Genomic DNA, 227981 nt, shown 5'->3' on the forward strand with positions numbered 1-227981 from the left:
GATGATCGACAGTGCTGCCAGGAAGATTGCGGTGATCCGCGCCCAGGTCGCGCCGGTGAGCAGGAAGAACCCTGTCAGCGCAACGAGAATGCCGATGACGAGGTGGATCCAGCCCCAGGCGGTGACGCTGAACTCGTAGGTGTAGTTCGGGCCGAACACCAGCACATCGTCCTTCGCGAGCGCCGAGATCCCCTGGAAGATCTCCAGGATGCCGACGGTGAGCAGAAGGATCGCGGCTGCGATGGAGGTGCCTGCAGCGAAACCCTGCTTGACGCTTCCGTCGCTCCGATTCGCCGCCGATTGGTCGGTCATGGCACTTCCTCTCGAGATGGGCATTCGTGGATGTGGGCTTGCGTGGACACGAGGTCGCAAATGTCCACTTGCAGTGTGTGACGTCGCGGCGAACGAAACCTCATCCGTCGCGGGTGAGGTTCGATCGTGACGGGCACGCGACTCTCGGGATGTGATGCGTCAGCGTGGAAAGTCCGGTGAGCGGGCGGTCGAAGCGCGGGAGAAGGCTGTCGCGCCGACGCCCGATACCGGACAACAGACGTGGCCCCGAGGCCTGATCGTGCTGCTCGGCATGGCCGGTGCGGTCGTCGCGATCGCGGGCGTCCAGGCGTTCTCCGGGATCCTCGGGCCTGTCTTCCTCGCGTTGATGCTGGTCGTCGCGGTGCAGCCGCTCGGAGACTGGCTGCAGCGCAAGGGTTCGTCGCGATGGGTTGCGGTCATCGCGACACTGGCTACCGTCTACGCCATCCTGATCGGGCTGATCGCCGCGCTCGCCGTCTCCGTCGCGCAGCTGGCGACCCTGCTTCCCCAGTACGCGGACAAGGCGGACGCGCTGGTCAACGATGTGCAGGGGTGGCTCGCCGGCCTCGACATCGGATCAGACCAGGTGGACAAGGCGCTGTCGAACATCGACTTCGGCAAGCTCGTCGGACTGCTCGACGACATCCTGATGGGGTTGGTCGGAGTGTTCTCCAACCTCTTCTTCCTGCTCGCGTTGGTTCTCTTCATGGCGATGGACGCGAGTTCGTTCGGCGACCGGCTCCGGGCGGTCGCGTTCGCGCGTCCCGACATCGCCTACGCGTTCTCCTCGTTCGCCTCGGGCACCCGCAGCTACCTGGTCGTCTCGACGGTGTTCGGTCTGATCGTCGCCGTCATCGACGCGGGGGCACTGTGGGCGCTGGGGATTCCGCTTCCGATCCTGTGGGGTCTGCTGTCGTTCATCACGAACTACATCCCGAACATCGGATTCGTCATCGGAGTCATCCCGCCCGCGCTGATCGGGCTGCTGCAGGGCGGGCCGATGCTGATGCTGTGGGTGATCGTGGTCTACAGCGTGATCAACGTCCTGATCCAGTCGGTGATCCAGCCGAAGTTCGTCGGTGACGCGGTCGGTCTGTCGGTGACGGTGACCTTCCTCGCGCTGGTGTTCTGGGGCTGGGTGCTCGGTCCGTTGGGGGCGCTGCTGGCGATTCCCGCGACGCTGCTCGCCAAAGCCCTTCTGCTCGACATCGATCCGTCGACGAGGTGGGCGAACGCATTGATCTCGGGCGCCCCGCCGTCCGCGGAGGAGATGGTGACCGAGGAGCAGGCTGCCGCGGCCCGCGCGGCCGAGCTGCATGCCGAAGCGGAAGAGGGCATCGCCGCGGATGCCGCGGTCGGCGACGCAGGCGATGCGGTCACGGATGCCGGTGGCGACGACGCCGAGGTGGGCGACTCCGACGAGACGCCGTAGGTGGCACACTCCTCGCATGGGCTACCCGGACGACGCGCTCGCCGCTGACGAGGAACTGCTGCTGCACCGGCATCCGCACTGGAAGATGCTGGTGCTGCCCGCCGTCACCTTCGTCGTTGCCACCGCCGCCGCCGGGTTCCTCGGCGGACTCGCCCAGGACCGGCTCGACGGCACCGCCGGAGTGGTCGCTCTCGTCGTGGTTCTCGTCGCGTGGCTCGCGGTCGTCGGATGGCGCTGCGTCGCACCACTCGTCAGTTGGAAGTCGACCCACTTCATCGTCACCGACCGCCGCGTCCTCGTGCGTCAGGGAGTGGTCACCCACAGCGGCATCGACATCCCGCTCGGGCGGATCAGCAACGTGCAGTTCCGGCACGGACTGATCGACCGCATGATGAGGACCGGGACGCTCGTCATCGCGTCCGCCGCCGACGACCCGCTCGAGTTCGACGACATCCCCGACGTGCAACGCGTGCATTCGCTTCTCTACCACCAAGTGTTCGACGCCATGCAGCTCGATCACGACGACCACCGCGATGGCCCCGGGCATACCGACGGCACCGGGTCGCCGCGGCGCGGCTGGCGGGGATGACCGGTCGCGTCCGGACAGCGCATCGCGCGGCCTGCACAGCATCTGTTCAGGTGTCTCCGTAGGGTGTACTGGTGACTGCCGTACTGCTTGCCGAGGACGACGACGCGATTGCTGCGCCGCTGTCGCGCGCGCTGGGACGCGAAGGCTACGACGTGACCGTCGAGGAGGCGGGGCCCGCCACCCTCGAACTCGCGCTCGGTGGCTCGTTCGACCTGCTGATCCTCGACCTCGGGCTCCCCGGAATGGACGGCCTCGAGGTGTGCAGGCAGCTGCGGGCCAACGGGTCCGAACTCGCCGTGCTGATGCTCACCGCACGCACCGACGAGGTCGATTTCGTCGTCGGTCTCGATGCGGGGGCCGACGATTACGTCGGCAAGCCCTTCCGGCTCGCCGAGCTGATGGCGCGCGTGCGGGCGCTGCTGCGTCGTCGCGGTGGCGGCGAGGACTCCACCGTGGAGGCGGGCGACATCCGGCTCGAACCCGCCGCCCGCCGAGTCCTGGTCGGGGGCACCGAGATCTCGCTCGCCAACAAGGAGTACGAACTGCTCAAGGTGCTCATGGACCATGCGGGCGAGGTGGTGTCCCGCGACGTGATCCTCCAGGAAGTGTGGGGCGACGTCGACCTGCGCGGTTCCAAGACTCTCGACATGCACATGTCCTGGTTGCGTCGCAAGATCGGCGACGAGGGCCCCATCGCGGAACGGCGCATCGTGACGGTCCGCGGCGTCGGGTTCCGACTCAACACCTGACCTCCACACAGTCGTGCGCCGCAGAATCCTGCTGTCCATCATCGCAGTCGTCCTGTTGACCGGGCTTCTGCTCGGTGTGCCGCTCACCTACACGGCGTGGCTGTGGGTCGAGGACTTCACCCGGAGTGACCTCCAGGCGCGGCTGGACCGGATGTCGGCCGAGATCATCGCGCAGGAAGGGGAGAGCGGCGTCATCGAGGACGGACTCAATGTCGATGCGCTCCGGGTCGCCATCCCCAAGGGTGGGCGGCTGTCCGTCGTCTACCCGACCCGGGAGAGCCCGACCACCCGCATCGACATCGGTGCCGAGACGGTCGAGCGCCCACTCGTCGAGGCGATCTCGATGGGACGGTCGGGGTCGCTCCGGCTCGAGACCCCGTCGGCGTCGATGCGGACCCTGCAACAGCAGGCGGTCGGGGCGGTCGCGCTGGTCGTGCTCGCCTCGCTGGCGGCGGGCAGCGCGGTCGCGTCGGTGACCGCGCGCCGGCTCGCGGACCCGATGAAGGACGTCGCCGACCGCGCAGCTCGCCTCGCCGAAGGCGACTTCCGAACCGACACCCGCAGGCACGGCATTGCGGAACTGGACCGCGTGTCCGACGTCCTCGACTCGGCGACCGTCGAGATCGCGGGTCGCCTGCAACGCGAGCGGGCCCTCGTCGGGGACGTGTCCCACCAGCTGCGGAGCCGTCTCACCGCGGTTCGGCTGCGACTCGACGAACTGTCCGTGTATCCCGATCCCGCCGTTGTCGACGAGGCCACCGCGGCGATGGCGCAGGTGGACCGCCTCACCGTCGCCATCGACGAACTCGTCCGCTCCTCCCGCAGCGAGGGTCGGGATCGACGGTCGCTGTCGGTGGTGACCGAACTCGGCGCCGTGGTCGCGGACTGGCAGCCCCAGTACGAGCAGGCGGGGCGCCGGTTGGTGCTGCGGGGGGAGGATGCAGTGCGGACGTCGGCGACGCCGTCGAGGCTGCGCGAAGCGGTCGCGGTTCTGATCGACAACGCCCTGATCCACGGCGCGGGGACCTGCTCCGTCGTGGTGCGGCTCGTGCCCGGAGTCGGTCCGCGCCGCGAGGCGACCGTGTGCATCGAAGTCGGCGACGAGGGGGCCGGGGTCAGCGATCAGCTCGCCCCGCACATCTTCGAGCGGGGCTTCTCGGCGGGCGGGTCGACTGGTGTCGGGCTGGCGTTGGCGCGCGCCCTGGTCGAGGCCGACGGTGGCAGGCTCGACCTGCGACGGCGCAGGCCCGCACTGTTCGCGGTCTTCCTGCCGACCGAGTACCGCGCAGATCCGGACGCCGTCACCGAACCGCGCTGAGCGCGGGGTGTCGGCGACTGGGGTCAGCGCCCGGCGAGCTCCTCCGGGGTCGGGTCGAAGCCCGCACCCTGCTCGTGGGTGATCTCGTCCGGGAAGGCGAACCTGCGCAGCGCCCAGAACCGGAACGCCATCTGCAACAGGTTGCCGATGATGTAGTTGAGCACGAAGTCGATGACGACGACAGTGGTGACGCTCGCGCGGTCGGCGCGGATGTCGAAGATGTTGTTCGCGATCCACAGGGGAGCGGCGGCGATGACGACGCCGATGAGGCTGATGACGAAGAACAGGATCGCCTCGTGGTGGCGCTCGCGCCCGCCACGGTTCTTGAACGACCACTCGCGGTTCAGGACGTAGCTGAGGATCGTCGCCATGACGCCGGAGATCACCTTCGCGATGACCGGCTTCTCCTCGAGGATCGTGAGGCTGAGGCTGTAGAAGATGGCCAGGTCGAAGACCATGGTTGTGCCGCCGACGATGGCGAACTTGACGAGTTCGCGGTGACGCAGCACGACGTCCCGTAACGGGGTGGGCACGCGGTTGAGCGCCTGATCGACGAATGACACGGAAGATGATTCTACGAACCCCGCCCCGTGAACCCACTATCGGACACTCCGAACGAAGCCTGCTCTCAGGATTTCGGTGACGGGCATCACCCGTCGGGGTTCCCTCCGGTCACCTGCGCATCGGGTTGGTCGCGGGTCGTGACACCATGGACATCCGTGAGCGTCGATTCCGGTTCCCAGCCCCGCCCCACGAGTCCTCGAGACGCCGGTTCCGCCCTGCCTGTGGTCGCCATGATCGGTGGTGGGCAGCTGGCGCGGATGACGCACCAGGCGGCGATCGAGCTCGGCCAGTGCCTCCGGGTGCTCTCGGGTGGTGCCGACGAGCCGGCCGCGCAGGTCAGCGCCAACATCGTCCTCGGCAGCCACACCGACCTCGACGCCCTGCGCGCGGTCGCGGTCGGCGCTGCTGCCCTGACCTTCGACCACGAGCACGTCCCGACCGAGCACCTCGACGTGCTGGTGTCCGAGGGCGTCAACGTGCAGCCGCCGCCGCAGGCGCTGGTCTACGCGCAGGACAAGCTGGCCATGCGCCGCAAGCTGACCGAACTCGGAGCTCCGGTGCCCGCGTTCGCCGAGGTCACCTGGGTGGGCGACGTCGAGAAGTTCGCGAGCGAGCACGGCTGGAACATCGTGATCAAGGCGATCCGCGGCGGCTACGACGGCCGCGGTGTGTGGATGCCGTCGGATGCCGACGAGGCCGAGGCGATCGTCACCGAACAGCTCGACAAGGGTGTCGCGCTGATGGTCGAGCAGAAGGTCCCGATGCGACGCGAGCTGTCCGCGATGGTCGCGCGGTCGCCGTTCGGGCAGGGAGCGACGTGGCCCGTCGTCGAGACGGTGCAGCGGGACGGTCAGTGCGCGGTGGTGATCGCGCCGGCTCCCGAGCTGCCGGACGCGCTCGCGGAGCAGGCCGAGGAGTTGGCACTGCGGATCTCGTCGGCGCTCGGTGCAACGGGTGCGATGGCCGTCGAGCTGTTCGAGACCGTCGACGGTGACCTGGTCGTCAACGAGTTGGCGATGCGTCCCCACAACTCGGGTCACTGGACGCAGGACGGTGCCCGTACCTCGCAGTTCGAGCAGCACCTGCGGGCGGTGCTCGACTATCCGCTGGGTGATCCCAGCCCGACCGCGCCCGTCACCGTGATGGCGAACGTGCTCGGCGCGCCCGAGGCGCCTGCGATGTCCATGGACGAGCGGCTGCACCACCTCTTCGCCCGGATGCCCGATGCGAAGGTTCACATGTACGGCAAGGGCGAGCGCAAGGACCGGAAGATCGGGCACGTGAACGTGATGGGCGCCGTCGGTGGGTCCATCGGCGACCCGGCGTACGTCGCCGCGGTCCGCGAGCGCGCGGAACGTGCGGCGCACTGGCTCTCGCATGCGGTGTGGACGGACGGCTGGGATCCGCACACCGGTAACTGACGGTCCGGCGTGAATACTTCGAAGGAGATGCGATGACGCAGCAGCAGGGACCCCTCGTCGGCCTCATCATGGGCAGCGACTCGGACTGGCCGACGATGGAGGCCGCCGCCGAGGCGCTCGCCGAGTTCGGTATCCGATTCGAGGTCGGCGTGGTGTCGGCGCATCGGACTCCGCAGCGGATGTTGGACTACGCGAAGGATGCCGCAGGTCGCGGAATCAAGGTGATCATTGCGGGTGCGGGCGGCGCCGCGCATCTTCCCGGCATGGTCGCGTCGGCGACGCCGCTGCCCGTGATCGGTGTTCCGGTCCCGCTCAAGTACCTCGACGGCATGGATTCGCTGTTGTCGATCGTGCAGATGCCCGCGGGGGTGCCGGTCGCGACGGTGTCGATCGGCGGTGCCCGCAACGCCGGTCTTCTCGCTGCGCGCATCATCGGATCGGCCGATCCGGCGGTACGCGAGGCGATGGAGCGTTTCCAGGCCGGGCTCGAGTCGATGGTCCTCGAGAAGGACGCGGCGCTGCGTGCCACGTTGATGGGCTGACATTCACTCGGTGGCGTGACGTTTGCGGTGATTCGGCCGCGACGGCGGCGGGGACGGGGTTAAATTCGCGGGAAGGTTTGCGTATCACCCTGTAACGGAACCAGCCCTGGAGTGTCGCCATGCCCGCACCGCTCGACGAGTACCCGATTCACCAGACCCCCCTCTCGATGTCGCGGGTGGTGACCAGCGACAAGAACTTCTACGACCGGTCCTACTTCAACGCATTGGACCGGGGGTCGCTCGACGCCGACGACAGTGTCTTCCTGGTGAGCGGGTTCGGTGTCTACCCGAACCTCGGTGTCACCGACGCCTTCGCCGTCGCGCGCCGAGGCGACAAGCAGTGGTCCGTGCGTTTCTCGGACGCGCTGGAAGAACGGTCGATGGACCTGAAGGTGGGAGACGGGTACCGGATCGAGGTCATCGAACCGCTGCAGAAGCTGCGGGTGATCTGCGAAGGCGACGACGCGGACGGCCTCGGTTTCGACCTCACCTGGGAAGGCACCTGCCCGGCCGTCCAGGAACAGCCCCACCTGCTCACGAACGGTTTCCGACCGCAGATCGACGCGTCGCGGTTCGCGCAGACCGGATCCTGGTCGGGCGTGCTGTCCCTGGGGGGTGACGATATCGCCGTCACTCCCGACACCTGGATGGGCAGCCGCGACCGATCGTGGGGAATCCGTGGCGTCGGCGACCCGGACCCGGCCGGCCGACTGGTCGATCAGGTGTCGGAGGGCTTCTGGTGGCTGTACGTGCCGCTGCGGTTCGACGGATTCTCGATCATCGTGATCATGCAGGAGACCCCGGACGGTTTCCGCACCCTCAACGACGCCACCCGTGTCTGGGACGACGGCCGGATCGAACAACTCGGTTGGCCGCGAGTCGAATTCAAGTACGAGTCCGGTACCAGGAAGACGCTCTCCGCGACGATCAACATGACGGCGTCGGACGGCAGTCCCGTCGTCGTCGAGGTCACTCCGCGCACCGGCATCGCACTCCACGTCGGCGGCGGGTACGGCGGTGACCCGGAGTGGTCGCACGGGCAGTGGCGCGGTCGCAACTGGTCGGACCGCTCCGTCTACGACCTCACCGATCCCGCGATTGCGGGCCGAATTCCGTTCGGCGTCAGCGATTTCTCGGCTTCCGCCACGTGCAACGGAATCCCCGGCGCGGGCCTGTTCGAGCACGCCAGCATGGGCCGCCACGACCCCACCGGCTTCGCCGACTGGTCGTCCGTGGCGCCGTAGGTGGCGCAGGCGCGAGTTCGGTGGCCCGAGCTACCGAACTCGCGCACGGGCGCGCAGCGCCTACCCTGATCTCCATGCTCGACGATTCCGACCGGTTCCGGCTCCACGTGGTGTCCGAGGCGCTGCGGCTGTTCTCCGCCCAGGGCTACCTGGCGACCAGCGTGGACGAGATCGCCGAGGCCGCGGGTATTTCGCGGCGAACCTTCTTCCGGCAGTTCCGTTCCAAGGAGGACGTGGTTTTCGCCGACCACGAGATCCTCCTCGAGCAGGCGTCGAGCCACCTCGCCGCCGACCACGCCGACCCGTGGAACGCGGTCTGCGAGGCAGCGATGATCGTCTTCGAGCGATTCTCGGAGTGGAACGACGTGGCGTCCCGGCGGTACGAGGTGGTGCACGAAGTCCCTGCGCTGCGGGACCGCGAGATCGTGATGAGCTACCGCTACGAACGACTGTTCGTCGAGTACCTGCGACGCGCCATCCCCGATGCCCCCGATCTGGCCGTGGTGCAGTTCGCCGCGTCGGTCATCGCCACCCACAACTACCTCCTTCGCAGGATGGTGCGCGACGGCGCCGAAACCACGTCGCAGCAGCTGCGCGACGCACTCGCCGAGATTCGACGGGGCGCCGAGTCCGGACCGAGCCGGACCCCGTCAGTGCGCGACGACACGCGCGAAGACGATGTCGTTGTCGCGGTCTTTCCGCGGAGTACCGCCCCGAGCAGGGTGGCGGACCTGGTGCAACGCCGTCTCGAACGGGGACACTGACCCTCCTTCTTGGCACTGGGTGCCGTGTCGTGACACTTCCAGCCCCGGGTTGCACGGTTTGGTGCGCTATGATTGCGGAAGATTGGCACTGAGTGCCGCACAGTGGTGGCGCGGCGCGCCCCTCGACTTCCCATCGCAAGGAGCGACTGATGGCTGGAAACCCGGACTTCGACCTGTTCAAGCTCGCCGAGGAGCACGACGAACTGCGGGCCGCTATCCGCGCGCTGTCCGAGAAGGAGATCGCGCCTTACGCGAAGGACGTCGACGAGAACTCGCGCTTCCCCGAGGAGGCCCTCAACGCTCTCGTCAGCTCCGGCTTCAACGCGATCCACGTCCCGGAGGCCTACGACGGCCAGGGCGCCGACTCCGTCGCCACCTGCATCGTGATCGAGGAAGTGGCGCGCGTGTGCGGCTCGTCCTCGCTGATCCCCGCCGTCAACAAGCTCGGCACGATGGGCCTGATCCTCAACGGCTCCGAGGAGCTCAAGGCCAAGGTCCTGCCGGACCTCGTGAACGGTGAGATGGCGTCCTACGCGCTGTCCGAGCGTGAGGCGGGCTCCGACGCCGCCAGCATGCGCACCCGCGCCAAGGCCGACGGTGACGACTGGATCCTCAACGGCTCCAAGTGCTGGATCACCAACGGCGGCAAGTCCAGCTGGTACACCGTCATGGCCGTCACCGACGCGGACAAGGGCGCCAACGGTATCTCCGCGTTCATGGTCCACAAGGACGACGAGGGCTTCGTCGTCGGCCCCAAGGAGAAGAAGCTCGGCATCAAGGGTTCGCCCACCGCCGAGCTGTACTTCGAGAACTGCCGCATCCCCGGCGACCGCATCATCGGCGAGCCGGGCACCGGTTTCAAGACCGCCCTGCAGACCCTCGACCACACTCGCCCGACCATCGGCGCGCAGGCCGTCGGCCTGGCGCAGGGTGCCCTCGACGCCGCGATCGCGTACACCAAGGACCGCAAGCAGTTCGGCACCTCGATCGCCTCGTTCCAGAACACTCAGTTCATGCTCGCCGACATGGCGATGAAGATCGAGGCCGCGCGCCTCATGGTGTACACCTCGGCGGCGAAGGCCGAGCGCGGCGAGAAGAACCTCGGCTTCATCTCCGCTGCCGCCAAGTGCTTCGCATCCGACGTCGCGATGGAGGTCACCACCAACGCGGTGCAGCTGTTCGGTGGCGCCGGCTACACCACCGACTTCCCGGTCGAGCGGATGATGCGCGACGCCAAGATCACTCAGATCTACGAGGGCACCAACCAGATTCAGCGCGTCGTCATGTCGCGCGCGCTGCTCAAGTGAGCTGACGTGTGAATCGTCCTGTGGCCGGTGAGCGAGCTCACCGGCCACAGGTGTTTACGCTGGGGTCCATGCCCCGATTCCCGCTGAGCGAGCGCTGGTACCGCTGGAGCGCCGGTCACATCGTCGGGATCGACCGGACCGTCGCGGCGTTCCTGGCGCTCCTCGGTGTGGCGGCGTCGGTCGGCGTCGGGTGGGTCGACGTGGTGATCGCGTTGGGACTCACGGTGCCGCTGGCCTGGCGCCGCATCCGCCCCGTCGCTTCCGCAGCGGCGGTGGCGCTGTTCTCGGTGGCGTACCTGGTCGTCACGAGTGACCAGACCAATCTCCTGCTGCCCGGTATCTGCGTGCCGGTCGCGCTGTACGCGCTCGCGGCCTACGGACCGCGGTGGGCCAGCGGATGGGGCCTGGCGGCGGCCATCCTCGGCGTGACCGCGGCGGGCTTCCGGTACTTCGGCGGCGAGGAGTCCACCTGGCAGGCCCACGCGTTCCTGATCGCGTTCCTGATCGTGTACATCACCGCGGTGTGGGCGTTCGGCGACCTGCGCCGGGTGCGCAACCAGGAACTCGAGGGGCTCACCGAGCGGGCCCGGCTGCTCGAACTCGAACGGGCGCAGGAGGCGGAGATCGCCGCCATCAACGAGCGCACCCGGATCGCGCGGGAGATGCACGACATCGTCGCGCACTCGCTGACCGTCGTGATCGCACAGGCCGACGGCGGCCGGTACAGCGCGGCCGCCGACCCCGCGGCGGCGGTCACGGCGCTGGAGACCATCTCGCAGACCGGGCGGCAGGCGTTGGCGGACATGCGTGCGCTGCTGTCCGTGCTGCGGGAGGACACGCCTCGCGAGTACTCCTCGACCCCAGGGGTTTCCGACATCGACACGCTGATCGAGGAGGTTCGCAAGGGGGGCCTCACGGTGCAGCTCACCACCGACGGCGAGCGGCGCGTGCTGTCCACCGGCGCCGAGCTGACGGCGTACCGGATCGTGCAGGAATCGCTGACCAACGTGCTCAAGCACGCTGGGCCCGCGGCCAGCGTCGAGGTCACCGAGCGCTGGACCGACACCGCGCTGGAACTGACGGTCGTCGACGACGGCAGGGGAGCGTCCGGCGCCCTGGTCGCGCCCTCCGCGGGTGGGCAGGGTGTGCTCGGGATGCGTGAACGGGCCGAGCTGTACGGCGGCAGATTCGAGGCCGGACCCGCACCGGGTGGCGGCTACCGGGTGCACACCGCGCTGCCCTATTCGAGAGGTGAATGACATGACCAATGCCGTAGCGGGTCCGATCCGGATCGCGATCGTCGACGATCAACAGCTGGTTCGAGCGGGCTTCAGGATGGTGATCGACTCCCAGCCCGACATGAGCGTCGAGGTCGAGGCCTCGGACGGCGAGCAGGCGCTGCGTGAGCTGGCGAGAGTTCCGGTCGACGTGGTCCTGATGGATGTGCAGATGCCGAACCTGGACGGCATCGAGGCCACCCGTCGCCTGACCGCGCTGGAGCACTCGCCGAAGGTGGTGGTGCTCACGACCTTCGACAACGACGAGTACGTTGTCGCCGCGATCTCCGCTGGTGCCAGTGGCTTCCTTCTCAAGGACGCGCAGCCGGAGGACCTGCTCGCCGCGCTGCGGACCGTGTACCGAGGAGATGCTGTGATCGCCGCGCGGTCGACCCGTCGGCTCCTCCAGCACGTGGGTCCGATGCTGGCAGGCGCGTCTACGGTCGAGCGTCCGCAACTGCCCGATGATCTGACGCCACGTGAGGTGGAGGTGCTCGCGGCGATGGCGCACGGATTGTCGAACACCGAGATCGCGGAGAAGCTCTTCGTCTCCGAGGCGACCGTGAAGACACACGTGGGCCGCGTGCTGGCCAAGACCGGATCGCGGGACCGGGTGCAGGCGGTGGTGTTCGCGTATCAGACCGGGCTGGTGCAGCCGGAGGACCTGCTGGGCGGGTAGACCCGGGGAATGGTGTCCCGTCCTACCCAGGTCTGACACGAGCGCCTCGAGGATCCGTCCGCACGCCGACGCGCCGAGCGGGTAGCCGTTCGTAGCGTCGAGGACATGAATGCACCCACCACCACACGAACCGCCGCGGTCCGCACCGTCGGTCTGAGCAAGAGCTACGGCGAGGGCGAGGCGGCCGTGCGCGCCCTGGACGGTGTGCACGCCGAGTTCATGGGCGCGGCCTTCACCGCGATCATGGGCCCGTCGGGGTCGGGCAAGTCCACCCTGATGCACTGCCTGGCAGGCCTCGACACGGCGACGGCGGGTCTGGTGTACCTCGGGGACACCGAGTTGACCGGGCTGAGTGACCGGGAACTGACCGAATTGCGCCGGCGCCGAATCGGGTTCGTGTTCCAGGCCTTCAATCTCCTGCCGGTGCTCACCGCGGAGGAGAACATGCTGCTGCCGCTGCGCCTGGGCGGAGTGGACCCGGATCCGGAATGGATGGCGGAGATCGTCGGACGACTGGGCCTCACCGAACGCCTCGGTCACCTGCCGCACGAGCTTTCCGGCGGCCAGCAGCAGCGCGTCGCGGTCGCCCGGGCACTGCTGCCCAGGCCCGACGTCATCTTCGCCGACGAGCCGACGGGAAACCTCGATTCACGCTCGGGTACGGAGGTTCTCGAGTTGCTCCGTTCCAGTGTCCGGGAGTACGGACAGACGGTGGTGATGGTCACCCACGACCCGGTGGCGGCCTCGTACTCGGACCGCGTGGTACTGATCGCCGACGGGAAGATCGCCGGTGAGATCGAGGGTCCGACAACGGATTCCGTGATCGAGACGATGCGCGACCTGGGTGCGCGCGCATGCTGAGGTTGACGCTCGCGCAGGCCCGCGCCAACGCAGCGCGCTATGTCGCCTCCGGGTCGGCCATCCTGATCGCGGTGGCATTCGTGGTCGCGACGCTGGTACTGGGTTCGACAACCTCCGCGAGCGTGACGAATTCGCTCGCCGGGCAGTACCGGACGAGCGCCGTCGTGGTCGACGGGCTCGCGGACGCGGGGCAGGCCGCCGAGACGGCGGAGCGCGTCGCCGCGGTCCCCGGCGTACGGGCCGTGACGGTCGACGGGCAGGCTCCGGTGAAGGTCGCCGCGGCGGGTCACGGAAAGCTCTTCGGCACCGTCACCTCGCTCGCGGAGGCGCCCGACCTGCGGTGGCAGCGGCTGGCCGAGGGCCGGTTCCCGGCCGCGTCGGGGGAGATCGCGGTGGGGTCGGATTCGGGACTGTCACTGGGTGACACCGTCGCGGTGACGGTGCGCGGCGCTCGCGCAGACGAGGGCACGGAAGCGGGAACCGGTACGGCGACGGTGGTCGGCGAGATAGACCTGGCCGGGAGCGCGGAGCGGCTCGGTGGGGTGGCGGTGTACACGACCGCCGACCAGCTCCGAGCGTGGTCGGGTGATGTGGCGACACACGAGATCCGAGCGTCCGGCGACGGCGATCCGCGCGAACTTCGGGACAGCGTCGCCGCCGCGCTCGGACCGGATGTCGTGGTGCGCACCGGTGCCGAACAGGCCCAGGCGGCGTCCGCGTCGTACCTCGGCGACACCGACACCATCCGCAACGTGCTTCTGGCCTTCGCCGCCGTCGCGGTCGTGGTGGCGGGTCTGGTCATCGCGAACACCTTCGCGGTTCTGCTCGCGGCGCGCACCCGGGAACTGGCGCTGCTGCGCTGCGTCGGCGCGACGGCCCGCCAGATTCGGCGCAGCACCCGGATCGAGGCAGTCGCCGTCGGGGTCGCGGCATCGGCCGCGGGGGTGCTCGCCGGAATCGGGCTCGCGTGGGCGGTGACCAGGGCGGCGATTGCATTCGACGCTCCGGTGCCGCTGGACACGCTCGCCGTCACTCCGACAGCGGTGCTGGCGGGCCTCGCGGTCGGGATCATCGTCACCTACCTGGCTGCGGTGGCCCCCGCCCGTGCCGCCACCCGCGTGTCACCGCTGGCGGCACTCGCGCCGGTTGAGGCAGCCGCGGAACCGGCAACGACGTCGAGGGCGCGTTTGTTCGCCGGACTCGCCGGACTCGTTGCGGGCGCTGGCGTGTTGGGCTTCGGGGTGTACGCCGAGCAGGTGATGATCGCGTGCGCCGGTGGCATCGTGACGGCGCTGGGTGTCGTCGTCCTCGGCCGGACCATCGTGCCGCCGATGGTGGCAGCGGTCGGGAGGGTGCCTGCGCGTCTGGTCGGGCCGCTGGGGGAGTTGGCGGTCGGCAATGCGTTGCGCAACCCACGCCGAACCACCGCGACCGCGACGGCGTTGCTGGTGGGAGTGACGGTGACCGCGACGATGGTGGTCGGCATCGCCACCGTGGGGGCGGCTGCTCCACGAGCGCTGGACGAGCAGTTCCCCGTCGATGTCTCCGTCGACGCCGATGTCGCCGGCGGACTTCCTGCGAATCTCGAGCCGCGGATTCGGGATATCGACCTCGTAACCGCGGCCGCGCCCCTGCTCGGTGCCGACGTGGTCGCCGGCGACGGCACCCGGTTGGCCGTTCTCGGCGTCGACCGGGTCGACTCCGGCGCGACACTGCGGATCCCGTTGGCACTGCCCGCGGCGGGAGAGATCTCGTTGTCGCCGGAACAGGCGCGCGTGCTGGGCACCGCGGCCGGGGACACGCTGGATGTGGAGAACGCGGGCGTCCGGCGTTCCCTGAGCGTGGTGACGGGTCAGGAGGGACAGCCTGCGCTCGTCGATCGCGTCGACGCCCTCGCCCTCGCGGCAGTTCCGCAGTCGCTGTGGATCCGGCTGGCCGACGGTCTGTCGGATCGCGATCTCGTGGCGGCACAGAATGAGATCACATCGGTGGCAGAGGAATTCGCTCCCACCGCGGAGGTGGGTGGGGCGGTGTCGATGCGTGCAGCGATCGACTCCGTTCTCGACGTCCTGCTCGTGGTGGTGATCGGACTGCTGTCGGTGGCGGTGCTGATCGCGCTGATCGGCGTCGGCAACACGATGGCGCTGTCCGTGATCGAGAGGAGACGCGAATCGGGTCTGCTGCGGTCGCTCGGCGTCACCCGGTCCGGTCTGCGGTCCGTCCTCATCTGTGAGGCAGTGCTGGTCGCAGTCGTCGCGTCCGCACTCGGTGTGGTGCTCGGGTCGGTCCTCGGCGTCGCCGGGACGGCCTCGGTGTTCGGGCTGGACAGTCTCGACCCGGGATCGGTGCCATGGCTGCAGCTGGCGTTGATCGTGCTGGTCGGTGGCGTGGCCGGAGTCATCGCCGCGGCAGCGCCGGCCCGGAGCGCGGCCCGCGCCACCCCGGTGGAGGCGCTTGCCGTCTGAGCCGGTGCATTCGAAGGCTCCCCGTAGCCGGCCCGCACTGCGACCCTCGACGCAGTGCGGGCCGGCTACGGGCGTCAGCGCGGCAACCGCGCCCGACGACCCGTGCGCTGACGGTCTCAGGCGGAGCGGTGTGCGGTGATCTTCTCCGACGCGACCCGGCGCTCGGTGCGCTCGGCGTCCTGGTCCGGGTTGGTCACCTGAACCAGGGACGCACCCGCCACCAGCGCCGCGAGCAGTCCGTCGAGCAGTTCGTCGGTCGTCGCCCAGTCCGTCGTCGACAGCACACGGTCCTCGGCCGTGAAGCCCTGGCGTGCGGCCGAGTCGCTCGCAGCGGCGAGGACGTCTGCGACGGTCCGACCGTCCAGGGCGGGCGAGTCCGCAGGCGCGGCATCGGGAGTGAACTGGTCCCCGTGTACCCGCACCGAGGTTGCGTAGTCGGTGACGCCCAGCGGCAGATTCTCCACCGGACGCCCGAACGCGTCCAGGGACAGGACGGCCACCTCCGGGGCATCGGCGGATTCGTCCAGACGGTCGGCGGTGACGAGTGCGAGATCGGCATCGGGGTCCGGCTCGAGGACCACCTCCGTCCCCGCCCACCAGCAGCCGAGCAGAACCGCCGCCGTCTGCCAGTGCGCGGGCAGCAGCACCGACACCCGCGATCCCGGCAGCAGTCCGAACTCGTCACGGATGAGGTTGGCGGTCTTCGCCGCCCAGTTCGCGAGCGTCAGGGCGGACAGTTCGATCCGGGCGCCGGACGCGTCGTCGTACCACGTCACCCGCGGGCCTGCCGGGTCCCGCTTCATGATCGGATCGAGCAGGGCCACCGTGAGGTTGGGTGCTGCCATGGCGTTGCGGTGCTCCTTCGTGGCGAAAGTCAGTTGACGCACTGTGGTCCGGTGCGGCCCGCGTCGATCGGCGGACCGGGCGGGGCAGGCGTCGGGCTGGTCCCCAGGTCGAGGATGTCGGATTCCGTGTAGCCGGAGGCGGCGTCCGTTCCCGGACCGTCGTACCCGGCCGCCAGCACCACCAGCACGGTGTCGCGGGCCACGGTGGAATCCTGCACCACCGGAAGGTCGCCGAGCGCCGCGGCCACCGACTTCGCGGACTCCGACTTCGGATCGGCCGCGTGGACCTCGCTCACCGAGACCGTGTCGCCGGTGTTGTTGCCGACGGTGCCAGGGGCGTATCCCTTCGTGGCGAGCGCGTCGGACACCCGGCCGGCGAGGCCACCGACCCCGCTGTCGTTCGCGACGTCGACGGTGACTGTCGACGGATCCACCGTCGGCTCGGATTCGGATTCGGATTCGGACTCTTCGGATTCGTTCCCGGCGAGGCCCGACACGAAGGAGCGCACCGCGGTGGGGTCGACCTGGACGATGGACTCGCCGTAGTCGGTCATCGCGTTGATGTCGACGACCGGGATCGTCTGGAACTGGACCTGCCCGCCGGCGAGATTCTGCAGTTCCTTCGCGAAACCGATGACGTCCCAGTCCTCGTCCAGCACCACCGACCGCTGGACCGCGGAACTGAGCTGACCCAGCTTCCCCGGATTGCTGAGGGTCTTGGCGCTGAGCACCTCGTGCACGAGTGAGGCCATGTAGACCTGCTGACGCACGATCCGGTCGAGGTCGCCGCGCGGCAGTCCGTGCCGTTGCCGTACGAACGACAGGGCCTGTGCGCCGCTCAGGGTCTGCTCGCCTGCGGGGAAGTTGGCTCCCGACAGGGGCTCGTCGACGGCATCGTTGAGGCACACGTCGACGCCGCCGACCGCGTCGGTGAGCAGGACGAAGCCGAGCAACCCGATCTCCGCGTAGTGGTCGACGGTGACACCGGTCAGGTTCGCGACCGACGAGATCAGTGCCTCCCGGCCCGCCTGCGTCGCCTCCTCTTCCGCGGTGGCGTCGTCGACGCCCTCGTCGAGCAGCTTCTGCTTCTCGGTGAGCTTCGTCGCCCCGAACGCCGCGTTCACCTTCGACATCCCGATTCCGGGGACCGCTACGTAGGAGTCGCGGGGAATGGAGATGGCGGTGGCGGATTCGCCGTTGCTGGGGATGCGGACCAGCACGATGGTGTCGGTGTTGTCGGCTTCGGCCTCACCGGCCCGCAGCGAATCGAGTTCCTGCTGACTCAGCGGGTTGCCGTGTGCGTCGGTGCGACTGTCGGTGCCGACGAGGAGCAGGTCGAGGGCTCCGTCCTTCATGCCTCCGAGCCCGAGCCGGGCGGTCGCGAGGTTCGACTCGAGCGCGTCGACGCTTCGCCAGGCGATGCCCGTCACGATGAGGACGACCGCCGCGACGGCGGCCACCACGATCTGGACGGGGCGAGTCCGCCACGTCCCGGTGGCGGCGTCAACTTGCGCCGACCCGGCTGCGGCGACCTGCGCCGACCCGGCAGGCGTGGATCCTCTCGATCCGGCGCCTCGCGTCCCGCCCTCCGCACGTCTGCGCGGTGGCATGCTGTCCGGCAAACCTCGCCCCTCACACTTCATCGACTGCTGTGTCCCGACCCCGACGCGCGTGGTCGTCCTGTGTCTCGACCCGTCAAGGCTACTCACGAACACCCGGTGTCCCGGGGACCGCGAACCGGCGTGCCAGACTTTTCGCTGTGATCAACATCCTCGTGACGGGCGCCGGTGGGCAACTCGGCGGCAATCTTCTGCGACGCGACGTCCCGGGCGTGTCGATTCGCGGGCTCACCTCGTCCGACCTCGACATCACCGACGCCGACGCCGTCCGGGACGCGGTCCGGCCGGGCGATGTCGTCCTGAACTGCGCCGCCTACACGGCGGTCGACGCTGCCGAGACGGACGAGGAGGCCGCGGCGGCAGTGAACGCGACCGGACCGAGGATCCTCGCGGAGGCGTCCGCACGGGTCGGCGCGCGACTGGTCCACGTGTCCACCGACTACGTGTTCCCGGGCGACGCGTCGACGCCCTACGAGGTGGACGACGCGACCGGACCCCGCACCGCCTATGGGCGCACCAAACTGGCGGGGGAGCGTGCGGTTCTCGCCGCCGACCCGACGGCCGTCGTGGTGCGCACCGCCTGGGTCTACACCGGAACCGGCTCCGATTTCGTCGCGACCATGCTGCGACTGCAGCGTGAGCGAGACACCGTCTCCGTCGTCGACGACCAGGTCGGGTCGCCGACGTTCGCCGGCGACCTGGCGGTCGGACTACTCGAACTCGCGATGCGGCCGCAGATTCGTGGTGTGCTGCACGCCACGAACGCGGGTCGGGCCACCTGGTTCGAACTCGCACGGGCGGTGTTCGCCGGCGTCGGTGCCGATCCCGAGCGGGTCCGACCGTGCACGACCGCCGACTTTCCGAGGCCGGCGCCGCGACCCGCCTACTCGGTTCTCTCGTCGGCGGCATGGGAGCGGGCCGGGCTGACGCCGCTGCGTCCGTGGCCCGACGCGCTCGCCGATGCCCTGGCGGCGCTGCCACCCGCCGCGACCGACTAGGGTTGGCCGAGTGAGTTCGCAGCTGGCCGTGGTGACGGTGACGTATTCGCCTGGTAAACATCTCCGGGAATTCCTCGAGACCCTCGAGGTCGCCACCGACCTGTCGACGCAGGTCATCCTGGCGGACAACGGTTCCACGGACGGTGAGCCGGAGGCCGCGGCCGCCGCCAACGACAACGTCCGACTGCTCCGCACCGGCGGAAACATCGGTTATGGCGGCGCAATCAACCGCGCGGTCGCGGAGATCGATTCCGACGCCGAGTTCGTCGTCATCGCGAACCCGGACATTCGATGGGAAGCAGGATCGATCGACGAGCTGCTGAAGGCGGCGCAGCGGTGGCCGCGCGCGGGTGCGCTCGGTCCGCTGGTGCGTGAGCCGGACGGCACCGTGTACCCGTCGGCGCGCCACGTGCCGGGACTGGTGTCCGGCGCCGGGCACGCCGTGCTCGGCACGGTGTGGCCGTCGAATCCGTGGAGCACCCGGTACCGGCAGGAGGACGAGCAGATCTCGGAGCGCTCCGTCGGGTGGCTGTCGGGGTCGTGCCTACTGGTGCGTCGCGCCGCGTTCGACTCGATCGACGGATTCGACTCCCGCTACTTCATGTACATGGAGGACGTGGACCTCGGTGACCGGCTGGGGCGAGCTGGTTGGCACAACGTCTACGTTCCGACATCGGAAGTCACCCACGCGAAAGGTCATGCGGCGGGACGGCATCCGGAACTGATGCTCCCCGCGCACCACGCGAGCGCGTACCGGTTCCAGGCGGACCGGCATCCGCACTGGTGGCAGGCACCCCTGCGATGGGCGCTGCGCGGCGGGCTGGCAGTGCGATCGAAACTGGCCGTCGCGGCGGCAACCCGAAGCCGAGCGAACGACGAAGGGAACTGACATGACGGTGACGAACGACGTCCCACAGACGCCGGATGTCCAACCGGTTGATGCGGTGATTCTGGTGGGCGGCAAGGGAACCCGGCTCCGCCCGCTGACCCTCTCGGCGCCCAAGCCGATGCTGCCGACCGCGGGGCTGCCGTTCCTGACGCACCTGCTCGCGCGCATCAAGGCTGCGGGCATCACCCACGTCGTGCTCGGCACCTCCTTCAAGGCCGAGGTCTTCGAGGAGCACTTCGGTGACGGCAGCGAGATGGGTCTCGAGATCGAGTACGTCACCGAGACCGAGCCGCTCGGCACCGGTGGCGGCATCCGCAACGTGCTGCCGAAGTTGCGCGCCGACAACGTGATCGTGTTCAACGGCGACGTCCTCGGCGGCACCGACCTCCGCGACGTCATCGCGTCCCACGACGCCCACGCCGCCGATGTCACCCTGCACCTCGTTCGCGTGAGTGACCCGCGAGCGTTCGGATGCGTCACCACGGACGAAGACGGCCGCGTCCTGGACTTCCTGGAGAAGACGCAGGATCCGCCGACCGACCAGATCAACGCCGGGTGCTACGTGTTCAAGCGGGAGATCATCGAGAAGATCCCGACAGGTCGACCGGTGTCGGTGGAGCGCGAGGTGTTCCCCAGCCTCCTCGCGGACGGTCGGCGGGTGTTCGGCTTCGTCGACAGCTCGTACTGGCGTGACATGGGCACGCCCGAGGATTTCGTGCGCGGCTCCTCCGACCTGGTGCGCGGCGTCGCGCCCTCGCCCGCACTCGAGGGGCAGCGCGGAGAGTCGCTGGTGCACCCCGGTGCCGGTGTCGCGCCCGGCGCCGTGCTCATCGGCGGGACGGTCGTGGGACGCGGCGCGGAGGTCGGTGCCGGTGCGCGGCTCGACGGTGCCGTGGTGTTCGACGGCGCGGTCGTCGAGGCAGGCGCCACCGTCGAACGCTCGATCATCGGTTTCGGCGCCAGGATCGGGCCGCGAGCGCTGGTGCGCGACGCAGTGATCGGTGACGGCGCGGATGTCGGCGCCCGCTGCGAGCTGCTGCGCGGGGCGCGCGTGTGGCCCGGCGTCACGCTGCCCGACGGCGGGGTTCGCTTCTCCACCGACGTCTAGGGGTGTGGCCCGGTCCGCTGTGACCGGGCGCACGCTGGCAGGATCGATCGAGTGAGTGCGATCGCCCCTGTCTTTCACCGCTACGTCGCCCTCGGCGACTCGTTCACCGAAGGGCTGGGCGATCCGGCGCCGTCGCGGCCGAACCAGCTCCGTGGCTGGGCCGACCGCGTCGCCGAGCACCTCGCCACTCGCACCGACGACTTCGCGTACGCGAACCTCGCGGTCCGGGGGAAGCTGCTCGGTCAGGTCCTCGACGACCAATTGGACGCCGCGCTGGCGATGTCGCCCGACCTGGTGACGATCTACGCGGGCGGCAACGACCTGATGCGCCCGTCCGTCGACATCGACGCTCTTGTCACCCGCTACGACGACGCCGTCGGAAAACTCACCGCTGCAGGCGCGACCGTCGCGATCTGGACCGCCTACGACGCGGGCTGGGACGCGGTGTTCCGGGTCCTGCGGGGACGCACCGCCATCTACAACGAACTGGTCCGTGAGGTCGCCGAACGACACGGCGCGACCCTGGTCGACTTCTGGCGGTTCGACGGCTACGACGACGACCGGATGTGGGACTGGGACCGTCTCCACATGTCCACGGCCGGACACCAGCGGATGGCCGTCGAGGTACTCGATGCGCTCGCGGTGCCCCACGACCTCACGGGGCCGGACCTCGGCGCCGCGCCCCTCCGCAGCCGCGCCGAACAGAAGAAGATCAACTCGACGTGGCGCCGCGAGTTCCTGCTGCCCTGGTTCGGTCGACGCCTGACCGGCAGGTCGTCCGGCGACGACGTCACCGCACGCAGGCCCGTCCTCGCGCCGATCTCCGCCACTGACTGACCCACCCTGCCCCGGCCGCCCGCCCTCGATTTCTTCCTGAATGGCCCATTCATTCGGTCCAACTGAATGAATGGGCCATTCAGGAACCGGGGCGGAGCCCTCAGCGCAGGCGGGCGAGGGCGACGAGGTGGTCGATCGTGTCCCGCTCGGCGGTGTCGGGGAGGGCGTCGACGGGCCACCAGCGCAGGTCGTCCGACTCGTCACTGCGGACGGGCTGGGCGCCGACCGGCGCCCACACCAGGAACCGCAGGTCGAGGTGCCGGGTCGGCTTCCCCAGTGAACAGGTGATGGGGTGGGTGTGCGCGGACAGCAATGTCGGGTCGATTCGCAGGCCGGCGATTCCCGACTCCTCGGTGGCTTCGCGCAGTGCGGCGTCGACGACGGTGTCGTCGGACGGTTCGCAGTGCCCCCCGAGCTGAATCCACCTGCCCACCTTGGGATGCAGAGTGAGCAGCACCTGCTCGGCATCCTCGGTGATCACCAGCGACGATGCGGTGATGTGTCCCGGCTCGTGCTCGCGCAGGCACCCGCGCGGGGACGCGTCCAGGAACGCGAGCATCGTGTGCCGCAACGACTCGTCGGCCTCGTTCGGCGTCTGCCACTCCGTCAGCGCCACCCGCGCGGACGCGTGCAGGGACTGTGCGGTCACAGTTCCACCAGCAGTTCACCGGGCGTCACCGGCGGACGCGGCGTCAGCGGCTCGGTCGGATGGCCGATCGCCACCGCTCCGAGCGGCCGCCAGTCGCCGTCCAGGCCGAGTTCGGCGCGCACCACGTCCGGTGCGAAGATCGTCGACCCGATCCAGCAACTGCCGATGCCCCTGGTGGCCAGCGCGACCAGCAGGCCCTGGACCGCGGCGCCCGCGGCAACGGTGAACATGGTCTGCTCGGACGAGGTGCGCGCGGCGTCCGGGTAGGTGTGTGCGCCGTCGGGGACGCAGAACGGGATCACCACCTCCGGTGCGTCGAACAGGATGTTGCCGCGGTCCAGGCGTGCGGTGATCGCGGCGTCGTCCAGTCCGTCGGCGGTGAGGTCGGCGCGCCACTTCTCCCGCATCGCGGTCAGCAGGCGGCTGCGCACCTCGGGAGTGCGCACCCACACGAACCGGACCGGCCGGGTGTGGTGCGGTGCGGGTGCGGTCAATGCCTCCGCGATCGAGTCGCGTATCGACTGCGGCTCGACGGGTTCCGGTGCAAAGGCGCGTATCGACCGACGGAGCAGCAGGGCCTCGCCGCGTCCCCGCTCGATCGCCTCGTTCGCGCCGAGCCAGAACAGGTCCTCCTCGCCTCGCCGGATCAGGTCCGACGCGCTGGAGCCGTCGTCGGTGAGCGCGATACCCCGCGCGACGGCGACCGGCATGCCGCCGGTCTTGCCCTTGACCAGATCGCCCGCGGCGGCGAGTTCGTCGGCGACCGCGACCGACGTCACGAGCAGTTCGTTGCCCTGGGCGTCGACCGATCCGGCGTAGCCGTGCAGGACCGGCAGCCCGGCGGACCCGATCGCGGCGTCCGTCTGTCCGTTTCGCCATGCCCGGCCCATCGTGTCCGTCACCACCACGGCGACGGTCACCCCGAGCAGGTCGTGCAGCCGTGCCCGCAGATCCCGCGCGCTCGCGTCGGGGTCCTCGGGGAGCAGGGCGAGTTCGGCCGGGTGCACGTTGGATCCGTCGATGCCGGAGGCCGCCTGCACGATCCCGAGACGGTTCTCGGTGATGAGGGTGCGGCCCTTGCGGGCGAGCACGCGGACGGACTCCTGGTCGACGAGCACTCGGCGTGCCGCGTCCCTGGCTTCGGGGTCGGTGGGGGAGGGCACGATTCGGCCCTCGACCTTCGAGACGATCTTGCTGGTGACGATCAGCACGTCGCCGTTGCGAAGCCACGGTGCCGCGGAAGCGAGCGCTCCGGCGAGGTCGTCGCCGGGACGGAACTCGGGGAGCCCCGGAACGGGCAGGATCTCGATTCCGCCGCCCGCGCCGTGGTCACCCGCGTGCTCCGGCGCAGCGCCCTCTGTCATAGGGTCACTCCGGCGAGATCCAGTGCTGCACGGGCCATTTCGGCGGTGGTGTCGGGATCGGTCATCAGGAGTGGGACGGCGCGCACCGCCACGCCGGGCACGTCCGCGGTGTCGGTGTCGTGAATGAGCCAGCCGTCGAGGATCCCGGTTGCCGACCGCGCGCCGTAGTGTCGGCCGACGGCCTCGGCCGACGTCTCGACGCCGATCACCTCCAGGCATTCGTCAGCCATGCCGCGCAAGGGCTTTCCGTCGATGACGGGGGAGAGGCCGATCACCTTCGCCCGGCCGGTGCGCAGTGCGCCGCGGACGCCGGGGACGGCGAGGATCGCGCCGATGCTCACCACCGGGTTCGACGGGGCGAGGAGGACCACGTCGGCCTCCTCGAGCGCTTCGACGACCCCGGGCGCCGGCTTCGCCGTGTCCGCTCCGATGTGGGCGAAGCTGTGCGTGGGGATCTGCGCGCGGTGACGTACCCACCACTCCTGGAAGTGGATGGCGCGCTGCTCGCCGTCGTCCGGGTCGGTCACGACGACGTGCGTCTCGCTGCGGTCGTCCGTGACGGGGAGCAGTCGAACACCTGGTTGCCACCGGTTGCACAGTGCTTCCGTGACGGCGGACAGGGGGTATCCGGTGCGCAGCATCTGCGTGCGGATGAGGTGGGTTGCGATGTCCCGGTCGCCGAGGCCGAACCAATCCGGTTTGGCGCCGTAAGCGGCCAGTTCCTCCTTGGCGTTCCAGGTTTCCCCGACGTGGCCCCATCCGCGTTCGGGGTCGATGCCGCCGCCGAGGGTGTACATGCACGTGTCGAGATCGGGGCAGATCCGCAGGCCGTGCATCCACACGTCGTCGCCCACGTTGACCACCGCGGTGATCTCGTGCTCTTCCGCTGCCGAATCGGACTGGGCGAGCAGGCTCCGCACTCCCTGGAGGAAACGCGCGCCACCGACACCACCGACCAAAACTGTGACCTTCACAGGACAAGAGGGTAGGCGGTGCCCGGTTCGACGGGCACACCCTGTCGTGTCGGTCGGGGGGAGTGCGCCGCGCGACACGCAGTTGACGGGCCGGAACATGTGCTAGTGGCGAAATGGGATTCGGGGATGGTAAATATTCGCTCTTCCGGCTTGACCCTGCCCAGTGGTCCGTGTGTAATCACGTGTATGTCATTTCGCGGTCGCCATCCGAGAATGGATGCAGTACCGCCATTTTCGAACACGTGTTCCCTTGTGGAATTATCGGGGTGCCGCTGAATGACATTGTCGGGGAGGCAATTTCAACAAGTCAGGTAGTTCTGCGCTATCAAAGGTGAGGAGGCGGAACGGATGGCCATCCAGCACGAAGAGTCGAGTATTCGATTGAGCGCGCTTGGCAACGAACCGCAGACCGATTCCATGGCAGGAGCAGTTGGGGGCGACTGCGGGCTCGAGGGTGAAAGCGCGAGCGATCGCCCTGTATTGAGCCTGATCACAGGCGGTTTCGACGCAATGTTCGAAGCCGTCGAGGATCAGTGGCAAGACCGTGCGCTGTGTGCGCAAACGGATCCCGAGGCGTTCTTCCCTGAAAAGGGAGGGTCGACTCGAGAGGCGAAAAGGATCTGCCTCGGATGTGAGGTTCGAGACGATTGCCTCGAATATGCGCTCGCCAACGACGAGCGATTCGGGATCTGGGGCGGACTCTCGGAAAGGGAGCGCCGCCGTCTCAAGCGGGGCATCATCTGACGCGCTGAATCTCGAAGAGGTTCGGCGCGTGTGTGTTTCGGGCCGACTGTCATTCGATCGACCGGCACTGTATCAGGCGGTCGATCGAATGACAGTCGAACACTGAAGATTCCGGGCCCGTCACTCGTCCTGTTCGTCTGACAGGTCGGGGTCGATGGTCTCGGGGTCCACGCCCAGGTATGTCGCCACCTGCCGGACCAATACCTCGTGGACGAGATCGACGAGGTCGTCCGGATGCTTGGCGCGCAGTTCGAGCGGCCGGCGGAACAGCACCAGCCGCGCACGGGTGGCGTTGCCGCGCCGGTCCACCCCTGCGGGCACCAGGCGGGACAGGGGCACCGGCCCCTCGGCAACCACTTCCGGCGGCCAGGTCACCGAATCGGGATCGAGTGCCCGGATCTTGGGAACCTCGTCGACCGCGATGTCGAGTTTCGTGATCCGTTCGTGCCAGCGCGTGTCGATGGGCGCGAACGCCTCGAGGACGAGCATGTCGAACTGTTCTGCCCTGCTCCGCCATGCCGGCACCCCGGGTGGGAGGACCGGCCCGCGAATCCCTCGACCGCGACGAGCCGCAGAACGCGAGGTCAGTGGACGTCCGTGTCGGGCTCTGTGCATGGGTATCGATGCTACCGACGCCTGTCGAGGCGCACCCGTTGCGTGCTCGCCGAGCGTCGGGTGTCCGGATCCGGTGTGTCCGAGTAGGCGGGGACCGGTCGGGGCGCTACCCTCTCATTCGTGAGAGGACTGCGTCGATGCTGCCGGCCCGGATGTAAGAACCCGGCCGTTGCGACGCTGACCTACGTTTACTCGGACTCGACGGCTGTCGTCGGTCCGCTCGCCACCGTCGACGAACCGCATTCGTGGGACCTGTGCGAAGTGCACGCCTCCCGGATAACGGCACCGAAGGGCTGGGAGCTCGTCCGCTACGAGGGCGGCTTCTCCAGCTCCACCCCGGACGAGGACGACCTGACGGCGCTCGCCGAAGCAGTCCGTGAGGCGGGTCGCGGCGAGGGGGCCACCGTGGATCGCATCACGCCCCCGATCTCGACCCCGACCCGCACCGGGCGACGTGGTCACCTGCGGGTACTGCCCGATCCCGGCAACTGAGCCGACCGGCGCACCCCGCCGTGTCGGTTACCGCCGCGAACGACGCCCGGGCGGGACTCGGACCGATGGCACTAGGGTGATCCCGGAACGCCCGCAACCGGGTGGCGACCAGCGACGCTCGACTGCACAACCGAACGAGGAGAACCCGTAGTGGCACGAACCGCCGAATCCGTCCATGCCGTCATCAAGGCATACGACGTCCGCGGCGTCGTCGGTGAGCAACTCGACAGCGACTTCGTGCGGGACGTCGCCGGGTCGTTCGCCCGGCTCATGCGCCAGGATGGCACGCAGCAGGCATCGCGGATCGTGATCGGTCACGACATGCGGGCGTCCTCTCCGGAACTCGCGGCCGCCTTCGCCGACGGGGTCACCGCGCAGGGCCTGGACGTGGTTCTGATCGGGCTGGCGTCGACGGACCAGTTGTACTTCGCGTCGGGACTGCTCGACTGCCCCGGCGCCATGTTCACGGCCAGCCACAACCCGGCCCGCTACAACGGCATCAAGCTCTGCCGGGCCGGCGCGAAGCCGGTCGGTCAGGACACCGGGCTCGGCACCATCACGGAGGAAGTGATCTCCGGTGTGCCGAGCCACGACGGGCCGCGTGGAACCGTCAGCGAGCAGGACGTCCTGGGCGACTACGCAGCCTTCCTCGCCGGACTGGTTGATCTCTCCGGCATCCGCAGGCTCACCGTCGCGGTCGACGCGGGTAACGGCATGGGCGGGCACACCGTGCCCGCAGTGTTCGGGCCGCTGCCGCTGAAGGTCGAGCCGCTGTACTTCGAACTCGACGGCACCTTCCCGAATCACGAGGCGAACCCGCTCGATCCGAAGAATCTGGTCGATCTGCAGGACTTCGTTCGGACGACGGGCGCGGACATCGGCTTGGCATTCGACGGGGATGCGGATCGTTGCTTCGTGGTCGACGAGAAGGGCAACCCGGTCTCGCCTTCCGCGGTGACGGCACTCGTCGCGGAGCGTGAGTTGGCGAAGGAGCCGGGCGCCACCGTCATCCACAACCTGATCACCTCGCGCGCCGTGCCCGAACTGGTGACCGAGCTCGGGGGCACCCCCGCCCGCACGCGCGTCGGGCACTCGTTCATCAAGCAGCAGATGGCGGAGACCGGTGCCGTGTTCGGCGGAGAACACTCCGCGCACTACTACTTCCGTGACTTCTGGGGCGCCGACTCCGGGATGCTCGCGGCGATGCACGTGCTGGCCGCACTCGGCGAACAGGACCGGCCGCTGTCGGAGATGATGGCCGGCTACAACCGGTACGCGGCGTCGGGAGAGATCAACTCGACCGTCGCGGATGCCACGGAACGGACCGATGCGGTGCTCACCGCGTTCGCCGACCGCACGGCGTCCGTCGATCGTCTGGACGGCGTCACGGTGGACCTCGGCGACGGTGCCTGGTTCAACCTCCGCGCGTCGAACACCGAACCCCTGCTGCGGCTCAACGTCGAAGCACGGACACCTGAGGAGGTCGACGCGCTCGTCGACGAGATCCTCGCCGTGGTGCGTGCCTGACCGACCCGAGGCCCGTGGCCGGAGTACGGAACACCCCGATCGATACGCACCGCGAACGACGGGCGTGACGAGGCGACCACACGCGCCCTCCCGGCGGTGCGAGAATGGTCGAATCGGGCAGTGTGGGTCCGGACGGTTCGACATCGGTCAGTGCGAGAAAGGCAGGTTGCCATGACGGCTCCATCACCCCTTCTCGATCTCGACGACGCCGTGAGCGTCGCCGCCGCCGATACCGAGGGCGCGATGCGTGCAGCAGCACTCGGCGGCGCACAGGTCAGGTCGGTCGCCGAGGCCGTCGCCGAGGGCCTGATCGACCGCGTCAGGGACATGCGCCCTCGCAGCGTCGTCCTCGTGACCTCGGGTGGCCGTGCCGCCCGTGCCGCCTCCGTTCTCGAGGCATCGGTCGGCCCGCACTTCGGGCTTCCGATCGTGCACGCGCCTGTGGTGCCGCCGTGGGTGGGATCACTCGACGTCGTCGTGGTGGCCGGGGACGATGCGGGCGATCCGCGGCTCGTGTCGGCCGCGGACTCCGCACTTCGCCGTGGCGCCGAACTGGTCGTCGTGGCACCCGACGAGGGCCCGCTGCGCGCGGCCGCAGCCGGACGGGGCGCGCTGCTCGCACCGCGGGTTCGCACGTCCGACCGGAACGGGTTCCTGCGCTACCTCGCGGCGGGACTCGCGGTGCTCGGAACCCTGGACGCAGGCCGGGGCGCGCCGCTGCCCGATCTCGCGGGGCTCGCAGACGTTCTGGACGGGGAGGCGACGCGAAACCACCCGTCCGCGGAGGTGTTCCACAATCCGGCGAAGTCCCTCGCGGTTCGGTTCCAGAACCGGCGTGTGGTGGTCGCCGGGGACAGTGCGGCGACGACAGCGCTGGCCGGGCACGCGACGGACATGCTGTTGTGCGGGGCGGGGACGTCGGCGGCCGCCGCGGGGTTGTCGGACGTGCTGGCGTCGGCGGCGTTGCTCGCGGGGACCGGTGACCTGCCGCCCGGCTACGACCCGATCTTTCACGACGAGGAGTTCGACGGCCCCGTCCCCGTGACGCCTGCGCGGGTGTTCGTCCTCGCGACGGCGCAGTCGCGCACCACGACGTCGCGGCGGCTCGCGGCACTTGCGGACGCAGAGCTGGTCACGGCAGCGGCAGACGAGGAACTCGCACCGGTGGACCGATTCGGAACAGGGGACAGTGAGATGACGGGTCGGGCCGTGAGCGGTCCCGCTCAGGGGGAGCGCACCGAGATGGAGCAGTTGGCGGTACTCGCCGTCCGACTGGAGATGGCCGCCGTGTACCTGCGGTTGATCGGTGGTCGGTAGGTGCATTCACTGCAGGGCGCGCTCCGCACCTATGCCTGGGGTTCGCGCACCGCGATCGCCGAACTGTGCGGTCGACCGGTCCCGTCCGACCATCCCGAGGCCGAGCTGTGGCTCGGTGCCCATCCGGCGAACCCGTCCCGTCTGCGGGTCGGCGACGGGACGGTGTCGCTGCTCGACCGCATCGCGGACGATCCGGCGGGTCAACTCGGACCGCGAGCACGGGCAGGGTTCGGTGACCGACTTCCGTTCCTGCTGAAACTGCTTGCGGCGGACGAAGCGTTGTCCCTGCAGGCGCACCCCAGTGCTGCGCAGGCGAAGGAAGGCTACGTGCGGGAGGAAGCCGCGGGGATACCGCGGGACTCGCCGGTGCGGAACTACCGCGACGACAGCCACAAGCCCGAGCTGGTGGTCGCACTGACACGGTTCGAGGCTCTCGCGGGGTTCCGCGATCCGCATCGCACCGTCTCGCTGCTCCGCGCGCTGGACGTGCCCGAACTCGACCACTTCATCTCGCTGCTCGAAGGCCAACCCGACTCGTCCGGGCTGCGGGCATTGTTCACGACGTGGATCACGCTGCCACAGCCGTCGCTGGCGTCGCTGCTACCGCGAATCCTCGACGGGTGCATCCGGTACCTCGCCGGGCCAGCCGGTCCCCGCGAGTTCGCGCCCGAGGTACGGACCGTGCTCGAGCTGGGCGAGTCGTACCCCGGTGACGCGGGCGTCCTCGCATCGATCCTGCTCAACCGTGTCACGCTCGAACCGGGTCAGGGGCTCTACCTCGCTGCCGGAAACCTGCACGCGTACCTGCACGGTCTCGGCGTCGAGGTGATGGCCAACTCCGACAACGTGCTGCGTGGTGGGCTGACGCCCAAGCACGTGGACGTGCCGGAGCTGCTGCGCGTCCTCGACTTCGAGCCCCTGACCGGACCCGCTCGGGTCGCGACCCCGTCCTCCGACAACCAGGCCGTGTACGTGTACGACACGCCCGCACCCGAATTCGCGCTGTCCCGCATCGACCTGACCGCGGAGTCGTCGACCGCGGTACTCGGCCGGACCGGGCCGCGCATCCTGCTGTGCACCGCCGGGTCGGTCACCCTCCGCTGCGGCGACGAGTACCTCGAATTGGCGCGGGGCGAGTCGGCGTGGATCGCTGCTTCGGATCCCCCGGTGACCGTCACCGCGCGATCCGAGGCGCAAGTGTTCAGTGCGACGGTCGGCTGAGCCGGGCCACTTCCGGTCGGTGCGGCGAGGCGTTGCCGAATCGACGCCTGGCCCGGTTGAGGAAATTCGTGGGTGGAACGCGACCGGGCAATAGGCTCGGACCGGAACCCCAGTCGAGGAGGACTGCGATGGCAGAGCACGAGGGTCCGGGCGGAGCATCCGGGCAGCAGAGCGGACGGTGGAGGGTCAAGTCGGTCGAGCAGTCGATCGCCGACACAGACGAGCCGGACAGCAAACTCCGCAAGGACCTGACCGCGTGGGATCTGACCGTCTTCGGTGTCGCGGTCGTCGTCGGCGCGGGCATCTTCACGCTCACCGCCCGGACCGCGGGCAACGTGGCCGGGCCTTCGGTGTCGCTGGCGTTCGTGCTTGCCGCCATCGCCTGCGGCCTCGCGGCGCTGTGCTACGCCGAGTTCGCGTCGACGGTGCCCGTGGCGGGCAGTGCTTACACCTTCTCGTATGCGACGTTCGGTGAGTTCGTCGCGTGGATCATCGGCTGGGACCTCATCCTCGAGTTCGCGCTCGCGGCATCCGTCGTGGCCAAGGGATGGTCGCTCTACCTCGCGGACGTCCTCGGCGTCGAGTCGACCGTCCTGGAGATCGGCGGACACGACTTCGACTGGGGCTCGGTGCTGCTGATCGCTGCACTGACGGTGGTGCTCGCCACCGGAACGAAATTGTCGTCGCGGGTGTCCGCCGTCATCACGGGCATCAAGGTCGCGGTCGTCCTGTTGGTGATCGTCGTCGGTGCCTTCTACATCACCGGGTCGAACTACTCGCCGTACATTCCGCCGTCCCAGCCCGGTGAAACCGGGGAGGGCATCCACCAGTCGCTGTTCTCGTTCCTGACCGGAGCGGGCGGCAGCACTTTCGGGTGGTACGGACTGCTCGCCGCGGCGTCGCTGGTGTTCTTCGCGTTCATCGGATTCGACGTCGTCGCGACAACCGCGGAGGAGACCAAGAACCCGCAGAAGGCGTTGCCCCGCGGCATCCTCGGATCGCTCGCGATCGTGACCGTGCTGTACGTGGCGGTGACGCTGGTGCTGACGGGAATGGTGAACTACACCGAACTCTCCGGGGAGGGGGCGACGCTGGCGACCGCGTTCGAGTACCACGGCATCACCTGGGCGCAGTGGGTGATCAACTTCGGTGCCCTCGCCGGCCTGACGACGGTCGTGATGGTGATGCTGCTCGGCCAGACCCGTGTCGCGTTCGCGATGTCGCGCGACGGTCTGCTGCCGCGACAGTTGGCGCACACGGGCAAGCGTGGCACCCCGGTGCGGATCACGGTGATCGTCGGTGTCATCTCCGGAACCCTCGCCGCGTTCTTCCCGATGGGCACCCTCGAGGAAATGGTCAACATCGGCACCCTGTTCGCGTTCGTGCTGGTGTGCGTCGGCGTGGTCGTGCTGCGCCGCACCCGTCCCGACCTCGAGCGCGGGTTCCGGGTGCCGTGGGTGCCGCTCATCCCGATCCTCGCCGTCCTCGCGTGCCTGTGGCTGATGCTCAACCTGTCCGTCGAGACGTGGATCCGGTTCGTGGTGTGGATGGTGATCGGCGTCGTCGTGTACTTCGCGTACGGCCGCAGGCACTCGCTGGTCGGGAAGCGTCAGCGCCCGCAGCCGGGCCTCGCGTCGGAAGCACTCGATCACCTCGGCGGCCCCGACGAACCGAGACATCGCGGCAAGTAGCGCACCCGCGGTCCCTGACCCTCGATGTCACCGACGGCCCCCTGGCTCACTGCCAGGGGGCCGTCGGCGTCTGTGCCCACGCCCGCCATCGGGTTTACATATCGCGTCATATGTATAGACACACGACATTGATAGGCGTACTGTCCAATCTCAAGTGGTGTGACTCACATCGACTCTTGGGTAGGGAGGCAGTGGTGAAGACGTACAACGCAGTGGCGGACGGGCAGACCGCCGTGCAGTGGCAGGACAGGAAGAGGCACCTGTGGCTGCTCGGACTGATCCCGCCGACGGCGGTCTTCCTGGCGACGGGCCTGGTCTGGGGACTCAACGAGCTGGGCGCGGGCGCGGTCTCGCCGGTGCTGTGGTGGATCGGCCCGATCCTCGTCTACGTGCTGCTCCCGATCCTGGACGTCTTCTTCGGGCCGGACGGGCAGAACCCGCCGGAGGAGGTGATGGAACAGCTCGAGAACGACCGCTACTACCGGTACTGCACGTACGTCTACATCCCGTTCCAGCTCGCGAGCCTCGTGTTCGCCTGCTACCTCTGGAGCGCCGACAACCTCGCGTGGCTCGGAGTCGACGGTGGCCTGAGCCTGGTCTCGAAGATCGGGCTGGCGCTGAGCATCGGCGTCATGGGCGGCATCGGCATCAACACCGCGCACGAACTGGGGCACAAGAAGGACGACCTGGAGCGGTGGCTGTCGAAGATCACGCTGGCCCAGACCTTCTACGGGCACTTCTACATCGAGCACAACCGCGGTCACCACGTCCGTGTGTCCACCCCGGAGGACCCGGCCAGCGCCCGGTTCGGCGAGAACTTCTGGACCTTCCTGCCGCGCAGCGTCTGGGGCAGCCTGATCTCGTCCTGGGAACTCGAGAAGACCCGCATGGAGCGGCTCGGCAAGCGCACCTGGAGTATCCACAACGACGTGCTCAACGCCTGGCTCATGTCGGTCGTGCTGTACGCGGCGCTCGTCGCGGGCTTCGGCTGGGAGGTGTTGCCGTTCCTGGTGATCCAGGCGGTGTACGGGTTCTCGCTCCTCGAGACCGTCAACTACCTCGAGCACTACGGCCTGCTCCGCCAGAAGACCGCGAGCGGACGCTACGAACGCTGCGCCCCCGTGCACAGCTGGAACTCCGACCACATCTGCACCAACATCTTCCTGTACCACCTGCAGCGGCACAGCGACCACCACGCCAATCCGACGCGGCGCTATCAGACCCTGCGCAGCATGGACGGGGCGCCGAACCTGCCCAGCGGCTACGCCAGCATGATCTCGCTCGCGTACTTCCCGCCGGTCTGGCGCCGCGTCATGGACCACCGCGTCCTCGACCACTACGACGGGGACATCACCCGGGTCAACGTCGCGCCCTCGAAGCGCGAGCGCATCTACGCGAAGTACGGGGTGGCGTGATGTCCGCGTATCGATGCCCGGTGTGCGAGTACGTCTACGACGAGACGAAAGGGGCTCCGCGAGAAGGCTTCCCGGCCGGAACGGCGTGGGGGTCGGTGCCCGACGACTGGTGCTGCCCGGACTGTGGGGTCCGCGAGAAGATCGACTTCGAGGAGATTGCGTCATGAAGCTCTACCGCTGCGCCCAGTGTGGATTCGAGTACGACGAGGAACTCGGCTGGCCAGAGGACGGGATCGCCCCCGGTACCCGCTGGGACGACATCCCCGACGACTGGAGCTGCCCCGACTGCGGCGCGGCCAAGGCGGACTTCGACATGGTCGAGGTCGCGCGACCGTGAGCGCGGTGGTGATCGTCGGAAGCGGTGTCGCGGGCATCACCGCCGCAGAGACCTTGCGGACCGAGGGCTTCACGGGGTCGGTCACGGTGATCGGCGACGACCCGGCGATGCCGTACCGGCGCCCCGCTGTGTCGAAGGAACTGCTCGCCGGGTCCGTTCCGGCGGAGCGGACCTGGCTGCGCCCGGCCGGCTACTGGGCCGATCGTGAGATCGACGTCCGCACCGGGGTTGCCGCGAAGTCGGTCGACCCGGACCGTCGGGAGGTCGAACTCGGCACCGGGGAGACGCTCGGTTACGACGCCCTCCTGCTCGCGACCGGGGGTCGTGCCCGCACGATCGGGCACGACGCGGGGGATGCGGTGTTCACGTTGCGCTCCGCGGGCGACGTGGCGGTACTGCGCGCGGCGATCGAACGCACCAACACGGTTCTGGTGGTCGGGGCAGGGCTGATCGGGTCCGAGGTCGCGGCCACCGCCCGTGGTCTCGGCGCCGAGGTCACGGTGCTCGAGACGGCGGAGCGTCCACTGCACCGGATGCTCCCACCCGTGATCGGCACGCGCTACGAAAAGCTGCACCGCGACAACGGTGTGGCGCTGCACACGTCGGTCCGGCTCGACGAGCTCGCTGCGGACGGCCGAGGCGGTGTTCGCGCTGTCGCGGAGGACGGCAGGCACTGGTCGGCGGGCGCGGCCCTCGTCGCGGTCGGCTCCGCGCCCGACACCGCCCTCGCCGAAAGGATGGGACTGGTGGTCGACAACGGTGTCGTCGTCGACCACCGCTTCGCGACCTCCCAGCCGGGAGTGTTCGCCGCAGGTGACGTCGCGAACACTCCCAATCCCGTTCTCGGTGAACGGTTCCGCGCCGAACACTGGAACACGGCTCAGGCTCAGGGGGCGGCAGCGGCCCGTGCGATGCTCGCCGACCTCACCGGGGGTGTCGCCGAGGTGTGGCGTGAGGTGCCGTGGTGCTGGACATCCCAGTACGGGGTCAATCTGCAGGTGGCGGGGTGGCCGCGGGCGGACGACGAACTGGTCGTGCGCGGCGACGTCGACGGTCTCGACTTCACGGCCTTCACCAGGAGAGCGGGCCGCCTGGTCGGAGCGATCACGATCGGCCGCCCGAAAGACGTTCGGGCGGCGCGGATCCTGATCGCCGACCAGCCGACGATCGACCCGGCGGTGCTCGCCGACCCGGATGTCGACCTCACCGCACTGAGCGTGGTCCCCGTCACGGTGGGGTGAGTCGTCGTTGACGGCCCGGCCGGCAGGTGCGACCCTCGCGGACATGGCGTCCTCGACCCGAATCCCGTATCCGCAGGCCTCACGTGCGCTCCTGCGGGATTCGGTGCTCGACGCGATGCGGGACCTGGTGACCGAGAAGGACTGGTCCGAGGTCACCATGTCGCAGGTCGCCACCGCGGCGGGGGTGAGCAGGCAGACCGTCTACAACGAGTTCAAGTCCCGTCCCGGGCTGGCCCAGGCCTACGCGCTGCGGCTGGTCGACCGGTTCGTCGAGGTCGTGGGCGCCGCGGTGTACCGGCATCCGGGTTCGGTACGGAAGGCCCTCGTCGACGGCTTCACCGACTTCTTCACCCTCAGTGCCGCCGATCCGCTGGTGAAGTCGCTGCTCACCGGCGAGGCCAAGCCGGACCTGCTGCGGCTTATCACCACGGACAGCGCACCGATCCTCGAGCGCGGCGCCGAACAGCTGTCGGAGACGTTTCGGCGCAGTTGGATACAGGCCGGACCTGCCGAGGCCGGGATTCTCGGCCGGGGGATCGTCCGCCTCGCCCTGAGCTACATCTCGATGCCGCCCGCCGCGCACGCCGATGTCGCCGAGGATCTGGCGGCGTTGATCGGCCCGTTCGGCGAGGAGATCACCGGGACCGGCGATTAGCCGGTATTTCGTCGGGTGCGGCTCCCGGTAGCCTCTACTGCAGATATCGGCTACCAGGAGAGGCAGATGACGACCTCAGTGTCTGAGAACAAGTGCGTCGCGGAGACCCGCAACGGGATCGACTTCAAGGTGGCGGACCTTTCGCTCGCCGAGTTCGGCCGCAAGGAGATCCGTCTCGCCGAGCACGAGATGCCCGGACTCATGGCGCTGCGTCGCGAGTACGCCGAGGTGCAGCCCCTCAAGGGTGCGCGCATCTCCGGATCGCTCCACATGACGATCCAGACCGCCGTTCTGATCGAGACCCTCACCTCGCTCGGCGCCGAGGTGCGCTGGGCGTCGTGCAACATCTTCTCCACGCAGGACCATGCGGCCGCGGCAATCGTCGTCGGCCCGCACGGCACTCCCGAGGAGCCCAAGGGCACCCCGGTCTTCGCCTGGAAGGGTGAGACGCTCGAGGAGTACTGGTGGGCTGCCGAGAAGATGCTCACCTGGCCGGGCGAGCCCGCCAACATGATCCTCGACGACGGTGGCGACGCCACCATGCTCGTCCTCAAGGGTGCACAGTTCGAGAAGGCGGGCGTCGTACCGCCGACGGACGACGAGCACGACTCGGACGAGTACAAGGTGTTCCTGGCGCTGCTGCGCCAGTCTCTCGAGGCAGACGCGTCGAAGTGGACCACGGTCGCCGGATCGGTCCAGGGCGTCACCGAGGAGACCACCACCGGCGTCCTGCGCCTGTACCAGGTCGCTGCTGCCGGTGAGCTCGCGTTCCCCGCGATCAACGTCAACGACTCGGTCACCAAGAGCAAGTTCGACAACAAGTACGGCACCCGGCACTCCCTGCTCGACGGCATCAACCGCGGCACCGACGTCCTCATCGGCGGCAAGGCCGCCCTCGTCTGCGGCTACGGCGACGTCGGCAAGGGCTGCGCCGAGGCGCTGCGCGGCCAGGGGGCTCGTGTCACGGTCACCGAGATCGACCCGATCAACGCCCTGCAGGCGATGATGGACGGCTTCGACGTCAAGACCGTCGAGGAGTTCATCGGGCAGGCCGACATCGTCATCACCTCGACCGGCAACAAGGACATCATCTCCTTCGAGCACATGAAGCAGATGAAGCACCAGGCGATCCTCGGCAACATCGGTCACTTCGACAACGAGATCGACATGGCCGGCCTCGAGCGGGCCGCGGACGTCACCCGCGTCAACATCAAGCCGCAGGTCGACGAGTTCACCTTCGCCGACGGTCACTCGATCATCGTGCTGTCCGAGGGCCGCCTGCTGAACCTGGGCAACGCCACCGGGCACCCGTCGTTCGTGATGTCGAACTCCTTCGCGAACCAGGTCATCGCGCAGATCGAGCTGTGGACGAAGCCGGACGAGTACGACAACGAGGTGTACCGGCTGCCCAAGCACCTGGACGAGAAGGTCGCGCGCATTCACGTCGAGGCGCTCGGCGGCTCGATCACGAAGCTGACCAAGGACCAGGCCGAGTACATCGGCGTCGACGTCGAGGGCCCGTACAAGCCCGAGCACTACCGCTACTGATCGAGTGGTTCCCGCGGTCGCTCCGGCCCGCCCGCTAGGCTGGGCGACCGTGGGAACCCTGATCGCTCTGGAAGGACTCGACGGCGCCGGCAAGCGGACGCTGTCGAACGCCCTCGTCGCCGCCTGGCGGGCGGACGGACTGACCGTCGCCACGCTGGCCTTCCCTCGATACGGCGTCTCCGCCTGCGCCGACCTCGGTGCCGAGGCGTTGCACGGCAGACACGGGGACACCGCCGAGAGCGTCAACGCAATGGCGTTGCTGTGGGCCCTGGACCGCCGGGACGCCGCCGATGAACTCCGCGAACTCATCGCCACCCACGACATCGTGCTGCTCGACCGCTACGTCGCCTCGAACGCCGCCTACACCGCCGCCCGAAAGCACCAGAGCGCCCAGGGCCCCGAGGTCGAGTGGATCGAGGACCTCGAGTTCGGTCGCTTCGGGCTGCCGCGGCCGGACCTGCAGATCCTGCTGAAGGTGCCGGTCGCGCTGGCCGCGGACCGGGCCCGCAGGCGTGCGGGTACCGAGGCGGACCGTCAACGCGACGCCTACGAGCGCGACGGCGACCTCCAGACCCGGACCGGGGAGGTCTACGACGGGCTGACGGCACGAGCCTGGATCTCGCCGTGGACAGTGGTCGGCCCCGACGTCGACCCTGCACAACTCGCCGCCGACGTCACCAATCAGCGTCGACGGCCCTCGGAAGTGACACGATAGAGACATGAAGCCACGCATTCTGGTTGTCGACGACGACACGGCACTCGCCGAGATGCTCACCATCGTCCTTCGCGGCGAGGGCTTCGAGCCCTACGTCGTGGGCGATGGAACGCAGGCCCTGTCTGCGGTGCGGGAGATCCGTCCGGATCTGGTCCTGCTCGACCTGATGCTGCCGGGGATGAACGGCATCGACGTCTGCCGCGTACTGCGTGCCGACTCCGGTGTGCCGATCGTGATGCTGACCGCGAAGACGGACACCGTCGACGTGGTGCTCGGTCTGGAATCCGGCGCCGACGACTACGTGATGAAGCCGTTCAAACCCAAGGAATTGGTGGCGCGGGTCCGTGCGCGCCTGCGGCGCACCGAGGAGGAGCCCGCGGAACTGCTGTCCATCGCGGACATCGACATCGACGTCCCCGCTCACAAGGTGACGCGCGACGGACAGCTCATCGCCCTGACCCCGTTGGAGTTCGACCTGCTGGTGGCGCTCGCACGGAAGCCTCGCCAGGTGTTCACCCGCGAAGTCCTGCTCGAACAGGTGTGGGGGTACCGGCACGCCGCCGACACCCGCCTGGTCAACGTGCACGTCCAGCGACTGCGCGCGAAAGTGGAACGTGACCCGGAGAATCCGCAGGTGGTACTCACGGTCAGGGGGGTCGGCTACAAGGCCGGACCGCCGTGACCCGAAATCGCATGAGGCGCCGGATCAACGGCACGTTCACGCCGCTGCTCCGTAGATTCCGGAACACGAGCCGGGCTCTGGCGCACCTCTGGCGACGTTCCCTGCAGCTGCGGGTCGTCGTCTCGACACTCAGCCTGTCGCTGATCGTCATCACCATCCTCGGTGTCGTCCTGACCAGTCAGATCACGGACCGGCTGCTGGAGGCGAAGATCTCCGCGGCAACCGAGGAGATGGATCGTGCCCGCGGCACGGTGCAGAGCGAGCTGGCCGGGACCGACGAGTCCGCCGCGATCAGCACCCGGCTGGAGGGCGCGCGCGCCGCGTTGACGAACCGCAACTCGGACTCCGGCCCGGCGTCGGGCGCGGCGGGCACCTTCGACACGGTGTTGATCGCGGCGACGCCGGATCCGGCCGGTGAGCCGTCCGCCGGCCCGGACGATCAGATCCCGGGCAATCTGCGCGACTTCGTCTACAACGGGCAGATCAGCTACCAGTTCTCCACCGTCAGCGACCCGGACGGGTATTCCGGACCGGCACTGCTCGTGGGCAGCCCCGTGGTGGCGGACATTCCCAACCTCGAGCTGTATCTCGTGTTCCCGCTCGCGGGCGAGGACCGTAGCCTGTCGCTGATGCGCAGCACCCTGCTGATCGGCGGTGCGGTGCTGCTCGTGTTGCTCGCCGCGATCTCGTTGATCGTCGCGCGTCAGGTGGTGCTGCCGATTCGTTCCGCGTCGCGCATCGCCGAACGGTTCGCGGACGGGAAGCTTCGCGAACGCATGCCCGTTCGCGGTGAGGACGACATGGCCCGCCTCGCCATGTCGTTCAACGACATGGCGGAGTCGCTGTCGAAACAGATCGCCCAGCTCGAGGAGTTCGGCAACCTGCAGAAGCGCTTCACCTCCGATGTCAGCCACGAGCTGCGCACACCGCTGACGACGGTGCGGATGGCGGCGGACCTGATCCACGACGGGAGCGCCGAGCTCGATCCGGCGCTGCGGAGATCGTCCGAACTCCTGGTCGCCGAGCTCGACCGCTTCGAGTCACTGCTCAACGACCTCCTCGAGATCAGCAGGCACGACGCCGGCGTCGCAGAACTCGCCGCCGAGAAGCTCGACCTGCGGATGAGTGCGCGTGCCGCGGTGTCCACGATTCGTCATCTCGCGCGTGAGACGAGCACCGAGCTGGTCCTCGACCTGCCGGAGGAGCCGGTGTTCGCGGTCGTCGACCCGCGCCGGGTCGAGCGGATCCTGCGTAACCTGCTGGCCAACGCGATCGACCACGGCGAGGGCAAGCCCGTGTTGTTGCGTCTGCGAGCCGACAGTGACGCTGCCGCTTTCATCGTCCGCGACCAGGGCATCGGCCTGCGTCCCGGGGAGGAGAAGTTGGTGTTCAACCGGTTCTGGCGGTCCGACCCGTCGCGGGTGCGCAGGTCCGGTGGCACCGGTCTCGGGTTGGCGATCAGCGTCGAGGACGCCCGTCTCCACGACGGCAGGCTCGAGGCCTGGGGCGAGCCGGGCGTCGGCGCGTGCTTCCGGTTGACGTTGCCACTGGTCCGCGGCCACAAGGTGACCAGCAGCCCGCTGCCGCTGCGCCCGCCCACGACCAAGCGGGTCCAGGGAAAGGAACCGGACGGCTCGCATCTGCCGGACGGCGACGACGTCGAGGGTGGAGAGATGCTCGATCCCGACGAAACGGCGAGCGTTCCGATGTTGCGGGAGCGGCGGACATGACACGGCGACCCGCGGCACTCGCCGCCGCCCTGCTCGCGGCGGTGGCGGTGCTCGCGGGGTGCGCGAGCCTGCCCGATTCGTCCACTCCACAGGCGATCGGCACCATCGACCGGGCACCGGTCAATCCGACCGTTCCCGCACCGACACCGGGCCGCGAACCCGACCTGCTGCTGCGAGATTTCTTCGGTGCCAGTACCGACCCGGCCAATGGGCACGCTGCCGCGCGTCAGTTCATGACCGAGTCCGCATCCGACGGATGGGACGACACCGAGAGCATCTCGATCGTCGACAAGGTCGACGTACTGCCGGAGTCGCGGTCGGGGGACACCGCCAGCTACACGATCCGTGCGAACAAGGTCGGCCAGCTCGACCCCGAAGGCGTGTACGAAGCCGTCGAGGGCACCTACGAGGCCACCATCCGGCTGACCCGGACGGACGGTGAGTGGCGGATCGACGAACTGCCACCCGGTGTGACCCTGGACCGACCCCAGTTCCTCAAGACGTACCAGCGCAACTCGCTGTACTTCCTCGACCCGACGGGATCGACGACGGTTCCCGACCTACGGTGGATCTCGACCAGCCCGCAGGAGATGGCGGACCGACTGATCGAGATGCTGATCGCGGGACCGCAGCCGTCGCTCGAGGGCGCGGTGACCAATCAGCTCGACGAGGTGACGCTGAGCGAGCCGATCACCAAGACCGACGGTCGCAGCGCAGGCGTCGGCATCGGGTTCGGCGGCCTGCGGATCGAGTTCGACGGCACCTCGACGCTGGATGTCGTCAGCCGGGACCGGCTCGCCGCGCAGGTGGTGTGGACGCTGGCGAACGCGGAGATCCCGGGCCCGTACGTGCTGATGGGCGACGGAAAGCCACTCGACGACCGGATGCCCAACGGGTGGACGACGGCGGACGTGTCGTCGTCGAATCCGGGTGCGAACGACTCCGCGTCCGTGGGCCTGCACGCGTTGCGGGACGGAGCACTCGTCCGCGTCACCGACAGCGGCGTCGACGCGCTGCCGGGGTACTTCGGAACCGGGAACAGCCTGCGTTCGATCGCGCTGTCCCGCGACGGACTGGTCGCGGCCGGGGTCGACGCCGCCACACGGCCGACCTCGGAGCCGCCCGCGGCGCTCATGATCGGTGAGGTGGACGGATTCGCCACGTCGGTGATCGAGGGCGCGACGTTGACGAGGCCGTCGTGGGCGTACGCGGATTCGGCGGTCTGGACGGTCGTCGACGGGTCGAAGGTGGTTCGGGTCTCTCGCGGGGCATCCGGGGAGTCCCTCGCCCAACCGGTCGACACCGCCGAGATCGCCGGGCTCGGCTCGACCATCACCGAGTTCCGCCTGTCCCGTGACGGTGTGCGAGCGGCGATGATCGTCGACGGCAAGGTGTACGTGGTGACTCTCGTCCCGAAACCCGACGGGACCTACAAGCTGACGGGGGCGAGTCCGATCGCGGTCGGCCTCGGCAGTCCCGCGGTCGCGCTCGACTGGTCGACGGGCGACGCCGTGGTGGTGTCGCGGGCCGCGTCGGACATCCCGGTCGTGACGGTCGCCATGGACGGGTCACGCATGGACGCGCTGCCCAGCCGGAACCTGACGCCGCCGGTGACCTCGGTGGACTCGTCCGCGACGATGACGTTCGTCGCGGATGCCAGGGCGGTGTTCCAACTGAACAGCAACGATCCGGCCGGGGACCGGTACTGGCGCGAGGTGCCGGGCCTGACCGGGGTCAAGGCGATTCCGGTGCTGCCCGGCTGATCGCCTGCGGCCGGGGTGTCGGTGTCGGGGTGCACACTGCCCCCATGCGGGCATTGTTGGACCTGGTTCTGCCGCGCGAGTGCGGCGGGTGTGGCGCACAGGGCGCCCTGTGGTGCCGTCGGTGTGCCGGCGTGCTGTCGGGGCGGCCCGCGCCGGTGACACCGCGAGTGGATCCGGGGGTTCCGGTGTGGGCCCTCGGCGCCCACGACGGCCCGCTGCGGTCGGCGGTCGTCGCGGCGAAGGAACGGGGCAGACGCGACCTCGCGGTTCCGTTCGGAGTCGCCGTCGCGGCAGCGGTTCGCGCGTTGCGGGAGGATGGAGAGATCGACCCTCCGGAACTCGCCGGTCTCGTCCTCGTGCCCGCCCCGAGCCGGGCCCGGGCCGCACGGTCGCGCGGCGGCGACCCGGTGCTCGCGGTGGCGGACGCGGCCTCGCATGCGTTGGCTCCGGATCCGGTCCGTGTCGAACCGGTCCTGAAATTTGCTGCGGGGGTGAGAGATTCGGTGGGATTGTCGGCGCGGCGTCGTGTCGAGAACCTGGCGGGGCGCGTGTCGGTGCCGCCGCTGCGGGACACCGGACGGCCCGAATGCGTGCTGTTCGTCGACGACGTCCTCACCACCGGAGCGACCGCCGCGGAGTCGGTTCGGACGCTCTCTCGGGCCGGTGTTCGGGTCGACGGCGTCGTTGTGATCACCGCCGCAGGACTCGTTCCCCGGTAATGCTGGCACTCGGCTCGAACTCGTACTAGCGTCGCCAACACAGCCGACGAAACGGGTGGGAGGTGAAAGTTCCGAACCTGACGCCGGGCGGTCCCCTTCCCGGCGTAGCTCATTCCGCCGCAGGTCAAACATTTGACTCGGCCGTATTCGGGAGGTACGCGTGACGACCCCTTCGACAGCATCTGCTTTCGTTCAGGACGCTGCAGAAAGCACCGGGGAATCCGAAGCCCCACGCTCCGAGATTGTGGTCAAGGGCCGCAGTGTCGAGATTCCGGACCATTTCCGGGTCTACGTATCCGAGAAGCTCGCTCGACTCGAGCGCTTCGACCCGACGATCTACCACTTCGACGTGGAACTCCAACACGAACGCAACCGCAGACAGGCGAAGAACTGTCAGCGCGTCGAGATCACCGCGCGAGGCAAGGGCCCCGTGGTCCGCGCCGAAGCCGCCGCCGACAGCTTCTATGCAGCCTTCGAAAGCGTGACCTCCAAACTGGAGTCGCGGCTGCGTCGGACGAAGGATCGCAGGCGCGTCCACTACGGCGACAAGACGCCGGTGTCCGTGGCTGAGGCAACCGCCGCACTCGCCGAGGACGACTCGCTCGGTATCTCGCCCGAGATCTCCCTCGATTCCGAACAGCCGGAGGGTCCCGGCCGGGTCGTGCGGACGAAGGTGCACTCCGCAGCGCCGATGGCGGTCGACGACGCGCTCTACGAGATGGAACTCGTCGGACACGACTTCTTCCTGTTCCACGACAAGGAGACGGACCGGCCGTCGGTCGTGTACCGCCGCCACGCGTTCGACTACGGGCTCATCCGGCTCGCCTGAGTTCGCCGGACGCGCTCGGTGAACTCCGGGCTACACCGCCCGTACGAGCAGGGGGAGTAGTCCGGCGAACCTGAGCAACAGACAAGAATGATCGGTCGATCGACTCGATCTGCGACCGCAGCGCCTAACATGGGATCCGGTCGAGGGAAAACCCCTCGACCGGATCCCGCTGCGATGGCAGCCAGATCCACCGTGTACCGACCTGCCCGCCGAGACCCAAGGACGTTCAAACCCGTGCCGTCGTTGTCACTGTCCAAGCTGCTCCGTGTTGGTGAAGGTCGCATGGTCAAGCGGCTCAAGCACATCGCCGAACACGTCGATACGTTGTCGCCCACGTACGAGGCACTGTCCGACCAGCAGCTTCGGGCCAAAACGGCGGAGTTCAAGGATCGTCACGCGAAGGGTGAGGCCCTCGACGACATCCTCCCCGAGGCGTTCGCGGTCGCCCGTGAAGCGTCGTCGCGAGTGCTCGGGCAGAAGCACTACATCGTGCAGATCATGGGCGGTGCCGCCCTGCACTTCGGCAACGTCGCCGAGATGAAGACCGGTGAGGGCAAGACCCTGACCTGCGTGTTGCCCGCCTACCTCAACGCCATCGCGGGCGAGGGCGTCCACGTGGTCACCGTCAACGACTACCTCGCCAAGCGCGACTCGGAGTGGATGGGCCGCGTTCACCGGTTCCTCGGACTCGAGACCAGCGTGATCCTGTCGGGGATGACCCCCGCCCAGCGTCGTGACGCGTACGCCGCGGACATCACCTACGGCACCAACAACGAGTTCGGCTTCGACTACCTGCGCGACAACATGACGCACACGCTCGACGATCTCGTGCAGCGCGGACACTCCTTCGCGATCGTCGACGAGGTCGACTCGATCCTCATCGACGAGGCGCGTACCCCGCTCATCATCTCGGGCCCGGCGGATGCGTCCAGCAAGTGGTACGGCGAGTTCGCGCGCATCGCGCCGCTGCTGAAGAAGGACGTCCACTACGAGGTCGACATCAAGAAGCGCACGGTCGGTGTGCACGAGGCGGGTGTCGAGTTCGTCGAGGACCAGCTCGGGATCGAGAACCTGTACGAGGCCGCCAACTCGCCGCTGGTCAGCTACCTCAACAACTCCATCAAGGCGAAGGAGCTGTACCAGCGGGACAAGGACTACATCGTCCGCGACGGCGAGGTCATCATCGTCGACGAGTTCACCGGCCGCATCCTTGTCGGCCGCCGCTACAACGAGGGCATGCACCAGGCGATCGAGGCCAAGGAGAAGGTCGAGATCAAGGCCGAGAACCAGACCCTCGCGACGATCACGCTGCAGAACTACTTCCGGCTCTACGACAAGCTCTCCGGCATGACCGGCACCGCCGAGACCGAGGCCGCCGAGCTGCACCAGACCTACAACCTCGGTGTCATCCCGATTCCGACGAACCGGCCGATGGTCCGAGTCGACCAGGGCGACCTGATCTACAAGACGGAGGCCGCCAAGTTCGACGCCGTCGTGGACGACGTCGCCGAGCGGCACGCCAAGGGCCAGCCGGTTCTGATCGGTACGACCAGCGTCGAACGTTCCGAGTACCTGTCGAAGCAGTTCACCAAGCGCGGGATCGCGCACAACGTGCTCAACGCGAAGTTCCACGAGCAGGAAGCGCAGATCGTCGCGGAAGCCGGTCGGACCGCCGCCGTCACCGTCGCGACGAACATGGCCGGTCGTGGTACCGACGTCGTGCTCGGTGGCAACCCCGACATCATCGCCGACGTGCTGCTGCGCAAGCAGGGTCTCGACCCGGTCGAGACTCCGGAGGAGTACGAGGCGGCGTGGGACGACGCGCTCGCACAAGTGCAGGCCCAGGTCAAGGCGGATGCCGATCAGGTGCGGGAGGCAGGCGGACTGTACGTCCTCGGCACCGAGCGTCACGAGTCGCGCCGTATCGACAACCAGCTGCGCGGCCGCTCGGGTCGCCAGGGCGATCCGGGCGAGTCCCGCTTCTACCTGTCCCTCGGCGACGAGTTGATGCGCCGATTCAACGGCGCGGCGCTCGAGTCGATCATGACCCGGCTCAACCTGCCCGACGACGTTCCGATCGAGGCGAAGATGGTCTCGAAGGCCATCAAGAGCGCGCAGACGCAGGTCGAGCAGCAGAACTACGAGATCCGCAAGAACGTCCTCAAGTACGACGAGGTGATGAACCAGCAGCGCACGGTCATCTACGACGAGCGCCGTCAGATCCTCGCGGGCGAGGACATGGAGGGCCAGGTCGAGACGATGATCACCGACGTCGTCACCGCCTACGTGGACGGGGCGACGGCGGAGGGGTACGTCGAGGACTGGGATCTCGACCAGCTGTGGACGGCACTCAAGACGCTGTACCCGGTCGGGATCGACCACCGGGATCTCACCCACGAGACCGCCGACGGCGACCGCGACGACCTGTCCCGCGACGATCTTCGTGAGGCGCTCCTCGCCGACGTGCGAACCGCCTACGCGAGGCGTGAGGCAGAGATCGACGCGATCGCCGGCGAGAACGGCATGCGCGAACTCGAGCGGCGGGTGCTGCTGTCCGTGCTCGACCGGAAGTGGCGCGAGCACCTCTACGAGATGGACTACCTCAAGGAGGGCATCGGCCTGCGGGCGATGGCGCAGCGCGACCCGCTGGTCGAGTACCAGCGCGAGGGGTACGACATGTTCACCGCGATGCTCGAGGGTCTGAAGGAGGAGTCGGTCGGGTTCCTGTTCAACCTGCAGGTCGAGGCGGCCCCGGCGCAGACCCAGTCGGGCTGGACGAATGCGGCCGCGGCCGCACGCACCCAGGCGACTGCTCCCGCCGCTACCCAGGAGGCCACGGCCGACGCACCGCGCGAGGCCCAGCCGCCCGCGCCCGCTGCTCCCGCGGCGCCGGCAGCTCCTGCCGCCCTGCGCGCGAAGGGATTGGAATCGCGCGACGAGGGTCGGCTCACCTACTCCGGACCCGCGGAGGACGGAACCGTCGCGGCGCGAACCTCGGCGTCCGGAGGCAACGGTGACGGGGCGGGCAGCACCGGTGTCGTCGGCCCGACCCGCCGCGAGCGGCGGCAGGCCGAGCGCGACAACCGAAAGTCGCGGCCGAAGCGCTGACCATCGGCGGGTCGGAACCCGCCGTCGAGAGCGGGCGTGGCTCCGCTCAGCCGACCTGCAGTGACGTGACCACCCATCCGGCGACGGGCGTACCCGTGTTCCGCCGGTGGGTGGTCGTCGTCGTCCTGGTCGTCCCGGCGTTCGAGCGCGGACCCGGCTCGGCCCGCTCGACCCGGCCCGCGATCGCGAACGTCCGGGGACCACGGACGTACGTACCGAAAACTTCGGCACTGTCGGGCGCGGTGTGCCGGATGTGGACCCCGCGCAATCCGGCGGCGCCGAGGCTTCGGCCGGGCATCCCGGCGCGGGTCAGTGCGGAGACGAGGTTGAGTGGAGTCGGGGCGAGCAATCCGGTCAGCCCCGACGGGTGCCTGCGTCGATCGAGGACCTCGAGGATCGAGCGGAGCACGAATTCGGTGAAGCGGCGGCAGTCCGGGTCGACGGTGGCGTGTGTGGGGAGCGCCTCGCGGTCGGGATGTGACGCGGCGGCGTGGTGCCGTGGTGTCGGGGTCCGGTGTGGCAGTCGCCGTCCCGACCGCAGGTCGGGGCGGCCGTTGCACCGGGGCGTCTCGTTGGGCCGCGGTGTGGGGGCTGCAGCCGGAGAAACCGGGGGCTCGCCGTTCGGGGCGGCGGTGACGTAACGCTTCATTCGACTCTCCTCGCGCCAGCGGCGCGCTCGACGGGATGTGTCCGCAGCAACTGCGGTGTGCCGTCGTACCCGAACGTCGGGTACGCGGATTCGGTCGAGCCCGGGGAGAGTCCGGGACCGCAGCGAGGATCGCACGAATTCCGTTCGCTCGCACGTCGTTCGCATGATCGACTGCGCGACCGCGATCGCCGAGCTGCGCGCCGACGACGGCTCGGCGACGCCGTACTGTTGGATCGTGCACGGACTCCTGCTCGACTTCGGTGGCGTACTCGACGGGCCCGACACGGCGCCGCTGACGGATCTCGTCGCCGAACTTCGGGCGCGGGGAGTGCGGACCGCCGTGCTCAGCAACGATCCGGGTGGTCCCGGCGCGGCCTCGCTACGGAACCTCGGTGGTGGGCGCGTGGTGGACGAGGTCGTCCTGTCGGGCGACGTGGGGCTCGCCAAGCCGGACCCCCGCGTCTACCGATACTCCGCGCGCCTGCTCGGATTGGAGCCGGGGGAGTGTGTGTTCGTCGACGACCTTCGGGTGAATGTGCGTGGCGCGGTCGCCGTCGGGATGGTTGGCGTCCATCATGTGGGTGTGACCGCCACCGTCGGCGAACTGCGGATACTGTTCGATGCCGAGGACGTCGGGAGCGCCGGGACCACCCGGAACGCACGACGCGGGCACGGGGAATGACGGGGGCGGGCAGTGGACAGCAGGCTCACGACGCAGGACGCGTCCTTCTACTTCCTGGAGGCGGGAAGCACTCCGATGCACCTCGGGTCGCTCGCGATTCTGCGAGCCCCCGACAGCGGGTTGGACTACGAGGACCTGCTCACACACGTCGAGCGCAGGCTCTCGCTGGTCCCGCGGTATCGGCAGCGGGTGCGCGAGGTGGTGTTGGGATTGGCGAGGCCGGTGTGGGTCGACGACCGCGACTTCGACATCACCTATCACGTGCGGCGGTCGGCCCTGCCGAAGCCGGGTTCGGACGAGCAACTGCACGATCTGGTCGCACGCCTGACGTCACGCCCGCTCGACCGCAGTCGTCCGCTGTGGGAGATGTATCTGGTCGAGGGGTTGGCGGACGATCGCGTCGCGATCTTCACCAAGTCGCATTCGGCTCTGGTGGACGGCCTACGTGCACTGGAGATCGGGCAGGTGCTGTTCGACGAGTGCGACAACCCGCGTCAGGTGCCGGACGAGTTGTGGATGCCGGGCCGGGAGCCGCGGGAGTCCGAGTTGGTGATGGGTGCACTGGCCGAGATGATCGCCAGGCCCGCGGAAGGTGTTGCCACCATCAGGCATCTGGTCGGGGACGTCGTCGGGACGGCGACGAGTGCGGTCGGCAACGCCGCGGCACTGGTCCGGACGGCGGCAACGACGGCCCCCTCGACGCCGCTGAACGCCACCATTTCCCGCAACCGCCGGTTCGCGACCGCGAAGACGTCGCTCGAGGACTATCGGACCGTGCGTTCGAAATTCCACTGCTCCGTGAACGACGTGGTTCTGACGGTGTTGACGGGTGCCCTGCGCAACTGGCTGCTCTCGCGTGGTGAGCCGGTGACCGCGTTCTCGACGGTGCGGGCGATGGTGCCGATCGCGGTACACGTGTCGGACGCGGACGTTGACGCGGCGGAGGATCCCGATGCGGTGCCCCAGAACTTCGACCGGCGGGCGTCGTCGCTGCTGATCGACCTTCCCGTGGGCGAGCCGAATCCGGTGGTCCGGCTGTCCCACATCGCGCACGCGACGGAGGCGCACAGCAGGCAGAACCACACGATGACGGCGCAGACGCTGGTGCAGGTGTCGGGGACGGCTCCGCCGACGCTGCACGCCGTCGGGCTGAGGTTGGCGGCAGGACTTTCGCAGCGGATGTTCAACGTGATGATCACGAACGCTCCGGGGCCGCAGGCGCCGTTGTGCCTGGGCTCGGCGCAGCTGCTCGAGACGTACCCGGTCTCCCCACTGATCCGGAACCAGGCGTTGAGCATCGGCCTGACGTCGTACGACGGTCACGTCTACTACGGTTTGAACGGTGACCGGGATGCGATGTCCGATGTCGACGTCATCACCGGTCTGCTGTACGAAGCGCTCGACGAGTTGTTGGAAGCCTGCCGGTAAGGGGAGTACATGAGGGTCTACGTGCCCGCGACGATCGCGATGCTTCAGCGGCTGGTCGCCGAGGAGGAGTTGGACCCGGTGAGCCGGACCGCGTTCGCGGTGACTCCCGCGTTGCGGGAGGCGTATGCGTCCGGCGACGACGAGGAACTCGCCGAAGTCGCGATGAGCGAGGCGGCGCGCGCCTCGCTGCGTCTGCTCGCGGGCGAGGTTGGCGACGTCGAGCCGGGCGCGACCGCGCAGGTGCGCTTTCGGCGTGCGGTGATCGCCGCCGACGTCGACGAGGTGAAGGTGCGGTCGGATCTGGACGACGCTGTCGTGCGGTTGGGAGCGCCTCTCGCGTTGTCGTCGGTGGCGTCGGTGCACGTCGACCTGTCGGAGGCGGAGTCGGCGATCGAGCGAGCGGTCGGGATCGTGGATGCCGCCGATCTCGGCGACGCCGACGCCGAGTTCGTTCTCGGTGACGCGGAGGATCACGAACTGGCCTGGTACGCGACCCAGGAACTGCCGTTTCTGCTCGACCTGCTCTGACCCTCGCAGGGACTGCGTGACAGTATGCGCGGTCTGCGGGTAACCTACGGGCCCGTAGCTTCAGCGATTGGACGGGATTTCGATGGGTGTGAGGAAGTGGCTCGAGGCGCCGGCAGCGGACGTGTCGGCACCGCGACGGCCGAGTGTCAACATGCTGCGCGGGGCGGTGACCCGGGTGACCACTCCACTGTTGCCGGACGACTTCCTGCACCTGGCGAATCCGCTGTGGTCCGCGCGAGAGCTGCGCGGCAAGGTCGTCGAGGTCCGCACGGAGACCTCGGACTCGGCGACGCTCGTCATCAAGCCCGGATGGGGCTTCAACTTCGACTACCAGCCCGGTCAGTACATCGGCATCGGCATCCTCGTCGACGGGCGGTTCCACTGGCGGTCGTACTCGCTCACGTCGCCACCGAGCCGTGACCGCAAGCTGATCACCATCGCGGTCAAGGCGATGCCGGAAGGCCGGCTGTCGAGCCACCTCATCAACGGTGTTCCCGCCGGAACCGTGGTCCGGCTCGCGGCGCCGCAGGGCAACTTCTCGCTGCCGGAGCCCCCGCCGGCGAAGATCCTGTTCCTCACCGCGGGCAGTGGCATCACTCCCGTGATGGCGATGCTCCGCTCGATGGTGCGACGCGGCACCCTGCCCGACGTCGTGCACGTGCACTCCGCTCCTACCGAGCAGGACGTCATGTTCGGCGACGAGCTGCTCGCGCTGCACGACGCCCACCCGGATTTCGTGTCGCACGTCCAGCACACCCGCAGTGGTGGCCGGTTCAAGCTCGCCGACCTCGACGAACTCTTCCCGGACTGGCGTGAGCGGCAGACCTGGGCCTGCGGCCCGATCGAGATGCTCGACGAGGTCGAGAAGAAGTGGTCCGAAGAGGGCCTCGTCGATCAGCTGCACACCGAGCGATTCACGATCTCCCGTGCCGATATGTCCGGGCAGGGCGGCACCGTCACGTTTGCGAAGTCGGGGCGGTCGGTAGAACTGGACGGCGCGACGACGGTGCTCGAAGCCGGCGAGAACCTCGGGGTGCAGATGCCGTTCGGGTGCCGCATGGGTATCTGCCAGACGTGCGTGGCGCCTCTCGTGTCGGGACACGTGCGGGACCTGCGGTCGGGCCGCGAGCACGGTGAGGGTGAGCGTGTGCAGACGTGCATCTCGGTGGCGGCGGGGGACTGCACGATCGACCTGTAGCTGGGTGCAGGCGTTCGGGGTCCCGCCCCGCCACGCCCGGCCGAAACGTCCTCTACCCTTGATTCACGAGCCGCGGTGCCTCCGACGGTGACTGACGATCACATCTCGACGGAAGGCCCCGATGGCCATCACGGACATCACTGAATTCGCACACCTCACCGACTCCGACATCGACGAACTCGGGCGGGAACTGGACAGGATCCGCCGGGACGTCGAGGAGTCCCGGGGTCAGTCCGACGCCCGGTACATCCACAACGTGATCCGCCTGCAACGCGCACTGGAGATCGGTGGGCGGGCGTTGCTGTTCGGTAGCCGCTACCGTCCCGCGTGGTTGGCGGGAACCGGAATGCTCGCCGTCGCGAAGATCGTCGAGAACATGGAGCTCGGGCACAACATCGTGCACGGGCAGTGGGACTGGATGAACGACCCGGAGATCCACTCGACCACCTGGGAGTGGGATCAGACGGGTCCGTCGTCGCAGTGGAAGCGTGCGCACAACTATTCGCACCACACGTACACGAACGTCGTCGGGATGGACGAGGACGTCCAGTTCGGCATCATCCGGATCACACGGGACATTCCGTGGCGTCCGATCAACCTTGCCCAGCCGTTCGCGAACATCCTGCTCGCCACCACGTTCGAGTGGGGCATCGCGCTGCACGACTGGAAGGTCACCCAGAAGGCCGAACGTGCCCGCGGTGCAACGGATATCGACTACCTCCGTCGTGAGTTCGTGCGCAAGGCGACACGGCAGGTCGTCAAGGACTTCGTGCTCTTCCCCGCACTCACCGGTCCGGCGTGGCGCTCGACGTTGACCGCGAATGTGGCGGCGAACGTGATCCGGAACGTGTGGGCGCACGCGGTGATCTTCTGCGGGCACTTCCCCGACGGCGCGGAGAAGTTCACCGTCGAGGAGCACGAGAGCGAGACGAAGGCGCAGTGGTACCTGCGGCAGATGCTCGGCAGCGCGAACATCTCCGGTGGCCGCGTCATGGACTTCATGAGCGGCAATCTCAGTTACCAGATCGAGCACCACCTGTTCCCGGACCTGCCCAGCAACCGGTTGCGGGAGGTGTCGCTGCGCGTGCGGGCACTGTGCGACAAGTACGACCTGCCGTACACGACGGGCCCGCTCAGCCGGCAGTACCTGCTGTCGATGCGGACGGTGATGAAGCTGTCGCTGCCCGATCGCTTCCTGAAGGCGACGTCGGACGATGCGCCCGAGACGTCCTCGGAGCGCAAGTTCCGGGTGCTCTCGCGGATCGGGCAGGGCGTCGCGGCTGCGGGCACCGCCGATTCGGTGTCGGGCGGTCGGGTCGGGCTCCGGTCGGCTCTGCGGTCCTTGCGGAACCGCTGACGCCGGGGGTGCTGTGATTCGAATCACAGCACAATCTCCGTAACCTACGGGGCCGTAACTTACGGTAGGGTAGCCCGGTCAATGGAAGTTCTGCACCGGGAGAACGATGGCTATTTCGGACGTCAAGGAGTACGCGCACCTCACCGAGGCCGATGTCGAGGCCCTCGGTCGAGAGTTGGATGCGATTCGCCGGGACATCGAAGCGTCTCGGGGCGAACGCGACGCCAAGTACCTACGCAACACGATCCGGCTGCAGCGGTCCCTCGAGGTCGGCGGCCGCGCGGTCCTCTTCGGTAGCCGCAAGCGCCCGCTCTGGCTGCTCGGTGCGGGCATGCTCGGGGTCGCGAAGATCATCGAGAACATGGAGCTCGGGCACAACGTGATGCACGGGCAGTGGGACTGGATGAACGATCCCGAAGTGCACTCCGCGAGCTGGGAGTGGGACGTGGTCGGGCCTTCCGCGCACTGGAAGCAGACCCACAACTATCTGCACCACAAGTACACCAACATCCTCGGCATGGACGACGACGTGGGATACGGCCTGCTGCGCGTCACCCGCGACCAGCGGTGGAAGCCGTTCAACGCGGGCAATCTCGTCTACAACACCCTGCTCGCACTGTTCTTCGAGTTCGGCATCGCCGCGCAGCACGTCGAGCTCGGCAAGGTGGCGAAGGGTCGCGACGACCGTGAGGACACCAAGCGCAAGCTGCGTGAGGTCGGCGACAAGGTGGGCAAGCAGCTCCTCAAGGACTACGTCGTGTTCCCGGCGCTCACCGGTAAGGCGTGGAAGTCCACGATGTCGGCGAACTTCACCGCCAACGTCATCCGGAACGTGTGGACCAATGCGGTCATCTTCTGCGGACACTTCCCGGACGGTGCCGAGAAGTTCACGAAGGCCGACGTCGACACCGAGACGCAAGCCCAGTGGTACCTGCGGCAGATGCTCGGCAGCGCGAACATCTCCGGCGGCAAGGTCATGGACTTCATGACCGGCAACCTCAGCTACCAGATCGAGCACCACATCTTCCCGGACCTGCCGTCGAACCGGTACGCCGAGATCGCGGTGCGGGTGCGGGAGCTGTGCGACAAGTACGACCTGCCGTACACCACCGGTCCGTTCCTCGTGCAGTACGGAAAGTCGTGGCGCACCATCGCCAAGCTGTCGTTGCCGAACAAGTACCTGCGCGACACGGTCGACGATGCACCGGAGACGGCGTCCGAGCACAAGTGGGCCGGCCAGGAGGCAGTCCTCAGCATCGATCCGGCGACCGGTCGGGCTCGCGGCTTACAGACCGCGATCCGGGAGTCGAAGAAGCGCAAGGGTCTGCGCAAGCTGCTCGCCCGCTAGGTACCGGGACGCTGGTAGCAGGCATGTCGGCTTGAACTGAAGACAACCTCGGGTTGGGATGTGATTTGTCGAAGGTTCACATCCCAACCCGAGGTTCTCGTGTCCCATCGAAATGCCCGCACCATTCCCAGGGGAATGCTCGTCGTCGAGCGCTACCGAGTCGGCTGGCCCAAGGCTCATATGGCATCCGACAGAAGCTCATCCGCCCGCACGGCGCGTGGTAGATCGGCAAGCGGCGGCTCCCCGTCCGGTCAGGGTGGGGGCCGCCGCTTGTCGTCGGTCGATCAGCAGCCGTTCGGCCCCGCGGAGCGGGTTCTGGTGCCGGTGCTGCGGACCTATGAGCCGTTCAGGGCTCCGAGCCCCATCCGGGCCGTGTCCAAGCCGAGCTCCACAACCTCGCCGGCCAGGTCGAAGGCGCCGTAGATCACGCCTCCGATCTGGTTCACCAGTCCGAATGCTCCCGATCCCAAACCATGGTTCATCTGTGAATCCCTTCAATTGTGGACGCTGCGGTCTCCCGAGCGCGCTCGATCATATGCACAGATTTCGCGATTCACAGGCGATTCGGTCTCGTTCACGCCGTCGCTGATTCGGGTACCTGCCAATGTGATTGAGTCCGGTTGTTGTCGTCGGCGGCAGCCTCAAGGCCGTCGCAGGAATGTTGACCGGCTCCCCATGCGAGCGGCGGCTCCCCGCCCGGGCAGGGTGGGGAGCCGCCGCACGCATGAGTTGATCAGTAATCGTCCTCGGAGCCGACGGCGTTCGATGCCAGGTCGACGCTCGAGCTGAACCCGTAGACGAAGAGATACAAAAGTGTCGATCTTGTTACTCGCTGCCGGGATCCGCGCGACGAGGACGCGTCGCGGCTGGCGCACACTGTTGTTCCGCACGTCCTGAGTGCCGCAGGGCGTGGACGTTGGGCCCCGCCGACGGCAGGGCCCAACGTCAACCCAGGTCAGGAACCGGCGATGGACGAACCGAGGTCCATCAGGGTTGCCAGGATGGACTTGACATCACCGAAGATGGACGAGCCCGCACCGAGGATCTGCTCCACACTCATCTGAACTCCTTGCGTCGTGACCGGGCGACCGAGGGGCCGCTTTTCTGTCGTGACTTTCGTGAGCTGATTCGAATCAGATTGAGCTCGTACAGCGTAAACGATGCGATCGCGAAAACGTGTCGACGGTCACAGTATCGAGTCTCAACCGTGACGCGGGCGTGTCACCACGCTTCGTTCGACGACAACGCGACCAGGAGTTGTCGAACCGCGCCCGCCCGGCGCGCGGCCTGCCCCTCGAGCTGGTCGAGTGCGCACTCCGGATCGGCCGGGGGACCGAGGTGGGTGCATCCGCGCGGACAGTCCTCGATGGCTGCCGCAAGATCGGTGAAGGCGCCCATCACGTCGTCGGGGGAGATGTGCGCGAGCCCGAACGACCGGATGCCCGGGGTGTCGACGACCCAGCCACGCGGGTCGTCCGGCGATGCGTCGTCGGGTGCGGGCAGCGGAAGCGCCACGGACTGGGTCGAGGTGTGCCTGCCCTTTCCGACTCCGGACACCACGCCGGTTGCTCGATCTGCTTCGGGGACAAGGCGATTGACGAGAGTCGACTTGCCTACGCCGGAGTGGCCGATGAGTGCCGTCACCTTTCCGGCCAGGATGCGGCGCAGAGCGTCGATCGGCTCGGACGTGCCCGCCAGGACGACCGGGACATCGAGGTCGGCGAAGGCGGCGGCGAACTCCTGATGGTCCGCGAGATCGCCCTTCGTCAGGCACAGGATCGGCTCGAGACCGCCGACGTACGCGGCGACCAGCGCCCGCTCGACGAACCCGGTCCGCGGCGGTGGATCTGCGAGCGCGACCACGATCAGCAGCTGTGACGCGTTCGCGACAACGATCCGTTCGAAAGGGTCGGTGTCGTCCGCGGTGCGCCGCAGGACTGTCGTCCGGTCCTCCACGCGCACGATGCGGGCGAGCGTGTCGACCCGTCCCGACACGTCCCCCACGACGCCGACGCGGTCGCCGACCACGATGGGCGTGCGACCGAGCTCGCGGGCCCGCATGGTGACGACCGGCCGGTCGGGGTCGCCGCCGAGTACGCAGCCCCAGCGCCCCCGGTCGACCGACACCACCATCGCCTCCTCGGCGTGGGCGTGGTCCGGCCGGTTCTTCGTCCGCGGGCGCGACCCTTTGCCCGGACGGATCCTTACGTCCGACTCGTCGTACTGCCGCGGGCTCAGGGCCGCGCCCCCGGCTCGGCGGGCTGGGACGTCACCGTCGACGCCAGCATCGTGGTCCACATGTTCTCGAAGCCCGGCAACGTCTTCGCGGTCGTGCCGACGTCGTCCACGTCGACGTCGTCGACGACGAGCCCGACGATCGCGCCCGCTGTTGCCATGCGGTGGTCCGCGTACGAGAGCCATCGGCCACCGTGCAGCGGACGGGGCTCGATCCGCAGCCCGTCCACCGTTTCCGTCACCGATCCGCCGAGGCCGTTGATCTCGGTGGCAAGCGCCGCGAGACGGTCGGTCTCGTGGCCCCGTAGATGGGCGATGCCGCGGAGAACCGACGGCCCGTCCGCGAGCGCCGCCAACGCCGCGACCGTCGGGGTGAGTTCACCGATGTCGTGGAGGTCGACGTCGATTCCGCGCAGGCGGTCGGGGCCGGTCACCGTGAGCAGTGAATCCTCCAGGGAGACAGTTGCTCCCATGTCCGTGAGGATGCCGCGGAATGCGTCGCCCGGCTGCGTCGTCGACGCGGGCCACAGCGGCACGGAAACGGTGCCGCCGGTGACCGCGGCCGCCGCCAGGAACGGCGTCGCGTTCGACAGGTCCGGCTCGATCACCCAGTCGACCGGAGTGACGTTCCCCGGCAACACCTTCCACGTGTCGGCATCGCCGCTGTCGCCGGGCGTCAGGACCGTGACACCCGCGTCGCGCAACATTGCGACCGTCATGTCGATGTGGGGCATGGACGGCAGCGAACCGCCGGCGTGACGGACCGTGACGCCGTCGTCGAAGCGGGCGGCCGAGAGCAGCAGGCCGGAGACGAACTGGGACGACCCGGACGCGTCGATCGTGACGGTCCCGCCGCGCATTCCGCTGCGGCCGGCCACGGTGAACGGAAGCCCCGTGCCGTCGATGTCCGCGCCGAGGCCCCGAAGTGCGTCGAGGATCGTCGCGAGCGGCCTGGTGCGTGCCTGCTCGTCACCGTCGAACGCGACCGGACCGTCCGCCAGGGCCGCGACGGACGGCAGGAACCGCATGACGGTGCCCGCGAGTCCGCAGTCGACGGTCGCCGAGTGCAGCGACCCGGGGGTGACGCGCAGCGTGGTGGGGGACTCGGCCTCACTGATCGTCACACCGAGGGCCCGCAATCCGTCGATCATCAGGTCGGTGTCGCGGCTGCGCAGCGCCCCCGTGATCGTCGAGGGACCCGACGCGAGCGCGGCAAGGATCAGGGCCCGGTTGGTGATCGACTTCGACCCGGGCAGGGTCACCGTCGCATGTACGGGCGATTCGGCCAGAGGCGCTCTCCACAGACTCACGACCACCATCTTCCCGTATCGGGTGGGGTACCCGTGCGGCGGCCGCGACGCATGTCGGACCGGCAGGCCAGAATGGGTGCATGTGCGGGAGATATGCGACCACCGTCGACCCGGCGCTCCTCGCCGTGGACATCGACGCACTCGACGAGACCGGCTCCGCGCCGCCGCAACCGACGGAGCGGTACAACGTCGCGCCGACCGACCCCGTGCTCGCCGTCGTCGCGCGCCACGACCGAGAGCACCCCGACGCCTCACCCACCCGGCGGATCAGGCGGATGCGGTGGGGACTCGTCCCGGCCTGGGCGAAGGCCGGTGACGACGGTGCCCCGGTCCGGTCCGCTCCACTGTTCAACGCGCGTGCCGACACCGCCGCCGACAAGCCCGCCTTCCGGGCTGCCGTCAAGACCAAGCGCGCACTGGTGCCCATGGACGGCTGGTACGAGTGGACCACCGAACCGGCGGCCGCGGGCAAGGCCGTGAAGGTGCCTCACTTCATGACGGCGACGGACGGGTCCACCCTGTTCATGGCGGGACTGTGGTCGGTGTGGCATCCGCCCGGCACCCGGCCCGGCGACGCGCCACCACTGCTCAGCTGCACGATCCTTACCACCGACTCCGTCGGCGACCTCCAGCCGGTGCACGACCGAATGCCGCTGATCCTGACCCCCGACAACTGGGACCGCTGGCTCGACCCGGACGCCGACGTCCCCGCGAGCCTGCTTGCCGCAGGCGTGTCCGAGTCCGTTGCCGCGGGAATCGAGATCCGCACCGTCTCCGACCGTGTGAACAGCGTCCGGAACGACGGCCCCGACCTCGTCGCGCCCGCGGCGCCGCCCGGTTCGGCCGTCGGGGACCAGATCAGCCTGCTCTGACCGGCGACCCGCTCCGACCGACCCGCCGCTGTTCTTCCGCCGCCTTACTTCCTGAATGGCCCATTCATTCGGTCAGCCTGAATGGGTGGGCCATTCAGGAGTAAGTGCGGGCGGGCGGTGTGGGGCGGGGAGGTTGGGTCAGCCGGCGAGGGCGGTCAGGTTGCTGACCTCGGCGACCAGTTCGAGGGAGCGCAGCCACGCGGGCCGCTCGACGGCGGACGACGCGACGATCAGTTCGTCGGCGCCGGTCTGCTCGGTGAACGCGTCGAGGTAGTCGCGGACCTGCCGGGGCGTGCCGACGGCGGTGTACTTGAGCATCTGCAGTACCTGCTGGCCGGCAGGCGATTCGAGGACCATGTCGGTCTCTTCGGGAGTGAAGGTGCGGCCGCGGCCGACGAACAGCGCGACTCGGTGCCGTTTCGTCGCGGTGAAGAGGCGCTGCGCCTCGTCCTCGGTGTCGGCGGCGATGACGTTGACGGCCGCCATCACGTACGGCTCGGCCAGTTGCGCGGACGGCCGGAATTCGCGGCGGTAGATCGCGATGGCGTCGTCGAGGGCGTTGGGCGCGAAATGCGAGGCGAACGCGTAGGGCAGGCCGAGCATCGCCGCGAGCTTCGCACCGAACAGTGACGACCCGAGGATGTACAGCGGCACATCGGTGCCCTTGCCGGGCGTCGCTTCGACGCCGGGGATGCGGGACGGGCCGGTCAGGTAGCCCTGCAGTTCGAGGACGTCCTGCGGGAAGGAATCGGCGGACGACGGGTCGCGACGCAGCGCGCGCATCGTCTGCTGGTCGCTTCCGGGCGCGCGGCCCAGCCCCAGATCGATGCGGCCCGGGTGCAGCTCGGCGAGGGTGCCGAACTGCTCGGCGATGGTCAGCGGGGAGTGGTTGGGCAGCATGACGCCGCCGGAGCCGAGACGGATGGTCTCGGTGTTCGCGGCGATGTGTGCGATGAGGACGCTGGTCGCGGACGACGCGATCGCGGGCATGTTGTGGTGCTCGGCGTACCAGATCCGGCTGTAGCCCTGACGTTCCGCGGCCTGGGCCATCTGCGTGCTGGCGAGGAGGCTGTCCCGGGAGCTTTCGCTCGCGCCGATCTGTGCCAGGTCGAGGATGGACAGTGGAACGGTCACGACAAGCTCGCTTTCGTACGCAGGCAGATTGTTGTCAGTGGCAACGATCTGGGTTCGGTGGGTATTCCGACGAGTCAGCCTGCGGTGATCGGAGCGAGAACGGCGCCGGTCAGTCGGACCAGGTCGTTCGGGTCCAGGTCGATCTCCAGGCCGCGACGCCCCGCGCTGCACAGCACCCGATTCCAGTTGGTCGCCGACGCGTCGATCACCGTCGGCAACTTCTTACGCTGTCCGAGCGGGGAGATGCCTCCGAGCACATAGCCCGTGGACCGCTGCGCCTCGACCTCGTCCGCCATCACCGCTTTGCCGGACCCGAGCGCCGCCGCGGCGGCCTTCAGTGAGAGCTTCTCCGGAACCGGCAGCACCGCGACCGCGAGCTTGCCGTCGGCGGTCTTGATCACCAGCGTCTTGAAGATCTGCGCGGCGTCGAGTCCGAGCGTCGCAGCGAGCGCGTCGACCGCCTCGGTGCCGTACGAGGCGCTGCTCGGATCGTGGTCGTAGCTGTGAACCCGGTGCGGAACCTTCGCCTTGGTCAAAGCCTGGGTTGCGGGTGTCGCGGAGCCTGCCATGACCCAACACACTAGGTCGGGCGGGAACAGGCGTCGCAGGGGGAGCGTTGCACCGTGCATTGGTCCGTGTCGAGAGGAGTCGCCGGTGTCGGTGCAGTGCCTGGAGCGTCCCGCGAGTGGGGGTGCGGGTCGCGGTGTCGGAGGCGGGGTGGCGGTAGCCTGGATTTCCGACCAGAGCGAAGGGATCACCGTGCCCCACGACCCGAGCGAACCCCACGACAGCGGACCGGCTGATGCCGCGCCCGCGGCCGAGGAGTCCGAGGCCCAGCTGACGGAGCGTTTCGAGCGCGACGCGTTGCCGCTGCTCGACCAGCTGTACGGCGCGGCGCTGCGTATGACGCGGAACCCGGCCGACGCCGAGGATCTGGTGCAGGAGACGTACATCAAGGCGTATTCGGCGTTCCGGTCCTTCAAGGCGGGCACCAATCTCAAGGCCTGGCTGTACCGCATCCTGACGAACACCTACATCAACTCGTACCGCAAGAAGCAGCGTCAACCTGCGCAGTACCCGACGGACGAGATCACCGACTGGCAGTTGGCGGCGACCGCCGAGCACACCTCACAGGGTTTGCGGTCCGCCGAGGTGGAGGCGCTGGACGCACTGCCCGACGACGACATCAAGAACGCGCTCCAGCAGTTGCCGGAGGAGTTCCGGATGGCCGTCTACTACGCGGACGTCGAGGGTTTTCCCTACAAGGAGATCGCCGACATCATGGGCACGCCTATCGGCACCGTGATGTCGCGACTGCACCGCGGCCGCAAGCAACTGCGGGGCCTGCTCGCCGATGTGGCGCGTGAACGTGGATTCAACCGTGGTGCCGCGGAGAAGGCCGCTGCCACCGCCGGACCGGACCAGGAGGCGTCCCGGTGAGCGAGCAGAACGAATTCGAGCAGCTCGACTGCTCCGCCGTCATCGCCGATGTGTGGCTGATGCTCGACAACGAGTGTGACGAGCGCACCAGGGCACGTCTGAAGCAGCACATGGAGGACTGCGGCTCCTGCTTCGAGGCGTACGGCATCGAGGCGAAGGTCAAGTCGCTGCTGGCGCGCAAGTGCGGCGGCGAGCACGCGCCCGACAGTCTGCGGCAGCGGCTGCGAATCCAGTTGACGCAGACCACGATCGTCACGCGGGTCGATCCGGGGCAGTAGAGGCGTTCGCGACAGGGCCGGGACACGAACAGTGTCCCGGCCCTGTCACGTTCCCGGCACAGTGGTCGACACGGCGGTGTCGAGAATCGGTCCGCGGCTCCGTCCCCGGTGTGAAGGCGACCAGAATGGGTCGCACCGGCATCGAGGAGAATCGTCATGGCGAAGTACCTGTTGCTCAAGCATTACCGCGGCGCACCTGCAGCGGTCAACGACGTGCCGATGGACCGGTGGACTCCGGAGGAGATTTCGGACCACATGCAGTACATGAACGATTTCGCGGCTCGGCTCGAGGAGTCCGGCGAGTTCGTCGACGGTCAGGCCCTTGCCGCCGAGGGGATGTGGGTCCGGTACGACGGCGAGGGCCGGCCTCCGGTGACCGACGGCCCGTTCGCCGAGACGAAGGACCTGATCGCCGGGTGGATGGTGATCGACGTCGACAGTCGCGAGCGAGCCGTCGAACTCGCCGGGGAACTGTCCGCAGCGCCGGGTGCAGGCGGGAAGCCGATTCACGAGTGGCTGGAAGTGCGGCCCTTCCTGACCGCACCGCCGACCGTCACGGAGTGACGTTTCCGGTGGACGAGGTCCTGCTTCGGAATCTCACGCCACAGGTTCTCGGGATCCTCGTCCGACGTGGAGCAGACTTCGCGGCGGCCGAGGATGCCGTGCAGGATGCGCTGGTCGATGCGATCCGCGTGTGGCCCACGGACCCGCCGCGCGACCCGAAGGGCTGGTTGGTCAGTGTGGCCTGGCGTCGATTTCTGGACGCCACTCGCACGGACACGGCCCGGCGCAGGCGCGAGGACGTCGTAGAGGTTGAGCCTGCGCCCGGCCCGGTGTCGACGGTGGACGACACGCTCGCACTCTACTTCCTGTGCGCGCACCCGTCGCTGACATCGTCGTCCGCTGTCGCGTTGACGCTGCGCGCGGTCGGTGGCCTGACGACCCGCCAGATCGCGCAGGCATATCTGGTTCCTGAGGCGACGATGGCGCAGCGGATCAGTCGCGCCAAGCGGACGGTCTCGGGCGTGCGATTCGACCGGCCCGGCGACGTCGCCACGGTGCTGCGTGTGCTCTACCTGGTCTTCAACGAGGGCTACTCCGGCGAAGTCGATCTCGCGGCCGAGGCGATCCGCTTGACCCGTCAGCTCGCATCCGTGATCGACCATCCGGAGGTGGCGGGGCTGCTTGCACTCATGCTGCTCCACCACGCGAGGCGAAACGCACGAATTACCCTGAACGGCAGCCTGATCCCCCTCGCAGAGCAGGACCGCAGCCGGTGGGACACCGAGGCGATCGTCGAGGGAGTCGCGGTCGTGCAGTCGGCGCTCGTCCGCGATCGGCTCGGTGAGTTCCAGGCGCAGGCCGCCATAGCGGCACTGCACGCCGACGCCCCCAGCGTCGACGAGACCGACTGGGCGCAGATCGTCGAGTGGTACGACGAACTCGTGCGGCTCACCGACAGTCCCGTTGCCCGGCTCAACCGCGCCGTCGCGGTCGGGGAGGCGTACGGGCCGCGGGCGGGACTCGCGGCCCTCGAGGAACTGGACGAGTCGCTGCCCCGTCATGCAGCGGTGGCGGCATACCTGCACGAGCAGGACGGGGATCTCGCAGCTGCAGCGGTGCTCTACTCCGAGGCGGCCGCGAAGGCGACCAGCCTCGCCGAGCGCGAGCACCTGACAAGGCAGTCGGCCCGGCTGCACGCTCGTCTGCGGAAGTAGCCGGCAGTTGGGGGAGTCAGCCGGCCGGCACGCCGGTGGCCTGAAGTGGGTTCGGCTGACTCGTCCCGGCTCGGGCGACGGGGAGACGACGCAGGGCCGGACACCCGAAGGTGTCCGGCCCTGCGTGAGGCTGTTGTCTACAACGCTCAGGCGTTGGGACGCTTGCCGTGGTTTGCGGCGCTGCCCTTGCGGCTACGCTTCTTGCGGCCACGCTTTCCCATGGTTGTCTCCCTTCTTTGCGACTCGCTCGGGCCCATTCTTCCATGTGTGGTTGGCTGTTCTTCCACTGGCAGGTCTAGACAAGTGAGGTACTCGATGGCCGAGGACGTGCGTGCCGAGATGGTTTCCACCGTTTTCCAGGTGGTCGTCACCGCGGGCGACGAGGTCAAGGAGGGCGACACCCTCGTGATCCTGGAGTCGATGAAGATGGAGATTCCGGTGATCGCCGAGGTCGACGGCACCGTCGCCTCGGTCGATGTCGCCGTCGGTGACGTCATCCAGCAGGGTGACCTCATCGCCGTGATCGCCTGACCGCCGGGGCACGCTCCCGATGTCGACGCTGAGCGATCTCCTCGCCGAGTACACCGACCTTCCCGGCGACGCCGTCGACCACTTGCAGCGGGTGGTCGGGGAGTGGCAACTGCTGGCCGACCTGTCGTTCGCGGACGTCCTGCTCTGGGTTCCGACGGACCAGGACGAGGCGGTGGCGTCAGGGCCGGAACTGGTGTGTGTCGCTCAGTGCAGGCCGACGACAGCGCCGACCGCGTTCGCCGAGGACGCCGTCGGCTGGCAGGTGTCCGCGAACCGGCATTCGCACGTACGCCAGGCGCTGACGGAGTGGCGGATCGTCCGACTGCCCGACAACCCGCAGGACACCGAGACTCCGGTGCGGCGGGAGGCGATCCCGGTTCGGTGCAACGGCGACGTCATCGCGGTCCTCAGCCGCGACACGAACCCGGCTCAGCAGCGGCAGTCGAGTCCGCTGGAGGTCGCCTACCTGGACTGTGCCGCCGAGCTGTGCCAGATGATCAGCGAAGGCACGTTCCCGACCCCTGAGGAGCACGGGGAGATCCTCTCGAGCCCTCGGGCGGGCGACGGCTTCATACGGCTCGACCCGGACGGCACCGTGGTCTACGCCAGTCCCAACGCGCTGTCGGCCTACCACCGGATGGGCCTCACGACGACGACGCTCAAGGGTCGGGATCTCGCGTCGGTGACCCGCACCCTCGTCACCGATCCGTTCGACGCGCAGGACGTCGCCACCGATATCCGGGAGGCCCTCGCGGGCAAGGCGGGCAAGCGGATGGAGGTGGAGGCTCGGGGTGCGATCGTGCTGCTGAGGACCCTGGTGCTGCGGCCCGGCGGCCAGCCTGCGGGTGCGGTGGTGCTGATCCGCGATGTCACCGAGGTCAAACGCCGTGACCGGGCGCTGCTCAGCAAGGACGCGACGATCCGCGAGATCCACCACCGGGTGAAGAACAACCTGCAGACGGTCGCCGCGCTGCTGCGCCTGCAGGCACGGCGCACCCAGCACGACGAGGCGAGGCAGGCGCTGAGCGAGTCGGTGCGCCGGGTGACGTCGATCGCGCTGGTGCACGACATCCTGTCGATGTCCGTCGACGAGGAGGTCAATCTCGACGAGGTCGTCGACAGGCTGGTGCCGATCATGGCGGACGTGGCCGTGGTCAACAGCGAGGTGCAGATGCGCCGAATCGGCAGCTTCGGTGTGTTCCCGGCGGAGCGGGCGACACCGCTGGTGATGGTTCTGACCGAACTGGTGCAGAACGCGTTCGAGCACGGCTACGAGCCGGGCCAGGCGGGGACCGTGACGCTGCGGGCGGCCCGATCCGCCCGCTGGCTCGACGTCGTGATCCACGACGACGGCGCGGGTCTGCCCGAGGAGTTCAGCCTCGAGAAGTCGGACAGTCTCGGACTGCAGATCGTCCGCACGCTGGTGTCGGCGGAACTGGCCGGGTCACTCGCGATTCGGCCTGCGGCAGGTGGGGGAACGGACGCCGAGCTCCGGGTTCCGTTGGGCCGCCGCGCTTCCCAGCGAATCTGACGCGCGGGGCGCGCACGCTCGCTGCGGCGTTCGGAGGAGGCCCGCTCGGTGGGTCGTGAATACGAGTGGGGCCCGGCACCTTTCGGTGCCGGGCCCCACTCGTGGATCGGGTGTCAGACTGCGCTGCGTGCCCGGGTGCGTGCGTTGCGACGCTTGAGAGCGCGACGCTCGTCTTCGCTCATGCCGCCCCAGACGCCCGCGTCCTGGCCGGACTCGAGTGCCCACGAGAGGCAGTCGGCGGTCACGGGGCAGCGGTTGCACACCAGCTTGGCGTCCGCGATCTGAGCGATGGCCGGTCCACTGTTGCCCACGGGGAAGAACAACTCCGGGTCTTCGTCCCGACAGATTGCCTTGTGGCGCCAGTCCATCCTTCTACTCCTTTACCGGGTGCGTCTGCACCGTGTCGTTTTGTCCACTTGTGGTGCTTCGAAGCACCTGCGGTCCTGGTGTTCATGACACCGAACCGTCTCGCGTCATTCATGCGCAGAAGGGGAAATGTTTCCGCGCTGTTGCTTGTGAATGCTTTCACGAACGCGCTGGAAGTCAATAGAAAATGGCCCGTCCGTGGGGTAACTCACTCTTGTCGGTTACCCGATGTGGTCTGCATTACTTTGTACCCCGCCGCCGCCCACTTTGCAGTATGGAGTATGCTTTTTTCTGAACTTTCTCTGAGAGTGGGTCCGGCGGCGTCGCCGCGCATGTACCCTCCCGCCCCCACTGCGGATGTTCGCGGAGGGGTAGCTCAACCCCGACTCGGAGCGATCACGGTCAGTGCGTTCCGGACGGCCACGAACTCGACGTCCGTGCGCTTGCCGATGTAGTCACCATCCATCTGCAGTCCGATGGGTGTGGTGGACGTGATCCGCACCCGTGGGGTGTCGTCGATGCGAAACAGCTTGCGAGATTTGGGATTCGACCCCGGAGTCAGGAGTTGACGCACCACCGGCAGGCTCGCCGCCACGCCCATCGACCGCATGGCGAACACGCCGAGACCCGTGTCGAAGCTCGTCTCCGGGTTGACCGACACCGGACGCCTGTTCAGGTACGTCCACGGACTCGAGTTCGAGACGAACGCGTAGTGCACGCCGTCGACGGGATCGTGTCCCGGGACCTCCACCGTCAACGTCGGTGCGAGACCCCTGGTGCGAAAGAAGGTGCGGACCGAGGTACGTACATAGCGAGACGGGGTCGCGGCGTGGCCCTTCGCCCGCGCGACGTCGATCGCCTCGCACACCTGCGCGTCGAGCCCGAGCCCTGCGTTGAACGTGAACCAGCGGCCGTCGCAGTGCGCCAGGCCGATCTGCCGTCGCTCGCGGAGCTCGAGCAGCTCGATCAGCTGGTTCGTCGCGATCACGGGGTCGGGGTCGATGCCGAGGGATCGGGCGAAGACGTTCGCCGACCCGCCCGGAACGACGGCGAGCAGTGGGACGGGTCCGATCGTCATCGCGCTCATCGCCCCGGGTTCGGGGACGCCGAGCAGGCCGTTCACGACCTCGTTGACCGTCCCGTCGCCGCCGTGCACGATGATCAGCCCGGTGCCGTCGAGGTGGGCGCGGCGAGCCAGTTCCGCGGCATGGCCGCGGTGGGTGGTCTGCACCACGCGGACCTGTACCCGGCTGGAGAGTGCGTGAGCGAGCAGGTCACGCGCCGCGGGTGTGGTCGAGGTCGCGTTCGGGTTGACTATCAGCAGCGCACGCACGGGTTCCGAGCCTAGGGCATGCGTGGGCCGCGTCCGGGGCCGCACCGACCCGCAGTGGTCGTTCTATAGGCTGACGCCGTGTCCGAGTCACCCGCGCAGCAGACCAGTCCCGCCACCGTTCGATGGGCCGGAGGGCTGGTGACGTTGGAAGGTGCCGTCGCGGTCGTCATCGCGGTCGTCCTGGTGATCCGGGGGCTCCTCGGCCACGACCAGGACGCGGCGAACCCGTATGGGACGGCGGCCTGGTTCGTCATTCTCGGCGGCGCGGTCCTCGCCGGGGGCGTCGCGCTGCTCCGCGGCCGCCGATGGGGACGCGCCATCGCCGTCGTCGCGCAGCTCCTGCTGCTTCCCGTCGTGTGGTCGCTCCTGACGGACTCCCACCGGCCGGTCCTGGGCGTGCTCCTCGGCATTGTCGTCGTGCCCGCGCTGGTGTGCCTGTTCTCGTCGCCGACGTCCCGATGGATGGCGGAGGAGTACGGCGACTCCGAGCGCTGACTGCTGCCCAGGGGGTCAGTGAGCGCTGACGCCGACCCGTCAGGCCGGCGACGCCAGCGCCGTGAGCGCGTCGCCGGTGAGCCGGTAGCCGAGCCACTCGTCCTGGGCGTTCGCGCCGAGTGACTCGTAGAACTCGATGGACGGCGTGTTCCAGGTCAGCACCGACCACGCCAGGCGGCTGTACCCGCGGTCGACGCATTCGCGAGCCAGCGTCGCCAGCAGTGCGCGGCCGTGGCCGTTGCCGCGATGGTCCGGCTGGACGTAGAGGTCCTCGAGGTAGATGCCGTGGACCCCGTCCCAGGTGGAGAAGTTCAGGAACCACAGCGCCGTCCCGACGACGGCTCCGTCCTGGACTGCGACGTGCCCGAACAGTGCCGGGGAGGCGCCGAACAGCGCCTTCGTGAGTTGGTCCTCGGTGAGTGTGCACTCGTGCCGCGCCTTCTCGTACTCGGCGAGCTCGTACACCAGGCCGGTGACCGCGGGCACGTCCCCGGGCTCGATGCCGCGAATCATGCTGTACCTCTTTCCTTCTCAGGACATGTTGTGGGAGGCGACCTGCCGCACCCCGCGTTCGTACCCCAGCACGGTGATGCCGCACGGCGACATGGCGAATCGGCGACCCTCGACGATCGGCAGCCCCGCCCAACGGGTGATCAGAGCGCGGGAGAAGTGGCCGTGACCGATCAGGATGACGTCACGATCGGGCAGATGTGCTTCGGCGACGTCGAGCACGACGTCCGCGCGCGCCTCCACCGCCTCCGCGTCTTCCCCGCCGGGGCACGGGTGCGTCCAGACCGTCCAGTGCGGCACCCGGGCGCGAATCTCCGAGGTCGTGAGGCCTTCGTACTGCCCGTAATCCCACTCGGCGAGTTCGTCCCACACGCGGGCGTTCAGGCCTGCGAACGCGGCCGTGCGTACGGCACGGTCACGGGGACTGCACAGCGTCGTCGGATCGTGCAGTTCGAGCGCGTCGATTCGGGCCCGCACCGCGCGGGCCTGCCGCTCCCCGTCCGCGGTGAGTGGCACATCCGTGCGTCCCGTGTGTCGGCCGGCCGCCGCCCACTCGGTCAGTCCATGTCGGAGAACGACGATCCGCGCGCTGTGCCGGTCCGGCACGATGACATCCACCCGCGCATCATCTCAGGTCGTGATTGCGGGTGATCTCGGGCGCGCCGGTCGCGGGCGCGTCACGAGTGCGCAAAGATCACTGCCGTGACGACAGTGCTCGCGGTGGCGAATCAAAAGGGTGGGGTCGCGAAGACGACGACGGTGGCGTCGCTCGGTGCCGCGCTGGCAGGCCTGGGCCGGAAGGTCCTGGTCGTGGACCTCGATCCGCAGGGATGCCTGACCTTCTCGCTGGGGCACAATCCGGACCGGCTCGAGACATCGGTCCACGACGTGCTGACGGGGAGTCACGTGCTGCGGGACGTCGTCGTCGACACCGATGAGGGATTCGCGCTCGTGCCCGCCACGATCGACCTCGCCGGAGCCGAAGCCGTCCTGCTCATGCGTCCCGGCCGCGAGTTCACGCTGAAGCGGGCCCTCGCGACGCTCGGCGACGACTACGACGTGGTCCTCGTGGACTGCCCGCCGTCGCTCGGCGTCCTGACGCTCAACGGTCTCACGGCCGCGGATGCGGTGCTGGTGCCCCTGCAGTGCGAGACGCTGGCGCACCGGGGCGTCGGGCAACTGCTGCGGACGGTGACCGAGGTGCAGCAGATCACCAACCCGGACCTGGCGCTCCTCGGTGCACTGCCGACCCTGTACGACGCGCGCACCACGCACAGCCGCGACGTCCTCTCGGACGTCGCCGACCGCTACGACCTGCCGGTACTCGCGCCGCCGATTCCGCGGACCGTCCGGTTCGCCGAGGCGAGTGCGTCGGGCGCGACCGTCCTCGCCGGGCGCGGCAACAAGGGCGCGCAGGCCTACCGTGAGCTGGCGCGGAACCTCGTCGACCACTGGGACGAGGGCGCCGAGTTGCGTACCTTCACGGCCGAGTGACAGCGGACCGCGTGAACTCAGGCGTCGGCGCGTAGGGCGACGAGTTCGTCGCCGCGCTGTTCGAGCAGCGTGTCGCTGAGCGCAGCCGAGGTGATCGGCCGGCCACCCATCCGGATCGGTTCTTCGTTGCGGGACACGGGAATTCGCTCGACCTCGGTGCCTGTCGTCGTGTCGATCACCGCGACGGCCCCGGTCACGGGGATCAGGAACCGCCCCGCCATCTGGGTGCCGGGACCGAGCGCGTCCTGCACCGTCCATCCTGGGGTGAAATCCGTTGTGCGAAGGGTGATCACCTGCGACCCGGTCCACCAACTGAAGAACGATCCGGTGCGTTCGACGGTCGTGGTGGGGGAGACATCGGTGGGCGCGGGGAATCTCGCCGACTCCGCACCGGTGCCGTCGTAGACCACGACAGCGGCTGCGGCGCCCGCGGTCGCGGGAAGGTAGACGGCCGTTCGTTCACCGGAGACCGCGAGGACGCGGGCATCAGCGGTGTCGCCCTCGGTGCCCAGCACGACCGAGCCGTACTCCTGCGGTGCCGTGTTCTCCTTGGGTGCCGGGTTCAGGATGCTGAGCCGGATCGCCGGATCCCCGGGGCACGATTCGAGCACCGACAGTCGGCTGCTGCTCGACGCGGCGGACAGCAGTGTGCAGCCGGAGCGTGGCTGTGCCCCGGGGTTCACCGGTGCGTCCACCCTGCCGTACTCGAGGGTGCGAACGAGGTCGGACCGCCACACCTCCAACCGGGAGTCGCCGAAGGAGGTCAGGTAGGTGCCGTCCTGCGAGAGCGCGACCGGGTCGTCGGCATCGCTCGACCGTTGTGCCTGGCGGACACCCGTCGACCCATCGAGTTGGGTCACCTGTCCGCAGCCGCGCCCGTCGGGATAGACCGCGACCGCGGTGTTCCATGCACCGACGACTCCGCACAGTGCCCGGTCCCGGCGGTAGTGCCAGAGTTCCTGCCCGGTGACGCCGTCTCGTCCGGTGACGGTGTCACCGTTGCCGGTGACGGCGACACCACCCGCGACCACGGGGGTCGGGGTGGTGTCACTGTCGGCGCGCCACGCCTCGACGAGGGTGTCGGGCACCGCTAGCGCGGGCTCCGCGGGCGGTACGGGGGTGTCGGCGACGACCGACTCGGTGCCGTGAGCGTCACCGGTCAGCCAGATCACTGCAGCCGACACCACCACCAGCACCGCGATACCGCATGCGGCCAGGACGTCGGCGCGGGTGCGCCGCTCGGGTGCGAGCACGGTGGTCGGCTACTCCGAAGCCGGCGCAGTGGCCGCGCTGGAGGCCGAATCGGTGCCGGGGCTGCGACGCCGACGACGGCGGCGCCGTGCCGGTGCCGCGTCGCCGCTGGGGGAGGTGGGCTCCGGTGCAACGGTCTCCGACGACGTGTCGGCGGGCGCGGTGCTGGCGGTCTCGGCGGTGCGGCCACCACGAGTGCGCTTGCGGGAGCGGGTGCGCCGCGGCCGCTCGGCGGCGGGTCCGCCCTCGGATACGGCGGCGGTGTCGCCCTCGGATGTGGTGTCGGACTCGGACGAAACGTTCTGTGCGCGTTCCGTTCTCGGCTTCCGGACGGTGCCCTTGGCGTCGGTGGGGATGTTCAGCTCGGCGTAGAGGTGCTCCGAGCTCGAGTAGGTCTCGACCGGGTCCGGGACCCCGAGGTCGAGCGCCTTGTCGATCATCTGCCAACGCGGAACGTCGTCCCAGTCCACCAAGGTCACGGCGGTACCGGTGCGTCCCGCGCGACCCGTGCGGCCGATCCGGTGGACGTACGTCTTCTCGTCCTCGGGGCACTGGTAGTTGATGACGTGGGTGACGTCGTCGATGTCGATGCCACGCGCGGCGACGTCGGTCGCCACGAGCACGTCCACCTTGCCGGTGCGGAATGCCTTGAGTGCCTTCTCGCGGGCGATCTGGCCGAGGTCGCCGTGCACGGCGCCGACCGAGAAACCACGCTCGTTCAGCTCGTCGGCGACCTTCTGCGCCGTCCGCTTGGTGCGGGTGAAGATCATCGTGGCCCCGCGGCCCTCGGCCTGCAGGATCCGTGCGACCATCTCGGCCTTGTCCAGCGCGTGAGCGCGGTAGATGTGCTGGCTGGTGCGATCGTGCACCGCGGACGACTCCGGCTCCTCGGCGCGGATGTGCGTCGGCCGCGTCAGGAACGTGCGGGCCAGGGTGATGATCGGGCCGGGCATCGTGGCGGAGAACAACATCGTCTGGCGCGCGTCGGGCACCATCTGGAGGATGCGTTCGATGTCCGGCAGGAAGCCCAGGTCGAGCATCTCGTCGGCCTCGTCGAGGACCAGGACGCCGATCTTGCCGAGGATCAGGTGACCCTGCTTGGCGAGGTCGAGCAGGCGGCCGGGGGTGCCGACGATGACGTCGACGCCACGCTGAAGGGCCTCGATCTGGGTCTCGTACGGCCTGCCGCCGTAGATGGAGAGCACCTCGAGCTTGCGGCCGTTGCTGCCCGGCAGGTGCTTGCCCGCGTTCACGAGGTCGCCCGTGACCTGGATGCACAGTTCGCGGGTCGGGACGATGACCAACGCACGCGGGGTGCCGTCGAGCGGGGCGGTGCCGGGACGCGCGTCCTCGTCGGCGTCGACGGCGGTCGCGGCCGCGCTCGAGATGCGGTGCAGAAGGGGGACGCCGAATCCGAACGTCTTGCCCATGCCGGTGCGGGCCTGACCGATGAGGTCGTCACCGGCCAGCGCGAGCGGGAGGGTGAGTTCCTGGATCGCGAAGGTGCGTTCGATGCCGATCTCGGCGAGGGCCCGGACGATCTCGTCACGGACACCGAGTTCGGCGAAGGTGGGTGGGGTGTGGGTGTTGTCGAGCTGGGCGGACAGCGTCGTCTCGCTGGCGTCGTCCTCGTGGTCGATCGTGATCTTGCTCAGTGCTCTGGCCTTCCTCGTCGGCACGCGCGCACGAGCTGGGCCAGGCCGGTTGTCGGCCGCTGGGTGATGCCCAGGTCCGACTCTCGCCGTTGACCTCGTCCACTGGTCGCTGGTCCTGCTGCCCTGCGCGGAGAATCGGGTCTCGGCGCGGCGCGGGAGGAAGACCTGTGGATCAGGTGCGCGCACATTGTCAGTGGGTCGCCGCGTCCTCGTGATCCCTCCGATTGGCCGGGTGATCGGGCGGCGCCCCACGACCATGGTAGCTGGCCGCGTCGACTTCGCAGGTGGGCGCGTGCTCACATCCGACTACGCTGTCCGCCATGGGAGCCAATTCCGCCGATCCGTTGTCGCCCGCCGTCGCCGCCGATCATCCCGGTGTGAGTGAACTGTTCGCCGTGCTGGCGTACGGCGAGATCTCCGCCTTCTACCGCCTCGCCGAGGATGCGCGCATGTCTCCGACCCTCGCGGGGCGGGTCGCGCTCGCGCGGATGGCCGGCGCCGAGATGCGGCACTTCGAGACGCTCGAGGCGGCGCTGACGTCACGCGGACTCGACGTCTACGAGGCGATGACGCCGTTCGTGAAGGCACTCGACGACTACCACCGGTCCACGCACCCGTCGACCTGGCTCGAGTCCCTGGTCAAGGCGCACGTCGGTGACGGGATCGCCGCCGACTTCTACCTCGAGATCGCCGACGCGCTCGACCCGTCGGTCGGGGCCGTGGTGCGTGAGGTCCTCGCCGAGACCGGCCATTCGGAGTTCGTGGTCCACGAGGTCAGCGAGGCGGTCCGGTCGAGCACGAAGGAGAAGGATCGCCTGATGCTGTGGGGCAGGCGCCTGCTCGGCGAGGCGATCACCCAGGCGCAGTTCGTGATGGCGCAGCGGGAGGAACTCACGGGCCTCGTGCTCACCGCCAGCGGCGACCTGAACGGCGTCGCCGCGCTCTTCGACCGGATGCAGCAGCGGCACGCCGAGCGCATGGAGGTTCTCGGTCTGGTGTGACGGCCGCTTCTCGCGAGGGTTGGGCGCTGTTCGCTATCAGCACACGCCGCGTGCGGGTGTCGCGCCCGGTGACGCACTAGCCTGGGCACCGGTAGTGATGGCACGAGACTTCGGAGGTTGGCCGTGGAGGTCAAGATCGGCATTTCTGACAGCCCGCGTGAGCTGATCGTCAACAGCGAGCAGACCCCCGACGAGGTGACCGAACTCGTCTCCGCGGCGATCGGCGGCGACGCGTCGGGCGTGCTCGCCCTCGTCGACGACAAGGGACGCAAGTTCCTGATCCAGGCGGCCAAGGTCGCGTATGTGGAGATCGGTCAGGCGGACATCCGCAAGGTCGGCTTCAGCAGCTGACCGACGACCCCACGGTCCGAGAACGACGAACGGGACGCGGAGATTTCTCCGCGTCCCGTTCGAGTGTCCGGATGGGTCAGGGATGCATCGGCACGTGCGAGAGGCCACCCCACGCGAGGGCGACGGTCGTGTCCACCGCCTGCTCCTTCGGGATGGGCCGGTTCGCCTGCAGCCAGTAGCGCGCGGTGAACTGGCTGGTCCCGACCAGGCCGACCGCGAGGATGCGGGCGCGGTAGGGGTCGAGCCCCGAATCGTGGGCGACCAGGTCGAACACGGCGTCGACACACGCCTCGGTGGCGCGGTCCACCTGCGCCTGAACCTGGGCGTCGCCCATGAAGTCCGATTCGAACACCAGGCGGTACCCCTGGCTCTCGTTGTCGACGAAATCGAAGAACGCCTGGACCGCGGCGCGCACGCGCTGACGGTTGTCGGTCGTCGACCGGAGTGCCTGACGGACACCCGAGATGAGGCTGTCCACGTAGCTCTGGAGCACTGCGAGGTAGAGGTCGAGCTTGCCGGGGAAGTGCTGGTACAGCACCGGCTTACTGACGCCCGCGCATTCGGCGATCTCGTCCATGCCTGCCGAGTGGTATCCGCGACTGACGAACACCTCGCTCGCGGCCTGGAGCAGCTGGAGTCGGCGAGCGTCGCGGGGGAGTCGGGTGCTGCGCTTCGGACCCTGTCGCCCGGCGGGCGTTGCGGAACGATCCGCGAGTTCAGTCATCGTGCTCCCAATCTGCGTATTCACGATTCCGTGCCTCGTGCTGCGTGGGTGAGGGTGCTCACGGCGCCGGGTGCACAAAGTCATCGAACAATACCGAACCTGGGTTCGGGCATCCGTGAATTGGCGGATACATCCGCCCCCGAGTATTCCAGGTCACTGTTACGACCCGGTCTCCAGAGCGTCCCGGGACCCCGCGATGCAGGTCGTGGCCTGTTCCGGCGGTCGTCCGGGCGGGGTGTCGACCGGCGCGCCCGAGTGGAGCGGTCCGTCGACTGTGAGACTCTGGTTCCGTGACGGATGGAGGTGGACCGCGGCTGCGCGGTGGTGGACATCCGGGCGGGGACGATCGGATCGACGACCGGCCCGACGACCGGGTCGGATCGCATCAGCCGTTGCGTGCGAAGTGGGATCCCGTCAGTGGTGACAGCGGGCGTGCGCGTAGCCCCCGAGGAGATCGGCAGGTCCGCAAGCAGAGCCGATTGGGCCGATTCGTCTCCACGTACGGTTGGCGCGCCTACGCGATTCCGGTTCTCGCGGTGGTGACGGTGCTCGTCCTCGTCGATGCCCTGAACGGCGGTGGGTCGACCGATTCGGCCGACGACGGCCTCCCCGGTTTCGGTGCGCGAAGCACCAGCGTCGACGGAACGGGTGTCATCGGTGTGCCGCCGCAGGCGGACGGCAACTTCGCCGAGTCGATCCCCTCGGGAGCCCTCCCGGACGGCGGTCCCTTCACCGCCGAGGGAGGCGGCAACTGGCGGGTGATTCCGGGGACGTCCGCCAAGGTGGGGCAGGGGACCGAGCAGGTCTTCACCTACAGCGTCGAGGTCGAGGACGGCATCGACACCGCGGGCTTCGGCGGTGACGACTCCTTCGCCCGGATGGTCGACCAGACCCTCGCGAATCCGAAGAGTTGGACCAACGACCCGCGGTTCGCCTTCCAGCGTGTCGACACCGGAGATCCCACGTTCCGGATCTCGCTGACCTCGCAGATGACGATTCGTGAGGCGTGTGGATACGACATCCAGCTCGAGGTCTCCTGCTACAACCCCGGCATCGATCGGGTGGTGCTCAACGAGCCGCGCTGGGTTCGAGGCGCCGTCGCCTTCCAGGGCGATATCGGGTCCTACCGCCAGTACCTGATCAACCACGAGGTGGGGCACGCGGTCGGCTACCAGGCTCACCAGCCGTGCGAGGCCGACGGCGGTCTCGCGCCCGTGATGATGCAGCAGACGTTCGGCACCTCGAACAACGACATCGCCAAGCTCGACCCGGAGGGTGTCGTTCCGATGGACGGCAAGACCTGCCGGTTCAATCCGTGGCCCTACCCTCGGGGGTGACGCACACCCCGTCCGCGGCCGTCGCTCAGGCCGGCCGCACCCACGGTGCGAGCATCTGCCGCTGGTCCGCGGTGAGTCGCCGCAGTGTTCGCGCGTAGGGATCACCGAGCGCCAACTGCGTCGACGCCTCCACCGCGGGACGCGAGTCGGCTTCCGCACCCGCCGCCCGGACCTCGTAGTGGACGGTCAGGTCGGCGCTGCGGACCCGTGCCAGCCACATCGACACCTGCAGCGGGCTGTCGGCGTGCGCGAGTGGAGTCCGATACCGGATCTCGAGGTGCGCGACGACCGAATTGCGCAGCATCGCCGAGACCTCCGGGTCGACCGATCCGAGCCAGTCGATTCGCGCCTCCTCGAGCAGGGTGACCATCCGCGCGTGGTTCACGTGTTTGAACGCGTCCATGTCGGACCAGCGCACCGTGATCTCCGTCCGGTGGACGGCGGGATCGGTCGCGGACTCGGTCATCGGGCTCCTCGGGTTTCACGTGCTGCCTGCGGTGGTGGTTGTGGACGGTAGCCGATCGGCCCGAGGCCCAGCAGCTGCCTCGTCGTGGGCGGCGAGGACAATGGACGCATGGCGTCTCCCGCATCGACTTCCGTCAGCCGTCCTCTGCCTCCGCTGGTGGAGCCGGCGGCCGACCTCGACCGCGACGAGGTCGCCCGGTACAGCAGGCACCTGATCATCCCGAACGTCGGCGTCACCGGGCAGAAGCGGATCAAGAATGCGAAGGTTCTGGTGATCGGAGCCGGGGGACTCGGGTCACCCACGCTGCTGTACCTCGCGGCCGCCGGGGTCGGGACGATCGGCATCGTCGAGTTCGACGAGGTCGAGGAGTCGAACCTGCAGCGGCAGGTCATCCACGGCCGGTCCGACGTCGGCAGGCCCAAGGCGCACAGTGCGCGCGACTCGATCCTCGAGATCAACGACAGGGTCGACGTGCGACTGCACGAGTTCCGGCTCGACAGCGGCAACGCTGTCGAATTGTTCTCGCAGTACGACCTGATCCTCGACGGCACCGACAACTTCGCCACCCGCTACCTCGTCAACGACGCGGCGGTCCTCGCGGGGAAGCCGTACGTGTGGGGGTCGATCTACCGCTTCGAGGGGCAGGTGTCGGTGTTCTGGGAGGCCGCCCCGGACGACCGCGGCCTCAACTACCGCGACCTGTACCCCGAGGCGCCTGCCCCGGGCACGGTGCCGTCGTGCGCGGAGGGTGGCGTGCTCGGCGTGCTGTGCGCGTCGATCGGCTCGGTGATGGCGACCGAGGCGATCAAGCTGATCACCGGGATCGGCGAACCGCTGTTGGGTCGGCTGATGATCTACGACGCGCTCGCGATGAACTACCGCACGATCCGGCTGCGACGTGACCCGGGCCGGGTGCCGGTGACCGAACTGATCGACTACGACGCCTTCTGCGGCGTGGTCGCCGACGAGGACCGCGACGCCGTCGCAGGCGGGACCGTCACCGCGACCGAGCTGGCGGCGCTTCTCGACGGCGGCTGCAACGTCGCGCTGATCGACGTCCGGGAACCCGTCGAGTGGGACATCGTGCGCATCCCCGGTGCGACCCTCGTTCCCAAGGGCCGCATCCTGTCCGGCGACGCGCTCGCCGACCTGCCGCAGGACCGGCCGATCGTCCTCTACTGCAAGACGGGAATCCGGTCGGCGGAGGTGCTGGCCGCACTCCGGCGCGCGGGATTCGCCGACGCCACCCATCTGCAGGGCGGCGTCGCCGCGTGGGCGGCGCAGATCGATCCGAGCCTGCCCACGTACTGAGCCGTCGGTGCAGCGAAGTTCGTGGCGCGAGCGTCGGTGTTTATGGCGCGTCAGGGCAGGGTGGTGGCTGCCTCGGCGGTAGCGTTGGCTGCGTGAGCTCCGTCGAACCACCCACCCATGTGCGGTCCACCTTTGGGCTGCGGGAGACGACCCCTGTGGCACTCGGCCCCGACTGGGAGGGCGGTTGGCGATGCGACGACGTCGTGCTGTCGCCGGTTGCCGATCACGCCCGCGCGGCCTGGTCGGCGAAGGTGCGTGAGGGATTGAACCCGGACGGGGTGCGCCTGGCCCGTCCGGTGCGGGCGACGGACGGGCGCTACGTCGTATCCGGTTGGCGTGCGGACACGTTCATCGACGGAACGCCGGAGCCGCGGCACGACGAGGTGGTGTCGATGTCGTTGCGGCTCCATGCGGCGACATCGGTATTGGAACGCCCGCGTTTCCTGGTGCAGCCACCGATGCCACCGTGGCAGGACGTGGACGTGTTCGTCGCCGCGGACCGGGCCGCGTGGGAGCAGGTGCCGTTGCGGGGGGTGAAGGGGCAGTTCGAGTCCTCGACCGCGGACGGTCGCACCAGCATCGAACTGATCGGGCAGCTGGCCACACTGCGCAAGCCGGTGCACAGCCCGGACCAGTTGGTGCACGGTGACCTGTTCGGCACGGTGTTGTTCTCGGGTTCGGAAGCGCCGGGACTGACCGACATCACGCCGTACTGGCGTCCGGCGGCGTGGGCGGCAGGTGTTGTCGTCGTCGATGCGATCTCCTGGGGCGGCGCGGACGAGGAACTCGTCGGTCGCTGGGACGACCTTCCGGAGTGGCCGCAGATGTTGTTGCGGGCCTTGATGTTCCGCCTCGCCGTCCATGCGCTGCACCCGCGGTCGACGGATGCAGCGCTGCCCGGACTGGTTCGCACTGCGGACCTGATCCGACTGATGCTCTGACCCGCGCGGCCGAGGTCAGGGCCGGTCGACGGTTCCGTCCGGGCGGCGGGCGAAGCGTCCGGTGTCCGGGGCGTGGACGGGATCGTCCGCGGGCCACGGCCATCCGCCGAACCCGGTGCGGCGGTAGTCGTCGAACGCCTCCTGCAGGCCCGCGGCATCGTTCATCACGAACGGTCCGTGCTGGGCGACTGGCTCGCCGATCGGCCGGCCCTGCATCAGCAGGATCTTGATGCCTCCCGCACCCGCGGTCAGCGTCACCGGCACGGTCGCATCGACGAGGATGCCGTTGCCTGCGTCCGTGTCGGTTTCTCCGATGCGAACGGATGATCCCTCGTAGACGTACAGCACCCGGTGCGTGTCGGGGCCTGCCGCGACCGGCAGCTCGAACTCGGCATTCGCGTCCAGTTCCAGGTGCCAGATGGCGAGATCCGAGTCCGGGCTCGACGCCCACGACTCGGGCGGGGGAGCGAGGGGCTCGGTGTCGCCGAGCGCGCCCGCGATCACCGTGACGTCGGTGGTGCGGCCCTGCGCGTCGGTTCGGACGACGCGGGGCATCTGCTCGTTCCAGAACATCGAGAAGTGTGGGTCTGCGGTCTTGGACGCAGCTGGGAGGTTCACCCAGATCTGGAACAGTTCGAGTGGGTTGGGTCGATCGCGTTCGAGGAGCGGGAACATCTCGGAGTGCGAGACGCCGCGTCCGGTGGTCAGCCACTGGGTGTCGCCGTCGCCGTAGCGGGCGGTCGCACCGAGCGAGTCGGCGTGGTCGACCACACCCTGCCGGACGTAGGTCACGGTCTCGAAGCCGCGGTGCGGGTGCTGGGGAAACCCGGGCACCGTCTGCCCGTGGTACATGTTCCACCCCGCCGGATTGCCGAAGTCCTGGCCGAGGGGACGCCCGGCGAGCGTGGCGTCGGGGCCGAGTTCGGCGGTGCCTTCCGGGTAGGCGTCGAGGTGGTAGGCGACGAAGAGGAACGGGTCGACGGCCTGCCACGGCGAGCCGAGCCGGAACTTCTGGAGGACGGGATCACTCTTGGTCATGAAAGGTTCAACTAACTGTCCGATCGGATGATTCCCCGGGTGATGCTGTACCAACTCGCAGCATCGGCACGTGGTCGATGCCTGCCTCCAGGAAATTCGGCCCGGTGCGGACGAACCCGAACCGGCCGTACCACGATTCGAGATAGGCCTGGGCGGAGATCGCGACGTCGCTCGGGCAGGTCGCCAACGCTGCACCCAGAAGGGCGCCCGCCACTCCATGTCCGCGCGCCCGCGCCGCGGTGGCAACCCGGCCGATGTGGACCATTCCGTCGTCGCCGTCTGCAAGCACTCGCAGCGTCGCCACCACCTCGCCGCCCTGCTCCGCCCAGAAGAGCGTCGTCGTCGGTTCCAGGTCGCGGCCGTCGAGTTCGGGTTCGCTCACGACGCCCTGCTCGTGGACGAACACCGCAGTGCGCAGCATCATGATCCGGTACAGGGTGACGGGATCGGTGCGGTCCAGTGGCGCGTGGTGAATCGTCGGCACGACCCGATCGTAGGGCGAGGGATCCTCGGCTGGTGGATGGCCGGACCGGCAGCCGGTCAGTCCGGACGCCCGCGCAGCTCGATGAGTTCGGTCAGGAAGTGCCGGGCCGCCGTCGCGGCGCGTTCCGGGTCGCCGTCGACGACCGCGCGCACCAGTTCCTCGTGCTGCGGCTCGAACGAGTTGGCGGCGTCGACGGGATGTTGGGCGACGGTCACCTCGATCGCGGGCAGCAGCGAGTCGTAGAACTCCAGGTAGACCTCGTTGTGGCTTGCCGCGACGATCGCGCGGTGCAGCGCCAGATCGGCCGCGACCGCGGCCTGCTTCTCCTGGGGAGTTGCGGATTCGGGGTTGCGCCACAGTTGATTCCGCCGCGCGAGCAGGTCGTGCAGCGTCTCGACGTCGGTGTCGTCTCGCCTCCGGGCGGCCAGGGCGGCCGCGGTGACGTCGAGGGCCTGACGTAGTTCGAGGACGTCCCGCTCGTGCGCGGATGCGAAGTACTTGGACAGCGTGCCGCCGAGGTCGCTGGTGGCGATGACGTAGGTGCCCGAGCCCTGGCGTCGTTCGAGCATGCCTGCGTGCACCAGGGCCTGGACCGCTTCGCGGACGGTGTTGCGGCCGGTGCCGGTGAGTTCCGAGAGCGCGGGTTCGGTGGGGATTCGCCCGCCCACTGGCCAGTGGCCGGCGGTGATCTCGGCGCGCAGTTGCTCGGTGACCTGCGCGATGAGGCTGGTGCGTCGTACGGGTTGCACGGTGGCCTTTCTCGTGGGAGACGACCGAGATCTTAATCAATTGCCTCGATTCATCCATTCATCCTATGATTTTCGAGTTCGAGGTCGCGGACCTCCTTCCACGAGACACGAGGTGAACGGTGACGGTGAGCGAGGCAACCCGGGCAAGTGAACGACCGAGGTCACTGATCGCCGGCCGCCTCGTCGTACTCGTCGCCATCGTCCTCTCGGCCCTCACCCTGCGCACCGCGGTCACCTCACTGACCCCACTGCTCGACGAGATCGGGCGCGACGTCGGCTTCGACTCGGCCGTCGTCGGCCTGTTCGGGATGCTTCCCACCGCGATGTTCGCGGTCGCAGGCATCCTCACGCCGCGGTTCATACGCCGCTTCGGCCTCGAAGTCGTCGTCCTCGTCTCCATGGCGATGACGGCGGCCGGACTTGCGGTGCGTCCACTCATGTCGGGGACGGCGGCACTGCTGGTGTTCTCGGCACTCGCACTCGGTGGGATGGGAATCGGAAATGTCGTCGTCCCGCCGCTGGTCAAACGCTATTTTCCGGATCGAATCGGCGCGGTCAGCACCATCTACATCCTCTGCGTGCAGATCGGCACCATGGTGCCTGCCCTCATCGCGGTGCCGCTGTCGGACTCACACGGATGGCGTGTCTCGCTCGGTGTCTGGGCACTGCTCCCGATTGCCGCGATGCTGCCCTGGCTGACCGTCGTCGCAGGCAGGCGCAGGCGGGGCTCGGACACGTCCCCGGCCGCGTCGGGCGATGCGCCCTCCATCGACCCCGACGAGGCGCCGGTCGGTCAGGTCTGGCGTTCGCCGGTGGCCTGGGGCATGGCCGGAATGTTCGGCATGACCTCTCTGATCACCTACTCGATGTTCACCTGGATTCCGAAGATCCTCACCGAGGCGGGGGCGAGCACCGGGTTCGCCGGGTCGATGGTCGCGCTGTTCAGTGCCGTCGGATTCCTCGCCGCACTCGGCGCGCCGTCACTCTGTATTCGGATCGCCAACCCGTACCCGGTGGTCCTCGCGTGCGGAGTCAGCTACCTCGTCGGATTCGCGGGACTGCTGTGGGCTCCCATGTCGGCTTCGATCGTGTGGATCGTCGTGGTCGGGCTCGGGCCGAGCACGTTCCCGATGGCGTTGACGCTCATCAACCTGCGGACCCGCACCGGTGCCGGATCGGCGGCGCTGTCCGGCTTCACCCAGGGGCTCGGCTACGCGGTCGCCTGCATCGGCCCCCTGATGTTCGGGGTGCTGCACGACGCCACGGGCGGGTGGACGTGGCCGTTCGCACTGCTTCTCGTCGCCGTGTGCGTGATCCTGGTGGCTGGCTGGGTGGCGTGCAAGCCGCGGTTCCTCGAGGACTCGTGGACCGCCGATAGCGTCGACGCCGGTCCGCGTCACACTCCGTAACATGCCGTTCACCTGCGGAAAGGTTCTCACATCCCGCCGGTCCGCAAGGTGAGAGCAAGTTTATTGCGGGGTCATTGACGGCAGCACCGAGGCAACATCCCACTCGTAGTTTTCTGGGCAATCCACTACTACGAGGAGGCCCGGTGACCACACGCTCCGATGACACCACGGCAACAGCCGTGGGTCTCGACGCCCCCGTTTCGACCCGCAAGCGCTACATCGCGAAGTGGGATGCGGAGGATGTCGACGCATGGGAGGCCGGCGGCAAGGACATCGCCAAGCGCAACCTCGTCTGGTCGGTCTTCGCCGAACACGTCGGGTTCTCCGTCTGGTCCATCTGGTCCGTGATGGTCCTGTTCATGCCGACCGACATCTACGGTATCGACGCCGCGGGCAAGTTTTTCCTCGTCGCGGTCCCGACCCTGGTCGGCTCGCTCCTCCGCATTCCCTACACCGTCGCGACAGCGAAGTTCGGTGGTCGTAACTGGACGGTCTTCAGTGCCTTCGTGCTGTGGGTGCCGCTCATCGGAACCCTCTACCTGATGCTCAACCCCGGGCACTCGTACACCACCTTCCTGCTGGTCGCGGCGATCGCCGGCGTCGGCGGCGGCAACTTCGCGTCCTCGATGACGAACATCAACGCCTTCTACCCCCAGCGACTCAAGGGCTGGGCGCTCGGCCTCAATGCCGGCGGCGGCAACATCGGTGTCCCGGTCATCCAGCTCATCGGCCTGCTCGTGATCGCAACCGTCGGTAACACCGAGGCCTGGATCGTCTGCTCCGTCTACCTCGTCCTCTGCGGTGCGGCGGCCGTCGGCGCGGCCCTGTTCATGGACAACCTCGGCAACCAGAAGGCCGACCTCAGGGCCATGGGCAACACCCTCAAGTTCAGCCACTCGTGGGTCATCGCCTTCCTCTACATCGGCACGTTCGGTTCGTTCATCGGCTACAGCTTCGCCTTCGGTCAGGTCATGCAGATCAACTTCCTCGCAGGTGGCGACACCCCGGCGCAGGCGGCACTGCACACCGCGCAGATCGCGTTCATCGGCCCGCTGCTCGGGTCGATCGCCCGCCCGTACGGTGGCAAGCTGGCCGACCGCATCGGTGGCGGCAAGATCACCCTCTACACCTTCGCCGCGATGACCCTCGCCGCCGGACTCCTGGTCACGGCCAGCATGATCGACGACGCCACCGCGGGTGCCGCGAGCACCGGAGTCCTGACCCTGCTGGTTGTCGGCTTCATCGCCCTGTTCCTCCTGTCGGGCCTCGGCAACGGTTCCGTCTACAAGATCATCCCGTCGATCTTCGAGGCGAAGGCGCAGGGCCTCGACCACCTCAACGCCGAGGAGAAGGCCACCTGGTCGCGCAACATGTCCGGTGCGCTCATCGGCTTCGCCGGCGCTATCGGCGGACTCGGCGGTGTCGGCATCAACCTGGTCCTCCGCGCGTCGTACCTCAGCGACGCGAAGTCGGCCACCATGGCGTTCTGGGTGTTCCTCGCCTTCTACGTCGCCTGCGTGTTCGTCACCTGGTTCGTGTTCCTGCGGCGGCCCACCGAGCGCACGGCGTCCGACGACGCCAGGTCTCCGGCGCTCGCCACCGACTGACAACGCGGCTCACACGGTTTCCCGGCCCGGGTACCCAAGCCCCAGAAGACAGTTCGTCCGCAGGACAGCAGTGCAAGATCGATCGAGGAAGAAGGTGCGGCATGAGCCCCCAGTCTGTTGCGAGTGCCAAGTCCGTCGTGGTCATTGGTCACGGAATGGTCGGACACCGCTTCGTCGAAGCGCTCCGTGCGCGGGACGAGGCCGGACAGTGGCGGATCACCGTGCTCTGCGAGGAAGACCTGCCCGCCTACGACCGGGTCGGACTCTCGTCCTACGTCGGCTCATGGGACGCGAAGGAACTCGCGCTCGCCGGGAACGAATACGAGGGTGACGATCTAGTCGACCTGCGGCTCGGGGTCCGGGCCGCCGACATCGACCGCGCGGCGCGCACGGTGACGACGTCGGCGGGCGACGTCGTCTCCTACGACGCGGTCGTGATGGCGACCGGCTCGTACGCGTTCGTGCCGCCGGTCCCCGGCCACGACCGCGACGAGTGCTACGTCTACCGCACCCTCGACGACCTCGACGGCATCCGGGCCCGTGCGGAAGCCGCCGGACCAGGTGCCGTCGGTGTCGTGGTCGGTGGCGGCCTCCTCGGTCTCGAGGCGGCGAACGCGCTGCGCCTGCTGGGTATGACCCCGCACGTCGTCGAGTTCGCGCCGCGACTGATGCCGCTGCAGGTCGACGAGGGCGGCGGTGCGCTCCTGGCCCGCCTCGTCGAGAGTCTGGGCGTCACCGTGCACACCGGCGTCGGAACCGCGGCGATCACCGAGGCCCCGTCCGGGATCGCAGTCGAATTGTCCGACGGATCGGTCATCGACGCGTCGCTGCTCGTGTTCTCCGCGGGTGTCCGGCCGCAGGACCAACTCGCCCGCGACGCAGGCCTCGACGTCGGTCAGCGCGGCGGGATCCTCACCGACATCGGTTGCCGCACCTCGGACGACGCGATCTACGCGGTCGGCGAGTGCGCGGCCGTCGAGGGCACCTGCTACGGACTCGTCGCGCCCGGCTACAGCACCGCGGAGGTCGTCGCGGACCGTCTGCTCGGCGGCGCGGCGGAATTCCCCGGGGCCGACCTGTCGACGAAGCTCAAGCTGATGGGTGTCGACGTCGCCAGCTTCGGTGACGCGCACGCACAGTCCGAGGGTGCCCTCGAGGTGGTGCTCAACGACGCCGCCAAGGGCACCTACGCGAAGCTGGTCGTCTCCGACGACGCGAAGACGCTGCTCGGCGGCATTCTCGTCGGTGACGCGACCGCCTACGCGTCGCTGCGTCCGCTCGTGGGACGCGAACTGCCCGGCGATCCGGCCGCGCTCATCGCGCCCGCCGGTGAGAAGCCCGGTGCCGGGTCGCTGCCGGACGACGCCGAGGTGTGTTCCTGCAACGCCGTCACCAAGGGCGCGATCTGCGGTGCGATCGCCGAGGGTGCATGCGACATCGCCCAGGTCAAGGCGTGCACCAACGCCGGAACCACCTGTGGTGGTTGCCTTCCCACGATCAAGCAGCTGCTCGCGTCGTCGGGTGTGGTGCTGAGCAAGGCGCTGTGCGAGCACTTCGAGCAGTCCCGCGCGGAGCTGTTCCAGATCGTCCAGGCCACCGGAACCCGCACCTTCTCTTCGCTGATCTCCAAGTACGGCAAGGGATCCGGTTGCGACATCTGCAAGCCGGTGGTGGCGTCGATCCTCGCGTCGACCGACTCGGACCACATCCTGCACCGCCAGCAGGCCGGCCTGCAGGACACCAACGACCACTTCCTCGCCAACATCCAGAAGAACGGCACGTACTCGGTGGTTCCGCGGATGCCCGGCGGTGAGTGCACGCCCGAGCAGCTGATCGTGATCGGCGAGGTGGCCCGCGACTTCGGGCTGTACGTGAAGATGACCGGCGGTCAGCGCATCGACATGTTCGGTGCCCGCGTGGAGCAGCTACCGCAGATCTGGAAGCGCCTCGTCGATGCGGGCATGGAATCCGGTCAGGCGTACGGCAAGTCGCTGCGCACGGTGAAGAGCTGCGTCGGATCGACGTGGTGCCGGTACGGAGTCCAGGACTCGGTCGGCATGGCCGTCGACCTCGAGATGCGTTACCGCGGTCTCCGGTCCCCGCACAAGATCAAGTTCGGTGTCTCGGGCTGCGCGCGGGAGTGCGCCGAGGCCAGGGGCAAGGACGTCGGTGTCATCGCCACCGAGAGCGGCTGGAACCTGTACGTCTGCGGCAACGGCGGCCAGTCGCCGAAACACGCGGTCCTACTTGCGGGCGGCCTGGACGATCGGACCCTCGTCAAGTACATCGACCGATTCCTCATGTTCTACATCCGCACCGCCGACCGGCTGCAGCGGACGGCGCCGTGGCTCGAAGCGATGGACGGCGGCCTCGATCACCTCAAGGACGTCGTGTGCAACGACAGCCTCGGCATCGCCGACGAACTGGAAGCGGCCATGGCGAAGCACGTGGACGGCTACCACGACGAGTGGGCCGGTGTGCTGGAAGACCCGGAGAAGCTCGCCCGGTTCGTGTCCTTCGTCAACGCACCCGACGAGGCCGATCCCACAGTCGCGTTCGACGACTCCGGGGTCCGCAAGGTTCCGGTTCTGATGGGTATGCCCCCGATGCCGACGTGAAGTTCGGCTGCTTACCGCGAGGGAATAGCGCCTTAACAGCGGGGTAACACCAGCTCCGTAGAAATAGGGGCAGATTGTTACAGGGAGGACCGGCGATGACCGTGATCGATTCCAAGATGCCATCTGACACCGATTCGGGGCGCACCAGCGCCACCACCATCGGTGCCGGGGGCGTTCCGAACTTCGGACGTGAGAGCGTCAGGGACGGCCGACTCGAGTGGACGTCGGCGTGCCCGCTCAGCCGCCTCATTCCGGGGCGCGGTGTCGCAGTGTTGCTCAGCGGAGGTGAGCAGGTGGCCTTGTTCCTTCTCGACGACGGGACGCTGCGGGCAGTCGGCAACATCGACCCGTTCGGGCGTGCGGCCGTGATGTCGCGTGGTCTGGTCGGTGACCGCGCGGGCGAGCCGATCGTCACCTCGCCGCTGCTCAAGCAGCCGTTCTCGCTCGTGGACGGGCGCTGCCTCGACGACGAGTCGGTGTCGCTGCCCGTGTACGGCGTGCGGGTGTGGGCGGGCGTCGTCCAGGTCCACAGCCCCCTGCGCGGCACCACGGCCGACGTCGCGAACCCTGCCGCAGTACCTGCCGGCGAGTGACCATGACGACGGACGAGACGCGGATCGGTGAGCCCCTCAAGGGGTTCACCGTCGGGGTGACCGCGGCCCGACGTTCGGAAGAGTTCACCACCCTGCTGACGCGGCGGGGCGCGACGGTCGTCAGCGCCCCCGCGATCCGCATCATCCCGCTCGTCGACGACGCCGAGCTGGAGCGCGTGAGCCGGGAACTGATCGAGCAGCCTGCAGAGATCACGGTCGCGACCACGGGGATCGGATTTCGCGGCTGGATGGAGGCCGTCGACGGGTGGGGTCTGGCGGACGAACTGGGAGCGGCGTTGGGCCGGTCCCGGATTCTCGCCCGCGGACCGAAGGCGAAGGGCGCCATCCGAGCCGCCGACCTGAGGGAGGAATGGTCGCCCGCGTCGGAGTCCTCCGCCGAGGTTCTCGACCACCTGCTCGCCGAGGGGGTGGAAGGCAAGCGGATCGCCGTCCAGTTGCACGGCGCCACAACGGAATGGGAGCCGCTGCCCGACTTCTGTGAGGTGCTGCGACTCGCAGGCGCCGAAGTCGTGCCCGTCCCGGTCTACCGCTGGACGCCGCCGCAGGACCAGACCGCGATGGACCGGCTGATCGAACTGACGGTGTCGGGCGGGCTGGACGCCGTCAGCTTCACCAGCGCCCCGGCGGTCGCCTCGATGCTCATGCGTGCCAAGGAGATCGGGCTGGTCGAGCCGCTCCTGGCCGCGTTCGGCGGACGTGTTCTCGCGGTGTGCGTCGGGCCCGTCACGTCGGCGCCGCTCGAAGCGCTCGGCGTCCACGCGACGATGCCGACGCGTGCTCGTCTCGGATCCCTCGCCCGGCACATCGCCGAGGAGCTCCCGCGTCGTGCGATGAAGGTCCGCGCGGCGGGGCACGACCTGAGCGTGCGCGGCGGCTGCGTCGTCGTCGACGGGGAGGTGCGCCAGCTCGCCCCCGCCGCGATGTCACTGATGAGAACCCTGGCCCGGCGGCCCGGTCAGGTCGTCTCGCGTGAGGAACTGCTCTCCGTGCTTCCGGGGGGCGGCGGTGACACGCACGCGGTGGAGACGGCAATCGCGCGACTGCGTTCGTGCCTCGGCGCACCCAAGATCGTGCAGACGGTCGTCAAACGCGGATACCGATTGGCGATCGACCCCGCGGACTGCGACGACGACGGGAAGCGGCCGTGACCCGGCGCGCGGGGTGCGTGCCTCCCGCGCTGGTTCTCGTCGCGCACGGCACCAGGAGCGCGCGTGGGGTCGACCTGGTGGCCGCGCTGGCGGAGGAGGTCGCCGCATCCGTTGGGACCACCCGGGTCGCGTTCGTCGACGTCCTCGGCCCGTCCCCGTCGGAGGTGCTGCGTGAGCTCGCTGCACCGGCCGTCGTGGTTCCGGCGTTCCTGGCGTCGGGCTACCACGTCCACACGGACGTGCCCAGGGAGGTTGCCGACTCGGGAAACCCCGACGTCCACGTGACGCCCGCTCTCGGCCCCGACCCGGTACTGGCCGGTGTTCTGCTGCAACGTCTCCGCGAGGCGGGGTGGACACGCGGCGACGCTGTCGTCCTCGCCGCCGCGGGCTCGTCCGACCCACGGGCGTTGACGGACGTGCGACGCGCCGCGGCGATGCTTGCCGACCTGACGGGTGAGCGCGTCGACATCGGATACGTCGCGACGGGCGAGCCTCGCGTTCCGGAGGTCGTCGCCCGCGTCCGGGACGAGGCAGGTCGGCGCGTGTTCGTCGCGTCGTACCTGTTGGCGCACGGTCTGTTTCACTCGCGACTCGCAGAGGCAGGCGCGGACGGAGTGGCCGAGCCGCTCGGTGTGCATCCGGCGCTCGTGCAGCTCGTGGTCGCCCGCTACCGCGCGGGCGTCGAGGCCGCCCGCGTCACCGGGGCAGCGGAAGCAGTTCGACCACGCCACCATCGGGTGCTGCCGGTCCGATGACCGCGAGGGCCTCGGCCCCGACCAGTGCACCCAAGTGGGCGGTGCGGACCTGATTGACCGCCCGCAGCGTTCCATCGGCCTGACGCCGAACCGGCAGGATGCGCGGTGTCTCCCCACGACTTCCGGCCGGGGACACCTCCGAGCAGTTCGCGACGACACCGGTGACGACCGCCGGGCGTGGCGCTCCGATCAGCGCCGCAGTGACCACCGGTGCCGTCAGCAGGATCGTCGCCACCGCGGCGTACGGGTTGCCGGGCAGGCCGATCACGATGCGGTCGTCGGGAAGCGCGGCAACGACCTGCGATCCACCCGGTCGGCAGCGCACCCGGCCCACCACCATGCGCGCTCCGGCTCGTTCGAGTGCCAGACGCAGGTGATCGGCGGCCCCGCCACCGGTGGCGCCGACGATCACGATGACGTCGGTGTCCGTCGACCCGGGTGCGAGGAGCTCGTCGAAGCCGCCTGCGGTGTCGCGCAGGTGGGTGCTCGTGGCGGACTGCATTCCGCACCAGGAAAGATAATGCGGGAGAACAGGTCCGAGGGAGTCCCGGGTCTGACCGTCGCGCAGCGGACCGTCGCGTCGGATCTCGTCACCGGTCACCACCACGTGCGCGCGGACCGGTCCGCGCACGAGCAGTTCGGTGACCTCGGCGCTGCGGGCGAGGGAGGCGAGGGCAGCCGTCACGCGGGTCCCGGTCACGGCGAGTGACGCGCCAGGATGCCAGTCCTCGCCGCGGCGGCGGCTGTCGTCCCGATCCGGGGTATCCGCCTTGTGGGACAGTACCTTTCCGTCCAGGTCGGTGTGTTCGTCGCGAATCACGCCGGTTGCGCCCGTGGGGAGGTGGGCACCCGTCGCGATCCGCACCGCGTGACCGTCGTCCAACACCACCTCGTCTGTGGACCCGGCGTACCTGACGGTGGTGTCGAGTTGCCACGGGCCGGGACCGGACACGGCGTAGCCGTCCATCGCAGACACGTCGACGCGGGGCAGGGCGTCGGCCGCGATCAGTGGTTGAGCGAGCGCGCCGCCGATTGCCTCCAGCGGCGACAGCTCAAGGGCAGGAAGCGTTTCGATGCCGCGGCGGATGGTGTCGCGGGCGTCGGCGATCGACAGTGACGACTGTGCGGCGCGGGCACGGGCGGCGATCAGATCGGCTGTGGTGTCGCAGTCGGAGATGTCCGACATCGTGACGGTCGTCACGTTGTCGGGGACCAGCGATTTCATCGGCTGGTTGGTGAGGCCGCCCAGTTCGGCGAGGCGGGTGGCAAGGGTTGCGGTCCGCCAGACGCCGAGGAGGAACTGCACGCGCCCGGACTCGTCGACTGCGAACGCCGCGTCGGCGCCGGAGGTGTCGACTGCTTCACGCAACCGGTCGACCGCTTCGGCGGTGAGTGTGGGCAGGTCGGCGGCGAGGACGGCCACGATGGGCGCGTCACCACAGAGTTCGAGTCCCGCCGCGAGGGCGGCAACCGGGCCGGCGCCGCGCGGGGACTCCTGGACCTGGCGCACCGACGGTGCCAGGTCGTCGCGGTGCGGACCGACGACGACCGTCACGGCCGCGTCCTCGACGGCGGCGAGCGCGGTGGCCAGCATGCTGCGCCCGCCGACCTCGATGGCGGGCTTGTCGACGCCGCCCATCCTGCTGCCGGACCCGCCGGCGAGAACGATGGCGTCACAGGGTTCCGCGGTCATGCGCTCATCGTCGCACGGCCGGGTGGAGCGACCCGCTTCGCTTCCCGCGCACCGGTGATCCCACCCGTGACGGCGAACCCGCCGAGCGCGCAGACGCCGATGAGCGCGACGGCGACGCGCGCACCGTCGGGGACGAGCAGCAGGGTGGCGGCGCCGGCCGCGATCCCGCACCAGCCGCCGACGTCGGTCCACCTCGCGCCGGCCCGGTGTGCCGCCGCCCAGGCCTCGTCGCTTGCGAGGCTCGCCTGGGTCCGGATGCCCACCAGTTCGTTTCGCCGCAGCCTGCCGCTCGCCCCGGCGCGGGCCACCCAGACCAGCACGGCCCCTCCGACGGCGAGGTGGACAGGACCAGGGTCATGTGCGCGGCGATCGGCATGAGGCCGACGCTACGACAGGTCGGGCTGCCTTGGGTGGAGTGAGCTGGTCGTTCTCGTTTGGATTCGTGGTTGCGGGACGTGAAGACCGCCAGTTCAAGTAGCTGCAGGTGATGGGATGTGTAACGCAAGTAACGAATGTGACGAAAATGCCTCATGGGTTCGCTCACCTGGGAGCGGCGTCGGGAGGGCAATGTGAGCACGGATGCGGCGCGGCGGTGGGGACGGCCCGATACCCTGGTGGTCGTCTCGATCGTCGCCACGGGAGTGATCGTGGCGGGGTTGCTGCACACCCCGACACCCGACGAGAGCGGCGCGGCGTCGATGTACGTCACGCCGGATGTCGAGTATCCGACGACGATCCCCGGCTGCGACACCGTGGCGCCGCCGGAATCGGAGCAGTACTTCGCGACCGGGTCGTCCGGCACCGAGTCCTACGACAATCCGCGATATCCGTGGTTCTCGGCGCCGAAGGCCACCGCGATGAGCGACGCCCTCGTGGCGGCGCTTCCGCCGGGTGTGGATCTCGAGTTCGCAGGCCCGGACCAGTCGCTGATCTTCCAACCGATCTGGACGATCGACTCCGGGCTGCCCGACGGAGTAGACGAGGACGTCGTCGGCGGTGACACCACCGCGAGCGGGATGCTCGTGCACGACGAGGCGCGCGGACAGTTGAGCGTCACGGTCCGAGAGTGGCGCAGGCCGGTGCCTGAGTGCGTGGCAGGAGCGCTCGACCGCCGCACCACCTTCGAGGGTGGCGCTGTGGTCGACACGCTCGACACCTGGTCCGAGTACGACGGCGTCCGAACGCTTTCCCGGCGCGCGAGCGCCTACCGCCCCGACCGCACGCAGGTGCATGTCTGGGCGACCGACGAGGATCCGGCCGCGCGGGAGAGCCGGAACAGCGGGGCGATTCCTCTCACCGTCGACGAGTTGAGCGATCTCGCCCGCACGCCGGGGCTCGCGGTGACCGCGCCCGTCCCACCGGGCACGCCAGAGCCGCTTCGGTCGTGCGGTTGGGGAACGACCGGCAGCCCGCTGACCCGTGAGGCAGTCGCCGGGCTCGACCGCGTCCTCGACGACGCGTGGGCGGCGCTGGTGGTCGAAGGCGTGACCCTCGATCGGCCGCTAGGGTCGCTGCAACCGGCAGGAACGGATCCGACCAGTCTGTGCACCACGGTCGACGTCCGCGGGCCTGCCAGCACCGGTCGGCTGAGCGTCGCGATAAGTGACGGTCAGGCTCTTCCGGTGCCGCGCGACCCCTACGACCCTGCGAATGCCGACGACCGCACCGAATACGCCACGTTGCCCGACGGGTCGGTGGTCCAGCGAACTGCGCCCGACACCGTCGCCACCATGCGGCTGGACGGGGCGACGGGTTGGCATACCTCCGCGGCCGCCGTCGTGACGCGGCCGGACGGATTCCGCATCCAGGTCCGGTTGTCGAGTGACGGCGACTCGGCATCCGGTCCACCTCGGTCTCTCGCCCTGGTGCTGACGCTCGACCAGTTGCAGTCCCTCGCGTCGACACCGGGGTTGCGGTGGTGACCACGGAACGGCGGCGCCTCCTCGTCGCGGCGCTCGTTGCAGCGGTGACCGTGACCGGAGCAGTCGTCGTCGTGGCCCGCAGCGGCGGCGACTCGGAGCGTGACCCCGTCGACCCCGCCTGGGTCGGTACCGAATTCCCGACGCCCACCGCCGCGCCCGAACCCACGGCGAGCGCCGGTGCGCCGGTGCTCGCCTGGTCCCTCGACGCCGCCGAGGTGTACGGCCGCGCGTTCGCCCAGTTCCGCGACCCCCGGTACGGCACCGAGTTCGACTGGGATTCACCCGGGTTCATCGAGGCAGGGGACACGGTGGTGACCGCGATCGGACTTCCCGACCCGCGGGGATACTCCCTCGACGAGACGATGTTCGTCGGTGTCGACACCGGCGACGGAACCGTGCGCTGGCGCACCCCGGTCGGGACACTGGGTGGCTGTGCGGAAATCCTGATCAAGCGGGAACTGGTGTGCCACCGTGGTATCGGTGAGCATGCGCTGGCCGTCGTGAACGTCGACTCCGGTGCGTTGACCGAGATGCCGGTGCCCGATGAGTGGTCCATCTTCGGGATCGCTGCTGACGGTGACCGAGTGGTGGTCGTCGAGGGAAATCCCGAGGACAACGACGTCGAGGTGCACGCCGGACCGCCTGCCGCACCGGGTTCGGCCTGGACGTCGCGTTTCGACATCGGTGACGTGTGGGAGAGCGTCGCAGAGGACGCGGTGATCCAGGTCGAGCAGGGCGTAGGCGTGATCGCGATGGGAGGCGACGTGGTCGGATTCGACCCCGCAACCGGGCGGCAGACGTGGTCGCGCGGACTGCCTGAATGCGTGGGTGACCCCCGGATCGCGCCGCCGGGACTCGTGGTCGTTACTCGCAGTGGTTGCGACGACGGGGAGTCCCGCGGATTCGATGTGATCGATCGGTTCGGGAGGTCGCTGGTCACGACCGACACGGGTTCTCCGGGGCGGGTCCTGGTCGACGAATCGGCCGATGGGATGCCGCTCGTCGTCGGTGGTGCCGCCCACGACCGGGAGTCGGGCGAGATGCTGTGGCGCAGTGACGAACTGGACGGCTCGTCTGGAGTTGCTGTGACGGACCGAGTCGTCGTCGTGCGCGGTCGTGAAGCGATCGGCGTCGACCCGGACGCGGGACGAATCCTGTGGCGCACCGAACTCGACGAGGATGCGGAGTCCTTGCTCCGGGGCGGCGACGGCCTGGTCGTCGTCGGTTCCCGCGTGCTGACCGGGATCGATCCGGAAACCGGGCGGATACGGTGGACGTTGCCGCCGGACGCCGTCGGCACCGGTGACTCGTTGTCCGGGGCGTCCGTCGGTCTGGCCGGCGGTCGACTGATCCTCACCGGCGGCCGCGCGATGGTCGGGTTGACCTGACCGGCCACTTCTCCGGAGGCGTCCGCAGCGGCGCTTCGATCCTCCTACGAATCTCGGCTGCGTTCGACCGACCATGCCGCGATCTGCGCCCGCGAGGTGAAGCCGAGCTTTGCCAGTACGTGTTCGACATGCCCCTGCGCGGTGCGTGGAGAGATGACCAACTGCTCGGCGATCGCCTTGTTGGTGAGTCCTTGCGCCACCAGTTCGGCGACCTGCCGCTCGCGCCGGGTCAGGCTCGTCGCGGTAACGACCGGTTCCGGTTCCGTCTCGCCGTTCTTCTCGCGCAGCGCGAACGAGACCGCACCCGCGAACGTCAGCGCCCGGCCTCGACGAAGCGCAGCTTCGTACCCCCGCTCGCCGATCGCACCGACGATCTGAAGCCGACACTCGTCGCGGTGCACGAGCAGGCTGGGAAACCGGACCGTGGGGCCGTCCACGATCTGCCACATCGACATGGCCGCCCCCCGCAGCGTCGCGGCCCGGTCGAACTCCTGCGCCGCGGCCCCGACCCACGCGAGCACGTCCAGGAACCACGCGGCGCTCAGCGGATCGTCCACCGATCGAGTCAACCGCAGACCTTCCTCGAACAACGACACCGCGTGCGCAGGGTCGCCCCGCTGCAACTCCGCCATGCCCGTGGCCCACAACGAGTAGGTCCGGAAGACGGCTTCACCACAGGGCTCGGTGATGGCCAGCACCTCGGCGTGCCAGGCGGCCGCGCGGGTCACGTCACCGAGTAACGCCGTCGCCAACCCGAGACCCACCAGATCCTCCACGACCTGCAGGCGCATGCCCTCCGAGCGGAAGACATCGAGGCTCGCCTCCAAGCAGTCGACCGCCCGGCCGAAGTCACCGGCCGCGGTTGCCAGCAGGCCCTCGACGTGGGTGAGGAAGGCATCCGACACGGCATCGCCAGTGTCCAGGTCGAGCCCGCGCCCCTCCTTCACCCGGGCCATCCCGCCCTGGACATCGCCCTGCATCGCGGCCAAGGCGCTGTACGCGTACAGCGCCTTGGTGCGTTCCTCGGCCTCGGCCTCGTACGTGCCCGCCAACGCACGTTCCAGCCAGCGGCGTCCCTCGCTGAGTCGCCCGCGGGAGAGCCAGAAGGGATACAACGCGGTGGCCATCCGCAGTCCGGTGACTCCTGGTGCGTTCCCGGTGATGCTGAACGTCAGCGCATCGCGCAGGTTCGACTGTTCCCGTTCGAGCCTCGCGATCCACGCCACCTGATCTGAGCTGATCCACTCGTCCGCTGCCCGCACGGCCAGCCGCTCGTACCAGTCTCGGTGCCGCTGGAGAAGGGCCGGGTGCTCGCCGGATTCCCGCAGCTTCTCCTGGCCGTACTCGCGGATGGTCTCCAGTAGCCGGTACCTCACGACTGGGCCCGGCTCGTCCCGGATCAGGATCGACTTGTCGACCAGGGAGGTCACGCCGTCCAGCAGTTCGGTCCAGGTGAAGTCATCCGCGCAGATGTCTTCGGCGGCGTCCAACTCGAAGCTGCCCGCGAAGACCGACAGTCGGCGCCACAGCTTCTGTTCCTGTTCCGAGCACAGTTCGTGGCTCCAGTCGATGCAGGCACGCAGCGACTGCTGCCGTGTCGGTGCGGTACGGCTGCCCCTGTTCAACAACCGATAACGGTCGGTCAGCCGGTGCAGGATCTGCGCCGCGGACATCGCCCGCAACCGTGCCGCCGCAAGTTCGATCGGCAGGGGAAGGCCGTCCAGCTGGCGGCAGATCCCGATGACATCGCCCTGGTTCTCCTCGGTGAGTCGGAATTCGGGAACGGCAGACGTGGCCCGTTCGACGAACAGGGTGACCGCCTCGTACTGAGGAAGTCCCTCCAATGACGTCGCCCGCAGCGAATCCGGCACCGTCAACGGCGGAACCAACAGGATCGCCTCCCCGCCGATGCCGAGGGGCTCCCGGCTTGTTGCGAGTATCCGAAGGTCGGGGCACCGGCGCAGCAATGCATCACACAGCACCGCCACGGACTCGACCAGGTGTTCGCAATTGTCCATGACCAGCAGCAGTTGACGGGTGGCGAGATACTCGACCAGCACGTCCAGGGGTGGGCGCGCCGCGCGGACGCGCAACCCGACGGCGATCGCCACTGCGTCCTTGAGGGACTCCGGGTCGTGGACTTCGGCGAGTTCGACCACCCGGACGCCATCAGTGAAGGCCCTGCGTGAATCCTCGGCCACCTTCAGTGCAAGCCGGGTCTTCCCAACCCCGCCGATACCGGTCAAGGACACCAGGCGCGCGGTGGACAGCAGTCGCCGTGCCTCGGTCACCTGATGGCGGCGGCCGACGAAACTGGTCAACGCGATGGGCAGGTTTCCGCCCCTGCCTCCCGCGGCAAGCGTCATCGAACCGTCACTTCCGTCGCTCTGCCCCGACCCCTCCACCGTACGCCCGGAGAGACGGCCGACCGGCTGCGTACGGACGGTCGTGGCGAGCCGCCCCGCGGGAGGATCACCCTTCCGGAGGTGTTCCTCGTACCCTCGTGAGATCGATTCGGCCGTCGTGGATCGGAACACCCTCGGCGGCAAGCCGTTCCAACTGCCGCCGCGCAAGGTGCGGCGCCGGCCTCCCCGACGCCGGGACCACGCGGTGCCAGGGCAGGTCCGAGCTGTCGGTCCGCATGATCCAGCCGATGGTGCGAGGAGAGCTCAGTCCGGCAGCCGCCGCGAGGTCGCCGTACGTGCTGACCCGGCCGGCCGGAATTGCCGCGACCAGTTCCCGGACGCGTTCGACCTGCTCCTCCGTGGTCGCGGCCACTTACAGGAGCTTTTCGATCAGTGCGGCGACCTCGGCGGGCCGCGCGTTCGCGACCATGTGATCGACGTCCATCTCCACGACCGTCAGGTTGTCGCCGAGGTGCGCGGTCAGTGCCGCGCGGAAGGGCGGTGTCACGTACGGCGGCTGTACCCGCATCGCCTGCACGAGAACCGTGGGGAGATCAGCCGGGGGCAGCACGATCGGCCGGGCCAGCTCGCCCCATGACGCGATCACGGCGGGAACGGCGTACCGCCAGCCGACGCGTCCGTTCTCCAGATCGACGAGATGCTCGGTCATCTCCTCGTCCAGCACGTCGTCGGCGACGTCCGCCCACGCACCGTGCACCTTCTCCGAGCGGGCCTCGGCGGCGTCCGTGTAGTCGGGGTAGCGCATCGTCAGGTCCGCGATCTCCAGCATCCGCGCCGGGTTCAGGCCTATGGCCGGGTCGAGGAGGACCAGGGCCCGCACCCTCTCCGGTGCCCGTACCGCCAGGTGCAGCGCGATCGCGCCGCCGTACGAATGCGCGACGACGATCACGCGCTCGTCGACCTCGGCGTCCAGGAGGTCGATCAGCGAGTCGACCTGGTCGGCGATGCCCCATGGCGGGCTCCACGTGGAACGGCCGTGGCCGCGGAGGTCGGGGGCGATCATCCGAACTTGCGGCAGATGCCCGTCGGCGAGATGCCGCCACCGCCTGCCGTGCCCGGTGAGACCGTGCAGGGCCAGCACGGGAGTCCCGTCCTCGGGACCGAAACGATGGATCTTCAGGTCGGACACGCAGTCATTGTGGCCGACAGGACCGTCATCGCGCGCTTTCGCCCCCCTGACGGAGACGGCCGTGCGCCTCCCGGGTGTGCCAGGTCACGCCGCTCGTCCACGGTCTGCCCAGGGGCCGTGGTGGTGTGCCGGACTGTCGGTGGTCCGTGGTGGAATTCCGGGCATGGATCGGGAGCGGACGCGCGAGCGGGCGGAGCGGCCGGCCACCACCCTGGTGCGCCGCGCTCCGCGACTCCCACACACCCGCACCTGGGGTCCCGAGGTGGCGCCCCTGCTGGCCGCGTCAGCCGGTATCGGTGTGGCCACTCGGCGCCCGTGGCAGGTGCTCGGCGGGCCGGGAACGGGCAAGACGGCGCTCATCGTCGATCTGGCCGCGTCGCGCATCGGCGGCCCGGGTGGCGATCCGGAATCCGTTCTGGTGCTGACCCATTCGCGTAAGGCTGCACTGTCGGTGCGGGAGGAGATCACCACGGCGTTGCTCGGCGTCGGGTCGTCCCGTGCCACCCGGGAGCCGCTGGTGCGGACCGTGCATTCCTACGCCTTCGCGGTGCTGCGACTGCAGGCCGCCGCGCACTCCAATCCACCGCCGCGGCTGATCACCGGGGCCGAGCAGGACGCAGTCCTGCGGGAGTTGCTCCGCGGTGACATCGAGGACGGAGCCGGGTACTGGCCGGAGCGGCTGCGTCCGGCTCTCCCGATGGTCGGGTTCGCGGCGCAGTTGCGGGACCTGATGCTGCGTGCGGGCGAGCGGGGACTCGGCCCCGAGGACCTCGAACGACTCGGGCTCGAACACGACCGGCCGGAGTGGGTTGCGGCCGGCCGGTTCGTGACGCGATACGAGCAGGTGATGCTGCTTCGTGGTTCGGTCGGAGTCGAGGCACCGGAGGCGACCGCGCCCGCGCTCGACGCCGCCGAACTAGTCGGTGCCGCGCTGGACGCCTTCGCGACCGACCCCGACCTGCTGGCCCGCGAACGAGCCAGGATCCGGTGTCTCCTGGTCGACGACGCCCAACACCTCGATCCGCAGGCCGCGGAGTTGGTTGGGTTGCTGGGCGGTGGCGCCGACCTGTCGGTGGTCGCGGGAGATCCGGACCAGGCGGTGTTCGGATTCCGCGGGGCGGACGCGCGCTATCTCACCGAGCTCGCCGAGCCCGGCGACGACCACCGCATCGTACTGGCCACGAATCACCGTAACGCTCAACGGATTGCGACGGTCGCGGCGCGGGTGACCGGTCGATTGTCTGGCTCGTCGTCGCATCGTGGCGCGGCCCCCGCCGCCACCGACGACGGCCGCGCGTCGGTCGCGGTGTTGCCCGCGGCAGGACGGGAATCGGCACTCATCGCGGACACGCTGCGCCGGGCGCACCTCCACGACGGAGTGCCGTGGTCGCGGATGGCGGTGATCGTGAGGTCCGTTCCACGGGTGCTGCCGCCACTGCGCCGTGCACTCCTGGCGGCGGGTGTGCCCCTGTCCACCGCGGGATCGGAGCTGCCACTGGCCCGTCAGCACGCGGTCGGTGCGCTGCTGCTCGCGCTTCGCGCAACGGCGGGGGGTTCGTTCACCGGTGAGGACGCCCTGGCCCTGGTGTCGGGCCCGGTCGGCGGCGCCGACCCGGTCACCCTGCGTCGCCTGCGCCGTGGGCTTCGCCGCGTCGAACTCGCCGCAGGTGGCGACCGGGATTCGGCCGAACTCGTCCGGGCGCTTGTCGTCGACGGCGAGCAGGCACACCAGGAGTTGGTGGACGGGCTCACCGAGGGGGAGTTCGGTGCACTGCGACGCCTGCTGACCGTGCTCGCGCGCGCCCGCACCGCACACACCCAGGGGCGAGGCGTCGAAGCCGTGCTGTGGGCGTGCTGGCAGGCGACCGGTCTCGAGAGGAGGTGGGCGGCGGCGTCCCTGCGTGGTGGTCCGATCGGGGCCCAGGCGGATCGGGACCTCGACGCCGTGGTCGCGTTGTTCGATGCCGCCGCGAACCACGTCGACCGGCTTCCCCGGGCGAGCCTGCTCGGATTCGTGGAATACCTTGTCGATCAAGAGATCCCGAGCGATGCCCGATCGGCTGCGGCCGCGCAGGAATCGGTGTCCGTGCTCAGTGCGCACGCCGCGGCGGGACGCGAGTGGGACGTCGTCGTGGTTGCGGGAGTTCAGGAGGGACTGTGGCCCGGACTTCGTCCCCGCGGAACCCTGCTCGGTACCGAGTTGCTCGTCGACCTCACCGCGGGGATCGCCGACCCCGGTGACACCACCCTGTCCCGAACGGCGCCGCTGCTCGCGGAGGAACGGCGCCTGTTCCTGCTCGCATGCAGTCGGGCACGTCGCACGCTGCTGGTGACGGCGGTGCGTTCGGCGGGCGGCGACAGCGATCTCGAACCGTCCCGCTTCGTCGACGAGCTGCTCGGTGCGGACACCGAACTCGACGAACCCGTCGCCGACCTGGCGCCGGAACTGCCGAATCGGGTGCTGGCGCTGCCCGCCCTGATCGCCGAGCTCCGCCGGGTCGTCTGCGATCCCGATCTCGCCGAAACCGATCCGGCCAAGCAGCAGCGTGCCGCCATCCAGTTGGCGCGGCTGGCCGACGCCGGCGTGCGCGGTGCTCACCCCGAGCAGTGGTACGGCGTCGACGACCCCAGCACGGCGGACCCACTGTGGCGCCCCGACGACGGCCCCGTACCCCTGTCTCCCTCCACGATCGAACAACTCGACACCTGCCCGCTTCGGTGGGCACTCGAACGACACGGCGGAAGCGACGGGGAGAACACCCACGCCGTCGCGGGCACCCTCGTGCACACCCTCGTGCAGGCTGTGGCCGGGAAGATGCCACCCGACCAGGTGCGCCGAGCCCTCGCAAGTGCGTGGGACGCCGTCGATCTCGGTTCGCAGTGGTACTCGCGCCGCGAGATGAACCGCACCGCACAGATGATCGACACCTTCTCGGAGTGGTTGCGGCGCAGTCGCGGCGAACTGACCGAGGTCGGAGTCGAGGTCGCCGTCGACGGTGTGCTCGAGGCGCGCACCGAGGGGGAACCGGCGGTACTTCTGCGGGGTCGCATCGACCGCCTCGAGCACGACGCGGACGGTCGGCCCGTCGTCGTGGACGTCAAGACCGGACGCAACCCGGTCAGCAAGGAGGCCGCGCAGTCGCACGCCCAGCTCGCCACCTACCAGCTCGCGGCGACGCGCGGCGCGATCGACGGTGAGCCCGCCGGACCGGCCGGTGGAGCGCGACTCGTGTTCGTCGCCAAGGCCCACCGGACGGACGGTGCCACGCAGCGAGCGCAGGCACCGCTGACGGAGGAGACCGAGGAGCAGTGGCTCGACACGGTGCACGCCGCGGCCGCCGCCACCCAGGGTCCCCGCTACCTCGCGCGTCCGAACGACGGGTGTCGTCACTGCCCGGTCCGGTCGAGTTGCCCGGCGAGGGAAGAGGGACGGCAGGTGACGCAGTCGTGACCGGCACCGCGAGAACCAGAATCACCCCGGCCGAGCTGGCCACGGCGCTCGGCCAGTTCCCGCCGACACCGGAACAGGCCGCGGTCATCGCAGCGCCACCCGGTCCGACCCTCGTCGTCGCGGGTGCCGGGGCCGGGAAGACCGAGACGATGGCAGCCAGGGTCGTGTGGCTGGTGGCGAACGAGCTTGCGCACCCGGACCAGGTACTCGGTCTGACCTTCACGCGAAAAGCAGCGCAGCAGTTGACCTCCCGGATCCGGCAACGGCTCGCTCGGCTCGCCGATCCGCGGGTGACCCGCAGCCTGGGTCTGAGCGAGGACCTCCGGAACCGGATCCTGTCCGGTGAACCGGAGGTCAGCACGTATCACTCGTACGCGGGACGCCTCCTCACCGAACACGGTCTCCTGCTGCCGATCGAACCGTCCTCGGATCTTCTGTCCGAGACGGCGCTGTGGCAGCTCGCCCACCGCGTCGTCAGCTCCTGGGACGGAGATCTCGACACCGACCGCAATCCCACGTCGCTCACCGAAGCGGTGCTCGCACTGTCCGGTCAGCTCGCCGAGCACCTCGTCGAACCCGGCGATCTCCGTGAGGCCCACACCGAGCTCGACAAGCTGATCCACGCACTTCCGGCGGGACCGCGGCAACGCGGCGGACCGAAGAAGGAGCTACTGGACATCCTGTCCGCGCAGCACGAGCGGGTGGAGCTGCTCCCGCTGGTGCAGCGGCTCTCCGACACCCTGCGACGGGAAGGTGCGCTCGACTTCGGCAGTCAGATGTCGCTGGCCGCGCGCGTCGCGGCCGAACACCCCGAGGTCGGCCGCTCGGAACGCGAACGATTCCGGGTGGTGCTGCTCGACGAGTACCAGGACACCGGTCACGCCCAGCGGGTCCTGCTGTCCTCCCTGTTCGGTGGTGGCGAGGACGGACACCTCGCGCTCACCGCGGTCGGTGATCCCATGCAGTCGATCTACGGGTGGCGCGGTGCGTCTGCGGCGAACCTGCCGCGTTTCGCGACCGACTTCCCGCTCCCGGACGGCCGACCGGCGCCGAGGTTGGAGCTGCTCACCAGCTGGCGAAATCCCGCGGAGGCGCTGGAACTCGCCAACGCCGCATCGGCGCCGCTGCGTGAACGAGGCGTGCCCGTTCCCGAGTTGCGGCCGAAGCCCGACGTCGAACCGGGCGACATCCGCATCGCGCTGCACCTCGACGTGGAACGCGAGCGGGAGTGGGTCGCAGACAGGTTCGCAGCGGAATACGCCGCCGCCCGGGAGCGTGATGAAAGTCCGCCGACCGCTGCGGTGCTGATCCGGCGCAACGCCGACGCCGCACCCGTCGCCGCGGCACTTCGTCGCCGCGGCCTCCCCGTCGAGGTGGTCGGGCTCGGTGGGCTCCTCCACGTTCCCGAGGTCGCGGACGTGATCGCGATGCTGCGGCTCGTCGCGGACCCGCTCGCGGGCAGCGCCGCCGTTCGGGTACTCACCGGGGCGCGCTGGCAGGTCGGGGTCGCGGATCTGGCGGCGCTGTGGCGTCGTGCGCGCGCACTCGCGGTCGGTGCGGCCCGCAGTGCGGGGGGTGCGGTCACCGACTCCGACAGTCTCGACCAGGCACTCGATTCCGCGCTGCCCGGCGAACACGCCGAGCAGGCGGGACTCGCCGATGCGATCGCCGATCCCGGTGCGAGGGAACGCTACTCGGCGCTCGGCTACCGTCGGATCACCTCGCTCGCGGCGGAACTGACGTCCCTGCGTGAACGAATCGGTCAGCCCCTCACCGAACTCGTCGCCGAGGTGGAACGGGTCCTCGGCATCGGAATCGAGGCGCAGGCACGGCTGCCGTGGTTGCGTGCCGGGGGAGCGGGCCGTGAGCACCTCGACGCGTTCGCCGACGTCGTAGCGGGCTATGCCCGCAACTCCTCCGCGACGCTGACCGGACTGCTGGCCTTCCTCTCCGCGGCCGAGACCGTCGAGAACGGTTTGGCCCCCGGCGAAGTGGAGGTTGCGCGGGACCGGGTGCAGGTGCTGACCGTGCACTCGGCGAAGGGCCTCGAGTGGCAGGTGGTGGCGGTCCCACACGTCGTCGAGGGCGTGTTCCCGTCGGGCACCGCGACCGGTACGTGGCTGGGTGCGATCGCGGAACTGCCGCCGCACCTGCGCGGCGACCGCGCCGACGCCGCCGACGGATCGGACGGTGTCCCCGTTCCGGACCTCGAGAACGTCTACGACCGTAAGGATCTCGAAGACGCATTGGCCGCGCACAAGGACGCGCTCGCTCGCCGCAAGCTCGACGAGGACCGGCGACTGTTCTATGTCGCACTCACTCGAACCGAGCGCGCGCTGTACGTGTCCGGGCATCACTGGGGTGAGACGGGGTCGACACCGAAGGGGCCGTCCGATTTCCTCGAGGAGATGCGCTCCGTCGTCGAGTCGGCGGCGCGGGAGGGCAGGGTGCTCGGCGTCGTCGAGCAGTGGGAGGCGGAGCCGGAGGCGGATGCGTCCAACCCGCTGACCGCGGAGGTGGTTGCCGCGGAGTGGCCGCGCGATCCCCTGGGCGACCGACGAGCCGGTGTCTCACGTGGCGCGGACCTGGTGCTCGCCGCGCTCGGCCGGGCCCCTTCGGCCGCGGATGCACCGGACCGGTCCGGGGAAGCCCCCGATGACGGCGAACACGACGAGGACTCGCCTTCCGACGACCCGGAGGGCTGGGCCGCCGACGTCGAGGCGCTCCTCGCCGAACGAGCCGCTCGTGCCGCCGCTCGTGCCGAGGTGACGTTGCCCGGCCAGATGTCCGTCAGCCAACTCGTCGATCTGGCTGCTGCGCCCGACGAGCTCGCCGCGCGCCTCCGGCGTCCGCTGCCGTTCCCGCCGAATCCTCTGGCGCGCAGGGGAACGGCCTTCCACGCGTGGATCGAACGCCGGTTCGGGGCAACTCGTCTCCTCGACATGGACGAGCTGCCCGGTGCCGCCGACACCGACGGCGCCGCGGACGAGGATCTCGAATCGCTGCAGGCGGCATTCCTGCGCTCACGATGGGCGCACCGCAATCCTGTCGAGGTGGAAGTGCCGTTCGAGACGTCCATCGCGGGCACCGTCGTACGCGGACGGATCGACGCGGTGTTCGCCGACCCGGACGGCGGCTGGACCGTCATCGACTGGAAGACCGGTGCCGAGCCGAGCGCCGCGAACGAGCACGCCGTCGCGATGCAGTTGGCGGCCTACCGTGTGGCGTGGGCGGAGCTGATGACGGCGCGCGCCGTGGCCCGCGGCGGCGATCCGGTCGACCCGACGTCGGTGCGTGCGGCATTCCACTACGTGCGGACCGGCCGAACAATTGCGCCGGAGGACCTGCCCGACGCCGCCGAGCTCACCCTGCTGATCGAGACGGCGGGGAGGGCGACGGACATCCTGGGGTAGTCACCCGATCACGCCGCGGTGCGACGGACCTTCACGGCGGCGGCGATCATCGGAAGCTGCAGGGGAAGGCGTGCAAGGGCCACCACCTTGAGCGGGGTGCTGATCTTGTCGCTGCGCACCCAGTCGACAGCCATCTGCACGTTGGCCGGGAAGACGGCCACCAGCAGCGCCGCGGCGAGAGTGCCGCCGAGGCCGCGGGTGCGCGGGATCGCGAGTGCCGTGCCGACCGCGATCTCGGCGACACCGGAGGCGTAGGTGTAGGCGCGGGCGCCGCCGGGGAGGCGGCGCGGAACGATGGAGTCGAACGGCTTCGGCGTGACGAAATGGAGTGTGCCCGCACCGAGAAACAGTGCGGCGAGCGCGGGAGCGGGTGAGATCTTCATGCCACCACCCTGCTGGACCGGGCGCGGCAACGCCAGTGAATCGCGTGCGGAGGTCACGTCCGTTACTGTCGGTCCGATCCTGCCCGCGTGGTCCGGCGCGCACCGGGCCCGTCGTTGGCTAGGCTCCGAGCCGATGTCTGCGAACGGGAGTCCCATCCATGGCCGGTAAGTTCCGCCAGCGGTTCCAAGATCAGGAGAACCTGACCGAGCGGCCCGATTTCGCGCTGGTCGGTGTCCTGCGGATCCCCGAGGCGATGCGCAGCCCGTTCAACCTGATCTTCCGTCGCGTCATGATGGCCGTGGGGGTCCTGTTCCTCGCCGTGTTCGTGATCTATCTGGACCGGGACGGCTACCGCGACGCCCAGGAAAACCCGCTGTCGTTCCTGGACTGCCTCTACTACGCCACGGTGTCACTCTCGACCACCGGGTACGGCGACATCACTCCGATCACACCGAGTGCGCGCCTGATCAACGTCCTCGTGATCACGCCGCTTCGGGTCCTGTTCCTCATCATCCTGGTCGGTACCACGCTGTCGGTGCTCACCGAGCGGTCCCGCCAGGCGTTCAAGATTCAGCGTTGGAGGAATGCAGTGCGCAACCACACCGTCGTTGTCGGATACGGCACCAAGGGCCGGACCGCTGTCGATGCGATGCTCGGCGACGGCATCAAGCCGGCCGACATCGTCGTCGTGGACACCGATCAGACCGTCCTGGATTCCGCGGCCTCCCTCGGTCTCGTCACCGTCCTGGGGTCCGCGACCAAGTCGGAGGTGCTTCGCCTTGCCGGCGTCCAGCACGCCGCATCGGTGATCGTCGCGGCGAACCGTGACGACACCGCGGTCCTCGTGACGCTGACGGCGCGCGAGGTCGGCCCGAAGGCGAAGATCGTCGCCGCGATCCGTGAAACCGACAATGCGCATCTGCTCCGGCAGTCCGGTGCCGATTCGGTGGTCGTGTCCTCGGAGACGGCGGGACGCCTGCTCGGCATCGCCCGCACCACCCCGACGGTGGTGGAGATGATCGAGGACCTGCTCACCCCCGAGGCCGGATTCGCCATAGCGGAACGGGAAGTGGAGCACGACGAGATCGGTGGGTCTCCGCGGCACCTGTCCGACATCGTGCTCGCGGTCGTGCGGGACGGACGCCTCGTCCGTGTCGGGTCACCGGAAGTCGACTCGGTCGAGGCGGACGACCGCCTTCTGTACATCCGACGCGTCTGAAACCGACAGTCGTCGGGGCGCGCCGGACGAGTTCTCCGGCGCACGCCCTACTGTGGTGCGCGTGGCTGAATTCGTGATGTCCGAGGTCCCGTTGCTCTCCCGTTCGGCGTTGGACCGTGCGGAGGAATTGCGGTCCGACACCGACGCGTTGCGGGCCGGGTGGGCCGACGCACAGGTGCTGCGGGTCAACCATCGTGGCCAGGTGCGCGTCGACGGCGTCGAGCTGGTGCTCGACCAGGCGTCGTCCCTCGGAACGGAACCGGTGTCCGGTGCGGTGTTCCTCGGTCGCCGCGACGACGGCACCCACCTGTGGGCAGTGCGTGTTCCCGCGATGATCGGTGAACTCGCCGACCTCAGGATGATCGGTCACCAACTCGACGACTCGAGTGCGGGTCTGCTGACCACCGCGGTTGCGGTACTCGGCTGGCACGACGCCGCCGGATTCAGCGCGCTCGACGGATCACCGACGACGCCGACCATGGCGGGATGGTCACGCCACAGCACGAGCACCGGCCACGAAGAGTTCCCCCGCACCGACCCGGCCGTGATCTGCCTCGTCCACGACGGCGCCGACCGGGTGCTGCTGGCGCGCAACGGAACGTGGCCCGAGCGCAGGTTCTCGGTCCTCGCCGGATTCGTCGAAGCGGGCGAGTCGCTGGAGTCCTGCGTCGCGCGGGAGATCGAAGAGGAAGTCGGACTGGTCGTCCGGGACATTCGCTACCTCGGGAGCCAGCCGTGGCCGTTCCCGCGGTCGGTGATGATCGGGTTCTCCGCGATCGCCGATCCGGACGCACCACTGCTGTTCAAGGACGGAGAGATCGCCGAGGCACACTGGTTCGAACGCGAGGAGGTGCGCGCCGCACTGCGTCTGGGGGACTGGACGTCCCCCGCCGACGCACGCCTCCTCGTTCCGGGCTCGGTGTCGATCGCCCGAGGCATGCTCGAAGCGTGGGCGAAATAGCCGGCGTCAGAGGCCGAGGGCCTTCTTGACCTCTACCAGCGACGGGTTTGTGGCTGTGCTGCCGTCGGCGAACTTCACGGTCGGGACGACGTGGTTACCGCCGTTGACGCTGCCGACGAACTCGGCCGACGCGGGATCGTCCTCGATGTCGATCTCGACGTAGCCGATGCCGTTCTCGTCGAGTTGCTTCTTGAGGCGTCGGCAGTACCCGCACCAGGTGGTCGAGTAGATGGTCAGGGCGGTGGCGGTCTCGGTAGCAGTCACGGGGGATACAACACCACGGCCATGCCCGATGTTCCGCAACCGTGAGTGATCTTCACCCCAGCAAGGCCGAAAATCGCGTGCGGGCGCCGCAGGCGCTGCCGACGTGTCGGACGGCCCTGCCATGATGGACGGCATGGCAGCAGACGCAGCGGACTCATCAGGACTCGATCCGCAGCAGTCGGCAGCCGTCCTGGCACCCCGTGGTCCGGTGTGCGTGCTGGCAGGCGCGGGTACAGGCAAGACCCGCACCATCACCCATCGCATCGCGCGTCTCGTCGCGGACGGGCACGTCGCCGCCGGGCAGGTTCTCGCCGTCACGTTCACCGCGCGAGCGGCGGGTGAGATGCGGTCGCGACTACGTGGGCTCGGTATCGGCGAGGGTGCCAACCAGGTGCAGGCCCGCACCTTCCACGCCGCCGCGCTGCGACAGCTGCGATACTTCTGGCCGCAGGTCGTCGGGGACACCTCGTGGGAGCTGATCGACCGCAAGTTCGCGGTCGTCGCGCAGGCAGCGAACCGGGTCGGGCTGTCCACCAGCACCGACAGTGTGCGCGATCTCGCAGGCGAGATCGAGTGGTCGAAGGCGTCGCTGATCGCGCCGGAGGACTACCCGGCGGCGGTGGCCCGAGTTCGGCGTGACGCGCCTGCCGATCCCGCGAAGGTTGGGGAGGCGTACGCCGCCTACGAGTCGCTCAAGATGCGCGGCGAGACGATGATGCTCGACTTCGACGACCTGCTGTTGCACACGGCGATCGCGCTGGAGGACCATCCCGGAGTCGCGCAGGAGTTCCGTGAACGGTACCGCTGCTTCGTCGTCGACGAGTACCAGGACGTCACGCCGCTGCAGCAACGCGTGCTCGACGCCTGGCTCGGCGACCGTGACGACCTCACCGTCGTCGGCGACGCGAACCAGACCATCTACTCCTTCACCGGGGCCACGCCGCGCTATCTGCTGGACTTCTCCCGGCGGTTCCCCGACGCGACGGTGGTCCGGCTCGAACGCGACTACCGCTCGACGCCGGAGGTGGTGTCGTTGGCGAACCGCGTCATCGGGGCGGCCCGCGGCCGGATCGCCGGTACCCGGCTGCAGCTGATCGGTCAGCGTCCGGCAGGCCCCGAGCCGACGTTCGCGGAGTTCGACGACGAACCGGCCGAGGCCGCGGCGATCGCCGCGCGGATCAAGCAGCTCATCGACTCCGGAACGCCCGCCGCGGAGATCGCGGTCCTGTACCGCATCAACGCGCAGTCGGAGGCTCACGAGCAGGCGTTGACGGAGCTCGGGATCCCGTTCCAGGTGCGCGGTGGCGAGGGCTTCTTCACCCGACCGGAGGTGCGGCAGGCGGTGTCCGCCCTGCGTCAGGCTGCTGCCCGTGACGACCTGCCCGACGGCGCCGATCGGGGTGCGGCACTGGTGACGCTGGTGCGGGCCGTGCTCGTGCCGATGGGCCTGACGGACACCGAGCCGTCGGGCGCGCAGGCACGCGAGAAGTGGGCGTCCCTGAGGGCTCTCGTCGAGCTGACGGAGGAACTGCTCACCCACGAACCCGACCTCGACCTCGCCGCTCTGCTGCGCGACCTCGCGGCCCGCGCCGAGGCCAGGCATCCTCCGACGGTGCAGGGCGTGACGCTGGCGTCGCTGCACGCCGCGAAGGGCCTCGAATGGGATGCGGTGTTCCTGGCGGGCCTCGCCGACGGCACCATGCCGATCCAACATGCGTTGGGGGACAAGTCGACTCCGCCGGACGAAGCCGCGGTGGAGGAGGAACGCCGCCTGCTGTATGTCGGGGTGACGCGTGCCCGCGAACATCTGCAGCTGTCGTGGGCGTTGGCTCGCAACGCGGGCGGACGCCGGTCCCGCCGGCGGTCGCGCTTCCTCCTCGACCTCGTCCCCGACGACTCGCCTGCCTCACGGATCGCGGCCCCTGCCGCGCAGCAGAAGAAGCGGCCGCGGTGCCGGGTCTGCGGCAAGCACCTACAGGATGCGGCGACGACGATGCTGGGCCGTTGCCAGAGTTGCCCGTCGAACCTCGACGCCGCGCTTTTCGACGCGCTCAAGGCGTGGCGCAAGGAGAAGTCGCTGGCGATGAAGGTGCCTGCGTTCGTCGTGTTCAGCGACACGACGTTGATCGCGATCGCGGAGCAGCAGCCCGGTGACGACAGTGCACTCGTCGCGATTCCGGGCATCGGCGCGAAGAAGCTCGAACGGTTCGGGTCCGACGTGCTCGCGGTGGTCCGCGGCGAGGACCCCGTCGCCGTCGCCCAGCTCAGTTTCGCCGACGACGTGTGATGAAGAAACAAAACCGCAGGTAGAAAATAGGTTGTGCGCTTCCGGCGGTAGCGCCTACCCTGGTTTCCGACGTTGTGGGCAGTGGCCCGCCGTCATGTCAGGCCGGACGGACGCGCACGCGTCACCGGGAAGTGGGACGACAGGTGTCGCAGGGCGACGCCGTCACGAATGGGACAGGAGGTGATCGGACCGATGATCGATCGGATCAGCAGCGCTCAGGCGCCAGCCGGCATGCAGGGCTATGCACCTGTCGCGATCAATGCCGCCGCTCACCTGCCCGTTGCCCCGTGGTCGGGGGAAGCGCTCACGCGCGTCGTCCGCCGTCGCCCCAAGGCAGCAGCGCTCAAGGCAGCAGCCCCCAAGTCCGTGCCCCGGATCGGAAGCCGAGACCACACTCGGTAGTTCTCTCCACCAGGCCACGGACGCCCCAGCGGACCGTGGCCGTTCTTGTTTCTCGGACAGTTCTCCCAGGCGGAGGACTCGCTCCAGGACGGGTCACCGGTTTGCACCACCCAAACCTCGACAAGTCCGTAAGGAGCACGACGTGTCCACCGCGACAGTCCGCACCATCACCGAACCCACCACCCCCGGGCCGGTGCAGCGCGAATTGCCTTGCCGTGCCGACAATCCCGACCTCTGGTTCGGCGAAACCCCCGCCGAACTGGAACTCGCCAAGTCTCTGTGCGCGGCGTGCCCGGTCCGGTCTCGCTGCCTCAGCGCGGCACTCGACCGAGCCGAGCCGTGGGGCGTGTGGGGCGGGGAGATCCTCGACCACGGCGTCGTCATCGCCCGCAAGCGTCCCCGCGGACGGCCCCGAAAGGTTGCCGTCTGCGCGTGACCCGCAGGGGTGAACGGATCGTTCGGACCCTCCGAGGGACCGAACGATCCGTTCACACCAACCCGGCGGCGCTCAGGTCGTAGTCCACGACCACTGCGGCGTGGTCGCTGATCCGCCGGTCCGCCGACGGTTCGCGGTCGGTGCCCGCCGCGGCGGCCGATCGTGCCAACGCGGGCGTCGCGAGGTGGTAGTCGATGCGCCAGCCGGTGTCGTTGGCGAACGACTGCCCCAGCCAGGACCACCACGAGTACGGTCCGTCGACGTCCGGGTATGTCGTCCGCACGACGTCGACGAGGGTGCGGGGCGACAGCAGTGAGTCGAACCAGGCCCGTTCTTCGGGGAGAAATCCCTCGGCCTGGTTGCTGCGCCTCCAGTTCCGCACGTCGAATCGCGTGTGTGCGATGTTGAGATCGCCCATCAGGAGCAACTCCCGACCCCGGGCGCGGGCGTCGCGGCGGGACCGGGTCAGTTGCCGCGCGAACGCGTCGAGGAAACGCATCTTGCGGTCGTAGCGGGCGCCGCCGTCCGGCGCTTCCCGCATGCGACCCGGTTTCTGCAGGTGCGCGGGTAGTCCGCCCTTCGGGAGGTACAGGGAGGCGACGGTGATCGGTGAGTCGGCTAGGTCCACCTCGATGTAGCGGCCCTCGGTGGCGAACTCACGTAGTCCTCGCGCCAGGGTGACGGGATCGAGTTGGACTGCGTGGGTATGGATTTCGTCGGGCGAGCGCACCAACGCCGATCCCGTCCACGTCCGCACCGCCGCAGGTGCCCGGCGGGTGAGAATGGCGACCCCGTTGCGTCCGGGGATCACCCCCTCGTCGTAGGACAGGTGGTACGGGCCGAACACGTCGGGCGGGATCGCGGCCGCGGGCGCACGCATCTCCTGCAGTGCGACGACGTCCGGTTCCCGCTCGCGTAGCCACTGTTCGAAGCCGCGGCGCTGCGCGGCGCGGATCCCGTTGATGTTGAATGTCGCAATCCGCACGATCGCCCAGTCTATTCAGCCCGCGCGCCGGCGCAGGACGACGACCGGGATCTCCCGCTCGGTCCACGACTGATAGGTGTCGAAGTCGGCGTAGGCGTCGACGAGCAGAGGCCACAATCGGGCGCGCTGTTCGGGACCGGCCGTCTCTGCGGTGACGTCGCTGCATCGCCTGCGGATCTGGACGCGGGCGTCCGGATTCGCACACAGATTGCGGTACCACTGCGGGTGTTTCGGCAGACCGCCCTGCGAGGCCACCACCACGACGTCGGCCCCGTCTTCGATGTAGAGCAGGGGAGTGGTGTAGACGGTGCTGGACCTGCGCCCTCGGTGCTCGAGCAGCAGTGTCGGGACGGGTTTGCGGAATCCGGCGCCGATGCGCCACGTGCCGCCGATCCGTCCCCCGGTGCGGCGGTAGAGCCACACCTGGCATCGGCCGACGTGTTTGAAGATTCTCGGCAGAACGGGGGAGTCGAGTTGGCGGGGCCGTGGTGGTGTTGATCGGTCGTTCATCCGAGTGCCACACCGAGTTCGGACGCGAACGTCTTGATCATGTGCTGCACGCCGATCTCGTTGCGGCCGATGATCATGTGGTCGTGCTGGCCCCGGCGCACGCCCTCGCCGCACTGCGGCAGCATCGCGAAGTCCTCGTCGCGGACGGCGGCGTGGACCTGCCCGAAGACGGTGTCGTAGAGGGCGCGCTGCTCGTCCGTGGTCGCGGGGTACTTGGCCATCCAGCTGTGCCGCAGGGTGCAGCGCGTCGGGGAGCCCGCCGGAAGCATGTCGAGCACCTCGACCCCGACGGGACTGTTCGCGAGGATCAGGTTCGGGTAGATCCAGTAGATCACTCCCATGTTCGCGATCGGATCCCACGTACCGTCCGCGTTGGTGTCCAGGTCGGCGATCCAGTTGAACGGGAAACCCATTCGGTGGTGCCTGCCGAAACTGTCGTGGACGGAGGTGTTCGCGACGGTGTTCTGGCCGATCACGCTCTCCGAGTGGACGAACGGGAAGTGGTAGCTCTCGGCGAACGCCTCGAGCGCGCCCTTCCAGCTGACGTCCGACTCGAACTCCCGCTGGTCGTGGTAGCCGTAGGACGCGTACTCGAACCGGGCGAGTTCGGGACCCATGTCCCCGAGATGTGCGTCGACATCGATGGATTCGCCTGCGGTGAGGACCGCCCAGACGAATCCGTGACGCTCCTGGGTGGGCAGCTCCACCAGCCCGTAGTCGTCGCGGTTCATGCCGGTGAAACCGTCCTTGCCGGGCACGCCGACCAGCTTTCCGGTGTTCTTGTACGTCCACGCGTGGTACGGGCAGGTGAACCGGGTGGCGTTGCCCGATCCGCAGGCAGGCATCGCTCCGCGGTGCCGGCAGTAGTTGAGGAAGACGTGTGCGGTGCCGTCGCCGTCACGCGTGACCAGGAGCGAATCGCCGAGAACGGAACGGACGACGTAGTCGTCGGGCTGCGCGATCTGGGCGCTCGGCACGATCGCGAGTGGGGTGCGGCGCAGGATCTGCGCTTCCTCGACCTCGGTGATCTTCGGGTCGCGGTAGTAGTGCAGCGGCACCTGCAGGGGCGTCGGCGCCATGTCGGTCGTGCGGTCGAGGACGTGCCGCAGTGCACGGCGGGTGAGTTCTTCGGTGAGTCCGGCGGTGGAGGTGTCGTGCGTGGTCGACATCAGCGAGGCCCTTCGTTCTGGAGTCGTCGGAGAATCAGACCATACAATGTGTAGTGAATGTCTAGTCGAGGATCGCGGGAACCCGCCCGAGTAGGGTTCCCGGAACGACGGCGGCGGACGGAGGATCAGCGGGGATGCGCACACACGGGTGGTCCGGAGCCACACCGGCAGACGACGCCGAGGCGATCACGCGCATCCTGGACGAGGCCAGGCGCGTACTGGACCGGACCGGCGGCGACATCAGCATCACCGACGTCGCCCGCGGGCTCGGCGTCACCCGCCAGACTGTTTACCGCTACTTCCCCACCGCTGAGGCGCTGCTCGTCGCCACCGCCGTCGCCCAGGTGGGGCCCTTCCTCGACCTGCTCGCCGCCCACCTCGACGGCATCAGTGACCCAGCGGACGCCGTCGTCGAAGGCATCGCGTACACGCTCGAACAGATCTCCGAGGAGCGGTACCTCGGCATGGTGCTGGCGCAGGGACGTGCCAGCGCGTTCTCCGCGGGGGTCACGTCCGACACCGCGCTCACCTTCGGTCGCGCGATCCTCGAACGGTTCGGCGTGGACTGGGACGAGGCGGGACTCTCCGGCGCGGCCTTCGACGAACTCGTCGAGCACATGCTGCGGATCGTGCAGTCCTTCGTCATCGACCCCGGTCGGCCGCCACGATCCGGCGTCGAACTCCGAAACTACCTCCGCACCTGGGTGGCGCCGGCAGTCGACCGAATGCGGGTGCCGGACAGGGCATCCTGAGGGCGGACGGGTCCGGGGCTACTCGGCCCGGCGCACGTCCTCCGTGAAACCGGGCAGCCACCGCGTGAGGATGCCCATGTACGGAGCCTCCGCGTCGAGCTGCGCGCAGATGCCGACAGATCCGAGCAGCACCCGGAAGATCATCACGTAGTCCGGCGGGAGGTTGAGGGCGCGCGCGGTCCGGAAGTGCTCCGAGGAGAAGTCGGTCGCGGTCCCTGCCGCCCGCTGCAGCCACGACCGTGTGAAGTGGAACGACTCGGTGTGGATCGGATCGGTGAAGGGTCGCAGGTAGTTCGCGATCTCGTCGTCGGTGACGTTCCGCCCGGGAAGCACGAAACCGTTGGCGCGCAACAGTTCCGTGAGCTCGTTGAACCGCTCTTCGAGAGCGAGCCGGACCATCCGGCCGAGCACCGGGGGCAGGCCGCCGGGCATCGGGGCGCAGGCACCGAAGTCGAGGACGCCGAGGCGACCGTCGTCGAGCAGCATGAAGTTGCCGGGATGTGGGTCGCCGTGCAGCAGACCCACCCGAGCGGGCGACGCGAAGTGGAACTCCGCGAGTCGAGCGCCCGCGGTGTTGCGCTGCTCGGCGGTGCCGGTCGCGATGATCGCCGACAGCGGTGTCGCCGACATCCACTCCGTCACGACCACCTTCGGTGCGCTGGCGACCACCTTCGGAACAGCGAACTGCGGGTCGCCGTCGAACTCGGCGGCGAACGCCCGCTGGTTGTTCGCCTCGATCCGGTAGTCGAGTTCGTCCTCCGTCCGGGCGGAGAGTTCGTCCAGCACCGGCTTGACGTCGACACCGGGCATCACCGCAGTGAACATGCCCGCCATCCGGGACAGGGTCTTGAGGTCGGACCGCAGTGCCTCGTCGGCGCCGGGGTACTGGACCTTCACGGCGACGTCCCGCCCGTCCGACCACACCGCACGGTGTACCTGCCCGACACTCGCGGATGCGGTCGGTGCGTCGTCGAAACGGGCGAACCGCTCGCGCCAGCGGGTCCCGAGCTGCTCGTCGAGAACCCGGTGCACCTTCCGGGCGGGCAGCGGGGGAGCCTCGGCCTGCAGCTTCGTCAATGCGTCCCGGTACGGCTCGGCGAACTCCTCGGGGACCGCGGCCTCCATGACGCTCAACGCCTGGCCCAGCTTCATGGCGCCGCCCTTGAGCTCACCGAGAACTGTGAACAGCTGTTCGGCGGCCTGCTGCGTCAGCTTCGCGTCGATCTCGTCCCGGTCGCCGCCGGCCAGCTTGCGTCCGAAGCCCACCGCTGCGCGCCCCGCGATTCCCAGAGGGATGCTCGCGAGTTTGGCGGTGCGGGCTGAGCTGCGGCGGGGGATGTCAGGCACGCCCCCATCATGGCGGACGATCCCAATCTTCGCCTACACCGCTGGTGAGCAGCCACACTCCGAACGGCGCGACCACTTCCTGCGCCGCAGGCGTGCCGACCGCAGGTCGAACTCGAGCGCCGTGTCCAGGGAGGCAGGCGCCCGCGCGGCGTCACCGGCGAGGAGTATGCCGATCTCGCTCACCGCGAGCGCGACCGTCGCCCGAATGGTGCCGGGCTCGGCGTAACCGACCCGCCCGAGAAGCTGGGCGGCGAGATGCGGCCACTCGGGGTCGGCAGCCGTCCGGTGCAGGTCCCCGCACCGCAGGCAACTCGTCCGGCCCGGCAGCACCAGGGGGCCGACCACGCCGCGTCCGTCGCGCAGCCGCACCGGAAGGTGAGGCGTGCCCGACTCCATGAGGACCGCGACGGTACACGGGTCGGGCACCAGGTTGTCGGCCAGGACGACACAGTCAGCACGGTGGAACGCGGGTGTCTGCGCCGCCCGTTCCGGCCCCGAACGGGCGATCGCGACCTGGCCGGCGCCGAGCATCGCAGCGATGCCGTCTGCGAGGGGGCCTCGCCCGTGCACATGGATCTGGCGAACCGGGGTGTCCCGCATCGCCCGATCCGAGAGCGGCGCCAGCAGGGCGCCCGCGGACGAGAGTTCGGCCAGTATCTGCTCGATGTCCGGGGCGTCTATGCCCGCCCGAGCGGCCTCCCACACGATCGCCGCGTGGCTGCGTCGGCCGTCGAGCAACCGAAGGAGATCGGCCAGGGCGGCCGCGTCCACTCCCGGAGGCGGTTGGACCAGCAGCGCGTTCTCCGGATCCCACCCCAGTTGAACGGCGCCACTGGGCCGGATGAGAACGGGGGTGCGTGGATCGAGTCGGGGTGCGCCGAGGAGGGCGTCGTCGGCGAGCAGGCGGGTCATGCCTGCCAGGGTGTCAGTCGACGTCGACGCCGAACGCGGTCACAGCCCAGTTGTCCACAGGGCTGTGACGCGCTGAACTGGACTTTCCTGCTCGGTCGCTACTTGTTCGGATTGTCGGTGCCGCCCTGTTCCTCGCCCGCGTCCCGGCCGGCCTCGCGCTCTTCGCGTTCGCGGGCCTGCAACGCCTCGAGCTGCGCGATCGGATCGTCGAACGAGCTGGTGCCACCGCCGACCACGCGGTCGACGAACCCGGCGGGGCTGTCCAGGTCGCTCGAATCGGGGAGCAGGTCGGGATGTGCCCACACGCCGTCGCGTCCCTCCATCCCCGCCGCATCGGTGACCTGACGCCAGAGCTGGGCCGCCTCACGAACCTTGCGGGGGCGCAGTTCGAGACCGACGAGAGTCGCGAACGTCTGTTCCGCAGGTCCGCCCGTCGCGCGTCGACGGCGCAACGTCTCGCTCAACGCGCCGACACCGGGCAGCCGGTCGCCGAGCGCCTGCGCGACGACCGTCTCCACCCATCCCTCGATCAGTGCGAGCAGGGTCTCGAGGCGCTCGAGTGCCTGCTTCTGCTCGGGGGTCGTCTGCGGTTCGAAGGTGCCCTGCTGCAGCAACTCCTCGATCTTCGACGGATCGGACAGTGAGTTCGGGTCGAGGCTCTGGGCCGCCTCCTCGATCGCCGAGAAGTCCATCTTGATGCCGCGGGCGTACTCCTCGACGGTCGACAACAACTGCTGCCGAAGCCACGGGACGTGGACGTAGAGCCGCTGATGGGCCGCTTCACGGGCCGCGAGGAAGACGAGGATCTCACGATCGGGCTGTTCCAGGCCGTCGCTGAACTTCTCGATCGCACTCGGGAGCAGCGCCGCGACCCCGTTCGGGCCGAGCGGCAGGCCGATGTCCGTCGAGGTCAACACCTCGGACGCCAGCTGGCCGAGGGCCTGCCCGACCTGGGAACCGAAGGCGAGGCCGCCCATCTGGCCGATCATCCCGAGCATCGGCCCGGCCATCTGCTTGGCCTCTTCAGGTAGTCCCGACACCCACATACCCGAGACCTGCTCGGCGACCGGATCGCAGAGCCGCTTCCAGGTGTCGAGGGTGTTCTCCAGCCACTCCACCGGAGTCCAGGCGACGGTGCGCGTGGCACCGGCGGGCAGGGTGGTGGCGCCGTCGAGCCACAATTCGGCGAGGTGCGCGGAGTCCGCGATCGCGGACGCCGTGGTCGACGAGACGGGCGTGACCGAACCGATCTGCTGCAGGGCCAGCTTCTTGGCGACCTCGTAGTTGACGGGCCCGGACTGGCCGCCCGTACCCATCGAACTCCCCATACCGCTGAGCATCTGCCCGAACTGGGTGAGCATCTGCCCGAGCGACGCGGGATCGAAACCCTCCGCGCCGAATCCGAACGGCATCCCACCCGGGCCGCCGCCGGTTCCGCCCCCACCCGTGTTCTTGTCGCGGTCGGGGTCGTCGTCGGAGCTCGAGAAACCAAACGGCAGATTGCTCATACGTCCACGGTACAAGGCCCGTCGCTCGGCAGTGGCAGCAGAAATCACGCCGAGCGCGAACATCGGTGCCGACACTCCGAGGACCGCGCCGGCAGGTGCGACCGGGCACACGTCCGTCCGACCTCTACGCTGGCCGAGTGAATCGACGGTTGGTCACTCTGGTTGCGGCGCTCGTTCCGGTCGTGGCGCTACTCGGACTCGGAACGGTGGTGCAGGTGCCGTTCGTGGCGCTCGGACCCGGCCCGACGTTCAACACGCTCGGCGAGGTCGAGGGCGAACAGGTCGTCGCCATCACCGGCACCGAACTGGACCCCACCACGGGAAACCTCAACATGACGACCGTGTCCGTGCGGGACGGGCTGACGATCTTCGACGCGTTCGGCTTCTGGGTCAGCGGCCGCTACGGCATCGTGCCCCGCGAGGAGGTGTACCCGTCCGACCGCAGTCGAGACGAGGTCCAGGAGGAGAACGCCGCCGACTTCGCCCAGTCCGAGGAGTCTGCCGAACTTGCCGCACTGCACTTCCTCGGCGAGCCCGTCGCGCTGGAGGTGAGCGACGTCGCGGAGGACGGACCGTCGCACGACGCCCTGCAGGTCGGCGACCGACTGATCAGCATCAACGGCACCGAGGTCCGGACCGTCGGCGAAGTGCAGCGGGTCGTCGCGGACCTCGCGCCCGGCGCCGTCGCCACCGTCGTCGTCGAACGTGACGGAGTGCAGCAGACCGTGCCGGTCACCCTCGGCGCCCGACCCGGACACGCCGACGTCGGATACCTCGGCATCACCCCGACCGAACGGCCGGACGTCCCGTTCACCGTCGAGTTCAATCTCGCCGAAGTCGGAGGACCGTCCGCCGGGTTGATGTTCGCCCTCGCGGTGGTCGACAAGCTCTCCCCGGGCGAAGTCAACGGCGGACAGTTCGTCGCGGGCACCGGCACCATCGACTCGGACGGCAACGTCGGACCGATCGGTGGCATCCCGTACAAGCTCGTCGCCGCGCGGGAAGCGGGAGCGACGACATTCCTGGTGCCGTCGAAGAACTGCGACGAGGCGAAGCAGCAGGCGCCGGACGGGTTGCGCCTGGTTCGCGTCGACGACCTCACCGGCGCCGTCGACGCCCTCGACTCGCTGAAGACCGGCGGCGACGCGCCGGCCTGCTGACCGGTAGGGGAGGGCCCTGGTTGCCGAGTGGCGTCACCAGTCTTCGGGGTCGGCCTCGAGAGTCGCCTGCAGTGCGTGGACGAGGCCGGGGGCGAGGTTGTCGCCGGTGCGCAGTTCCGGTTCGGCGAACGGGTCGTCGTCGTCCTCGGGGGCCAGCGCCAGTGCGCTTTCCGACCGGCCGTCGCGGAGGACGGCGACGATCAGGCGGGCGGCTCGACGTTCGGGGTGTGCGCCTGCCGCGGCGCGGATGACGTCGTCGGCGGCGTTGTCGCGCCCGAGTGCGGCGTCGACGGCCGTGTCGAGGTCGGACGCGGCGCTCGGCGGCAGCACCAGGATCTCCTGGACGACCATGCAGCCGGCGACACCCGGTGCCCAACTGGTGGTGCCCAGGTACTCCTCGAGGGCCGCGCTGCCGCCGTGCAGATCATCGGGGAGTGGGTGCTGCTCGATCGGAGTGAGTTCGGAGCCCGACTCGAGTTGATCGAGCAGGTGCGGCTCGGCGACCGCGATCTGGGCGGTCGGGACGAGCGCGAACATCTTCGGCGGTTGACCCCACCCGTCGGCACCCACATGCGCTGCGACCTCCTGGACGCTCCGAATCAGTGCGTCGGTGGAGATCGGGGCCTGGTGGTCGGTGGCGTCGAAGTCGTTCACCCGACCATCCTCGCACTCCGGGCGCGTATCCGGACAACCCGGACGACCGACCGTGCGCACTTCGGCGGCCCACGTAGAGTGGGACAAAACACCCTGCGGCCGCCCGGCGCGCCGCCCAACAACCGGAGTGTGAGACGTGGGCATGCGGCCCCCCACCGGACTACCGTCGTTGTCCAGACGGAGCCGAGTGTTGTTGGTATTGGCGCTCGTCGTGGCGGTTCTACTGTTGATCGGGCCCCGTCTGATCGGTGGCTACACGAACTGGCTGTGGTTCGGTGAGGTCGGATTCCGAGAGGTGTTCTCGACGGTCCTGCTCACCCGGATCGCGCTGTTCGTCGTCGTCGCTCTGATCGTCGGCGGCGCCGTGTTCGGGGGGCTGCTGCTCGCCTACCGGTCGCGCCCGGTGTTCGTACCCAACGTCGGTCCCAACGATCCCATCGCGCGGTACCGGACGGCGGTGATGAGCAGGCTCAAGCTGTTCGGTGTCGTCGTACCGGCCGTGATCGGTGCGCTCGCAGGACTGGTCGCGCAGTCCAATTGGGTTGCGGTGCAGATGTTCCTGCACGGTGGATCGTTCGGCCAGCAGGATCCGCAGTTCCACCTCGACGTCGGTTTCTACGCGTTCGACCTGCCGTTCTATCGGTTCGTCCTGAACTGGTTGTTCGTTGCGGTCATCCTCGCGTTCATCGCGAACCTGGTCACGCACTACGTGTTCGGTGGAATCAGGCTCGCCGGTCGCGAAGGGGCGTTGAGCAACGCGGCGCGGATCCAGCTGGCTGTGCTCGCAGGTACGTTCTTCCTTCTCAAGGCGATTGCCTACTGGCTGGATCGTTACTCGTTGCTCTCGAGCAGTCGCAAGGAGCCGACGTTCACCGGCGCCAGCTACACCGACGTCAATGCGGTGCTGCTCGCGAAGCTGATCCTGATGGCGATCGCGGTGATCTGTGCGATCACGTTCTTCGCGGCGATCGTGTTGCGCGACCTCCGGATTCCCGCGATGGCGACCGGTCTGCTGCTGCTGTCGTCGATTCTCGTCGGCGCGGTCTACCCGCTGGTCGTCGAGCAGTTCTCGGTCCGGCCCAACGCCGCGGACAAGGAGAGCGCGTACATCGAGCGGAACATCGCCGCCACCCGGGAGGCGTACGGCATCACCGACGAACAGGTGACGTATCAGGACTACCCGGGGTACAGCACCAAGTCGCCGCGCGACATTCCCGCGGACCAGACGACGATCGCGAACGCGCGTCTGCTCGATCCCGGTCTGCTCTCGCCGACGTTCACGCAGCAGCAGCAGCTGAAGAACTTCTACGGGTTCCCGCCTGCACTGGACATCGACCGTTACAAGGTCGACGGGGAGAAGCGCGACTACGTCGTCGCGGCGCGTGAGCTGGCACCGCGGAGCCTGACCGGTAACCAGACCGACTGGATCAACCGGCACACCGTGTACACGCACGGGAACGGATTCGTCGCGGCGCCGGCCAACAAGGTCAACGCGGCCGCGTCGAACTCCGCCGAGGAGGCCGCCAACTCCAACAGCGGCTACCCCGTCTACACGGTCAGCGACATCGCCTCGCAGCAGGCGGGCAATCAGGTCATTCCGGTGGACCAGCCGCGCATCTACTACGGCGAGGTCATCGCCGACACCGACGTGGACTACTCGATCGTCGGTGCCGTCGACGGAGAGGGGCCCCGCGAGTACGACACCGACACCTCCCAGTACACCTACACCGGTGAGGGCGGCGTCTCGATCGGAAACTGGTTCAACAGGCTTGCCTTCGCCGCCAAGTACGCGGAACGGAACATCCTGTTCTCCAGCGCGATCGGCTCCGACTCGAAGATCATCTTCAATCGTGACCCGCACGAGCGGGTGACGAAGGTGGCGCCGTGGCTCACCGCGGACGGCAACATGTATCCGGCGGTGGTGGACGGGCGGATCAAGTGGATCGTCGATGCCTACACGACGCTCGACAACTACCCGTACGCACAGCGGACGTCACTCGACGGTCTCGTCGAGGACAGCATCGACCAGACCACGGGTCGACCGCTGCCGCGCAAGGAGGTGTCGTACATCCGGAACTCGGTCAAGGCCACGGTCGACGCGTACGACGGCACGGTGACCCTGTACGAGGTGGACGAGAACGATCCGGTCCTCGACGCATGGATGAAGGTGTTCCCCGGCACGGTGCAGCCGAGCAGCGCGGTCCCCGACGACCTGCGTCAGCACTTCCGCTACCCGGAGGATCTGTTCAAGGTCCAGCGGGAGATGCTCGCGAAGTACCACGTCGACGATCCGCGTGAGTTCTTCACGAACAACGCCTTCTGGTCGGTGCCGAGCGATCCGACGATCGAAACCACGGCCAACCAGCCGCCGTACTACGTGACGGTCGGTGACCCGGAGTCGGCGGACCCGAGGTTCAACCTGACCAGCGCGATGGTGGGTTTCAACCGGCAGTTCCTGTCGGCGTACATCTCGGCACAGTCCGATCCCGAGAAGTACGGCGAGATCACCGTTCTGCAGTTGCCGACCGACACGACGACGCAGGGTCCGCAGCAGACACAGAACTCGATGATCTCGGACCCACGGGTGGCGTCCGAGCGGACACTGCTCGAACGGTCGAACCGCATCCAGTACGGCAACCTGCTGACGTTGCCGATCGCCGAGGGCGGCATCCTCTACATCGAACCGATGTACACGGAGCGGAACTCGACCAGTCAGGACAGTTCGACGTTCCCGCAGCTGTCCCGCGTGCTGGTGAGCTACCGCGAGGCGCCACCGAGCAACAGCGTCCGGGTCGGCTACGCGCCGACGCTGTCCGAGGCGCTGGATCAGGTCTTCGGTCCGGGAACGGGTGCCGCGGCCCCGGCGCCGACGGGCACAACGGAGGGATCGCCGCCGTCGACCCAGCAGGGTCAGGCGCCCGCGACCCCGGCGCCCCCGGTTCCCGCCGGTGACCGTGACGCCGTCGTCGCGGAACTCGATGCCGCGTTGGCCCAGATGAAGCAGAGCCAGCAGAGCGGTGACTTCGCCGCCTACGGCGCCGCGCTCGAACGGCTCGAGAAGGCAGTGACGGCCTACCAGGGCCTGCCCAGGTAGAGGTCACAGGAGAAACAGAGAAGGCGCCCTGCCGATCGAGGTCGATCGGGAGGGCGCCTTCGTGTGTGGTGCTGGTCAGCGGGTGAGGCCGACCAGGTAGATGCTGTTCGCGTCGATGGCCGCACGGACCTGGTCGCCGACACCGTACTGGTCGGCGGTCGCGACGGCGGCGTCGCCTGCCGCGCGGAGTTGCTCGGTGGTCGGCGCGGGGAAGTTCTCGGGAAGTCCGGGAATCGTGGCGACGGTCGGAACGGTCGCGGCCGCCTCCACGACGGGTGCCGGAGCGGTTTCGGGGGCGGGCGCCGGCTCCGGCTCCGCGACGGTCAGGTACTTGCCGCAGTGGGGCCATGCGCCCGCGCCCTGCGTGGCGAGCACGTTCTCCGCGACGCGGACCTGCTCCGCCTTGGATGCGTTGTGCGCCTGGCCGGATCCGCCGTTCGCGGCCCAGGTGCTCTGCGAGAACTGCAGGCCGCCGTAGTAGCCGTTGCCGGTGTTGGTGGACCAGTTGCCGCCGCTCTCGCACTGCGCGACGCCGTCCCAGTTGTGGGTGGCTGCGGAGGCGGTGCCGATGCTCAGGGCCATCGGGACGGTGGCCAGGGTGGCGGTCACGGCGACGGAGGCGAGGGTGCGCGTGCGTGTCTTACGAGTGGTCATGCGGGGTGAATCCTCTCCGCGCTTGCCGACGGGTCGCACTGTGCGATCTGTGCGGATTCGGCCGTGGCGGACAGACTGCTGTTCGTCGCCCGGCGCCGTGTTCTCCGCGTCCGTCCCTGCCCCTCGAAGGTTTCGGGGTTCCGATCCCGCGGGGCAGAGTCGAGCAGCGGCGGGTCGGCTGAGCCCGGTCGTTTCGGGCCGTCGGCGACGCTAGCCAAGAATTCGCTGCGGGTCATCCCGGTCGAACTGTGGCCTGCCGCAACGCACTTCGGTGGATAGCGTGCATTTCGCCAGGTCACCTCGGCGCGTTGCGATGCGCTGTCCGTTTCGTTACCCCGTCGTTATGTGTTGGGGATCACCGGGATTTTGTGAAGTGGGACACAAGAATTCGGGTACTGCGTCCCGGCGGGAAGCGTCTCGGTGTGGTTCCTGCTGTGAAAGTGGTCGTTGTCCTGGTGATTTGTGTTCGGTTCACCCGTTCGTGTAACTTTCTTCATGCAGCGCGGGGTGGAGCAGCTCGGTAGCTCGCTGGGCTCATAACCCAGAGGTCGCAGGTTCAAATCCTGTCCCCGCTACCAAAGAACGAAGGCCCGGTCTCATTGCGAGACCGGGCCTTTGTCGTTCTCGGTCGCAGGTTCGTTCGGTGCCCGAGTGGTGGCTGCCGGCCTCGTGGGGCGTGGTTAGGAGCCCTCCGAAAGTCGTGTACAGTAGTAAATGCAGCGCGGGGTGGAGCAGCTCGGTAGCTCGCTGGGCTCATAACCCAGAGGTCGCAGGTTCAAATCCTGTCCCCGCTACCAAAGAACGAAGGCCCGGTCTCATTGCGAGACCGGGCCTTTGTCGTTCTCTCTGAATCCTTTGCAAGTTCGGTGCTGCGAGGCGCCGCCCGCATCCTTGCTAATACTGCAAACCTCCTTGCGATTCTCGACCGGTATGCGGACAGTGGACCGAGACGGGTCGGATCAACCGGAGGAGACAGGATGAAGGACGGCTACGACGTCGTGATCGTCGGTGGCGGCGCGGCAGGACTCGGTGGGGCACTCACGTTGGCCCGAGCGCGGCGATCGGTGTTGGTGATCGACGGCGGAGCGCCGCGCAACGCGCCTGCCGCGCACATGCACAACTACCTCGGACGCGAGGGGACCCCGCCCCGTGACCTCCTCGCGATCGGACGCGAGGAAGTCGGGGAGTACGGCGGGGAGTTCGTCGACGGGCACGCCGTGGATGCGCAGGCGTCGGACGACGGCTTCGTCGTGCGGCTCGCCGGCGGTGAGGAGATCTCGGCGCGGGCACTTCTCGTCACCACCGGACTGGTCGACGAACTCCCCGACGTCCCCGGAATCGGCGGACGATGGGGACGCGATGTGTTGCACTGCCCGTACTGCCACGGCTGGGAGGTCCGCGACAGAGCGATCGGCGTGCTGGCGACGAGCGCCGTTGCCACGCATCAGGTTCTGATGTGGCGACAGTGGACCGACAATGTGATCCTGTTCACGCACACGGCGCAGGCGTTCGACCCGGTCGACCTGGAGAAGTTCGCCGCGTCCGGGATCGAGGTCGTCGACGGTCGCGTGACGGGTCTCGAGGTGCGCGGCGACAAGCTCACGGGGGTCCAGGTGGAAGGTCGCGGTGTCGTCGCACGCGACGCTCTCGTCGTACCACCACGTTTCGTCGCGCGGTCCGGACTACTGGAATCGCTCGGCGTCGAGACCGCAGTGCAGGAGATGGGCGGCACGGTGCTCGGGACCTACGTGCCCGCCGGACCGACGGGTGAGACGACCGTGCCGGGCGTCTGGGTGGCAGGAAACGTCACCGACCCACGCGCACAGGTCATCTCGGCTGCGGCGGGCGGTGTCGGCGCGGGCGCGATGATCAACGCCGCGCTGATCGAACGGGACGTCACCGCACGGGTCGAGGCGCGACGCGCGTCAGGCGTCCGGTAGATCCATCTCGTGCAGTGCCCGCCGCAGCAGCTTTCCGGTGGCATTGCGGGGCAGATCGTCGAGGAACACGATCTCGCGCGGAACCTTGTACCGCGCGAGGTGTTCCTTGACGAATGTCTTGAGGATCTGGGCATCTCGCGTCGATCCGGGCGCGGACACCACGAACGCGCGGAGTCGGTGCCCGAACTCGACGTCCTCGACGCCGATCACCGCAGCTTCCGCAACGTCGATGTGCTCGGCCAGCAGGTTTTCGACCTCGAGGGGGTAGACGTTCTCGCCGCCGGACACGATCATGTCGTCGTCGCGGCCGTCGACGAAAAGGAGGCCGTCGCGGTCGAAGTGCCCGACGTCGCCGGTGGACAGCAGACCGTCGATCCGTTCCTTGTCGCGGCCGTCGGTGTAGCCGTTGAAGCTCAGCCCACTGGACACGAAAATCCGGCCCACGACACCGGGTTCGGTGATCCGCGTGCCGTTGTCGTCGTACAGGGCGACATGGCAGGTGACGGGGGCGCGACCCGCGGTACCCGGGGCACGGGCCAGGTCTGCCGGTGTCGCGACGGTGGCGACGGCGCACTCGGTCGAGCCGTACAGATTGTGGAGGACATGCCCGAACGCCTCGGTGGTGCGCCTGCACAGGTCGGGGGAGATCGCCGAGCCTGCGGCGAAGATGATCGACAGGTTCGTGGTGTCGTAGCGGGCGAGTGTGTCGGGTCCGAGGTCGATGATGCGCTGCAGCATCGTCGGAACGACGACGAGGGAGTCGGCGCGGTTGGCGGCAAGCAGTTCGACGGTCTGTGCCGGATCGAAACGGCGCTGCAGCACCACCGTCTGGCCGAGTGCCAATGCCAGGCCGAGCTGCGAGATGCCGGTTCCGTGGAAGGCCGGAGCCGCCATCACCATGGTCTGGCCGCGCCGCAGCGGTACCCGGTCGAGGAACTGGGCGGACGCCAGCGGTGACGTCTTCTCGCGGGGCGCGCCCTTGGGGGTACCCGTCGTGCCGCTGGTGAGCAGGACGAAGCTGCCGTGCACCGGGGGATCGTCGACGGCAGCGGTACTGCGGCCCGCGACGAGGTCGTCGAGGTGCTTCGCGGTCGGCGCCGCCTGACCCCACACGACGAATCTGTTGACGTCGCCCGGCAGCGCATCTGCGACAGCAGCGAACTCCTCGTCGTAGACGAACGCTCGAACCTGTTCGCGCGCAGCGACATCGACCAGCTGCGGAGGGCTGAAGCCGGTGTTCATCAGCACCAGTTTGGTGCCGAGCTTCGCGGCCGCGAGCATCGTGAGCACCAGGCCGCGATGGTTCCGGGACATCGCGCCGATGACGGCGCCGGGCGTGATGCCTTCGTCCACCCAAGCGCGGACCAGGGCGTTGGACTGCTCCTCCAGGCCGCGGTAGGTGAGCTGACCCAGTTCGTCGATGATCGCGACGGCGTCGTATCCCGCGGAGGCGTGCGCGTGCACGGGGCCGGCGAAGGGTCCGAACTTCTCGGTGGCGCGGATCGTCGCGATCCCGCGGTCGAGCCGGGGAAACGGGACGAGTCCCGACTGCACCATCACCCGGACTGCACCGAGTGTGTCGGTGACCTTCGTCAAAACGCCTGGCATCGCGTCCCCCTACGGACTGAATCCGGTGTGTGTTGGGTCACAGCCTAGCTGCGACCTGGGCGGGGATGGTGAGTTTGAATCGGACAAAGCGAACGCGTGTCTGTGCATGCCCGAGGTGACGGCACTGTGTTGGTTCAATCGGCGGTATGCAGATTGTCGACACGGGACGGCTCGGGCTCGGAGTGGTTCGACGAGGGGAGGGTCCGCCGGTCGTCCTGATCGGCGGGACGGGGATGCCGCCCGTCGCGTGGGAAGTGGCGGGGTTGACGCAGGCGCTCGTCGACGGTGGATTCGAGGTGATCGCGTACGCCTCGCGCGGCGTTGCCCCGAGCGACGCCCCGTCGTCCCGGTGCACGATCGCGGACCTGGCCGACGACCTCGTGTCGCTGATCGACACCCTCCGCCTCGACGGTCCTCCGGCACTGGTGGGTTACTCGCTTGGGAGCTTCACTGCGGAACATCTGCTGTCTCACTCCCCGGAGAGATGTGGCGCAGGTGTCCTCATCGCGGGGCCCGGCCCGACGACGCCGCTGCTCCATTCCGTCGTGAACAGTGAAAGCGCACTCATCGACCTGATGGGGTCGCTTCCGGCCGAGGTGATGACGATGCAGACACTGCTGACCGCCCTGCCGCCGGCTGCGTTGGCGAAGGCGGACCCGCTGGTCGAGCAATGGGCTGGAATGTGCGCGTTCCAGGCGGACCAGTGGACGTCGAGTGACGGCGAGGTCGCGCAGGCACGCGCGTCCCACGCCTGGCTGCGGGACGACGACCGGATGGAGCGACTGCGCCGAATCGTCGCTCCGGTCCTCGCGGTCGCGTTCGAGTTCGACCCCTTGATCGGCCCGACACAGGCGCACGCGGCGGTCGACCGGATTCCGAACGCCGAGCTCCACGTGGTTCCCGGCGCCGGCCACGGAGGCGTGGTCACGCACGCGGATCACCTCGTTCCCCGCGTCGTCGCGTTCCTTCGTGAGCACCACCGCTGACCCCGCTCGTCTCAGGTCGAAACGAAACCCGTTGCAATGGAGTGAGTTCGGTGGGTCGTCACCGGATGGCGATCGGTTCGCCTTGGCGTAGCTCGCGCAGTCGGCTCATGATCCGCTCGATCTCCACGGGTAGGGCGTCGTCGACGGCGAGGCGGTCCAGGGGCGTCCGGGCGAGGAAGGTCGTCGTCACGTCGCGGTCGTAGAGCACGTCGACGACGTTCGCGAACCGTTGTGCGGGTTCGCGGCCCGCGGATCCCAGATCCGGGACGCCATCCACCACCCATCGGCGATGGCCGCGGGCCAGGGCGAGGTAGTCGGACGGGGCGGTCGGAGTCGAACACAGGTCCGCGAAGTCGATCCACAGCTCGTCGGCCGATGCGCGCCGGGCGGTGACGGTCCGCCCGCCAGCGGGGATGACGACCCGGGCGTTCGGTTCCGGCGGATACAGGCCGGCGCGGCGCGCGCGGTCTGCCGTCCCCGGATGCAGCCACAGGCCTGCGGCAAAGCCCGACCGGTGCTCCGACCTGCTGCGGTAGTCGACCGGGCCGTCGACACCGACGACGGCGAGGCGGCGCTCGATCAGCTCGATCGAGGGCAGGAAGTCGTCGTGGAACAGGGGATTGGGCATCAGGGCGCGCGGGTGGTGGTTCGAGGTCACCACGACGCGGATCTTCCTTTCGAACAAGGCGGGCAGCAGTCTGCTGAGGAAGCGGCCGTCCGCGGGGTCGTGGACGTGGAACTCGTCGAAGCAGACCACGTCCAGGCCGCCCAGGAGTTCATCCAACGCGGCGTCGAGGTTGTTGCCGTGACGTCGGATCGCTGAATGCAGGTCTCGGAAGAACTCGTGGAAGTGCAGTCGCCGCGTGCGGTCGGGGGGCAGTGCGGCGACGTAGGTCGACATCAGCCAGGTCTTGCCACGTCCGGGCGGTCCCCACAGGTACACGTCCTGGTCGGTGGCCGCGAGTACGTGTGCCGCATGTCGTTGCTCCTCGTCCATCTCGAACCCGAGTTCGTGTGCGGCGCTGTCGAACACGTCGATCGGGAGGTGGCGGTCTCGAACTCTGCTGAACCTGCGCATGCCCGGACTCTATCATCGTAGAGGGTCGCTAGGATGGCGGCATGACCGATCGACGTTCGCGCCGCGACCTCATCTGTCGTGCCGCGGTCGAGTTGGCGGCGGAGGGAGGCAATCATGCGGTGACCCATCAGGCGATCGACGCGCGACTCGGTCTGGCCCGGGGTTCGACGTCGTACTACTACCGCACCCGCAAGGCCCTGCTCGACGCGACAATCACCCACCTGACGGACCGCTCGCGTGCGGACTTCACCGGCGTGGTCCCGCCCGAACCGCCCCGCACTCCCGAGGCCGCGGCCGACGCGATCGCCCGATACCTCGACATGCTCGTGACGCGGCGGCGCGTCGACGTGCTCGCCAGATACGCCCTCGTCTCCGATGCTCTGGGGGAGAACGATCTTCGGGTGGGGCTGGCGTCCTGCCTGTTCTCGGTCGACGCCGCGCGTGACCTGATGGACGGTCTCGGCGCCGCGGACCCGGAGGCCGCGGCCCGCGACCTCGTCAGCCTGTGCGAGGGGCTCGCGTTCGACCTGACGTGCGGGCATCGGTCGCTGGGCGACATCGACCCGCGACGCGACCTCGAGGTCGCCGTCCGGAGGTGGATCGTCGCGCTGCTCGAGCCCCGCTGACGAGGGTCACCGACCGGCGCAGCTGCCCCCGGAGGAAACGCCTTGGGCCGCACGCGCGGTCTCCTGTTGCACGCTTCGGTCCTCCGGTGAACAGGATCGGTGGTCAGGTAGGCGACTGACAGGACACGTTGGACGCAACGCGGTTGGCCGACACGCCATGGCACAGCAGCAATACCTGGGTCGCTCACCTGGGCAATCTCGGATGGTTCGTCCTTTGTGTGAATGACACTACGACGCTTCTGGTTAGATCTGACAAGCAACAGACCGAGTGGAATCCTGGGGGAAACAGATCCAATGAACTCGCCGGCCTCGACTCGGTTAGCCTCTCGCGACACGTGGTTCCTGCTTTCCGACGAACTTGATCGCGACGATGCGCCAAGTGTCCACACTGGCGTCTACGTCTTCGATACCAGCTGCGACCAAAACCCCATCCAGACTCGCGCAGACGCGGTGGATTGGATGAGGCAGCGCATGGATCGCGCGGCAATTCTCCGGCAGCGTGTTCGCCGCGTACCAGGCGATCTCGGTCACCCGTACTGGGTTCCCGCAAGCGACACCAATCCCGACGATCATGTCCAGTTCCGGGTGATCGGTGAGATCTCGCGCGAGGACTTCTATGACATCTTCGCCACCATGACCGAGAAGCCGTTCGGCCTGGACCGTGCACCGTGGGAAGTGCACGTTCTTACCGATGTCTGTGGCGTCGAAGATCTTCCGGATCGAGCAACGGTCGTGGCAGTGCGTGTGCACCATGCAGCCACCGATGGATTGGGCTCCGTACAGATCGCCCGAGCGTTGTTCGATGATCCTGATGCGAGCCCCGCTGTTACGGGCACACCCGGACCTGTTCGTGGGGCAGCAGGATCGTTGCTGCGACTGCCCGGTCAGTTCGGCGGCCTCGCTCGCTCCCTCCGGCAGTCTGCGGCCGCTCGGAAGGCATTCGCGCGTCTCGTGGAATCGGGTGAGGTCACCACACCGAAGGCGCAGCGGCCACGTACTCGCTTCAACGACGAGCAGAGTGGGCAGCACGTACTCGGGAGGGTCAAGCTCTCCTTGGCCGAGGTCCGTGCCATCGCGCGCGCTACCGGAACGTCCATCAACGACGTGATCCTCACTATCATCAGCGGAGGGCTCGCCACCTTCCTGTCGGAGGCCGGCGAGACACCGAACGACTCACTGGCAGCGCAGGTTCCGCGAGCGATTCGCGATGGCCATGCCGAAGTCACCGCTGCAAACAAGCTCACCACGATGTTCGTCGATCTCCACACCGACGAGCACGATCCGCTTGCACGACTGAAACAGATCCATGAATCCGCCGACTTCGAGAAGCATCGGGTGCAGCAGCCGGAATCCATCGCGATGGAAGTAACGCTCGACCATGCCCCTGCCATCTACCTCAAGAGTGCCATGCGTCTCGCGGCGCGCGGCAATGCGAAGCGGGCGAAGGCGAAGAAGGCGGCCGGGCAGGTTCCACTGGCAAACACACTGGTGTCCAACGTCCCCCGTGGGCGTGCCAATCTGAAGTTCGGAGACAGCCCGGTCGTCGACAGTTTCTGCGCCCCGATGATTCACCGCGGCAACAGCCTTGCGCACGGCGTGACTTCGATCGGCGACGTACTGAGTGTGCAGTTCACGTCGGACGATGCGATGATGCCCGACCCTCTCGTATATGAGCGTGCGTTGGGCTTTGCGTTCGGCGAACTGAAAATTGCCGTCTCACGCAAGCTGCCCGAGCGTTCAGCTGCCCATTGATCGACAAGGCGCCCCCACCTGCGAAGGGTGGGGGCTTCGTCGTGCCGTGTCGATAATCAGGTAGGTGACGGTCTCGTCTGGCCGGGTCCGCAGGTTCGATGATCCACGGTTGTCGCCCAGATCTCTATCGAGAGTCGGTCTCCATCCACAGGGGTTCCGGTCCACGGTTTCGATGGCCGCCGCGGCAGAAGACGAGTCCGTCCCCGCCGCGGGGATGCGGCGGGGACGGATAGTGGCATGAAAGTAGCTGCGGTGCCTGCTACTTGAGCTGCGCCGACGACTTGCCGAGCAGGCGGCGCGCGATGATCAGCTGCTGGATCTGCTGGGTGCCCTCGAAGATGTCGAGGATCTTGCTGTCGCGGGCCCACTTCTCGAGCAGGGGACGCTGCGAGTAGCCCTCGGTGCCCGCCAGTTCGACGGCCTTGAGGGAGACGGCGGTGCCGGTGCGCCCCGCCTTCGCCTTCGACATCGACGCCTCGAGCGAGTTCGGCTTCTTGTTGTCGGCCATCCAGGTGGCGCGCAGCGACAGCAGGTACGCGGCCTCCCAGTCGGCTTCCATCGCCAGGAACTCGGCGGCGGCGGCATGCTGGTTGTTCGCCGGGATGTCGTAGGAGATCTCGATGCCCGCGTCCGTCAGGATCGTGCGCAGCTCCTCGAGCACCGCGCGACCGAGTCCGACGGCCATGCCGGCGACGATCGGACGCGTGTTGTCGAAGGTCTGCATCACGCCGCCGAAGCCCTGCTCGGTGTTGACCACCGGGCTGCCGAGGATGTTGTCCGCCGGGATGCGGCAGTCCTGCAGCAGCAGGACTGCGGTGTCGGACGCCTTGATGCCCAGCTTGTGCTCGAGGCGGGCGACGGACAGTCCGGGAGCGTCGCGGGGCACGACGAACGACTTGATCGCGGCGCGGCCCTTCGTCTTGTCGACGCTCGCCCACACGACGATGTGAGTGGACCGCTCGCCCGCGGTGACGAAGATCTTCTCACCGTTGAGGACCCACTCGTCGCCGTCGAGGACGGCGGTGGTCGTGACGGCAGCGGAGTCGGAGCCGAAGCTCGGCTCGGTGATGGCCATCGAGGCCCACACCTTGCCGAAGCGTTCGAGCTGCTCGTCGGTGGCGACGGCGGCAATCGCCGAGTTGCCGAGACCCTGGTAGGGGATCGACAGCGTCAAGCCGACGTCGCCCCAGCAGGTTTCGATGACGTTCATGAGCGACGCCATGTTGCCGCCGTTGGCGTTGCCGACGATGGCCGGGGCGTCACCGCGGCCGAGAGCGGCCCCGGACGCACCGACACCGGAGTCGTTGAGGCCCTCGACCATGGCGGCCATCGTGTCGAGTTCGACGGGGTACGCGTGCTCGGCGAGGTCGTACTTGCGGGAGACCGGGCGCAGGATCTGCGCGGCGACCTGGTGCGCCTGGTTGGCAGACGCCTTGAGCTTCTTGGGAAGTTCGAGATTGATCATGGGTGTGTGCTCCTGTTGGCGTGTGCGGGCGTCAGATGAGGACGATGCCCTCGGCGACGCCGACGGCGCGGAGGTCTCGGTACCAGCGCTCGACCGGGTGCTCCTTGGTGAAGCCGTGCCCGCCGAGGAGCTGCACGCCGTCGAGTCCGATCTGCATGCCCTTGTCGGTGGCGAGCTTTCGGGCCAACGCGGCTTCGCGGCCGAACGAGAGGCCCTGCTCCGCGCGGGACGCGCCGCGCAGGGTCACCAGCCGCAGGCCGTCGAGTTCGATGGCGATGTTCGCGACCATGAACGCCACCGCCTGGCGATGGCTGATCGGCTCGCCGAAGGCCTCGCGCTCGTTGACGTAGGGGATCACGTAGTCGAGGACGGCCTGCCCGGTGCCGACCGCGAGCGACGCCCAGCCGAGGCGGGCGAGACGGATCGCGTCCGCGTAATCGGCTGCGCGCTGATCGGCGTCACCCTCACCGAGGATCGCCGACTCGGGGACCGCGACATCGGTGAGGTTGAGCCGGCCCAGTCCGGCGGCACGCAGGCCCATGCTCGGATCGGCCTCGACGACGAGGCCCTTGCTGTCGGACTCGACGATGAACAGTGCGGGCCTGCCGTCGAGTTCGGCGGCGACGACGAACAGTTCGGCGCTCGCGGCAGCGGGCACCAGGGACTTGACGCCGTTGAGCTTGTAGCCGCTGGGGGAGCGTACGGCCTTGGTCTGCAACGCGAACGGATCGAACAGGGCGCGCGGCTCGGTGACGACGAGGGCGGCGGCGGGGACGTTCTCGCCGGTGAACGACGGCAGGTACGTCTTCTGCTGGCCCTCGGAACCGAACTGCGTGAGCGCGACCGCGACACCGCTCGGCGCGAGGATCGGCAGCGCCAGGCCCATGTCGCCGTGGGCGAGCGCCTCGGCGACCAGTGCGTTCGTGACGGCGCCGCGTTCGGTCGCGACACCCTCGAACTCCTCGGGCACGTTGATCAGCGTGATGCCGAGCTCTGCGGCGCGCTTGCCGAGGTCGGCGGGCGAGGACGCGGCCTCGTCGGCGTCGTGGGCGGCGGGGCGGATGATCTCGGCGGCGAAGTCCCGGACCGTCGAGGTGATCATCTGCTGCTCGTCGGTGGGGGTGAGGTCGAAGTAGTCGGCGTTCTTCGTCTCGCTTGCCGGAAGACGGGTGGGCTTGCTGCCGCCGGAGGACTTCGCGAACGTCCGGGTCGCGGCGCCGAGTGTCTTGAAGCCGGTCTTGGTGCCCTCGTAGGTGACCCGGTTGATCGGTTCGCGGAGGTTGTACTTCTCGGCCAGGTCCGACCCGGTGATCTTGGTCAGCACGCGCATGGCGGCGCCCATCGCGTCCCTCTTGATCGGGTTGAGCCCGACCGCGGAGGTGTCGCGGGGGCGGCGTGCCGCCGAGTCGCCACTGCGGCCGGCTGCCCCGTTCGTCTTCGCAACGCTGTCTTGCTTGGTCATGATCACCATATTTCTCGGCGTTCGGTCTAGGACGATTCACACCTTACTCCAGAGTAAGATAGGAAGTCGAGAATTCCTGCACAATCGCCGACACCCTAGTGTGGACACGTGTCCGAGACCCGCCCGAATCGCGTCCTGCCGCCGTTGGTCCGCGGCCTGCCGCTGGTGCTGGTTCCGCTGCTGCTGCTCGCGAGCAACTTTCCCGGCGAGCACCAGGTGCCGCCGTGGTACTGGCTCGCAGGCATGGCGTCCGCGGTCGTGTTCCTGTTCGGAGGGCGGTGGCCGGTCCCCGTCTCGCTGACCCTGTCCGTGCTCGCGGTACCGATGTTCGTGGCGGATGCGTGGGGGTTGTCGTCGCTCGTGCCCTACCTCGGTGCGGTAGGGCTGACCGAGGTCGCCATGCGAACCCATCGCACGGCGTCGGTGGCGACCGCCGCTGTCGGGTGGGCTGCGGCGGTGCTGGTCGGACTGGCGGGCGGACACACAGCGTTCTGGCGGGCCGCAACCGTCGTCGAAGCGGCGGCCGTCGTGGCACTGCCACTGCTGTTGGGGCTGTACCTGCGGGCGCAACGCGACCTGGCCGCGACGTACCGGGCGCGCGCCGCCGAGGCGGAAGCGCGCCGAGTCGACGATGCCGCAAGGGCCCGTGCCGGCGAACGCAGCGCGCTGGCACGGGAACTGCACGACCTGGTCGCGCACCACATGGCGTCGATCGTGCTGCGGATCGGCGTGGCGCAGCACGTCGTCGCCGATGCGGACCCGCGGGTGCGCGGCGTCCTCGACGACGTGCACGCCACCGCATCGGGCGCCCTCTCGGACATTCGCAGACTGCTTGTGGCACTGCGGGATCCCGACCTCGGGGAGGTGGCCCTCGTCGACGCGGACGGGGTGCCCGCCGAGATCGGGGCGGCGGTCGAGCGCACTCGCGCGGCGGGCTTCACCGTCGCCGCCGAACTCGACCCGGACCTCGGGGACCTCGACACGATCGGCCGGCTCACGCTGTTGCGGGTGGTCCAGGAGTCGCTGACCAACGCCATGAAGCACGCCGACCCCTCGGGCGTGGTCACGGTGACGGTCGCGCGACGTGACGGCGGCGTGGATGTGCACATCGCCAATCGGAGCCGGGATGCCGAGAGCGGGAGCGGACTCGGACTCGGACTCGTCGGTATGGCGGAGCGGGTCGCGCTTGCCGGTGGCACACTCGACATCGGTGCGGCCGAAGGGAACTGGCACGTCCGCGCCTGGCTCCCCGCCGCGAAGCCGGAGGAGGTTCGGTGATCCGGGTACTCGTGGTGGACGATCAGCGCCTGGTTCGAGCGGGCCTGCGGATGCTGATCGACTCCACCGACGACATCGAGGTCGTCGGTGAGGGCGCCAACGGTGCGGACGCACTGCGGCTCGCTGCCGAACTGTCGCCGGACGTGATCCTCATGGACCTGAGGATGCCCGGACTCGGTGGCGTGGACGCGACCCGCCGAGTTCGTGGCGGCGGGTCCCCGGCGAAGGTGCTGGTGCTCACCACGTTTGACGACGACGAGCACCTGTACCCGGCGCTGGCGGCGGGTGCGGCTGGCTTCCTCGTCAAGGACACCGCACCCGCCGAACTGCTCGCCGCGATCCGCCGCGTCGTCGACGGCGACCTGCCGTTCTCCCCGGCACTGCTGCGCAGGCTGGTCGATCGCGCCGTCGAGACCGGTCCCGAACAGAACCCGGTGACCGGCACGGCACACGCCCTCACCCCGCGCGAAGGCGAGGTGCTGGCCCTGGTGGGCGAGGGGCTGAGCAACCAGGAGATCGCCGACCGCCTGCATCTCGGCGTCACCACGGTGAAATCGCACGTCGCGAACCTGATGGACAAGACCGGCTGCGACAACCGGGTGCGGTTGGCGCTGCACGCCCACCGCCTGGGCTGATCGTCCCGTCGGAGGGCCGCCGCAGCGTCAGTGCCCGCCGTGGCTCGCCCCCGCGCCGGGTGACGTCGCGCTCGTCGTCGGTGTCGGTACACCGGTCGTCCCGGAGCCGCGCGGCATCCCGGCCCCGCCCGACATCCCCAAGTGGTCCATTCCCGTCATGGGCATCGTCATCGGCGCGGGTTGCTGGCCCGGCGCCAGGACCAGGAACTGGCCCATCATGCCCTTGTCCTCGTGCAGCAGCAGGTGGCAGTGGTACATGTACGGGAACGTCGGGTCGGTGTACTCGCTGAACCGCATCACCAACCGGATCGTGCTGCCCGGCGGGGTGTATACGGTGTCCTTCCAGCCGGCGAGTGTGGGCGGCGGGGCGGCGCCGTCGATGTCGACGATCTGGAACTGGGTGTCGTGGACGTGGAAGTTGTGCGGCCAGTTGTCGGAGTTGCGGACCGTCCAGACCTCGGTGGTGTCGACGGCCGGGGTGAAGTCGATGCGGTTCATGTCCATCTGCTCGCCGTTGATCATGAACCACTGCAGATCGAATGTGCGCTGCACGACAGCCGTGTTCGGGTCGATCCGGGGGATCGTGGCGAGGGCGGCCGGAAGGGCGCCGGAGCGGCCGAGCTGCGACGCGGGACGCAGTTCCAGGACATCGAAGGTGTCCGTCAATCCGTAGGCCGCGGCGTCGGAGGAGTCCACGCCCGCCCCGTCGTCGAACGGGAACGTCCGCAGCATCGCAGGCGCATCGCCCGCGGCGACGACGATCTCCGCCCGCTCCCCGGGGCTGAGCCTGATCCTGGTGAGCGGCAAAGGCTTCCCGAGGAGGCCGCCGTCGCTGGCGACCATCTGGAACTCGCGGTCATCGGCGAACCCGAGGTTGTACATCCGGCCCGACGACCCGTTGAGGATCCGCAATCGCACGAGCTCGGTGCCGACGGTCAGGTAGGCATCCGCGATGCCGTTCGTGACGAGGGTGTCGCCGAGCAGTCCGACGTCGGTCGGGGCGGACTCGTCGAGCGTGCCGTCCGCGTTGAAGCGCCGGTCCTGGACGACCACGGGGAAGTCGTCGACGCCGTACGTGGTGGGCAGACCGGCGGCCGGGGTGGCGTCGTCGTCGACGAGGAACATGCCCGCCAGGCCGCGATACACGTGCTTCTCGGTGGTGCCGTGCGGATGCGGGTGGTACCAGAGAGTCGCGGCAGGCTGGTTCACCGTCCACGTGGGCTCCCAGCGCGCACCCGGCTCGATCGTCTGGTGTGGGCCGCCGTCGTAGCGGGCGGGGACGTGCACGCCGTGCCAGTGCACGGTCGTGGGCTCGGTCAGGTCGTTGTCGATGGTGAACGCGATCGTCTCGCCGCGGCGGACCCGGATCGTAGGTCCGAGGACGGACCCGTTGTACCCCCACGTCGGGGTGTCGACGCCCGCCAGCATCTCGGTGGTCCCGGCGGCGGCCGTGAGTGCGAAATGCCGGACCCCGGACGCATCGGTGGTCGCCGGGGCGAGTGGCGGAACCGGGAGCGGGCGACGGCCGCCTGTGGGGGCGGCCGCATCGGAATCGGATCGCCCCGAGGCGCATCCCGCGGACAGGGCGATCGGTGTCGCGGCCAGTCCCAGGAGGAACGATCGGCGGGACAGGGCGGTCCGGGACAGGACGTTCACGGGGCTCCTCGGCATCGACGACGGGTCGACATCGAGTCTTCGCGGCGCGAGAGGTCCCTGCCTCCGCCGCGAGGCCGGGGAACGGGCCGACGAAATCCTCCCCGCGACCCTTGTCGGCGCGAGTTGGCTGTGGTAAGTCCGCGGTCGTGTGGTCCTCCACGGAACCTTCACAGGTCTCACCCGGAATTCCCACACCCGGGCGATACGGTCGAAACCATGACCCAGCGCAGCGTGCTCGTCGTGGAGGACGACCGGACCATCGCCGACGCCGTCACCGCCCGATTGCGTGCGGAGGGATATCAGGTCCGGACGGCATCCGACGGTCCCGCCGCCGTTCGTGACTGCGCCGCCCATCGGCCGGACCTCGTCGTACTCGACCTCATGCTGCCCGGTTTCGACGGACTGGAGGTGTGCCGCCGGATCCAGGCGGACAGGCCGGTTCCGGTGCTGATGCTCACCGCCCGCGCCGACGAGACGGACATGGTGATCGGGCTGGGGGTCGGCGCCGACGACTATCTGAGCAAGCCGTTCAGCATGCGGGTCCTCGTCGCCCGGGTCGCGGCGTTGTTGCGACGCACCGACCGGTCCGCCGCCGGACCCGACTCCGACGTCCTGACCGTCGGCGACGTGACGATCGACCTGATCACCCGGCGAGTCCGCGCGGGCGCCGACGAGATCCACCTGACCCGTACCGAGTTCGATCTCCTCGCACACCTCGCGGCCCGTCCCGGCGCGGCGATGGCCCGCGACGCCCTGCTCGAACAGGTGTGGGGGTGGGGCGCGGGCGCGACCAGTCGCACGGTGGACAGTCATGTCAAGGCGCTGCGACGCAAACTCGGTGGTGACCTGATCCGCACCGTGCACGGCGTCGGCTACGCGGTCGAGCAGATCGGTCGGGTGTCGTGATGACGTGGCCGAGGCCGTTGGACCCGCTACGTTCGTTCAAGGTCAAGACCGGACTGCTCGTCGTCACCTCGGTGTTCGCGGCGTCGGTGACGTTCTGGTTCGCGTCGAACTGGCAGTTCCGATTCGCGCTCGGGGTCGCGCTCCTCGTGTCCCTCGCTGTCACGCAGGTCCTCGCGCACGGAATGACGTCGCCGCTGCGGGAGATGACGGCCGCCGCCCGAGCGATGGCGACCGGCGACTGGTCGCGCCGCGTCCGCTCCACGTCCCGCGACGAGATCGGTGAACTCGCCCAGGCGTTCAACCAGATGGCCGAGGATCTCGAAGCCGACGACAGGTACCGCCGCGAGCTGATCGCGAACGTGTCCCACGAACTCCGCACCCCGATCGCGGCCCTGCAGGCGGTGCTCGAGAACGTCGTCGACGGGGTCGCCGACCCCGACCCGGCAACACTGCGCACCGCACTCGACCAGACCGAACGTCTCGGGGCGCTGGTACGGGACCTGCTCGACCTGTCCCGGCTCGAAGCCGGTGTCGTCCCGGTGCACCGCACCGATTTCGCGGTCGAACCGTTCCTCCGTCGGGTGGTGGACGAGCACGCCGATCCGACTGCCGCAGTGGACATTCGGATCGACGTCCAGCCGTCGACGTTGCGCGCCACCGCGGATACCGCTCGCCTCCACCAGGTCGTCGCGAACCTCGTCGACAACGCTCTGCGGCACGGTGCTTCGACGCAGGTGCACGTGCGTGCCGAGGCGGGAACCGGGCCGGGGTCGCTGGTCCTCGACGTGCACGACGACGGTCCGGGGATCGCACGCCAGGACCGGGCCGGGGTGTTCGAGCGGTTCACCAGGGGCGGCGCGGCAGGCGGCGGCACGGGGCTCGGGCTCGCCATCGCCCGCTGGGCGGTGGACCTGCACGACGGCCGGATCGGGGTGCTCGACACGCAGTCCGGTTGCTGTATCCGGGTGGAACTACCCCCCACCTGACCTCTCACGACGAAGCGGGAGGTGGACCGTCGGTCCGCCGTCCCTCGATGACGCCTGCCCACAGTCGGGTGGGCTTTCAACGGAAGGAACGCGTCATGACCACACTGACGACGGACACCGCAGCCAAGGCAGGTCCCACCTCGAGAACATCCCGGTGGGGTGTGCGGGTGTGGCGCCCCGACCGGACGTCGATCGCGCCGACCACCACCGTGATCGCCGCTGCCGTGGCCGGACTGCTTGCGGCACTGACCTTGCGGGCGGGAACGCCGAGCGTGGCGTACCCGCTGGCGGGGATCGCGGTTGTGGGGACGGTGGCGGCGGCCGGGCGGCCCCGTCCCACTCGCGGTCACCTAGTGGCGGCCGTGACGGTCCTCGCGCTGCTATCGGTCGCGGCGATCCGCGGGGCCGGTTGGCTGGTCACGTTGTGCGTGATCGCCGGCTGGACGGTCGGATCGGTGGCGCTGCTCGGTGTCCGCACCTGGACCGGGATCGGCCTGGCGCCCGCCGCCGCGTGGCTCACCCCGGGGCGGGTGACGGGCTGGCTCCGGCGTCGCCGCCGACGCGGGACCGGCAGCGCGATCCGAGCGGGCCGCATCGCCGGAGTCGTCACGATCACGGCGGTGCTGATCGGGGTTTTCGGACTGCTCTTCGCGGGAGCCGATCCCGAGTTCGGCCGGCTCCTCGGCGGCGCCGTCCCGACCGTCCGTACCGACGACCTGTCCGCCGCGATCGTCACGGGCACCGCCGTCGCCGCGGTGTCGTTGGCGTCGGCCTACCTGTGGCGCAGGCCGATTCGGCTCGACGCTCTGGCACCCGCGGCGGGACGCCGCCTGCCCGCCTGGGAATGGGCGGTGCCGGTGCTGGCACTCGACCTGCTCTTCGCGGGTTTCGTCGCAATGCAGGTTCGCGTCATGTTCGCCGGTGACGGGCACGTCCTGTCGACGCCGGACCTCACGTACGCCGACTACGCCCGGCAGGGGTTCTGGCAGCTGTGCGCGGTGACCGCACTGACGCTGATCGTCATCGCGGTTGCCGTCCGCCGGATCGACCTCGTCGTGCGCCGCGACCGCATGCTCGCGCGGCTGCTGCTCGGGTCCCTGTGCGTGCTGTCGATCGTCGTGGTCGCGTCCGCCCTGCATCGGATGTCGTTGTACGAGAACGCCTTCGGATACACGCGGCTGCGGCTCGCGGTGTGGGTCGTCGAACTCTGGTTCGGGACGGTGTTCGCCGTCCTGCTGATCGCGGGCATCCGGATGCGCGGCGCGCTCCTGCCCCGCATCGTGCTGGGGTCGGCCGTCGCAGCGTTGCTCGCCTTCGCCGCGGTGAATCCGGACGGCTACATCGCGGACCGCAACGTCGACCGGTACGAACGGACAGGTGAGATCGACGTGACGTACCTGCGGGGTCTGTCGGTCGACGCGGTGCCCGCGCTGGACCGGCTCCCCGAACCGCTGCGCTCCTGCACGCTGATCGCGACGAGTACAAGGCCGGACGCGTGGTACGAGTTCAACGCCGGCCGTGCTCGGGCCCGCGACATCCTGCAGGAGTGGCCCGCCGACCCGCTCGCGGTGTGTGTCAGCCCTTCCGCAGGCTGGTGAGCACCGAGTCGTGCAGCAGACCGTTGCTCGCCACCGCGTTGCCGCCGTGCGGTCCGGGCGTTCCGTCGAGGGACGTGAACCGTCCGCCCGCCTCCCGCACCAGCAGGTCGAGCGGGGCGAGGTCCCACAGCGACACCTCGGGTTCGGCGGCGATCTCGAGCGCACCCTCGGCGAGCAGGCAGTAGGAGAGGAAGTCGCCGTAGCCGCGCACCCGCCACACCGCATCGGTCAGGTCGATGAACCGGTCGCGAATACCGAGATCCCGCCACCCCGAGAGGCTCGAGAAGCTCAGGCTCGCGGACTCGAGGCGATCGACTCCCGACACCGCGATCCGCTTCGGATCGCCGCTCTCGAACGTCGCGAACGCGCCCGAGCCCTCCGACGCCCACCAGCGGCGGGCCAGGGCGGGTGCGCTGACGACGCCGACGACCGGGACGCCGTCCTGCAGCAGTGCGATCAGCGTCGACCACACCGGCACGCCGCGAACGAAGTTCTTGGTGCCGTCGATCGGATCGACGACCCACTGCCTGCCCTCGAACCGGGCCTCGCCGCCGAACTCCTCACCGAGGACGGCGTCGTCCGGCCGTTCCTGCGACAGGATCGCCCGCACCTCCCGCTCGACCGCGAGGTCGGCGTCGGAGACGGGCGTCAGGTCCGGCTTGTCGTCGACATGCAGGTCGAGGGCGCCGAACCGGTCGCGGGTGATGGCGTCCGCGGCGTCGGCGATGCGCAGGGCGAGAAGCAGGTCCTCGGAGAAGTTGGTCACGTGGGTACAGGCTACCGGCTTGGCGGAAATCGCTCACAGCACGCTTGGGATGTCGGATCTAGTCTACGACTTGTCGAAAGTTGGCTGAGAGTGCACACTCAAGCGTAGTTATTGGCGGAAGTTGCGAATCCAGTTCACTGAAAGGTCGGTTACATGGCGGTCATCCCGGACGCCCGGCACGAAATAGAGCTTCGTCAGGGTGCCTACGTCGGCGGACGGCTCGTGGACGTCGGCGGCGCCGATCGCGTGGCCGTCGTCTCCCCGCGTGACGGACGTACGATCGGATACCTGCACGCCGCGGACCGGGCCTTCGTCGACCACGCGGTCGCCGTCGCTCGTCGGGCATTCGACACCTCGGGATGGGCCGGCGCGCCCATGCGCGAGCGCGGCGACGTGCTCGTGAAGTGGGCAGGGCTCGTGGCGGAAAGCGCCCGCGACCTGGCATCGACCGTGTCCCTGGAGATGGGTAAACCGGTCTCCCAGGCGCTGAACGTGGAACTCGCAGCGGTCGAGAAGTGTCTGAGATGGTACGGCGAGCTCGCAGGGAAGCGGTCGGATGCACTGCTCGCACACGAGGATTCGGTGCTCGCCTATTCGGTCGAGGAGCCCGCTGGAGTCGTTGCGGCCGTTGTGCCCTGGAACTTCCCGCTCACCATGACGGTCTGGAAGCTCGCCCCGGCGCTCCTGGCCGGCAACGCGGTGGTTCTGAAACCCGCTGAGCAGACGCCCTTCTCGGCACTGCTCCTGGCGGAGCTCGGTAGTCGAGCCGGACTGCCGGACGGCATCCTCAACGTCGTCAACGGACTGGGGCGTGAAGCGGGTCAAGCACTGGGGCGACACCCCGACGTGGACGTGGTGACCTTCACCGGATCGCCGGCGACCGGGCGGGCATTCATGAACTACAGCGCCGAGTCGAACGGCAAGCGGGTGTGGCCCGAACTCGGAGGGAAGTCCGCCACGGTGGTGCTGCGCGACGCCGACGTACGCGCGGCGGCGACGAGTGCAGCGGAGAACGCCTTCTTCAACCAGGGACAGATGTGCAGCGCCTCGTCGCGGCTGATCGTTCTCGACGAGCATGCCGACGAGGCCGTCGCCGTCGCCTGCGAGGTCGCGGCCGCATTGCAGCCGGCGGATCCGCTCGATCCGGCCACCGGGTTCGGTGCGATCGTCGGCCTCGATGCGCTCGCCGGGATCGAGGAGAAGGTGGCCGACGCCCTCGAGCAGGGTGCGACGCTGGCCGCGGGGAGCTCCCGGCGCGCAGTAGTGCCCGGACTCGAGGGCGGTGCCTACTTCGCGCCGGTCGTGCTGGATCACGTCCGACCCGAAACCCGGATCGCACAGGACGAGGTTTTCGGCCCCGTGCTCTCCGTCATTCGGGTCGCCAGCGAGGACGAGGCGATCAGCGTCGCCAACGGAACTCGGTACGGCCTGGCGGCCGGAGTCTGGGGGCGGGACGTCGCGGCCATCCACCGCGTCACTCGCGCGCTGCGAGCGGGGGTGGTCTGGGTCAACTGTTATGAGGAGGGCGACATGCGACTCCCGTTCGGCGGAATCAAGGAAAGTGGCTTCGGACGCGACAAGGGTGCCGACGCACTGCACAAGTACACCGACACGAAGTCCGTGTGGATGAGGCTCGATGGCTGAGCGTCCCGTGATCGCGATGACTGTGTGGCGTCGCGAACTTCCGACCTATCTCGGCGACAGCACCGATCTCTTCACCGTCGGCACCGAGTACGTCCGCTTCTTCGCATCGCTGGGGGTGTCGGTCGTGCTCGTCCCCGACTGCACCGAGAGCGACGCCGACACACTGCTGTCGCACGTGTCCGGCCTGGTTCTGACGGGTGGCGAGGACGTGGGCGGATGGATCGCGGGGGGCGAGGGCGCCGGGCCACCGACCGATGCCGGCATCCGCGACCGCACCGAGCACGCGCTCGTCGCCGCGGCACGCAAGCGCGGCCTGCCCGTCTTCGGAATCTGCCGCGGCATGCAACTGCTCGCCGCGATGCACGGCAGCCGCGTGGTGGACCTTCCCGCGTCCCGTGATCAGCACCCGTACGGTCTCCCACCCGAAACTCAGCTCGATCATCGCCATGACATCGTCGTCGACGATCCCCGAAACAGTGCCGGCCCGGTCGTCCTGAAGGTCAATTCGATTCATCAGCAAGCTGTTTCGCGGTGTCCGGATGGGTTCCGCGTCAGCGCTACGGCCCCGGACGGCACGATCGAGGCGATCGAGTCCACCACCGACTGGTACGCCGCTGGTGTCCAGTGGCATCCCGAGAAAATGTGCGGGACAAGTGAGTTCGACGAACAGATGGATCTCGTACGGCCGTTCGTCGATGCGATCGAGCGCTATCGCGTCGACGCCGACACCGGATTCTGACCACCCCAGACCCTGAACCCCCTAGAGAAGGTATGGAACACATGAGCGAGCAGAAGCTCTTCTTCGAGTACGAGAACGGCCCGCGCGCCATCGCCACGATGCATCTCGACCTCGCACCCAAGACTTGTGATGCGCTGTGGAACGCGCTCGCGAAGCCGGTCACCGTCGACGCGATGCACGCGATGTACGCCGGACCCGAGGTCATGACCGGACTTCCGGAAGAGGCGCAGAACTTCGATCCGGAGGCCGTGCCCTTCGAGAACCAGCAGGTCATCCCGGGCGTCGGCGACGTCCTCTGGTACTACCAGCGTCCCATGCAGATGGGTGGTCTGCCGTTCGAGTGGTACGAGGTCGGCGTCTGCTACGCCCCCGGTGTGCGTACGTTCGGACCGCTGGGCTGGACCCCGGTCAACGTGTTCGCCACCGTCACCGAGGGGCTCGCGGAATTCGCCAAGGCGTCCGCGGACATCCGCATCACCGGGATCAAGAAGCTCACCATCGGTCGCGTCTGACCGGATCCCACCCCGGGCTCGAATCCCCGCTCGCCGCCACTGTCGTCGGTGAGCGGGGATTCGTCGTTCCAGGGTGTCGGCGACGCTCCGGGGGACGGTGAGGTGTCGACGTCGGCGTGTCTGGGTGTCGCGACGGTGGATCCGCGGTCGACACGAAGGAAGGACACGGAGATTCGTGCCACGCATTCGTCATCGAGGTGCGGCCCGGAGACCACGGCGGTGGTCTGAGCGGGGGAGCGCACGCAGCGCCGCAGCGATCGTGTACGCCTTCACCAGGGTGATCCCGCCTTCGTCCTGCGCCTCCCCGACGGTCGCCGCGATCCGAGCGAGCTCGGGGAATGTGGTGCCGGGCCAGGAGTCGATCCCGGACTCGGCCCGTGAGCTGGGGCGCGGTGCCACTCGAGGACGTGCCTGTCGACGCCGGATGCGCGGCGACGCGTCCCTCGTGCAGACCCGTCGCCGCAAGGACGTCTCCGGGCGCCGGACCGTTCTGTCAGGTCAGTGACGGCACAGACCGAGGCGGCCCGAGATCTCGACAGGTGTCGCCGACCTGGACGACCGGAACCTCGACGCGTGCTGCGACTTCCGACCAGGCCGTCGCGTTGCGCGACGGGCCTGCGGCCGCACAGTGGGTGCGCGCAGTCCGACTCGTTCGGCGAGGTCCTTGTCGCGGGTGAAGCACGACCACACCGGTCGCGTGGCAGGGGCGCTGCCGGAGCCCCGGCGCCCGGTCAGGGCGCCGGGGTACCGACGAACAGCGGGCCGCGACGCACGGCCTTGAGCACGACGCGCGATTCCGCGATCTCCACCGTGGGAAAGGCGCCTATCACATCGTTCTGGAAGTCGAAGAGCGACTCCTCGTCGACGAAGAGACCGTCGACCAACAGGCCCGACTGCCCGGTGATGGCCGCGCAGTAGCGGACCGCGGGATGCGACGCGAGGGAGTTGCCGATGCTCTCTGTGTCGCCGCCGCGGATGTGCAACCAGAGCATCGCCTCGACCCGAAAGCCGAAGTACTCGGGAGCGACCTCGGTGCGCACCCGCAGCACGCCGACGCTGAACAGGGTGTCGAGCCGGCGGCGGACCGTCTGCGCGTTGACACCCGCGTCTTGAGCGAGCATCGCGTAGGACGCGCGGCCGTCGGTGCTCAACTGGTCGATCAGCTTCTGGTCGACCGCGTCGAGGACCACCGGCGTCGTGTCCGAGTCTGCGCTGCGCCAGGGCGCCGACTCGAGAAGGGCGTGGACCTGGTCCTCGGGAAGGATTCCAGCGTGCCAGTCCAGGCCGATCAGGTACGACCGCAGGACGGTGCCGACGTCGAACGAGCGCAGCCCCGGAATCGCCGGCAGCGTGCCGAGCAGAAGGTCGCGATGGACCTGCGGGCTCTCGACGAGCACCAGTGCGACCACGTCACCGGAACCCTCCAGGATCGACACCGACGACGCCCCGGGCAGCGCAGCGATGTGCTCGGCTACCTCGGTGACCCGGTCGATCTCGGCGCCGACCCGGACCAGGACCCCGCGGGCGTGAAGCAGCTTGGTGGCATCGACGTAGGTCGACACATGCACCCGGCCCGTGTCGAGCAGGTGCTGTCCGCGTCGCATCACGGTGCGTGACGGCACGTCGATGATCCGGCCGATCGCCTCCCACGAGGCGCGGCCGTTCACCTGCAATGCGCTCGCGATCAGCCGATCGGCGGCATCACCGGTGTCGTTGCCCTTCTGGTTCATCCGTCTCGTCCTCACCCGACAACTCTTCTGCGACATGTGAACTGTGCAGGACTCTCCATCTGTCGCGACTACCTCGGCAGGATACGGCTCTGATCGCTGTGCCAGGACACAATCACCTCGGTGTCCGGTTCAGCGACGGTCGAGGTCGGCACCACGGCCCGCAGTTCCTGCCCCGCCGCCTCCAGGACGAGCAGCAGTTCGCTGCCCCGGAAGACCCGCGACTTCACCACCGCGGTGAGTGTCGCGTCGCGGTGCTCCGGTGCACCGACCCGCACATCCTCCTGTCTGACCATGAGCAGGGCGTTCCCGTCGGCGACCGCGGGGATCGGGACCGACGCGGTGCCGAGCGAGGCACGACTGTCGCCGGTCGCGGTCACCTCGAGGAGGTTCGCGGCACCCATGAAGTCGGCCGCGTAGCGGGTCGACGGATTGGCGTAGATGTCCTCGGGGGCGCCGGACTGCTCGACGACTCCGCCCCGCATCAGCACGATCTGGTCGGACATGCTCAGTGCCTCGTCCTGATCATGGGTGACGAAGATCGTGGTCACCCCGAGGCTGCGCTGCAGCGACACGAGTTCGACCTGCATGTCCTCCCGCAGGCGGGCGTCCAGGTTCGACAACGGCTCATCGAGCAGGATCAGCCGCGGGCCGCCGACGATGGCGCGGGCCAGTGCGACGCGCTGCTGCTGGCCACCGGACAGTTGTCGCGGCATCCGGGACGCCAGGTGGTCCATCTGGACCTGCTCGAGTGCGCGCACGGCGAGGTCGCGTTGCTCGGCCCGGGTCCCGTAGGTCTTCCCCCGCATCCGCAGTGGGAAGCGCACGTTCTCGAGCACGCTCATGTGCGGCAGGAGGGCGTAGCTCTGGAACATCATGCTCAGTCGCCGGTCCTCGGGCGCGAGGTCGGTGACGTCGTCGCCGCCGACGGAGATGGTTCCCGAGTTCACGGTCTCCAGACCCGCGATGCAGCGCAGGAGCGTCGACTTTCCGCAACCGCTCGCGCCGAGCAGTGAGACGAAGCTGCCCGACTTCGCTTGGATGTCGATGCCCTTGAGCACCTCCACGTCGTCGAACGCCTTGTGCACGTTGGCAATGGTGAGATCAGCCATCAGCTGAAGACCTTTCCGAGACCGACGATCTTCTCGATCGCCAGGATTGCTATCGCGGTGAGCGCCATGGACAGAGTCGACACCGCTGCCACCGTCGGAGACGCGCTGAACTCGAGTTGCCCGTAGATGGCGAGGGGCAGTGTCTGAAGCTGGGGGGTGCGCAGGAACAGTGCGACGACCGCGTCGTCGAACGACACGATGAAGGCCAGGAATGCGCCCGCGATGATGCCGGGTCGGCACATCGGCAGCAGGACGTGCCAGTAGCGCTGCCACCACCGTGCACCCATCACCCGCACCGCCTCCTCGGTGGACCCGTCCGACCGGGCGATGACGCCGAGCACGGTGCGCACCACGTACGGGACGGTGATGACGATGTGGGCGACGATCAGAACCGCCGCGGAGGATCCGCCGAGCAGCACGGACACCGTCTGGAGGATGCCGATCGCGAAGATGATGCTCGGCATGGTGAGCGGTGACAACGCGAACGACTGCAACGCCGCCGCGCCGGGCACCTTGTGCCGAGCGATACCGATCGCGAACAGCGTCCCGAGCGTCGCGGCGCCGAAGGCGGTCATCAGGGCGATCTGGAGGCTGAACACGAACGGGTACGTGTACGTCGTGTCCTCGACCGCGCTGGTGAACCACTCCAGGCTGAAACCCGTTGGCGGGAAGGCGAGGAACTGCTCGGACGTGAACGAGGCACCGACCACGACGGCGAGCGGGGCCAGCATGAACAGCGCGACGAGGACCAGGAAAACTCTGCCCGCGATCTTCAGCGGGAGGGGAGTCGAGCCGACCACTATTTCATCCTCGCGTTCGCAATTCGATTCGTCGCAGCGATCGTGACGACGACGACCACCAGGATCAGCACGGCCTGCGTGGCCGCGAAGGGGATGTCGTTGCTGACCGTTGCATCGTGGTAGATGAAGCCGGCGATCACCGGGAGCTGCGCCCCGCCGATCAGGTTCGGCGTGATGAACGAGCTGATCGACAGTGCGAAGCACAGCGTCGCGCCCGAGACGATTCCCGGAAGTGCCAGCGGAAGGACCACGTGCCGGAACGTGCCGAGGAAGCCGGCGCCCATCGTCCGGGATGCCTCACGCAGGCGCACGTCGATCCCGTTGACGACACCGAGGACCGACAGCACCGCGAACGGGACCAGGACCTGGACCATCGAGATGTTCACGCCGAGTTCGGTGCCGAGCAGGCCCTGCCGGGCCTGGCTGAGTTCCAGGAATCCCGGAATCTTCGCCAGGGGACCCGAGGGGCCCATGAGGATCACCCAGCCGAACGTGCGGATCACGACGCTCGTCATCAACGGCAGGATCGTGGCGATCATCATGAACGCCCGCGCCTTCGCCGACAGTCCCGCCATGATGTACGCGAGCGGAACCGCGATGAGGACGGAGATGATCGTCTGGATGAACGCCATCCTCAGTGACCGCTCGGACGCACCGATCGAGACGGTGGATCCGAAGAACCTGGAGAAGTTCTCGAAGGTGAATCCCGAGTCCTCCGTCGTCAAGCTCGCGAGAAGCGTTCGCACCACGGGGATCACGAATGCGATGAGAAGCAACGCGACCAGTGGCAGGATCAGCAGCCACGGTTCGACCGAGCGCTTCCTCATCGTGTGATCTGCTCCTGCCACTGCTTCTGCCACTCGGCGGAGCGTGACGTCAGGTCGGCGGCGTCGAACCGGGTCAGCTTGGCGAGGGTCGGACCGGCCAGGATCTTCGACTGCAGGTCGGCGGGCACGGCGACCTTGGTGTTCACCGGGGAGTACGCCATGCCTGTGACGAACTTCTCCTGCGCACCGACTCCGAGTGCGTAGTCGATGAACTTCGTCGCCAGATCCGTGTTCGAGCGTCCGGCAACGGCATTGGCGGTGATGAACGACCCGGTGGTGCCCTCGCTCGGCATGGTGAATCCGACCGGCTGGCCGGCCTTGCGCAGTGTCTCGGCGTAGTCCTGCGAGTACGGCGCCAGCCAAATGTCGCGGGCGGAGAACGCCTGCTGCAGATCCGACGAGGTCTTCGTGACGATCGAGTCACCGGCGCGGACGGACTGACCGATCGCGTCGATGCCGGGCGTGACGTCGTCGATCGTCCCACCGCGGGTCTGGTTGATCATCAGCATGCCGAGCGTGCCGTAGCTGTTGGACAGGTCCGTGAAGGCGACGTGCTGCCGGTACTCCGGCTTGAACGCGTCGTTCCACGAGGTCGGCTGGTCGAGCTTGTCGGTGCGGTAGATCAGGCCCATCGGGCTGACCTGGACGACAGGTCCCTGGCCGTTGGCGAGTTCGCTCGTCGCCTGGTCGATCAGATCAGGGGCGTTCGTGAGGTCGGCCGGATCGATCGGAGCGAGGAGGCCCTCGTCCGCAGCGACCTTCTCCTGGCCGCCAGAGAAGAACACGACGTCGATCTGCGGGCTCGACTTCTGTGCCTGGAGCTGGGCGAGGGCATCGGAGCTGTACAGCGTCACCTGCTTGATCGTGACGTTGTTCTCCTCCTCGAACGGCTTGACGACCGCGTCGGTGAAGTTCTTCTCCCACTCGCCGCCGAATGTGGTGACCACCAGTTCGGCGGCGGACGACGACCCCGGCATGCATGCGGTCAGAGAGGCAGCCGATCCGAGGGCGAGGGCCACGGCAGCGATGGCAAGGCGACGTTTCATCTGTCTGTGTCTTTCTGGGATATGGCTGCGGTGCTGGGGGGAGGGCACGGCAACGGGGGTGGGTCCGTGTGATCGGGGACACCGTGGGGAGAGTGTTGCATATTCGCCAGATAGACGCAATGGATCGTTGAATCCAGACACTTATGTGTGATCCGTTGTATTAATTCGCCTCCAATGGTTGTTTCGGTCGTGTTACCGCGACGTCGGGCGGGAGCCGGAAACCGAGCAACCCGTCGGGCCCGACACTGTTGGTCGGTGCCCGACGGGCTGCAGGGGAGGGTGGAGTCGAGATCAGGCGGTCACCTCTCGCAGCTGTCCGGTCGCGACATCGAAGACGAAGCCGCGCAGCGACGTCGTCGCCGTCACGAACGGGCTGGTCTCGATGCGGCGCAGCGACTGCCGCACGTCCTCGTCGAGATCGCCGAACGCCTCGGCCGCCCACGCGGGCTTGATGCCGATCTCGTCCTGGATGGATCGCTTGAAGTCGTCGTCGGTGAATGTCAGCATCCCGCAGTCCGTGTGGTGGATCAGGATGATCTCGGTGGTCCCGAGCAGGCGCTGGCTGATCGCGAGGGACCGGATCTCGTCGTCGGTGACGACGCCGCCCGCGTTGCGGATCACGTGCGCCTCACCGTCCTTCAATCCGAGGATCCGGTACACGTCGAGGCGGGCGTCCATGCACGCCACCACGGCGACGTGGCGGCTCGGAGGCAGGGGAAGTGGGCCGGTGAAGGTGCGTGCGTAGTCGGCGTTGTTCTTCAGGTAGTCGTCGGTGACAGTCATCGTCGGTTCCGTTCGTCGGGACAGGAATGATCCGTGCATCGAACGCCGGGGCCGTGATCCGCACAAGGGTTCCGCGCACCGCGACGGCAGCGATCGGCGGCGGGCGGCAAGTCGGTCGGTCCGACCCGGTAGCCTTGATTCTCGTGCATCCCGACGTTTCCGCTGACCTCGCCGAGCTCGACACCACTCTGACCACCGTCGAGACGGTGCTCGACGTCGAGGAGCTGCGCCGCCGTATCGACGAGCTCGAGCACCAGGCGGCCGACCCGGACCTGTGGAACAACCAGGAACACGCGCAGCAGGTCACCAGCCAGCTCTCCCACGCGCAGGCGGAACTGCGCCGTGTCGAGGACCTGCGGTCGCGGCTCGACGACATGGAAGTGCTGTACGAGCTCGCGGAGGAGGACGGCCCCGACGCCGTCGCCGATGCCGACGCCGAGCGGCACAAGCTCCGCGAGGACATCGCCGCGATGGAAGTCAAGACGATGCTCTCCGGCGAGTACGACGAGCGCGACGCCCTCGTCAACATCCGCGCCGGCGCGGGCGGCGTCGACGCGGCCGACTGGGCCGAGATGCTGATGCGCATGTACATCCGCTGGGCCGAGAAGCACGGCTACGGCACCGAGGTCTACGACACCTCGTACGCGGAAGAGGCGGGCATCAAGTCGGCGACCTTCGCGGTGAAGGCCCCCTACGCGTACGGCACCCTCTCCATCGAGATGGGCACCCACCGCCTCGTCCGGATCAGCCCCTTCGACAACCAGGGCCGCCGCCAGACCTCCTTCGCCGAGGTCGAGGTGTTGCCCGTCGTCGAGACGACCGACCACATCGACATCGACGAGAACGACGTTCGCGTCGACGTCTACCGTTCGTCGGGACCGGGTGGTCAGTCCGTCAACACCACCGACTCGGCCGTGCGACTGACGCACATCCCGACCGGCATCGTCGTCACCTGTCAGAACGAGAAGTCCCAGCTGCAGAACAAGGTGTCCGCGATGCGGGTGCTGCAGGCCAAGCTGCTCGAACGCAAGCGTCAGGAGGAGCGGGCCGAGATGGACGCGCTCAAGGGCGACGGCGGCAGCTCGTGGGGCAACCAGATGCGCTCCTACGTTCTGCACCCGTACCAGATGGTCAAGGACCTGCGCACCGAGTACGAGGTCAACAACCCGTCCGCGGTCCTCGACGGCGACATCGACGGATTCATCGAGTCCGGCATCCGCTGGCGGATGCGGGGAGAGCAGGACTAGGTGTCCGGCTCTGTCGTGTCTGCCACCCTCGCGGCCGGGTGGCTCCCCAATCTCACCTTCGGCGACTGGCTGAAGTCGACCGGTCTCGAAATCGTCCTGTACGTGATCGGGGGCCTGCTTGCCGGCAGGTTTCTGACGTGGGCGGGAAACCGCGTCACCGACCGCATCGACCTGAACTACAGCCAGGGCGACGCACTGGTCCGGTCCGAGGCCACCAAGCATCGGCACGCGCTCGCCCAGGTCATCACCTGGGTGCTCGTTACCATCGTCTACACCCTCGTATCCATCGAGGTGCTGCAACTGCTCGGCTTCGCGATCGGCAGCCTCGTGGCACCCGCAACCGTGCTCGGCGCCGCACTCGGCTTCGGCGCGCAGCGGGTCGTGCAGGACATCCTCGCCGGGTTCTTCATCATCGCGGAGAAGCAGTACGGATTCGGTGACGTCGTGCAGATCGCGATCACGGGGTCGGGCGAGGACGCCTCCGGCACCGTCGAGGACGTGACCCTGCGGGTGACGCGACTGCGGTCGTCCGACGGCGAGGTCATCACCGTCCCGAACGGTCAGATCGTCAAGGCGGTCAACCTGTCGAAGGACTGGGCCCGCGCCGTGGTCGACGTGCCGATCCCCGCGGGCGCCGACCTCAACCACGTCAACGACGTCCTCAGATCCGTAGGGCGGGACGCGTTCGCGGACCTCGACCTCGAACCGCTGCTCCTCGACGAGCCGAGCGTGATGGGCGTCGAGTCCATCCAGGTCGACACCGTCAACATCCGGATGGTTGCGCGCACCCTGCCCGGCAAGCAGTTCGAGGTGGGTCGCGCACTGCGGATCCGGGTTGCCGCCGCGCTGCGCCGGGAAGGCATCTTCATCGGACCCGACCTGACGATGGACCAGGGAGACGCGACATGACGCGCCCGGACGACATCCACTCGGACCCGACGATCGCGTACGAGGAGGCCGGGACCAAGCGTCGCCGGAAGTGGACGTGGCCGAAGCACGTCGGACGCCTCCGCACGTCCACCGTCGTGCTGATCGTGGCGTTCCTCGGGGCCGCGCTGCTGCGTAGCTATCTCATGGCCGCCGAGGCAGAGGAGAAGGCAAGGCAGTTGCAAACGGTGGTCCAGGTCCCGGTCGAGACGACGCCGCAACAGATGCCGACGGCCACCACCGTCCCGACGACCACACCGCCGACCTCGACCACGACCCCGGAGACGACCGCAACGAGCGAGACCCCGACGGCGTCACCTCTGATCGTGCTGCCGCCTGGCCTGGTCCCGTCCGGCGTCGAACTGCCGCCGGGTGTTGCGGTCGAGACCACAACGACGCCTGCCGCACCGACTGCGACACCGCCGACCACCTCGGCGACGCCCTGATTTGGAACGGGTGCCTGTTCGCTGTGGTGTAGCCACGGTGATGGGCGACTCGCGCCCCCGGAGACGCCCGGTGCCCGGCCGGGGTCGTGTCTAGACTGGCTCCTCGTGATCAGCGTGGAGAATGTGTCCAAGTCCTACAAGGCGTCCTCGCGGCCGGCGTTGGACAACGTGAACGTGTCGATCGACAAGGGTGAGTTCGTCTTCCTGATCGGGGCGTCCGGCTCGGGTAAGTCCACGTTCATGCGTCTGCTCCTCAAGGAGGAGAGCCCCACGTCGGGCGACATTCACGTCTCCGAATTCCACGTCAACAAGCTCTCGGCCCGCCGGGTGCCGAAGCTGCGGCAGTCGATGGGATGCGTGTTCCAGGACTTCCGTCTGCTCACCCGCAAGACCGTCGCCGAGAACGTCGCCTTCGCACTCGAGGTCATCGGCAAGCCGCGCGCCATGATCGACCGGACGGTGCCCGAGGTGCTCGACCTCGTCGGCCTGTCCGGTAAGGCCGACCGCCTCCCGAACGAACTGTCGGGCGGTGAGCAGCAGCGGGTCGCGATCGCACGCGCCTTCGTCAACCGGCCGTTGGTCCTGCTCGCCGACGAGCCCACCGGCAACCTCGACCCCGACACGAGCGGCGACATCATGTTGCTGCTCGAACGGATCAACCGGACCGGTACCACCGTCCTGATGGCCACGCACGACAACCACATCGTCGACTCGATGCGCCGCCGGGTGGTCGAACTCGACCTCGGCCGCGTGGTGCGAGACGAGGCGAGGGGGGTCTACGGCGTGGGGCGCTGACGCCCCGCCCCGCCGAAACCGCCCCGACTCACGAAGGACCACCACTTCGATGCGTGCCAGCTTCATCATCAGCGAGGTCTTCACCGGACTGCGCCGCAACATCACCATGACGATCGCGATGATCCTCACCACCGCGATCTCCCTCGCCCTCTTCGGCGGCGGCCTGCTCGTCGTGCAGATGGCGGGTAAGACGCAGCAGATCTTCCTCGACCGGGTCGAGGTGCAGATCTTCCTCACCGACGACGTCTCGACCTCCGATCCCGGCTGCACCGAGGACCTCTGCCGCGGACTGCGCGAGGACCTCGAAGGCACCGACGCGGTGGTGTCGGTGCAGTACCTCAACCGTGAGGACGCGGTCGCCGACGCCAAGGAACGGGTCTTCAAGGATCAGCCCGAACTCGCGTCGATGGTGAGCCCGGAGGCTCTGCCCGCGTCGTTCAAGGTGCGGCTCGACGACCCCGACCGATTCGGAGTGATCGAGGACTCGTTCGCGACGAGGCCGGGCGTCGACAGCGTGCTCAACCAGCGCGACCTGGTGGAGCGTCTGTTCAGTGTGCTCGGCGGTATCCGCAATGCCGCGTTCGCCATCGCCGTCGTCCAGGCGATCGCGTCGATCCTGCTGATCGCCAACATGGTTCAGATCGCCGCGTACACCCGCCGCACCGAGGTCGGCATCATGAGGCTCGTCGGTGCCACGCGCTGGTACACACAGTTGCCGTTCCTGCTGGAGGCCGTCGTGGCGGCGATGGTCGGTGCGGGCCTCGCCATCGCGTCGCTGTTCACCGCGAAGAGTATGTTCGTCGACGACGTTCTCGCGGACGTCTACGACGCGAACATCGTCGCCCGGATCTCCAACAGCGACGTGCTGCTCGTTTCGCCGATCCTCGCGTTCGTCGGTGTCGGCATGGCCGCGGTGACCGCCTACGTCACGCTGCGCCTGTACGTCCGGGAATAGGTGTACACACGACCGCGACGGGGCGGCGCGCGCGAGAGAAAACCAGTTGGTGTCGCACGCCCTGTCGCAACTATCGTGGAGGTGACAGCCAGATCCGGCGTCGATGACGTCGCCGGAGTTTTCGTGGACCGGAGGGCCCGCACGTGAAGGAAAAGGGCCGGAAGGTCATCGCCACGAACCGTAAGGCGCGGCACAACTACACCATCCTCAGCACCGTCGAGGCGGGAATCGCTCTCGTCGGAACCGAGGTGAAGAGCCTGCGCGAGGGCAAGGCGTCGCTCGTCGACGCGTTCGCCACCGTCGACCACGGCGAGGTGTGGCTCCGCGGCCTGCACATCCCCGAGTACGGGAGCGGGAGCTGGACGAACCACTCGCCGCGACGCACCCGCAAACTGCTCCTGCACCGGCGCGAGATCGACAGCCTCGTCGGCAAGTCGCGGGAGGGGAACCAAACACTGATTCCGCTGTCGATGTACTTCAGCGACGGCAAGGTCAAGGTCGAACTGGCACTGGCCAAGGGCAAGCAGGACTACGACAAGCGTCAGGACATCGCGCGTCGCACCGCCGAGCGCGAGGTCACGCGCGAGATCGGCCGGCGCGTGAAGGGCATGAGCCGCTGATCCGGATCGCCCTTCCGTGACCTCGGTCCTGCTGGCCCTGGTCGCGGCAGCCTCCTACGGGGTCAGCGACTTCATCGGCGGCCTGGCGTCGAGGCGCGTCGCCGCGCTGCGCGTCGTGCTCGTCTCCTACCCGGTGTCACTGCTCATGGTGCTCGCCGTCGCGCCGTTCGCGGGCGGTGAGGTGACGCGGTCGGCCGTCCTGTGGGGTGCGGCGTCCGGGGTCGCGGGAGGCCTCGCCGTCTGGTGGTTCTACCTGGCGCTCGCCGACGGACCCATGTCGGTGGTGTCGCCGCTGACGGCGATCCTGGTCGCGGGCATCCCGGTCGGCGTCGGGTTCGCGACGGGGGAGCGGCCCGGCGTGCTCGCCGTCACCGGAATCGTGCTCGCGCTGATCGCGGTCGTGCTGGTGAGCCGCGAGACACCCGAGACGGCGGGCGAAGCGGTGGACGGGCACCGAGCCCGGTTCACGCCGACGGTGGCGTGGTTGACGGTCGGCTCGGGTTTCGCGTTCGCGCTGGCGTTCATCGGGCTCGACCGGATCGGTGACGACCCCGGACTGTGGCCGCTGGCGATGTCGCGGGCCGCCGCCACCGTCGTCGTGTGGGCCGTCGCGGCCGGTGCTGGTCAGTTCCGGCTGCCGCCGCGCGATGTCGCGCGGCTCGCGATCGGGATCGCCCTGCTCGACGTGGTCGCGAGCGGCGCGATGATGTACGCGTTCTCGGGCGGACTGCTGTCGCTCGTCGCGGTCATCGGTTCGCTGTATCCGGCGGCGACGGTGCTGCTGGCGATGACGATGCTCGGCGAACGGGTCGGCAGGCTGCAGCAGGTCGGCATGGTGCTCGCCGTCGCCGCGGTCGCCATGATCGCCGTGGGGTGAGAGGAGCCCTCGCCCGGTCCGACCTCTTCAGGGGTTGCGCTCACACCAGGGTGCGGGCGACCGAGGTGGGCATCGGCTCGTACCGCAGGTGAGCTCGGGCGAACTCCGCGGTGCCGTGGGTGAGCGATCGCAGGTCGACCGGATAGCGGGCGAGTTCGATCTCCGGGACCTCCGCGCGCAGCAGAGCCGTGCCCGGCTCGGTCGTCTCGGTACCGAGGACGTGACCTCGCCGGGCGGACAGGTCGCCGAGGACGGCGCCGAGATAGTCGTCGGGCAGGATCACCCGGATCGCCGCGACCGGTTCGAGCAGCCGAATCTCCGTGTGCTCCGCCGCGTCCTTGAGCGCGAGAGCCGCCGCCGTCTGGAATGCGGCGTCGGAGGAATCCACCGAGTGGGCCTTGCCGTCGACGAGGGTGACCCGCACGTCGACCAGCGGGTTGCCCGTCGCGACGCCCGACGCGAGTTGGGTGCGGACCCCCTTCTCGACCGACGGGATGAAGTTCTTGGGGACCGAGCCGCCGACGATCTTCACCGCGAACTCGAATCCGGAACCCGCGGGCAGCGGCTCGACCTCGAGGTCGCAGATCGCGTACTGGCCATGGCCGCCGGACTGTTTCACGAGCCGGCCGTGGCCGCTTGCACTACCCCCGAACGTCTCCCGCAGCGCAACCCGGTACGGGACGGTGTCGACGTGCACACCGTGCCGGGTGCGCAGGCGGTCGAGCGTGACCTCGGCATGGGCTTCGCCGGTGCACCACAACACGATCTGATTCGTCTGCCGGTTCTGCTCGAGCCGCAGGGCCGGATCCTCGACGACCAGCCGCGCCAACGCCTGCGACAGCTTGTCGTCGTCGGTCTTGCTGTGTGCCTCGACACCGATCGGGAGCAGGGCCGCGGGCAACGGCCACTGTGGCATCGGTGCGGCGGCGGGGTCGTCGGCGAGGGTGTCCCCGATGTGGGTGGATGCGATCTTCGGGACGCACACGATGTCGCCTGCCTGCGCCTCCGGGACCGGGTGTGTGGCCTTGCCGAACGGCCCGGACAACGTCGTCAGCCGGTCGTCGGCGGCGCCCTCCGTGCCGATCACCTGTACGTGCGTGTCCGGACGCAGCGTTCCCGCGTAGACGCGAACGAGGTTGATCCGGCCGACGTAGGCGTCGCCGGCGATCCGGATGACCTGTGCGGTCAGCGGGGCGTCGGGGTCGGCCGCCGGTCCGGGGCCGACGCGGTGAGTCGGGTCGGGGAACGATCCGGCGATCAGGTCGAGGAGTTCCGCTGTCCCGAATCCGGTGTCGGTGACGGCAAGCGCGGGATGCAGGGTGCAGTCGACGATCTCGTGCCGCAGACCCGCGAACAGTGCGTCGGTGTCGAGGTCGTCGCCTGCGAGATACCGCTCCATCAGCGTGTCGTCGAGGCCGGAGATCGCCTCGACGAGGCTCTCCCGCGCGGCGGCGGTGTCCGGTGCGTCGTCGGTGTCGCCGTACCCGCGACCGGTGAGCAGGTCGACGGACCCGGAGGGGACGCCGTCCCGCAGGACCGGCTGGTACACGGCACGCAGGGTGTCCGCGCCGAGCCCGAACGCGTCGTGGCACAGGGTGAGGATGTCGTCGAAGCTCTCGCGGGCCTGGTCGAGTTTGGACACCACGATTGCGCGGGGAACCCCGGCGTCGGCGGCCTCGCGCCACAGCGCCCGGGTGGCCGCGGTGACGGGGTCCGTCGCGGACACCACGAACACCCCGGCGTCGGCGGCTCGGATCCCGGCGCGCAGTTCCGCGTCGAAGTCGGGATGCCCGGGCGGGTCGAGGACGTTGATCCGGACGCCGTTCCAGTCCAGGGGGAGCACCGACAACTGCACCGAGCGCTGCTGTGCGTGCTCGATGTCCTCGAAGTCGGAGACCGTGGTGCCGTCGACGACGCGTCCCGCCTTGGTGATCGCGCCCGCTGCCAGCGCGAGCGACTCGGCGAGCGTCGTCTTTCCGACCCCGCTGCAGCCGACGAGGACGACGTTGCGTATCTGCTCGGTGGCAGGCGCGGACCGGGGGGAGCGTGACGATGATCGGTCGGCCACGTCGGGCCTCCTCACGGCGGCTGTGCCACCTGTGTCGGTGCCCCGGCCCGTCGCGTCGGCGGTGCCGGCTCGTCTCGTCGAGTCTAGGCGCGGTCGGCGCCGGGATCCGGACGATTCGACCGCGTGTGCCCCAGCCGTGACCTCAGCGCGCGACCCGCTCCCACATCTGCAGATACGCCTCGGCGCCCCGGCTCATGTCGTCGATGATCTGGTCCCCGTCCGCGCCGGCCGCGTTCCGCATGTCGGCGATCCAGTCGGGGATCAGGCCGTACTGCGCGACTCCGTCGATGTTCACGTCGAAGACGCGCTCGCCGGTGCGCTGGCGGTCCATGACGGTGCCGCCGTCGAACGTCGTGTACGGGTACACCAGCGGATTCTCGGCCGCGTCCTTCCGGGGTGCGGCCTGCGGGCCGAAGCCGTTGGTGTCCGCGCCGTAGCCGAAGCCGAAGTAGTAGTCGTCGCTGCGCTGTTCGCGGGCCTCACGCCAGGAGGAGATGAAGCCCTCGTTGCGCTCCTCCTTCGGATCCTGGCCGGGCTCCCGTTCCTGGGGGTCGAGCTGTCCGGCGTAGAGCGCCACGAAACCGCCGAGCGCATAGATGCGCTTGTAGAGGAGAGGATCCGACCAGCTGTGGCTGGACACGACGCCGGAGTACCCGGCTTCTTCGAGGATGTCCAGCGTCGCGTCGGCCGTCTTGACGCCCATGTGGTCGATGTCGACGATCATGCCGCGGTCCATCATTCCGCGAATCATGTGCTCGCCCAGCGGAGTCAGGCCGCGGACGTTGCACAGGGGGCCGTCGGGGTAGACCGGTGTCGTGACACCGGGCGGCAGCGCGGCGAGTGCTTCGGCGGGACCGTCTCCCGCGGACAGCAGCTTGTTGTCCTTCTCGGGTCCCGTGCAGGGCTCGGCCTCCCAGAACTTGCCGGTGCCGAGGAAGTTGCCGGCGTTGACCGCGACGCCCTGCACCCCGGGGTCGAAGCGGACGCCACCGAACGCGTTGTCGAACTTGTGCGTGACGATCATCTGCCGCACACCGAGCGCGTACACCTCGTCGAGGCCGCGGTCGATGTCTGCCTCGGTGCATTGCGGGACACCGTCCTGGATGCCGCATCCGAAGGGTTCCGACACCTCGATGCCGAGGGTCACGGCGAGCTTGCCCTCCGCGGCGACTCGGCGGACCTCCTCAGGGGAGCGGACGATCCGGAACCAGCCGCGGCCCGGGCCGCCGTACTGCGCGTCGACGTAGTCCTGGATCTCGTGTGCCTGCGCGGCCTGGGCGCGGACGGTGTCCATGTCGTTGCAGGACCTGCTCTTGAGTGGGTACACCTCGCACAGGACATGGTTGTTCACCAGCAGGTTCGTGAAGATCCGCAGTCCGCCGCGCCACGCCCGTTCGACCCACTTGTAGTACGTCTGCTCGTGGGTGAGCGAGTCGTGCGACGGGAAGTCGGCGAACGTGGGCCACCCGGTGGTGTCGTGGGTCTCGAACGGGCTGCCCTGGGAGATCACGTTCTCCAGCAGCGCGGGCAGGCCGTCATTGCCGTGGTCTGCGCAGTCCTGCAGGGCCTTCGTGATGCCCTGCGGATCGTAGGGAGCCCCGCAGTGCACGTCCCCGCCGATGAACAGGTTCGCGTTCATGTGCACGTGGGTGTCGATGAACCCGCGCACCTCGCCGTTCGGTCCGGACCCGGACAGCGGCGTCCCCGTCGCGTTCACCTCGGAGTCGGGGAAGTCGGCGCAGCCGGTGGCAGGAGCCAGTGCGAAGCGCCCACCCGTCGGGTCGAGGCCGGGGTCGCTCGAGAACAGCCGGCCGTCGTGTGCGGTGAGCTGGTCGCCGGTGTCGGTCGCGGTGAGGCTGTAGACCCCGTCGGTGTGGGTGAGGGTCCAGTCGGTGGCAGGCGTCGCGTCCCGCGTGGGCACGATGGCGTTGCCGCCGTCGTGGGCGAGGAGGTCGCCGCCGCGGCCGTAGAGCATGAAGCGGCCGAGCTGGGCGGCGTGCAGGCGGAACGGTTCGGCGTCGCCCGTGGTCGCGGCATCGACGCGGTAGCCGTCGGGCGTGAGTCGGGTGAACTTCCCGGTGGGCTCGGACTGCAGTGCGTAGCACCCGTTCGCGAGGCCGTACACCGGATCTTCACCCGGGACGACGGGCGACGGCCCGGGTGCGGCGGCGGCGGTCGCGGTCGCGGCGACGAGGGCAACGGCGATCCCGAGGGTGGGGATGACGCGGCGAAGGCGGGCTGCGAGTCTCACTGTGTCCGACGTCTCCCGTTTGGGTGAATGTGTGGTTGATCATCTGCCGATTTTGTTCCGCAGCGTAGAGATCATCTGGACAAATGTCCAGGTCTACGTTCGGGACACGGGCGCAGGAAATACAGGGATGAAATTTCCGCTCCGAGGCGTTACAGTGTGTGGTCCCAGCAAGTTGCTGGGGGCGTACGGGGCTGAACGGTTTCGACTGCGTACGTTGAGTCAGGGGAAGCGTGTCGGTGCAGGCAAGAGACCACCGTAAGCGTCGATGCAACCAATTAAGCGCCGATTCCAATCAGCGCGACTACGCTCTCGCTGCCTAAGTAGCGAAGCGTGTCTGTCAGTCCGATCTCGCCCTCGGGTCGGGTACTGGCATCAGCTAGAGGGCTTCACCGCACGGCTCGGTCACGGAGTCGGACGGGACATCAAACAGTGACTGGGATCGTCATCACGGCTTGTTCGCGAGACCGGGAGATCCAAGTAGAGGCATAGCGAACTGCACACGGAGAAGCCCAGGCGAAGCTGCGTAGGACCCGGGTTCAATTCCCGGCAGCTCCACGAGAAGGCCCCCACCGCAAGGTGGGGGCCTTTCGCATGTGTCCGAAGGTCGGCGGCGCCCGCGACTACGCTTGCCCGCGTGGAACCCGTCGTACCCGACCCGAACGAACCCGACCCGAACGTCGATTTCGCGCACACCGACCAGGCGGCGCGGCGACGCCACGAGAAGGCGCTCGGCCTGGCGCGGTTCGTGTGGGACCGCGCGATCACCGGCACCGAACTGCTCGCGCTGTCCGACGAGCGTCTCCGCAAACTCGCCCGCGAGGCCGGTGCGAATCCGCCGAGCACGAAGGAGACCTGGACCGTCGTCGCGGGGTTGCTCGACGAGAAGACTCGATGGGCGCAGGCGCATCCCGACGATCCGCGATCTGTCCCCGCGCACGCCGACGAGAAGATCACCTGGGTCAAGCCGCCGCTGCCGCCGTGGCCGGGACGATGAAGATCAGCAGTTACTGGGAGTCGCTGCGCCGGCAAACCGTGCATTGAGGAATCCGAACGCCCCGGGGATCCCCTCGATCGCGGCCGGACCGTGGTCGCCGGGCAGGACGTCGAGTTGCACCGGGGTGCCCCGCGCGCACCAGTTCCGCATGGTCGCCGCGGTCGCGCCCACCGGCGCGAGGACGTCGTCCGCGCCGTGCCACGCGAATACCGGCACACTGGGTGCTCCGGGGTAGTTCAGCAGGCTGTTCTCGTCGAAGACGGCCCGCATCGGCGGCGCCAGGACCCGGTCCGGATACTGGGCCACCTCGTTCGTGCTGTGCCCGGCCCCGTCGGCGATGATCTGCTCTGAGCAGGCGTTGGCGATCCGGTCGCGCAGCGCCGTCCCGGCCGGCGTCAGGAACGGTGAGACCTCCATCCGTCCCGCGTACTCGCGTTCGAGTCCGAGCGTCGCGGCGAACGCGAGCCCGAACAGGGGGTGCGGACCGCCTCCGAGTCCGGCCGCCATCTGACTCAGGTCGGCGGGCACCCCACCCTGCGCGGAGCCGACGATCGGCAGTTCCGGTGCATAGGAGGGGGCGAGGGCGGCGGCCCATCCGGTCGCCATTCCGCCGCCCGAGTAACCGACGAGGCCGACCGGGCTGCGCACCAATCGCATCTCGGGGAGCCGCTTGACCGCGCGGATTCCGTCGAGCACGATTTGCCCGCCCAGCTTGGCCGCGCCGTACGCGCTGGTGGGACCGAGGTGATCGGGGAGTGCGACCGACCACCCGCGCAGCAGCAGCGGTGCCAGGGCGGGCGCCTCCTGGAGTTCGCCCGTGAACAGGGTGTGCGACGGTCCGCACTGTGTGCCGAGCGAGTTGATGATCGCCTGGTACGAGACCAGCGGGCGGTCGACGCCGCCGCGCGGCACCATCACCGTTGTCGTCGCGGCGATCGGGGTGCCCGACGAGTTCGTGGACCGGAAGAGAACCTGCCAGCCGTCGGCGTTTCCGTAGCGGGAGACGTCGACGGGGCGCACGCGAAGCACGTCCCCATTGCCACGGCCCGCGAGATCCGGCGGCGCCGAATAGAACGGATCTGGGTCGGCAGCGGGGTAGATCGGCAGGGCTTGCGTGGGTGGAGTCGAGAAGAGGAGACAGGCGAGCAGTGCGAGTGCGGCGGCCGTGGACCGCCCGAGCAGAGTGCGCATGGAAGTCCCTTTCCGGGTTTCAGGGTAAACGCTTCGACGCGCCGCCACCCGGTTCGCGCGGAATCATCCCCGCGCGAAGTCGCGGACCGCGTGGTGCAGCGCCGCGCTCACGGCCGCGAATGCCGGTCGCGACCGGCTGCCCTGCCTGCACGCGATCCGGGTGCGGCGGTGGAGCGGAAGTGCGGTGAGGGTCACCGCGGCCGGGACGTCGACCGCCCCGAGTTGGGGCACCAACGCGACGCCGCCGCCTGCGGCGACGAGGTCGAGGACCGCGCCGAAATCGTCGACGCGATGCGCCACGCGCGGCTCGAATCCCTGGGACTGGCAGGTGCGCACAGTCATGGTGTGACAGAGGGTGCCCGGATTTCCCGCGATCCAGCGACTGTCCGCGTGTGCGCGGACCGCCGTCAGGTCCGCGGAGTCGCGCGGCCGCGCGGTGGTGGCCAGGTACACGACCTCGTCCAGCAGCGGTTCGAGTTCGACGCCCGGTCCAGCAATGGACGGGACATTGTCGTATTCGTGGACCAGCGCGACGTCGAGGTCGCCGCCGCGCAGCAGGTCCGGCACGTGGGCGGGGTCCACCTCGACCACCGACATCGCGAGGTCGGGGTGGGTGCGGCCGAGGTCCGCCATCGCGGGCAGCACGACGGTGCGCAGTGCGGTGGGGAAGGCGCCGAGCCGCACGGCCGAGGCGGTGCCCGCAGTGTCGGCCGCGAGTGCGGCCTCGGCGCGTTCGAGTTCGGCCAGGACGCGTTCGGTGTGGTCGACGAGAGCCGATGCGGTGGGGGTGAGGCTGACCCGACGTCCGGTGCGGTTCAAGAGTTTTCTCCCTGTCTCGCGTTCGAGGGCGGCGAGCTGCTGCGAGACCGCGGACGGTGTGTAGGACAGTGCCTCCGCGACCGCCGCGATGGTGCCCAGTCGGTCGAGATCACGTAGCAGCCTGAGTTTGCGGACATCCAGCATCAGTTCAGCTTACGCATAGGGCCGGAAAAGATAACTGGAACTTTGTTGCGGGCGGCATGAGACTGGATCCATGACCTTCCGCCCAACCGGCATCTTCGTTGCCCTCGTGACCCCCTTCACCGACCGCGGCGACGTCGCGACCGCGGACCTCGAGCGACTCGCCCACACCGTCATCGACCAGGGGGCGGCGGGCATCGTGGCGCTCGGCACGACCGGCGAGTCCGCGACGCTCGTTCCGCAGGAACGCCGCGACGTCGTCAGGATCTGCGCCGCGGTGTGCCGCGAGCGGGGAGTCCCGATCGTGGTCGGGGTCGGATCCAACGACACCGCGGGCACGGTCCGCGATGTCGCGAACCTGCACGCGGACGCCGATGTCGACGCCGCCCTCGTCGTGGTTCCCTACTACAGCCGCCCGTCGGAGGCCGGGGTGGTGGCGCACTTCGAGCACGTCGCCGATCGCAGTCCGCTCCCGCTGATCCTCTACAACGTGCCGTATCGCACGGGTCAGGGCATCGGCTGTGAATCGTTGCTGCGGCTGGCGGAACACCCGCGGATCGTCGGCGTCAAGCAGGCTGTCGGCGCCGTCGACACCGACACCGCGCGGCTGCTCGCACACGCCCCCGACGACTTCGCCGTCCTCGCAGGGGAGGACACGCTCGTCTCACCGCTGCTCGCGATGGGTGCCCGCGGCGCCATCCTGGCGACGGCGAACGTCTGCACCCGCGAGTTCGCCGAACTGTTCGACCTGTGGCGCCGCGGCCGGATCGCCGAGGCCCGCGGCCTCGGCAACCGGCTCGTCGACCTCGCCTCCGACCTGATGTCGGAACCGAACCCGACGCGGATCAAGGCGGCACTCGCCGCGAAGGGTCGCATCGGGACGGCGAACGTCCGGCTGCCTCTGCTGACCGCCGGGAGGTGACAATGCCGAGGCTCCGCCCGAGAGGCCCGAACCGGTCGCCGTCAGTACGCGGTGATGATCGGGCCCGGCGTCCACAGTCCGGAGCGCGTCGCCGTTCCGGTGTCGACGCCGGCCGGAACGGCGTCGCGGTCGAGCGGAACGAACTGCTCGATCGAACCCCAGTCACGATCCCAGTCGTCCGCGAGGTACGACGGAATCGTGCGGGCCCCCAACAGTATTCCGGTCCAGCCGAGCGGGCCGCCACCGTTGTGGTCCTGCCACAGGTTCGTCGAGATCGCCCCGTGCCGGTCCGGGAGGATCCGGTACCCGGGTACCTGAGCGACCCCGTCCCGGTGCAGCATCTGCGCCTGGCACGGGAAGTTCAGGCCGACCGCCCAGTCCAGCAGGACCGGCGTGTCGGAGCCGACGACCTCCTGCAGTGTGCTGGTCTGCGGGACGCGCGGCGGGGTGAAGGCGAGCCACTGGTCTCCGGCGATGTCGTTGTCGACGGCGACGATGCGCACGACGTCGGCTTCGGCGGGGAGCTGGTCGAGCGGCACCCGCAGGTTTCGCCACGACGGGGTCGGACCGAGGTCGAGCGGACCCGTCGAGCCGAGTGGGCGGACTCCCGCGCCGTCGGTGACGCCGTACTCGACGTCGAGACGCTGCCCGTAGGTGGCGACGCCGTCCGCGTCGACGGAGTACACGCGGCCCGCGGCGGCGATGGAGATCAGGTCACCGCGCGACCCGTCCGCGTCGGCGTCGGGGAGGCGGTACCAGTCGGTGGTGACCTGGGCGGTTCCGGTGGCGCCGAAGCTGCCGAGCACCGGTGTCGTGGCAGGTGTGAGTCCGAACGGCAACGCAACGGTCGACCCGTTGACGCCCTCGCCGCCGAAGCCGCCGCCCGTGCCCGCACCCGCGGTGGGGGCGGGGGAACCGTCGTTGTCGACGGTGTTCGCGGTGCCCGCGTCCTTGCCCTCGTCGTCGGGCGTCAGGTCGGCCGCGACGCCGTTCGGGGCGAAGCCGTCGCCGCCGCCCGCGGAGAGGGCGCCGCCGATGTCACCGGAGAGCGGTTGCAGCACACCGGTATTCGGGTCCGTCTCCAGCAGGACGTCGTTCGCGAGTCCGCAGCTGTTTCCTGCGAGGGCGTCGATGTTGGACCGGGCCACCGAGTAGGCGGGGTACTGGGAGACGGCGCCCTTTGCGAGGGAGAGGACCTCGAACAGGACGAGCGCGGCCGCGGCAACGGTCAGCGGCGGAATGGACCACAGCTTGCCGGGGTCGCGACTGCGATCGGCCGTCGGGTGTACGTGGTACCACGCGGCGACGGCGAGCAGGCCGAGCGTGAGCGCGAGAAACACCGTCGCGAAACCGAACCCGGCGACGGACGGGGGCTTGTCCCACCACGGAACGCCGTAGCTGGAGACGTACCACCAGCCGTTCTGGCTCGCGAACGACATCGTCACGACGAAGGAGACGGCGGCGGCGAACAAGGCCCGGTTGCGCCGGGACCGCAACACGGCTGGCGACACCGCGATCGCGGCGACCACGGCGACGGATGCGGCGAGGCCCGCGTAGATGCCGAAGTGGTGGGTCCACTTGGTGGGCGCGAACATCATCAGCACGATGGCGCCGAGGGTGATGCCGACGATCCGGCGGCTCGGTCCCTGTGCGGTGCCGGGGATCTGGCCGCCGCGACGCAGGATCGCGATGATCACGGTCGCCAGGCACAGCACCATCGTGAACACGGCGAAGCGGCGTGAGAGCGATCCGTCGACGGTGATCTGCAGCAGGTACTGGTACCGCAGGTACTCCGTGAACCACTTCTCGTTCGGCCCGATGGCGTGGACGTGCTGCATCTCCAGCACGCCTGCCAGGGTCTGGTCGGCGAACACGAACGCCATCACCGCGAGCCCGGACGCGACGATCGGAAGCAGCACGGCGAGGTAGCCGGCGGTCCGCGCGCGGTCCGCGATGATGCGCGCGACGGGCCGCGCACCCGCGATCAGAGCGGCGAAGCAGATGATGCCGGACGGTCCGGCCGTCACGGTGATCGCGCCGACCACGACGGCCATGGCGGCGGGGAGCAGCCGCCGGGTGGCGACGGCGCGTTCGACGGAGCACCAGGTGGCGAGGACGCCGACCGCGACGATCGGCTCCGGGCGAAGCCCGTTGTTGAACGGCAGCCAGAACGCGAGGAACACGAGCGCGCCCGCCCACAGGGGACCGCGGGACGCCCGCGCCGCGGCACCGAGCCGGGGGGCGATCTCGCGGCTGATCAGCCACCAGCCGAGCAGACCGGCACACAGGGCGGGCAGCCGCATCCAGATGCTCGCCGTCGACACGTGCGTCATCCACGCGAGAACGTCGTAGAACGGGGTGCCGAACGGCGCCTCGGGCACACCGAACCAGCGGAAGTAGTTGGCCATGTACCCGGCCTCGCCCGCTGCGCGGGCCATGCCGAGCTGGTAGCCGTCGTCGGCGGTGTTGGCGCCGATCACGTGCCACACGAGAAGCGTGCCGACGACCAGCGCGTCGATCCGGGTGAAACTCCACCAGCGCGTCGGAAGGAACCGCCGGGAGCGGCGTCCGTCGGCGGCATCGATCCGGTGCAGCGCGACCAGCGACAGTGCCGCCGCGAGCAGCGCCAACACCATCGCGGCGAGCTTGAGCGGCGTCGGGGAGCTCGTGAACCGGGTGTCGAGCTGGGCGGTCACCGACAGGCCGTCGGGCGCGTCACCGGTCAGGTCCGAGAACACCCCGACCACCTGCGGGCGGAGGTCCTCGTCGAACGTGGCCGTCGAGCCGTTCAGTCCGACCGTCGTCCCGGAGGACTCGGAGTGGACGGTGACCGTGCAGTCGGCGCCGAGCCCGTCGAGCGGTTCGGACAGCAGCACCCGGTCGCGGGCGATCACGTCCAGTCGGGGGGAGTCCCCGCCGACGACCTTCGCGACGAGCCCGTACCGTTCGGCATCCGGTGCGCCGACCGGGGACGTCGACGTGACGACCCCGCCGCCCGACAGCTGCCGGACCGCCGTACAGGGAATGGCGATGTCCAGGTCCGTCGGCGCGTACGACACCAGCGGTGCCGTGATGCCGGTCGTCGTGCCGTCCTGCGGCCAGGACACGCTCGCGGTCGTCTGCCGGACCGGGAGGAACGGGATCGACACGGCGAGCACGATGCTCACCAGCGCGCTGATCATCGCCACCAGGCGCGGGCCCCGCAACGCGGTGCGCAATGCCGCCGATCGGTCGCCGTCCGAGGGTGGGAGCGGCGGGTCGGCGAGCGTTCTGGTGGCGGTCACGTCTCGGAATGCTAACGACCCGCGCGCTGCGTCTTGCAGACCCGCAGGTCGGGGCGTTGCTAGCCTGGTCCGGTGTCGGACGAGAGCGTGGCCGGTGGTGACGGCGTACTGCCCATGTTCCCGCTGGGTGCCGTGCTGCTCCCCGGCGAGGAGATCCCGCTACAGGTGTTCGAGCCGCGCTACCTCGACATGATCGAGCACTGCGTCGGGTCGCCGGACCGCCTGCGGTTCGGTGTGGTGCTGATCGCGCGCGGTCACGAGGTCGGTGGCGGGGACGAGCGCACCGGTGTCGGCACGGTTGCCCGGATCACCTCCTGCCGCCCGGTGTCGGGTGGGCGCCTGCACGTCGGCTGCGTCGGAGAACATCGGATCGCGGTCGACGAGTGGCTGCCCGACGACCCGTATCCCCGTGCTCGCGTCCGGGTCTGGCCCGACGAGCCTGCCGAGGTCGAGCCCGCCGACCTCGACGCGTTGACGGACCAGATCACCGCACTCACCGACCTGGCGGAGGGCCTCACCCGCGACCGGGGCGTGGCCAAGCTGCACATCCCCGATTGGGACGACGTGGCAGGGGAACCAGGGGACCGGGCGTTCGCGCTGGCACGGGAGTTACCGCTCGGCCCGCTGGACCGACTTCGCGTGCTGTCCGCGCCGGACGCCGCGCACCGGGTGCGGGCGCTCACCGAGGGACTCGCCGACGCAGTGGCCGGCCTCCGGTTCCGTCTCGGCCGACCGGACTGAACCGGTGCGGGCTGGGGTGGGTGTGCGAGCAGGCGGCGACGTCGCGATCGTCTCCGCTGTCGCGGTCGGCGGCGCGATCGGCGCGGTCGCTCGTTACACGCTGACGGTGCTGTTCCCGGCGGCGCCGGGGCAGATCCCCTGGGCGACGCTGATCGCGAACGTCAGCGGCTGCTTCCTCATCGGAATCCTGATGGTGCTGGTCACCGAGGTGTGGACGGCGCATCCGGTGGTCCGGCCTTTCCTCGGGGTGGGGATTCTCGGTGGCTACACCACCTTCTCGACGTACGCGGTCGAGACACGCCAACTCGTCGCCGACGGCGACCTCGCCCTCGCGTTCGGCTATCTGGCGGGAACGGTGCTCGCCGCGCTCGCCGCGGTGCTGGCGGGACTGTGGGTCACGAGACTGGCCGTCGGAGGCCGCAACGGGAGAGGAACCTGACATGAGCGACGTCACGCACACGATCCACTCTCGGCCGGAGCTGCGGCTGACGGTCATCCTCGGGCTCGACGACCTGTGGCACCACAAGCCCAAGTACCAGGAGATCGTGCGCCGCGCCCGCGACGCCGGACTGGCCGGTGCCAGCGTCTGGCGAGGAACGGAAGGGTACGGCGCGTCCTCGCACATCCACACGGCGCGACTTCTCGACCTCGCCGACGGGCTGCCCGTTCTCGTGGTGGTCGTCGACGAGGAGCCGCGGATCCGGGCGTTCCTCGAGACGATCGCGGACCTGCTCGGTCAGGCGACGGTCACCCTCGACCACGTCGAACGCATCCACGTGAGCGACGCGTGACGGTCCTGCTCGTCGTCGTCGGCGGGGCGATCGGCGCCCCGGCGCGGTACCTCCTCGACCGGGCGGTGCAGTCCCGTCACGACAGCGTGCTCCCGTGGGGGACGCTGTGCGTCAACGTGATCGGCTCGTTCGTCCTCGGGGTCCTCGCCGGCGTCGGCACCGCACACGACAGTGCGCTCTGGACGGTCCTCGGGACCGGCTTCTGCGGCGCGCTCACCACCTTCAGCACGTTCGGGTACGAGACGGTCCGGCTGCTCGAGGATCGGGCGAGGCTGTTCGCATTCGGGAACGTCGCGGTGACCCTCGTCGCCGGGATCGGTGCGGCGGTCGCGGGATTCGCCGCGGGCGCGGCGATCGCCTGAGGAGGTGTTGTGTCCACTCTCACCAGGTCGGCCGCCGCAGCGGCGGCGGCGATCGTCGCGGGCGTCGCGGTCGGCGTCCTCGCGCGAATCCTGATGCGGCTGACCACCGTTGCGGCCGCGGGCGACGCCGGGTTCTCGTGGTCGGGGTCGGCGGGAATCGTGACGCTCTACGTCGTCGCGATGATCCCCGGCGCGGTCGCCGTAGCCGTCGCCCGTCGCGGCGTCGCCGTTGCGCTCCTGACGGCGGGCTCGATCTTCCTGTGCGTCCCCGCCGTCGGTGTGGCGTCCGAGGAGATCGGTGACCTCGGCGATCTCGGAACGGTCGGAACGGTCGCGGTCGCGGTACTCGGCGGCGCGGTGTTCGCGACGCTGGTCGTCCTGCCGGTGGTCACCTTCCGGTTCGCGCGACGGTTCGGGGCGGTTCCCAGGCCGGGTGCAACTCCCGTCGCACGGGTCGGGGCACCGTGATCGAATGACCGTGCACAGACGTGCACGGTCAGGAGGAGGGGCATCGTGGCACACGAGAGGGCCGGGCAACCGGCACAGGCAGCGGATCTCGAGGATCTCGCGCAGCTGGTGACGGCCTACTACAGTCGCACGCCCGACCCCGAGAACCCGGACGAGCGGGTGGCGTTCGGGACGTCGGGACATCGTGGCTCGTCTCTCGACGGCGCGTTCAACGAGGCGCACATCCTCGCCACGACGCAGGCGATCGTCGAGTACCGCGCGGCACAGGGGTACACGGGACCGCTGTACCTGGGCCGTGACACGCACGCCCTGTCGGAACCGGCGTGGACGAGCGCGCTCGAGGTGCTCGCGGGCAACGGCGTCGACGTCCTGATCGATGCGGCCGGGCGCTACACCCCGACGCCAGGCGTCAGCCACGCCATCCTGCGGCACAACGAGGGCCTGTCGTCCGGATTCGCGGACGGCATCGTCGTCACCCCGTCTCACAATCCGCCGCGTGACGGTGGCTTCAAGTACAACCCGCCGTCGGGTGGACCGGCAGGCTCCGACGCGACCTCGGTCATCGAGGACCGCGCGAACGCGTTGCTCGCCGCCGGTCTGACCGGCGTGAAGCGGGTGTCGCTGGCGACGGCACTGGCCACGGCCGCGCGGCCGTTCGACTACCTCGGCCGGTACGTCGACGACCTGCCGAACATGGTCGATCTCGACGCGATCCGCGCCGCGGGTGTCCGCATCGGCGCCGACCCGATGGGCGGGGCGGCCGTCGACTACTGGGGTGCGATCGGCGAACGTCACCGCCTCGACCTGACGGTCGTCAATCCGCTGGTCGACGCGACCTGGCGGTTCATGACCCTCGACACGGACGGCAAGATCCGCATGGACTGCTCGTCGCCGAATGCGATGGCGTCGCTGATCGGTGCCCGCGACCGGTACGACATCGCGACCGGCAACGACGCCGACTCGGACCGGCACGGCATCGTCACCCCGGACGGCGGGCTGATGAACCCGAACCACTACCTCGCCGTCGCGATCGAGCACCTGTACACCCACCGTCCGGAGTGGGGCGGGGGCACGAAGGTCGGCAAGACCCTCGTCAGCTCGTCGATGATCGACCGCGTCGTCGAGGGACTGGGCCGCGAACTCGTCGAGGTGCCGGTCGGGTTCAAGTGGTTCGTGCCCGGTCTGCTGTCCGGGGATCTCGGCTTCGGTGGCGAGGAGAGCGCGGGCGCTTCCTTCCTGCGGCGCGACGGCCGCGTGTGGACCACAGACAAGGACGGCATCGTGCTGGCGCTGCTGGCGTCGGAGATCCTCGCGGTCACCGGATCGTCCCCGTCGCAGCGGTACCGCGGGCTCACCGAGCGCTACGGCGACCCGGTGTACGCGCGGGTGGACGCGCCCGCGAACCGCGCGCAGAAGGCGACCCTCGCCGCGCTGTCCCCGGACGCGGTCACGGCGACCGAACTGGCCGGCGAGGCGATCACCGCAACCCTGACGGCGGCGCCCGGCAACGGTGCACCGCTCGGCGGCCTCAAGGTGTGCACGGAGAACGCCTGGTTCGCGGCACGCCCCTCCGGGACCGAGGACAAGTACAAGATCTACGCCGAGTCGTTCCTTGGACCCGGCCACCTCACACAGGTGCAGGACGCCGCCCGTGACCTCGTGAGCCGCGCACTCGGGTAGGCGCCCGCGACGCTCGTGCGCGCTGTCACGGTCCGGCGACCCCCGACGCGCGTACGAGCGCGAAGCGCCTACGATCTGAGCAGTGTCAGATCCCCTCCCGGTGGCGAAGACGCGTTTGCCCAGCGAGATCTGGGTTCTCGTGAGCGCCGCATTCGTCATCGCCCTCGGCTACGGCATCGTGGCGCCCGCCTTGCCGCAGTTCGCGGTGAGTTTCGGGGTCGGGGCATTCGCCGCGACAGTCGTGATCTCGTCGTTCGCGTTCATGCGCCTGGTGTTCGCGCCCGTCAGCGGGTCGCTCGTGCAGCGGATCGGCGAGCGGCCGACGTATCTGACCGGTCTGGTCATCGTCGCGGTCTCCACCGGCGCGGTCGCGTTCGCGTCGAGCTACTGGCAGCTGCTGGTGTTCCGCGGACTCGGTGGCATCGGATCGACGATGTTCACGGTGTCCGCGCTCGGCCTGCTCATCCGGATCACGCCGCCGCACATCCGCGGGCGGGTGTCGGGCCTGTACGCGACGTCGTTCCTGTTCGGCAGCATCGGCGGGCCGCTCGTCGGCGCGGCGCTCGTCGGGTTCGGACTGCGGGTGCCGTTCCTCATCTACGCCGTCACCCTGCTGATCGCCGCCGCGGTCGTGTACTTCCGGCTCAAGGGGTCGGCGCTCGCGGCGCCGGAGACGGCCGGACCGACCGTGACGATGAGCTTCCGGGAGGCGCTGCTGGCCCCGATGTACCGGGCGGCACTGCTGTCGAACTTCGTCAACGGCTGGGCTGTGTTCGGGGTGCGCGTGGCGCTGGTGCCGCTGCTCGTCGTGCAGGCGCTGCACGCCGGCGAGGGCTACGCGGGCATCGCGCTCACCGTGTTCGCCATCGGCAACGCCCTCGTCCAGATCCAGGCGGGCCGGCTCTCCGACGCCCACGGCAGGCGGCCGTTCGTGCTCGCCGGTCTCGTCATCGCGGGGGCCGCCACCGCCGCGCTCGGATTCAGTCCGAACCTGTGGGTGCTGTTCGCACTGTCGGCGGTCGCCGGTGTCGGGTCGGGACTGATGAACCCGGCCCAGCAGGCCGCGGTCGCCGACGTCGTCGGGTCCAAGGCTCGCGGTGGTCCGGTGCTGGCGGCGTTCCAGATGGCGTCCGACGTCGGGTCCGTTCTCGGGCCGTTGGTCGCGGGTCTGCTCGCCGAGCAGGTGTCGTACTCCGTCGCGTTCGCGATCACCGGGGCGTTGACGGTGCCCGCGATCGTCGCGTGGGCGATGGTGCCCCGCTCAGGCCGGGACGCCGACGCCCACGAGGAGGCCGACCAGGTAGGTGGCGCCGACGGCGACGAGGCCGAACAGAAGTTGCCGTAGCGCGCCGCGCACACGCGGCTGCGACGTCAGGTGCGAGGTGGTCGCACCGACCAGGAGCAGGCCGACGCAGCCGACCGCGAGGCCCGCGACGAGCGATTCGAATCCGAGCAGGTACGGGATCAGCGGAATGATCGCGCCGATCGCGAACATCAGGAACGACGACGCGCCCGCGACCAGCGGGGACGGCTTCTCGGTCGGGTCGACACCCAGTTCGTGCGTCAGGTGGATCGTCACGGCCTGCTCGGCGTCGCGGTGGACTTCCTGCGCCGCGGTCCGCGCCGTGGCCTCGGTCATCCCCATGTCGACGAACGTGCCCACCAGTTCGGTCTGTTCGGAGATCGGGTGACGGGCCTGCGCGCGGCGTTCGACGCGCACCTCGGCGTCGATCTGCTGATTCGCCGTCGACACCGATGCGTACTCGCCGAGGGCCATGGAGAAGGCGCCCGCCGCGAGGCCGGCAATGCCGCTGAGGACGATCTCGTTCGCGGCCAGGCCTGCGCCGCCGACACCGGCGAGCAGTGAGGTGTTCGTCACCAGTCCGTCCATCGCCCCGAACGCGGCTGCGCGCAGCCACCCGCCGGAGACGTCGGCGTGCCGGTGGTCGAACTCGTGCGGTAGTGCACCGTGCGGAAGCGCAGCCGATGGGGTGCCCGGCCGATCCGGTTCGCCCGGGCGAGGTGACTCCGGCTCGTCCGGACGAGGTGCCGCGTCGTCGTCCATGGAATGGAATGTACGCGGCACGTCGGTACGGTGAGAGCCGTGTGGAAATCCGTCGTCAGTCTGCTCGCCCGACTCGGTCTGGCGGCCGTGTGGCTGATATCCGGTGGAGTGAAGGTCGCCGACCCGACCCAGACGGTCGTCGCGGTCAGGGCATACCAACTGCTCCCGGAGGGCCTCGTCCGTCCGGTCGCCGCGATCATGCCGATGTTCGAGATCGCCGTCGGTCTGCTGCTTCTGATCGGTCTCGCGGTGCGGGCGACCGCGGTCGCGTCGGCCGGCATGCTGCTGGTCCTGATCGGCGTGATCATCTCCGTGTGGGCGCGCGGCCTGTCCATCGACTGCGGCTGCTTCGGCGGCGGCGGAGTGGCCGACGTCGACGGCTGGGACTATGCGCGGGAGATCGCCCGCGACGTCGGATTCCTCGCGCTGGCCGTCTGGCTGATCGTCTTCCCGCGCAGCCCGTTCGCGCTGGGGCCGCGGTCACGGGCACCGCTCTCAGTGCGCGCTCAGCAAGAGGTGACAGAGTAAAGCCGCATTTACCCAGCTAGTTCCATCCACGGACATATCGGACCGGAGGACCGCACCGTGAGCAGCAAGAAGGTCAAACCCGTCAAGGCGGTGCCGCAGGCCACGTCGAGCCGATCGACGTACATCCTCGGTGGCCTCGCGGTGGTGGTGATCGCCGTCGTCGTGATCGCAGGCGTGCTGTGGAGCAGCAACCGCAGCAAGCCCCGCAACGAAGGCTACGGAGGTGTGTCGAACTCGGCCGTGCAGGTGACGACCGAGGCGGACGGCGCGATCCTGCTCGGTCTGCCCGACGCGACCACCACGATCGATCTCTACGAGGATCCGATGTGCCCGTACTGCGCGGAACTCGAGCACACCAACGGCCAGGAGATTGCCCAGAAGATCGACGAGGGTGCCCTCGCGGTTCGGTACCACACCCTGGACTTCCTCAACCGGCTTTCGGCGAGCGGTGACTACTCGTCGCGTGCGGCCGGTGCGCTGATGTGCGTCGCGGACAGCGGCGATGCGATCGCGTTCTCCGCGTTCCACGGCGCACTGTTCACGCCGGACAACCAGCCCGCCGAGAACGGCAGCTCGGATCACAGCAACGCCGAGCTCGCGGACATCGCGCGTGACGCGGGTGCGAACGACGACGCCGTCGCGTGTGTCACCGACGGGGCCAAGGTCGAGGCGGCCACCGCTGCCGCGCAGACGGGGCGCGCGGCCCTCGCCGCCACCGGCGCCGCAGGAACCCCCGCGGTGATCGTGGACGGCACCGTCGTCGACGCGCTCGGCAACCCGAACTGGGTGGCGGACCTGAACTGATGCGGGATCGGTGGTCGGCGTCACCGCGCCGACCACCGATCACCGGCGACAATCACCTGTGACCAGCCGATTTGTTGCCGCAACAGATGGTGGTGTAACTTTTTCCAGGCGAGAGCGGAACGGCCGCGAGGCCGAGATGCACTCGAACAAATGAACACGGGGCTATGGCGCAGCTGGTAGCGCACCACACTGGCAGTGTGGGGGTCAGGGGTTCGAGTCCCCTTAGCTCCACAGAAGAAACCCCAGGTCAGATTTTCTGACCTGGGGTTTTCTGTGCGCTCGGGGCCGGCGTGGCAGTCAGCGGGACCTATCCCGCCATCGCGCCGATGGCGCCGGTGAAGTAGGGCACCAGCCAGATCGACCACACGACCAGACTGAACTTGTGGAACTTCGCCTTCTCGGAGGGGCGATCACGGATCAGGACGATGATCGCCCACACGAGATGGATCGCCATGAGGACGATCGCGAGGGCGCCGGTGGCGATCATGATCTTGTCGAAACCCGACGTCCCGGTATCGGGTGACTCGTCGGAGATCCGGCTCATCAGGAAGGTGCCGGTTGCGTCGCAGATCAGGCCCAGCGCGAACGCTCCCGCGTGCCACCACTTGAGGGTCTTCTGGATGCGCTCCGACCACACGCCGATGGAGTAGAAGATCAGCGCGAACGTGATGACGATGATTGCAGCGGCCAGCATGTCCCGACCCTAGCCCTGACGTTCGCGGATCCCGTGGTGGTCGCGGAGCCGACGACGCGTGTCGGTTCCGGGCGCCGGTCGACCGCGACGACCGCGACGCCCGCGACGACCGCGACCTTACTTTCTACTTGCGCCCGGTGGCGGTCAGCCCGCGACGCGTCTGCGCAGGGTCTCGACTCCCTCGCCGTCCAGATCGTCGAGGGCGGCGACGCGCCCGACCGACGCCAGCGCCAGCGCCTCGCCGGGACCGCGCACCTCGGGTCCGGAGCCGCGGCGCCAGTCCATGTCCGTCGCGACGAGTCGCAGGCCTCTCGTGTACCGCCACGGCAGCGCGAACGGGTCCGGACGCTCGAGGACGAGACGCAGGCGTTCCGGGTCGATGGTGCGCGGCAGACCCAGCGGCCGGCGGATGTCCTGCTGGTGCACGAGATGGTCGGCGAGGCCGAGCCGTGGCCAGTAGCGGGTGATCCAACTGGTCTCGGCCGAGCCGGCCAGGACGGCGACCAGTTCGTCGGTGGTGACGTCCCGGTGGGAGGCGACGTAGTGGTCGTTGTAGGCGATCGGATTGGGCCGCCGCAGGAGTCCCAGTGTGTAGCGGGGCAAGGGAACGGCGTCGAGCGACAGGTGCACCGCGACGTCGCGCACCGTCCACCCGCCGCACAGTGACGGTGTCTGCCACTGCTCGTCCGTGAGCCCCCCGAGCAGTTCGACCAATTCGCGCCGCTCCGCGACGACGTGCGTTCTAACCCCCATGCCGCCCGATGATAGGCACGCGTCAGCGCATCGGCCGGGAACTCGGTCCCCGGAACCGGTCGCGCCGGTCGAGGGTCGCAACGACGATACGGTCGGGGCGGACCAGCACTGCCCGGAGCCGGTGTCGGCTCAACCAGGCCGCGGCGGCGGGAAGATCAGCCGTCGCGACCGTTGCGGCCGCGACGTCGTGCGCGAGGGCGGAGAGCGGACCGACTCCTGCCGTCCCGACGAGCGCGAACCCGTCGCCGAGCAGGTCGTCCGACCGCCGACCGTCCGACAGCGGCCACTGCGGAAAGGGTGACCCGATCGGACTGCGGGACGTTGGGATCGTGGACGGAGCCAGGCCGCGCAGCGGAGGCGCGAGGATGCGTCGGACGATCGGGTCGGGGTCGGGCAGCAGTGCGGCGCACCGCAACACACCGTGCACGGCGGGATGTGGCGGCATCGACATCACCCGGCCGACCAGGACCGCCCCCCGGATCGCGCGGTTGACGTGCGCTCGGCGTTCTGGCTCATACGTGTCGAGCAGTGCGTCGTCCGCGGTGCCTGCGTGAACTGCCGCCACCTTCCAAGCGAGGTTCATCGCGTCCCGCTGTCCCGCGCCGAGCCCCTGGCCGATGAACGGGGGAGTCACGTGGGCGGCGTCGCCGAGGAGGAACACCGGTCCACGCCGCCAGACGTCGGCGACCGCTGCCCGGAGCGAGTACGACGTCCGCCGCACGACCTCGGCGTCACCGTCGGGAAACCACGTAGCCAGCAGTTCGCGGACGCGGTCGTCGGTGACGGGGCCGGGCCCGGGCAGTCGGAACTCCCAGCGGTAGCGGTCGTCCGCGATCTGCATGTACGTTCCCGAGTCGGCGCCCGCACAGATCTGGTGAACTCCGGGCCACAGGTCGAGGGGCGCGTTTGATCGGACGTCGACGACCAGCCAGTGCTGGTCGAATCCGAGATGACGCATGCGCGATCCGATCTGATCACGCAGGGCACTGTTCGTGCCGTCGCAGGCCAGCACGTGCCGGGTCGCAACCGTGCACACCGCACCGTCGGCCAGGTCGCGGACCGTGACGGTCGCGCCGCCCGAGGGGTCGACTCGAACCGCCACGACCTCGTGGCCGGTGAGCAGTGTCGCGCCGGGATGACGGGCGAGGTTGCCGCGCAGTGCCCGTTCAAGGTCGGGTTGGTCGAACATGTTGGTCTCGGGCCACCCGTGGACGCCGACGGGCCGGTCGCGCCGGATCTCGAGGAGGGGGCGAAGTCGGCCGTCGACGAGGCGCATGCCGCGCGCCGGCCGGCACACCGCCTCGACCTGCTCGGCGGCACCGGCGGCCTGAGCGATCCGAAGGACCTCGTCGTCGAGGTGCACCGCGCGCGGCAGGGGGTACAGCGCGCGGTGCCGCTCGACGACGAGACACGAGACGCCGCGGCGGGCCAGCAGCGTCGCGGCGGTCAGTCCCGTCGGGCCTGCGCCGACGACGACCACCGGTACGGCATCGGGTGTCAGGACTTGCTCAGCACGATCGAGAACTGGATCTGGCCCGCGTCCTCGACGACGATGTTCGGGAACGTCGTCGGTTTGGACACCTGGTAGTCCGTCCACGCGACGTCGACGGCTCCCGCCGTCTCGATGTTCTCGCCCGATCGGCGTACGTCGAAATTCGTTGTGACATCTCGGGTCTGACCGCGAAGGGTGAGCTTTCCGCTGACCGGGATGGATACCGTCGAACCGTCCTCCGGTACGGCCGACAGGTCGACCGGTTCGGTCACCTCGAAGGTCGCGGTCGGGAAGGATCCGGTGTTCATGATCATCATGTCGAACATCGCGTCGCGGCGCTCGCTGTCGGTGGCGATGCTCGCGACGTCGACCTCGACCGTTCCCGTCGTGAGCGTCGAATCCTCCACGGTCGCAGCACCGGTCGCGTCGTGTGTCTGACCTCGAACGAACACGCGCTGCCCGTTGAGTGTCTCCCAGACCTCGTATCCGGCGGCGGACTCCGGGGCGACCGTCCAGTTTCCGTCGAGGGAACCGGACGCGCCGGTGGACTCGCCGCTCAGTCCCAGCGCGTCCGGCTGGTCGCCGTGGAAGAACTTGGCGTACGCCCACGGCCCGACGCCGATGGCGATTACTGCAACCGCGAGTACCGCCCCGATGATCCACAACACACGTTTACGCATGGGCGGCAACATAACCCAGAACACGACCGCGGTGGGGTGCTACGTTGACGCGGCAACCTCGCGTACCCGCCGAGAGATCGATGCTGTGGCGTCGTGTCCTGCGAGATCGTCGGCGAGCGCGCGGGCGCGCCTCCGGTATCGGTCGTCCGCGAGGGCCTTGGTGACGGCCCGGCGGATCGCGGTGGGGGAGGGTGATCCGCTTCGGATCCGGATGCCGGCGCCGGACCGTGCGACCCGTGCGCCGATCTCGGCCTTGTCCTCGGTGCTACCGGCGACGACCAGTGGAACCCCGTGGGACAGAGCGAAATGCACTCCACCCCAGCCGCCGTTCGTGACCAGGACGTCCACGTGCGGGAGCAGCAGCGAGAAGGGAACGAACTCGGTCACCACGACATTCGGGGCGGTTCGTCGGACCGCGTCGGAAGGCCGTCCGCCGGTCGCCACGACGACGAGTGCGTCCGTGCCTGCCAATGCATCGACGGTTGGTTCGATGAGGGTGCCGAGGTCGTGGTTGTCGAGGGTGCCCTGGGTGACCAACACGACCGGACGGTCGGTTCGGAGTCGATCCCACCACGGCGGGGTGGGCCAGTCTCGCGGTGCCGGCGGGAGGATCGGCCCGACGAAACTGAGCCGGTCGCCCACGTCCGTGCGCGGATACTCGAAACCCGGTGTGGTCAGCACGAACACGTCGTCCGCGTGCAGTGGCCAGTCCAGGAGGAAGCACGCGGGGTCCGCGCCGGTCGCCTCGCGCGTCCGGCGAGTGGCGATCGCCTGTGCCCGCCGCATGACGATCGAACGTGCCCCCGCGTTGAGCGCGCGATTCCGGACCCGACCGAGTGGTCCGATCGACGGCGGAAGTCCGGGGCCGAAGGGTGCGGTGTCCACACTCGTCGACATCAGCGGAGAAACGCAGACGGCGAACAGCTTTGGGCGAACGTCCGGTTCGCTTCCGATCATGGGTAGAACACCCATGAACAGATTCTCCGCTATCACCGTGTCGGCGCCCTCGGCCTCGACGGCCGCGGCGACGGCGCGGTACTGGTCCGCGAGCAGGTTCGCGAACATCTGCTCGGCGTCGAACAGTGACCGCAGGAACGCGGGCCTGCGCTCGCGCCCGGGGAATCGCTCACCCAGCATGGTGTCGTCATAGTCGCAGGTGGGAGGTAGTGCGTGGAAGCGGAGCCCGGCCCGTCGAGCGCGGTCCTCGAACCGCGTTCCGGTGAGGATCGCGACATCGGCGCCGTCCTCGACGAGGCGAGAGCCGATGGCGAGCATCGGAGCGACGTGCCCGGTGAGAGGCGCACTGCACAGGAGAATTCGGGCCACGGAGATCCTTTCGCGTGCTGATCGCCGTACGAGGTGGGGCGACCGTCGCTCAACGTACCGCTTGCGCTGACGTTTAGGGTCGGCTAACTTTCAGTACTCAAGGGTTCAATGACGCAGCCTTCGTTCCTGTCGTGCCCGCAATTCTTCTCCCTTCCAACACCTTTCGGAGCGTTGTCTGTGACCACCGCGTATATCAATCGCATCAATACCGTCGTTCCCGAGCATGACGTCCACGAGGCGTTCGTCGCGTTCGCGGACGCATCCTTCACGGAACGACGCAAGCAGTTGCTGTTCCGGCGGATGGCCGACCGGTCGCAGATTTCGCATCGATACGCGGGGATCGCATCTCCCTCCGCCTTCTACGGCGACGATCCGAACTCGGTGGACACCGAGACCCGGATGATCGAGTTCGAGCGCAGCGCACCGGATCTCGCGGTGCGCGCCGTCGACGGGCTCGAACTCGGTGACGCCGCGGCGGAGGTCACGCACCTCATCGTCATCACCTGCACCGGGTTCTATTCTCCGGGAATCGATTTCGAGATCATCAAACGGTGCGGTGTCAGTTCGTCGGTCGAACGCACCCAGATCGGGTTCATGGGCTGCTTCGCGGGCATCAACGGACTCAAGCTGGCCCACCACATCGTTCGGTCCGAGCCGAACGCGAAGGTGCTCGTCGTGAGCCTCGAACTGTGCTCGCTGCATCTGCAGCGGTCCGAGTCGCTCGAGACGATGCTCTCGTTCCTCGTCTTCGGTGACGGGTGCGCCGCCGTTCTCGTGTCCGGTGAGGAGAAGGGAATCGCGATCGACTCGTTCAAGGCGGTCATGGTGCCCGAGACCCCGGAGTTGATCACCTGGCGGATCGGCGACATCGGATTCGACATGGTGCTGTCCGGAAAGGTCCCCGGCACGCTCGGTCGTGCGCTCGACGAACGCAATCTCAAGGAGATCCTCGCGGGCGGGTCCAAGGACGACATCGACATCTGGGCGGTCCACCCGGGCGGGCGATCCATTCTCGATGCCGTCGAGGACGGCATCGGTCTGGGGCCCGACGACCTCTCCGCGTCGAGGCGCGTCCTCGACAACTACGGCAACATGTCGTCGGCGACGATCCTGTTCGTGCTGGCAGAGATCATGAAGCGGGCCGAGGAGGGCGGACCCACCGGGTCCGGCTGCGCCATGGCATTCGGTCCGGGTCTGACCGCGGAAACGATGCTCTTCCACATCTGACGGGCGACGGCAGCCGAAGGTCACGGAACGCCAACGGTTCGGGGTCATCGATGGTCGACACCTCGCGGTGCGGGTGGTGCGAGTGTTTCACTGGCCATCGAATGTGACTAGAGGGGCTGGTGTGCCAGTCCGTCTCACCCGTGCCAGGAAAGGAGAGAGGTGCAACGCCGGAACGACCGGCAGCACCCATCGCCGATGAGAACACGCACGCCGTTGACCAGGACCCTGACCACGGTCGCTGTAGCCGCACTGGCCCTGGTGCCCACCGCCGTCGCATCGGCCGACCCCGAGACGGAGCCCGTCACGCCCCTCGCGGGCAAGACCGTGTTCCTCGACCCGGGACACCAGGGCACCGGCCACAACGAGGACCTGTCGCGTCAGGTCGACGACGGTCGCGGCGGCACCAAGGACTGCCAGACCACCGGCATGACCACCCTCGGCGGCGTCCCTGAGCACACCATTACCTGGGACGTTGCCCAACTGGTGAAGGCCGGGTTGGAGAAGCTCGGGGCGAGCGTCGAACTCAGCCGTCAGGACGACAGCGGGTGGGGTGGCTGCGTCGACGAGCGGGCCCGCGCCGCCAACGCGTCCGGCGCCGACCTCGCCGTCAGCATCCACGCCGACTCCACCGCAGCCGCTCAGGGATCGACCGCGCACGGATTCCACCTGATCGTCCCGACCCTTCCCGTCCCCGATGCCACCGTCGACGCCGTCCAGTCCGGTGAGGGCAAAGCCGCGACCGAGGCGATTCGGGATGCGTACCGCGACGGCGGATTCACCCCCGCAAACTACGCCGGAGTCGTCGACGGCATCCAGCCCCGATCCGACATCGCCGGTCCCGCACTCACCACCGTCCCGCTCGCCTTCGTCGAAATGGGTAACGGATCCAATCCCGATGACGCGGCGCTCCTCGAGAGCCAGGACGGCAGGCTCAAGCATGCCGTCGCGATCATCGTCGGAGCCGTCGACTACCTGATGGGCGCAACGGGGGCCGGGGTCCCCGCGGCCACCGCGCCGACGCCCAGCTCCACGACCCCGACGGCCACCCCGGCGCCCGCCGAGTCCGACGACCCCACCACAACCAACGACACGTCGCCCACGACCGCTCAGAACGCGTCGCCGGGGACGGCCAAGGAGGCGTCGCCGGGGACGGCCAAGGAGGCGTCGCCGGGGACGACCGAGGACGCGTCGCCCGCGACGGCACTGAGTCAGGGGCTCGCCGCGCTCCAAACCCTGCTGGCCGCATTCGATCTCGACGGTGTGCAGGAACTCGCGAACGCCGAGAACCTCGGAGTGTTCGCCGATCTCCTCGACACACTGCTCGAACTTCTCGGCTGACCACTCGACGCAACGAGGGCCGGACACCGTGACGGTGTCCGGCCCTCGTGTGTGGCGGGGTGGGAGCGATCAGGCTCCGGCGGATCCTGCGAGGAGCGAGTCGGAGATCGGAGCGCTGGCCTCGAGCGAGCCGCTGTCGAACAGTCCTGCCGAGCCGGTGTCGGAGGAGGCCGTGTCGGCGGACGCGGTGTCGGCGGAGGCGGTGTCCGAACCGGTGCCGGACGACGCGGCGTCGAGCAGGCCGGTGTCGCTGGACGCGGTGGCGAGCAGGCCCGTGCCGAGCAGGCCGCCGAGCGCCAGCGACGCGACCGAGCCGCTGATCTTGGCCGAGCCCGCCGGCACGTCGTAGGCGTTGAGCAGCGCGCGCTCGACGCAGCCGCCCGCGACGACGGAGACGACGGCGGCGGGGCCCTGCGCGATCGCGACGAGGCGCTTGCCCGCGACGGTGAGGAACGTGCCGACGTTCCGAGGGGTGAACTCTTCGGTGGTGGTACCGATCAGCATGCCGAGACCGCACTCGCGCAGACCCTCGGCCGTCATTTCGCCCGTGGCGGTCATGATGGCGCCCGCGGCGTCCTCCTCGTTGGCGGCACGCTCGATCGTGTCGATCACCATGGACCCGGTGCCCACCTGGCCTGGCAGAACCTCGGGAGTGGCCTCGGCGGCAGCAGGCGCGGGCACGACCTGTGCGTTCGCGGTGGCGGCACCGGCGCCGAGGCCGAGGGTCAGTCCGAGTGCGCCGACCACGGCTGCAGTTCGCTTCATGGGATTCTCTTTCACGAGGTGAGGGCCAGGGTGCGCCGGCCGCGAAAGGCGGGTAACGCGCCGTTATTAGATCGAGATATGCAGGTGGACGCAACATTTAGGTATGCCTGTGTGACGTGTCCGCAAACTCAGGCAAAACGTGATGTGCGACACAAAAAGAGGTCTATTTCGTCGGCATTTCTCAGGCATGTCGGGCAGATGAATTCTCGGCGCAATTCCGGCGCCGAGCACCCGCATCGAAAGCAGACACAGGGCCGCTCCGACGCCGACACTACGATGGAATCAGATCGAGCATGGAGGTGCGGGTGGCGCGGCGTTTGACCCCGGTGGTGTTGATCGCCGGGTTTCTCGGATCCGGCAAGACGAGTTTGCTCAACCATCTCCTTCGCGGTGACCACGGTGTCCGGATAGGCGTGATCGTCAACGACTTCGGGTCCGTCGGCATCGATTCGATGCTCGTCGCGGGACAGGTCGACTCCACCGTGTCGCTGAGCAACGGCTGCCTCTGCTGCGCCGTCGACGTCGGGGAGATGGACGCGATGCTCGACCGTCTCACGCGCACGGACATCGACGTCATCGTCGTCGAGGCGAGTGGCCTCGCCGAGCCGCGCACACTGGTGCGCATGATCCTCGGCAGCGAGAACCCTCGCGTCGGCTACGGCGGATTGGTGGTCCTGGTCGACGGCGCCGAGTTCGAGGACAGCCGCGTGCGTCACCCCGAACTGGACCTGCATGTCCGCATGGCGGATCTGGTGGTACTCAACAAGTCCGACCTGCTGTCCGCGGAGGACGCCGAGACCGTCCGGGGTCGGGTGGAGGAATTGGCCGAGCGCGCGCCCGTGCTCACGACCACCCACGGCAGGATCGACCCGCGGCTGCTGTTCGACGAGGTCGCCCGCGCCGACGACGCACCGCGACAGCTGCGACTCGACGAACTCCTACTAGAGCAGGAGCATCGGCATCACGCCGGTGACGGGCACTCGCACCTGCACGACGGGTACCGCAGTGTCACGTTCACCGCGGTGTCGCCGATGGACCCGCGGGCACTCGTCCGATTCCTCGAGGAACCGCCCGCGGGGCTGTATCGGGTGAAGGGATTCGTGTACTTCGGCATCGACGGCCACACCGAGCGATACCTGGTACAGACCGTCGGCAGGCACATTCGGTTCGACCTGGCGCCCTGGGGGAGGGGAGCGCGCAGGCACACCGAACTCGTACTCATCGGGGCCGGCGTCGACACTGATGAGATCGAGGACTCCCTCGCGCGCTGCGTCGCCGACCCGGCAGTTGATCGGGGAGCCGAGTCGATGACCGCCGTCCACCGCTACGTGGTCGAGGCCTGACGACTCCGGCATCCACCGCACGAGAATACGAACGAGCCCGCAGCGCAGTGCGCGTGCGGGCTCGTTCGACGTACGGATGGATCAGGGACGCGTCGCGCGCAGTGTCACGGACGCGTCGCGCGTCGGCGACGCCGGTTGTCGCCGCCGCCTCCGGGAGTCTCGCTGCTGTAGACGGTGACGGGTTCCGACGAGCGGCCGCGGTTGTTGCCGCCTGCGGCCGTTCGGCTGCCCCCTGTCGATCCGTTCCGGCCGTTGCCCGCGGCGCCCGCCGCGGCACCCCGGCCGCGTCCCCGGCCGCCGGAAGAGCGGGTCGCGGAACCGCCTGCGCCGCCACGCCTCTCGGACTCGGTGCCCCGAGACTCCTGCTGCCTGCGCGGCCCGCGGCCCTCGCCGCCCTGGCTGCGCTGGCCTCCACCGCGGCGGCCGCCACCCTGACCCGACGGCTGTGCCACCGGCTTGGGTGCGGGAACCACGTGCGGCGCGATCTCGCCGACCAGGTCGGTGACGGCGGCCGAGTTCGCGGTGACCTGCTGCGGCGTGACCGTGATCTTGGCCTTGCGCATCAGCAACGCGAGGTCCTTGCGCTGCTCGGGGAGGACGACGGTGACCACGTCACCGGCGCTGCCCGCGCGGGCGGTGCGGCCCGAACGGTGCAGGTACGCCTTGTGTTCGGCGGGCGGGTCGACGTGCACGACCAGTTCCACGTCGTCGACGTGGACGCCGCGGGCGGCGACATCGGTGGCGACGAGCACGCGGGCCTCACCGGAGGAGAAGGCGGCGAGGTTGCGGTCGCGGGCGTTCTGCGACAGGTTTCCGTGCAGGTCCACCGACGGGATGCCTGCCTCGGTGAGCTGCTTGGCGAGCTTGCGTGCCTGATGCTTGGTGCGCATGAACAGGATTCGGCGACCGGTGCCGGACGCCAGCTTGTGCACGAGGTCCTTCTTGTCGGAGGCGCCCGAGACGTCGAAGACGTGATGCGTCATCGCGGCGACAGGCGAGTTCGCCTCGTCCACCGAGTGCAGCACCTCGTTGTGGAGGAACTTCTTGACGAGGACGTCGACGCCGTTGTCCAGGGTCGCCGAGAACAGCAGTCGCTGACCCCCGGTGGGCGTGGACTTGAGGATGCGGGTCACACCGGGCAGGAAGCCGAGGTCGGCCATGTGGTCCGCCTCGTCGAGGACGGTGATCTCGACGGCGTCGAGGAAGACGAGGCGCTGCTTCATCAGGTCTTCGAGTCGCCCGGGGCAGGCCACCACGATGTCGACGCCCGCTTCGAGCGCCTTGACCTGCCGGTGCTGGGAGACGCCACCGAAGATCGTGGTCACGCGCAGTCCGGCGGCGGCGGCGAGGGGTTCGAGCGTCGCGGTGATCTGGGTCGCGAGTTCGCGGGTCGGGGCCAGCACCAGTCCGCGGGGCTGGCTCGCACGACGCTTGGAGGCGGTCGAACCGGCAAGGCGGGCGGCCATCGGAATCGAGAAGGCGAGGGTCTTGCCGCTGCCGGTCTTGCCGCGGCCGAGGACATCTCGGCCCGCGAGGGTGTCGGGGAGCGTGTCGACCTGGATGGGGAACGGCGCGGTGATTCCAGCGCCGGAAAGTGCTGTCACGAGGGGAGCGGGCACGCCGAGTTCGGCGAAAGTCGCTGTCATGTGTGTACGAGTGCCTTTCAGGCATCGGGTTGCGCCGGGCAGCACAGGACCGGCAAGGTCCGTATGCGGCGTAGGCACAAGGGTGGCGAGATTGCCGGTGGGCAATATCGATCGCCGTAAGAAGAGTTCGTGCCTGGCACGTGAAAACCGATCCACGACGGCTGGCGTCGTGAAGCTCACGCCCAGTGAGGCCAGCATAGCCGACAGTCGAGGGTGCCTGCCGTTGCCTGGGTCACACTCCGGGAGGGGTGCTCGCCCGAGCGGAGCACCGAAACGCGAAGGGTTACAGACCCACCCATTCGGTGACGCCGCCGGTGAAGTGTTGACGCTTCCAGATCGGCACCTCGGCCTTGATCCGCTCGACGAGCAGGGAACACGCCGCGAACGCCTCCGCGCGGTGCGGCGCGGCGACGGCGGCGACCAGCGCCAGATCGCCGATCGTCAACGCCCCCACCCGGTGTACCGCGGCGACCGGGAGACCGGACTCCTCGGAAACCTGTTCGCAGCAACGGCGCAGGAACTTCTGCGCGTCGGGGTGCGCGGAGTACTCGAGCGCGGTGACGGACTGTCCTTCGTCGTGATTGCGCACCACGCCCGAGAACAGAACCACGGCGCCGTGCTCCGGCCCGGCGACGGCGGCGTCAACCGCTGCGGGATCGAGCGGTTGGTCGGAGATCGCTGCCAGCAGTTCACTCATCGTGCATTCCTCCACCCGCGACCTGCGCGAGCAGGTGATCGAGAATCGGCTCCAGTACTGCCATTCCGTCGCGCACGCCGCCGGGAGACCCGGGGAGGTTGACGACGACGGTGCCCCCGACCAGGCCGGCGAGGCCTCGGCTGAGCGATGCGTGGGCGATCTTTTCGGTTCCCTTGCGGCGCATGGCTTCCGCGAGTCCGGGGAGTTCGCGGTCGAGGACCGCCGCGGTCGCCTCCGGGGTGCGGTCTGTCGGCGAGGCACCGGTGCCACCGGTGGTGATCACCAGCGCCGGTCCACCGCGCAGTGCGTCGGCGAGTCCGGCGTCGATGTCCGCGTCCGCGTAGACGAGTGGTCCGCGAACGGTGAACCCGAGTCCTTCCAGCCAGCCGGTCAGGGCCGGGCCGGTGGTGTCCTCGCGGGTTCCGGCGGCACCACCCGTCGACGCCACCAACACCGCTGCCGACCTGCCGGACGTCTCGGTGTGTTCCACTGTCGCGCTGGGCTTCTCGTCGTCGCGAACCCAGTTTCCGCGCTTGCCGCCGGACTTCGTCAGCAGCCGGACCCCGTTGAGAACCGCGGCGGGGTCGACGGCCTTGACCATGTCGTGCAGCGTCAGCCCGGCAACGGCGACCGCGGTGAGTGCTTCCATCTCCACGCCGGTCTGGCCGGTCGTCTTGGCCCGGGCCTCGATGGTGATGGTGGACTCCGTGAACCCGAACTCCACCTTCACCGACGACAGGGCGAGCTGGTGGCACAGCGGGATCAGTTCCGAGGTGCGCTTCGCGCCCGCGATGCCCGCGATCCGTGCGGTGGCGAGCACGTCGGCCTTGGGCATGTCGTCCGCCCGGACCAGGGCGACCACCTCGCGTGTGGTCTGCAGTTCACCCGCCGCAACCGCGATGCGGGTGGTGCTGGCCTTGGCGCTGACGTCGACCATCCGCGCCCGGCCCTCGTCGTCGAGATGAGTCAGATCTCCGCTCACAGCTCCCACACCCGCACGTCGTCTCCTGCCTGCATCGTCGTCACGTCCTCCGGAATGTCGAGAAGTACGTCGGCCCGGGCGAGTGCCGCCACCAGGTGCGAGCCCGGTCCCGACTCGAGTGTGACACCGCCGGCCACCCGCCTGCCGCGGAGGAACTGCCGCTTACCCGAGGGGGATTCGACGGGGGTGGTGAGTGGCGCGTAGTCGGCAGGCAGTGGGGCGAGTCCGGCGCGGCGTCGCAGTTCGGCGCGCGCGAACACCTCGAACGAGATCAGTGTGCTCACCGGATTCCCAGGGAAGCTCAGCACCGGCACACCCTGCACCGTGGTCAGGCCCTGTGGTCCGCCCGGCTGCATCGCCACGTGGCCGAACCAGCCGCCGAGCGGGGTCAAGACCTCACGGACCACCTCGAAGTCGCCCATCGACACTCCGCCGGAGGTGATCACGACGTCGGCGACCTCGACCGCCCGGTGGAGCAGTTCGCGGAAGCGGTCCGGCACGTCCGTGCTGTGGTCGACGAGGACGGCGTCACCGCCGTTGGCGCGCACGCTTGCCGCCAGCGCGACGGAGTTCGACTCGAAGATCTGGCCCGGCGCCAGTGCGGTTCCCGCCGGCATCAGTTCGGCGCCCGTCGCGATGACCGCAAATCGGGGTCGGCGCAGCACCGTCACCTCGGCCAGGCCGACGGCCGCGAGCATCGCGAGATGCCTGGCCGTCAGTTCGGCTCCCGCTGCAAGCAGGAGGGTGCCCGAGGTGACGTCGCTGCCGCGGTCGCGGACGAACTCGCCCGGTCTGCGCGCCACCCGGATGTGTACCCGGTCGTTCCCGGCGTCGGTGTCTTCGACCGGGACCACGCAGTCCGCGCCGAGGGGGACGGGTGCGCCCGTCATGATCTTGATCGCCGTGCCCGCCTCCAGCCGGTCCGGCCCGGCGTCTCCTGCCGCGACGATCGCCGTGACGGGCAGCGACACCGGGACCTCGCGCAGCGAGGCGGAGGCGACCGCGTAGCCGTCCATCTGCGAGTTCCGGAAGACGGGGAGGTCGATCGGTGCGTGGACGTCGGCGGCGAGAACCCGGCCGAGCGCGTCGGGCACCGAAACCGCTTCACCCGCCGGTGCCAGCGCGCGGGCGAGCAACTGCCGGACGATCTCGGCGTGCTCGTCGACGGATCTGCTGGTCATGGCCCTCCCGGTGGCGTGGTGACCCATCCTAGGCGGCGGACGGCCAGGGTCCGACACCGCGACCCGCGCGGTGGATAACCTCCGCGTTACACGGACTCGGCATACTGGGTCACATGTGGGATGTGGTGATCCGATGACGGCGACCGTGCGGCCGGTGTCGATCGGCGTGCCCACCGTACGCAGCCACGTCGACACCTCGGATCGTCCCGACACCCCGGACCTGGTGGACCGGTTCGGTCGCGTCGCCCGTGACCTGCGCGTCTCCATCACCGAGAAGTGCTCGCTTCGCTGCACCTACTGCATGCCCGCCGAGGGATTGCCCGTGATTCCGCAGTCCCGACTGCTGACCACGGACGAGATCGTCCGACTGGTCACGATCGCGGTGCGCGACCTCGGGGTCCGCGAGGTGCGGTTCACCGGAGGCGAGCCGCTGATGCGCCGCGACCTCGAAGACATCATCGGCGGTTGCGCCCGGGCGGTCCCGGGGACTCCGCTGTCGATGACGACCAACGCCGTCGGCCTCGAACATCGTGCGCAGCGCCTCGTCGACGCCGGCCTCACCCGCGTCAACATCTCCCTCGACACCGTCGACCGCAACCACTTCGCGGAACTGACGCGGCGGGACCGGTTGCCCTCGGTGCTCGCCGGGATCAGGGCTGCCGCCCGCGCCGGGCTGACCCCGCTCAAGGTCAACGCGGTCCTGATGCCCGAAACCCTCGCTGGCGCAGCCGATCTGCTGCAGTGGTGCCTGGACGAGGGTGCGCACCTGCGGTTCATCGAGGAGATGCCGCTCGATGCCGACCAGGCGTGGGACCGGTCCACGATGGTGGACGCGCAGCGCCTGCTCGACGTCCTCGGAGATCGCTTCGTGCTCACTGAGGCGGGGCGGGAGGATCCGTCCGCGCCCGCCGAGGAGTGGCTCGTCGACGGCGGCCCGGCGACCGTCGGGATCATCGCCTCCGTCACCCGCAACTTCTGCGACGATTGCGACCGGACTCGGCTCACCGCCGAGGGGACGGTCCGGTCGTGCCTGTTCAGCGACAGCGAGATCGACCTTCGGGGAACGCTGCGGGCAGGCGCTCCCGACGAGGACATCGCGGCCCTGTGGCGCGGTGCGATGTGGACCAAGTGGGCCGGACACGGAATCGACGCGGACGGGTTCGCCCCGCCGCAACGCAGCATGGGAGCGATCGGTGGTTGAGGTACGGGACGCGACGACGGTGGTGACGGTGCGCTACTTCGCGGCCGCCGCGGACGCCGCGGGGTGCGGCGAGGAGCAGTGGACGATCGCCGTCGGCGCCACCCTCGGGCAGCTCCGCACCGCGCTGGTGGAACGGCACGGACAGGCGATGGAGCGGGTGCTCGATGTCGCGGCCTTCCTGCAGGGCGACGAATTGACCCGAAACCTCGATGAGGTGGCCCTGCCCCAGGTGGACGTGCTGCCGCCGTTCGCGGGCGGGTGATCAGTTCCGGTTCTCGGTCAGCCACTCTGTGAAAGTGACTGTGCCGAACCGGTTTTCCGGCGTCAGATTGCGTCCCTCGCGCAGGAACCGGCCGGGTTCGCCGGGGACGGGCAGTCCGACCACCACGGCCCTCGAGCCGGTGACGCGCTTCCAGGTGTGCGCGAGGTCGCGCATCGACAGCAGTTCCGGCCCACCGATCTCGATCCGGTCGGCGGGGGACTCCGCCAGCGCCGTGTCGGCCAGGGCCCTGCCCACGTCGACCGGCGCGATCGACTGGAACCGGGCGCCGCGCACGGCGGGCAGGATCCCGATGCGGGCCGCGCTCGCGAACACGGACCGCACGAGGGAATGGAACTGGGTACAGCGCACGATCGTGGTGTCCACGCCGGACGTCGTGAAGATCCGTTCCTGTTCGACCAGGGCCCCGTAGTAGGCGAACTTCACCCGGTCGACGCCGACGATGGACAGCAACACCAGGCGCCGCACCCCGGCGTCGCGGGCGGCGGCGGTCAGGGTGCGGGCACCGTCGGTGAACACCGGACGGGTGGCCTTGGTCTGGCCGTTGGCGGCGCTGACGACCACGTCCACCCCCGCGAGTGCCTCCGCGAGGCCGGCGCCGGTCAGCAGGTCGCCGGGGTAGTGCGCGGCACCCGACGGCAGCGTGGCCGGGGCGTGCCTGCTAAGGACGCGTACCGCCGCGCCGCGCGAAGCCAGTTCAGCTACCGCGGCCGACCCTGCCGTGCCGGTGCCGCCGACGACGAGAACGGTGGTCATGGGTCACCGCCACCAGTCGTCCAACGGGGTCACCGGCACCGTTCGCTTGTGCCGCGTGGCCAGGAAGGTCGCTTCGAGCTTCTCGGCGACGGCGGCGGTGACCTCGCGGCCCTCGAGGTAGTCGTCGATCTCGGTGTAGCGCAGGCCGAGAGCTTCCTCGTCCGGGAGCGCCGGACGGCCGTCCTCCAGGTCGGCGGTCGGCACCTTGCGCCAGGTGCTCTCCGGCGCGCCGAGGTGCTGCAGGAGTGCGGCGCCCTGCCGCTTCGACAGTCCGGTGAGCGGTGTGACGTCGACGCCGCCGTCGCCGAACTTCGTGAAGAACCCGGTGATCGCCTCGGCGGCGTGGTCGGTGCCGACGACGAGTAGTCCGAGTTGGCCGGCGATCGCGTACTGGACCACCATGCGCTCGCGTGCCTTCACGTTGCCGCGGACGAAGTCTCGCAGTTCGCCGTCGTGGCCCAGGATCTCGGCGAGCCCGGCAGCGCTCTCGGCCGCGGCGGCGTCGGCGCTCGGCTTGACGTTGACGGTGACCGAGCGGTCCGGCGCGATGAACTTCAGCGACACCTGCGCGTCGTGCTCGTCGGTCTGCACGCCGTACGGCAACCGGACCGCGACGAACTCGACCTCGTGGCCGTCGCCGCGCAACTCCTCGGCAGCGAGTTGGCACAGGCGCCCCGCCAGGGTGCTGTCCTGTCCGCCGCTGATACCGAGGACGAAACCCTTCGCCGGGGTGGAACGCAGGTACGCCTTGAGGAAGTCGACGCGCGCACGCACCTCGTCCGCCGGATCGATGGTTGGCTTGGCGCCGAGTTCCTCGAGGATTCGTGCACGCAGTGTGGACATGCGCGTGACTCTAGCGAGATGCCCGTCGACGTGCGAAGGCTAGAGTCGGCCCGTGACTTCTGCGCCCGTACTCGTCGTCTCCGCCACCGCCGTCGAAGCCGCCCATGTTCCGGCCCGGTTCGGTGTGCTCCACACCGGCATCGGCAAGGTCGACGCCGCGATCGCCGTCACCGAGGCGCTCGCCAGGTACCCGGTCGGGGCGCGGCCCGTCGTCGTCAACGTCGGTACCGCAGGCGCGCTGCACGATCACCACTCCGGACTGTACGTGCCGTCGCGGGTCGTCAACCACGACCTCAGTGCCGAGGTACTGCGATCCCTGGGTTATCCAGCGGTGGAAGAGATCTCACTACCAGGCGGGGACGGATCGGTACTCGCGACCGGCGACGTGTTCGTCACCGACCCGGCGCAGCGCGACGAACTGGCCCGCCGCGCCGACCTGGTCGACATGGAGGGCTTCGCCGTCGCGGCTGCCTGCGCTCGGATGGGTGCCGTGTGTCGGCTGGTCAAGCACGTCAGCGACAACGCCGACGAGTCCGCAATGGACTGGCCGGCGCAGGTCGACGCCAGCGCCCGCCAACTCGGGGCGTGGCTCGACGCGAACTACTGAGGGCCGGGCCTACTGCGCGTGCAGTCCCAGGCCGCTCCCGTTGGTGTTCATCAGCTGGAGCCGGTCGGATTCGACTGTCGCGGTCGCGGTTCCGGTGAGGGTGGCCAGGACGGCCTGCTCCACCTCGGCGGTATCCGGGGGGCATGCGCGCCTCGTCGTCGCGAGCGGGCCGAAGGTGATCGTCTCGCCGGACACCCCGGCCTTACCTGTGAAGGAGTTGCATCCGGTCGAGCCGGAGAGAGTGCCGTCGTCGGCGATCTGGAGCGTCGCCGCGGCGTTGTCGATCGCGAGTGAGGACGTGACGGCGTCGGGCGTGATCGTCGTGTCGACCACCCACGTGGTCCCGGTCAGGGGCCGATCCGGTTGCGCGATCTTGCGGTCGAGGAGCGTCACGGTCGTCTCGTCCGTCCGCAGGGTGAGGGTGTTGCCTTCGAGCGACCAGGAGGGCTGTGCGGCGAAGAAGGACGCGAGCCACTGATCCGAATCCGCGTTGTCGCCCATGCACGCCATCATCGTGGTGGCGAGGGGGCCGGTGACGATGACGCCGTTCGAGAAGTCGGCGGTTCCCACTGCGCGGTTGCAGCCGGCGGTGGCCGCGATGCGATCGGGCTCGGCGAACTCGACGGTCAGTGGACCGCCGCCGGGGATCGGGGTGCCCTCGACGGTGGTGGAGACGAAGGTCCGGCCGAGCAGGTCCGACTGCGGCGATTCGGGTGCTGCCGACTGGGAATTCGAGCAGCCGGCGAGGGCAGCGACCGCCAGGATCGCGAGGGCGGCGGAACGGAGGATGCGCATGACCGCAGATCGTAGTGATCACGGGGTCCGCGCGGTTCACCTCGACGTGATTCGCCGGACGAGGTCTTCCCAGTTGTCGGCGATCCGGTGGATCGGCATGTGGAGGTCACGCACCTGGTGCAGCACTAGTGACGCCTCGAGGGGGGCGAGGAGGCTCTCTGCGAGGAGAGGGAGATCGCCCGACGTTCCGGCCTGGCGCAGCAGGGTGAGGACGTGCACGAGGCTGACCTGACGGGCGGGTCCACCGAATCGCAGTTCGGGTGACGTCTCCACTGCACGCAGGACGTCACCCTGCACCTCGACCATCTCCAGCCGCGCGCGGCCGTAGGCGACGATTCGGTCGATCGGCCCGGCGCCGGGGCCGAGCGGCGGCGGCCCGTGCAGAAAGGCCTGCTGGAGCTCCTGCTCGGTGTGGTCGAGCAGCGCATGCATCAGTCCGGATCGGCTGCCGAAGCGCCGGAAGACTGTGCCCTTGCCCACACCTGCGCGTGCCGCGACGGCGTCCATCGTCACCGCGTCGACCCCCCGTTCGGCGACCAGGAGTGCCGCCGCATCCAGCAACAACGCCCGGTTTCGGGCGGCGTCGCAGCGCTCGGTTCCGGCGTCGTCGGCCATCGGGATGGAGGTGGGGTGCACGGGGCGATGGTACCCGCCGCGGAACAAAGTGGACTGCGGTCCGGTTAGGGTCTGTGTAGTTCGACAACGGCACGTACTCCCGAAGGATCATCCAATGTCTCAGACCCGTGTTCTCGTTCTCGTCGGCAGCCTGCGTGCCGCCTCCGTCAACCGTCAGCTCGCCGAGACGGCCGTTCACGGCGCCCCCGAGGGCGCCGAGGTCGTGATCTACGAAGGCCTCGGTGACGTCCCCTTCTACAACGAAGACGCGGACAGCGGCGATGTCGCCCCTGCCGTCGCCGCACTGCGCGCCGCCGCAGGTGAGGCCGACGCGCTGCTGCTCGTCACCCCCGAGTACAACGGCACCATTCCCGCCGTCCTCAAGAACGCAATCGACTGGATCTCGCGTCCCTACGGTGCCGGTGCGATCAAGTCCAAGCCGGTCGCCGTCGTCAGCGCGTCCCCGTCCGGCAACGCCGCCAAGTGGGCCCACGAGGACACCCGCAAGGCCGTGCGGATCGCGGGCGGCGAGGTCCTCGAGGACGTCTCCATCTCCATCGGCGGCACCATCGACAAGTTCGGTGACAAGCACCCGAAGGAGAACGCCGAGGTCGCGGCTCAGGTCGGTGCCGTCGTCGCCGGCCTCGTCGCCGCGGTCGGCGAGCTCGTCAACGCCTGATCCTCGACGTGCCCGGGCCCGGGTGGTGCACTGTGCACCACCCGGGCCTTGCTTGTCAGCTGGACAGTCCCGTGACGAACGACGTGATGTTCTCGCGGACCCGATCCACCTTCTCCTCGATGCTCAGGGTCTCGCGGTAGCGATTGCCCGCGGTGGGCCGCCGCTTGTTGCGTGCGTACAGAGAGCACGCCAGGTCCGTGCACATGTAGATGCCGATCGTGTTGCCGCGCCGACCGGACTCGCCTGCCTTCTGCGCGGTCATCAGGGAGACCCCGCCACCGGTGTGGGTGGTCTTGCAGATCGCGCACATCTGGGCCTTGCCGGGTCCGCCGGTCTCGTAGCGGAACGCGACCCCTGCGAGTTCGTCACCGAGCGGCACGACGATGTAGCAGCGCCCGCGCAGTGTCGGGTCGCCCCAGCCGAGGAAGTCGAGGTCCTCCCAGGGGCGATCGCCCAGATCCCGCGGAATCGACAGTCGCTTGGCGTCGCCCTTCGAGCAGTTGACGAACGACGCCCGGATGTCGGCCTCGGTGACGGGCACCATCACTGCAGTGGCTCCTTCGGCTGGGAAACGGCTTCCACGTCCGACGGTACGGCGATCGTGGTCGGCCGGGCAACGGGGTTTCCCGCGGCGTAGTCGCTCAGGGGGTCACGACGATGAAGTCGACGTCGGGCTTGTCGGTCGGTGCGAGTTCTGCGCCACGTCACCCTCGGTGGGCGAGGTGGTCCGCCGCGCGCCGAGCCCAAGATGGGTCCATGACCGACGTCGCGCACGCACCCGGAAACCCGACGGCGGCGCGGCTTGCCGCCCTCGCTGTGCCTGCGATCGCCGTCGGAGTCGGCTGCGCAGTGACCCTGATCGCGCTGAGTACCGTCGCCGCCCGCCTCCAGGACCTGCTGTGGACGGTTCTCCCGGAGTCGCTCGGTGTCGCCACGGAGTCTCGGTGGTGGACGTTCGGGGTGCTCACCGCCATCGGTATGGCGGTCGGACTGGTCGTGTGGAAGATCCCGGGGCACGCCGGCCCGGATCCCGCGACGACCGGACTGGTCGGGTCGCCGCTTCCGCTGTCGGTTCTGCCGAGCCTGGCGGTTGCCATCGTCCTCGGGTTGGCAGGGGGTGTGAGCCTCGGCCCCGAGAACCCGATCATCGCGATCAACACCGCGCTGACCGTGTGGGTGGTGGCACGGGTGTGGCGGGCCGTTCCCATCGAGGTGGCAGTCGCGTTGGCCGCGGCGGCGACCATCGGGGCGATGTTCGGGACGCCGGTCGCGGCGGCACTGCTGTTCACCGAGATGGCGGCATCGACCGCCGGTGGCCGGGTGTGGGACAAACTCTTCGCGCCGCTCGTGGCCGCGGCAGCGGGCGCACTGACCATGGACGCGTTCGGCCAACCGATCTTTGCCGTGAACGTTCCGCCGTACGCGGAACCTGCCCTCGTCGACCTGGTGAGCGGGACGGTGATCGCGCTGGCCGCAGCGCTGCTGTGCCTGGCCGCCGTCTACGCGTTTCCGATCGCTCACGACCTGTTCCACCGGCTGCCCAATCCCTTGATCGCCATCACTGTCGGCGGCGCCCTGCTCGGTATTCTCGGCGCGATCGGAGGAACGATCACCCTGTTCAAGGGGCTCGACGAGATGAAGCGGCTGACGGATGACGCAGCCGGGATGTCCACCGGGCAACTGCTACTCGTGACGGTCGTCAAGACCGCGGCCCTGCTGATCGCGGCGAGTTGCGGCTTCCGCGGCGGCCGGATCTTCCCCGCGGTCTTCATCGGGGTCGGTGCGGGTCTCGTCGCTCACAGCGCGGTCGCCTCGATTCCGCTCGCCGTGGCGGTGTCCGCCGGTGTGCTCGGTTCGGTGCTCGTCGTTGCGCGGGACGGATGGCTGGCACTGTTCATGGCCACGGCGACCGTCGGCGACATCCGGATCCTCCCGGTGCTGTGCATCGTGGTGCTGCCGCTGTGGCTGCTCGTCGCCAACCGTCGCGAGATGTTGATCGCCGTCCCCGCGGGCGAGCAGTCGAGGAACGGCACCACGTAGAAGGACTCACGCACCGTCGTCGTGATCTGCGAGCCAGGCACGAGCACGGGCCGTGGCGGTGTCGAGTGCACCGAAGACCTCGTCGGTCGACTCGACGACGTTCTCGCGGCCGATCACCTCGGTCAGTCCGCTGTGCTCGAAGATCCGCGCCAATGCGGGGGTGACTCCCGCGAGCACGAGGAGACTTCCGTTGTCGGCGAGCGCGGTCGCGTGCCGCGTCAGATCTCGGATCACCGTTGCCGACGGGACGTCCGGCATCGTCCGGACGCTGAGGATCACGACGCCGCCGCGGGTGTCCCGGATCGACGGCCACGCCTCGTCGATCCGGGGTACCTCGGCGAACAGTCCGACTCCGGCGTAGTGCAGGACCGTGATCTGATCGCTCGGGCACTCGGCGGGAACGTCGACCACTCGCCAACGCGCGCCGTCGGTCGGCGTGAGGGCGACGAGCTTCGCGTTTCGCGCGGCCTGCGCGCAGTACAGCACCAACGACAGCACCGCGCCGAGGAGGATCGCGTTCTGCAGGGGCAGTTGGGTCGTCGCGAAGAAGGTGATCAGCATGGCGACGGCCGACCACGGTGCCGTCCGGAAGACCAGGCGGATGTCCGCCCAGCGGCCCGCGACGAGCTCGACGCCGATGACGAGGACCAGGCCGCCGATCACCGCCATGGGAATGATCTCGGCGACCGATCCGGCGACGAGGACGAGTGCGATCAGCCAGAGCCCGGCGAAGATTCCGGACCAGCGGGTTCGTGCACCCGCCGACACCGCGACGCCGGTTCGGGAGAGCGAACCGCCGGTCGGGAGGGCACCGAAGAATCCGCCTGCGATGTTCGCCGCGCCCTGGGCGACGAAGTCGCCGGACGCATTTGGGCGGCTGCCGTCGGGATTGGGGACCGCGCTCGAGATTCCGGCGGCCTGGGCGAGCGCGACCAGCGAGACGGCGAATGCTCCGACGAGCAGTTCCGGGAGCGCCGACAGCGCGGGCAGGGTCGGTGTCGGGAGGGAGTTCGGGATCACCGCGATGCCGCCGACGGTGTCGACGTCCAGGCCGATGACGGCCACCACCGATGTCACGAGGACGAGGGCGATCAGCGTGGCCAGCGACGCAACGGGTTTCACCAGCCGGAACACGGCCCACACAGCGATCGTCGCGGCGGTCACCGCCACCGCCGTGCCCTCCCAGGACCCGACGTGCGCGATCGCGTCGACGATCTTCGCGATCGTGTTGTGCCGATCCGTCTCGTAGCCGGTCGCGTCGCCGAGCACCCCCGCGACGATCTGCACGGCGATGCCCGTGGTGAAGCCGGTCATCACCGCGCTCGAGACGAAGCTCATGATCGAACCCGCACGGAGCAGGCCGAGCAGCGCCATCACGAGACCGACGAGGATCACCAGCGACGCAACGTTCGCCGGGTCGGTCGGGTCCAGCCCGGCAGACGTGAGCACGCTCTGCGAGGAGAGTGCGATTGCGCTCGTCAGAGTCGTCACCATCAGCACGGTGCGGCTGAAGAACGATCCGACCAGGGTCGGAATCATGCCGGAGTAGAGGCCGGCGACCGGATTGAATCCGCCGATACTGGCGTACGCCATGCCTTCCGGGATCGAGAACAGACCGGTGACAAGCCCGGCCATGACGTCGCGCGGCGTCGGTTTACCGAGTCCCTCACCGACCGAACGCGGGGTTCGGCGTCGCGCGAATCTCATCGTCACTCCCCGGGGGCCGTGCGCCATGCAGCCAGCCTTCCGATCCTGCCCGCCGGGTACCTCATCCGCTGCGGGTGGAATCGAGAAGGGGGAGACAGCCCTCAGTCGAGGGTGACGTTCATCAGCTCGGTGCGCGCGACGACGCGGTCCCGTTCGTCGGCGAGTGCGAGTCGTCGCGGGTCGCCGAGGTAGCCGTCCAGGGCCTCCTGCGAGTCGAACGTCAACAACTGGATCTCCAGAGGTTGATCCCCGGATCCGTCGGTGCGGGCGCGTTGGAGCACCCGTCCGCCGTGCTCGGCGACCAGCGCGAGTACCCGATCCTCGTACGCGATCAGGGCCTCTTCCTGGCCAGGACGCGCCCACAACAGACAGCACAACGACATCGCCATGGCGACGACGTTAGCCCGAGACACTTGCATGGGACCACGAGTCCCAGTAAATTCGGACGCAGTGGACGCCGACGTTCCGGCCCGAGGGGTCGGTCGAGTCGGCCGGCGATCGGGAGAATTCGATGACGATGCAGTACAGCGGGATTCACGACACGAACTACGTCGAGGCACTGGGAATTCTCTCCGAGGGATCGGTCCGACGGAGCTTCGATCCGTACCTCGACATTCCCTGGGATGCGCCGGAGTTCGCGATCGACCCGAACGATCCGCGGTGGGTGCTCTCGCCGACCATCGACCCGCTCGGCGCGACCCGGTGGTATCGCGAGCTGCCCCTGGCCCGCCAGATCGAGATCGGCAAGTGGCGTCAGGCCAACTCCATCAAGGTCGGCGCGGCGTTCGAGAGCATCCTGATCCGCGGAATGATGCAGTACATCATGAAGCTGCCCAACGGTTCTGCCGAGTTTCGGTACTGCCTCCACGAGATGACGGAGGAGTGCAACCACATCCAGATGTTCCAGGAGCTCGTGAATCGGATCGGCGTCGACGTCCCGGGGATGCGCCCCTTCTTCCGCGTCGCGTCCCCGTTCATCGGGGTGCTCGGCGGGTTCGTCCCCGTGGGCCTGTTCATCGGCATTCTCGGTGGCGAGGAGCCGATCGACCACTACCAGAAGGCGCTGATCCGCGAAGGCGTGTCCATGCCGCCCGCCGTGCTGCGGACGATGCAGATCCACATCGCGGAGGAGGCGCGGCACATCTCGTTCGCCAACGAGTTCCTCAAGGCGCATCTCGCGCATGGGGGACCGATCCTGCGGGCCGCGGCCGGGGTGACGTTCCCCCTCGCGATGCGGTGGCTTGCCGGTGAAATCATGACGCCGCCAAAGTCTTTCGCCAAGGCGTTCGACGTTCCCCCGGAGGTGATGCGGGAAGCGTTCTGGCGCAGTGAGCATTCGCGGACGATCCTCGCCGGCTACTTCGGAGACATGCGCGCCCTCGCCGAGGAACTGGGCCTGATGAACCGGGTGACGAAGCGACTGTGGAAGGCGATGTCCATCGACGGGCGGCCCAGCCGCTACCGCAGCGAACCCGACCGGGCCGCGGCCGCATAGGACATGTCTCCCAATCCCCGTTTCGGCGCCCCTGGCGCCTGATCGCCGCCCTGATGCGTTGTCGTCGGCGCCGATACAACAGCGGTATCGGCTTCTCCTCCGCCTTCCAGGACGACGATCATTTCACCAGGTGCATCCGAGAAGGATTGGGAGATACGCCCTAGTCCTCCCGGGCCGACAGCTGCGCGATCAGCTCCGTCAGCTCCGTGCGCGGATCGACGGTGAGTCCGACGGACCTGATCGCGCCGTCGAGTGCGTACCGGGTCAGCGTCGCCAGTTCGTCGACGATCTGCTCTCTGCTGCGGACCGGGGCCGGGTTGTGCACCCAGTGTCGCAGCGTTCCCTCGACCATCGTCACCAGTGCGAACGGCAGGGTGTCGAAGATCCCGTCCCCGATGTCGACGCCGACCTGGCTCGCGATCGAGGTGAGCACCTCCTGGGCGCGCTGCGACATCCGGAGTTTGAGGGCGGTGACCGCGTCGACATCCGGCGGGCCCTCGTGGGTCGGCCCGGTGCGGGCGAACTCGTCGAGTCTCGGGTGGTCGACCATCCAGTCGGCCACGGCGCGGATGGTGCGCACGATGATCTCCTCGAACGACCCGTGGGAGATGTCGAGGCGGTCCTCGAGTGTTCGGGAGAACTCGTCGATCAGGTGCGATCTGATGCGCCGGTCCAGGTCCTCGCGTCCCTCGAACTGGCGGTAGACGACCGACTTCGCAAGTCCGGCGCGGGCCGAGATCTGTCGAACGGAGACGTCCGTGCCTGCCGGCGCCTCCTCGAGAAGTTCCACCGCAGCCAGCAGGATGCGGGACCGGCGCTCGGAATTGTGCTGTTCCCACCGGGCTTCGTGTCCGCTCGCCTGCGAGTCCTCACGCAGGCCCGGGTCGGTGGTCGCCATGTGCGGAAGTTTATCGAGAGGACTCGTCCGCCCTCGCCGCCGATACGACGGTGGCTCCGAGCGCGTCGCACCTGGCCACCCGAGGTGCGAGGCCGGCGCGGGCGCAGGCGTCCGCGGTGAGAGGGGCCTGCCGCCGACTGGTCTCGACGATCAGGTGCCCGCCGGGTGCGAGCCAGTCGGGGGCCGCGGCGGCGACGCGTCGATGGACGTCCACGCCGTCGGCTCCTCCGTCGAGTGCGCAGCGCGGTTCGTGCAGGCGCGCCTCGGGTGGCATGGTCGCGATGGCGTCGGACGGCACGTAGGGGGCGTTCACGACGAGCAGGTCGACGCGGCCGAGCAGGGTGCGCGGCAGCGCGTCGTACAGATCACCGAGGTGAACCGCGCCGGTGGCGACGTTGCGGCGTGCGCAGTCCACCGCGATCGGGTCCACATCCGACGCGTGCAGATCGATCGACGGAAACCGCGTGTCGGCAGCGATGGCGGCGCCCACCGCACCCGATCCGCAACACAGGTCGACGACTACCGCGTCCGGGCGCGAAATCGCTGCGAGCGCGCGGTTCACGAGGAACTCGGTGCGCCTGCGCGGCACGAAAACGCCCGGCATGAGGCCGATCCGGAGCCCGCGGAACTCGACCCATCCGAGGATCTGTTCGAGAGGACGCCCGGACACCCGGTCCCGGATCATCGCGGCGAGGTCGTCGTCGTGCTCCGCGGCGTCGAGGAGGAGTCGAGCCTCGTCCTCGGCGAATACGCATCCGGCGCCGCGCAGCGTCGCGGCGACATCGGTCGGGGTGAATTCCTGGATGGGCGTGGGCGAAACCTCACTGATCGGGTACGTGTGGATCGTGCCGTACCCATGGTGGACCAGCGCGGCGCCGCGCGCATCCGGTTTTGGTGCGGCGTGTCAGGGGTGTCGGCGTGATACTCCGAGGAGCAGGGCGACGAGCTCGAGTGCGGTGTCGATCTGGGCGGTCTCGCCGCCGAGGAGTGGCGCGTAGAGGTGAACGTCGCAGATTCGCACGATCGCCTGTCCGAGGACGGTCGGTGACAGCGCCAGCGTGAGTGCGCCCGCTGCTTCCTCCCGTTCGAGCATCTCGGCCATGATGCGGGCGGACACCGTCTCGATGGATCCCGGCATCAGGGCGAGTCGGGCGAAGAGCAGCGGTTCACGCTTCGTCAGAGCCCGCAGCGGCGGGGAGGCGTCCACGGTCCGCATGACGCGCTCGACGAAGTCCAGGACGAAGTCCGCGCCGCTGCCCGGAGCCCGTTCGATCGCCCATCGGTAGGTGCGTTCGGTGGCCTCGGCGAGGACGATCGCGAGCAGTTCCTCGCGGTTGCCCACCCACCGGTACAGGGTGGCTCGTCCGACGCCGAGTTCCTGTGCGAGCGAGGACATGTCGAGCGGCAGTCCCTCCAGATAGATCCGGGTGGCGGCGTCGATCGCGCGGCGACGGTCGGCATCGGGTCGCATAGGTCATCTCCTCACGTGCCGGAACATCATGCAATTCGATCTGACTGTTGACGCGCGTGGGTGCCTGAGACAGACTAGCGCACTGTCTCACCATTGAGTGATGCCAGTCACATCGAGGAGCTCTCCATGGCCCAAGTCCAGACCGTCCGCGGCTCCGTCGACGCCGCAACCCTCGGCCCCACCCTCATGCACGAGCACGTGTTCGTACTCGGCGAGGAGATGCGGCAGAACTACGGCAACTACCCCAACCACTGGGACGAGGACGCTCGCGTCGCCGACGCCGTCGCGAAACTCACCGAGTGCAAGGGTCGGGGCATCGACACCATCGTCGACCCCACCGTCATCGGCCTCGGTCGCTACATTCCGCGCATTCAGCGCATCAACGAGCAGGTCGACATCAACATCGTCGTCGCGACCGGGATCTACACGTACAACGACGTGCCGTTCCAGTTTCACTACACCGGCCCCGGCCTGCTGTTCGACGTCGCGGAGCCGATGGTCGAGATGTTCGTCACGGACATCAGGGACGGCATCGCCGGCACCGGCGTGAAGGCGGCATTCCTCAAGTGCGCCATCGAGGAGCAGGGCCTGACGCCGGGTGTCGAGCGTGTCATGCGCGCGGTCGGACAGGCGCACGTCGAGACCGGCGTCCCGATCACCGTGCACACCAACCCGCACACCGAATCCGGTCTCGTCGCGCAGAAGGTCCTCGCGTCCGAGGGCGTCGACCTGACGAAGGTCGTGATCGGTCACTCTGGTGACTCCACCGACCTCGACTACCTGTGCCGTATCGCGGACGCGGGCTCGTACCTCGGCATGGACCGGTTCGGTCTCGACGTCCTGCTGCCGTTCGAGAACCGCGTCGACACGGTCGCCGAGCTGGTCCGGCGCGGGTACGCGGAGCGGATGGTGCTCGCCCACGACGCCGCGTGCTTCATCGACTGGTTCGAGGAAGGCGCCAAGGCCGCGGCCGTGCCGAACTGGAACTTCACCCACATCAGCGACGACGTGATTCCGGCGCTCGCCCTGCGCGGCGTCACCGAGCAGCAGGTCGCGACGATGATGGTCGACAACCCTCGCCGCTACTTCGAGGTCACGCCATGACCGCCTACGACGACCGAATCTGGTTGCAGCACTACCCGAGCGGCATTCGGGAGGACGCGCACAGCGAGTTCGACACCGCGCTCGCGATGTTCCGGGCGTCGCTCGACCGAGCGCCGGGCGGCGCCGCGATCCACTACTTCGACGCCACCGTCACCTACCGCGACCTCGGCCAGATGTCGGACGCGCTCGCGGTGGCGCTGGGGGAGCGGGGGATCGGGAAGGGCGACCGCGTCGCGCTCGTCCTGCAGAACGTGCCGCAGTTCCACGTCGCGGTGCTCGCGGCGTGGAAGCTCGGCGCCGTGGTGGTGCCGCTCAACCCGATGTACCGGGACCGCGAACTCCACGCCGTTCTCGCCGACAGCGGTGCCGCCGTGGTGATTTGTCTGGAATCGGTTCACGCCGAGGTGATCTCGGCGTCGTCCGGGACGGCGGTCACGTCGGTGATCACCACATCCGAACTCGACTTCCGGACGCGCGAGGAGCCGCGCATCTTCGGTGACGACCCGCAACGCGGAGCCGCCGCCGGGGACGACCTGCTCGAGCTGATCGACCGGTTCCGTGGCCGCACGCCCGCCGACGTCCCACTCGAACCCGACGATCTGGCGTACCTGCCGTACACCTCGGGCACGACCGGTCCACCGAAGGGCGCGATGAACACCCACGCCAACGTGGTGTTCACCGCCCAGATCTACCGCGACTGGACACGACTCGGCCCGGAGTCGGTGGTGTACGCGGTGGCCCCGCTGTTCCACATCACCGGACTGATCGCCAACATCGCGGCGCCCCTGCTCAGTGGTTCCGCCGTCATCCTGACGTGCCGGTTCCATCCCCTCGTTGCCGCAGAAGCGATCGCCGAGCACCGCGCCACCGCCACGATCGGTGCGATCACCGTGTTCATCGCGTGGACGAACAACGACGCCGTCACCGCCGAGCAGCTCTCGAGCCTGCGCTCGGTGTACTCGGGCGGTGCCCCCGTCCCGCACGCGGCGCTCGAGGCGTTCCGGGCGAAGTTCGGGCACTACATCCACAACGGCTACGGGCTCACCGAGACCACCAGCCCTGCCGTCGTCGTGCCGCACGGTGTGGAGGCGCCGGTGGACCCCGGGTCCGGGGCGGTCGCGGTGGGGGTGCCGGTGTCGGGCACGGTGGTGTCCGTGGTCGACGAGTCCGACGCCCCGGTACCCGTCGGCGACGTCGGCGAGATCGTGATCACCGGGCCGCAGGTGGCCGGCGGCTACTGGAACAGGCCCGACGAGACCGAGCATGCGATGCCGTCGGGTCGATTCCACACGGGCGACGTCGGATTCATGGACGCCGGTGGCTGGTTCTACGTCGTCGACCGGAAGAAGGACCAGATCAACGCCTCCGGGTTCAAGGTGTGGCCGCGCGAGGTCGAGGACGTGCTCTACGAGCACCCTGCGGTCCGCGAGGCAGCGGTGGTGGGTGTCGTCGACCCGTACCGCGGTGAGACCGTCAAGGCCGTGGTCTCGCTCAAGCCGGGACGGACTGCGGATGTCGTTGCGCTGCAGGAGTTCTGTCGTGGACGGCTGGCGGCCTACAAGTGCCCGCGCGTTGTCGAGGTGCGCGACGACCTGCCGAAGACGGTGAGCGGCAAAATCCTTCGCCGTGCGCTGCGTGAAAGCTGACGGCCGCGCAGCTGAGCTACCCCAAGTGAGTGATTGACATCACACGTCTGCTCGGCCATAGTGGGCAAGCGCTCGCTTACCTGAAGTTGACGTCAAGTCTGAACGATCGTCCAGTGAACCGAGATCTAGGAGAGATGGATGACCACATCCGCAGTCGACCCCGGGCGCACAGCCGCCGGCGCCGTCGAGTCGAAGAAGGGCGCCCGCGCCCATCGCAAACTGCAGTTCGCCGGACTCGTCGGCAGCTCGATCGAGTGGTACGACTTCTTCCTCTACGGAACCGCGGCCGCGCTGGTGTTCCCGCATGTGTTCTTCCCGGACTCGTCGCCGCTCATGGCGACGTTGCTCTCGTTCAGTACGTTCTGGGCCGGCTTCGTCGCGCGCCCGCTCGGCGGACTGATCGCCGGCCACTACGGTGACAAGTTCGGTCGCAAGCCCGCCGTCGTCACCTGCCTGCTCCTGATGGGTCTGGCCACGTTCCTGATCGGGTGCCTGCCCGGAGCCAATACGATCGGGGTCGCGGCACCGATCCTGCTGGTGGTGCTTCGCTTCGTTCAGGGCCTGGCATGCGGCGGCCAGTGGGGAGGCATCGTCCTCCTGCTCACCGAATCGGCGAGCCCCAAGAAGCGCGGCTTCTCGGGCACCTTCGGGCAGATGGGCGTCTCCTTCGGCGTCGTGCTCGGCAACATCGCATTCCTCAGTGCCACCGCGGCGATCTCGAACGACGCGTTCCTGTCGTGGGGGTGGCGCATTCCGTTCCTCGCGAGCGCGGTGCTCTTCCCCGTTGTCCTCTACATCCAGACCAAGGTCGAGGACAGCCCGGAGTTCAAGGAGCTCGAGGAGAAGGCATCCGCGGGCAAGGAGGTCGTGGCCCAGGCGCCGCTGAAGCAGGCCCTCAAGGCGCACTGGCGCACCATCCTGCTCGGCTGCGGACTGCTCGCGGCGACGAACTCGCTGTTCTACATCTCGATCGCGGGTGTGCTCACCTACGCCACCGCCGAACTCGACATGAACCGCAACGACCTGCTGACCATCTCGATGCTCAGCTGCATCATCTCGGTGCCGGTGGTGGCACTGTCGGGGTGGGCCTCCGACCGGATCGGCCGCCGTCCCCTGATCATCGCCGGCGGCATCGCGATCGTCCTGTGGGCGTTCCCGTACTTCATGCTCGTCAACACGGCGAACCTGGCGCTGTTCTTCATCGCGGTCACCGTCGGCAGCATCTTCCAGTCGATGACCTACGGTCCGATCGCGGCGTACATGGGGGAGTTGTTCGCCCCGAACGTGCGGTACTCCGGTGCGTCACTGGCGTACCAGCTGGCCGCCATCACCGTCAGTGGCGGCACCCCGTTCATCATGACCGCGCTGATCGCCCGGACCGGAACCACCACGCTCGTCGCGGTGTTCGTCGCGCTGATGGGTCTGGTGACCGTCCTGTCCGCATGGCGGCTGCGCGAGACGAACACGGCCGAGGTGCGGCGTGATCCGACCGCGATCCCGGGTGCGCAGTTCTACTGACCCCTCCCCGAATCCGGTTCGATGCCCGCCGCGCGCACGTGCGGCGGGCATCGTCGTCCGGGTACCCGGACGACGCGTGTCGGCGGGCGGGTGGATCGGCCTGACCGGCGTCGTTGCTATAACTGTGGTCATGTCACGTTCCACAGAGGAAGGCCCGGAGGACGTACCGCCGTCGATGGCGAACTCGGCGTTGCTCCGTGAGCTTCCCGCCACCGAACGTGGGCTGCGCACCCGCTCGGCACTGATCGCGGCCGCTCGCACGGTGTTCGAGCGGGAGGGATATCTCGACGCGCGGCTGATCGACATCACGAAGGAAGCCAGCTGCTCGGCGGGCACGTTCTACACGTACTTCTCCAGCAAGGAGGAGATCTTCGCCGCGGTTCTCGAACTCGCGCAGGAAGACATGATGCATCCCGGGATGCCGCACGTCGAGGACGAGGACGACCCCGCGGCGATCGTCGAGGCCAGTAACCGGGCGTACTTCGAGGCGTATCGCCGCAACGCGAAGCTGATGGGCCTGCTCGAGCAGGTGGCCAACGTGGACCCGGAGTTCCGCACCCTGCGGCAGAAGCGGGGCGAGGCGTTCATCCGGCGTAACGCTCGCAGCATCGCGTCCCTGCAGGCGCGTGGTCTCGCCGACACCGACATCGATCCGCTGCTCGCATCGCGCGCGCTGTCGGGCATGATCAGCCGGCTCGCGTTCACCTACTTCGTGATCGGCGAGGGCGAGGGTGATCTCGACGAGTTGGTCCGCACGGCCACCCGGCTGTGGGTGAACGCGCTCCTCATCGCGAGGCGCTGACGCGCGTGTGCGCGAGTTCGGTAGCCGGAGCCACCGAACTCGCGCACAGCGGCGCAGCCGCCTACACCTCGAGGACGAGTTTCCCGGTGTTGGCGCCGTCGAAGAGCATGTTCAGGGTGCGACCGAACGCTTCGATGCCACCGGACTCCACCTGTTCGCGGGCGATCAGGTCGCCGCGGCGGATCCAGTTCGACAGCGCGGCCTGCGCCTCGGGGAACCGGTCGGCGTAGTCGAAGACGATGAGGCCCGCCATCGACGCCCGGTTCACCAGCAGCGACAGATAGCGGGATGGGCCGGGCTGCGGGTCCGTCGCGTTGTAGCCGGAGATCGCACCGCAGATCACGACCCGCGCGTGGGTTCGCAACTGGGCCAACGCCGAGTTGAGGATCTCGCCGCCGACGTTGTCGAAGAAGACGTCGATCCCCGTCGGTGCGGCGGCGTGCAGCGCCCGACCGATCGACCCGGCGCGGTAGTCGATCGCCGCGTCGAAGCCGAGGTCGTCGGTGAGCCACGCGCACTTCTCCGGTCCACCCGCGATCCCGACGACCCGGCATCCCATGAGCTTCGCGATCTGCCCCGCGACGCTGCCGACGGCACCCGCGGCGCCCGAGATCAGCACGGTGTCGCCGGGTTTCATCCGTCCCACGTCGATCAGCCCGAAATAGGCCGTAATCCCGGGGAATCCGAGCGCACCGAGCCAGGTCGGACCGGGTGCGAGATCGAGGTCGACGACGGTCACGTCGCTGCCGTCCGAAAGGGCGTACTCGCAGGCGCCGAACAGTCCGGCGACGGCGGTGCCGACGGGAAACCGGTCGTTGCGGGACGCGTGGACCCGCCCGACGGCGTGCGCACGCATGACGGCGCCGATGGCGACCGGGGGAACGTACGAGCGGACGTCGTCGAGCCAGCCGCGCATGGCCGGATCGACGGACACGTACTCCACCTTCACCACGAACTCGCCGTCGCCGGGTTCGGGGACGGGTTCGGTGGTGATCGACCACGTGCTGTCGTCGATGCGGCCGACGGGACGAGTGGCGAGGCGGACCTGACGGTTGCTCATGCGCTTGCCGCCCGAAGAGTGGCGTCGCTGTGCCTGCGAAGCTCCGCACGGTCGATGTCGCGCTTGAGGATCTTGCCGGTCGAGCCCTTGGGGAGCTGGTCGACGAAGCGGACGATGCGCGGAGTCTTGTACGCGGACAGCTTCTCCCGACTCCACGCGATCACCTCCTCCGCGGTGAGTTCCGAACCCGGACGCCGGGCGATCACGGCCGCGACCTCCTCGCCGTAGTGGTCGTCGGGGACCCCGACGACGGCCGCCTCGACGATGTCGGGGTGCTGGTAGAGCACTTCCTCGACCTCGCCCGGGTAGACGTTGTAGCCGCCGCGGATGATGAGGTCCTTGAGCCGGTCCACGATGCGCAGATCGCCGTCGCCGTCGAACTCGCCGAGGTCGCCGGTGCGGAACCAGCCGTCGTCGGTGAGGACGGCGGCGGTGGCGTCGGGACGGTTCCAGTAGCCCGCCATCACCGTGTCGCCCTTGATGAACACCTCACCCACGGTTCCGGCCGGGCAGGGGTTGCCGTCGTCGTCGCGGACCTCGACCCGGGTGCGCGGTACTGCGCCACCGGTGTAGCCGATCTTGCCGCCGCGTTCGACGTCGTTGAAGGTGCCGAGCGCGGTGGTCTCGGTGAGGCCGTAGCCCTCGAGAATGGTGCAGCCGAAACGGGATTCGAATGCCCGGGCGATCTCGCCGGGCAGGGAAGCGCCGCCGGACACGGCGACGCGCAGGTGCGCGAAGTCGCTTGGCGTGGCACGACCGGTGCCGTCGGCTCGGTCGTCGGCGGCGGCGTGGAGCATGGCGTTCCACATCGTCGGCACGCCGCACATGACCGTGAGTTCGTCGCGGCGCATCATCTCGATCATCGCATCGGGCGTGAAGCGGCCGAGCAGGGACAGTGATCCGCCTCCGGTGAACGCGGCCATCATGACGGATGCCTGACCGAAGACGTGGAAGAGGGGAAGCCCGGTTCCGGTCCGGTCGTTCGGAGTGCCGCCGCTGAGGGCGGAGCCGATCTCGCCCGCCGCCAACAGGTTTCCGACGGTGAGCTGCGCACCCTTGGGCTTTCCCGTGGTTCCGGAGGTGTAGAGGATGGCAGCAGTGTCGTCGGAGGTCCGGTCGGCGACGTCGGCGATCGGGCCGGCGCCGACGTCGGCGCCTGCGGTGAGGTCCCACTGCGGGACACCGATACCTGCTGCCGCCTCGCGGACGGCGGGGCCGAGGCCGTGCCACCCGATCGCGAGGGAGGCGCCGGAATCGGTGAGGTAGTACTCGACCTCGGAGGCCGTCGACATGGTGTTGACCGGGACGACCACCGCGCCGACGGCCGCGATTGCCATGTACGCCACCGCGAATTCGGGAACGGAGGGGGCGACGAGGAGGACGCGGTCGCCGGCGCCGACACCTGCGTCGCGCAGTGCGCCCGCGTAGCGAAGGCACTTGTCCCGCAAGGTGGAATAGGTCCAGGTGCCGTCGGCGGTGCGCAGGGCGATCGCCGTGTCGGATGCGGCGGCATGACGGGTGATCGGGTCGAGCAGATTGGGCATCGGCGTGCACCTTCCGGATCGGGTGGTGATGTGATCGCGTGCGAGTGTGGCGTGGGTCTCACCCGACCATAGATTTGAACTCGGCGTCAATATCGAGTGGAGAAACCCCAGGTGAATCGTCGAACTTGACGCCAGATTCATGTATAAACGGGAGGATGAAGACCATCGTGTCCGCCGAGAACCGCAATGCGACCCCGTCCGTGGCCGCCGCGCCGGCGCGCGAGATGCCCGCCACGGCGCGCGGGGTGCGCACCCGGGCCGCCCTCGTCGCCGCCGCGCGGGTCGTGTTCGAGCGGGACGGCTATCTCGACGCCCGGCTCACCGACATCACGAAGGAGGCCGGCTGTGCCACCGGCACCTTCTACACCTATTTCACCAACAAGGAAGAGGTGTTCGCCGCGGTGCTCGAAGGGGCCCGCGACGACATGATGCATCCCGGCATGGATCGGGTGGACGACGCCGACGATCCGTATGCGGTCCTCGAGGCGAGCAACCGGGCGTATCTGACCGCGTATCAACGCAATGCGAAGCTCATGGGTCTGATGGAGCAGGTCGCGCATGTGGATCCGGAGTTCCGCCGCTTCCGGACCGAACGGGCCGAGGCGTTCATCGCGCGCAACGCGCGTGGCATCGCCGAGCTGCAGAAGCGGTCCGTTGCGGACCCCGACATCGATCCGGTGACGGCGTCGCGCGCTCTCTCCGGGATGGTGAGCCGCATGGCCTACGGGGCATTCGTCTCGGGTGAAGCGGCCGACGACGGTCGTGAGTACGACCTGGAGGAGCTGGTGTACACGCTCACCCGGTTGTGGGCGAACGCGTTGAAGTTCCCCGACCGCACCTGAATCGGGTTCGGCCGGGGAACTGTTCGGTGTCAGGCTGCGGCGACCACGCGGGCGACGGACTCGGCGACCATCACCGGCTTGTCCGAGCCTTCGCGTTCGACGACCTGACTGGTCGTGATCTGAATGCCTCCGCCGACCTCCTCGGCCGCGACGACGGTGACGCGCATGCGGATTCGCGAGCCCACGGGGACCGGTGCGGGGAAGCGGACCTTGTTGTACCCGTAGTTCAGGCCGTGGGCGAATCCGTCGAGCGCCAGCAGTTGGCTCGACAGGTACGGACCGAGGGACAGGCTGAACAGCCCGTGCGCGATGGTCCCGCCGAGGGGGCTGGCGGCTGCCTTCTTCACGTCGATGTGGATCCACTGGTGGTCACCGGTCGCGTTCGCGAACGCGTTGACGCGCTCCTGGGTGATCTCGAACCACTCGGTGGGGCCGAGTTCCTTGCCCACGAGGTCGGCGAGGTCGATGGCCGTACCGGGGCGGACGGGAAGGGTGGTCGTATCCATGATTCTCCCTGGTGTCTGCAGGTCAAGGTGATGGCGTCCCGCGCTGGCGGCACCTCGAAGGTTGAATATGACGCCGGATTCAACTATACATGGATGCGAGAGCTGGATCACAAGGTCCGAGTCGGGGCATCGCGCACCATCGACACGAAAGCGGGGTTCGTCAGTGAAGGTTGCAGGCAAGGTTGCCGTCGTCACCGGTGGAGGGGGAGGGATCGGCGGAGCGATCGCCCGGTCACTCTCCGACGCGGGCGCCCGAGTCGTCGTCGCCGACCTCAGCGGCTCGACGGCACAGGCTGTTGCCGACAAGATCAACGCCGACCATCCGGGTACCGCGGTCGCAGCGGGCGGCGACGTCGCGGACACCGAGGTGATCCGTGGCCTGATCGCGCTGGCGGAGAGCGAGTTCGGTCCCGTCGACATGTACTTCGCGAATGCCGGTATCACCGGAGCGCCCGGGCTCGACGCCGACGAGGCCGCGTGGGACCTCTCGTTGGATGTCAACCTGCGTGCGCACATCCGCGCCGCTCAGTTGCTGGTTCCGGGTTGGGTCGAGCGCGGTGACGGCTACTTCGTCAGCACGGCGTCCGCGGCCGGCCTGCTCACCCAGATCGGCGGTGCCACCTACGCCGTCACGAAGCACGCCGCGGTCGGCTTCGCCGAATGGCTCAGCGTCACCTACGGCGACCAGGGCGTGAAGGTCAGCTGCCTGTGCCCGCAGGGCGTCAACACCAAGCTCCTGTTCCCCGACGACGGCGCACCGGACGGGCTCTCCGAGACGGCGGCCAAGGCCGTCACCGCGGCAGGTGACGTTCTCGAACCCTCGCAGGTCGCGGCCGACGTCCTCGCCGCCATCGACGCCGAGCGGTTCCTGATCCTCCCGCATCCCAAGGTGCTCGACATGTACCGGCACAAGGGTGCCGACTACGACCGCTGGCTGCGCGGCATGCGCCGCTACCAGGCGTCCCTCCAGCAGAACTGACGCCCGTACGCGGCCACTCGATCATTCGAATCCCTTCCACCCCAGGAGTGCTCATGTCCCTGTTCGACACCTCGGAACGCGCCCAGCAGTTGCAGAAGGAACTGCTCGACTTCATGGACTCGCACGTCTACCCGGCCGAGGCCGTGTACGAGGAGCAGATGCGCGAGTCCGGCAACCCGCATTTCCAGCCGCCCGTCCTCGAGGAGCTCAAGGCCGAGGCCAAGAAGCGCGGCCTCTGGAACCTCTTCCACCCGCACCCCGGTACCGGCGCCGGCCTGACGAACCTCGAGTACGCGCCGCTCGCGGAGATCATGGGCCGCAGCCACATCGCGTCCGAGGCATGCAACTGCAACGCCCCCGACACCGGCAACATGGAAGTCCTCCAACTCTTCGGCACCGAGGAGCACAAGGAGAAGTACCTGAAGCCGCTGCTCGACGGCACGATGGCGTCCGCGTTCGCGATGACGGAGCCGGCAGTCGCGAGCTCCGACGCCACCAACGTCGAACTGTCGATGGTCCGCGACGGTGACGACTACGTACTCAATGGCCGTAAGTGGTTCGCGTCCAACGCTCTTCACCAGAACTGCAAGGTGATGATCGTGATGGGCAAGACCGATCCGGACGCGGCGCCGCACCGTCAGCAGTCGATGATGGTCGTGCCGATCGACGCGCCCGGCGTCACCGTCATGCGCGGACTGCCGGTGTTCGGCTACCAGGACCGGGAAGGCCACGCGGAGATCGACTTCCGCGACGTGCGTGTGCCCGCTACGGACGTCCTCAAGGGAGAGGGTGAAGGCTTCGCGATCAGTCAGGCCCGCCTCGGTCCGGGCCGCATCCACCACTGCATGCGCGCGATCGGCATGGCCGAGCGCGCCCTCGAACTGCTGTGCAAGCGGGCCCAGTCGCGGGTGACGTTCGGCAAGCCCGTCGCCGACAACGCCAACATCCAGGATTGGATCGCCGAGGCACGCATCGACATCGAGATGATCCGGTTGCTCACCCTCAAGGCCGCCTACCTGATGGACACGGTCGGCAACAAGGAGGCGCAGACCGAGATCGCCGCCATCAAGGTCGCCGCCCCCACCATCGCGCTGAAGATCGTCGACCGCGCCATCCAGGTGCACGGCGGCGCAGGCGTCACCGACGACTTCCCGCTCGCGATGGCGTACGCGCACCTGCGCACGCTGCGGCTCGCCGACGGACCGGACGAGGTGCACAAGCGCGCCATCGCCCGCCGCGAACTGCGTCAGTACCGCGACCTGCGTCCGGAAGGCAACTGACACCATGAGTACGGACCTGACGGGCCGCACCGCGATCGTCACCGGTGCGTCCCGGGGCATCGGCCTCGCCGCCGCGCAGGCCCTCGCCGACGCGGGCGCCAACGTGGTGCTCACCTCCCGCAAGCAGGAGGCCGCAGACGAGGCAGCGGCGCAGATCCGCGGCAACGCGATCGGTGTCGGCGCCCATGCCGTCGAGGAGGATCAGGCACGCCGCTGTGTCGAGGTGACGCTCGAGACGTTCGGCAGCCTGGACATTCTCGTCAACAATGCGGGCACCAACCCGGCGTTCGGGCCGATGACCGCCCAGGACCACGGACGTTTCGCGAAGACGATGGACGTCAACCTGTGGGCGCCCCTGCTCTGGACCCGTCTGGCCGCGGAAGCGTGGATGGGCGAGCACGGCGGCAGCGTCGTCAACACGGCATCCATCGGTGGGCTCGCGCACGAGGCCGGGATCGGGCTCTACAACGTGTCCAAGGCGGCGTTGATCTACCTGACCAAGCAGCTGTCGTTGGAACTGGCCCCGAGGATCCGGGTCAACGCGGTGGCGCCCGGTGTCGTGCGGACGAAGCTCGCCGAGGCGCTGTGGAAGGAACACGAAGAGCTCGTGGCGGGGTCGACCCCGCTGGCGCGCATCGGTGAACCCGACGACGTTGCGTCCGCGATCGCGTTCCTGGCGTCTGATGCGGCGTCGTGGATCACCGGCGAGACGATGGTCATCGACGGGGGAATGCGCCTCGGCGACGCTCGGGCCTACCGCACCTCGGCGGCCGCCGGTGCCTGACAGCGTGCAGCACGAGGTGGTCGGGATCGATCCGGACGCCGTCACCCGCTGGTTCGGAGACCTCGGCATCGAGGTCTCCGGCGGGCTGACCTTCGACCGGATCGGACTCGGCCAGTCGAATCTCACCTTCCTGGTGCGCGATGCCGAGGGCAGGCGATGGGTGCTGCGTCGTCCGCCGCTCGGCCACCTGCTGGCCTCGGCGCACGACGTCGCGCGCGAGGCGCGGATCATGTCCGCCCTCGCCGACACCGATGTCCCCGCGCCGCGGATCTTCGGGGTCGCACAGGATCCCGCGATCTCCGACGTTCCGCTTGTCCTGATGGAGTTCATCGACGGCCAGGTCGTCGACACGATGGACATCGCGGAATCACTCTCGCCGGAACGCCGCCGGCAGATCGCGGTGTCGCTGCCGCGGACCCTCGCGAGGATCCACGCGGTCGACCTGGACCGGGTCGGCCTGTCCGACCCGGCGAGTCACAAGCCGTACGCGGCCCGTCAGCTCAAGCGGTGGGCAGGTCAGTGGGAGCAGTCCAAGACGCGGGAACTTCCCGAACTCGACGACCTGACACGCCGTTTGGTGGCTGCGGCGCCGGAGCAGACCGAACTCTCGCTCGTCCACGGCGACTTCCACCTGCGCAACGTGATCGTCTCGCGCGACAACGGCGCCGTGATCGGCGCACTGGACTGGGAACTGTCCACGCTCGGAGATCCGTTGGCGGACATGGGATCGATGCTCGCCTACTGGCCGGAACCGGGGGAGGGCACCGGCGGCGACTTCCCGGCGTCGACCCTCGACGGATTCCCGAACCGGGCCGAGATCGCGCAGATCTACCTCGACGAGACCGGACGCGACCCGCAGGCGCTCAAGTTCTGGCACGTCCTCGGGCTGTGGAAGGTCTCGATCATCGCCGAAGGCGTGATGCGCCGCGCGATGGACACCCCCGCCAACAAGGCCGCCGCGGGAACGCCGACCGTCGAACGAATCGATGCGCTCGTACACAAGGCCCGCGAGATTGCGGACGCCGCAGGCATCTGAGCCTGACGCGTCCACCGGTAGCCAACAAGCCAGCAACCAGTGAGGAAGGCAAGACGTATGACACAGGAGCGTAGGACCGCGATCGTCACCGGTGGCGCACGGGGCATCGGTGCCGCCGTTGCCAAGAAGCTCGCATCCGACGGGTACGCCGTCGCCGTCGTCGACCTCGACGAGTCCGCGTGCGTTGCGACCGTCGACGCCATCGAGGCCGCGGGCGGCTCCGCCCTCGCCGTCGGTGCGAACGTCGCGGACGAGGACTCGGTCGCCGCCGCGGTCGAGCGGGTCGCCACCGAACTCGGCGCACCCACCGTCCTGATCAACAATGCGGGCATCACCCGCGACAACCTGCTGTTCAAGATGAGCGTCGAGGACTGGGACTCGGTGATGAACGTGCACCTGCGTGGCTCGTTCCTGATGACTCGCGCCGTCCAGAAGCACATGGTGGACGCCAAGTTCGGTCGCGTCGTCAATCTGTCGAGCGTTTCCGCTCTCGGCAACCGCGGCCAGGCCAACTACTCGGCCGCCAAGGCGGGCGTGCAGGGCTTCACGAAGACCCTCGCGATAGAGCTCGGCCGGTACGGCGTCACCGCCAACGCGATCGCCCCCGGCTTCATCGAGACCGAGATGACCGCCGCCACCGCCGCGCGTATGGGCGTCGACTTCGAGGACATGAAGAAGGCCGCCGCCGCGGAGATCCCGGTCGCGCGCGTCGGACAGCCCGAGGACATCGCGAACACCGCCTCGTTCCTCGCGAGCGAGGGCGCCGGCTTCGTCTCCGGTCAGGTCATCTACGTCGCCGGCGGTCCGAAGGACTGACCGCAGGAAGCGACCGAAGGAGCTTTGGTGGACGCAGCGCTCGTGCAGCAGGCGGTGCTGGCTATGCCGATGGCCCGCACCATCGGTCTGGAGTTCGTCAGCCTCGGTGACGGCAGGTCCGAGGTCGAGATTCCGATGCTCGACGAGTTCACGTTCGTCCCGGGCCGGCTGCAGGCGACCGCCGTGTTCGCGATCGCGGACTTCGCGGCCGTCTCGGCGGCGGGCACCCTGCTGCCCGACGGGGCGGCGAACGCCACTGTCGACGCGACGATCAAGCTGTTCGCGCCGGCCGCGGGTGTGGCTCTGCGCGCTCGTGGCCGGGTGGTCGACGATGCTCGTCTGCTCACGGTGTGCGCGGCGGACGTGTATGCGGTCGACGAAGCCGGCAACGAGACCCACTGTGCCAGCCTGCTCGGGACGGCACGAAACCTGTTGCCCCGCTGACACGATCAATCCACGGAACCAACCACTGAGGAGAAGAACATGAAGGCATGGCGCGTCAACGAACTCGGTGAGGCCCGCGACGTCCTGAAGCTCGAGGACGTGGCCGACCCGGTCGCGGGCGACAGGCAGGTTCTTGTGCGGACGCTGGCGACACCGGCGAACTTCCCGGACGTCCTGCTCTGCCGCGGTGAGTACCAGATCAAGCCGCCGCTACCGTTCACGCCCGGCGTCGAGCTGTGCGGCGAGGTCGTCGCGGTCGGCGCGGGCGTCACCCGGGCCGCGGTCGGTGACCGGGTCGTCGGCACCCCCGTCCTGCCCGGCGGAGCGTTCGCCGAGTACGCGGTGCTCGACCAGGCGAACGTGTTCCCCGCCCCGCAGGCACTCGACGACGCCGAGGCCGCCGCGCTGAGCATCGGGTACCAGACGGCATGGTTCGCGCTGCACCGTCGCACGCAGATCGCCGAGGGCGACTACCTGCTCGTGCACGCCGCTGCCGGCGGAGTCGGCAGTGCAGCCGTGCAACTCGGGAAGGCCGCGGGCGCCACAGTCATCGGCGTCGTAGGCGGACCGGAGAAGGCCGCGTACGCCAAGGAACTCGGTGCCGACCTGGTGATCGACCGGCGTTCCGAGGACTTCGTCCAAGCCGTCAAGGAGTTCACCGGCGGACATGGCGCCGACATCGTCTTCGATCCGGTCGGCGGCGACGCCTACGCCGGGTCGACCAAGTGCATCGCGTTCGAGGGGCGGATCGTCGTCATCGGCTTCGCGGGCGGCACCATCCCGCGGCCCGCCCTGAACCATGCACTGATCAAGAACTATTCGATTGTCGGCCTGCACTGGGGTCTGTACCAGGCGAAGAACCCGGCAGTCATCGACGACTGCCACGCCGAACTGACACGGCTCGCCGACGAGGGCCTGCTGCGTCCGCTGATCGGTGAGCGACTGGCGCTCACCGACGTCGCCGACGGCGTCGGGCGCCTCGGTGACGGAACCACCGTCGGCCGCCTCGTCTTCCAGCCCTGAACCCCACGAACGGAGTTCCCATGAGGGAAGCAGTCATCGTCTCGACCGCCCGCACGCCGATCGGTAAGGCGTATCGCGGTGCGTTCAACGACACCCAGGGCCAGGAGTTGGCCGGGCATGCGATCAAGCACGCCGTGGAGCGCGCCGGCCTCGACGGCGGGGAGGTGGAGGACGTCGTGCTCGGCGCGGCGCTGCAGCAGGGCTCGACCGGCGGCAACGTCGCACGCCAGGCCCTGCTGCGCGGCGGCCTGCCGGACACCGTCTCCGGGATGAGCGTGGACCGGCAGTGTGCGTCCGGTCTGATGGCGATCGCGACCGCCGCGAAGCAGATCGTGCACGACGGCATGCAGATCACCGTCGGTGGCGGCGTGGAGTCGATCTCGCTGGTGCAGAACGATCACATGAACAACCACCGCGCGGCCGACCCGTGGCTGGTGGCGAACGTGCCGTCGATCTACATGCCGATGCTGCACACCGCCGAGATCGTCGCCGAACGCTACGGCGTGAGCCGTGAACGGCAGGACGAGATGGCGCTGCTGTCGCAGCAGCGCACCGCCGCCGCGCAGGAAGCCGGCCGGTTCGACGCGGAGATCGTGCCGCTCACGTCGATCATGAAGGTCGTAGACAAGGCGACGGGGGAGGTGTCGGAGCAGGAGGTCACGCTCACCGAGGACGAGGGCAACCGCCCGTCCACCACCCTGGAATCGCTTGCAGCGCTGAAGACTGTGTTGCCGGATGGCAAGGTCACCGCGCACTCGACGATCACCGCGGGCAACGCATCACAGCTCTCCGACGGCGCGTCGGCGTCCGTGCTGATGGAGGCGGAGGAGGCGTCGCGCCGCGGGCTGACTCCGCTCGGCACCTACCGCGGCATCGCGGTTGCGGGGTGCGGTCCGGACGAGATGGGTATCGGTCCGGTGTTCGCGATCCCGAAGCTGCTCAAGGCGCACGGACTGACCGTTGACGACATCGGTCTGTGGGAGCTCAACGAGGCGTTCGCGTCGCAGGCCGTGTACTGCCGAGACGAACTCGGTATCGACCCGGAGCGGTACAACGTCGACGGTGGCGGAATCTCCGTCGGTCACCCGTACGGCATGACCGGTGCCCGGCTCGTCGGCCACTCGCTGATCGAGGGCAAACGTCGAGGCGTTCGGTACGTCGTCGTCACCATGTGCATCGGCGGCGGGATGGGTGCGGCCGGACTGTTCGAGGTCGCGCTGTGACCGGGCTGTTCGACGTCGCGGGCAAGAACGTCGTCGTCACCGGCGGCACCCGTGGCATCGGGTTGATGATCGCGAAGGGGTTCGCGGAAGCCGGTGCGCGGGTGATCATCTCGTCGCGCAAGCCCGACGCCTGCGCATCCGCCGCGGCGGAACTGTCCGCGTTCGGCGACGTGGTGGCGCACCCGGCGGATCTTTCGACCGAGCAGGGTGTCGCGGACCTCGCGGCCTTCGTCGCGCGGACGTTCGACCGCGTCGACGTCCTCGTCAACAACGCGGGCGCCACCTGGGGTGCGCCCGTCGACGAGTTCCCGGCATCGGGTTTCGACAAGATCATGAACGTCAACGTGAAGTCGGTGTTCCTGCTGACCCAGCAACTGCTTCCGCAGCTGCGTGCGGCGGCGAGCATCGACTCGCCCGCCCGGGTGATCAACGTCGGGTCGATCGACGGCATCGTGGTGTCGGGGAGCGAGAACTTCTCGTACGGCGCGTCGAAGGCGGCCGTGCACATGCTCACCCGCAAGCTCGCCGCAACCCTCGCATCCGAGCGCATCACCGTCAATGCCGTTGCACCGGGACCGTTCCCGACGAAGATGATGGCGTTCGTGCTCGACAACCCGGACGCCCGCGCCGCGGTCGAGGGCAACGTCCCGCTGGGTCGCGTCGGCAGCCCCGACGACATCGCAGGCACCGCGATCTTCCTGTCGTCGCGTGCAGGTGCCTATCTCACCGGCACCGTGATCCCGGTCGACGGGGGTATCAGCGGCACCCGCTGACGCGTGTGCGAACGTGGTCGTACAGCAGTGGGTCGCGGGAGTGGGTCGGTGAACCGAACCCACTCCCGCGACGGCGTCGGCGGGGGATCCACCCGCCGATGCGCAGTGAAAGGCAGGAAGCCGTGGCACATTTCGACGAGATCCTCGACCTCGAGGAGCGGGCGCCGGACACGTTCCGCTCCCGCCCGATTCCGAGCGAGCTTCCCAAGACGTTCGGTGGTCAGGTCGCCGGTCAGGCGTTGATGGCTGCGGCGCGCACCGTCGACGCGGCGTTTCGGGTGCACTCCGTGCACGCCTACTTCCTGCGTCCCGGCCGGGTCCTCGATCCCACCGACTTCACCGTCGACCGGATCCGGGACGGCGGCAGTTTCGGAACCCGCCGGGTCACCGGAACCCAAGGTGGTGAAGCCATTTTCACGATGATGGCCTCCTTCCACCGCGGCGACGACGGATTCTCCCACCAGGCCGTCATGCCCGACGTGCCCGGACCGGAGGAACTGGCGGGTGGGGATGACCCCGTCGGACTCGCGGAATGGGCGGGCTGGGACCGCCGCTGGGTTCCCCGGGACGCCGCGGACGGCGATCCGACCCGGCAGCGGCTGTGGATCCGGCACCGGGAACGGCTGTCCGACGCCCCCGTCGTGCACGCCTGCGCGCTGACCTATCTCACCGACATGGATCTCCTCGACAGCGCGCTGCTCCCGCATCCCCGCCGGAACCTGCAGGGCGCGTCCCTCGACCACACGCTCTGGTTCGTCCGCGACTTCCGCGCCGACGAGTGGCTCCTCCACGACCAGGAGTCGCCGTCCTCGGAATCCGGCAGGGCACTGGTCACGGGGCGGCTGTTCGACACCGAGGGCAGGCTCGTGGCGATCGCGGCGCAGGAGGGTCTGCTTCGGTTCGCTCGAACGGAGTCCGGTCGATGACGGCAGTTGCACCCGCGGACACGGGCACGGGCACGTCCAGCGCGGTGTCGAGGCTGATGCTGCCGGTGTTGAGCCTGACCGTGACGACCGTCGCGATGATGCAGACCATGGTCGTGCCGGTCATCGGCCGGATCGGGGATCAACTCGACGTCGGCACCACCGCCGTCGGCTGGGTGCTGACCGCGAACCTGCTCGCCGCCGCGGTGTCGACACCGATCCTCGGCAGACTCGCCGACCTGCGTGGTAAACGCCCGGTACTGATCGGGATTCTCGTCGTCGTGCTGTGCGGCTCGCTGCTCGCCGCGTTCACCCACACACTGCCGCTGCTGATCCTGGGCCGGGTGCTGCAGGGCGCGTCGTTCGCGCTGTTCCCGATCGGTATCGCGATTCTGCGCGACGAGTTGCCCGCCGAGCGACTGGTGGGCGCGATGGGTCTGCTCTCGGGCATGCTCGGCGTCGGCGGTGGAGTCGGCATGGTGGTGACCGGACTGCTGGTGCACGACGACACCGACTACCGCCGGGTGTTCTGGTTCACGGCGATCGTCGGTCTCGTCGTCCTGGTCGCGGCGATGGCGTCGATTCCCGCTCGGCCGAGTGTCGCGTCCGGGCCACTGGACTGGACCGGCGCCGCGCTGCTTGCGGTCGGGTTGGTGCTGCTGCTGTTGGCGCTGTCGGAGGGTGCGCGGTGGGGGTGGGTCTCGCTGCCGACGATCGGGTGCGCCGTCGGCGGGATCGTCGTGCTCGGAGGGTGGTTCGCGTTCGAGCGTGGCGCCGCGCATCCGCTGGTGCCGCCGCAGATGCTGACCCGTCGACCGGTCCTAGTCGCGAACCTCACCGCGCTGCTGGTCGGTGCCGCCTTGTTCGTCGGATTCCTGGCCTGCGCGTACCTCGTGCAGGCGCCGCGCGAGGTCGCGGGCTACGGATTCGACGCGACGGTCCTGGAGACAGGTGCGGTGTACCTGCTGCCCGGTGCGGTGGTCGGCGTGATCGCGTCGGCGTGCAGCGGACGGTTGCTGAACCGGTTCCGTCCCCGCGGCGTGCTGATCGGCGCCTGCCTGCTGGGCGTCGCCGGGTTCGTGCTCGCCGCCCTGTCTCATGACGCCGTCGCACCGGTGATCGTCGCGATGACGGCGGTGCAGGTGTTCATCAGCCTGGCGTATGCGGCGCTGCCCGCGATGATCGTGGTGGAGGTCGACCAGTCCGAGACCGGCATCGCGAACAGCGTCAACTCGATCGCCCGCACCATCGGCAGTTCGTTGTCGAGTGCGTTGATATCCACCCTGCTGACGATTCTCACGGTCACGGGGACAGCCGTTCCGCGGGAGGCTGCCTTCGTCATCGCATTCGCGGTCGGAGCAGGCGTGGCAGGACTTGCCTTGCTGCTCACGGTGCTGGTGAGAGACGCCACTGCCCCGACGATTTAGTTGTTGGCTGCAACCAAATAGGTGTATGGTTTCCTGCAGCAACTAGTTGGAGGTGTGATGGTCAGCGCGGAATCGGCGTCGAACCTGATCGAGTCGCTGCGCGGGCTGGTTCGTCAGACTCGTGCGAAGGCCGCACGCAGCGCACACATCGGGATGCTGCCGCCGCCACTCGGCGCCCTGCTCACACACGTCGCGTGCTCGCAGGGGCACCGCCCGAGCGCGGTAGCGGAGGACCTGCGAGTCACGCAGTCCGCGCTGAGCAGGCAGATCGCACACGCCGAGTCGCTCGGCTATGTCGTCCGGACGCCCGACCCGCTCGACGGGCGCGCCAGCCTGCTGTCGCTCTCGGAAGCCGGAGCCGAGGCTCTTCGTGTGCATCGCGAAGTCCAACTGGAGTGGTTCCTCTCGGTGATGACCGAGTGGACCGACGAGGAAGTGGATGCGTTGACCGCCTCCGTCGGCAGGCTGCGCGATGCCGTCGCCGACGAGCCGCGGTCCGTGGCGTCCTCGCGCTGAACACCGGCGCGGAACCCCGCGCCCCTCCTTGTGCACGGTCGACTCCCGACGTCGGCCGTGTTCGTACTTCCACCGTTCGTTTCGACAGGAGTCACCATGAGTTCGTCCGCTGCCCCGGACAGTCCGCCAGACATGGACGCATCGTCCGGCGTGATGACGCACAAGCAACGCATCGAGGCGCTCGTCGGCATTCTCCTCGGCATGTTCGTCGCGTTCCTGTCGTCGACGATCGTCTCGAACGCGCTGCCGACGATCATCACCGAACTGCACGGCACCCAGGACCAGTACACCTGGATCGTCACCGCGACCCTGCTCGCGTCCACCGCGACGACCCCGATCTGGGGCAAGTTCGCCGACCTGGCCAGCAAGAAGCTGCTCGTGCAGCTGTCGCTGGTGCTCTTCACCCTGGGGTCGGTCCTCGCCGGATTCTCGACCAGTGTCCCGTGGCTGATCGGTTTCCGCGTGGTCCAGGGCCTCGGCCTCGGTGGCCTGCAGGCGCTAGGCATCATCGTGATCGCCGCCATGTTCAGCCCGCGTGAGCGCGGTCGCTACCAGGGGCCGATGGCTGCCGTGATGGCTGTCGCGACCGTGGCCGGTCCGCTGCTCGGCGGCTTGATCGTCGACACGAGCTGGCTCGGATGGCGCTGGTGCTTCTTCGTCGGTGCACCCCTCGCCGTGATCGCGCTCGTCGTCATCGGACGCACCCTGAACCTGCCCGTCGTCAAGCGGGACGACGTGAAGATCGACTACGTGGGTGCGACCCTGATCGCCGCCGGCGTGAGCGTGCTCCTGATCTGGGTCACCCTGGCAGGCAAGAACTTCGCGTGGGCTTCGGCGACCTCCTACGAGCTCGTCGCCGTGGGTGTGGTGCTGCTCGGGCTGGCCGTCTACACGGAGACGAAGGCGAAGGACCCGGTTGTCCCGCTGCGCTTGTTCCGGGACCGCACCATGACGCTTGCCACCCTCGCCAGCATCGGTGTCGGTGTCGCGATGTTCGGTGGTGCCGTCTTCCTGGGGCAGTACTTCCAGATCGCCCGCGGCTACTCGCCGACAGTTGCCGGACTGCTGACCCTGCCGATGGTGATCGGGTCGATGCTCTCCGCCACCGTTTCCGGGTCACTCATCACCAAATACGGCAAGTGGAAGCGCTACCTGGTGGCCGGCGGCATCGGCATGGCGACGGGCTTCCTGCTGCTCGGCACCACGGACCACGCGACCAATATGGGCCTGATCGCCCTCTACCTGTTCATCCTGGGTGCCGGCATGGGTATGACCATGCAGAACCTGGTGTTGCCCGTGCAGAACAACGTCGCCCCGACCGATCTCGGCTCGGCCAGCGCGACGGTCGCCTTCTTCCGGTCGCTCGGCGGTGCGGCGGGTGTCTCCGTGCTCGGTGCGGTGCTCTCCACTCACGTCACGGACCTGACCACGAAGGGACTCACCGACGCAGGCGTGGACTTGAGCAAGGCGGGCGGTTCCGGAGCAGGGCTGTCGAACCTCAACGAACTGCCCGAGCAGATCGGCGACATCGTGCGAGGTGCCTACGGTGATGCGACTGCGCGGGTCTTCATGATCGCGGGCATCCTCGCGCTGCTGAGCCTCGTCGCGATCGCTTTCCTCAAGGAGGTCGCATTGAAGACGGACAGCGCGATGGAGCAACTCGCCGCGGCAGAGCGGGCGGCGCAGGCCGCGGCCGACACCCTCTCGATCGGCGGCGCGGACAGCGAGATGATCTCCGAGGTCGACGAGCTGGAAGACAAGGCGGAGCGCGCGAGTCGCAGCAAGCTCTGACGGGCCGATCCGTGTGGGGCCCTCCCGGTTTCCGGGAGGGCCCCATCTTCGTACTGGCTACATTGGGTGGATGACCACGACACTCGGCCGCACCCGGCGCCGAACCCTCGCCTGGGTCGCCGCGATCACGGCAGTGCTGGCCGTCGCCCTGGCCGGAATCCTCTGGCTGGTGCCGAGTCGCTACCTGCCATGGGACACCACGCCGTTTCCCGACGTCGACCGGACCGCGCTGTCCGCCGAACAGGTGGCGGTGGTGGACCTGCTCGAAGCCGAACACGACGCGCAGCGACCAGGCACCTTCTACTCCGAGGGTGTCGATCAGGCGTGGTGCGCGAACTTCGTCAGCTGGATCATGAGGGAAGCGGGCATGCCGCTGTCGAACCCGAACTCGGGGCACTGGCGCATCCCCGGTGTCTACACGCTGCAGGAGTACTACGAGTCGGTGGGACGGTTCGAGGCGGCAGGCACCGGCTACCGGCCGGTTGTCGGCGACGTCGTGCTCTACGACAACACCAGCTGGGTCGGCCAGCACACGAACGTCGTCGTCGCGGTCGACGGCGACACCGCGACCACCGTCGGCGGCAACGAAATGGGCCGGATTCGCGTCCACACCGTCGACTGGGCGACGGATTCCGCGGTCGTCGGGTTCGGGCGGCTGTCCGCGGCGTGAGGCGGGGATGATCGGCGCCCTCCGTGGGTAACCAACGTCGAACAGCTCACACCGCCTGCCGCGGCGTCGAGCCCCGACAACCCGGAGGCGGACATGACCGAGAATTCCGTGCAGCGCGCGGTCGACAGGGCCACCGGCAGCACCGTGTTCGAACGAGCGGCACGGGGCGGGCACGTGATGAGCGGGTTCGTGCACCTGCTGATCGGGTACATCGTCGTCAGGCTCGCGTTCGGTGGCGGCGGCACGGCCGACCAGTCGGGAGCGCTGGGCACGCTCGCCTCGACCACAGGTGGCGCGATCGTCCTGTGGATCGCCGTCGTCGTCTTCGTCGCGTTGGGACTGTGGCGCCTCGCGGAAACCGTGATCGGTCCGCACGCCACCGAGACCACATCGCAGGAAGAGGTGTCACTGGTCGACCGGGCCAAGGCATTCGGATTAGCGGTTGTCTACTTCGCGTTCGCGTACTCCGCGTACCAGTTCGCGCGGGGAAGCGGCAAGTCCAGTGGGGAACAGAACGCGGGCCTGAGCGCCCGGCTGATGGAGTCGGGTGGCGGCAAGGCGGTTCTCGTCGCGGTCGGGCTCTTTGCCGTCGCGATCGGCGGCTACCACGTGTACAAGGGCGCATCGAAGAACTTCCTCGACGACCTGAAGACGTCGGGTGGGAAGGCCGTCACGCTGCTCGGCGTCATCGGTTACGTCGCGAAAGGACTCGCGATCGTGGGCGCCGGGATCCTCGTGATCGTCGCGACCCTGCGGTCGGACCCGTCGAAGGCCACCGGCCTCGACGGTGCGGTCAAGACCCTGGGCGAGGCACCTTTCGGGCAGATCGCCCTGGTGTTGGCCGGTGCGGGGATCGCGACGTACGGGCTGTACAGCTTCGTCATGGCCCGGTACGCCCGGATGTGACGACGCGACCCGTCCTACAGGCCCGCCGCCGACAGGGCGTCGTCGATCGCGTCGCGGACTTCGTTGATCGTCCGGCCCGCAGCCAGCTCCCGTGCCGTCAGCTCCTCGATCCGGTCCTCGACCTCGGCGTACCGCGCGAGCCAGCGTTCCTTGTCGGCCTGCCAGTAGCCCATCATGTGGTAGCGATCAGGCGACCAGCCGAGGCCGCGGCGCAGGTGGGTGCGCATGACACGCATCGCGCCTGCTTCACCACCGGCCCAGACGTACTCGGCGTCGGCGAGGCGCGGTAGCGCGGCAAGGGTGTGGGGGAGCCGGCTCGGGGACAGGCCGTTGCCGGTACCGGTCAGCCAGGTCACCGTCAGCTCGGCAGCGGTGGCCCACTGCTGCCGGTCGGCGTCGTCGGGGATCTCGGCGACGACGTGGACGGTCGTGCGGTGGTCGAGCGACTCGACGATCCGGCCGGCAGCGGGCAGTGCGGTGAGGTCCGCGAGCAGAACGAGGCGACGTGCGGGCACGGGCGGATTCCACCAACCCTTGGGTGACGACAACAGCACGGGTGTGCCAGGCGCTGCAGACCGCGCCCACTGCGCCGCGACGCCGCCGGCGTGAACCGCGAAGTCGATGTCGACGACGCGCATGACAGGGTCCCAGGACCGGACGGTGTAGCTGCGGCGGTGGCCACGCTCCGAGGCGTCGGGGAAAGCGACGAGAACCCGCTCGTCGGGGTCGCCGCTGGTGTTCCAGTCGGCGAGTGGGGGTCCACCGATGCGGACCCGT

General features: G+C 68.8%; 216 protein-coding genes, 3 tRNA genes and 1 other RNA gene (2 of these 220 only partly in view). 137 read left to right on the forward strand and 83 right to left on the reverse strand.

Features of this window, described 5'->3' with window-relative positions; all coding sequences use genetic code 11:
* Nucleotides 1–312, reverse strand: the 5' portion of a protein-coding gene (locus RHCRD62_RS10420; RefSeq protein WP_050064657.1) for a DUF7144 family membrane protein. 108 nt of this gene lie to the left of the window's left edge; 312 of the gene's 420 nt are visible here — the first part of the coding sequence; its start codon is at nucleotides 310–312; its stop codon lies beyond the left edge, outside the window.
* A 154-nt stretch (nucleotides 313–466) separates the two neighbouring features.
* Between RHCRD62_RS10420 and RHCRD62_RS10425 the strand changes: the two genes are divergently transcribed.
* The 4 genes from RHCRD62_RS10425 to RHCRD62_RS10440 all read left to right on the forward strand — a co-directional run bounded on the left by RHCRD62_RS10425 (nucleotide 467) and on the right by RHCRD62_RS10440 (nucleotide 4400).
* Nucleotides 467–1744 carry an AI-2E family transporter gene (locus RHCRD62_RS10425; protein WP_084734189.1) on the forward strand — a complete coding sequence of 426 codons (1278 nt, stop codon included), beginning with the start codon at nucleotides 467–469 and terminating at the stop codon, nucleotides 1742–1744.
* 16 nt (nucleotides 1745–1760) lie between these two features.
* Nucleotides 1761–2333, forward strand: coding sequence for a PH domain-containing protein (locus RHCRD62_RS10430; protein ID WP_050064658.1), 573 nt, complete (start codon nucleotides 1761–1763; stop codon nucleotides 2331–2333).
* A gap of 71 nt (nucleotides 2334–2404) precedes the next feature.
* The gene (locus RHCRD62_RS10435; RefSeq protein ID WP_050064659.1) at nucleotides 2405–3082 is read left to right on the forward strand and encodes a response regulator transcription factor; all 678 of its coding nucleotides are present in this window, start codon (nucleotides 2405–2407) and stop codon (nucleotides 3080–3082) included.
* Nucleotides 3083–3095: 13 nt separating this feature from the next.
* Complete coding sequence (locus tag RHCRD62_RS10440) at nucleotides 3096–4400, forward strand: sensor histidine kinase (RefSeq protein ID WP_050064660.1); 1305 nt, start codon at nucleotides 3096–3098, stop codon at nucleotides 4398–4400.
* 23 nt (nucleotides 4401–4423) lie between these two features.
* Here the strand turns inward: RHCRD62_RS10440 and RHCRD62_RS10445 are convergent, their stop codons facing one another.
* On the reverse strand, nucleotides 4424–4963 hold the full coding sequence (locus RHCRD62_RS10445) for a GtrA family protein (RefSeq protein WP_050064661.1): 540 nt from the start codon (nucleotides 4961–4963) through the stop codon (nucleotides 4424–4426).
* A gap of 156 nt (nucleotides 4964–5119) precedes the next feature.
* Here RHCRD62_RS10445 and RHCRD62_RS10450 point away from each other — a divergent pair, with 156 nt between their 5' ends.
* The 9 genes from RHCRD62_RS10450 to RHCRD62_RS10490 all read left to right on the forward strand — a co-directional run bounded on the left by RHCRD62_RS10450 (nucleotide 5120) and on the right by RHCRD62_RS10490 (nucleotide 15524).
* Nucleotides 5120–6385, forward strand: a complete 1266-nt coding sequence (locus RHCRD62_RS10450; protein WP_050064662.1) for a 5-(carboxyamino)imidazole ribonucleotide synthase — start codon at nucleotides 5120–5122, stop codon at nucleotides 6383–6385.
* A gap of 32 nt (nucleotides 6386–6417) precedes the next feature.
* Complete coding sequence (gene purE / locus RHCRD62_RS10455) at nucleotides 6418–6927, forward strand: 5-(carboxyamino)imidazole ribonucleotide mutase (protein WP_050064663.1); 510 nt, start codon at nucleotides 6418–6420, stop codon at nucleotides 6925–6927.
* A 119-nt stretch (nucleotides 6928–7046) separates the two neighbouring features.
* Entirely contained in the window at nucleotides 7047–8171 is a 1125-nt protein-coding gene (locus RHCRD62_RS10460; protein WP_050064664.1) for an Rv3169 family protein, read from the forward strand.
* A gap of 74 nt (nucleotides 8172–8245) precedes the next feature.
* Entirely contained in the window at nucleotides 8246–8935 is a 690-nt protein-coding gene (locus RHCRD62_RS10465; RefSeq protein ID WP_050064665.1) for a TetR family transcriptional regulator, read from the forward strand.
* A gap of 149 nt (nucleotides 8936–9084) precedes the next feature.
* A complete protein-coding gene (locus RHCRD62_RS10470; protein WP_050064666.1) occupies nucleotides 9085–10242 on the forward strand; it encodes an acyl-CoA dehydrogenase in 1158 nt (385 codons plus the stop codon).
* A 68-nt stretch (nucleotides 10243–10310) separates the two neighbouring features.
* Complete coding sequence (locus RHCRD62_RS10475) at nucleotides 10311–11501, forward strand: sensor histidine kinase (RefSeq protein ID WP_050064667.1); 1191 nt, start codon at nucleotides 10311–10313, stop codon at nucleotides 11499–11501.
* A 1-nt stretch (nucleotide 11502) separates the two neighbouring features.
* Nucleotides 11503–12198 carry a response regulator gene (locus RHCRD62_RS10480; protein WP_050064668.1) on the forward strand — a complete coding sequence of 232 codons (696 nt, stop codon included), beginning with the start codon at nucleotides 11503–11505 and terminating at the stop codon, nucleotides 12196–12198.
* 105 nt (nucleotides 12199–12303) lie between these two features.
* The gene (locus RHCRD62_RS10485) at nucleotides 12304–13059 is read left to right on the forward strand and encodes an ABC transporter ATP-binding protein (RefSeq protein WP_050064669.1); all 756 of its coding nucleotides are present in this window, start codon (nucleotides 12304–12306) and stop codon (nucleotides 13057–13059) included.
* Entirely contained in the window at nucleotides 13053–15524 is a 2472-nt protein-coding gene (locus RHCRD62_RS10490; RefSeq protein WP_050064670.1) for an FtsX-like permease family protein, read from the forward strand. The genes RHCRD62_RS10485 and RHCRD62_RS10490 overlap by 7 nt, the downstream gene beginning before the upstream one ends.
* A 116-nt stretch (nucleotides 15525–15640) precedes the next feature.
* Here RHCRD62_RS10490 and RHCRD62_RS10495 read toward each other — a convergent pair whose 3' ends face one another.
* Both RHCRD62_RS10495 and RHCRD62_RS10500 read right to left on the reverse strand, forming a co-directional pair.
* Nucleotides 15641–16369, reverse strand: coding sequence for a TIGR03089 family protein (locus RHCRD62_RS10495; protein WP_050065202.1), 729 nt, complete (start codon nucleotides 16367–16369; stop codon nucleotides 15641–15643).
* Between the two features lie 29 nt (nucleotides 16370–16398).
* Nucleotides 16399–17829, reverse strand: coding sequence for an LCP family protein (locus RHCRD62_RS10500; protein ID WP_050064671.1), 1431 nt, complete (start codon nucleotides 17827–17829; stop codon nucleotides 16399–16401).
* A 299-nt stretch (nucleotides 17830–18128) separates the two neighbouring features.
* Here RHCRD62_RS10500 and rfbD point away from each other — a divergent pair, with 299 nt between their 5' ends.
* Genes rfbD through RHCRD62_RS10520 form a run of 4 tightly spaced genes read left to right on the forward strand, consistent with a single transcriptional unit; the run spans nucleotide 18129 to nucleotide 21820 of the window.
* Nucleotides 18129–18986, forward strand: coding sequence for a dTDP-4-dehydrorhamnose reductase (rfbD, locus tag RHCRD62_RS10505; RefSeq protein ID WP_050064672.1), 858 nt, complete (start codon nucleotides 18129–18131; stop codon nucleotides 18984–18986).
* Nucleotides 18987–18996: 10 nt separating this feature from the next.
* Nucleotides 18997–19875: a glycosyltransferase family 2 protein gene (locus tag RHCRD62_RS10510; protein ID WP_050064673.1), complete on the forward strand. Its 879-nt coding sequence runs from the start codon at nucleotides 18997–18999 to the stop codon at nucleotides 19873–19875.
* Between the two features lies 1 nt (nucleotide 19876).
* A complete protein-coding gene (locus RHCRD62_RS10515; protein WP_050064674.1) occupies nucleotides 19877–20983 on the forward strand; it encodes a mannose-1-phosphate guanylyltransferase in 1107 nt (368 codons plus the stop codon).
* Between the two features lie 51 nt (nucleotides 20984–21034).
* Nucleotides 21035–21820: an SGNH/GDSL hydrolase family protein gene (locus RHCRD62_RS10520; RefSeq protein WP_050064675.1), complete on the forward strand. Its 786-nt coding sequence runs from the start codon at nucleotides 21035–21037 to the stop codon at nucleotides 21818–21820.
* Nucleotides 21821–21920: 100 nt separating this feature from the next.
* Here the strand turns inward: RHCRD62_RS10520 and RHCRD62_RS10525 are convergent, their stop codons facing one another.
* The 3 genes from RHCRD62_RS10525 to cofD are packed head-to-tail and all read right to left on the reverse strand — an operon-like array spanning nucleotide 21921 to nucleotide 24807.
* Nucleotides 21921–22469: an NUDIX hydrolase gene (locus tag RHCRD62_RS10525; protein ID WP_050064676.1), complete on the reverse strand. Its 549-nt coding sequence runs from the start codon at nucleotides 22467–22469 to the stop codon at nucleotides 21921–21923.
* Nucleotides 22466–23833 (reverse strand): coenzyme F420-0:L-glutamate ligase, encoded by a 1368-nt coding sequence (locus RHCRD62_RS10530; RefSeq protein ID WP_050064677.1) that lies wholly within the window; start codon nucleotides 23831–23833, stop codon nucleotides 22466–22468. The genes RHCRD62_RS10525 and RHCRD62_RS10530 overlap by 4 nt, the downstream gene beginning before the upstream one ends.
* Nucleotides 23830–24807 carry a 2-phospho-L-lactate transferase gene (gene cofD, locus RHCRD62_RS10535; RefSeq protein WP_050064678.1) on the reverse strand — a complete coding sequence of 326 codons (978 nt, stop codon included), beginning with the start codon at nucleotides 24805–24807 and terminating at the stop codon, nucleotides 23830–23832. Before cofD ends, RHCRD62_RS10530 begins: the two co-directional genes overlap by 4 nt.
* Before the next feature lie 510 nt (nucleotides 24808–25317).
* On the opposite strand from cofD, the gene RHCRD62_RS26080 reads away from it, so the two are divergent.
* A complete protein-coding gene (locus tag RHCRD62_RS26080; protein WP_171018669.1) occupies nucleotides 25318–25551 on the forward strand; it encodes a WhiB family transcriptional regulator in 234 nt (77 codons plus the stop codon).
* 120 nt (nucleotides 25552–25671) lie between these two features.
* Here the strand turns inward: RHCRD62_RS26080 and RHCRD62_RS10545 are convergent, their stop codons facing one another.
* On the reverse strand, nucleotides 25672–26166 hold the full coding sequence (locus tag RHCRD62_RS10545; protein ID WP_050064680.1) for a metallopeptidase family protein: 495 nt from the start codon (nucleotides 26164–26166) through the stop codon (nucleotides 25672–25674).
* Nucleotides 26167–26286: 120 nt separating this feature from the next.
* On the opposite strand from RHCRD62_RS10545, the gene RHCRD62_RS10550 reads away from it, so the two are divergent.
* The 18 genes from RHCRD62_RS10550 to secA all read left to right on the forward strand — a co-directional run bounded on the left by RHCRD62_RS10550 (nucleotide 26287) and on the right by secA (nucleotide 47156).
* Entirely contained in the window at nucleotides 26287–26658 is a 372-nt protein-coding gene (locus RHCRD62_RS10550) for a DUF3499 domain-containing protein (protein WP_050064681.1), read from the forward strand.
* A 150-nt stretch (nucleotides 26659–26808) separates the two neighbouring features.
* Nucleotides 26809–28185: a phosphomannomutase/phosphoglucomutase gene (locus RHCRD62_RS10555; RefSeq protein ID WP_050064682.1), complete on the forward strand. Its 1377-nt coding sequence runs from the start codon at nucleotides 26809–26811 to the stop codon at nucleotides 28183–28185.
* 171 nt (nucleotides 28186–28356) lie between these two features.
* Nucleotides 28357–29502 (forward strand): TobH protein, encoded by a 1146-nt coding sequence (locus RHCRD62_RS10560; RefSeq protein ID WP_050064683.1) that lies wholly within the window; start codon nucleotides 28357–28359, stop codon nucleotides 29500–29502.
* Nucleotides 29503–30723: a mannose-6-phosphate isomerase, class I gene (gene manA, locus RHCRD62_RS10565; protein ID WP_050064684.1), complete on the forward strand. Its 1221-nt coding sequence runs from the start codon at nucleotides 29503–29505 to the stop codon at nucleotides 30721–30723.
* 128 nt (nucleotides 30724–30851) lie between these two features.
* Complete coding sequence (locus tag RHCRD62_RS10570) at nucleotides 30852–32414, forward strand: amino acid permease (RefSeq protein ID WP_050064685.1); 1563 nt, start codon at nucleotides 30852–30854, stop codon at nucleotides 32412–32414.
* Between the two features lie 194 nt (nucleotides 32415–32608).
* Entirely contained in the window at nucleotides 32609–33829 is a 1221-nt protein-coding gene (locus RHCRD62_RS10575; protein ID WP_050065203.1) for an alkane 1-monooxygenase, read from the forward strand.
* A complete protein-coding gene (locus tag RHCRD62_RS10580) occupies nucleotides 33829–33996 on the forward strand; it encodes a rubredoxin (protein ID WP_050065204.1) in 168 nt (55 codons plus the stop codon). Before RHCRD62_RS10575 ends, RHCRD62_RS10580 begins: the two co-directional genes overlap by 1 nt.
* Nucleotides 33993–34166, forward strand: a complete 174-nt coding sequence (locus RHCRD62_RS10585; protein ID WP_050064686.1) for a rubredoxin — start codon at nucleotides 33993–33995, stop codon at nucleotides 34164–34166. The genes RHCRD62_RS10580 and RHCRD62_RS10585 overlap by 4 nt, the downstream gene beginning before the upstream one ends.
* Entirely contained in the window at nucleotides 34163–35407 is a 1245-nt protein-coding gene (locus RHCRD62_RS10590) for an NAD(P)/FAD-dependent oxidoreductase (RefSeq protein ID WP_050064687.1), read from the forward strand. The genes RHCRD62_RS10585 and RHCRD62_RS10590 overlap by 4 nt, the downstream gene beginning before the upstream one ends.
* Nucleotides 35408–35450: 43 nt before the next feature.
* Nucleotides 35451–36062 carry a TetR/AcrR family transcriptional regulator gene (locus RHCRD62_RS10595; RefSeq protein WP_050064688.1) on the forward strand — a complete coding sequence of 204 codons (612 nt, stop codon included), beginning with the start codon at nucleotides 35451–35453 and terminating at the stop codon, nucleotides 36060–36062.
* A 66-nt stretch (nucleotides 36063–36128) separates the two neighbouring features.
* Nucleotides 36129–37610, forward strand: coding sequence for an adenosylhomocysteinase (ahcY, locus tag RHCRD62_RS10600; protein ID WP_050064689.1), 1482 nt, complete (start codon nucleotides 36129–36131; stop codon nucleotides 37608–37610).
* 49 nt (nucleotides 37611–37659) lie between these two features.
* Nucleotides 37660–38325, forward strand: a complete 666-nt coding sequence (locus tag RHCRD62_RS10605) for a dTMP kinase (protein WP_050065205.1) — start codon at nucleotides 37660–37662, stop codon at nucleotides 38323–38325.
* A gap of 4 nt (nucleotides 38326–38329) precedes the next feature.
* Nucleotides 38330–39007 carry an MtrAB system response regulator MtrA gene (mtrA, locus tag RHCRD62_RS10610; protein WP_050064690.1) on the forward strand — a complete coding sequence of 226 codons (678 nt, stop codon included), beginning with the start codon at nucleotides 38330–38332 and terminating at the stop codon, nucleotides 39005–39007.
* An 11-nt stretch (nucleotides 39008–39018) separates the two neighbouring features.
* Complete coding sequence (mtrB, locus tag RHCRD62_RS10615) at nucleotides 39019–40737, forward strand: MtrAB system histidine kinase MtrB (RefSeq protein ID WP_050064691.1); 1719 nt, start codon at nucleotides 39019–39021, stop codon at nucleotides 40735–40737.
* Entirely contained in the window at nucleotides 40734–42500 is a 1767-nt protein-coding gene (gene lpqB / locus RHCRD62_RS10620) for an MtrAB system accessory lipoprotein LpqB (protein WP_050064692.1), read from the forward strand. Before mtrB ends, lpqB begins: the two co-directional genes overlap by 4 nt.
* Nucleotides 42501–42544: 44 nt before the next feature.
* Nucleotides 42545–43219 carry a ComF family protein gene (locus RHCRD62_RS10625; RefSeq protein ID WP_050064693.1) on the forward strand — a complete coding sequence of 225 codons (675 nt, stop codon included), beginning with the start codon at nucleotides 42545–42547 and terminating at the stop codon, nucleotides 43217–43219.
* Between the two features lie 160 nt (nucleotides 43220–43379).
* Nucleotides 43380–44048, forward strand: a complete 669-nt coding sequence (gene raiA / locus RHCRD62_RS10630; protein WP_050064694.1) for a ribosome hibernation-promoting factor, HPF/YfiA family — start codon at nucleotides 43380–43382, stop codon at nucleotides 44046–44048.
* Nucleotides 44049–44282: 234 nt separating this feature from the next.
* On the forward strand, nucleotides 44283–47156 hold the full coding sequence (secA, locus tag RHCRD62_RS10635) for a preprotein translocase subunit SecA (protein WP_050064695.1): 2874 nt from the start codon (nucleotides 44283–44285) through the stop codon (nucleotides 47154–47156).
* 46 nt (nucleotides 47157–47202) lie between these two features.
* Here the strand turns inward: secA and RHCRD62_RS10640 are convergent, their stop codons facing one another.
* Entirely contained in the window at nucleotides 47203–47805 is a 603-nt protein-coding gene (locus RHCRD62_RS10640) for an Rv3235 family protein (RefSeq protein WP_050064696.1), read from the reverse strand.
* 235 nt (nucleotides 47806–48040) lie between these two features.
* Between RHCRD62_RS10640 and RHCRD62_RS10645 the strand changes: the two genes are divergently transcribed.
* The 6 genes from RHCRD62_RS10645 (at nucleotide 48041) to RHCRD62_RS10670 (ending at nucleotide 54346) form a co-directional block, all read left to right on the forward strand.
* Entirely contained in the window at nucleotides 48041–48487 is a 447-nt protein-coding gene (locus RHCRD62_RS10645) for an HAD-IA family hydrolase (RefSeq protein WP_050065206.1), read from the forward strand.
* Between the two features lie 12 nt (nucleotides 48488–48499).
* On the forward strand, nucleotides 48500–49915 hold the full coding sequence (locus tag RHCRD62_RS10650; protein WP_050064697.1) for a WS/DGAT/MGAT family O-acyltransferase: 1416 nt from the start codon (nucleotides 48500–48502) through the stop codon (nucleotides 49913–49915).
* 9 nt (nucleotides 49916–49924) lie between these two features.
* The gene (locus RHCRD62_RS10655) at nucleotides 49925–50443 is read left to right on the forward strand and encodes a DUF6912 family protein (RefSeq protein WP_050064698.1); all 519 of its coding nucleotides are present in this window, start codon (nucleotides 49925–49927) and stop codon (nucleotides 50441–50443) included.
* 82 nt (nucleotides 50444–50525) lie between these two features.
* Nucleotides 50526–51641, forward strand: coding sequence for a ferredoxin reductase (locus RHCRD62_RS10660; protein WP_050064699.1), 1116 nt, complete (start codon nucleotides 50526–50528; stop codon nucleotides 51639–51641).
* Nucleotides 51642–51762: 121 nt separating this feature from the next.
* Entirely contained in the window at nucleotides 51763–52998 is a 1236-nt protein-coding gene (locus tag RHCRD62_RS10665) for a fatty acid desaturase family protein (RefSeq protein ID WP_050064700.1), read from the forward strand.
* Between the two features lie 106 nt (nucleotides 52999–53104).
* Entirely contained in the window at nucleotides 53105–54346 is a 1242-nt protein-coding gene (locus RHCRD62_RS10670; protein WP_050064701.1) for a fatty acid desaturase family protein, read from the forward strand.
* Nucleotides 54347–54681: 335 nt separating this feature from the next.
* On the opposite strand, the gene RHCRD62_RS25795 is transcribed toward RHCRD62_RS10670, so the two are convergent.
* The 3 genes from RHCRD62_RS25795 to aroA all read right to left on the reverse strand — a co-directional run bounded on the left by RHCRD62_RS25795 (nucleotide 54682) and on the right by aroA (nucleotide 57900).
* Nucleotides 54682–54828: a hypothetical protein gene (locus tag RHCRD62_RS25795; protein WP_157050876.1), complete on the reverse strand. Its 147-nt coding sequence runs from the start codon at nucleotides 54826–54828 to the stop codon at nucleotides 54682–54684.
* Nucleotides 54829–55567: 739 nt separating this feature from the next.
* On the reverse strand, nucleotides 55568–56644 hold the full coding sequence (gene rsgA, locus RHCRD62_RS10675) for a ribosome small subunit-dependent GTPase A (protein ID WP_253277281.1): 1077 nt from the start codon (nucleotides 56642–56644) through the stop codon (nucleotides 55568–55570).
* Nucleotides 56581–57900 carry a 3-phosphoshikimate 1-carboxyvinyltransferase gene (gene aroA / locus RHCRD62_RS10680; protein ID WP_050064702.1) on the reverse strand — a complete coding sequence of 440 codons (1320 nt, stop codon included), beginning with the start codon at nucleotides 57898–57900 and terminating at the stop codon, nucleotides 56581–56583. The genes rsgA and aroA overlap by 64 nt, the downstream gene beginning before the upstream one ends.
* A 71-nt stretch (nucleotides 57901–57971) precedes the next feature.
* Between aroA and RHCRD62_RS10685 the strand changes: the two genes are divergently transcribed.
* A complete protein-coding gene (locus RHCRD62_RS10685; protein WP_050064703.1) occupies nucleotides 57972–58763 on the forward strand; it encodes an SOS response-associated peptidase in 792 nt (263 codons plus the stop codon).
* Between the two features lie 138 nt (nucleotides 58764–58901).
* Here RHCRD62_RS10685 and RHCRD62_RS10690 read toward each other — a convergent pair whose 3' ends face one another.
* Both RHCRD62_RS10690 and ybaK read right to left on the reverse strand, forming a co-directional pair.
* On the reverse strand, nucleotides 58902–59897 hold the full coding sequence (locus RHCRD62_RS10690; RefSeq protein ID WP_050064704.1) for an LLM class flavin-dependent oxidoreductase: 996 nt from the start codon (nucleotides 59895–59897) through the stop codon (nucleotides 58902–58904).
* Between the two features lie 74 nt (nucleotides 59898–59971).
* A complete protein-coding gene (gene ybaK, locus RHCRD62_RS10695) occupies nucleotides 59972–60466 on the reverse strand; it encodes a Cys-tRNA(Pro) deacylase (protein WP_050064705.1) in 495 nt (164 codons plus the stop codon).
* Nucleotides 60467–60551: 85 nt separating this feature from the next.
* On the opposite strand from ybaK, the gene RHCRD62_RS10700 reads away from it, so the two are divergent.
* The 6 genes from RHCRD62_RS10700 to RHCRD62_RS10725 all read left to right on the forward strand — a co-directional run bounded on the left by RHCRD62_RS10700 (nucleotide 60552) and on the right by RHCRD62_RS10725 (nucleotide 65395).
* Nucleotides 60552–61337 carry a sigma-70 family RNA polymerase sigma factor gene (locus tag RHCRD62_RS10700; protein ID WP_137874404.1) on the forward strand — a complete coding sequence of 262 codons (786 nt, stop codon included), beginning with the start codon at nucleotides 60552–60554 and terminating at the stop codon, nucleotides 61335–61337.
* Nucleotides 61334–61615 (forward strand): mycothiol system anti-sigma-R factor, encoded by a 282-nt coding sequence (rsrA, locus tag RHCRD62_RS10705; protein WP_050064706.1) that lies wholly within the window; start codon nucleotides 61334–61336, stop codon nucleotides 61613–61615. Before RHCRD62_RS10700 ends, rsrA begins: the two co-directional genes overlap by 4 nt.
* A 156-nt stretch (nucleotides 61616–61771) precedes the next feature.
* Nucleotides 61772–62179 carry a YciI family protein gene (locus RHCRD62_RS10710; RefSeq protein ID WP_050064707.1) on the forward strand — a complete coding sequence of 136 codons (408 nt, stop codon included), beginning with the start codon at nucleotides 61772–61774 and terminating at the stop codon, nucleotides 62177–62179.
* An 8-nt stretch (nucleotides 62180–62187) separates the two neighbouring features.
* Entirely contained in the window at nucleotides 62188–63333 is a 1146-nt protein-coding gene (locus RHCRD62_RS10715; protein ID WP_084734251.1) for an RNA polymerase sigma factor, read from the forward strand.
* A gap of 315 nt (nucleotides 63334–63648) precedes the next feature.
* Nucleotides 63649–63864 (forward strand): biotin/lipoyl-binding carrier protein, encoded by a 216-nt coding sequence (locus RHCRD62_RS10720; protein ID WP_050065209.1) that lies wholly within the window; start codon nucleotides 63649–63651, stop codon nucleotides 63862–63864.
* A gap of 19 nt (nucleotides 63865–63883) precedes the next feature.
* The gene (locus tag RHCRD62_RS10725; protein ID WP_050064709.1) at nucleotides 63884–65395 is read left to right on the forward strand and encodes a sensor histidine kinase; all 1512 of its coding nucleotides are present in this window, start codon (nucleotides 63884–63886) and stop codon (nucleotides 65393–65395) included.
* A 113-nt stretch (nucleotides 65396–65508) separates the two neighbouring features.
* Here RHCRD62_RS10725 and RHCRD62_RS10730 read toward each other — a convergent pair whose 3' ends face one another.
* Together RHCRD62_RS10730 and RHCRD62_RS10735 are read right to left on the reverse strand one after the other, a co-directional pair.
* Nucleotides 65509–65763, reverse strand: a complete 255-nt coding sequence (locus RHCRD62_RS10730) for a WhiB family transcriptional regulator (RefSeq protein WP_007537924.1) — start codon at nucleotides 65761–65763, stop codon at nucleotides 65509–65511.
* 374 nt (nucleotides 65764–66137) lie between these two features.
* The gene (locus RHCRD62_RS10735) at nucleotides 66138–67094 is read right to left on the reverse strand and encodes a diacylglycerol/lipid kinase family protein (RefSeq protein ID WP_050064710.1); all 957 of its coding nucleotides are present in this window, start codon (nucleotides 67092–67094) and stop codon (nucleotides 66138–66140) included.
* A gap of 78 nt (nucleotides 67095–67172) precedes the next feature.
* Between RHCRD62_RS10735 and RHCRD62_RS10740 the strand changes: the two genes are divergently transcribed.
* A complete protein-coding gene (locus tag RHCRD62_RS10740; protein WP_050064711.1) occupies nucleotides 67173–67589 on the forward strand; it encodes a hypothetical protein in 417 nt (138 codons plus the stop codon).
* 39 nt (nucleotides 67590–67628) lie between these two features.
* Here RHCRD62_RS10740 and RHCRD62_RS10745 read toward each other — a convergent pair whose 3' ends face one another.
* Both RHCRD62_RS10745 and RHCRD62_RS10750 read right to left on the reverse strand, forming a co-directional pair.
* Complete coding sequence (locus tag RHCRD62_RS10745; RefSeq protein ID WP_050064712.1) at nucleotides 67629–68102, reverse strand: GNAT family N-acetyltransferase; 474 nt, start codon at nucleotides 68100–68102, stop codon at nucleotides 67629–67631.
* A gap of 18 nt (nucleotides 68103–68120) precedes the next feature.
* The gene (locus tag RHCRD62_RS10750; protein WP_253277282.1) at nucleotides 68121–68717 is read right to left on the reverse strand and encodes an acid phosphatase; all 597 of its coding nucleotides are present in this window, start codon (nucleotides 68715–68717) and stop codon (nucleotides 68121–68123) included.
* An 84-nt stretch (nucleotides 68718–68801) separates the two neighbouring features.
* Between RHCRD62_RS10750 and RHCRD62_RS10755 the strand changes: the two genes are divergently transcribed.
* Complete coding sequence (locus RHCRD62_RS10755) at nucleotides 68802–69593, forward strand: ParA family protein (RefSeq protein WP_050064713.1); 792 nt, start codon at nucleotides 68802–68804, stop codon at nucleotides 69591–69593.
* A gap of 17 nt (nucleotides 69594–69610) precedes the next feature.
* Here the strand turns inward: RHCRD62_RS10755 and RHCRD62_RS10760 are convergent, their stop codons facing one another.
* The gene (locus RHCRD62_RS10760) at nucleotides 69611–70846 is read right to left on the reverse strand and encodes an Rv3212 family protein (protein ID WP_050064714.1); all 1236 of its coding nucleotides are present in this window, start codon (nucleotides 70844–70846) and stop codon (nucleotides 69611–69613) included.
* A 9-nt stretch (nucleotides 70847–70855) separates the two neighbouring features.
* Nucleotides 70856–72523: a DEAD/DEAH box helicase gene (locus RHCRD62_RS10765; protein WP_050064715.1), complete on the reverse strand. Its 1668-nt coding sequence runs from the start codon at nucleotides 72521–72523 to the stop codon at nucleotides 70856–70858.
* 296 nt (nucleotides 72524–72819) lie between these two features.
* Between RHCRD62_RS10765 and RHCRD62_RS10770 the strand changes: the two genes are divergently transcribed.
* Both RHCRD62_RS10770 and RHCRD62_RS10775 read left to right on the forward strand, forming a co-directional pair.
* Nucleotides 72820–73500: a ferritin-like fold-containing protein gene (locus tag RHCRD62_RS10770; protein WP_050064716.1), complete on the forward strand. Its 681-nt coding sequence runs from the start codon at nucleotides 72820–72822 to the stop codon at nucleotides 73498–73500.
* 123 nt (nucleotides 73501–73623) lie between these two features.
* Nucleotides 73624–73851: a DUF3107 domain-containing protein gene (locus RHCRD62_RS10775; RefSeq protein WP_050064717.1), complete on the forward strand. Its 228-nt coding sequence runs from the start codon at nucleotides 73624–73626 to the stop codon at nucleotides 73849–73851.
* A 76-nt stretch (nucleotides 73852–73927) separates the two neighbouring features.
* On the opposite strand, the gene RHCRD62_RS10780 is transcribed toward RHCRD62_RS10775, so the two are convergent.
* Nucleotides 73928–74575, reverse strand: a complete 648-nt coding sequence (locus tag RHCRD62_RS10780) for an HTH-type transcriptional activator FasR (RefSeq protein WP_050064718.1) — start codon at nucleotides 74573–74575, stop codon at nucleotides 73928–73930.
* Nucleotides 74576–74925: 350 nt separating this feature from the next.
* On the opposite strand from RHCRD62_RS10780, the gene RHCRD62_RS10785 reads away from it, so the two are divergent.
* Nucleotides 74926–75912: a DUF3152 domain-containing protein gene (locus RHCRD62_RS10785; protein ID WP_253277308.1), complete on the forward strand. Its 987-nt coding sequence runs from the start codon at nucleotides 74926–74928 to the stop codon at nucleotides 75910–75912.
* A 25-nt stretch (nucleotides 75913–75937) separates the two neighbouring features.
* Here RHCRD62_RS10785 and RHCRD62_RS10790 read toward each other — a convergent pair whose 3' ends face one another.
* The gene (locus tag RHCRD62_RS10790) at nucleotides 75938–76378 is read right to left on the reverse strand and encodes an acyl-CoA thioesterase (protein WP_050064720.1); all 441 of its coding nucleotides are present in this window, start codon (nucleotides 76376–76378) and stop codon (nucleotides 75938–75940) included.
* A 108-nt stretch (nucleotides 76379–76486) separates the two neighbouring features.
* Between RHCRD62_RS10790 and moeZ the strand changes: the two genes are divergently transcribed.
* Both moeZ and RHCRD62_RS10800 read left to right on the forward strand, forming a co-directional pair.
* The gene (moeZ, locus tag RHCRD62_RS10795) at nucleotides 76487–77689 is read left to right on the forward strand and encodes an adenylyltransferase/sulfurtransferase MoeZ (RefSeq protein ID WP_050064721.1); all 1203 of its coding nucleotides are present in this window, start codon (nucleotides 76487–76489) and stop codon (nucleotides 77687–77689) included.
* Between the two features lie 92 nt (nucleotides 77690–77781).
* Entirely contained in the window at nucleotides 77782–78630 is an 849-nt protein-coding gene (locus RHCRD62_RS10800) for a TIGR02569 family protein (RefSeq protein ID WP_050064722.1), read from the forward strand.
* A 15-nt stretch (nucleotides 78631–78645) separates the two neighbouring features.
* On the opposite strand, the gene RHCRD62_RS10805 is transcribed toward RHCRD62_RS10800, so the two are convergent.
* Genes RHCRD62_RS10805 through RHCRD62_RS10815 form a run of 3 tightly spaced genes read right to left on the reverse strand, consistent with a single transcriptional unit; the run spans nucleotide 78646 to nucleotide 80901 of the window.
* Nucleotides 78646–79668: a pirin family protein gene (locus RHCRD62_RS10805; protein WP_050064723.1), complete on the reverse strand. Its 1023-nt coding sequence runs from the start codon at nucleotides 79666–79668 to the stop codon at nucleotides 78646–78648.
* Nucleotides 79669–79675: 7 nt separating this feature from the next.
* Nucleotides 79676–80152, reverse strand: coding sequence for a GNAT family N-acetyltransferase (locus RHCRD62_RS10810; RefSeq protein WP_050064724.1), 477 nt, complete (start codon nucleotides 80150–80152; stop codon nucleotides 79676–79678).
* 56 nt (nucleotides 80153–80208) lie between these two features.
* Nucleotides 80209–80901, reverse strand: a complete 693-nt coding sequence (locus RHCRD62_RS10815) for a FadR/GntR family transcriptional regulator (RefSeq protein ID WP_050064725.1) — start codon at nucleotides 80899–80901, stop codon at nucleotides 80209–80211.
* Nucleotides 80902–81026: 125 nt separating this feature from the next.
* Between RHCRD62_RS10815 and RHCRD62_RS10820 the strand changes: the two genes are divergently transcribed.
* The 6 genes from RHCRD62_RS10820 to RHCRD62_RS10845 all read left to right on the forward strand — a co-directional run bounded on the left by RHCRD62_RS10820 (nucleotide 81027) and on the right by RHCRD62_RS10845 (nucleotide 89052).
* Nucleotides 81027–82310 (forward strand): CynX/NimT family MFS transporter, encoded by a 1284-nt coding sequence (locus RHCRD62_RS10820; RefSeq protein WP_157050877.1) that lies wholly within the window; start codon nucleotides 81027–81029, stop codon nucleotides 82308–82310.
* A 179-nt stretch (nucleotides 82311–82489) separates the two neighbouring features.
* Nucleotides 82490–83917: an MFS transporter gene (locus tag RHCRD62_RS10825; RefSeq protein WP_050064727.1), complete on the forward strand. Its 1428-nt coding sequence runs from the start codon at nucleotides 82490–82492 to the stop codon at nucleotides 83915–83917.
* A gap of 101 nt (nucleotides 83918–84018) precedes the next feature.
* On the forward strand, nucleotides 84019–86535 hold the full coding sequence (gene nirB / locus RHCRD62_RS10830) for a nitrite reductase large subunit NirB (RefSeq protein ID WP_050064728.1): 2517 nt from the start codon (nucleotides 84019–84021) through the stop codon (nucleotides 86533–86535).
* A gap of 95 nt (nucleotides 86536–86630) precedes the next feature.
* A complete protein-coding gene (gene nirD / locus RHCRD62_RS10835) occupies nucleotides 86631–87128 on the forward strand; it encodes a nitrite reductase small subunit NirD (RefSeq protein WP_367379638.1) in 498 nt (165 codons plus the stop codon).
* A gap of 2 nt (nucleotides 87129–87130) precedes the next feature.
* The gene (locus RHCRD62_RS10840) at nucleotides 87131–88297 is read left to right on the forward strand and encodes a uroporphyrinogen-III synthase (protein ID WP_050064729.1); all 1167 of its coding nucleotides are present in this window, start codon (nucleotides 87131–87133) and stop codon (nucleotides 88295–88297) included.
* Nucleotides 88294–89052: a sirohydrochlorin chelatase gene (locus tag RHCRD62_RS10845; protein ID WP_253277283.1), complete on the forward strand. Its 759-nt coding sequence runs from the start codon at nucleotides 88294–88296 to the stop codon at nucleotides 89050–89052. The genes RHCRD62_RS10840 and RHCRD62_RS10845 overlap by 4 nt, the downstream gene beginning before the upstream one ends.
* On the opposite strand, the gene RHCRD62_RS10850 is transcribed toward RHCRD62_RS10845, so the two are convergent.
* On the reverse strand, nucleotides 88994–90745 hold the full coding sequence (locus tag RHCRD62_RS10850; RefSeq protein ID WP_050064730.1) for an NTP transferase domain-containing protein: 1752 nt from the start codon (nucleotides 90743–90745) through the stop codon (nucleotides 88994–88996). The two genes, RHCRD62_RS10845 and RHCRD62_RS10850, sit on opposite strands and share 59 nt — an antisense overlap.
* On the reverse strand, nucleotides 90742–91065 hold the full coding sequence (locus RHCRD62_RS10855; protein WP_050064731.1) for an SdpI family protein: 324 nt from the start codon (nucleotides 91063–91065) through the stop codon (nucleotides 90742–90744). Before RHCRD62_RS10855 ends, RHCRD62_RS10850 begins: the two co-directional genes overlap by 4 nt.
* Before the next feature lie 210 nt (nucleotides 91066–91275).
* Between RHCRD62_RS10855 and RHCRD62_RS10860 the strand changes: the two genes are divergently transcribed.
* Together RHCRD62_RS10860 and RHCRD62_RS10865 are read left to right on the forward strand one after the other, a co-directional pair.
* Nucleotides 91276–92667 carry a hypothetical protein gene (locus tag RHCRD62_RS10860; RefSeq protein ID WP_050064732.1) on the forward strand — a complete coding sequence of 464 codons (1392 nt, stop codon included), beginning with the start codon at nucleotides 91276–91278 and terminating at the stop codon, nucleotides 92665–92667.
* The gene (locus RHCRD62_RS10865; protein WP_157050878.1) at nucleotides 92664–94055 is read left to right on the forward strand and encodes an outer membrane protein assembly factor BamB family protein; all 1392 of its coding nucleotides are present in this window, start codon (nucleotides 92664–92666) and stop codon (nucleotides 94053–94055) included. Before RHCRD62_RS10860 ends, RHCRD62_RS10865 begins: the two co-directional genes overlap by 4 nt.
* A 44-nt stretch (nucleotides 94056–94099) precedes the next feature.
* Here RHCRD62_RS10865 and RHCRD62_RS10870 read toward each other — a convergent pair whose 3' ends face one another.
* From RHCRD62_RS10870 to RHCRD62_RS10880, 3 genes are all read right to left on the reverse strand, one after another.
* Nucleotides 94100–96421, reverse strand: coding sequence for an ATP-binding protein (locus RHCRD62_RS10870; protein ID WP_050064734.1), 2322 nt, complete (start codon nucleotides 96419–96421; stop codon nucleotides 94100–94102).
* A gap of 106 nt (nucleotides 96422–96527) precedes the next feature.
* Entirely contained in the window at nucleotides 96528–96833 is a 306-nt protein-coding gene (locus RHCRD62_RS10875; RefSeq protein ID WP_050064735.1) for an MGMT family protein, read from the reverse strand.
* Nucleotides 96834–97610 (reverse strand): alpha/beta fold hydrolase, encoded by a 777-nt coding sequence (locus tag RHCRD62_RS10880; protein ID WP_050064736.1) that lies wholly within the window; start codon nucleotides 97608–97610, stop codon nucleotides 96834–96836.
* A gap of 163 nt (nucleotides 97611–97773) precedes the next feature.
* Between RHCRD62_RS10880 and RHCRD62_RS10885 the strand changes: the two genes are divergently transcribed.
* Entirely contained in the window at nucleotides 97774–101061 is a 3288-nt protein-coding gene (locus RHCRD62_RS10885; protein WP_084734193.1) for an ATP-dependent helicase, read from the forward strand.
* Nucleotides 101058–104474 carry an ATP-dependent helicase gene (locus tag RHCRD62_RS10890; protein WP_050065214.1) on the forward strand — a complete coding sequence of 1139 codons (3417 nt, stop codon included), beginning with the start codon at nucleotides 101058–101060 and terminating at the stop codon, nucleotides 104472–104474. The genes RHCRD62_RS10885 and RHCRD62_RS10890 overlap by 4 nt, the downstream gene beginning before the upstream one ends.
* An 8-nt stretch (nucleotides 104475–104482) precedes the next feature.
* Here RHCRD62_RS10890 and RHCRD62_RS10895 read toward each other — a convergent pair whose 3' ends face one another.
* On the reverse strand, nucleotides 104483–104857 hold the full coding sequence (locus RHCRD62_RS10895) for a DoxX family protein (protein WP_050065215.1): 375 nt from the start codon (nucleotides 104855–104857) through the stop codon (nucleotides 104483–104485).
* A 158-nt stretch (nucleotides 104858–105015) separates the two neighbouring features.
* Between RHCRD62_RS10895 and RHCRD62_RS10900 the strand changes: the two genes are divergently transcribed.
* Nucleotides 105016–106077: a potassium channel family protein gene (locus RHCRD62_RS10900; protein WP_050064737.1), complete on the forward strand. Its 1062-nt coding sequence runs from the start codon at nucleotides 105016–105018 to the stop codon at nucleotides 106075–106077.
* A gap of 61 nt (nucleotides 106078–106138) precedes the next feature.
* Complete coding sequence (gene nudC / locus RHCRD62_RS10905) at nucleotides 106139–107038, forward strand: NAD(+) diphosphatase (RefSeq protein WP_157050879.1); 900 nt, start codon at nucleotides 106139–106141, stop codon at nucleotides 107036–107038.
* 6 nt (nucleotides 107039–107044) lie between these two features.
* On the opposite strand, the gene RHCRD62_RS10910 is transcribed toward nudC, so the two are convergent.
* Nucleotides 107045–107302: a mycoredoxin gene (locus tag RHCRD62_RS10910; protein ID WP_050064738.1), complete on the reverse strand. Its 258-nt coding sequence runs from the start codon at nucleotides 107300–107302 to the stop codon at nucleotides 107045–107047.
* 121 nt (nucleotides 107303–107423) lie between these two features.
* On the opposite strand from RHCRD62_RS10910, the gene RHCRD62_RS10915 reads away from it, so the two are divergent.
* From RHCRD62_RS10915 to RHCRD62_RS10925, 3 genes are all read left to right on the forward strand, one after another.
* Nucleotides 107424–109589, forward strand: coding sequence for an ATP-dependent DNA helicase UvrD2 (locus tag RHCRD62_RS10915; RefSeq protein WP_050064739.1), 2166 nt, complete (start codon nucleotides 107424–107426; stop codon nucleotides 109587–109589).
* Between the two features lie 192 nt (nucleotides 109590–109781).
* Complete coding sequence (locus RHCRD62_RS10920) at nucleotides 109782–109991, forward strand: hypothetical protein (protein ID WP_137874434.1); 210 nt, start codon at nucleotides 109782–109784, stop codon at nucleotides 109989–109991.
* A 142-nt stretch (nucleotides 109992–110133) separates the two neighbouring features.
* Nucleotides 110134–110427, forward strand: coding sequence for a WhiB family transcriptional regulator (locus RHCRD62_RS10925; protein WP_084734195.1), 294 nt, complete (start codon nucleotides 110134–110136; stop codon nucleotides 110425–110427).
* Nucleotides 110428–110479: 52 nt separating this feature from the next.
* Here the strand turns inward: RHCRD62_RS10925 and RHCRD62_RS10930 are convergent, their stop codons facing one another.
* The 3 genes from RHCRD62_RS10930 to RHCRD62_RS10940 are packed head-to-tail and all read right to left on the reverse strand — an operon-like array spanning nucleotide 110480 to nucleotide 113091.
* A complete protein-coding gene (locus RHCRD62_RS10930) occupies nucleotides 110480–111412 on the reverse strand; it encodes an exodeoxyribonuclease III (RefSeq protein ID WP_050064741.1) in 933 nt (310 codons plus the stop codon).
* A 15-nt stretch (nucleotides 111413–111427) separates the two neighbouring features.
* Nucleotides 111428–111922 carry a nitroreductase family deazaflavin-dependent oxidoreductase gene (locus RHCRD62_RS10935; protein ID WP_050064742.1) on the reverse strand — a complete coding sequence of 165 codons (495 nt, stop codon included), beginning with the start codon at nucleotides 111920–111922 and terminating at the stop codon, nucleotides 111428–111430.
* Nucleotides 111919–113091 (reverse strand): aromatic ring-hydroxylating oxygenase subunit alpha, encoded by a 1173-nt coding sequence (locus RHCRD62_RS10940; RefSeq protein WP_050064743.1) that lies wholly within the window; start codon nucleotides 113089–113091, stop codon nucleotides 111919–111921. The genes RHCRD62_RS10935 and RHCRD62_RS10940 overlap by 4 nt, the downstream gene beginning before the upstream one ends.
* 134 nt (nucleotides 113092–113225) lie before the next feature.
* Here RHCRD62_RS10940 and RHCRD62_RS10945 point away from each other — a divergent pair, with 134 nt between their 5' ends.
* Nucleotides 113226–113843 carry a TetR/AcrR family transcriptional regulator gene (locus RHCRD62_RS10945; protein ID WP_050064744.1) on the forward strand — a complete coding sequence of 206 codons (618 nt, stop codon included), beginning with the start codon at nucleotides 113226–113228 and terminating at the stop codon, nucleotides 113841–113843.
* A gap of 18 nt (nucleotides 113844–113861) precedes the next feature.
* Here RHCRD62_RS10945 and RHCRD62_RS10950 read toward each other — a convergent pair whose 3' ends face one another.
* The 3 genes from RHCRD62_RS10950 to RHCRD62_RS10960 form a co-directional block, all read right to left on the reverse strand.
* On the reverse strand, nucleotides 113862–115190 hold the full coding sequence (locus RHCRD62_RS10950; RefSeq protein WP_050064745.1) for an ABC1 kinase family protein: 1329 nt from the start codon (nucleotides 115188–115190) through the stop codon (nucleotides 113862–113864).
* Between the two features lie 33 nt (nucleotides 115191–115223).
* Nucleotides 115224–116102 carry a TOMM precursor leader peptide-binding protein gene (locus tag RHCRD62_RS10955; protein WP_050064746.1) on the reverse strand — a complete coding sequence of 293 codons (879 nt, stop codon included), beginning with the start codon at nucleotides 116100–116102 and terminating at the stop codon, nucleotides 115224–115226.
* 98 nt (nucleotides 116103–116200) lie between these two features.
* Nucleotides 116201–117610 (reverse strand): zinc-dependent metalloprotease, encoded by a 1410-nt coding sequence (locus RHCRD62_RS10960; RefSeq protein WP_050065218.1) that lies wholly within the window; start codon nucleotides 117608–117610, stop codon nucleotides 116201–116203.
* 137 nt (nucleotides 117611–117747) lie between these two features.
* Between RHCRD62_RS10960 and RHCRD62_RS10965 the strand changes: the two genes are divergently transcribed.
* The gene (locus RHCRD62_RS10965) at nucleotides 117748–118770 is read left to right on the forward strand and encodes a YlbL family protein (RefSeq protein WP_050064747.1); all 1023 of its coding nucleotides are present in this window, start codon (nucleotides 117748–117750) and stop codon (nucleotides 118768–118770) included.
* A 33-nt stretch (nucleotides 118771–118803) separates the two neighbouring features.
* On the opposite strand, the gene RHCRD62_RS10970 is transcribed toward RHCRD62_RS10965, so the two are convergent.
* Nucleotides 118804–119424: a PPA1309 family protein gene (locus tag RHCRD62_RS10970; RefSeq protein WP_050064748.1), complete on the reverse strand. Its 621-nt coding sequence runs from the start codon at nucleotides 119422–119424 to the stop codon at nucleotides 118804–118806.
* 136 nt (nucleotides 119425–119560) lie between these two features.
* Between RHCRD62_RS10970 and RHCRD62_RS10975 the strand changes: the two genes are divergently transcribed.
* Nucleotides 119561–122518 carry a UPF0182 family protein gene (locus tag RHCRD62_RS10975; protein WP_050064749.1) on the forward strand — a complete coding sequence of 986 codons (2958 nt, stop codon included), beginning with the start codon at nucleotides 119561–119563 and terminating at the stop codon, nucleotides 122516–122518.
* Between the two features lie 75 nt (nucleotides 122519–122593).
* Here the strand turns inward: RHCRD62_RS10975 and RHCRD62_RS10980 are convergent, their stop codons facing one another.
* A complete protein-coding gene (locus tag RHCRD62_RS10980) occupies nucleotides 122594–123172 on the reverse strand; it encodes a transglycosylase family protein (protein WP_050064750.1) in 579 nt (192 codons plus the stop codon).
* Nucleotides 123173–123673: 501 nt separating this feature from the next.
* Here RHCRD62_RS10980 and RHCRD62_RS10985 point away from each other — a divergent pair.
* From RHCRD62_RS10985 to RHCRD62_RS10995, 3 genes are all read left to right on the forward strand, one after another.
* Nucleotides 123674–123750: transfer RNA gene (locus RHCRD62_RS10985), tRNA-Met, on the forward strand.
* A gap of 142 nt (nucleotides 123751–123892) precedes the next feature.
* A tRNA-Met gene (locus RHCRD62_RS10990) sits at nucleotides 123893–123969 on the forward strand.
* Between the two features lie 180 nt (nucleotides 123970–124149).
* A complete protein-coding gene (locus RHCRD62_RS10995) occupies nucleotides 124150–125112 on the forward strand; it encodes an NAD(P)/FAD-dependent oxidoreductase (RefSeq protein WP_050064751.1) in 963 nt (320 codons plus the stop codon).
* On the opposite strand, the gene RHCRD62_RS11000 is transcribed toward RHCRD62_RS10995, so the two are convergent.
* The gene (locus tag RHCRD62_RS11000) at nucleotides 125098–126720 is read right to left on the reverse strand and encodes an acyl-CoA synthetase (RefSeq protein ID WP_050064752.1); all 1623 of its coding nucleotides are present in this window, start codon (nucleotides 126718–126720) and stop codon (nucleotides 125098–125100) included. The two genes, RHCRD62_RS10995 and RHCRD62_RS11000, sit on opposite strands and share 15 nt — an antisense overlap.
* Nucleotides 126721–126866: 146 nt before the next feature.
* Between RHCRD62_RS11000 and RHCRD62_RS11005 the strand changes: the two genes are divergently transcribed.
* Nucleotides 126867–127706 (forward strand): alpha/beta fold hydrolase, encoded by an 840-nt coding sequence (locus tag RHCRD62_RS11005; protein ID WP_050064753.1) that lies wholly within the window; start codon nucleotides 126867–126869, stop codon nucleotides 127704–127706.
* A 58-nt stretch (nucleotides 127707–127764) separates the two neighbouring features.
* Here the strand turns inward: RHCRD62_RS11005 and zapE are convergent, their stop codons facing one another.
* Complete coding sequence (gene zapE / locus RHCRD62_RS11010; protein ID WP_050064754.1) at nucleotides 127765–128784, reverse strand: cell division protein ZapE; 1020 nt, start codon at nucleotides 128782–128784, stop codon at nucleotides 127765–127767.
* A gap of 41 nt (nucleotides 128785–128825) precedes the next feature.
* Here zapE and RHCRD62_RS11015 point away from each other — a divergent pair, with 41 nt between their 5' ends.
* Both RHCRD62_RS11015 and RHCRD62_RS11020 read left to right on the forward strand, forming a co-directional pair.
* The gene (locus RHCRD62_RS11015; protein WP_050064755.1) at nucleotides 128826–129410 is read left to right on the forward strand and encodes a TetR/AcrR family transcriptional regulator; all 585 of its coding nucleotides are present in this window, start codon (nucleotides 128826–128828) and stop codon (nucleotides 129408–129410) included.
* 294 nt (nucleotides 129411–129704) lie between these two features.
* Nucleotides 129705–131162 carry a wax ester/triacylglycerol synthase domain-containing protein gene (locus tag RHCRD62_RS11020; protein WP_172671048.1) on the forward strand — a complete coding sequence of 486 codons (1458 nt, stop codon included), beginning with the start codon at nucleotides 129705–129707 and terminating at the stop codon, nucleotides 131160–131162.
* 259 nt (nucleotides 131163–131421) lie between these two features.
* On the opposite strand, the gene RHCRD62_RS11025 is transcribed toward RHCRD62_RS11020, so the two are convergent.
* Together RHCRD62_RS11025 and RHCRD62_RS11030 are read right to left on the reverse strand one after the other, a co-directional pair.
* The gene (locus RHCRD62_RS11025) at nucleotides 131422–132627 is read right to left on the reverse strand and encodes an acyl-CoA dehydrogenase family protein (protein ID WP_050064757.1); all 1206 of its coding nucleotides are present in this window, start codon (nucleotides 132625–132627) and stop codon (nucleotides 131422–131424) included.
* A gap of 31 nt (nucleotides 132628–132658) precedes the next feature.
* Complete coding sequence (locus RHCRD62_RS11030; RefSeq protein WP_157050880.1) at nucleotides 132659–134098, reverse strand: acyl-CoA dehydrogenase family protein; 1440 nt, start codon at nucleotides 134096–134098, stop codon at nucleotides 132659–132661.
* Between the two features lie 99 nt (nucleotides 134099–134197).
* On the opposite strand from RHCRD62_RS11030, the gene RHCRD62_RS11035 reads away from it, so the two are divergent.
* Nucleotides 134198–135367, forward strand: coding sequence for a sensor histidine kinase (locus RHCRD62_RS11035; RefSeq protein WP_050064758.1), 1170 nt, complete (start codon nucleotides 134198–134200; stop codon nucleotides 135365–135367).
* Nucleotides 135364–136002 carry a response regulator transcription factor gene (locus RHCRD62_RS11040; protein ID WP_050064759.1) on the forward strand — a complete coding sequence of 213 codons (639 nt, stop codon included), beginning with the start codon at nucleotides 135364–135366 and terminating at the stop codon, nucleotides 136000–136002. The genes RHCRD62_RS11035 and RHCRD62_RS11040 overlap by 4 nt, the downstream gene beginning before the upstream one ends.
* A gap of 27 nt (nucleotides 136003–136029) precedes the next feature.
* On the opposite strand, the gene RHCRD62_RS11045 is transcribed toward RHCRD62_RS11040, so the two are convergent.
* Nucleotides 136030–137658, reverse strand: a complete 1629-nt coding sequence (locus RHCRD62_RS11045; protein WP_253277284.1) for a multicopper oxidase family protein — start codon at nucleotides 137656–137658, stop codon at nucleotides 136030–136032.
* A 216-nt stretch (nucleotides 137659–137874) separates the two neighbouring features.
* Between RHCRD62_RS11045 and RHCRD62_RS11050 the strand changes: the two genes are divergently transcribed.
* The 3 genes from RHCRD62_RS11050 to RHCRD62_RS11060 all read left to right on the forward strand — a co-directional run bounded on the left by RHCRD62_RS11050 (nucleotide 137875) and on the right by RHCRD62_RS11060 (nucleotide 141148).
* Nucleotides 137875–138564: a response regulator transcription factor gene (locus RHCRD62_RS11050; protein ID WP_050064760.1), complete on the forward strand. Its 690-nt coding sequence runs from the start codon at nucleotides 137875–137877 to the stop codon at nucleotides 138562–138564.
* Nucleotides 138564–139550, forward strand: a complete 987-nt coding sequence (locus RHCRD62_RS11055; RefSeq protein WP_050064761.1) for a HAMP domain-containing sensor histidine kinase — start codon at nucleotides 138564–138566, stop codon at nucleotides 139548–139550. Before RHCRD62_RS11050 ends, RHCRD62_RS11055 begins: the two co-directional genes overlap by 1 nt.
* Before the next feature lie 95 nt (nucleotides 139551–139645).
* Complete coding sequence (locus tag RHCRD62_RS11060) at nucleotides 139646–141148, forward strand: DUF4153 domain-containing protein (protein WP_084734199.1); 1503 nt, start codon at nucleotides 139646–139648, stop codon at nucleotides 141146–141148.
* On the opposite strand, the gene hisN is transcribed toward RHCRD62_RS11060, so the two are convergent.
* Nucleotides 141126–141914, reverse strand: a complete 789-nt coding sequence (hisN, locus tag RHCRD62_RS11065) for a histidinol-phosphatase (protein ID WP_050064762.1) — start codon at nucleotides 141912–141914, stop codon at nucleotides 141126–141128. The genes RHCRD62_RS11060 and hisN overlap by 23 nt on opposite strands.
* Before the next feature lie 153 nt (nucleotides 141915–142067).
* Between hisN and RHCRD62_RS11070 the strand changes: the two genes are divergently transcribed.
* Genes RHCRD62_RS11070 through RHCRD62_RS11080 form a run of 3 tightly spaced genes read left to right on the forward strand, consistent with a single transcriptional unit; the run spans nucleotide 142068 to nucleotide 144809 of the window.
* Nucleotides 142068–143558, forward strand: a complete 1491-nt coding sequence (locus RHCRD62_RS11070) for an aldehyde dehydrogenase family protein (RefSeq protein WP_084734200.1) — start codon at nucleotides 142068–142070, stop codon at nucleotides 143556–143558.
* Complete coding sequence (locus RHCRD62_RS11075; RefSeq protein ID WP_050064763.1) at nucleotides 143551–144297, forward strand: gamma-glutamyl-gamma-aminobutyrate hydrolase family protein; 747 nt, start codon at nucleotides 143551–143553, stop codon at nucleotides 144295–144297. The genes RHCRD62_RS11070 and RHCRD62_RS11075 overlap by 8 nt, the downstream gene beginning before the upstream one ends.
* 41 nt (nucleotides 144298–144338) lie before the next feature.
* Nucleotides 144339–144809, forward strand: coding sequence for a DUF3830 family protein (locus tag RHCRD62_RS11080; protein ID WP_050064764.1), 471 nt, complete (start codon nucleotides 144339–144341; stop codon nucleotides 144807–144809).
* Between the two features lie 189 nt (nucleotides 144810–144998).
* On the opposite strand, the gene RHCRD62_RS11085 is transcribed toward RHCRD62_RS11080, so the two are convergent.
* From RHCRD62_RS11085 to RHCRD62_RS11115, 7 genes are all read right to left on the reverse strand, one after another.
* Complete coding sequence (locus RHCRD62_RS11085) at nucleotides 144999–145208, reverse strand: hypothetical protein (RefSeq protein WP_050064765.1); 210 nt, start codon at nucleotides 145206–145208, stop codon at nucleotides 144999–145001.
* Nucleotides 145209–145540: 332 nt separating this feature from the next.
* Nucleotides 145541–146539, reverse strand: a complete 999-nt coding sequence (locus RHCRD62_RS11090) for an Lrp/AsnC family transcriptional regulator (protein ID WP_050064766.1) — start codon at nucleotides 146537–146539, stop codon at nucleotides 145541–145543.
* 68 nt (nucleotides 146540–146607) lie between these two features.
* The gene (locus RHCRD62_RS11095) at nucleotides 146608–147648 is read right to left on the reverse strand and encodes an ABC transporter ATP-binding protein (protein ID WP_050064767.1); all 1041 of its coding nucleotides are present in this window, start codon (nucleotides 147646–147648) and stop codon (nucleotides 146608–146610) included.
* On the reverse strand, nucleotides 147648–148448 hold the full coding sequence (locus RHCRD62_RS11100) for an ABC transporter permease (RefSeq protein WP_050064768.1): 801 nt from the start codon (nucleotides 148446–148448) through the stop codon (nucleotides 147648–147650). The genes RHCRD62_RS11095 and RHCRD62_RS11100 overlap by 1 nt, the downstream gene beginning before the upstream one ends.
* Nucleotides 148448–149275 (reverse strand): ABC transporter permease, encoded by an 828-nt coding sequence (locus tag RHCRD62_RS11105; protein WP_050064769.1) that lies wholly within the window; start codon nucleotides 149273–149275, stop codon nucleotides 148448–148450. The genes RHCRD62_RS11100 and RHCRD62_RS11105 overlap by 1 nt, the downstream gene beginning before the upstream one ends.
* Nucleotides 149272–150321 carry an ABC transporter substrate-binding protein gene (locus RHCRD62_RS11110; RefSeq protein ID WP_084734203.1) on the reverse strand — a complete coding sequence of 350 codons (1050 nt, stop codon included), beginning with the start codon at nucleotides 150319–150321 and terminating at the stop codon, nucleotides 149272–149274. The genes RHCRD62_RS11105 and RHCRD62_RS11110 overlap by 4 nt, the downstream gene beginning before the upstream one ends.
* A gap of 291 nt (nucleotides 150322–150612) precedes the next feature.
* Nucleotides 150613–151104 carry a beta-class carbonic anhydrase gene (locus tag RHCRD62_RS11115; RefSeq protein WP_050064771.1) on the reverse strand — a complete coding sequence of 164 codons (492 nt, stop codon included), beginning with the start codon at nucleotides 151102–151104 and terminating at the stop codon, nucleotides 150613–150615.
* Nucleotides 151105–151247: 143 nt separating this feature from the next.
* Here RHCRD62_RS11115 and prfB point away from each other — a divergent pair, with 143 nt between their 5' ends.
* The 7 genes from prfB to RHCRD62_RS11150 all read left to right on the forward strand — a co-directional run bounded on the left by prfB (nucleotide 151248) and on the right by RHCRD62_RS11150 (nucleotide 156971).
* Entirely contained in the window at nucleotides 151248–152351 is a 1104-nt protein-coding gene (gene prfB, locus RHCRD62_RS11120; protein ID WP_050065222.1) for a peptide chain release factor 2, read from the forward strand.
* Nucleotides 152352–152366: 15 nt separating this feature from the next.
* A complete protein-coding gene (locus RHCRD62_RS11125) occupies nucleotides 152367–153260 on the forward strand; it encodes a mechanosensitive ion channel family protein (protein WP_050065223.1) in 894 nt (297 codons plus the stop codon).
* Nucleotides 153257–153724 carry an Rv3103c transmembrane domain-containing protein gene (locus RHCRD62_RS11130; protein WP_050064772.1) on the forward strand — a complete coding sequence of 156 codons (468 nt, stop codon included), beginning with the start codon at nucleotides 153257–153259 and terminating at the stop codon, nucleotides 153722–153724. The genes RHCRD62_RS11125 and RHCRD62_RS11130 overlap by 4 nt, the downstream gene beginning before the upstream one ends.
* A 105-nt stretch (nucleotides 153725–153829) precedes the next feature.
* Nucleotides 153830–154519: a cell division ATP-binding protein FtsE gene (ftsE, locus tag RHCRD62_RS11135; RefSeq protein ID WP_050064773.1), complete on the forward strand. Its 690-nt coding sequence runs from the start codon at nucleotides 153830–153832 to the stop codon at nucleotides 154517–154519.
* Between the two features lie 49 nt (nucleotides 154520–154568).
* Entirely contained in the window at nucleotides 154569–155474 is a 906-nt protein-coding gene (gene ftsX / locus RHCRD62_RS11140) for a permease-like cell division protein FtsX (RefSeq protein ID WP_050064774.1), read from the forward strand.
* 143 nt (nucleotides 155475–155617) lie between these two features.
* Complete coding sequence (smpB, locus tag RHCRD62_RS11145) at nucleotides 155618–156094, forward strand: SsrA-binding protein SmpB (protein WP_050064775.1); 477 nt, start codon at nucleotides 155618–155620, stop codon at nucleotides 156092–156094.
* 16 nt (nucleotides 156095–156110) lie between these two features.
* Complete coding sequence (locus tag RHCRD62_RS11150) at nucleotides 156111–156971, forward strand: DMT family transporter (protein WP_172671049.1); 861 nt, start codon at nucleotides 156111–156113, stop codon at nucleotides 156969–156971.
* A 40-nt stretch (nucleotides 156972–157011) separates the two neighbouring features.
* On the opposite strand, the gene RHCRD62_RS11155 is transcribed toward RHCRD62_RS11150, so the two are convergent.
* Together RHCRD62_RS11155 and RHCRD62_RS11160 are read right to left on the reverse strand one after the other, a co-directional pair.
* Nucleotides 157012–159039, reverse strand: coding sequence for an elongation factor G (locus RHCRD62_RS11155; protein ID WP_050064776.1), 2028 nt, complete (start codon nucleotides 159037–159039; stop codon nucleotides 157012–157014).
* 142 nt (nucleotides 159040–159181) lie between these two features.
* A complete protein-coding gene (locus tag RHCRD62_RS11160) occupies nucleotides 159182–161290 on the reverse strand; it encodes an amidohydrolase family protein (RefSeq protein WP_050064777.1) in 2109 nt (702 codons plus the stop codon).
* A 187-nt stretch (nucleotides 161291–161477) separates the two neighbouring features.
* Here RHCRD62_RS11160 and ssrA point away from each other — a divergent pair.
* Nucleotides 161478–161848: a transfer-messenger RNA gene (gene ssrA / locus RHCRD62_RS25440) on the forward strand.
* Between the two features lie 76 nt (nucleotides 161849–161924).
* The gene (locus tag RHCRD62_RS11165) at nucleotides 161925–162284 is read left to right on the forward strand and encodes a hypothetical protein (protein WP_050064778.1); all 360 of its coding nucleotides are present in this window, start codon (nucleotides 161925–161927) and stop codon (nucleotides 162282–162284) included.
* 3 nt (nucleotides 162285–162287) lie between these two features.
* Here RHCRD62_RS11165 and RHCRD62_RS11170 read toward each other — a convergent pair whose 3' ends face one another.
* Nucleotides 162288–163475 (reverse strand): lipase family protein, encoded by a 1188-nt coding sequence (locus RHCRD62_RS11170; RefSeq protein WP_050064779.1) that lies wholly within the window; start codon nucleotides 163473–163475, stop codon nucleotides 162288–162290.
* Between the two features lie 63 nt (nucleotides 163476–163538).
* Entirely contained in the window at nucleotides 163539–164438 is a 900-nt protein-coding gene (locus RHCRD62_RS11175) for a LysR family transcriptional regulator (protein WP_050064780.1), read from the reverse strand.
* Between the two features lie 70 nt (nucleotides 164439–164508).
* Here RHCRD62_RS11175 and dapA point away from each other — a divergent pair, with 70 nt between their 5' ends.
* Nucleotides 164509–165357: a 4-hydroxy-tetrahydrodipicolinate synthase gene (dapA, locus tag RHCRD62_RS11180; RefSeq protein WP_050064781.1), complete on the forward strand. Its 849-nt coding sequence runs from the start codon at nucleotides 164509–164511 to the stop codon at nucleotides 165355–165357.
* Nucleotides 165358–165398: 41 nt separating this feature from the next.
* Here dapA and RHCRD62_RS11185 read toward each other — a convergent pair whose 3' ends face one another.
* Nucleotides 165399–168539, reverse strand: a complete 3141-nt coding sequence (locus tag RHCRD62_RS11185; protein WP_084734253.1) for an arabinosyltransferase domain-containing protein — start codon at nucleotides 168537–168539, stop codon at nucleotides 165399–165401.
* Nucleotides 168540–168713: 174 nt separating this feature from the next.
* On the opposite strand from RHCRD62_RS11185, the gene RHCRD62_RS11190 reads away from it, so the two are divergent.
* From RHCRD62_RS11190 to RHCRD62_RS11220, 7 genes are all read left to right on the forward strand, one after another.
* Complete coding sequence (locus tag RHCRD62_RS11190) at nucleotides 168714–169382, forward strand: LON peptidase substrate-binding domain-containing protein (RefSeq protein WP_253277285.1); 669 nt, start codon at nucleotides 168714–168716, stop codon at nucleotides 169380–169382.
* Between the two features lie 16 nt (nucleotides 169383–169398).
* Nucleotides 169399–169821: a fluoride efflux transporter CrcB gene (gene crcB / locus RHCRD62_RS11195; protein WP_084734204.1), complete on the forward strand. Its 423-nt coding sequence runs from the start codon at nucleotides 169399–169401 to the stop codon at nucleotides 169819–169821.
* Nucleotide 169822: 1 nt separating this feature from the next.
* Nucleotides 169823–170173 carry a DUF190 domain-containing protein gene (locus tag RHCRD62_RS11200; protein WP_050064783.1) on the forward strand — a complete coding sequence of 117 codons (351 nt, stop codon included), beginning with the start codon at nucleotides 169823–169825 and terminating at the stop codon, nucleotides 170171–170173.
* Nucleotides 170170–170535, forward strand: coding sequence for a fluoride efflux transporter CrcB (gene crcB / locus RHCRD62_RS11205; protein WP_050064784.1), 366 nt, complete (start codon nucleotides 170170–170172; stop codon nucleotides 170533–170535). The genes RHCRD62_RS11200 and crcB (RHCRD62_RS11205) overlap by 4 nt, the downstream gene beginning before the upstream one ends.
* Before the next feature lie 9 nt (nucleotides 170536–170544).
* Nucleotides 170545–171003 carry a hypothetical protein gene (locus RHCRD62_RS11210; protein ID WP_050064785.1) on the forward strand — a complete coding sequence of 153 codons (459 nt, stop codon included), beginning with the start codon at nucleotides 170545–170547 and terminating at the stop codon, nucleotides 171001–171003.
* A gap of 45 nt (nucleotides 171004–171048) precedes the next feature.
* Entirely contained in the window at nucleotides 171049–172683 is a 1635-nt protein-coding gene (gene pgm / locus RHCRD62_RS11215) for a phosphoglucomutase (alpha-D-glucose-1,6-bisphosphate-dependent) (protein ID WP_050064786.1), read from the forward strand.
* Nucleotides 172684–172765: 82 nt separating this feature from the next.
* Nucleotides 172766–174028, forward strand: a complete 1263-nt coding sequence (locus tag RHCRD62_RS11220; RefSeq protein ID WP_050064787.1) for an MFS transporter — start codon at nucleotides 172766–172768, stop codon at nucleotides 174026–174028.
* On the opposite strand, the gene RHCRD62_RS11225 is transcribed toward RHCRD62_RS11220, so the two are convergent.
* Nucleotides 173945–174748, reverse strand: coding sequence for a VIT1/CCC1 transporter family protein (locus RHCRD62_RS11225; RefSeq protein WP_253277286.1), 804 nt, complete (start codon nucleotides 174746–174748; stop codon nucleotides 173945–173947). The genes RHCRD62_RS11220 and RHCRD62_RS11225 overlap by 84 nt on opposite strands.
* A 39-nt stretch (nucleotides 174749–174787) precedes the next feature.
* On the opposite strand from RHCRD62_RS11225, the gene RHCRD62_RS11230 reads away from it, so the two are divergent.
* From RHCRD62_RS11230 to RHCRD62_RS11240, 3 genes are all read left to right on the forward strand, one after another.
* Nucleotides 174788–175276 (forward strand): MauE/DoxX family redox-associated membrane protein, encoded by a 489-nt coding sequence (locus tag RHCRD62_RS11230; RefSeq protein WP_050064788.1) that lies wholly within the window; start codon nucleotides 174788–174790, stop codon nucleotides 175274–175276.
* A 57-nt stretch (nucleotides 175277–175333) separates the two neighbouring features.
* A complete protein-coding gene (locus RHCRD62_RS11235) occupies nucleotides 175334–176080 on the forward strand; it encodes a DsbA family protein (protein WP_050064789.1) in 747 nt (248 codons plus the stop codon).
* Between the two features lie 158 nt (nucleotides 176081–176238).
* A tRNA-Ala gene (locus RHCRD62_RS11240) sits at nucleotides 176239–176311 on the forward strand.
* 76 nt (nucleotides 176312–176387) lie between these two features.
* Here RHCRD62_RS11240 and RHCRD62_RS11245 read toward each other — a convergent pair.
* The 5 genes from RHCRD62_RS11245 to RHCRD62_RS11265 form a co-directional block, all read right to left on the reverse strand.
* The gene (locus RHCRD62_RS11245) at nucleotides 176388–176774 is read right to left on the reverse strand and encodes an HsmA family protein (protein WP_050064790.1); all 387 of its coding nucleotides are present in this window, start codon (nucleotides 176772–176774) and stop codon (nucleotides 176388–176390) included.
* 144 nt (nucleotides 176775–176918) lie between these two features.
* Nucleotides 176919–177527 (reverse strand): maleylpyruvate isomerase family mycothiol-dependent enzyme, encoded by a 609-nt coding sequence (locus RHCRD62_RS11250; RefSeq protein ID WP_050064791.1) that lies wholly within the window; start codon nucleotides 177525–177527, stop codon nucleotides 176919–176921.
* Nucleotides 177528–177549: 22 nt separating this feature from the next.
* Complete coding sequence (locus tag RHCRD62_RS11255) at nucleotides 177550–179007, reverse strand: bifunctional 3-(3-hydroxy-phenyl)propionate/3-hydroxycinnamic acid hydroxylase (RefSeq protein ID WP_050064792.1); 1458 nt, start codon at nucleotides 179005–179007, stop codon at nucleotides 177550–177552.
* Nucleotides 179008–179024: 17 nt separating this feature from the next.
* A complete protein-coding gene (locus tag RHCRD62_RS11260) occupies nucleotides 179025–179699 on the reverse strand; it encodes a YceI family protein (RefSeq protein ID WP_172671050.1) in 675 nt (224 codons plus the stop codon).
* A gap of 39 nt (nucleotides 179700–179738) precedes the next feature.
* Complete coding sequence (locus tag RHCRD62_RS11265) at nucleotides 179739–181025, reverse strand: glycosyltransferase (protein WP_084734207.1); 1287 nt, start codon at nucleotides 181023–181025, stop codon at nucleotides 179739–179741.
* Between the two features lie 177 nt (nucleotides 181026–181202).
* Between RHCRD62_RS11265 and RHCRD62_RS11270 the strand changes: the two genes are divergently transcribed.
* Both RHCRD62_RS11270 and RHCRD62_RS11275 read left to right on the forward strand, forming a co-directional pair.
* On the forward strand, nucleotides 181203–182252 hold the full coding sequence (locus RHCRD62_RS11270; protein ID WP_050064794.1) for a type III polyketide synthase: 1050 nt from the start codon (nucleotides 181203–181205) through the stop codon (nucleotides 182250–182252).
* A gap of 195 nt (nucleotides 182253–182447) precedes the next feature.
* Nucleotides 182448–183590: an N-acetylmuramoyl-L-alanine amidase gene (locus RHCRD62_RS11275; protein WP_050064795.1), complete on the forward strand. Its 1143-nt coding sequence runs from the start codon at nucleotides 182448–182450 to the stop codon at nucleotides 183588–183590.
* A gap of 69 nt (nucleotides 183591–183659) precedes the next feature.
* On the opposite strand, the gene RHCRD62_RS11280 is transcribed toward RHCRD62_RS11275, so the two are convergent.
* Complete coding sequence (locus RHCRD62_RS11280; RefSeq protein ID WP_050064796.1) at nucleotides 183660–184355, reverse strand: hypothetical protein; 696 nt, start codon at nucleotides 184353–184355, stop codon at nucleotides 183660–183662.
* A gap of 305 nt (nucleotides 184356–184660) precedes the next feature.
* On the opposite strand from RHCRD62_RS11280, the gene RHCRD62_RS11285 reads away from it, so the two are divergent.
* Complete coding sequence (locus RHCRD62_RS11285) at nucleotides 184661–185698, forward strand: CobW family GTP-binding protein (protein ID WP_367379639.1); 1038 nt, start codon at nucleotides 184661–184663, stop codon at nucleotides 185696–185698.
* Nucleotides 185699–185802: 104 nt separating this feature from the next.
* Here RHCRD62_RS11285 and RHCRD62_RS11290 read toward each other — a convergent pair whose 3' ends face one another.
* The 4 genes from RHCRD62_RS11290 to glp all read right to left on the reverse strand — a co-directional run bounded on the left by RHCRD62_RS11290 (nucleotide 185803) and on the right by glp (nucleotide 190204).
* Nucleotides 185803–187344, reverse strand: a complete 1542-nt coding sequence (locus tag RHCRD62_RS11290) for a DEAD/DEAH box helicase (protein ID WP_050064798.1) — start codon at nucleotides 187342–187344, stop codon at nucleotides 185803–185805.
* A gap of 283 nt (nucleotides 187345–187627) precedes the next feature.
* Nucleotides 187628–188041, reverse strand: a complete 414-nt coding sequence (locus RHCRD62_RS11295) for a molybdenum cofactor biosynthesis protein MoaE (RefSeq protein WP_050065229.1) — start codon at nucleotides 188039–188041, stop codon at nucleotides 187628–187630.
* On the reverse strand, nucleotides 188034–189023 hold the full coding sequence (gene moaCB, locus RHCRD62_RS11300) for a bifunctional molybdenum cofactor biosynthesis protein MoaC/MoaB (protein WP_084734208.1): 990 nt from the start codon (nucleotides 189021–189023) through the stop codon (nucleotides 188034–188036). Before moaCB ends, RHCRD62_RS11295 begins: the two co-directional genes overlap by 8 nt.
* Nucleotides 189020–190204 carry a molybdopterin molybdotransferase MoeA gene (glp, locus tag RHCRD62_RS11305; RefSeq protein WP_050064799.1) on the reverse strand — a complete coding sequence of 395 codons (1185 nt, stop codon included), beginning with the start codon at nucleotides 190202–190204 and terminating at the stop codon, nucleotides 189020–189022. Before glp ends, moaCB begins: the two co-directional genes overlap by 4 nt.
* Nucleotides 190205–190337: 133 nt before the next feature.
* Here glp and moaA point away from each other — a divergent pair, with 133 nt between their 5' ends.
* On the forward strand, nucleotides 190338–191405 hold the full coding sequence (moaA, locus tag RHCRD62_RS11310; RefSeq protein WP_050064800.1) for a GTP 3',8-cyclase MoaA: 1068 nt from the start codon (nucleotides 190338–190340) through the stop codon (nucleotides 191403–191405).
* A complete protein-coding gene (locus tag RHCRD62_RS11315; RefSeq protein WP_084734209.1) occupies nucleotides 191398–191667 on the forward strand; it encodes a MoaD/ThiS family protein in 270 nt (89 codons plus the stop codon). Before moaA ends, RHCRD62_RS11315 begins: the two co-directional genes overlap by 8 nt.
* Here RHCRD62_RS11315 and RHCRD62_RS11320 read toward each other — a convergent pair whose 3' ends face one another.
* Both RHCRD62_RS11320 and nadE read right to left on the reverse strand, forming a co-directional pair.
* Nucleotides 191668–192441 carry an SDR family oxidoreductase gene (locus RHCRD62_RS11320; protein ID WP_050064801.1) on the reverse strand — a complete coding sequence of 258 codons (774 nt, stop codon included), beginning with the start codon at nucleotides 192439–192441 and terminating at the stop codon, nucleotides 191668–191670.
* 3 nt (nucleotides 192442–192444) lie between these two features.
* Entirely contained in the window at nucleotides 192445–193284 is an 840-nt protein-coding gene (nadE, locus tag RHCRD62_RS11325; RefSeq protein WP_050064802.1) for an ammonia-dependent NAD(+) synthetase, read from the reverse strand.
* 52 nt (nucleotides 193285–193336) lie between these two features.
* On the opposite strand from nadE, the gene RHCRD62_RS11330 reads away from it, so the two are divergent.
* Nucleotides 193337–193891, forward strand: a complete 555-nt coding sequence (locus RHCRD62_RS11330) for a nucleosidase (RefSeq protein ID WP_050064803.1) — start codon at nucleotides 193337–193339, stop codon at nucleotides 193889–193891.
* Between the two features lie 9 nt (nucleotides 193892–193900).
* Here RHCRD62_RS11330 and RHCRD62_RS11335 read toward each other — a convergent pair whose 3' ends face one another.
* Complete coding sequence (locus RHCRD62_RS11335; protein ID WP_050064804.1) at nucleotides 193901–194686, reverse strand: META domain-containing protein; 786 nt, start codon at nucleotides 194684–194686, stop codon at nucleotides 193901–193903.
* A 36-nt stretch (nucleotides 194687–194722) separates the two neighbouring features.
* Entirely contained in the window at nucleotides 194723–195301 is a 579-nt protein-coding gene (locus RHCRD62_RS11340) for a TetR/AcrR family transcriptional regulator (protein ID WP_050064805.1), read from the reverse strand.
* A gap of 115 nt (nucleotides 195302–195416) precedes the next feature.
* On the opposite strand from RHCRD62_RS11340, the gene RHCRD62_RS11345 reads away from it, so the two are divergent.
* A complete protein-coding gene (locus RHCRD62_RS11345) occupies nucleotides 195417–195980 on the forward strand; it encodes an NADPH-dependent FMN reductase (RefSeq protein ID WP_050064806.1) in 564 nt (187 codons plus the stop codon).
* Nucleotides 195981–196035: 55 nt separating this feature from the next.
* Here RHCRD62_RS11345 and RHCRD62_RS11350 read toward each other — a convergent pair whose 3' ends face one another.
* Nucleotides 196036–196524 (reverse strand): FBP domain-containing protein, encoded by a 489-nt coding sequence (locus RHCRD62_RS11350; protein WP_050064807.1) that lies wholly within the window; start codon nucleotides 196522–196524, stop codon nucleotides 196036–196038.
* Nucleotides 196525–196736: 212 nt separating this feature from the next.
* Between RHCRD62_RS11350 and RHCRD62_RS11355 the strand changes: the two genes are divergently transcribed.
* On the forward strand, nucleotides 196737–198020 hold the full coding sequence (locus RHCRD62_RS11355; protein WP_050064808.1) for an ion channel protein: 1284 nt from the start codon (nucleotides 196737–196739) through the stop codon (nucleotides 198018–198020).
* A gap of 6 nt (nucleotides 198021–198026) precedes the next feature.
* Here the strand turns inward: RHCRD62_RS11355 and RHCRD62_RS11360 are convergent, their stop codons facing one another.
* Nucleotides 198027–199727, reverse strand: coding sequence for a SulP family inorganic anion transporter (locus RHCRD62_RS11360; RefSeq protein ID WP_050065232.1), 1701 nt, complete (start codon nucleotides 199725–199727; stop codon nucleotides 198027–198029).
* 101 nt (nucleotides 199728–199828) lie between these two features.
* Complete coding sequence (locus RHCRD62_RS11365; protein WP_050064809.1) at nucleotides 199829–200116, reverse strand: DUF1330 domain-containing protein; 288 nt, start codon at nucleotides 200114–200116, stop codon at nucleotides 199829–199831.
* A 122-nt stretch (nucleotides 200117–200238) separates the two neighbouring features.
* On the opposite strand from RHCRD62_RS11365, the gene RHCRD62_RS11370 reads away from it, so the two are divergent.
* The gene (locus tag RHCRD62_RS11370) at nucleotides 200239–201222 is read left to right on the forward strand and encodes an AurF N-oxygenase family protein (protein ID WP_050064810.1); all 984 of its coding nucleotides are present in this window, start codon (nucleotides 200239–200241) and stop codon (nucleotides 201220–201222) included.
* Nucleotides 201223–201382: 160 nt separating this feature from the next.
* Here the strand turns inward: RHCRD62_RS11370 and RHCRD62_RS11375 are convergent, their stop codons facing one another.
* From RHCRD62_RS11375 to RHCRD62_RS11385, 3 genes are all read right to left on the reverse strand, one after another.
* Nucleotides 201383–202120 (reverse strand): TetR/AcrR family transcriptional regulator, encoded by a 738-nt coding sequence (locus RHCRD62_RS11375; protein ID WP_050064811.1) that lies wholly within the window; start codon nucleotides 202118–202120, stop codon nucleotides 201383–201385.
* Nucleotides 202121–202130: 10 nt separating this feature from the next.
* On the reverse strand, nucleotides 202131–202925 hold the full coding sequence (locus RHCRD62_RS11380) for a putative protein N(5)-glutamine methyltransferase (protein ID WP_050064812.1): 795 nt from the start codon (nucleotides 202923–202925) through the stop codon (nucleotides 202131–202133).
* 99 nt (nucleotides 202926–203024) lie between these two features.
* Entirely contained in the window at nucleotides 203025–203591 is a 567-nt protein-coding gene (locus RHCRD62_RS11385) for a TetR/AcrR family transcriptional regulator (protein ID WP_050064813.1), read from the reverse strand.
* 126 nt (nucleotides 203592–203717) lie between these two features.
* Between RHCRD62_RS11385 and RHCRD62_RS11390 the strand changes: the two genes are divergently transcribed.
* From RHCRD62_RS11390 to RHCRD62_RS11405, 4 genes are all read left to right on the forward strand, one after another.
* Nucleotides 203718–204695, forward strand: a complete 978-nt coding sequence (locus RHCRD62_RS11390) for a phosphotriesterase family protein (protein WP_050064814.1) — start codon at nucleotides 203718–203720, stop codon at nucleotides 204693–204695.
* The gene (locus RHCRD62_RS11395) at nucleotides 204692–206341 is read left to right on the forward strand and encodes a class I adenylate-forming enzyme family protein (RefSeq protein ID WP_050064815.1); all 1650 of its coding nucleotides are present in this window, start codon (nucleotides 204692–204694) and stop codon (nucleotides 206339–206341) included. Before RHCRD62_RS11390 ends, RHCRD62_RS11395 begins: the two co-directional genes overlap by 4 nt.
* Nucleotides 206342–206479: 138 nt before the next feature.
* Nucleotides 206480–207859 carry an MFS transporter gene (locus tag RHCRD62_RS11400; RefSeq protein WP_050064816.1) on the forward strand — a complete coding sequence of 460 codons (1380 nt, stop codon included), beginning with the start codon at nucleotides 206480–206482 and terminating at the stop codon, nucleotides 207857–207859.
* Between the two features lie 130 nt (nucleotides 207860–207989).
* Nucleotides 207990–208661 carry a TetR/AcrR family transcriptional regulator gene (locus RHCRD62_RS11405; protein WP_367379640.1) on the forward strand — a complete coding sequence of 224 codons (672 nt, stop codon included), beginning with the start codon at nucleotides 207990–207992 and terminating at the stop codon, nucleotides 208659–208661.
* A 61-nt stretch (nucleotides 208662–208722) separates the two neighbouring features.
* Here the strand turns inward: RHCRD62_RS11405 and RHCRD62_RS11410 are convergent, their stop codons facing one another.
* Complete coding sequence (locus tag RHCRD62_RS11410) at nucleotides 208723–209721, reverse strand: NADP-dependent oxidoreductase (RefSeq protein WP_050064818.1); 999 nt, start codon at nucleotides 209719–209721, stop codon at nucleotides 208723–208725.
* A complete protein-coding gene (locus tag RHCRD62_RS11415; protein ID WP_050064819.1) occupies nucleotides 209718–211265 on the reverse strand; it encodes an AMP-binding protein in 1548 nt (515 codons plus the stop codon). The genes RHCRD62_RS11410 and RHCRD62_RS11415 overlap by 4 nt, the downstream gene beginning before the upstream one ends.
* A gap of 224 nt (nucleotides 211266–211489) precedes the next feature.
* On the opposite strand from RHCRD62_RS11415, the gene RHCRD62_RS11420 reads away from it, so the two are divergent.
* Nucleotides 211490–212107 (forward strand): TetR/AcrR family transcriptional regulator, encoded by a 618-nt coding sequence (locus RHCRD62_RS11420; RefSeq protein ID WP_253277309.1) that lies wholly within the window; start codon nucleotides 211490–211492, stop codon nucleotides 212105–212107.
* Between the two features lie 29 nt (nucleotides 212108–212136).
* Here the strand turns inward: RHCRD62_RS11420 and RHCRD62_RS11425 are convergent, their stop codons facing one another.
* Nucleotides 212137–212613 (reverse strand): MaoC family dehydratase, encoded by a 477-nt coding sequence (locus tag RHCRD62_RS11425; RefSeq protein ID WP_050064821.1) that lies wholly within the window; start codon nucleotides 212611–212613, stop codon nucleotides 212137–212139.
* 163 nt (nucleotides 212614–212776) lie between these two features.
* Between RHCRD62_RS11425 and RHCRD62_RS11430 the strand changes: the two genes are divergently transcribed.
* The 15 genes from RHCRD62_RS11430 to RHCRD62_RS11500 all read left to right on the forward strand — a co-directional run bounded on the left by RHCRD62_RS11430 (nucleotide 212777) and on the right by RHCRD62_RS11500 (nucleotide 227204).
* A complete protein-coding gene (locus RHCRD62_RS11430) occupies nucleotides 212777–213592 on the forward strand; it encodes an SDR family oxidoreductase (protein WP_050064822.1) in 816 nt (271 codons plus the stop codon).
* A 53-nt stretch (nucleotides 213593–213645) separates the two neighbouring features.
* Complete coding sequence (locus RHCRD62_RS11435; protein ID WP_050065233.1) at nucleotides 213646–214872, forward strand: acyl-CoA dehydrogenase family protein; 1227 nt, start codon at nucleotides 213646–213648, stop codon at nucleotides 214870–214872.
* Between the two features lie 4 nt (nucleotides 214873–214876).
* A complete protein-coding gene (locus RHCRD62_RS11440) occupies nucleotides 214877–215656 on the forward strand; it encodes an SDR family oxidoreductase (protein ID WP_050064823.1) in 780 nt (259 codons plus the stop codon).
* Nucleotides 215649–216692, forward strand: a complete 1044-nt coding sequence (locus RHCRD62_RS11445) for a phosphotransferase family protein (RefSeq protein WP_050064824.1) — start codon at nucleotides 215649–215651, stop codon at nucleotides 216690–216692. Before RHCRD62_RS11440 ends, RHCRD62_RS11445 begins: the two co-directional genes overlap by 8 nt.
* 57 nt (nucleotides 216693–216749) lie before the next feature.
* Nucleotides 216750–217508 carry a 3-oxoacyl-ACP reductase FabG gene (gene fabG, locus RHCRD62_RS11450; protein WP_050064825.1) on the forward strand — a complete coding sequence of 253 codons (759 nt, stop codon included), beginning with the start codon at nucleotides 216750–216752 and terminating at the stop codon, nucleotides 217506–217508.
* Nucleotides 217509–217535: 27 nt separating this feature from the next.
* Nucleotides 217536–217952: a PaaI family thioesterase gene (locus tag RHCRD62_RS11455; protein WP_216596629.1), complete on the forward strand. Its 417-nt coding sequence runs from the start codon at nucleotides 217536–217538 to the stop codon at nucleotides 217950–217952.
* Between the two features lie 39 nt (nucleotides 217953–217991).
* Nucleotides 217992–218975, forward strand: coding sequence for an NADPH:quinone oxidoreductase family protein (locus tag RHCRD62_RS11460; protein WP_050064827.1), 984 nt, complete (start codon nucleotides 217992–217994; stop codon nucleotides 218973–218975).
* 20 nt (nucleotides 218976–218995) lie between these two features.
* Nucleotides 218996–220198 carry an acetyl-CoA C-acyltransferase gene (locus RHCRD62_RS11465; RefSeq protein WP_050064828.1) on the forward strand — a complete coding sequence of 401 codons (1203 nt, stop codon included), beginning with the start codon at nucleotides 218996–218998 and terminating at the stop codon, nucleotides 220196–220198.
* A complete protein-coding gene (locus RHCRD62_RS11470; RefSeq protein WP_050064829.1) occupies nucleotides 220195–220971 on the forward strand; it encodes a glucose 1-dehydrogenase in 777 nt (258 codons plus the stop codon). The genes RHCRD62_RS11465 and RHCRD62_RS11470 overlap by 4 nt, the downstream gene beginning before the upstream one ends.
* Before the next feature lie 122 nt (nucleotides 220972–221093).
* Nucleotides 221094–221897 carry an acyl-CoA thioesterase gene (locus RHCRD62_RS11475; RefSeq protein ID WP_050064830.1) on the forward strand — a complete coding sequence of 268 codons (804 nt, stop codon included), beginning with the start codon at nucleotides 221094–221096 and terminating at the stop codon, nucleotides 221895–221897.
* Nucleotides 221894–223321, forward strand: a complete 1428-nt coding sequence (locus RHCRD62_RS11480; protein ID WP_050064831.1) for an MFS transporter — start codon at nucleotides 221894–221896, stop codon at nucleotides 223319–223321. The genes RHCRD62_RS11475 and RHCRD62_RS11480 overlap by 4 nt, the downstream gene beginning before the upstream one ends.
* A 57-nt stretch (nucleotides 223322–223378) precedes the next feature.
* Complete coding sequence (locus RHCRD62_RS11485; RefSeq protein ID WP_050064832.1) at nucleotides 223379–223837, forward strand: MarR family winged helix-turn-helix transcriptional regulator; 459 nt, start codon at nucleotides 223379–223381, stop codon at nucleotides 223835–223837.
* A gap of 153 nt (nucleotides 223838–223990) precedes the next feature.
* Entirely contained in the window at nucleotides 223991–225628 is a 1638-nt protein-coding gene (locus RHCRD62_RS11490) for an MFS transporter (protein ID WP_084734254.1), read from the forward strand.
* Nucleotides 225629–225698: 70 nt separating this feature from the next.
* The gene (locus RHCRD62_RS11495) at nucleotides 225699–226298 is read left to right on the forward strand and encodes a CHAP domain-containing protein (RefSeq protein ID WP_050064834.1); all 600 of its coding nucleotides are present in this window, start codon (nucleotides 225699–225701) and stop codon (nucleotides 226296–226298) included.
* A gap of 93 nt (nucleotides 226299–226391) precedes the next feature.
* A complete protein-coding gene (locus RHCRD62_RS11500; RefSeq protein WP_050064835.1) occupies nucleotides 226392–227204 on the forward strand; it encodes a DUF1206 domain-containing protein in 813 nt (270 codons plus the stop codon).
* 14 nt (nucleotides 227205–227218) lie between these two features.
* Here the strand turns inward: RHCRD62_RS11500 and RHCRD62_RS11505 are convergent, their stop codons facing one another.
* On the reverse strand, nucleotides 227219–227981 hold the 3' portion of the coding sequence (locus RHCRD62_RS11505; RefSeq protein ID WP_050064836.1) for a siderophore-interacting protein. 71 nt of this gene lie beyond the right edge of the window; only the last 763 of its 834 coding nucleotides appear in the window; its start codon lies off the right edge, out of view; it ends in the stop codon at nucleotides 227219–227221.

It is taken from the genome of Rhodococcus sp. RD6.2, assembly GCF_001040705.1.
In the GTDB taxonomy this organism is placed as follows: domain Bacteria; phylum Actinomycetota; class Actinomycetes; order Mycobacteriales; family Mycobacteriaceae; genus Rhodococcus_G.

Bases quoted from the DNA above. Each gene is read 5' to 3' on its own strand.
- RHCRD62_RS11105 (WP_050064769.1), bottom strand. From the start codon at position 149,275: ATGAGGAAGCGCTCGGTCGAACCGTGGCTGCTGATCCTGCCACTGGTC.
- RHCRD62_RS10995 (WP_050064751.1), top strand. From the start codon at position 124,150: ATGAAGGACGGCTACGACGTCGTGATCGTCGGTGGCGGCGCGGCAGGA.
- RHCRD62_RS10745 (WP_050064712.1), bottom strand. From the start codon at position 68,102: ATGATTCGCGGCATCGAGCCCGGGGACGTGCCCGCGGTCACCGGCCTG.
- RHCRD62_RS10470 (WP_050064666.1), top strand. From the start codon at position 9,085: ATGGCTGGAAACCCGGACTTCGACCTGTTCAAGCTCGCCGAGGAGCAC.
- ftsX (WP_050064774.1), top strand. From the start codon at position 154,569: ATGCGTGCCAGCTTCATCATCAGCGAGGTCTTCACCGGACTGCGCCGC.
- RHCRD62_RS11375 (WP_050064811.1), bottom strand. From the start codon at position 202,120: ATGGCGACCACCGACCCGGGCCTGCGTGAGGACTCGCAGGCGAGCGGA.
- RHCRD62_RS11420 (WP_253277309.1), top strand. From the start codon at position 211,490: ATGCCCGCCACGGCGCGCGGGGTGCGCACCCGGGCCGCCCTCGTCGCC.
- RHCRD62_RS11060 (WP_084734199.1), top strand. From the start codon at position 139,646: ATGACCACACTGACGACGGACACCGCAGCCAAGGCAGGTCCCACCTCG.
- RHCRD62_RS10490 (WP_050064670.1), top strand. From the start codon at position 13,053: ATGCTGAGGTTGACGCTCGCGCAGGCCCGCGCCAACGCAGCGCGCTAT.
- RHCRD62_RS11340 (WP_050064805.1), bottom strand. From the start codon at position 195,301: ATGGCCGACGACGCCGGAACCGAGCGCTGCGACGCCGCCCGAAACCGG.
- RHCRD62_RS11435 (WP_050065233.1), top strand. From the start codon at position 213,646: ATGTCCCTGTTCGACACCTCGGAACGCGCCCAGCAGTTGCAGAAGGAA.
- RHCRD62_RS11345 (WP_050064806.1), top strand. From the start codon at position 195,417: ATGTCTCAGACCCGTGTTCTCGTTCTCGTCGGCAGCCTGCGTGCCGCC.
- RHCRD62_RS10560 (WP_050064683.1), top strand. From the start codon at position 28,357: ATGACGGCTCCATCACCCCTTCTCGATCTCGACGACGCCGTGAGCGTC.
- RHCRD62_RS11070 (WP_084734200.1), top strand. From the start codon at position 142,068: ATGGCGGTCATCCCGGACGCCCGGCACGAAATAGAGCTTCGTCAGGGT.
- RHCRD62_RS11025 (WP_050064757.1), bottom strand. From the start codon at position 132,627: ATGATCAATCTCGAACTTCCCAAGAAGCTCAAGGCGTCTGCCAACCAG.
- aroA (WP_050064702.1), bottom strand. From the start codon at position 57,900: ATGGTGGTCGTGAGTCTGTGGAGAGCGCCTCTGGCCGAATCGCCCGTA.
- RHCRD62_RS11480 (WP_050064831.1), top strand. From the start codon at position 221,894: ATGACGGCAGTTGCACCCGCGGACACGGGCACGGGCACGTCCAGCGCG.
- RHCRD62_RS10945 (WP_050064744.1), top strand. From the start codon at position 113,226: ATGCGCACACACGGGTGGTCCGGAGCCACACCGGCAGACGACGCCGAG.
- RHCRD62_RS10495 (WP_050065202.1), bottom strand. From the start codon at position 16,369: ATGGCAGCACCCAACCTCACGGTGGCCCTGCTCGATCCGATCATGAAG.
- RHCRD62_RS10790 (WP_050064720.1), bottom strand. From the start codon at position 76,378: ATGACCGAGTCCGCGACCGATCCCGCCGTCCACCGGACGGAGATCACG.
- RHCRD62_RS11185 (WP_084734253.1), bottom strand. From the start codon at position 168,539: ATGATCAGCGCGCTGGTGAGCATCGTGCTCGCCGTGTCGATCCCGTTC.
- RHCRD62_RS10960 (WP_050065218.1), bottom strand. From the start codon at position 117,610: ATGAGCAATCTGCCGTTTGGTTTCTCGAGCTCCGACGACGACCCCGAC.
- RHCRD62_RS11460 (WP_050064827.1), top strand. From the start codon at position 217,992: ATGAAGGCATGGCGCGTCAACGAACTCGGTGAGGCCCGCGACGTCCTG.
- RHCRD62_RS10805 (WP_050064723.1), bottom strand. From the start codon at position 79,668: ATGACCAAGAGTGATCCCGTCCTCCAGAAGTTCCGGCTCGGCTCGCCG.
- mtrA (WP_050064690.1), top strand. From the start codon at position 38,330: ATGAAGCCACGCATTCTGGTTGTCGACGACGACACGGCACTCGCCGAG.
- RHCRD62_RS10850 (WP_050064730.1), bottom strand. From the start codon at position 90,745: ATGACCGCGGAACCCTGTGACGCCATCGTTCTCGCCGGCGGGTCCGGC.
- RHCRD62_RS10670 (WP_050064701.1), top strand. From the start codon at position 53,105: ATGGCTATTTCGGACGTCAAGGAGTACGCGCACCTCACCGAGGCCGAT.
- RHCRD62_RS11115 (WP_050064771.1), bottom strand. From the start codon at position 151,104: ATGACTGTCACCGACGACTACCTGAAGAACAACGCCGACTACGCACGC.
- RHCRD62_RS10480 (WP_050064668.1), top strand. From the start codon at position 11,503: ATGACCAATGCCGTAGCGGGTCCGATCCGGATCGCGATCGTCGACGAT.
- moaA (WP_050064800.1), top strand. From the start codon at position 190,338: ATGACGGCGACCGTGCGGCCGGTGTCGATCGGCGTGCCCACCGTACGC.
- RHCRD62_RS11355 (WP_050064808.1), top strand. From the start codon at position 196,737: ATGACCGACGTCGCGCACGCACCCGGAAACCCGACGGCGGCGCGGCTT.
- RHCRD62_RS11440 (WP_050064823.1), top strand. From the start codon at position 214,877: ATGAGTACGGACCTGACGGGCCGCACCGCGATCGTCACCGGTGCGTCC.
- RHCRD62_RS11170 (WP_050064779.1), bottom strand. From the start codon at position 163,475: ATGCGCACTCTGCTCGGGCGGTCCACGGCCGCCGCACTCGCACTGCTC.
- RHCRD62_RS11360 (WP_050065232.1), bottom strand. From the start codon at position 199,727: ATGAGATTCGCGCGACGCCGAACCCCGCGTTCGGTCGGTGAGGGACTC.
- RHCRD62_RS10710 (WP_050064707.1), top strand. From the start codon at position 61,772: ATGGCGAAGTACCTGTTGCTCAAGCATTACCGCGGCGCACCTGCAGCG.
- RHCRD62_RS11275 (WP_050064795.1), top strand. From the start codon at position 182,448: ATGAGAACACGCACGCCGTTGACCAGGACCCTGACCACGGTCGCTGTA.
- RHCRD62_RS10840 (WP_050064729.1), top strand. From the start codon at position 87,131: ATGACGACGGACGAGACGCGGATCGGTGAGCCCCTCAAGGGGTTCACC.
- RHCRD62_RS11385 (WP_050064813.1), bottom strand. From the start codon at position 203,591: ATGCGACCCGATGCCGACCGTCGCCGCGCGATCGACGCCGCCACCCGG.
- RHCRD62_RS11005 (WP_050064753.1), top strand. From the start codon at position 126,867: ATGCAGATTGTCGACACGGGACGGCTCGGGCTCGGAGTGGTTCGACGA.
- RHCRD62_RS10730 (WP_007537924.1), bottom strand. From the start codon at position 65,763: ATGGACTGGCGCCACAAGGCAATCTGTCGGGACGAAGACCCGGAGTTG.
- RHCRD62_RS11495 (WP_050064834.1), top strand. From the start codon at position 225,699: ATGACCACGACACTCGGCCGCACCCGGCGCCGAACCCTCGCCTGGGTC.
- RHCRD62_RS26080 (WP_171018669.1), top strand. From the start codon at position 25,318: ATGTTCGAAGCCGTCGAGGATCAGTGGCAAGACCGTGCGCTGTGTGCG.
- moeZ (WP_050064721.1), top strand. From the start codon at position 76,487: ATGGCGTCTCCCGCATCGACTTCCGTCAGCCGTCCTCTGCCTCCGCTG.
- RHCRD62_RS10430 (WP_050064658.1), top strand. From the start codon at position 1,761: ATGGGCTACCCGGACGACGCGCTCGCCGCTGACGAGGAACTGCTGCTG.
- RHCRD62_RS11370 (WP_050064810.1), top strand. From the start codon at position 200,239: ATGACGATGCAGTACAGCGGGATTCACGACACGAACTACGTCGAGGCA.
- RHCRD62_RS11335 (WP_050064804.1), bottom strand. From the start codon at position 194,686: ATGCGCATCCTCCGTTCCGCCGCCCTCGCGATCCTGGCGGTCGCTGCC.
- RHCRD62_RS10515 (WP_050064674.1), top strand. From the start codon at position 19,877: ATGACGGTGACGAACGACGTCCCACAGACGCCGGATGTCCAACCGGTT.
- RHCRD62_RS11110 (WP_084734203.1), bottom strand. From the start codon at position 150,321: ATGAAACGTCGCCTTGCCATCGCTGCCGTGGCCCTCGCCCTCGGATCG.
- RHCRD62_RS11055 (WP_050064761.1), top strand. From the start codon at position 138,564: ATGACGTGGCCGAGGCCGTTGGACCCGCTACGTTCGTTCAAGGTCAAG.
- RHCRD62_RS10685 (WP_050064703.1), top strand. From the start codon at position 57,972: ATGTGCGGGAGATATGCGACCACCGTCGACCCGGCGCTCCTCGCCGTG.
- RHCRD62_RS10425 (WP_084734189.1), top strand. From the start codon at position 467: ATGCGTCAGCGTGGAAAGTCCGGTGAGCGGGCGGTCGAAGCGCGGGAG.
- RHCRD62_RS10640 (WP_050064696.1), bottom strand. From the start codon at position 47,805: ATGAAGCGTTACGTCACCGCCGCCCCGAACGGCGAGCCCCCGGTTTCT.
- RHCRD62_RS11415 (WP_050064819.1), bottom strand. From the start codon at position 211,265: ATGCCCAATCTGCTCGACCCGATCACCCGTCATGCCGCCGCATCCGAC.
- RHCRD62_RS10655 (WP_050064698.1), top strand. From the start codon at position 49,925: ATGAGGGTCTACGTGCCCGCGACGATCGCGATGCTTCAGCGGCTGGTC.
- RHCRD62_RS11030 (WP_157050880.1), bottom strand. From the start codon at position 134,098: ATGGTGATCATGACCAAGCAAGACAGCGTTGCGAAGACGAACGGGGCA.
- RHCRD62_RS11485 (WP_050064832.1), top strand. From the start codon at position 223,379: ATGGTCAGCGCGGAATCGGCGTCGAACCTGATCGAGTCGCTGCGCGGG.
- RHCRD62_RS10570 (WP_050064685.1), top strand. From the start codon at position 30,852: ATGGCAGAGCACGAGGGTCCGGGCGGAGCATCCGGGCAGCAGAGCGGA.
- dapA (WP_050064781.1), top strand. From the start codon at position 164,509: ATGACCTTCCGCCCAACCGGCATCTTCGTTGCCCTCGTGACCCCCTTC.
- RHCRD62_RS11200 (WP_050064783.1), top strand. From the start codon at position 169,823: ATGAGCGACGTCACGCACACGATCCACTCTCGGCCGGAGCTGCGGCTG.
- RHCRD62_RS10585 (WP_050064686.1), top strand. From the start codon at position 33,993: ATGAAGCTCTACCGCTGCGCCCAGTGTGGATTCGAGTACGACGAGGAA.
- RHCRD62_RS11280 (WP_050064796.1), bottom strand. From the start codon at position 184,355: ATGAAGCGAACTGCAGCCGTGGTCGGCGCACTCGGACTGACCCTCGGC.
- RHCRD62_RS10920 (WP_137874434.1), top strand. From the start codon at position 109,782: ATGATCGATCGGATCAGCAGCGCTCAGGCGCCAGCCGGCATGCAGGGC.
- RHCRD62_RS10725 (WP_050064709.1), top strand. From the start codon at position 63,884: ATGTCGACGCTGAGCGATCTCCTCGCCGAGTACACCGACCTTCCCGGC.
- RHCRD62_RS11295 (WP_050065229.1), bottom strand. From the start codon at position 188,041: ATGAGTGAACTGCTGGCAGCGATCTCCGACCAACCGCTCGATCCCGCA.
- RHCRD62_RS11015 (WP_050064755.1), top strand. From the start codon at position 128,826: ATGACCGATCGACGTTCGCGCCGCGACCTCATCTGTCGTGCCGCGGTC.
- RHCRD62_RS11390 (WP_050064814.1), top strand. From the start codon at position 203,718: ATGGCCCAAGTCCAGACCGTCCGCGGCTCCGTCGACGCCGCAACCCTC.
- RHCRD62_RS11130 (WP_050064772.1), top strand. From the start codon at position 153,257: ATGACGCGCCCGGACGACATCCACTCGGACCCGACGATCGCGTACGAG.
- mtrB (WP_050064691.1), top strand. From the start codon at position 39,019: ATGAGGCGCCGGATCAACGGCACGTTCACGCCGCTGCTCCGTAGATTC.
- RHCRD62_RS11225 (WP_253277286.1), bottom strand. From the start codon at position 174,748: ATGGACGACGACGCGGCACCTCGTCCGGACGAGCCGGAGTCACCTCGC.
- ahcY (WP_050064689.1), top strand. From the start codon at position 36,129: ATGACGACCTCAGTGTCTGAGAACAAGTGCGTCGCGGAGACCCGCAAC.
- RHCRD62_RS11290 (WP_050064798.1), bottom strand. From the start codon at position 187,344: ATGACAGCGACTTTCGCCGAACTCGGCGTGCCCGCTCCCCTCGTGACA.
- RHCRD62_RS10980 (WP_050064750.1), bottom strand. From the start codon at position 123,172: ATGACCACTCGTAAGACACGCACGCGCACCCTCGCCTCCGTCGCCGTG.
- RHCRD62_RS11050 (WP_050064760.1), top strand. From the start codon at position 137,875: ATGACCCAGCGCAGCGTGCTCGTCGTGGAGGACGACCGGACCATCGCC.
- RHCRD62_RS11320 (WP_050064801.1), bottom strand. From the start codon at position 192,441: ATGACCACCGTTCTCGTCGTCGGCGGCACCGGCACGGCAGGGTCGGCC.
- RHCRD62_RS11490 (WP_084734254.1), top strand. From the start codon at position 223,991: ATGACGCACAAGCAACGCATCGAGGCGCTCGTCGGCATTCTCCTCGGC.
- RHCRD62_RS10660 (WP_050064699.1), top strand. From the start codon at position 50,526: ATGGGTGTGAGGAAGTGGCTCGAGGCGCCGGCAGCGGACGTGTCGGCA.
- RHCRD62_RS10935 (WP_050064742.1), bottom strand. From the start codon at position 111,922: ATGAACGACCGATCAACACCACCACGGCCCCGCCAACTCGACTCCCCC.
- RHCRD62_RS11425 (WP_050064821.1), bottom strand. From the start codon at position 212,613: ATGGATACGACCACCCTTCCCGTCCGCCCCGGTACGGCCATCGACCTC.
- RHCRD62_RS11080 (WP_050064764.1), top strand. From the start codon at position 144,339: ATGAGCGAGCAGAAGCTCTTCTTCGAGTACGAGAACGGCCCGCGCGCC.
- fabG (WP_050064825.1), top strand. From the start codon at position 216,750: ATGACACAGGAGCGTAGGACCGCGATCGTCACCGGTGGCGCACGGGGC.
- RHCRD62_RS11020 (WP_172671048.1), top strand. From the start codon at position 129,705: ATGAACTCGCCGGCCTCGACTCGGTTAGCCTCTCGCGACACGTGGTTC.
- RHCRD62_RS11350 (WP_050064807.1), bottom strand. From the start codon at position 196,524: ATGGTGCCCGTCACCGAGGCCGACATCCGGGCGTCGTTCGTCAACTGC.
- RHCRD62_RS10530 (WP_050064677.1), bottom strand. From the start codon at position 23,833: ATGACAGAGGGCGCTGCGCCGGAGCACGCGGGTGACCACGGCGCGGGC.
- RHCRD62_RS10940 (WP_050064743.1), bottom strand. From the start codon at position 113,091: ATGTCGACCACGCACGACACCTCCACCGCCGGACTCACCGAAGAACTC.
- RHCRD62_RS11245 (WP_050064790.1), bottom strand. From the start codon at position 176,774: ATGCTGGCCGCTGCAATCATCGTCATCACGTTCGCGCTGATCTTCTAC.
- RHCRD62_RS11410 (WP_050064818.1), bottom strand. From the start codon at position 209,721: ATGAGCAACCGTCAGGTCCGCCTCGCCACTCGTCCCGTCGGCCGCATC.
- RHCRD62_RS10465 (WP_050064665.1), top strand. From the start codon at position 8,246: ATGCTCGACGATTCCGACCGGTTCCGGCTCCACGTGGTGTCCGAGGCG.
- RHCRD62_RS10545 (WP_050064680.1), bottom strand. From the start codon at position 26,166: ATGCACAGAGCCCGACACGGACGTCCACTGACCTCGCGTTCTGCGGCT.
- RHCRD62_RS10485 (WP_050064669.1), top strand. From the start codon at position 12,304: ATGAATGCACCCACCACCACACGAACCGCCGCGGTCCGCACCGTCGGT.
- RHCRD62_RS11075 (WP_050064763.1), top strand. From the start codon at position 143,551: ATGGCTGAGCGTCCCGTGATCGCGATGACTGTGTGGCGTCGCGAACTT.
- RHCRD62_RS10780 (WP_050064718.1), bottom strand. From the start codon at position 74,575: ATGACTGAACTCGCGGATCGTTCCGCAACGCCCGCCGGGCGACAGGGT.
- RHCRD62_RS10720 (WP_050065209.1), top strand. From the start codon at position 63,649: ATGGCCGAGGACGTGCGTGCCGAGATGGTTTCCACCGTTTTCCAGGTG.
- RHCRD62_RS10915 (WP_050064739.1), top strand. From the start codon at position 107,424: ATGATGGACGGCATGGCAGCAGACGCAGCGGACTCATCAGGACTCGAT.
- RHCRD62_RS10665 (WP_050064700.1), top strand. From the start codon at position 51,763: ATGGCCATCACGGACATCACTGAATTCGCACACCTCACCGACTCCGAC.
- RHCRD62_RS11365 (WP_050064809.1), bottom strand. From the start codon at position 200,116: ATGGCGATGTCGTTGTGCTGTCTGTTGTGGGCGCGTCCTGGCCAGGAA.
- RHCRD62_RS11000 (WP_050064752.1), bottom strand. From the start codon at position 126,720: ATGCCAGGCGTTTTGACGAAGGTCACCGACACACTCGGTGCAGTCCGG.
- RHCRD62_RS25795 (WP_157050876.1), bottom strand. From the start codon at position 54,828: ATGAACCATGGTTTGGGATCGGGAGCATTCGGACTGGTGAACCAGATC.
- zapE (WP_050064754.1), bottom strand. From the start codon at position 128,784: ATGCGCAGGTTCAGCAGAGTTCGAGACCGCCACCTCCCGATCGACGTG.
- nirD (WP_367379638.1), top strand. From the start codon at position 86,631: ATGACCGTGATCGATTCCAAGATGCCATCTGACACCGATTCGGGGCGC.
- RHCRD62_RS10460 (WP_050064664.1), top strand. From the start codon at position 7,047: ATGCCCGCACCGCTCGACGAGTACCCGATTCACCAGACCCCCCTCTCG.
- RHCRD62_RS11095 (WP_050064767.1), bottom strand. From the start codon at position 147,648: ATGGCTGATCTCACCATTGCCAACGTGCACAAGGCGTTCGACGACGTG.
- nadE (WP_050064802.1), bottom strand. From the start codon at position 193,284: ATGTCCACACTGCGTGCACGAATCCTCGAGGAACTCGGCGCCAAGCCA.
- RHCRD62_RS10870 (WP_050064734.1), bottom strand. From the start codon at position 96,421: ATGACGCTTGCCGCGGGAGGCAGGGGCGGAAACCTGCCCATCGCGTTG.
- RHCRD62_RS10625 (WP_050064693.1), top strand. From the start codon at position 42,545: ATGCGGGCATTGTTGGACCTGGTTCTGCCGCGCGAGTGCGGCGGGTGT.
- RHCRD62_RS11465 (WP_050064828.1), top strand. From the start codon at position 218,996: ATGAGGGAAGCAGTCATCGTCTCGACCGCCCGCACGCCGATCGGTAAG.
- RHCRD62_RS11400 (WP_050064816.1), top strand. From the start codon at position 206,480: ATGACCACATCCGCAGTCGACCCCGGGCGCACAGCCGCCGGCGCCGTC.
- RHCRD62_RS10860 (WP_050064732.1), top strand. From the start codon at position 91,276: ATGGGTTCGCTCACCTGGGAGCGGCGTCGGGAGGGCAATGTGAGCACG.
- purE (WP_050064663.1), top strand. From the start codon at position 6,418: ATGACGCAGCAGCAGGGACCCCTCGTCGGCCTCATCATGGGCAGCGAC.
- RHCRD62_RS10885 (WP_084734193.1), top strand. From the start codon at position 97,774: ATGGATCGGGAGCGGACGCGCGAGCGGGCGGAGCGGCCGGCCACCACC.
- RHCRD62_RS10955 (WP_050064746.1), bottom strand. From the start codon at position 116,102: ATGACCCGCCTGCTCGCCGACGACGCCCTCCTCGGCGCACCCCGACTC.
- ybaK (WP_050064705.1), bottom strand. From the start codon at position 60,466: ATGGCAGGCTCCGCGACACCCGCAACCCAGGCTTTGACCAAGGCGAAG.
- glp (WP_050064799.1), bottom strand. From the start codon at position 190,204: ATGACCAGCAGATCCGTCGACGAGCACGCCGAGATCGTCCGGCAGTTG.
- RHCRD62_RS11395 (WP_050064815.1), top strand. From the start codon at position 204,692: ATGACCGCCTACGACGACCGAATCTGGTTGCAGCACTACCCGAGCGGC.
- RHCRD62_RS10475 (WP_050064667.1), top strand. From the start codon at position 10,311: ATGCCCCGATTCCCGCTGAGCGAGCGCTGGTACCGCTGGAGCGCCGGT.
- RHCRD62_RS10900 (WP_050064737.1), top strand. From the start codon at position 105,016: ATGGCCGGTAAGTTCCGCCAGCGGTTCCAAGATCAGGAGAACCTGACC.
- RHCRD62_RS11175 (WP_050064780.1), bottom strand. From the start codon at position 164,438: ATGCTGGATGTCCGCAAACTCAGGCTGCTACGTGATCTCGACCGACTG.
- RHCRD62_RS10595 (WP_050064688.1), top strand. From the start codon at position 35,451: ATGGCGTCCTCGACCCGAATCCCGTATCCGCAGGCCTCACGTGCGCTC.
- RHCRD62_RS11250 (WP_050064791.1), bottom strand. From the start codon at position 177,527: ATGGGGGTTAGAACGCACGTCGTCGCGGAGCGGCGCGAATTGGTCGAA.
- RHCRD62_RS11405 (WP_367379640.1), top strand. From the start codon at position 207,990: ATGTCACGTTCCACAGAGGAAGGCCCGGAGGACGTACCGCCGTCGATG.
- RHCRD62_RS10770 (WP_050064716.1), top strand. From the start codon at position 72,820: ATGGGAGCCAATTCCGCCGATCCGTTGTCGCCCGCCGTCGCCGCCGAT.
- RHCRD62_RS11500 (WP_050064835.1), top strand. From the start codon at position 226,392: ATGACCGAGAATTCCGTGCAGCGCGCGGTCGACAGGGCCACCGGCAGC.
- lpqB (WP_050064692.1), top strand. From the start codon at position 40,734: ATGACACGGCGACCCGCGGCACTCGCCGCCGCCCTGCTCGCGGCGGTG.
- RHCRD62_RS10895 (WP_050065215.1), bottom strand. From the start codon at position 104,857: ATGAAGATCTCACCCGCTCCCGCGCTCGCCGCACTGTTTCTCGGTGCG.
- RHCRD62_RS10580 (WP_050065204.1), top strand. From the start codon at position 33,829: ATGTCCGCGTATCGATGCCCGGTGTGCGAGTACGTCTACGACGAGACG.
- nirB (WP_050064728.1), top strand. From the start codon at position 84,019: ATGAGCCCCCAGTCTGTTGCGAGTGCCAAGTCCGTCGTGGTCATTGGT.
- RHCRD62_RS11260 (WP_172671050.1), bottom strand. From the start codon at position 179,699: ATGCGTAAACGTGTGTTGTGGATCATCGGGGCGGTACTCGCGGTTGCA.
- RHCRD62_RS11090 (WP_050064766.1), bottom strand. From the start codon at position 146,539: ATGAACCAGAAGGGCAACGACACCGGTGATGCCGCCGATCGGCTGATC.